The 225227-nt window shown below is 62.5% G+C and carries 225 protein-coding genes and 2 tRNA genes (2 of these 227 cut by a window edge); 124 read left to right on the top strand and 103 right to left on the bottom strand.

Translation table 11 applies throughout. From position 1 onward, the window contains the following. Positions 1–613, bottom strand: the start of a protein-coding gene (locus tag GM658_RS01690; protein ID WP_155452274.1) for a carbon starvation CstA family protein. Its footprint begins 1448 nt before the window's first position; only the first 613 of its 2061 coding nucleotides appear in the window; it begins with the start codon at positions 611–613; the stop codon falls past the left edge of the window. A 129-nt stretch (positions 614–742) separates the two neighbouring features. Here GM658_RS01690 and GM658_RS01685 point away from each other — a divergent pair, with 129 nt between their 5' ends. The 4 genes from GM658_RS01685 (at position 743) to GM658_RS01670 (ending at position 6143) form a co-directional block, all read left to right on the top strand. Beyond that, positions 743–2104: a cache domain-containing protein gene (locus GM658_RS01685; protein ID WP_155452273.1), complete on the top strand. Its 1362-nt coding sequence runs from the start codon at positions 743–745 to the stop codon at positions 2102–2104. Then, complete coding sequence (locus GM658_RS01680) at positions 2101–2718, top strand: response regulator transcription factor (protein WP_155452272.1); 618 nt, start codon at positions 2101–2103, stop codon at positions 2716–2718. Before GM658_RS01685 ends, GM658_RS01680 begins: the two co-directional genes overlap by 4 nt. Before the next feature lie 294 nt (positions 2719–3012). Then, positions 3013–4089, top strand: coding sequence for an HDOD domain-containing protein (locus GM658_RS01675; RefSeq protein ID WP_229416707.1), 1077 nt, complete (start codon positions 3013–3015; stop codon positions 4087–4089). Between the two features lie 2 nt (positions 4090–4091). Then, the gene (locus GM658_RS01670; RefSeq protein WP_155452270.1) at positions 4092–6143 is read left to right on the top strand and encodes a putative bifunctional diguanylate cyclase/phosphodiesterase; all 2052 of its coding nucleotides are present in this window, start codon (positions 4092–4094) and stop codon (positions 6141–6143) included. Between the two features lie 74 nt (positions 6144–6217). Here GM658_RS01670 and GM658_RS01665 read toward each other — a convergent pair whose 3' ends face one another. Beyond that, complete coding sequence (locus tag GM658_RS01665) at positions 6218–7243, bottom strand: alpha/beta hydrolase (protein ID WP_170298628.1); 1026 nt, start codon at positions 7241–7243, stop codon at positions 6218–6220. A 253-nt stretch (positions 7244–7496) separates the two neighbouring features. On the opposite strand from GM658_RS01665, the gene GM658_RS01660 reads away from it, so the two are divergent. Then, positions 7497–10496: a TonB-dependent receptor gene (locus tag GM658_RS01660; protein WP_155452441.1), complete on the top strand. Its 3000-nt coding sequence runs from the start codon at positions 7497–7499 to the stop codon at positions 10494–10496. Positions 10497–10677: 181 nt separating this feature from the next. On the opposite strand, the gene GM658_RS01655 is transcribed toward GM658_RS01660, so the two are convergent. From GM658_RS01655 to GM658_RS01645, 3 genes are all read right to left on the bottom strand, one after another. Next, positions 10678–11019: a YggL 50S ribosome-binding family protein gene (locus GM658_RS01655; protein ID WP_155452268.1), complete on the bottom strand. Its 342-nt coding sequence runs from the start codon at positions 11017–11019 to the stop codon at positions 10678–10680. Positions 11020–11036: 17 nt separating this feature from the next. Beyond that, the gene (locus tag GM658_RS01650; protein ID WP_155452267.1) at positions 11037–11381 is read right to left on the bottom strand and encodes a YggL 50S ribosome-binding family protein; all 345 of its coding nucleotides are present in this window, start codon (positions 11379–11381) and stop codon (positions 11037–11039) included. Positions 11382–11396: 15 nt separating this feature from the next. Beyond that, a tRNA-Ser gene (locus tag GM658_RS01645) sits at positions 11397–11486 on the bottom strand. Positions 11487–11614: 128 nt separating this feature from the next. On the opposite strand from GM658_RS01645, the gene GM658_RS01640 reads away from it, so the two are divergent. After that, complete coding sequence (locus GM658_RS01640; RefSeq protein WP_155452266.1) at positions 11615–12700, top strand: M23 family metallopeptidase; 1086 nt, start codon at positions 11615–11617, stop codon at positions 12698–12700. Between the two features lie 3 nt (positions 12701–12703). Here the strand turns inward: GM658_RS01640 and GM658_RS01635 are convergent, their stop codons facing one another. Then, positions 12704–13717, bottom strand: a complete 1014-nt coding sequence (locus GM658_RS01635) for a LacI family DNA-binding transcriptional regulator (protein WP_155452265.1) — start codon at positions 13715–13717, stop codon at positions 12704–12706. A 66-nt stretch (positions 13718–13783) separates the two neighbouring features. Further along, the gene (locus GM658_RS01630) at positions 13784–15334 is read right to left on the bottom strand and encodes a tryptophan halogenase family protein (RefSeq protein ID WP_155452264.1); all 1551 of its coding nucleotides are present in this window, start codon (positions 15332–15334) and stop codon (positions 13784–13786) included. A 109-nt stretch (positions 15335–15443) separates the two neighbouring features. Between GM658_RS01630 and GM658_RS01625 the strand changes: the two genes are divergently transcribed. The 3 genes from GM658_RS01625 (at position 15444) to GM658_RS01615 (ending at position 20473) form a co-directional block, all read left to right on the top strand. Next, positions 15444–17804, top strand: coding sequence for a TonB-dependent receptor (locus tag GM658_RS01625; protein WP_155452263.1), 2361 nt, complete (start codon positions 15444–15446; stop codon positions 17802–17804). A gap of 72 nt (positions 17805–17876) precedes the next feature. Continuing rightward, on the top strand, positions 17877–19178 hold the full coding sequence (locus GM658_RS01620; RefSeq protein ID WP_155452262.1) for a GH1 family beta-glucosidase: 1302 nt from the start codon (positions 17877–17879) through the stop codon (positions 19176–19178). Next, the gene (locus tag GM658_RS01615) at positions 19175–20473 is read left to right on the top strand and encodes an MFS transporter (RefSeq protein WP_155452261.1); all 1299 of its coding nucleotides are present in this window, start codon (positions 19175–19177) and stop codon (positions 20471–20473) included. Before GM658_RS01620 ends, GM658_RS01615 begins: the two co-directional genes overlap by 4 nt. On the opposite strand, the gene GM658_RS01610 is transcribed toward GM658_RS01615, so the two are convergent. Then, positions 20449–21279 carry an alpha/beta fold hydrolase gene (locus tag GM658_RS01610; protein WP_170298627.1) on the bottom strand — a complete coding sequence of 277 codons (831 nt, stop codon included), beginning with the start codon at positions 21277–21279 and terminating at the stop codon, positions 20449–20451. The two genes, GM658_RS01615 and GM658_RS01610, sit on opposite strands and share 25 nt — an antisense overlap. Before the next feature lie 163 nt (positions 21280–21442). On the opposite strand from GM658_RS01610, the gene GM658_RS01605 reads away from it, so the two are divergent. From GM658_RS01605 to GM658_RS01595, 3 genes are all read left to right on the top strand, one after another. Further along, on the top strand, positions 21443–22339 hold the full coding sequence (locus tag GM658_RS01605; protein WP_155452259.1) for a ribose-phosphate pyrophosphokinase: 897 nt from the start codon (positions 21443–21445) through the stop codon (positions 22337–22339). 15 nt (positions 22340–22354) lie between these two features. Beyond that, entirely contained in the window at positions 22355–23077 is a 723-nt protein-coding gene (locus GM658_RS01600; RefSeq protein WP_155452258.1) for a hypothetical protein, read from the top strand. A gap of 115 nt (positions 23078–23192) precedes the next feature. Continuing rightward, entirely contained in the window at positions 23193–23753 is a 561-nt protein-coding gene (locus GM658_RS01595; RefSeq protein ID WP_155452257.1) for a hypothetical protein, read from the top strand. Here the strand turns inward: GM658_RS01595 and GM658_RS01590 are convergent. Next, positions 23750–24766, bottom strand: a complete 1017-nt coding sequence (locus GM658_RS01590) for a zinc-binding alcohol dehydrogenase family protein (RefSeq protein WP_155452256.1) — start codon at positions 24764–24766, stop codon at positions 23750–23752. The two genes, GM658_RS01595 and GM658_RS01590, sit on opposite strands and share 4 nt — an antisense overlap. 103 nt (positions 24767–24869) lie before the next feature. Here GM658_RS01590 and GM658_RS01585 point away from each other — a divergent pair, with 103 nt between their 5' ends. Continuing rightward, a complete protein-coding gene (locus GM658_RS01585) occupies positions 24870–25772 on the top strand; it encodes a LysR family transcriptional regulator (RefSeq protein WP_155452255.1) in 903 nt (300 codons plus the stop codon). On the opposite strand, the gene GM658_RS01580 is transcribed toward GM658_RS01585, so the two are convergent. Further along, the gene (locus tag GM658_RS01580; protein ID WP_155452254.1) at positions 25769–25993 is read right to left on the bottom strand and encodes a hypothetical protein; all 225 of its coding nucleotides are present in this window, start codon (positions 25991–25993) and stop codon (positions 25769–25771) included. The two genes, GM658_RS01585 and GM658_RS01580, sit on opposite strands and share 4 nt — an antisense overlap. Positions 25994–26100: 107 nt before the next feature. Here GM658_RS01580 and GM658_RS01575 point away from each other — a divergent pair, with 107 nt between their 5' ends. The 3 genes from GM658_RS01575 to GM658_RS01565 are packed head-to-tail and all read left to right on the top strand — an operon-like array spanning position 26101 to position 28474. After that, positions 26101–26763: a phosphatase PAP2 family protein gene (locus tag GM658_RS01575; protein WP_155452253.1), complete on the top strand. Its 663-nt coding sequence runs from the start codon at positions 26101–26103 to the stop codon at positions 26761–26763. A 5-nt stretch (positions 26764–26768) separates the two neighbouring features. After that, positions 26769–27662 carry a diacylglycerol/lipid kinase family protein gene (locus tag GM658_RS01570; protein ID WP_155452440.1) on the top strand — a complete coding sequence of 298 codons (894 nt, stop codon included), beginning with the start codon at positions 26769–26771 and terminating at the stop codon, positions 27660–27662. Continuing rightward, positions 27662–28474: a metallophosphoesterase family protein gene (locus tag GM658_RS01565; protein ID WP_155452252.1), complete on the top strand. Its 813-nt coding sequence runs from the start codon at positions 27662–27664 to the stop codon at positions 28472–28474. The genes GM658_RS01570 and GM658_RS01565 overlap by 1 nt, the downstream gene beginning before the upstream one ends. Here GM658_RS01565 and GM658_RS01560 read toward each other — a convergent pair. From GM658_RS01560 to GM658_RS01550, 3 genes are all read right to left on the bottom strand, one after another. Beyond that, positions 28471–28758 carry a hypothetical protein gene (locus GM658_RS01560; RefSeq protein ID WP_155452251.1) on the bottom strand — a complete coding sequence of 96 codons (288 nt, stop codon included), beginning with the start codon at positions 28756–28758 and terminating at the stop codon, positions 28471–28473. The genes GM658_RS01565 and GM658_RS01560 overlap by 4 nt on opposite strands. Positions 28759–28854: 96 nt before the next feature. Beyond that, entirely contained in the window at positions 28855–30273 is a 1419-nt protein-coding gene (locus GM658_RS01555; protein WP_155452250.1) for a phospholipase D-like domain-containing protein, read from the bottom strand. 64 nt (positions 30274–30337) lie between these two features. Then, the gene (locus GM658_RS01550; protein ID WP_155452249.1) at positions 30338–31615 is read right to left on the bottom strand and encodes an acetyl-CoA hydrolase/transferase family protein; all 1278 of its coding nucleotides are present in this window, start codon (positions 31613–31615) and stop codon (positions 30338–30340) included. Positions 31616–31684: 69 nt separating this feature from the next. On the opposite strand from GM658_RS01550, the gene GM658_RS01545 reads away from it, so the two are divergent. Continuing rightward, positions 31685–32770 (top strand): porin, encoded by a 1086-nt coding sequence (locus GM658_RS01545; protein ID WP_155452248.1) that lies wholly within the window; start codon positions 31685–31687, stop codon positions 32768–32770. A gap of 46 nt (positions 32771–32816) precedes the next feature. Beyond that, complete coding sequence (locus GM658_RS01540; protein WP_155452247.1) at positions 32817–33656, top strand: branched-chain amino acid aminotransferase; 840 nt, start codon at positions 32817–32819, stop codon at positions 33654–33656. On the opposite strand, the gene GM658_RS01535 is transcribed toward GM658_RS01540, so the two are convergent. The 4 genes from GM658_RS01535 to GM658_RS29635 all read right to left on the bottom strand — a co-directional run bounded on the left by GM658_RS01535 (position 33637) and on the right by GM658_RS29635 (position 36005). Next, positions 33637–34230: a DUF3617 domain-containing protein gene (locus GM658_RS01535; RefSeq protein ID WP_155452246.1), complete on the bottom strand. Its 594-nt coding sequence runs from the start codon at positions 34228–34230 to the stop codon at positions 33637–33639. The genes GM658_RS01540 and GM658_RS01535 overlap by 20 nt on opposite strands. A gap of 63 nt (positions 34231–34293) precedes the next feature. Then, positions 34294–34959 carry a YiaD family glycine zipper/OmpA-like lipoprotein gene (locus GM658_RS01530; RefSeq protein WP_155452245.1) on the bottom strand — a complete coding sequence of 222 codons (666 nt, stop codon included), beginning with the start codon at positions 34957–34959 and terminating at the stop codon, positions 34294–34296. A gap of 94 nt (positions 34960–35053) precedes the next feature. Further along, entirely contained in the window at positions 35054–35200 is a 147-nt protein-coding gene (locus GM658_RS01525; protein WP_107870886.1) for a lmo0937 family membrane protein, read from the bottom strand. Positions 35201–35279: 79 nt separating this feature from the next. Continuing rightward, a complete protein-coding gene (locus GM658_RS29635; protein ID WP_155452244.1) occupies positions 35280–36005 on the bottom strand; it encodes a glycine zipper 2TM domain-containing protein in 726 nt (241 codons plus the stop codon). Positions 36006–36128: 123 nt separating this feature from the next. Here GM658_RS29635 and GM658_RS01515 point away from each other — a divergent pair, with 123 nt between their 5' ends. Then, positions 36129–36848, top strand: a complete 720-nt coding sequence (locus tag GM658_RS01515) for a Crp/Fnr family transcriptional regulator (protein ID WP_155452243.1) — start codon at positions 36129–36131, stop codon at positions 36846–36848. Here the strand turns inward: GM658_RS01515 and GM658_RS01510 are convergent. Both GM658_RS01510 and GM658_RS01505 read right to left on the bottom strand, forming a co-directional pair. Beyond that, the gene (locus tag GM658_RS01510) at positions 36845–37066 is read right to left on the bottom strand and encodes a YMGG-like glycine zipper-containing protein (RefSeq protein WP_155452242.1); all 222 of its coding nucleotides are present in this window, start codon (positions 37064–37066) and stop codon (positions 36845–36847) included. The two genes, GM658_RS01515 and GM658_RS01510, sit on opposite strands and share 4 nt — an antisense overlap. Positions 37067–37154: 88 nt before the next feature. Beyond that, a complete protein-coding gene (locus tag GM658_RS01505; RefSeq protein WP_155452241.1) occupies positions 37155–39176 on the bottom strand; it encodes an AsmA family protein in 2022 nt (673 codons plus the stop codon). Between the two features lie 110 nt (positions 39177–39286). Between GM658_RS01505 and GM658_RS01500 the strand changes: the two genes are divergently transcribed. Genes GM658_RS01500 through GM658_RS01475 form a run of 6 tightly spaced genes read left to right on the top strand, consistent with a single transcriptional unit; the run spans position 39287 to position 42198 of the window. Continuing rightward, positions 39287–39670, top strand: coding sequence for a DUF4398 domain-containing protein (locus GM658_RS01500; protein WP_155452240.1), 384 nt, complete (start codon positions 39287–39289; stop codon positions 39668–39670). A gap of 13 nt (positions 39671–39683) precedes the next feature. Next, positions 39684–40577: an OmpA family protein gene (locus GM658_RS01495; RefSeq protein ID WP_155452239.1), complete on the top strand. Its 894-nt coding sequence runs from the start codon at positions 39684–39686 to the stop codon at positions 40575–40577. A 22-nt stretch (positions 40578–40599) separates the two neighbouring features. Then, positions 40600–41106 (top strand): ferritin-like domain-containing protein, encoded by a 507-nt coding sequence (locus GM658_RS01490; RefSeq protein ID WP_155452238.1) that lies wholly within the window; start codon positions 40600–40602, stop codon positions 41104–41106. Positions 41107–41132: 26 nt separating this feature from the next. Continuing rightward, positions 41133–41435 carry an ElaB/YgaM/YqjD family protein gene (locus GM658_RS01485; RefSeq protein WP_028104002.1) on the top strand — a complete coding sequence of 101 codons (303 nt, stop codon included), beginning with the start codon at positions 41133–41135 and terminating at the stop codon, positions 41433–41435. Between the two features lie 3 nt (positions 41436–41438). Then, complete coding sequence (locus GM658_RS01480; RefSeq protein ID WP_155452237.1) at positions 41439–41828, top strand: phage holin family protein; 390 nt, start codon at positions 41439–41441, stop codon at positions 41826–41828. A 10-nt stretch (positions 41829–41838) separates the two neighbouring features. Next, positions 41839–42198 carry a hypothetical protein gene (locus GM658_RS01475; protein ID WP_155452236.1) on the top strand — a complete coding sequence of 120 codons (360 nt, stop codon included), beginning with the start codon at positions 41839–41841 and terminating at the stop codon, positions 42196–42198. A 6-nt stretch (positions 42199–42204) separates the two neighbouring features. Here GM658_RS01475 and GM658_RS01470 read toward each other — a convergent pair whose 3' ends face one another. The 4 genes from GM658_RS01470 to GM658_RS01455 all read right to left on the bottom strand — a co-directional run bounded on the left by GM658_RS01470 (position 42205) and on the right by GM658_RS01455 (position 43865). Beyond that, positions 42205–42759, bottom strand: coding sequence for a Crp/Fnr family transcriptional regulator (locus tag GM658_RS01470; RefSeq protein ID WP_211841793.1), 555 nt, complete (start codon positions 42757–42759; stop codon positions 42205–42207). A 123-nt stretch (positions 42760–42882) separates the two neighbouring features. Then, on the bottom strand, positions 42883–43233 hold the full coding sequence (locus GM658_RS01465; protein ID WP_155452234.1) for a hypothetical protein: 351 nt from the start codon (positions 43231–43233) through the stop codon (positions 42883–42885). 14 nt (positions 43234–43247) lie between these two features. Further along, positions 43248–43400 (bottom strand): DUF3309 domain-containing protein, encoded by a 153-nt coding sequence (locus GM658_RS01460; RefSeq protein WP_155452233.1) that lies wholly within the window; start codon positions 43398–43400, stop codon positions 43248–43250. Positions 43401–43412: 12 nt separating this feature from the next. Next, positions 43413–43865, bottom strand: coding sequence for a glycine zipper 2TM domain-containing protein (locus GM658_RS01455; protein ID WP_155452232.1), 453 nt, complete (start codon positions 43863–43865; stop codon positions 43413–43415). Positions 43866–44021: 156 nt separating this feature from the next. Here GM658_RS01455 and GM658_RS01450 point away from each other — a divergent pair, with 156 nt between their 5' ends. Together GM658_RS01450 and GM658_RS01445 are read left to right on the top strand one after the other, a co-directional pair. Next, a complete protein-coding gene (locus tag GM658_RS01450; protein WP_155452231.1) occupies positions 44022–44333 on the top strand; it encodes a BON domain-containing protein in 312 nt (103 codons plus the stop codon). Between the two features lie 18 nt (positions 44334–44351). Next, positions 44352–45413 (top strand): AI-2E family transporter, encoded by a 1062-nt coding sequence (locus GM658_RS01445; RefSeq protein ID WP_155452230.1) that lies wholly within the window; start codon positions 44352–44354, stop codon positions 45411–45413. Between the two features lie 49 nt (positions 45414–45462). Here GM658_RS01445 and GM658_RS01440 read toward each other — a convergent pair whose 3' ends face one another. The 4 genes from GM658_RS01440 to GM658_RS01425 form a co-directional block, all read right to left on the bottom strand. Continuing rightward, positions 45463–46062 (bottom strand): hypothetical protein, encoded by a 600-nt coding sequence (locus GM658_RS01440; RefSeq protein ID WP_155452229.1) that lies wholly within the window; start codon positions 46060–46062, stop codon positions 45463–45465. Between the two features lie 116 nt (positions 46063–46178). Further along, complete coding sequence (locus GM658_RS01435) at positions 46179–47063, bottom strand: YihY/virulence factor BrkB family protein (RefSeq protein WP_155452228.1); 885 nt, start codon at positions 47061–47063, stop codon at positions 46179–46181. Between the two features lie 97 nt (positions 47064–47160). Beyond that, positions 47161–48210, bottom strand: a complete 1050-nt coding sequence (locus tag GM658_RS01430; RefSeq protein WP_371865012.1) for an OmpA family protein — start codon at positions 48208–48210, stop codon at positions 47161–47163. 252 nt (positions 48211–48462) lie between these two features. Beyond that, complete coding sequence (locus GM658_RS01425) at positions 48463–48720, bottom strand: hypothetical protein (protein ID WP_155452227.1); 258 nt, start codon at positions 48718–48720, stop codon at positions 48463–48465. 218 nt (positions 48721–48938) lie between these two features. Here GM658_RS01425 and GM658_RS01420 point away from each other — a divergent pair, with 218 nt between their 5' ends. The 3 genes from GM658_RS01420 to GM658_RS01410 all read left to right on the top strand — a co-directional run bounded on the left by GM658_RS01420 (position 48939) and on the right by GM658_RS01410 (position 51763). Further along, positions 48939–49574, top strand: coding sequence for a winged helix-turn-helix domain-containing protein (locus GM658_RS01420; protein WP_229416705.1), 636 nt, complete (start codon positions 48939–48941; stop codon positions 49572–49574). Between the two features lie 95 nt (positions 49575–49669). Next, positions 49670–50566 (top strand): M90 family metallopeptidase, encoded by an 897-nt coding sequence (locus GM658_RS01415; protein ID WP_155452226.1) that lies wholly within the window; start codon positions 49670–49672, stop codon positions 50564–50566. A gap of 6 nt (positions 50567–50572) precedes the next feature. Further along, on the top strand, positions 50573–51763 hold the full coding sequence (locus tag GM658_RS01410) for a PAS domain-containing sensor histidine kinase (RefSeq protein ID WP_155452225.1): 1191 nt from the start codon (positions 50573–50575) through the stop codon (positions 51761–51763). On the opposite strand, the gene nosR is transcribed toward GM658_RS01410, so the two are convergent. After that, positions 51726–52985: a response regulator c-di-GMP phosphodiesterase, NosR family gene (gene nosR, locus GM658_RS01405; RefSeq protein ID WP_155452224.1), complete on the bottom strand. Its 1260-nt coding sequence runs from the start codon at positions 52983–52985 to the stop codon at positions 51726–51728. The genes GM658_RS01410 and nosR overlap by 38 nt on opposite strands. Continuing rightward, complete coding sequence (locus tag GM658_RS01400) at positions 52982–54412, bottom strand: ATP-binding protein (RefSeq protein WP_155452223.1); 1431 nt, start codon at positions 54410–54412, stop codon at positions 52982–52984. Before GM658_RS01400 ends, nosR begins: the two co-directional genes overlap by 4 nt. A gap of 132 nt (positions 54413–54544) precedes the next feature. Between GM658_RS01400 and GM658_RS01395 the strand changes: the two genes are divergently transcribed. Next, positions 54545–55075 carry a hypothetical protein gene (locus GM658_RS01395; RefSeq protein ID WP_155452222.1) on the top strand — a complete coding sequence of 177 codons (531 nt, stop codon included), beginning with the start codon at positions 54545–54547 and terminating at the stop codon, positions 55073–55075. Positions 55076–55240: 165 nt separating this feature from the next. Next, a complete protein-coding gene (locus GM658_RS01390) occupies positions 55241–55600 on the top strand; it encodes a hypothetical protein (protein ID WP_155452221.1) in 360 nt (119 codons plus the stop codon). Here the strand turns inward: GM658_RS01390 and GM658_RS01385 are convergent. From GM658_RS01385 to GM658_RS01355, 7 genes are all read right to left on the bottom strand, one after another. Further along, positions 55597–56496: a universal stress protein gene (locus GM658_RS01385; protein ID WP_155452220.1), complete on the bottom strand. Its 900-nt coding sequence runs from the start codon at positions 56494–56496 to the stop codon at positions 55597–55599. The genes GM658_RS01390 and GM658_RS01385 overlap by 4 nt on opposite strands. A 10-nt stretch (positions 56497–56506) precedes the next feature. Continuing rightward, entirely contained in the window at positions 56507–56896 is a 390-nt protein-coding gene (locus GM658_RS01380; protein WP_371865011.1) for a TraR/DksA family transcriptional regulator, read from the bottom strand. Positions 56897–56938: 42 nt separating this feature from the next. After that, positions 56939–57403, bottom strand: a complete 465-nt coding sequence (locus GM658_RS01375) for a hypothetical protein (protein WP_155452218.1) — start codon at positions 57401–57403, stop codon at positions 56939–56941. Further along, a complete protein-coding gene (locus tag GM658_RS01370) occupies positions 57400–58254 on the bottom strand; it encodes a hypothetical protein (RefSeq protein ID WP_211841792.1) in 855 nt (284 codons plus the stop codon). Before GM658_RS01370 ends, GM658_RS01375 begins: the two co-directional genes overlap by 4 nt. 72 nt (positions 58255–58326) lie before the next feature. Then, positions 58327–59097, bottom strand: coding sequence for a 2-oxo-tetronate isomerase (gene otnI, locus GM658_RS01365; protein ID WP_155452217.1), 771 nt, complete (start codon positions 59095–59097; stop codon positions 58327–58329). Positions 59098–59127: 30 nt separating this feature from the next. After that, the gene (locus tag GM658_RS01360) at positions 59128–60561 is read right to left on the bottom strand and encodes a DEAD/DEAH box helicase (protein ID WP_155452216.1); all 1434 of its coding nucleotides are present in this window, start codon (positions 60559–60561) and stop codon (positions 59128–59130) included. Between the two features lie 151 nt (positions 60562–60712). After that, positions 60713–61495: an inositol monophosphatase family protein gene (locus GM658_RS01355; protein ID WP_155452437.1), complete on the bottom strand. Its 783-nt coding sequence runs from the start codon at positions 61493–61495 to the stop codon at positions 60713–60715. Positions 61496–61646: 151 nt separating this feature from the next. On the opposite strand from GM658_RS01355, the gene GM658_RS01350 reads away from it, so the two are divergent. From GM658_RS01350 to GM658_RS01305, 10 genes are all read left to right on the top strand, one after another. Further along, positions 61647–62408 carry an RNA methyltransferase gene (locus GM658_RS01350; RefSeq protein ID WP_155452215.1) on the top strand — a complete coding sequence of 254 codons (762 nt, stop codon included), beginning with the start codon at positions 61647–61649 and terminating at the stop codon, positions 62406–62408. Between the two features lie 66 nt (positions 62409–62474). Further along, positions 62475–62972, top strand: coding sequence for a hypothetical protein (locus tag GM658_RS01345; RefSeq protein WP_155452214.1), 498 nt, complete (start codon positions 62475–62477; stop codon positions 62970–62972). After that, positions 62969–64576: a GMC family oxidoreductase gene (locus GM658_RS01340; protein ID WP_155452213.1), complete on the top strand. Its 1608-nt coding sequence runs from the start codon at positions 62969–62971 to the stop codon at positions 64574–64576. Before GM658_RS01345 ends, GM658_RS01340 begins: the two co-directional genes overlap by 4 nt. Before the next feature lie 15 nt (positions 64577–64591). Further along, positions 64592–65467: an esterase/lipase family protein gene (locus GM658_RS01335; RefSeq protein WP_229416704.1), complete on the top strand. Its 876-nt coding sequence runs from the start codon at positions 64592–64594 to the stop codon at positions 65465–65467. A 75-nt stretch (positions 65468–65542) separates the two neighbouring features. Next, positions 65543–66517, top strand: a complete 975-nt coding sequence (locus tag GM658_RS01330) for a sensor histidine kinase (protein WP_155452211.1) — start codon at positions 65543–65545, stop codon at positions 66515–66517. A 35-nt stretch (positions 66518–66552) separates the two neighbouring features. After that, on the top strand, positions 66553–70176 hold the full coding sequence (locus GM658_RS01325; protein ID WP_155452210.1) for an EAL domain-containing protein: 3624 nt from the start codon (positions 66553–66555) through the stop codon (positions 70174–70176). 61 nt (positions 70177–70237) lie between these two features. Continuing rightward, the gene (locus GM658_RS01320; RefSeq protein ID WP_170298625.1) at positions 70238–70585 is read left to right on the top strand and encodes a phasin family protein; all 348 of its coding nucleotides are present in this window, start codon (positions 70238–70240) and stop codon (positions 70583–70585) included. 57 nt (positions 70586–70642) lie between these two features. After that, positions 70643–71308 carry a TetR/AcrR family transcriptional regulator gene (locus tag GM658_RS01315; protein WP_155452208.1) on the top strand — a complete coding sequence of 222 codons (666 nt, stop codon included), beginning with the start codon at positions 70643–70645 and terminating at the stop codon, positions 71306–71308. Continuing rightward, the gene (locus tag GM658_RS01310; protein ID WP_155452207.1) at positions 71305–71841 is read left to right on the top strand and encodes an LOG family protein; all 537 of its coding nucleotides are present in this window, start codon (positions 71305–71307) and stop codon (positions 71839–71841) included. The genes GM658_RS01315 and GM658_RS01310 overlap by 4 nt, the downstream gene beginning before the upstream one ends. Next, positions 71835–72212, top strand: a complete 378-nt coding sequence (locus tag GM658_RS01305) for a hypothetical protein (protein WP_155452206.1) — start codon at positions 71835–71837, stop codon at positions 72210–72212. The genes GM658_RS01310 and GM658_RS01305 overlap by 7 nt, the downstream gene beginning before the upstream one ends. Here the strand turns inward: GM658_RS01305 and GM658_RS01300 are convergent. Continuing rightward, positions 72192–72689 carry a YgjP-like metallopeptidase domain-containing protein gene (locus GM658_RS01300; RefSeq protein ID WP_155452205.1) on the bottom strand — a complete coding sequence of 166 codons (498 nt, stop codon included), beginning with the start codon at positions 72687–72689 and terminating at the stop codon, positions 72192–72194. The two genes, GM658_RS01305 and GM658_RS01300, sit on opposite strands and share 21 nt — an antisense overlap. A 26-nt stretch (positions 72690–72715) precedes the next feature. Between GM658_RS01300 and GM658_RS01295 the strand changes: the two genes are divergently transcribed. Both GM658_RS01295 and GM658_RS01290 read left to right on the top strand, forming a co-directional pair. Continuing rightward, positions 72716–73561 carry an endonuclease gene (locus tag GM658_RS01295; RefSeq protein WP_155452204.1) on the top strand — a complete coding sequence of 282 codons (846 nt, stop codon included), beginning with the start codon at positions 72716–72718 and terminating at the stop codon, positions 73559–73561. Next, complete coding sequence (locus GM658_RS01290) at positions 73562–73777, top strand: DUF7661 family protein (RefSeq protein ID WP_155452203.1); 216 nt, start codon at positions 73562–73564, stop codon at positions 73775–73777. On the opposite strand, the gene GM658_RS01285 is transcribed toward GM658_RS01290, so the two are convergent. The 6 genes from GM658_RS01285 to GM658_RS01260 form a co-directional block, all read right to left on the bottom strand. Continuing rightward, positions 73764–74645, bottom strand: a complete 882-nt coding sequence (locus GM658_RS01285; protein WP_155452202.1) for a PhzF family phenazine biosynthesis protein — start codon at positions 74643–74645, stop codon at positions 73764–73766. The two genes, GM658_RS01290 and GM658_RS01285, sit on opposite strands and share 14 nt — an antisense overlap. A gap of 99 nt (positions 74646–74744) precedes the next feature. Further along, positions 74745–74900: a cytochrome bd-I oxidase subunit CydX gene (gene cydX, locus GM658_RS01280; protein ID WP_155452201.1), complete on the bottom strand. Its 156-nt coding sequence runs from the start codon at positions 74898–74900 to the stop codon at positions 74745–74747. A 12-nt stretch (positions 74901–74912) separates the two neighbouring features. Beyond that, a complete protein-coding gene (cydB, locus tag GM658_RS01275) occupies positions 74913–76055 on the bottom strand; it encodes a cytochrome d ubiquinol oxidase subunit II (protein ID WP_155452200.1) in 1143 nt (380 codons plus the stop codon). Then, a complete protein-coding gene (locus GM658_RS01270) occupies positions 76052–77608 on the bottom strand; it encodes a cytochrome ubiquinol oxidase subunit I (RefSeq protein ID WP_155452436.1) in 1557 nt (518 codons plus the stop codon). Before GM658_RS01270 ends, cydB begins: the two co-directional genes overlap by 4 nt. Further along, entirely contained in the window at positions 77592–77804 is a 213-nt protein-coding gene (gene cydP, locus GM658_RS01265) for a cytochrome oxidase putative small subunit CydP (RefSeq protein WP_155452199.1), read from the bottom strand. Before cydP ends, GM658_RS01270 begins: the two co-directional genes overlap by 17 nt. Then, positions 77801–78364: a GbsR/MarR family transcriptional regulator gene (locus GM658_RS01260; RefSeq protein ID WP_155452198.1), complete on the bottom strand. Its 564-nt coding sequence runs from the start codon at positions 78362–78364 to the stop codon at positions 77801–77803. The genes cydP and GM658_RS01260 overlap by 4 nt, the downstream gene beginning before the upstream one ends. 116 nt (positions 78365–78480) lie before the next feature. On the opposite strand from GM658_RS01260, the gene modA reads away from it, so the two are divergent. The 8 genes from modA (at position 78481) to GM658_RS01220 (ending at position 86025) form a co-directional block, all read left to right on the top strand. Then, positions 78481–79215: a molybdate ABC transporter substrate-binding protein gene (modA, locus tag GM658_RS01255; protein WP_155452197.1), complete on the top strand. Its 735-nt coding sequence runs from the start codon at positions 78481–78483 to the stop codon at positions 79213–79215. 16 nt (positions 79216–79231) lie between these two features. After that, a complete protein-coding gene (gene modB, locus GM658_RS01250; protein WP_155452196.1) occupies positions 79232–79906 on the top strand; it encodes a molybdate ABC transporter permease subunit in 675 nt (224 codons plus the stop codon). Next, positions 79903–80583, top strand: a complete 681-nt coding sequence (locus GM658_RS01245) for a sulfate/molybdate ABC transporter ATP-binding protein (protein WP_155452195.1) — start codon at positions 79903–79905, stop codon at positions 80581–80583. The genes modB and GM658_RS01245 overlap by 4 nt, the downstream gene beginning before the upstream one ends. Next, a complete protein-coding gene (locus GM658_RS01240; protein ID WP_155452194.1) occupies positions 80576–81376 on the top strand; it encodes a TOBE domain-containing protein in 801 nt (266 codons plus the stop codon). Before GM658_RS01245 ends, GM658_RS01240 begins: the two co-directional genes overlap by 8 nt. A gap of 77 nt (positions 81377–81453) precedes the next feature. Then, the gene (locus tag GM658_RS01235; RefSeq protein WP_155452193.1) at positions 81454–81816 is read left to right on the top strand and encodes a DUF805 domain-containing protein; all 363 of its coding nucleotides are present in this window, start codon (positions 81454–81456) and stop codon (positions 81814–81816) included. Positions 81817–81820: 4 nt separating this feature from the next. Beyond that, positions 81821–84019: an FAD-binding protein gene (locus GM658_RS01230; protein ID WP_155452192.1), complete on the top strand. Its 2199-nt coding sequence runs from the start codon at positions 81821–81823 to the stop codon at positions 84017–84019. Between the two features lies 1 nt (position 84020). Next, complete coding sequence (locus GM658_RS01225) at positions 84021–85040, top strand: hypothetical protein (RefSeq protein ID WP_155452191.1); 1020 nt, start codon at positions 84021–84023, stop codon at positions 85038–85040. After that, positions 85030–86025, top strand: a complete 996-nt coding sequence (locus tag GM658_RS01220) for an alpha/beta fold hydrolase (RefSeq protein WP_155452190.1) — start codon at positions 85030–85032, stop codon at positions 86023–86025. The genes GM658_RS01225 and GM658_RS01220 overlap by 11 nt, the downstream gene beginning before the upstream one ends. A 10-nt stretch (positions 86026–86035) precedes the next feature. Here the strand turns inward: GM658_RS01220 and GM658_RS01215 are convergent, their stop codons facing one another. The 3 genes from GM658_RS01215 to GM658_RS01205 all read right to left on the bottom strand — a co-directional run bounded on the left by GM658_RS01215 (position 86036) and on the right by GM658_RS01205 (position 88073). After that, the gene (locus GM658_RS01215) at positions 86036–86341 is read right to left on the bottom strand and encodes a KGG domain-containing protein (protein WP_229416703.1); all 306 of its coding nucleotides are present in this window, start codon (positions 86339–86341) and stop codon (positions 86036–86038) included. A 118-nt stretch (positions 86342–86459) separates the two neighbouring features. Further along, the gene (locus GM658_RS01210) at positions 86460–87008 is read right to left on the bottom strand and encodes a hemerythrin domain-containing protein (protein ID WP_229416702.1); all 549 of its coding nucleotides are present in this window, start codon (positions 87006–87008) and stop codon (positions 86460–86462) included. A gap of 54 nt (positions 87009–87062) precedes the next feature. Beyond that, positions 87063–88073 (bottom strand): NADP-dependent oxidoreductase, encoded by a 1011-nt coding sequence (locus GM658_RS01205; RefSeq protein ID WP_155452189.1) that lies wholly within the window; start codon positions 88071–88073, stop codon positions 87063–87065. Positions 88074–88175: 102 nt separating this feature from the next. Here GM658_RS01205 and purU point away from each other — a divergent pair, with 102 nt between their 5' ends. Then, on the top strand, positions 88176–89045 hold the full coding sequence (gene purU, locus GM658_RS01200) for a formyltetrahydrofolate deformylase (RefSeq protein ID WP_155452188.1): 870 nt from the start codon (positions 88176–88178) through the stop codon (positions 89043–89045). 6 nt (positions 89046–89051) lie between these two features. Beyond that, positions 89052–89588: a YaeQ family protein gene (locus GM658_RS01195; protein ID WP_155452187.1), complete on the top strand. Its 537-nt coding sequence runs from the start codon at positions 89052–89054 to the stop codon at positions 89586–89588. A 1072-nt stretch (positions 89589–90660) separates the two neighbouring features. Here the strand turns inward: GM658_RS01195 and GM658_RS01190 are convergent. The 4 genes from GM658_RS01190 to GM658_RS01175 all read right to left on the bottom strand — a co-directional run bounded on the left by GM658_RS01190 (position 90661) and on the right by GM658_RS01175 (position 92876). Beyond that, a complete protein-coding gene (locus tag GM658_RS01190; RefSeq protein ID WP_155452186.1) occupies positions 90661–90996 on the bottom strand; it encodes a DUF2489 domain-containing protein in 336 nt (111 codons plus the stop codon). A 91-nt stretch (positions 90997–91087) separates the two neighbouring features. Next, positions 91088–91480: a hypothetical protein gene (locus tag GM658_RS01185; RefSeq protein WP_170298624.1), complete on the bottom strand. Its 393-nt coding sequence runs from the start codon at positions 91478–91480 to the stop codon at positions 91088–91090. A gap of 56 nt (positions 91481–91536) precedes the next feature. Beyond that, positions 91537–91812 carry a ferredoxin gene (locus GM658_RS29735; RefSeq protein ID WP_155452184.1) on the bottom strand — a complete coding sequence of 92 codons (276 nt, stop codon included), beginning with the start codon at positions 91810–91812 and terminating at the stop codon, positions 91537–91539. 182 nt (positions 91813–91994) lie between these two features. Then, a complete protein-coding gene (locus tag GM658_RS01175) occupies positions 91995–92876 on the bottom strand; it encodes a lysozyme inhibitor LprI family protein (RefSeq protein WP_170298623.1) in 882 nt (293 codons plus the stop codon). Here GM658_RS01175 and GM658_RS01170 point away from each other — a divergent pair. The 10 genes from GM658_RS01170 to GM658_RS01130 all read left to right on the top strand — a co-directional run bounded on the left by GM658_RS01170 (position 92875) and on the right by GM658_RS01130 (position 100250). Beyond that, positions 92875–93594 (top strand): M48 family metalloprotease, encoded by a 720-nt coding sequence (locus tag GM658_RS01170; protein ID WP_229416724.1) that lies wholly within the window; start codon positions 92875–92877, stop codon positions 93592–93594. The genes GM658_RS01175 and GM658_RS01170 overlap by 2 nt on opposite strands. A 15-nt stretch (positions 93595–93609) precedes the next feature. Next, complete coding sequence (locus tag GM658_RS01165; protein ID WP_170298621.1) at positions 93610–94017, top strand: DUF2946 domain-containing protein; 408 nt, start codon at positions 93610–93612, stop codon at positions 94015–94017. A 34-nt stretch (positions 94018–94051) separates the two neighbouring features. Beyond that, positions 94052–94501, top strand: a complete 450-nt coding sequence (locus GM658_RS01160) for a copper chaperone PCu(A)C (protein ID WP_155452180.1) — start codon at positions 94052–94054, stop codon at positions 94499–94501. A gap of 12 nt (positions 94502–94513) precedes the next feature. Then, entirely contained in the window at positions 94514–94900 is a 387-nt protein-coding gene (locus GM658_RS01155; RefSeq protein ID WP_155452179.1) for a YcnI family copper-binding membrane protein, read from the top strand. Positions 94901–94909: 9 nt separating this feature from the next. Beyond that, positions 94910–97144, top strand: coding sequence for a TonB-dependent receptor (locus GM658_RS01150; protein WP_155452178.1), 2235 nt, complete (start codon positions 94910–94912; stop codon positions 97142–97144). Positions 97145–97364: 220 nt separating this feature from the next. Then, complete coding sequence (locus GM658_RS01145) at positions 97365–97976, top strand: hypothetical protein (RefSeq protein ID WP_155452177.1); 612 nt, start codon at positions 97365–97367, stop codon at positions 97974–97976. Positions 97977–97996: 20 nt separating this feature from the next. After that, positions 97997–98419 (top strand): hypothetical protein, encoded by a 423-nt coding sequence (locus GM658_RS01140; protein WP_155452176.1) that lies wholly within the window; start codon positions 97997–97999, stop codon positions 98417–98419. A gap of 178 nt (positions 98420–98597) precedes the next feature. Continuing rightward, on the top strand, positions 98598–99173 hold the full coding sequence (locus GM658_RS01135; RefSeq protein ID WP_155452175.1) for a prenyltransferase/squalene oxidase repeat-containing protein: 576 nt from the start codon (positions 98598–98600) through the stop codon (positions 99171–99173). Then, on the top strand, positions 99161–99286 hold the full coding sequence (locus GM658_RS29485; protein WP_267874945.1) for a hypothetical protein: 126 nt from the start codon (positions 99161–99163) through the stop codon (positions 99284–99286). Before GM658_RS01135 ends, GM658_RS29485 begins: the two co-directional genes overlap by 13 nt. Continuing rightward, positions 99279–100250, top strand: coding sequence for a hypothetical protein (locus GM658_RS01130; protein ID WP_155452174.1), 972 nt, complete (start codon positions 99279–99281; stop codon positions 100248–100250). The genes GM658_RS29485 and GM658_RS01130 overlap by 8 nt, the downstream gene beginning before the upstream one ends. A gap of 71 nt (positions 100251–100321) precedes the next feature. Here the strand turns inward: GM658_RS01130 and GM658_RS01125 are convergent, their stop codons facing one another. Then, the gene (locus GM658_RS01125) at positions 100322–101092 is read right to left on the bottom strand and encodes a head GIN domain-containing protein (protein WP_155452173.1); all 771 of its coding nucleotides are present in this window, start codon (positions 101090–101092) and stop codon (positions 100322–100324) included. A gap of 146 nt (positions 101093–101238) precedes the next feature. On the opposite strand from GM658_RS01125, the gene GM658_RS01120 reads away from it, so the two are divergent. Further along, complete coding sequence (locus GM658_RS01120) at positions 101239–101874, top strand: class I SAM-dependent rRNA methyltransferase (protein ID WP_155452172.1); 636 nt, start codon at positions 101239–101241, stop codon at positions 101872–101874. Between the two features lie 77 nt (positions 101875–101951). After that, positions 101952–103064, top strand: coding sequence for a type IV pilus twitching motility protein PilT (locus GM658_RS01115; protein WP_155452171.1), 1113 nt, complete (start codon positions 101952–101954; stop codon positions 103062–103064). Between the two features lie 144 nt (positions 103065–103208). Here GM658_RS01115 and GM658_RS01110 read toward each other — a convergent pair whose 3' ends face one another. Together GM658_RS01110 and GM658_RS01105 are read right to left on the bottom strand one after the other, a co-directional pair. Then, positions 103209–104492 (bottom strand): c-type cytochrome, encoded by a 1284-nt coding sequence (locus GM658_RS01110; RefSeq protein WP_155452170.1) that lies wholly within the window; start codon positions 104490–104492, stop codon positions 103209–103211. Beyond that, positions 104489–105196, bottom strand: a complete 708-nt coding sequence (locus GM658_RS01105) for a c-type cytochrome (RefSeq protein WP_155452169.1) — start codon at positions 105194–105196, stop codon at positions 104489–104491. Before GM658_RS01105 ends, GM658_RS01110 begins: the two co-directional genes overlap by 4 nt. 92 nt (positions 105197–105288) lie before the next feature. Here GM658_RS01105 and GM658_RS01100 point away from each other — a divergent pair, with 92 nt between their 5' ends. Then, entirely contained in the window at positions 105289–106710 is a 1422-nt protein-coding gene (locus GM658_RS01100; RefSeq protein ID WP_155452168.1) for an aminotransferase-like domain-containing protein, read from the top strand. 23 nt (positions 106711–106733) lie between these two features. Here the strand turns inward: GM658_RS01100 and GM658_RS01095 are convergent, their stop codons facing one another. Together GM658_RS01095 and GM658_RS01090 are read right to left on the bottom strand one after the other, a co-directional pair. Then, positions 106734–107378, bottom strand: a complete 645-nt coding sequence (locus GM658_RS01095) for a 3'-5' exonuclease (RefSeq protein ID WP_155452167.1) — start codon at positions 107376–107378, stop codon at positions 106734–106736. Then, positions 107378–107854, bottom strand: a complete 477-nt coding sequence (locus GM658_RS01090) for a ProQ/FINO family protein (RefSeq protein WP_155452166.1) — start codon at positions 107852–107854, stop codon at positions 107378–107380. The genes GM658_RS01095 and GM658_RS01090 overlap by 1 nt, the downstream gene beginning before the upstream one ends. 343 nt (positions 107855–108197) lie before the next feature. Between GM658_RS01090 and rpoD the strand changes: the two genes are divergently transcribed. From rpoD to GM658_RS01075, 3 genes are all read left to right on the top strand, one after another. Further along, entirely contained in the window at positions 108198–110663 is a 2466-nt protein-coding gene (gene rpoD / locus GM658_RS01085; protein WP_155452165.1) for an RNA polymerase sigma factor RpoD, read from the top strand. Between the two features lie 208 nt (positions 110664–110871). Continuing rightward, the gene (locus tag GM658_RS01080; RefSeq protein WP_155452164.1) at positions 110872–112128 is read left to right on the top strand and encodes an NHL repeat-containing protein; all 1257 of its coding nucleotides are present in this window, start codon (positions 110872–110874) and stop codon (positions 112126–112128) included. Positions 112129–112251: 123 nt separating this feature from the next. Further along, positions 112252–113655, top strand: a complete 1404-nt coding sequence (locus GM658_RS01075; protein WP_155452163.1) for an SH3 domain-containing protein — start codon at positions 112252–112254, stop codon at positions 113653–113655. 279 nt (positions 113656–113934) lie between these two features. On the opposite strand, the gene GM658_RS01070 is transcribed toward GM658_RS01075, so the two are convergent. The 4 genes from GM658_RS01070 to GM658_RS01055 all read right to left on the bottom strand — a co-directional run bounded on the left by GM658_RS01070 (position 113935) and on the right by GM658_RS01055 (position 117502). Further along, a complete protein-coding gene (locus tag GM658_RS01070) occupies positions 113935–114837 on the bottom strand; it encodes a tetratricopeptide repeat protein (RefSeq protein WP_155452162.1) in 903 nt (300 codons plus the stop codon). Beyond that, positions 114834–115976: an HAF repeat-containing protein gene (locus GM658_RS01065; protein ID WP_155452161.1), complete on the bottom strand. Its 1143-nt coding sequence runs from the start codon at positions 115974–115976 to the stop codon at positions 114834–114836. Before GM658_RS01065 ends, GM658_RS01070 begins: the two co-directional genes overlap by 4 nt. Continuing rightward, on the bottom strand, positions 115973–117082 hold the full coding sequence (locus tag GM658_RS01060; protein WP_155452160.1) for an HAF repeat-containing protein: 1110 nt from the start codon (positions 117080–117082) through the stop codon (positions 115973–115975). Before GM658_RS01060 ends, GM658_RS01065 begins: the two co-directional genes overlap by 4 nt. A gap of 78 nt (positions 117083–117160) precedes the next feature. Further along, entirely contained in the window at positions 117161–117502 is a 342-nt protein-coding gene (locus tag GM658_RS01055; RefSeq protein ID WP_155452159.1) for a zinc ribbon domain-containing protein YjdM, read from the bottom strand. A 10-nt stretch (positions 117503–117512) separates the two neighbouring features. On the opposite strand from GM658_RS01055, the gene GM658_RS01050 reads away from it, so the two are divergent. Next, positions 117513–118181, top strand: a complete 669-nt coding sequence (locus GM658_RS01050; protein WP_155452158.1) for a GNAT family N-acetyltransferase — start codon at positions 117513–117515, stop codon at positions 118179–118181. Here the strand turns inward: GM658_RS01050 and GM658_RS01045 are convergent, their stop codons facing one another. Together GM658_RS01045 and ppc are read right to left on the bottom strand one after the other, a co-directional pair. Continuing rightward, positions 118182–118802 carry a GIN domain-containing protein gene (locus GM658_RS01045; RefSeq protein WP_155452157.1) on the bottom strand — a complete coding sequence of 207 codons (621 nt, stop codon included), beginning with the start codon at positions 118800–118802 and terminating at the stop codon, positions 118182–118184. 96 nt (positions 118803–118898) lie between these two features. Further along, positions 118899–121715 carry a phosphoenolpyruvate carboxylase gene (gene ppc, locus GM658_RS01040; protein WP_155452156.1) on the bottom strand — a complete coding sequence of 939 codons (2817 nt, stop codon included), beginning with the start codon at positions 121713–121715 and terminating at the stop codon, positions 118899–118901. Positions 121716–121880: 165 nt separating this feature from the next. On the opposite strand from ppc, the gene hemC reads away from it, so the two are divergent. From hemC to GM658_RS01010, 6 genes are all read left to right on the top strand, one after another. Further along, on the top strand, positions 121881–122864 hold the full coding sequence (gene hemC, locus GM658_RS01035; protein ID WP_155452155.1) for a hydroxymethylbilane synthase: 984 nt from the start codon (positions 121881–121883) through the stop codon (positions 122862–122864). Positions 122865–122948: 84 nt separating this feature from the next. Continuing rightward, entirely contained in the window at positions 122949–123713 is a 765-nt protein-coding gene (locus tag GM658_RS01030; protein ID WP_155452154.1) for a uroporphyrinogen-III synthase, read from the top strand. Then, positions 123710–124879, top strand: coding sequence for a uroporphyrinogen-III C-methyltransferase (locus tag GM658_RS01025; RefSeq protein WP_155452153.1), 1170 nt, complete (start codon positions 123710–123712; stop codon positions 124877–124879). The genes GM658_RS01030 and GM658_RS01025 overlap by 4 nt, the downstream gene beginning before the upstream one ends. Continuing rightward, the gene (locus GM658_RS01020) at positions 124879–126075 is read left to right on the top strand and encodes a heme biosynthesis protein HemY (RefSeq protein ID WP_155452152.1); all 1197 of its coding nucleotides are present in this window, start codon (positions 124879–124881) and stop codon (positions 126073–126075) included. The genes GM658_RS01025 and GM658_RS01020 overlap by 1 nt, the downstream gene beginning before the upstream one ends. 84 nt (positions 126076–126159) lie before the next feature. Beyond that, positions 126160–126696: an inorganic diphosphatase gene (ppa, locus tag GM658_RS01015; RefSeq protein WP_155452151.1), complete on the top strand. Its 537-nt coding sequence runs from the start codon at positions 126160–126162 to the stop codon at positions 126694–126696. Between the two features lie 84 nt (positions 126697–126780). Continuing rightward, positions 126781–128358: an FAD-dependent oxidoreductase gene (locus tag GM658_RS01010; RefSeq protein WP_155452150.1), complete on the top strand. Its 1578-nt coding sequence runs from the start codon at positions 126781–126783 to the stop codon at positions 128356–128358. Here GM658_RS01010 and GM658_RS01005 read toward each other — a convergent pair whose 3' ends face one another. Next, complete coding sequence (locus GM658_RS01005; RefSeq protein WP_155452149.1) at positions 128359–129480, bottom strand: GNAT family N-acetyltransferase; 1122 nt, start codon at positions 129478–129480, stop codon at positions 128359–128361. It abuts the gene before it with no gap. Positions 129481–129679: 199 nt separating this feature from the next. Here GM658_RS01005 and GM658_RS01000 point away from each other — a divergent pair, with 199 nt between their 5' ends. Together GM658_RS01000 and GM658_RS00995 are read left to right on the top strand one after the other, a co-directional pair. Beyond that, positions 129680–131734 carry an NAD(+) synthase gene (locus tag GM658_RS01000; RefSeq protein ID WP_155452148.1) on the top strand — a complete coding sequence of 685 codons (2055 nt, stop codon included), beginning with the start codon at positions 129680–129682 and terminating at the stop codon, positions 131732–131734. Between the two features lie 19 nt (positions 131735–131753). Beyond that, the gene (locus GM658_RS00995; RefSeq protein ID WP_155452147.1) at positions 131754–132092 is read left to right on the top strand and encodes a P-II family nitrogen regulator; all 339 of its coding nucleotides are present in this window, start codon (positions 131754–131756) and stop codon (positions 132090–132092) included. Here the strand turns inward: GM658_RS00995 and GM658_RS00990 are convergent, their stop codons facing one another. The 5 genes from GM658_RS00990 to trxB form a co-directional block, all read right to left on the bottom strand. Further along, a complete protein-coding gene (locus GM658_RS00990) occupies positions 132093–133328 on the bottom strand; it encodes a GGDEF domain-containing protein (protein WP_155452146.1) in 1236 nt (411 codons plus the stop codon). It lies immediately after the preceding gene. Further along, the gene (locus GM658_RS29730; protein WP_155452145.1) at positions 133325–134551 is read right to left on the bottom strand and encodes a GGDEF domain-containing protein; all 1227 of its coding nucleotides are present in this window, start codon (positions 134549–134551) and stop codon (positions 133325–133327) included. Before GM658_RS29730 ends, GM658_RS00990 begins: the two co-directional genes overlap by 4 nt. A gap of 101 nt (positions 134552–134652) precedes the next feature. After that, positions 134653–135279, bottom strand: a complete 627-nt coding sequence (locus GM658_RS00980) for a trimeric intracellular cation channel family protein (protein WP_155452144.1) — start codon at positions 135277–135279, stop codon at positions 134653–134655. Between the two features lie 19 nt (positions 135280–135298). Beyond that, positions 135299–135988 (bottom strand): Smr/MutS family protein, encoded by a 690-nt coding sequence (locus GM658_RS00975; protein WP_170298620.1) that lies wholly within the window; start codon positions 135986–135988, stop codon positions 135299–135301. Next, positions 135985–136935: a thioredoxin-disulfide reductase gene (gene trxB / locus GM658_RS00970; RefSeq protein ID WP_155452142.1), complete on the bottom strand. Its 951-nt coding sequence runs from the start codon at positions 136933–136935 to the stop codon at positions 135985–135987. Before trxB ends, GM658_RS00975 begins: the two co-directional genes overlap by 4 nt. Positions 136936–137114: 179 nt before the next feature. Between trxB and GM658_RS00965 the strand changes: the two genes are divergently transcribed. The 8 genes from GM658_RS00965 (at position 137115) to GM658_RS00930 (ending at position 144561) form a co-directional block, all read left to right on the top strand. Continuing rightward, positions 137115–139511: a DNA translocase FtsK gene (locus tag GM658_RS00965; RefSeq protein WP_155452141.1), complete on the top strand. Its 2397-nt coding sequence runs from the start codon at positions 137115–137117 to the stop codon at positions 139509–139511. An 8-nt stretch (positions 139512–139519) separates the two neighbouring features. Then, positions 139520–140140, top strand: coding sequence for an outer membrane lipoprotein chaperone LolA (lolA, locus tag GM658_RS00960; RefSeq protein ID WP_155452140.1), 621 nt, complete (start codon positions 139520–139522; stop codon positions 140138–140140). A 3-nt stretch (positions 140141–140143) separates the two neighbouring features. Continuing rightward, positions 140144–141460: a replication-associated recombination protein A gene (locus GM658_RS00955; protein ID WP_371865008.1), complete on the top strand. Its 1317-nt coding sequence runs from the start codon at positions 140144–140146 to the stop codon at positions 141458–141460. Positions 141461–141524: 64 nt separating this feature from the next. After that, entirely contained in the window at positions 141525–142268 is a 744-nt protein-coding gene (locus tag GM658_RS00950; RefSeq protein ID WP_155452139.1) for an alpha/beta fold hydrolase, read from the top strand. A 121-nt stretch (positions 142269–142389) separates the two neighbouring features. After that, positions 142390–142671, top strand: a complete 282-nt coding sequence (locus GM658_RS00945; protein ID WP_155452138.1) for a hypothetical protein — start codon at positions 142390–142392, stop codon at positions 142669–142671. 132 nt (positions 142672–142803) lie between these two features. Then, positions 142804–143001, top strand: coding sequence for a hypothetical protein (locus tag GM658_RS00940; RefSeq protein WP_155452137.1), 198 nt, complete (start codon positions 142804–142806; stop codon positions 142999–143001). Between the two features lie 97 nt (positions 143002–143098). Beyond that, entirely contained in the window at positions 143099–144388 is a 1290-nt protein-coding gene (gene serS, locus GM658_RS00935; protein ID WP_155452136.1) for a serine--tRNA ligase, read from the top strand. 82 nt (positions 144389–144470) lie between these two features. Then, positions 144471–144561: transfer RNA gene (locus tag GM658_RS00930), tRNA-Ser, on the top strand. A gap of 114 nt (positions 144562–144675) precedes the next feature. On the opposite strand, the gene arsH is transcribed toward GM658_RS00930, so the two are convergent. From arsH to GM658_RS00910, 4 genes are read right to left on the bottom strand one after another with little or no spacing between them, the layout of a single operon-like run. Then, the gene (gene arsH / locus GM658_RS00925; protein ID WP_155452135.1) at positions 144676–145389 is read right to left on the bottom strand and encodes an arsenical resistance protein ArsH; all 714 of its coding nucleotides are present in this window, start codon (positions 145387–145389) and stop codon (positions 144676–144678) included. A 3-nt stretch (positions 145390–145392) separates the two neighbouring features. After that, on the bottom strand, positions 145393–146115 hold the full coding sequence (locus GM658_RS00920) for an aquaporin (protein ID WP_155452134.1): 723 nt from the start codon (positions 146113–146115) through the stop codon (positions 145393–145395). Then, positions 146115–146591 carry an arsenate reductase ArsC gene (locus tag GM658_RS00915; protein WP_155452133.1) on the bottom strand — a complete coding sequence of 159 codons (477 nt, stop codon included), beginning with the start codon at positions 146589–146591 and terminating at the stop codon, positions 146115–146117. Before GM658_RS00915 ends, GM658_RS00920 begins: the two co-directional genes overlap by 1 nt. Continuing rightward, positions 146588–146911 carry an ArsR/SmtB family transcription factor gene (locus GM658_RS00910; RefSeq protein WP_155452132.1) on the bottom strand — a complete coding sequence of 108 codons (324 nt, stop codon included), beginning with the start codon at positions 146909–146911 and terminating at the stop codon, positions 146588–146590. The genes GM658_RS00915 and GM658_RS00910 overlap by 4 nt, the downstream gene beginning before the upstream one ends. A gap of 143 nt (positions 146912–147054) precedes the next feature. Between GM658_RS00910 and GM658_RS00905 the strand changes: the two genes are divergently transcribed. Both GM658_RS00905 and GM658_RS00900 read left to right on the top strand, forming a co-directional pair. Further along, the gene (locus GM658_RS00905) at positions 147055–148017 is read left to right on the top strand and encodes a chromate resistance protein ChrB domain-containing protein (RefSeq protein WP_155452131.1); all 963 of its coding nucleotides are present in this window, start codon (positions 147055–147057) and stop codon (positions 148015–148017) included. A gap of 71 nt (positions 148018–148088) precedes the next feature. Beyond that, the gene (locus GM658_RS00900) at positions 148089–149210 is read left to right on the top strand and encodes a chromate transporter (protein ID WP_155452432.1); all 1122 of its coding nucleotides are present in this window, start codon (positions 148089–148091) and stop codon (positions 149208–149210) included. Between the two features lie 58 nt (positions 149211–149268). Here the strand turns inward: GM658_RS00900 and GM658_RS00895 are convergent, their stop codons facing one another. Next, positions 149269–151140, bottom strand: a complete 1872-nt coding sequence (locus tag GM658_RS00895) for an MBL fold metallo-hydrolase (RefSeq protein WP_155452130.1) — start codon at positions 151138–151140, stop codon at positions 149269–149271. Between the two features lie 56 nt (positions 151141–151196). Then, a complete protein-coding gene (locus GM658_RS00890) occupies positions 151197–151784 on the bottom strand; it encodes a TetR/AcrR family transcriptional regulator (RefSeq protein ID WP_155452129.1) in 588 nt (195 codons plus the stop codon). A 180-nt stretch (positions 151785–151964) separates the two neighbouring features. On the opposite strand from GM658_RS00890, the gene zwf reads away from it, so the two are divergent. From zwf to GM658_RS00875, 3 genes are read left to right on the top strand one after another with little or no spacing between them, the layout of a single operon-like run. After that, positions 151965–153428: a glucose-6-phosphate dehydrogenase gene (gene zwf, locus GM658_RS00885; RefSeq protein WP_155452128.1), complete on the top strand. Its 1464-nt coding sequence runs from the start codon at positions 151965–151967 to the stop codon at positions 153426–153428. Between the two features lie 32 nt (positions 153429–153460). Next, complete coding sequence (locus tag GM658_RS00880) at positions 153461–153925, top strand: thermonuclease family protein (protein ID WP_155452127.1); 465 nt, start codon at positions 153461–153463, stop codon at positions 153923–153925. Between the two features lie 23 nt (positions 153926–153948). Continuing rightward, positions 153949–154566: a glutathione S-transferase family protein gene (locus tag GM658_RS00875; RefSeq protein WP_229416701.1), complete on the top strand. Its 618-nt coding sequence runs from the start codon at positions 153949–153951 to the stop codon at positions 154564–154566. A gap of 3 nt (positions 154567–154569) precedes the next feature. On the opposite strand, the gene GM658_RS00870 is transcribed toward GM658_RS00875, so the two are convergent. Together GM658_RS00870 and GM658_RS00865 are read right to left on the bottom strand one after the other, a co-directional pair. Next, positions 154570–154800 carry a hypothetical protein gene (locus GM658_RS00870; protein WP_155452126.1) on the bottom strand — a complete coding sequence of 77 codons (231 nt, stop codon included), beginning with the start codon at positions 154798–154800 and terminating at the stop codon, positions 154570–154572. Between the two features lie 53 nt (positions 154801–154853). Further along, positions 154854–156710 (bottom strand): glycoside hydrolase family 28 protein, encoded by a 1857-nt coding sequence (locus GM658_RS00865; protein WP_229416700.1) that lies wholly within the window; start codon positions 156708–156710, stop codon positions 154854–154856. A gap of 200 nt (positions 156711–156910) precedes the next feature. On the opposite strand from GM658_RS00865, the gene GM658_RS00860 reads away from it, so the two are divergent. The 9 genes from GM658_RS00860 to GM658_RS00820 all read left to right on the top strand — a co-directional run bounded on the left by GM658_RS00860 (position 156911) and on the right by GM658_RS00820 (position 173808). Next, entirely contained in the window at positions 156911–159823 is a 2913-nt protein-coding gene (locus GM658_RS00860) for a TonB-dependent receptor domain-containing protein (protein ID WP_155452124.1), read from the top strand. Between the two features lies 1 nt (position 159824). Beyond that, positions 159825–163628 carry a pectinesterase family protein gene (locus GM658_RS00855; RefSeq protein ID WP_155452123.1) on the top strand — a complete coding sequence of 1268 codons (3804 nt, stop codon included), beginning with the start codon at positions 159825–159827 and terminating at the stop codon, positions 163626–163628. Further along, positions 163625–165439, top strand: a complete 1815-nt coding sequence (locus tag GM658_RS00850; RefSeq protein ID WP_155452122.1) for a glycoside hydrolase family 28 protein — start codon at positions 163625–163627, stop codon at positions 165437–165439. The genes GM658_RS00855 and GM658_RS00850 overlap by 4 nt, the downstream gene beginning before the upstream one ends. Next, on the top strand, positions 165436–166992 hold the full coding sequence (locus tag GM658_RS00845; protein ID WP_170298619.1) for a DUF5060 domain-containing protein: 1557 nt from the start codon (positions 165436–165438) through the stop codon (positions 166990–166992). The genes GM658_RS00850 and GM658_RS00845 overlap by 4 nt, the downstream gene beginning before the upstream one ends. Continuing rightward, positions 166989–168179: a pectate lyase gene (gene pelA, locus GM658_RS00840; RefSeq protein WP_155452121.1), complete on the top strand. Its 1191-nt coding sequence runs from the start codon at positions 166989–166991 to the stop codon at positions 168177–168179. The genes GM658_RS00845 and pelA overlap by 4 nt, the downstream gene beginning before the upstream one ends. Positions 168180–168224: 45 nt before the next feature. Beyond that, positions 168225–169316: an SMP-30/gluconolactonase/LRE family protein gene (locus GM658_RS00835; RefSeq protein WP_155452120.1), complete on the top strand. Its 1092-nt coding sequence runs from the start codon at positions 168225–168227 to the stop codon at positions 169314–169316. A gap of 91 nt (positions 169317–169407) precedes the next feature. Beyond that, positions 169408–171330, top strand: coding sequence for a TOL_0244 family TonB-dependent receptor (locus GM658_RS00830; protein ID WP_155452119.1), 1923 nt, complete (start codon positions 169408–169410; stop codon positions 171328–171330). Positions 171331–171334: 4 nt separating this feature from the next. Continuing rightward, on the top strand, positions 171335–171931 hold the full coding sequence (locus GM658_RS00825; protein ID WP_155452118.1) for a TOL_0243 family YfiR-like periplasmic protein: 597 nt from the start codon (positions 171335–171337) through the stop codon (positions 171929–171931). Further along, positions 171931–173808 (top strand): sensor histidine kinase, YfiR-like protein-associated, encoded by a 1878-nt coding sequence (locus GM658_RS00820; RefSeq protein WP_155452117.1) that lies wholly within the window; start codon positions 171931–171933, stop codon positions 173806–173808. Before GM658_RS00825 ends, GM658_RS00820 begins: the two co-directional genes overlap by 1 nt. 128 nt (positions 173809–173936) lie before the next feature. Here GM658_RS00820 and GM658_RS00815 read toward each other — a convergent pair whose 3' ends face one another. After that, the gene (locus GM658_RS00815) at positions 173937–174146 is read right to left on the bottom strand and encodes a hypothetical protein (RefSeq protein WP_155452116.1); all 210 of its coding nucleotides are present in this window, start codon (positions 174144–174146) and stop codon (positions 173937–173939) included. A 175-nt stretch (positions 174147–174321) separates the two neighbouring features. Between GM658_RS00815 and GM658_RS28790 the strand changes: the two genes are divergently transcribed. Continuing rightward, on the top strand, positions 174322–174459 hold the full coding sequence (locus tag GM658_RS28790; RefSeq protein ID WP_170298618.1) for a hypothetical protein: 138 nt from the start codon (positions 174322–174324) through the stop codon (positions 174457–174459). 66 nt (positions 174460–174525) lie between these two features. Beyond that, positions 174526–174885, top strand: coding sequence for a hypothetical protein (locus tag GM658_RS00810; protein ID WP_155452115.1), 360 nt, complete (start codon positions 174526–174528; stop codon positions 174883–174885). Between the two features lie 15 nt (positions 174886–174900). Here GM658_RS00810 and GM658_RS00805 read toward each other — a convergent pair whose 3' ends face one another. Both GM658_RS00805 and GM658_RS00800 read right to left on the bottom strand, forming a co-directional pair. Continuing rightward, positions 174901–176283 (bottom strand): M16 family metallopeptidase, encoded by a 1383-nt coding sequence (locus tag GM658_RS00805; protein ID WP_155452114.1) that lies wholly within the window; start codon positions 176281–176283, stop codon positions 174901–174903. A 3-nt stretch (positions 176284–176286) separates the two neighbouring features. Next, on the bottom strand, positions 176287–177603 hold the full coding sequence (locus tag GM658_RS00800) for a M16 family metallopeptidase (protein ID WP_155452113.1): 1317 nt from the start codon (positions 177601–177603) through the stop codon (positions 176287–176289). Positions 177604–177706: 103 nt separating this feature from the next. Here GM658_RS00800 and GM658_RS00795 point away from each other — a divergent pair, with 103 nt between their 5' ends. Then, entirely contained in the window at positions 177707–180559 is a 2853-nt protein-coding gene (locus GM658_RS00795) for a CheR family methyltransferase (RefSeq protein WP_155452112.1), read from the top strand. A gap of 26 nt (positions 180560–180585) precedes the next feature. After that, on the top strand, positions 180586–181068 hold the full coding sequence (locus GM658_RS00790) for an acyl-CoA thioesterase (RefSeq protein WP_229416699.1): 483 nt from the start codon (positions 180586–180588) through the stop codon (positions 181066–181068). A gap of 46 nt (positions 181069–181114) precedes the next feature. Here the strand turns inward: GM658_RS00790 and GM658_RS00785 are convergent, their stop codons facing one another. From GM658_RS00785 to GM658_RS00775, 3 genes are all read right to left on the bottom strand, one after another. Then, positions 181115–181306, bottom strand: coding sequence for a hypothetical protein (locus GM658_RS00785; protein WP_155452111.1), 192 nt, complete (start codon positions 181304–181306; stop codon positions 181115–181117). 17 nt (positions 181307–181323) lie between these two features. Next, positions 181324–184194, bottom strand: coding sequence for a bifunctional diguanylate cyclase/phosphodiesterase (locus GM658_RS00780; RefSeq protein ID WP_155452110.1), 2871 nt, complete (start codon positions 184192–184194; stop codon positions 181324–181326). A gap of 62 nt (positions 184195–184256) precedes the next feature. Beyond that, on the bottom strand, positions 184257–185027 hold the full coding sequence (locus tag GM658_RS00775; protein WP_155452109.1) for a spermine/spermidine synthase domain-containing protein: 771 nt from the start codon (positions 185025–185027) through the stop codon (positions 184257–184259). A 147-nt stretch (positions 185028–185174) separates the two neighbouring features. Here GM658_RS00775 and GM658_RS00770 point away from each other — a divergent pair, with 147 nt between their 5' ends. The 4 genes from GM658_RS00770 (at position 185175) to GM658_RS00755 (ending at position 188725) form a co-directional block, all read left to right on the top strand. Further along, the gene (locus tag GM658_RS00770) at positions 185175–185450 is read left to right on the top strand and encodes a hypothetical protein (protein ID WP_155452108.1); all 276 of its coding nucleotides are present in this window, start codon (positions 185175–185177) and stop codon (positions 185448–185450) included. A 21-nt stretch (positions 185451–185471) separates the two neighbouring features. After that, entirely contained in the window at positions 185472–186641 is a 1170-nt protein-coding gene (locus tag GM658_RS00765) for a GGDEF domain-containing protein (RefSeq protein WP_155452107.1), read from the top strand. A 65-nt stretch (positions 186642–186706) separates the two neighbouring features. After that, positions 186707–188161, top strand: a complete 1455-nt coding sequence (locus GM658_RS00760) for a Ppx/GppA phosphatase family protein (protein ID WP_155452428.1) — start codon at positions 186707–186709, stop codon at positions 188159–188161. Between the two features lie 39 nt (positions 188162–188200). Then, a complete protein-coding gene (locus tag GM658_RS00755) occupies positions 188201–188725 on the top strand; it encodes a hypothetical protein (RefSeq protein ID WP_155452106.1) in 525 nt (174 codons plus the stop codon). Here the strand turns inward: GM658_RS00755 and GM658_RS00750 are convergent. From GM658_RS00750 to GM658_RS00740, 3 genes are read right to left on the bottom strand one after another with little or no spacing between them, the layout of a single operon-like run. Continuing rightward, entirely contained in the window at positions 188722–189084 is a 363-nt protein-coding gene (locus tag GM658_RS00750) for a cupredoxin domain-containing protein (RefSeq protein WP_155452105.1), read from the bottom strand. The two genes, GM658_RS00755 and GM658_RS00750, sit on opposite strands and share 4 nt — an antisense overlap. A 1-nt stretch (position 189085) precedes the next feature. Then, on the bottom strand, positions 189086–189973 hold the full coding sequence (locus GM658_RS00745; protein ID WP_155452104.1) for a metallophosphoesterase family protein: 888 nt from the start codon (positions 189971–189973) through the stop codon (positions 189086–189088). 13 nt (positions 189974–189986) lie between these two features. After that, positions 189987–190343, bottom strand: coding sequence for a c-type cytochrome (locus GM658_RS00740; protein WP_229416698.1), 357 nt, complete (start codon positions 190341–190343; stop codon positions 189987–189989). 135 nt (positions 190344–190478) lie between these two features. On the opposite strand from GM658_RS00740, the gene GM658_RS00735 reads away from it, so the two are divergent. The 3 genes from GM658_RS00735 (at position 190479) to GM658_RS00725 (ending at position 192655) form a co-directional block, all read left to right on the top strand. Beyond that, positions 190479–191009: a sigma-70 family RNA polymerase sigma factor gene (locus GM658_RS00735; RefSeq protein WP_155452102.1), complete on the top strand. Its 531-nt coding sequence runs from the start codon at positions 190479–190481 to the stop codon at positions 191007–191009. A 1-nt stretch (position 191010) separates the two neighbouring features. Further along, positions 191011–191817: an anti-sigma factor family protein gene (locus GM658_RS00730; protein WP_211841789.1), complete on the top strand. Its 807-nt coding sequence runs from the start codon at positions 191011–191013 to the stop codon at positions 191815–191817. A 79-nt stretch (positions 191818–191896) separates the two neighbouring features. Continuing rightward, on the top strand, positions 191897–192655 hold the full coding sequence (locus tag GM658_RS00725) for a GNAT family N-acetyltransferase (protein WP_155452100.1): 759 nt from the start codon (positions 191897–191899) through the stop codon (positions 192653–192655). Here the strand turns inward: GM658_RS00725 and GM658_RS00720 are convergent. Further along, on the bottom strand, positions 192652–193533 hold the full coding sequence (locus tag GM658_RS00720; RefSeq protein ID WP_155452099.1) for a bestrophin family protein: 882 nt from the start codon (positions 193531–193533) through the stop codon (positions 192652–192654). The two genes, GM658_RS00725 and GM658_RS00720, sit on opposite strands and share 4 nt — an antisense overlap. Positions 193534–193623: 90 nt before the next feature. Here GM658_RS00720 and GM658_RS00715 point away from each other — a divergent pair, with 90 nt between their 5' ends. Further along, positions 193624–194094, top strand: coding sequence for a nuclear transport factor 2 family protein (locus GM658_RS00715; RefSeq protein WP_155452098.1), 471 nt, complete (start codon positions 193624–193626; stop codon positions 194092–194094). 3 nt (positions 194095–194097) lie between these two features. Next, entirely contained in the window at positions 194098–194655 is a 558-nt protein-coding gene (locus GM658_RS00710; protein ID WP_155452097.1) for a TetR/AcrR family transcriptional regulator, read from the top strand. Positions 194656–194719: 64 nt separating this feature from the next. On the opposite strand, the gene GM658_RS00705 is transcribed toward GM658_RS00710, so the two are convergent. The 6 genes from GM658_RS00705 to GM658_RS00680 form a co-directional block, all read right to left on the bottom strand. Next, complete coding sequence (locus GM658_RS00705; protein ID WP_055934583.1) at positions 194720–195007, bottom strand: hypothetical protein; 288 nt, start codon at positions 195005–195007, stop codon at positions 194720–194722. Positions 195008–195142: 135 nt separating this feature from the next. Beyond that, on the bottom strand, positions 195143–195823 hold the full coding sequence (locus GM658_RS00700) for an ABC transporter ATP-binding protein (RefSeq protein ID WP_155452096.1): 681 nt from the start codon (positions 195821–195823) through the stop codon (positions 195143–195145). A 3-nt stretch (positions 195824–195826) separates the two neighbouring features. Continuing rightward, positions 195827–196615, bottom strand: coding sequence for a phosphonate ABC transporter, permease protein PhnE (gene phnE / locus GM658_RS00695; protein ID WP_155452095.1), 789 nt, complete (start codon positions 196613–196615; stop codon positions 195827–195829). After that, on the bottom strand, positions 196612–197457 hold the full coding sequence (locus GM658_RS00690; protein WP_155452094.1) for a PhnE/PtxC family ABC transporter permease: 846 nt from the start codon (positions 197455–197457) through the stop codon (positions 196612–196614). Before GM658_RS00690 ends, phnE begins: the two co-directional genes overlap by 4 nt. Before the next feature lie 3 nt (positions 197458–197460). Then, the gene (locus tag GM658_RS00685) at positions 197461–198282 is read right to left on the bottom strand and encodes a phosphonate ABC transporter ATP-binding protein (RefSeq protein ID WP_155452093.1); all 822 of its coding nucleotides are present in this window, start codon (positions 198280–198282) and stop codon (positions 197461–197463) included. Positions 198283–198285: 3 nt separating this feature from the next. Next, complete coding sequence (locus GM658_RS00680; protein WP_155452092.1) at positions 198286–199152, bottom strand: putative selenate ABC transporter substrate-binding protein; 867 nt, start codon at positions 199150–199152, stop codon at positions 198286–198288. Between the two features lie 109 nt (positions 199153–199261). Between GM658_RS00680 and egtD the strand changes: the two genes are divergently transcribed. Both egtD and egtB read left to right on the top strand, forming a co-directional pair. Beyond that, positions 199262–200263 carry an L-histidine N(alpha)-methyltransferase gene (egtD, locus tag GM658_RS00675; protein ID WP_155452091.1) on the top strand — a complete coding sequence of 334 codons (1002 nt, stop codon included), beginning with the start codon at positions 199262–199264 and terminating at the stop codon, positions 200261–200263. Then, positions 200256–201437 carry an ergothioneine biosynthesis protein EgtB gene (egtB, locus tag GM658_RS00670; protein ID WP_155452090.1) on the top strand — a complete coding sequence of 394 codons (1182 nt, stop codon included), beginning with the start codon at positions 200256–200258 and terminating at the stop codon, positions 201435–201437. Before egtD ends, egtB begins: the two co-directional genes overlap by 8 nt. Before the next feature lie 73 nt (positions 201438–201510). Here egtB and GM658_RS00665 read toward each other — a convergent pair whose 3' ends face one another. The 4 genes from GM658_RS00665 to leuA form a co-directional block, all read right to left on the bottom strand. Next, positions 201511–203109, bottom strand: coding sequence for a methyl-accepting chemotaxis protein (locus GM658_RS00665; protein ID WP_155452089.1), 1599 nt, complete (start codon positions 203107–203109; stop codon positions 201511–201513). 170 nt (positions 203110–203279) lie between these two features. Next, positions 203280–203897, bottom strand: coding sequence for a DUF8082 domain-containing protein (locus GM658_RS00660; protein ID WP_155452088.1), 618 nt, complete (start codon positions 203895–203897; stop codon positions 203280–203282). A gap of 19 nt (positions 203898–203916) precedes the next feature. Next, entirely contained in the window at positions 203917–204984 is a 1068-nt protein-coding gene (locus GM658_RS00655) for a cache domain-containing protein (RefSeq protein WP_155452087.1), read from the bottom strand. Between the two features lie 142 nt (positions 204985–205126). Next, positions 205127–206824: a 2-isopropylmalate synthase gene (leuA, locus tag GM658_RS00650; protein WP_155452086.1), complete on the bottom strand. Its 1698-nt coding sequence runs from the start codon at positions 206822–206824 to the stop codon at positions 205127–205129. A gap of 278 nt (positions 206825–207102) precedes the next feature. On the opposite strand from leuA, the gene GM658_RS00645 reads away from it, so the two are divergent. Continuing rightward, positions 207103–207546: an Lrp/AsnC family transcriptional regulator gene (locus GM658_RS00645; protein ID WP_155452085.1), complete on the top strand. Its 444-nt coding sequence runs from the start codon at positions 207103–207105 to the stop codon at positions 207544–207546. Positions 207547–207575: 29 nt separating this feature from the next. Beyond that, positions 207576–208226, top strand: coding sequence for a hypothetical protein (locus GM658_RS00640; protein WP_155452084.1), 651 nt, complete (start codon positions 207576–207578; stop codon positions 208224–208226). Positions 208227–208231: 5 nt separating this feature from the next. Here GM658_RS00640 and GM658_RS00635 read toward each other — a convergent pair whose 3' ends face one another. The 3 genes from GM658_RS00635 to senB form a co-directional block, all read right to left on the bottom strand. Beyond that, positions 208232–209341, bottom strand: a complete 1110-nt coding sequence (locus tag GM658_RS00635) for a S41 family peptidase (protein WP_170298615.1) — start codon at positions 209339–209341, stop codon at positions 208232–208234. Positions 209342–209493: 152 nt separating this feature from the next. Continuing rightward, positions 209494–210543 carry a selenide, water dikinase SelD gene (selD, locus tag GM658_RS00630; RefSeq protein ID WP_155452082.1) on the bottom strand — a complete coding sequence of 350 codons (1050 nt, stop codon included), beginning with the start codon at positions 210541–210543 and terminating at the stop codon, positions 209494–209496. 11 nt (positions 210544–210554) lie between these two features. Further along, positions 210555–211526, bottom strand: a complete 972-nt coding sequence (gene senB / locus GM658_RS00625) for a selenoneine biosynthesis selenosugar synthase SenB (RefSeq protein ID WP_155452081.1) — start codon at positions 211524–211526, stop codon at positions 210555–210557. A 34-nt stretch (positions 211527–211560) separates the two neighbouring features. On the opposite strand from senB, the gene senA reads away from it, so the two are divergent. Next, the gene (gene senA, locus GM658_RS00620; protein WP_155452080.1) at positions 211561–212763 is read left to right on the top strand and encodes a selenoneine synthase SenA; all 1203 of its coding nucleotides are present in this window, start codon (positions 211561–211563) and stop codon (positions 212761–212763) included. Positions 212764–212873: 110 nt separating this feature from the next. Here the strand turns inward: senA and GM658_RS00615 are convergent, their stop codons facing one another. Next, entirely contained in the window at positions 212874–214937 is a 2064-nt protein-coding gene (locus tag GM658_RS00615; RefSeq protein ID WP_155452079.1) for a S9 family peptidase, read from the bottom strand. 76 nt (positions 214938–215013) lie between these two features. Here GM658_RS00615 and GM658_RS00610 point away from each other — a divergent pair, with 76 nt between their 5' ends. Genes GM658_RS00610 through GM658_RS00590 form a run of 5 tightly spaced genes read left to right on the top strand, consistent with a single transcriptional unit; the run spans position 215014 to position 220810 of the window. After that, entirely contained in the window at positions 215014–216846 is a 1833-nt protein-coding gene (locus GM658_RS00610) for a DUF885 domain-containing protein (protein WP_155452078.1), read from the top strand. 54 nt (positions 216847–216900) lie between these two features. Then, a complete protein-coding gene (locus tag GM658_RS00605) occupies positions 216901–217422 on the top strand; it encodes a DUF2812 domain-containing protein (RefSeq protein WP_155452077.1) in 522 nt (173 codons plus the stop codon). A gap of 26 nt (positions 217423–217448) precedes the next feature. Then, a complete protein-coding gene (locus GM658_RS00600) occupies positions 217449–218882 on the top strand; it encodes an alpha/beta fold hydrolase (RefSeq protein WP_155452076.1) in 1434 nt (477 codons plus the stop codon). 12 nt (positions 218883–218894) lie between these two features. After that, complete coding sequence (locus GM658_RS00595) at positions 218895–219629, top strand: ABC transporter ATP-binding protein (RefSeq protein ID WP_155452075.1); 735 nt, start codon at positions 218895–218897, stop codon at positions 219627–219629. Beyond that, a complete protein-coding gene (locus GM658_RS00590) occupies positions 219626–220810 on the top strand; it encodes an ABC transporter permease (RefSeq protein WP_155452074.1) in 1185 nt (394 codons plus the stop codon). The genes GM658_RS00595 and GM658_RS00590 overlap by 4 nt, the downstream gene beginning before the upstream one ends. Positions 220811–220906: 96 nt before the next feature. Here GM658_RS00590 and GM658_RS00585 read toward each other — a convergent pair whose 3' ends face one another. From GM658_RS00585 to GM658_RS00570, 4 genes are all read right to left on the bottom strand, one after another. After that, positions 220907–222142 (bottom strand): malic enzyme-like NAD(P)-binding protein, encoded by a 1236-nt coding sequence (locus tag GM658_RS00585; protein WP_155452073.1) that lies wholly within the window; start codon positions 222140–222142, stop codon positions 220907–220909. Between the two features lie 106 nt (positions 222143–222248). Further along, complete coding sequence (locus GM658_RS00580) at positions 222249–223532, bottom strand: Glu/Leu/Phe/Val family dehydrogenase (RefSeq protein WP_155452072.1); 1284 nt, start codon at positions 223530–223532, stop codon at positions 222249–222251. A 235-nt stretch (positions 223533–223767) separates the two neighbouring features. Continuing rightward, a complete protein-coding gene (locus GM658_RS00575; protein WP_155452071.1) occupies positions 223768–224730 on the bottom strand; it encodes a LysR family transcriptional regulator in 963 nt (320 codons plus the stop codon). Positions 224731–224740: 10 nt separating this feature from the next. Continuing rightward, on the bottom strand, positions 224741–225227 hold the 3' end of the coding sequence (locus GM658_RS00570; protein WP_155452070.1) for an MFS transporter. It continues 761 nt past the right edge of the window; 487 of the gene's 1248 nt are visible here — the last part of the coding sequence; the start codon falls outside the window, past its right edge; the stop codon is at positions 224741–224743.

The raw sequence follows: 225227 nt of genomic DNA, 5'->3' as shown, positions 1-225227 counted from the left end.
ACAGCGCGATCGGGATGGTCGCCATCACGGTGAAGGAGCCCCATGGCGAGTGCGTCAGCGCTTTCACCACGATCAGGGCCAGCACGGCCAGGATGATCACCATGATCATGAAGGTGCCCAGCAGCGCGATATTGCCAGGAACGGGGCCCAGTTCGGACTTGATCAAGTCACCCAGGGAGCGGCCGTCGCGGCGGGTCGAGATGAACAGCACCATGAAGTCCTGCACGGCGCCGGCGAACACCACGCCTGCCAGGATCCACAGCATGCCGGGCAGGTAGCCCATCTGCGCCGCCAGCACGGGGCCGACCAGCGGGCCGGCGCCGGCAATGGCGGCGAAGTGGTGGCCGAACAACACGTTCTTATTGGTCGGCACGTAATCCAGGCCGTCGTTGTACTTGTAGGCCGGGGTCAGGCGGTTGGCCTCCAGGCCCATGACCTTATTGGCGATAAACAGGCTGTAAAAGCGGTACGCAATCAGGTACACGCAAACGGCTGCAATCACCAGCCAGATGGCGCTCACGGGCTCGCCGCGCTTGAGGGCAATCACGCCCAGCGAGGCGGCGCCCAGCAGCGACATGCCGGCCCAGCCAAGTTTCTTCATAGTGGGATTCATCGGGGTCTCCTCCAAGGATGAATGCCCAGTATTCAGGATTTGAATATCTGTCACAAGCGCACCACTACGCAAAGCCGGTGCGTAGAACTACGTAGGACACGCAGGCGGCGCCGGGCTTACAATCGCCGCATGAAGCTGCGGCAAAAGTTCCTCTTCCTGGCCATCGCGCCCCTGATCCTGGCCCTGTGCGCGATCGCCATCGCGGTGCGCTACCAGGCGGTCACGCTCGCCCAGCAGCAGCGCGACACCATCCAGCAGGCTTACCTGGCCAGCAAGGAAGCGGAGCTCAAGCACTACGTCACGCTGGCCAACCACTCCATCGCCCACCTGGTGCAGTCCGGCCGCAAGGACCAGGCGACGCTCGATGAAGCGAAGCGCATCCTTTCCACCCTGAGTTTCGGCGATGACGGTTACTTCTTCGTCTACGACATGCAGGGTAACTCGCTGATGCACCCGCGCCAGCCGGAGTTGGTGGGCCAGAACCTGTTCATGCTGAAGGACGATGAGGGCAACCCCACCATCCAGCGCCTGCTGGCCCGTGCGCGGGAAGGGGGCGGGCTGGAGCGCTACAACTGGGTCAAGCCTTCCACCCACAAGTCGGCGCCCAAGCTTGGCTATGTGGTCGCGCTGCCGGAATGGGGCTGGATGCTGGGCACCGGCATTTACCTGGACGACGTGGATGCGGCGCTGGCCAAGGTGGATGAACAGCAGCGCGGCAACATCCGCAATACCTTGCTGTGGATGGCGGCCATTGCGGCGCTGGCGCTGGTGGCGGTCGGCGTTTCCGGGCTGGCGCTGAACATCCGCGAATACCGTGTGGCCGACGCCAAGCTGAAAGTTCTGGCGCAGCGCGTAGTCGAATCGCAGGAAGAGGAGAGGGCGCGCCTGTCGCGCGACCTGCACGACGGCATCAGCCAGTGGCTGGTGTCGATCAAGCTGCAGATCGAGGCCGGCATCATCCGTCTCGGCAATCCGGCGCAGCAGGACAAGGCCAAGGCAGCCTTCGAGCACACGGCCGAACAGTTGAACAATGTGCTGGGCGAAGTGCGCCGCATTTCGCACAACCTGCGCCCCGCCATCCTGGACGACCTGGGCCTGGCCGCCGCGCTGGACCACCTGTCCGCCGAATTCCGCGAACACATCGGCGTGGAAGTGGCCTTTGCCGCCGGCGGCTGCACCGACCGCCTGCCGGACGTGGCCAACACGGTACTGTTCCGCATCGCCCAGGAAGCACTGACCAATATCGAGCGCCACGCCGGCGCCACCCGCATCACCATCGACCTGGAAGGCGATGCCGAAGGCGTCACGCTGCGCATTGCCGACAATGGCGGCGGCTTCGATGCGCAGGGCATCGCCAGCCACCCGAAGCGCGGCATCGGATTACGGAATATGATGGAGCGGATGGAGGCGATCGGCGGCCAGTTCCGCATCGAATCCTCGCCGGCCGGCACCACCGTGCTGGCCCGTGTAGATAACAGAGGCAAGCAATGACCCGGATCCTGTTGGTCGACGACCACCCCCTTGTGCGCGACGGTTTGCGCGCGCGCCTGGAAGCCATGGCGCAATTTGAAGTAGTGGGCGAGGCGGGCAGCGCCGCGGAAGCGCTGGAAGCCGCGCGCCAGCACAATCCCGACCTGGTCCTGATGGACATCAATATGCGCGGCACCAACGGTATCGAGGCCACCGCGCTGTTCAAGCAGCAGTTCCCCCAGATTGCGGTGCTGATCCTGTCCATGCACGACAAGCTGGAATACGTGACCCAGGCCATCCAGGCCGGCGCCCGCGGCTACGTGCTGAAAGACGCGCCGGGCAAGGACATTGTGATCGCCATTGAAACCGTGATGGCGGGCGGCATCTACTACAGCGCCAACCTGGCGCAGCAACTGGCCAAGCCCATGTCGCAGGATAACCAGCTCACCACGCGCGAGGCGGAAGTGCTGCGCCACCTGGCCAACGGCGAATCGAACAAGCACATCGCACGTGAACTGGACCTGAGCGTGCGGACGGTGGAAACGCACCGCCTCAACATCAAACGCAAGCTCGGCATCGAAGGACAGGCAGAATTGATCAAGTTTGCGGTGCAACACGCACAATTCGACAAGTAAGCCTTGCAAAATTAGACATTAATGTATCGTTCCTGGTACAAATCAGGCAATTCGATTGCGTCCTCTACAACGCGAAACCTGACTTTTGGACAATTTCTGCTATATTCCTCGAGTCTTGTAACACAGGTGTGACCCGTGCGCACAATGGTTGCTTTACATCAATAAACCATTTACCATTGTTAGCATTACCACACCGAGATTCCGATGGTTGCGTCAGATCCGAATTCGTTTCCGCTGGTGGGAATCAAACCTGTCCTGAATACCCAGAACCATTGGGTAGGACTGGCGTTTCAAATGCCTGGCGCCGCCTCGTTGCCGGCGCTGCAAGCGCTTCTCCGCTGTCCTGAATCCGACGAACTGGGTTCGCTCGAATACTTCATTCCCCTCGCCGATCCGCTCGCAGTCGATGCGGCGCAACTGGAAGGCTTGCCGCTGGAGCGGATGGTATGCACCGTCCCGGCCGCGCTGTTGTCCGATGACGCGGTACAAAAGCACTGCAAGCGGCTGGCCGACCGTGGCCTGCGCCTGCTGGCCGATGGCGAGGCAGGCATCACCGCCGCGCAGGCCGGCATCCGCGGGCTCGATGTCGATTGCGCCGAAACGCTGCCAACTGCGCTCGCGATGCTGACACTGCCCGGCCCGCACCTGGCGCGCAATGCGACGGACGAAGTCCGCGCCGGCGAATGCCGCAAAGCCGGCTTCACCTTGTTCCGCGGCGAACTGCCGCGCGTGAAAGAGCACGATGCCGGGCAGGGCGACGGCACCAGCCGCAAACGCCTGCTTGCCCTGCTTGGCCTGCTGGCCCAGGATGCCGATTCGCGCGAACTGGAAACCCTGCTGAAACAAGACCCGGCGCTCTCATTCCAGCTTCTCAAGCTGGTGAATTCTGCCGCTTTCGCGCCAAACAGCAAGCCAATCCACAACTTCGGCCAGGCCATCAACCTGCTGGGCCGCCGCCAGCTGCAACGCTGGCTGCAGCTGCTGCTGTATGCGCGACAGCAGACGGATGGTCCGGCAAATCCCTTGTTGCCGCTGGCTGCCCTGCGCGCCGCGCAAATGGAATCGCTGTGCAAGCTGCGCGATGGCGACCGTGACGAGCAGGACCAGGCTTTCCTGGTTGGCGTCTTCTCGCTGCTCGACGTGCTGCTGGCCATGCCGATGGCCGAAATCGTGTCGGCCCTGAACCTGGACCTGGACGTGGTGGCGGCCTTGCTGGACCGCAGCGGCGAACTGGGCGAAATGCTGGCGCTGGCCGAAATGCACGAGCCGCAAGCGAGCGCGCTGCGCGACGTCGGCATCGACAACGAAACCTATTGGCGCAGCCTGCTGCAGGCCTACCAATGGGCGCTGCAAGTCAGCAGGAACGTGTAAGCATGCACGGGCCAGTCGACTTCCTCGCCAGCAGCGCCGCCGTCTGCGATGCGGTCTTGCGCATGCGCGGCCCCGCGCTGGTGGAAGAGCTGGGCCGCATTGCGCGCGAAGTGACCGGCAGCCCGCATGGCCGCTACGTGCCGCGCGATATGACGCCGGCCACCGGCCTGCCAGGCTGGGAAACCGGCCTGTCGCAGCTGATCCAGTTCGACAGCCAGTACTTTGGCCGCTTCGAAGTCTCCGGCCGCGATGCCTATTCCGACGCCAGCAGGCAGCACCTGGCCAGCCTGGCCAGCCTGGCCGCCAGCGTGCTGCAAGTGCACTCGGTTGCGCAGCGCACCACCCACGCCTACGTGCAGGTGGAGGCGCGCCTGCAGCACCAGTCGCAAATCCTCGACCAGATCCACGAGTCGGTGCTGACCATGGACCTGAACGGCTTCATCACCAGCTGGAACAAGGGCGCCGAGCGCCTGTTCGGCTATTCGGCGGTGGAAGCCATCGGCCGCAACATCATCTTCCTCTACGACGACGAAGACGAAACCTTTGACGACGCCTTTTTGGAGCAGGGCGGCCGCCTGATGGAAGTGCGCCGCAAGAAAAAGAATGGCGAAGTATTCTGGGCCAGCCTGTCGCTATCGCCGCTGTGCGATATGGAAGACCGCTCGATCGGCCTGATCGCCTACCTGACCGACATCACTGAACGCAAGCAGGCGGAGGAGCGCATCCACCACCTGGCCTACTACGACGCGCTGACGGGCATGCCCAACCGCTCGCTGCTGACCAAGCTGGTGGACCAGGCCCTGACGGTAGCCCTGCGCAGCCACGGCCATGGCTGCGTGATGTTTATCGACTTGAACCGCTTCAAACTGATCAACGACACCCTGGGCCGCACGGTGGGCGACGCGCTGCTGCGCGAAGTCTCGCAGCGCTTCCGCCTCGCCCTGCGCGACCAGGACGTGGTGGCGCGCCTGTCCGGCGACGAATTCGCAGTCGGCCTGTTCGACATCCACCAGCATTACGAAGCAAGCATGGTGGCCAACAAGCTGCTGGACGCGCTCAACGAGCCATTCCTGATCGATGGCCACGACCTGCGGGTCAGCGCCTCCATCGGCATCAGCGTCTACCCGCAGGATGGCAACGACGCGGAAACCCTGCTGCGCCTGGCCGATATCGCCATGTACCGCGCCAAGCAGAACGCCTCGACCGATGGCGAGCATATCGCCTTCTACAGCCAGGACATGAACAAGGGCATGCAGGAACGCATGCGCATCGAATCGGGCCTGCGCCAGGCGCTCGGCAATGGACAGCTGCTGCTGCATTACCAGCCAAAGTATGAGATCAGCAGCGGCAAGATCATCGGCGCCGAAGCGCTGGTGCGCTGGAAGCATCCCGAACGCGGCCTGGTGCCGCCGGCTGAATTCATCCCCTTGGCCGAAGCCACCGGGCTGGTGGTGCAGGTCGGCGAATGGGTGCTGGAAGCGGCTTGCGCGCAGGCGCAGGCGTGGAAAGAGAAAGGCTTGCCGCCGATCCGCCTGGCGGTCAACGTATCGGCGCGCGAGTTCACTTCCGCGCTGCCTGGCCGTGTGATGGAAACCTTGCAGCGTTACGGCCTGGAGCCAAGCTGGCTCGAACTGGAAATCACCGAATCGACGCTGATGCACAATATCGAGCGAGTGATCGGCATCATGGACCGCCTGACTGCAGAAGGCATTGCGCTATCGCTGGACGATTTCGGCACTGGCTATTCCAGCCTGTCCTACCTGAAGCGGTTCCCGATCGACACGCTGAAGATCGACCGCTCCTTCACAACCGGCATCCCGGTCGACACCAACGACTGCGCCATCGCCAGCACCATCATCAGCATTGCCCAGCAGCTGAAGCACAAAGTCATCGCCGAAGGCGTGGAGACGGCCGAACAACTGGCCTTCCTCAAGGATTCCGGCTGCGATGAAGTGCAAGGCTACCTGTTCTCGCGTCCCTTGCCATCCCTGGAATTCGAGCGCGCCCTGCTGCAGAACTGGGCGCCGCCGGAACCCATCGCCGCCAGCGCTTAGCGAGACGGATCGCTGGCTCTGTTTTTCAAGACTTCCCTTACCAACGCGATGCTTGTCATCGGCTTTGCCAACGCTTAGCGCGGCACGAAGCCGTCCACTTCATCGATAAGCTGCGCCCGGCCGCGCGCCGGCCATTCCAAATGCAGGAAATGGGTCGCGTTGGGAATGCGCACCATGCGTACTGCCGGAGAATGCACCAGGTCGGCCTGCAAGTTCTGCATGTCTTCCGGGCGCGACCAGAAATCCTTCTCGCCCGCGATAGCCAGCACCGGCGCCGTGATCAGCGAAGCGTCCCATAGCTGGCGCCCGGTCGCGAGGTAGAAACTGTCCTCCATCGCTCCGCATGGCGCACGGAAGCTGCGGGGCTCCCGCTGGCTGCTGGTGGCGTCGCTATCCAGCGCAGCATCGACGTAAGCTTTTGCCACCGCGGGATCGCGCGCACGGTTCTTTTCTTCGCCAAGCGTGCGATCCCAAGGCCCCAATATGGATGCCGCGTCAGTCAGCCGGTAATTGCCGCACGCGGCATTGCTGTATGCGCCGGGATGCTGCTTGTCCTCCATTGCCGTGCCGCGTCCGATCAAGGGATGCGGCGAAGTCCCGCGATACAGGCTGTTCAACATGATCACAGCGCTCAGTTTCGGCGAGTGCAGGGTCGCATAATGCCCGACCCATTGCCCCCCAGTGGCCCATCCAAGCAGCGCCACCTTGGCGCCACCGCTGCGCCGGCGCACATAATCCACCGCCGCATCGATATCCTCAACGGCGGCATTAGTCCGCACCAGTGCTGCCCCGGTAGTCGGCGCCAGCGACATCTCAGCCGGGCGCGTCGACGCGCCGTAGCCACGCACGTCCAGCGTATAGACATCAAAGCCCCGTTTCGCCAGATCGGCGGCAAGCGAGCCGCCGGGCACGGGCAAGTCAAAAGAAGGCTTGGAGCTGACGCGTGCGCCATGCACCAGCAGGAGAGGGCGCTTGCCGTGATGCTGCCCGACTTCCGTCACGGCCAGGGTAATGCCCGGGGCGGACGAAACATCGAATTGCTGCGAAGCCAGGCCCGCCAGCGGCAGGGCACTGGCGGTAACGATGAGCAATGCTTTCACGGTTGCCTTTCCGATTTGCAGGAATGGCAAGATTAGCATAAGGGGAAAGCATCGCGCCGGCGGTACTACGGTCCGGGCAACAGCCAGCCTGTTGTTTCCGGGCCACATTGATGGAGGCATTTCCCCCGTGGTTGCATGAAAACGTTTTCATTTTTGGTGAATTTCATAATTGCTTGGGCGTTTTTCGGAAAGCAAACTGTGACTACTTCGTGGAGAGCCACTGTGTAGCATAAAAACGAGGAGACCAAGAGTGATGCAGAATCAACCCAGGAAAACTGCCATTGCCGTCGCCGCAGCCCAGTTTGCACTGCTCGCCGCCAGCGCCGCCATGGCCCAGGAATCGGCGCCCCAGGCATCGGTAGTTGTGGTGACCGGTCAGCGCGCAGCACTGCAATCGGCCCAGAACATCAAGCGCAATTCCGACGAAATCGTCGATTCCATCGTCGCCGAAGATATTGGCAAACTGCCGGACCGCTCGATCACCGAAGTGCTGCAGCGCGTCGTCGGCGTGGCGATCGACCGCACGATGGCAAAAGGGGACCCTGAGCACTATTCGGTGGAAGGTTCCGGCGTCACCATCCGCGGCCTGACTTACGTGCGTTCCGAGTTGAATGGCCGCGATTCCTTCTCAGCCAACGGCGGCCGTTCGCTTAACTTTGAAGACGTGCCGCCCGAGCTGATGGCCGGTGTCGACGTGTACAAGAATCCCTCGGCGGAACAGATCGAAGGCTCGATCGGCGGCCTGGTCAACCTGCGCACCGCGTTGCCTTTCGACTACAAGGGCGCCAAGGTCTCACTGAGCGCCGACTACACCTACAATGAGCTGGGCGGCAAGAAGAAGCCGGGCGCCTCGATCCTGGCCTCGAACCGCTGGAAGACGCCGATCGGCGAATTCGGCGCCCTGGTCGACCTGGCATATTCCGAAAGCGCCACCCGCACCGATGCGTTCCAGGTGGAGCCTTACTATCCGCGCACTGACGTCGTCAACGGCCAGACCGTATGGGTTCCGAAAGGCGCGCAATGGCGTACCCTGCAATTCGACCGCAAGCGCGAAGGCTATTACGGAGCGCTGCAATGGCAGAAGGATTCCACCCTCAAGTCCCACCTGACGTACTTCAAGTCCAAGTACCAGATGCAGTGGGATGAGAACGCGATCTTCTCCCAGGCCAGTCCATACAACATCCACGTCAGCCCGGACGCCACCTATGGACCGAACGGCAATCTGCTGACCGGCACCATGACCGACCCAGCGGATGGCGGCATCAACTTCGGCGGCGACACCCGTACCGCGAACCGCAAATCGGATACCACGGATATCTCCTGGAACATCACCTGGCGCCCGGCCGGGCGCTGGACCCTGAAGTCCGACCTGCAGTACATCAAGGCCAAGACGCACAGTTTCGATTCGACTGTTGCAACCGGCATCCAGATGGCCAAGGAGAACGTCGACCTGACCGGCGACGTGCCGCGCCTGAACTTCGACCAGGCGGACCTGGCCTATCTTGCCGACCCGAAGAATTACTACTGGGCCTTCACCATGGAGCACATGGACCGGGCCAAGGCTACCGGCAAATCCTGGAAGGGAGATGCCATCTATGACTTCGAAGACCATCCATTCCTGAAGGATATCCGTTTCGGCGTGCGCCTGTCCGACAAGGATTCGGTGACGATGAATTCCAACCCAAGCTACAACTGGTCGGCAATCTCCCAGCCCTGGCAGCTGGGCTGGGACATCAACAAGCTGGCATCCCTGGGCGATCCGCGCTTCAGCGGCAACACCGAGCTGCACACCTTCGACAATTTCTTCAACAAGAATATGCAGGTGCCGTCGCTGGTATTCCCGTCGGTGTCGACTGCAACCGGCTATCCGGACAGCTACGCCGCGCTGCATAAGTACCACGACATCCTGTGCGCGGAAGCGCATAACGGCGACGCATCCGGCTGCGGCACCTGGAAACCGGCCACATTCGGCACCGATCCTGCCGGGACCAACAACCAGTCCGAAAAGACCAAGGCCTTCTACACCCAGGTGCGTTTTGGCTTCGATGAGCTGAAGTATCCGATCGACGGTAATATCGGCCTGCGCTACGTCAAGACCGACCTGACCGCCCACGGCTTTACCACGTTCAAGCCTGACTACAATATCCCGTCCGGAAATATTGTTGGCGGCCTGCCGTTCGCCGTGATCCCGGCCTTCCAGGCAGAACAGGACTTCGAGAACAGCTACCACAATGTGCTGCCTAGCCTGAACCTGCGCATGAAGGCCAGCGACAAGCTGCAGTTCCGCTTCGCCTATGCCGGCGCGATGTCCCGTCCGGACTTCGACCAGTTGCAGGCCTATACCTCGCTGTCGCAGAAAATCGACGTCACCAACAACGGCGGCCAAACTACCGTCAACAGCGTCAACCAGTCCGGCGATGCGAAAGGCAATCCGCAGCTGAAGCCGATTACCTCGAAACAGGTCGACTTGACTGCGGAATGGTATTTCTCGCCGGTTGGCTCGTTCACTGTGGGGGTGTTCAACAAGCAGCTGAAGGACGTGATCCTCAAGCAGACCTTCAACTACCAGATCCCCGATGTCTCGGGCAATATGCAGAACTTTGCCGTGACTGGCCCGGTGAACGGCGCCAAGGGGCGTGCGCGCGGCATCGAGCTGGCTTACCAGCAGTACTTCGACAAGCTGCCAGGCTGGATGTCCGGCATCGGCGTGCAGGCAAACTATACCTACATCGACAGCAAGCAAACACTGTACACCCCAGTGTTCTCGCCCTACTGCGGTGGCAGCGGCCAGACGGACAGCCTGAACACCAGCATGAACGGCTGCGATACCAACGGCCAGACTTTCAGCAACTTGCCATTGCCGCTGCTGTCGAAGAACGCCTACAACCTGGCCCTGCTGTACGACAAGGGGCCATGGTCCGCCCGCCTGGCATACAGCTGGCGCTCCAAAAACCTGCAGGCGGTCGACGTGAATGGTACCAATGGCGGCGACGCTACCGACAGCAATCCGGCCAGCCCGACTTTCGGCCAGCATGTGGTTCACTGGGCGTTGCCAACCTGGGCCGACTCCTTCGGGCAACTGGATGCATCGTTGTTCTACCAGATCAATGAAAGGACTTCCATTGGCTTTGAAGGCACCAACCTGACCGACGCAAAATACCGCCAGCTGATGCAGCAGCACACCGGTTTGATGGGTCGCGCGTGGTTCGTGTCCGGACCGCGTTATTCCGTGAAGATGCGCTATTCGTTCTAAAAGCGCCGCAAGCAGGATGCGGGATTTTCATCGCATCCTGCTTGCTGTCTGCAACGCCGGCTTGGCGGGCGCTACGCCTTCACGGCTGCCTGCCGTGTTTATTTGAATGGCAAGATTGACATAATAAAAAAGGCAGCACCCTGGCCGCCTTTTTTCCGAGCAGTGGATTGGTCCGCCGGGCTTAACCCCAACCGTACCACGCATCACGCAGTTCGCCTACGTTGACATCCTTGAGTTTGCTTTGTTTGTTCAGCCAGTCCCGCACCATGGCGCGGTGGCTTTCTTCGACTTTGCCATAGGCTTTGCCCGACACGACGATACCGCCGAAGTCATCGTTATAGCCGCCGCCAAAGGCTAGGCCGTTAGCTTCGATTGCTTCGATGAACTCGTGAACCAGCGCATTGTGCTCAGCAAGGTTTGGAGTGCTGACCCAATTCGCCTCGACCAGGAAACCGAGTTCCTGGAATTCACCGAGGTGTTTTTTCTTGAGTTGGCGTTTGTTGTAGCGGCGGGAAGCTGCCATGGGTTGTCCTTTTTTTATTAATCCCAGCCATGCCAGGCGTCTCGCAGCTCACCGACATTGACATCGGTGAGCTGGCTTTGTTTCTCCAGCCATTCCCGCACCAACGTGCGGTGGCTGTCCTCGACTTTGCCGTAGCGCTTGTATGCTCCGACGAAACCGCTGAATTCTTTGCCGTCTCCACCGCCGCCGAACGCAAGTCCGTTGGCTTCAATGACTTCGGCCAGGAAGCGATCAACAAAGGTTTCCCAGTCGGTACCAAGCGGATTGGTCAGTTTGGCGTCAAAGAGAAAGCAGAGTTCCTTGAATTCGCCGAGGTACTTCTTTTTGAGCTGGCGTTTGTTATAACGGCGGGTAGCGGTCATATGGGGGCTCGAAATTGGCGGAAGCGGTGAGATTCGAACTCACGAACGGGATTAACCGTCGGCAGTTTTCAAGACTGCTGCCTTCAACCACTCGGCCACGCTTCCGGAGCGCCGAATTATACATTCCCGGGGCGGATCACGCCACGTTTCGTGCAGTTCGTCGCAAAATCGGGCGGTTGCGGCCTGCCGCCCGCTATAGTCCGCCCACTATTAAAACTGTGGGGTGAGACTCAATGAAACTGCATACCTTGGCCTTTGTCGCGATGGCCATGATGATGGGGGAGGTAGTGGCAGGCCCGATCGATGTGAGCGTTGGGCCGGCAAAGCCGCTGATAGAGCAGGGCAAGGGCCAGCAATTGCTGAATATCGATTTCCTGATCAAGAACGATAGCCAGGACAAGGTGGAACTGAGCGAAATAGAAGTGTCCGTCCTGGGCGAGGCGGGTAAGCTGGTGGCCCAATACCGCGTCGGAGCCAATGGCCGCAGCGTATTCGTGGTCCCGAACCGCTTTATCGAGCCGGGCAAGTCGGAGCTGGTATTCAACCCGTTGTACGCCTTCCCGCAGGACCTGGATTTGTCACGCCTGCGCTATACCTTCAAGTTCGATGTGGGCGACGATACCAAATACACGATTGAAGTGCCGGTCGCGCCAATCCTGTACAAGACAAAAGCGCAGCTGCAACTGCCGGTCGCGGGCCCGGTGCTGGTCCACGATGGCCATGATTTCTACGGCCACCATCGGCGCCTGCCGCTGCTCGACCCGATGGCGCAAGCGCTGAAATGGAAGCGCAACTTCATGCGCTACAGCTATGATTTCGTCGTCACCGACGAGCAGGGCCGCATGTACAAAGGCGATGGCTTGCGCAACGAAGACTGGTACGGCTGGGGCAAGCCGATCCTGGCGCCGGCCGGCGGCAAGGTAATCCGGGCCGTGAGCGCCATTCCTGATAATGCCAAGGACAAGGGACCGTCGTTCGGCAAGGATCAGTTCATCGCCGACCCGAGCATCATGTGGGGCAATCACGTCGAAATCGAGCACGGAAACGGCGAAATCAGCCTGCTGGCCCATATGAAGCAAGGCAGCGTGACGGTCAAGGTGGGCGACACCGTCAAGGCTGGCCAGAAGGTCGGTGAAATGGGCTTTTCAGGCGACGCCTTCCTGGTCCATCTGCATTACGATTTGAAGGATGCGCCTGGCTTTGATGCCGATGCGCTGCCTTCGCCGTTCAATAACTTCGAGCGCCTGACCGGCAAGCGCTGGCTGAAGGTCAAGCAAGGGCAGGTCGACAGCGGCGATGTAGTGCGCCGCTTGCCTTAAGCGTCAGCGGTTGCGCCGCGTCGTTTCGCGCACCACCAGCTCCACCGGCGGGATGGTGCCTTCCACTTCCTCGCCGTTGATCAGGCCAAGCATCGACTGCACGGCCGTCTGGCCGATCACGTACAGCGGCTGGCGGATGGTGGTCAGCGGCGGCGTGGTGTAAGAGGAGCCGGGCAGATCGTCGAAGCCGACCAGCGACACGTCGTCCGGCACGCGGATGCCTTTGCGGTACAGGAAAAGCCGCGCGCCATACGCCGTTTGATCGTTGACCGCGAAGACCGCGGTGAAAGGATGCTGGCTGTCGTACAGGCGGTTCATGGCCATCAGGCCGCCGGCTTCCTGCAGGTTACCTTCCGCTACCAGTGCCGGATCGAAGGGGATGTCGGCTTCTTTCAAGGCGCGCTTGTAGCCGGCCAGGCGTTCCATTGAGTCGCGGTTGTCGGCCGGGCCGGCCAAGTGGGCGATGCGGCGGTGGCCCATTTCGATCAGGTGGCGCACGGCCAGCCAGGCGCCGAGTTCATTGTCCAGCGCGAAGCCGATGGCGCGCTTGGTGCGCAGCACGCGGCCCAGCCAGACCACCGGGCGCTGCGCGGCGAAGCCCAGGACGGTGGCGTCGGTCATGCGGCCTGTCAGCAGGATGATGCCGTCCACCTTGCGTGCCAGGAGCAGGCGGATGCGCTCCGCTTCTTCATCGGCATTCCAATGGCCGCTGACGATCACCGAGGCGTAGCCGGTTCCCTTCAGTCCATCGTCCACTCCGTGCAGGATCTCGTCGAAGAAGGGGGAGGCGATGTCCTGCACCACGATCCCGATGGTCATCGTGCGCCCATGCTTCAGGCTTTGCGCCATCTGGTTGGGGGCGAAATTCAGCTCGCTGATGGCGGCCATCACTGCTTGCCGTTTGTCGTCAGCCACCTTGGCGGTGCCGTTCAGGATGCGTGAAACGGTGGCTGGCGATACGCCGGCACGGCGGGCGACGTCGGTCAGCGTGGCGGGCGGAGTGGAGTGATCGTTCAAGGGGTTTCTCAATCTGAAATGCTTTTCATGCGGAGATTACCATAGAACTCGGCAGTATCACGGTGCTCAGCGGTCAATCGTTGCACGAACGGCATGAAAATCATTTCTGAAAGCGTTTTCATGCTGGCATAACTGGGCTATGAAAGCGCGATGATCGGGCAAGTCCGCCACCGCGCGTTCGGAAACGGCGGCGATGTTGGCGAATTCCTGGCGCGCCGCAGCGGCCAGCGCTTCCATGCCGGGCAGGGGTGGCATCGCTTTTGGAAAGCCCATGCCGTACAGGACGTATTGCCAGCTGGTCGGCGGGTACATGTCGAGATCAGTGAGGAAGTCCATGCGCTGCGGCGGCCGGCAGCGCCACATGGCGAGCTTGTCGCGCAAGCTGTCGCTCCAGCTGGCGGGGTCGCAATTGTCGGTCCAGAATTGCTCGCGGCGCTGGCTAAGGCAGTAATGCAGTTTGATGAAATCGACGATGCGGGCATAGCGTTCGCCCATGAACTGGTTGAAGTGGCGCGCCAGCGGTGCCATCTCGCCGTTGTGCGGGAATAGGGCACCCAGCATGTGGACCGCCGTTTCGACCAGGCCGATACCGGATGCTTCCAGCGGTTCGAGGAAACCGCCGGCCAGGCCGATGGCAACGCAATTCTTGATCCAGTGCTGTTCGCGGTAACCGACGCGCATCGGGATCTTGCGCACCTTCAGGCCATCGGCGGCGGGGCCGGCATAGGCGCGCAGCACTTGCTCGGCGCGCTCGTCGCTGGTGTGGCGGCTCGAATAAACATAGCCGATGCCGCGCCGTTCCTGCAGGCCGATGTCCCAGGTCCATCCGGCTTCGTGCGCGGTGGAGATGGTGGCGGAGGCGATCGGCGTGTCTGGCGCGGGATGGGGCACTTGCACGGCCAGCGCGGTATCGCAGAACAGGATGTCGCTCACGCTGTGGAATGGGGAGCCAAGCGCGCCGCCGATCAGCAGGGCGCGGAAGCCGGAGCAGTCGATATACAGGTCGGCGGTCAGGGCGCCGTGTTCGCGCGTTTCGACGCTGGCGATGGCGCCATCATGGCCGAGTTGCACGCCGTCGACGTGATCCTGCACATGCCGTACGCCCAGCTTGCGCGCATGCTTTGCCAGCAGGCCGGCAAAGCGGGCGGCGTCGAAATGGTAGGCGTAATTCATCGGGCCGTTGTAGTCGCCGTCGCCAATGCGTTTCGGTGCACGTTGCGCATCGACCACGCGCTTTTGCATGGTGACCGCCTCGGCAAACGGCGTGTCGCCGGCCAGGCCTTGCAGCCAGTAGGGCAGCAGTTCCGGCGCGCCGGGGCGCTGGCTCGGCATGGAGAAAGGGTGGAAGTAATGGTCGTCGCCGTGCACCCAGTTGTGGAAGCTGATGCCTTGCTTGAAGGTGGCGCTGGCTTCGCGAATGAATTCGGCTTCCGGAATGCCGAGCGCCGCAAGCGTGGCGCGCAGGGAAGGGAAGCTGCCTTCGCCGACGCCGATGGCGCCGATTTCAGGCGCTTCCACCAGCGTGATTTCCTTGGTGGCGCCGAACATTTTGGCGAGGTAGGCCGCGCACAGCCAGCCGGCGCTGCCGCCGCCAACGATCAAGATCCGTTGCGTCATTTTTGTCGTCTCCTAAAAAATTTTGTTGACTTTTTATTTTTCTAAAATGTACCATGAAAACGTTTTCAAGAAATAAGAAATCGTTTTCACAACAACTACCGGAGACAATATGAAGTTTTCTGCAATCCAGATCGGGGTGCTGGCCCTGGTCGCGTCCGCAAATAGCGCCACCGCGCAGCAAGCCCCTGTGGCGCCTGCCGCGAGCAACGAATCGACCGTCGTGCCAGAGGTGCTGATCACGGCGACCAAGCGCACCACTTCCCTGCAAAAGACCCCGGTGGCCGTTACCGCCCTGGATGCAGCGGCACTCGAAGATGCACACGTACAGACCATCCAGGACGTCACCAACCTGGTGCCAAGCTTCCAGGCAACCGGGCAGGGCGACCACGGCGTCATCACCATGACCATGCGCGGCATCGGTAACGACTCTGCCAAGACCGAGTACGCCGACCCGGAAGTGGCCTTCTTCGTTGACGGTATCTACTCGCCACGTCCGGAAGGCGCCACCGCGCTGCTGTTCGACGTGGACGCGATTGAAGTCCTGCGCGGCCCGCAAGGCACGCTGTGGGGCCGCAACTCCACCGTCGGTGCGGTCAATATGCAGACCGTCAAGCCTAAGCTGAAGGAATTCTCGGGTAGCGTTTCCGGCGGCATCGGCGATTACGCCCGCCTTGGCGCCCGCGCCGCCTTGAACGTGCCGACCGGCGACAATTCCGCCTTGCGTATCGCCGTCATCCACGAACAGCACGACGGCTATGTGAAATATCAGACCTTGCCGAACATTTCCCTGGCCGACCAGCGGGCGGCATTCCTGGCCGGCGGCGGCGACCCTGCGCAGTTCCAGCCGATCAACCCGAACAACTACGTCACCAACGGCCCGCGCTACAACGCGCAGGACCAGAGCGGCGTGCGCGTCAGCTGGCTGTACCAGCCGTCCGATCGCCTGAAGTGGAATATTTCGTACGAGCGCTTCCAGGACCGCGGCACGCCGAACATGAACCTGATGCAGACGCCGCGCGCCGGCCAGGATGAATGGTCGGCCCTGATCGACACCGCGCCTTTCCTGCATCGTGACGTGAACACCTTCCGCAGCCGCGTCGATTACGCAGTGACTCCGGATATCTCGCTGGCCTACATCGCCGGCTACTCCAAGTTCTCCGGTTCGTCGACCTTCGACCAGGACGGCGGCCGCGTGCTGCCAACCAGCTTCACCACCGGCGGCGACTTCCAGGCCAACAACACGGTCTGGTCCAAGTACAGCAGCAACAGCCACGAACTGCAACTGCAGTCGACAGGCCAGCGCGAAGTGGACTGGCAACTGGGCGCCTATTACGCGGCGGAAGACAACGGCATCCGCTTCGACATTCCGATCATGCACGGCACCCAGCAGGGCAGCGTGGCATGGCAAGGCTCCTTCATCCAGCCGAAAGAAACCGTGGATTCGCGCGCGGTATTCGGCCAGGCCACCTGGAATACCGGCAACGTGCACCTGACCGGCGGCCTGCGCTACACCTCGGACAAGCGTACCAACCAGGGCGGCAACGGCTATACCTGGAACTACGATGCGACCGTGCCGCAAGTTCCTCTGACCCCGAACATCGACCCGACCAAACCGGGTCAGGGCTACAACCCGAGCGTGCCGTCCAACGAAGGCCGCTACAAGGGCAGCAAGACCACCGGCCTGGCGCGCCTGAGCTACGACGTCGACAAGAACCACATGCTGTATGCCAGCGTCGCAACGGGCTACAAGGCCGGCGGCCTGCAGGACGGCGGCCGTACTTACGACCCGGAGACCCTGACCAACTATGAAGTGGGCAGCAAGAGCTCCTTTATGGGCGGCGCGCTGCGCATCAACAACGCGCTGTACTACGAGGACTTCAAGGACTTCCAGTTCAGCTCTCCGGTCACCAACCCGGATGGTTCGCACAGCTTCGTCACCAGCAATGTGGACGGCGCCAAGGTGTGGGGCTTTGAATCGGAAATCCAGGCCAAGCTGTCGCCGGACGACAAGCTGGCGCTGGCCCTGTCTTACACCCACACCAAGCTGGGTTTCCTGGTCGCCGGTTCCAACGACTACGCGCTGCCGTTCTGCCCGGACCTGAACTCGAACTGCCTGAACGTCACCGGCAACATCATGCCGCACGCGCCAAAGTTCTCGGCCCACCTGAACTACCAGCACACCTTCCGCATGGCAAATGGCGACACCCTGATCCCGCGCGTTTCGGTACATCACGAAACCAAGTCCGAACTGTCGATCTTCAACCTGGGACCGGAAGACCAGCAAGCCGCCTACACCAAGTTCGATATCGGCCTGCGCTACCAGGGGCCGAAGCAGTTCTGGGTGGACGCCTTCGTGCGTAACGTCGGCGACAAGCGCATCAAGACCAGCGCCATGAACGGCGCCAACGTGTGGGTGGCGCAGTACCTGCCGCCGCGCACCATCGGAGTTAACGCGGGCATCGATTTCTAAGCCCGTGGCAACGCGGCCTGCCTCGTCCCCCGGGGCAGGCCATCTCTCCCGCATTTAGCAAAGAAACCAAGCATGAAAGACAAACGCCTGCCGCCCGAATTTCTCTGGGGCGTAGCCACCAGTGCCTTCCAGATCGAGGGCGCCAACCAGGAGGACGGCAAAGGCCTCTCTATCTGGGACGTGTTCTGCAGCACGCCCGGCAAAATCAAGGATGGCAGCGACGGCAGCATCGCCTGCGATCACTACCATCGTTACCGCGAAGATGTGGACATCATCGATTCTCTGGGCGTGGATGCCTACCGTTTTTCCATCGCCTGGGCGCGGGTTCAGCCCGACGGCAAGGGCGCCTGGAACGAAGCCGGCTTCGCTTTCTATGAGCGCCTGCTCGACGCCCTGGAAGCCAAAGGCAAGCAAGCCTACGTCACGCTCTACCACTGGGATTTGCCGCAAGCATTGCAGGAAGAGGGCGGCTGGCTCAATCGCGCCACCTGCCGCTATTTCGCCGAATACGCCGCCGAAGTGGCGCGCCGCTTCGGCAACCGTGTGGCCAGCATCGCCACCCACAACGAACCCTGGTGCACCGCCAACCTTGGCTATGGCAACGGCCAGTTCGCACCCGGCGTGCGCGATGCCGCGGCCGCCGTGCAGGTATCTCACCACTTGCTGTTGTCCCACGGCCTGGCGATGAATGCCATGCGCGCCGTCGGCTCGAAGGCGAAACTGGGCATCGTCCTGAACCAGTGGACTGCCGATCCGGCCACCGACAGTGCGGCCGACCGCGCCCTGGCTGAACTCGAGTACGCGCGTTCGGTACAATGGTTCATGGACCCGATTTTCAAAGGACGTTATCCGGAGCTGGCGCTGCGCCACCACGGCGCCAATGCGCCGCAGGTGGAGGCGGGCGACATGGCGACCATCCACCAGTCCATCGACTTCCTGGGCGTGAACTACTACTTCCGCGCCTACTGCAGCGCCGAAACTCCGCCGCGCACGCCGCCGCTGGAAAACGGCCGCACCGACATGGGCTGGGAAATTTATCCGCAAGGCTTGACCGAACTGCTGCTCAAGCTGAAAGGCGAGTACGAACTGCCGCCGATTTACATTACGGAAAACGGCATGGCCAGCAGCACGCCGCAGCACGATGAAGAGCGTATCTCCTTCATCTCGCGCCACTTCGATGCCCTGGCAAGCGCGATGCAGCAGGGCGTGAACGTGCAGGGCTACTTCATGTGGAGCCTGCTCGATAACTTCGAGTGGGATTCGGGCTACGCCAAGCGCTTCGGCATCGTCCATGTCGACTACGCCACGCAGAAGCGCACGCTGAAAGACAGCGCGCACTGGTACCGCGACTTCATCAAGGCGCAACGCTCATGAACCGCTCGCCGCTGCAGTGGGTGCCCACCGGCTATTTCGCGATGGCGATGGGCTACATGATGTTGACCAGCGTCACCTCCATCATGTTCAAGAACCTTGGCATGGACAATGGCCGCGCCGCGCAGTATTCCAGCATGCTGATCCTGGCCTACACCATCAAGCCACTGTTTGCGCCGGTGGTGGAAATGTACCGCACCAAGAAATTCTTCGTGCTGCTCACCCAGCTGCTGCTTGGCCTGGGTTTCGGCGCCGTCGCCCTGGTCATGGGAATGCCCGGGTCGATGGCCTTGATGATGCCGCTGTTCTGGATCATGTCCTTCATCGGCGCCACCATGGACATTGCCAGCGACGGGGTGTACGTCACATCGCTCAGTTCGCGCAACCAGTCGCTGTACTGCGGCGTGCAAAGCCTGAGCTGGAATATCGGGCCCGTGGTGGCCTCCGGCGTGCTGGTCTACCTGAGCGGCCGGCTGCATACGGATTACGGCATGGATTGGCTGGGCGCATGGCGCATTGTCTTTGTCGCCGTGGCCATCATGCTGCTCGTGATTACTGCCTGGCACTGGCGCGTGATGCCCGATGGCGCGCGTGCTGCCGATACGCCGGAAAACCTGGGCCAGGCGGCCTCCATCCTGCGCGACGCCTTCAAGACTTTCTTCGAAAAGCGCGGCGTCTGGACCATGGTGGCCTTTGCGCTGCTGTACCGCGTGTCGATCGGCCTGCTGGAGAAAATCGGGCCCTTCTTCATGGTCGACCCGGTGGAAAAGGGCGGGCTGGGAATGTCCAACGAGCTGCTGGGCATCGTCTACGGTACGTATGGCCTGCTGGCCGTGCTGGCAGGCTCCCTGATTGGCGGCTGGTATGTGGCAAAGCGCGGTTTGAAGCCGGTGTTGTTCACGCTGTGCTGCGTACTGAACATTCCGATCGCCACCTTCCTGCTGATGGCGATCTACCAGCCTTCCAGCCTGTGGGTGATCGGCCTTGGTGTTGTGGTTGAAAAGTTCTCCTTCGGCTTTGGCGCAGTGGGCTTCATGATCTACCTGATGCAGCAGCTGGCTCCCGGAAAATACACCACCACCCATTACGCCTTCGGCACTGGCCTGATGGGCTTGTGCGGCATGTTGACCGGCATGGTCAGCGGCCACCTGCAGCAATCCATGGGCTATGTGAGCTACTTCTGGCTGGTGATGGTGGCTACCGTCCCATCTTTCATCGTCACCTGGTACGCGCCTTTCCACCACGAGGAAGCGCGTACCGCGGAGGAGCCCGGTCAGCTGCAGCGCAAGGCTGGTTGATGCTTGGCGTCGTGCGCGCCGATCACGTCGCGGATGGCGTCCGCCACCACTTCGGGACTGGCGAGCTGCATCTGGTGGTCTGAGTCGACGATCACCTTGCAGGCCTTGGGATACATGGCCATGACCAGGTTGCGGGTCTTCTCGTCATTGTTGGCGACACCCAGGTCGATCGCCACTGCGCCAGGCGACTTGGGGACGTTAATCAGGCGGACCATCGGAATATTGTCGTCCCAGGGCAGGTTCATCATGGCCTGCCCGGTGCTGTAGATCTGGTCGACCTCCGCTTCCATCGCAGCGTTCATGAACATATATTTTGCCCAGCGCGCCATCAGGGGGAATTCCTCCGGCTTCTTGATGACGCCGGGGTAGAGCGCATCGACCAGCACCACGCCCTTGACTTCGTGGGGATAGCTGCGCGCATACATCTGCATATACAGCCCGCCCAACGAATGCCCCACCAGGACGTATGGGGGCTGCAAGCCTTGCTGCTTCAACAGCAGGCGCAATTCCTCCACTATCGTCTTGCCGTCGCGCGGCGTCACCGGCTTGTCGCTCTTGCCGTAGCCGGGACGGTTGTAGGCAAACACCGTCGCGTCTTTAGCAAGCAGCGGGATCACCTTGGCCCATTTATCCAGTGTGTTGCGCGATCCGTTTTCAAAAATGACCGTGGCGGGAGCGGCAGGCTTGGCGATTTTCTGCACTTCAAATTTGTGGCCTGCGACGTCTTGCAGCGTCGCCTGGCTGTGCGCCTGTGCACAGGTGAGAAGGGCGGCTAGCGCAGCCAAGGTGTGGCGGGGTAATGGCATAAGGGTCTCCATTCTGGTGAATGGGGCGATTCTGCCCGCGACCCATGGCCTTGTCCCCGACGGTGCGACAGAATGCAAAAAAAGCTGCCTGAAATGCAATACCTACCGCCGGGCAGCAACATGGAGTTAGAATAAAAAGTCACTCAACGAGGAGAGAACGAAAATGACGCCTATCCTGTTCGCGCTACCCGGCAACGAAGCGATGACAGCGCAGCTGTCGGCATTATCAGGCTGGGAGCAGGGCAGTTTGCAGGTGCGGCGTTTCCCGGACGGCGAATCCTACGTGCGCTATCACTCGGAGGTGAAGGGCCGCCAGGTGGTGCTGGTCTGCACCCTGGATCGTCCGGACGACCGCTTCATGCCGATGTACTTCGCCGCCAGCATTGCGCGCGACCTGGGCGCGGCCAGCGTCGGCCTGGTGGCGCCATACCTGGCGTATATGCGCCACGATGCGATCTTCAATCCTGGCGAGGGCATCACCTCGGCCCATTTTGCGCGGCTGGTCTCGGGCGTGTTCCACTGGATGGTGACCATCGATCCCCACCTGCACCGCCACCACGACCTGGCCGAGATCTACACCATCCCGACCCGTGTGGTACGCGCCGCCCCGGCCATCTCGCAATGGATTGCCGCCAACGTGCCGCAGCCACTGGTGATCGGCCCCGATTCCGAGAGCGAACAATGGGCTGCCGAAGTGGCGCGCGGCGCCGGCTGCCCCTGCATCGTGCTGGAAAAAATCCGCCGTGGCGACCATGATGTGGAAGTATCGGTGCCGGACACCGAGCGCTGGCTGCACCACACTCCGGTCATCGTCGACGATATCGCCTCGACCGCCCGTACCATGATTGCCGCCGTCGGCCACGTGCGCAAGGCAGGTTTGCCGCCGCCGTTGTGCGTCGCCGTTCATCCATTATTTGCCGGCAGCGCCTTTGAAGACCTGCAAGCCTCCGGCGTGGCCAGCACGGCCAGCTGCGACACCGTCCCGCACAGCAGCAACGCCATCCCTGTCGCTTCCTTGCTTGCCCCGGCACTGGCGGACATGACAGGCGCCGCCGCCTAAGTTATATTCCTGCCTATGTGGAAATGGATTCGTGACTGGTATCGCAAGCTGCGCATGCCTGCAGCCTACCGCGCCTATGAGCGCAAGCTGCGTGCCGCCCATGAGGAAGAGGCGCGCAAGAAGTTTTCGACCGTGCGTTATGAAGCGCGCCTGCTCGCCGCCAACAAGGCGATGGAGGAGCGCGCCCAGCGCCGCTTCGACATGCCGGCCGCCAAGCTGCAGCTGGAAGTGGTGGCGCTGGAAAAGCAGATCGAGTCCTGCCGCGCCCAATTGGGCAATTTCGAACGCCCCTTCCGCGATGAATACCAGGAGCTGGAGGCGGAAATGGCCCTGCTGGGCGAGCGCCGCCGCAACGCTTATGCCGCCAAGGACACCGCCGCCATCGAAGATGTCAATGCCGACATCGCGGAACTGCAGAAGCGCATCAACGCCGTGCGCGGCGACCTGGCCGTGCAGAGCGATTTGCGCGAACAGGGCCTGACCCCGGAAAAGATGCGCCGCACCGTGCAGCGCTGCGAAGCACGCCTGCAAGCCATCAAGGACGAGCAGGACCGGATTCAGCGCGAACGCGCCAATTACATGAACCACTCGCCTGACCGCGCTGAAGTCGATGCCATTGAGCGCGACATGCTGGCACTGGAGCGCAAGCACATCCAGTTCCTGCGCGACTTCGATTCCCCAGCCGAACGCCGGCGCCGCGAGCGTGCCCACGAACAAGCCTGGCTCAACGGCGCCTAATCGCTCCACTTTTAATCTGCATCAATCCGGCGCATGCTCGCGCGGGGCAGGGCCTGCCTATACTGGGCTAATCGCGCCAATGCTTTCGCATGGCGGATTGTCGGGAGGACCGGCCATGCGCAAGCATTCCCTTGGCGGCAATATCGGCTCACTACTGCACCGATGCAAGAAGCTGGAAATCGCCCTGCGGCGCGCCGGTATTCCAGCCGTCCTGGCCTGCCTGCCGCTATCGCTGCTGGCGTGCGAATACGCCTTGATCCTGCGCCAGAAGAACGCCAATATCAGCCGCATCACGCGCCGCATCGGGCGCTGGCAGGCGACGGTGATGGAATTGTCCTGCCATGAGAAGACGCGCGCCGAATTCATCGACCTGGACCGCCAAATGCGCGGCGACATCGAAGGCGCCTGCGATTCCATGCGCACCTTGCGCGATCTGTGCCTGGAAATATGCAGCATGTTCAGCGAAGTGGGCTACGACTCCGGCATGCTCAAGCGCGGCTGCGAGCGCTTCAATGCAACGGTAAACGAGGCTTGCCGCTTGTCGCAATCGCTGATCGATAAAGTCGATGCGCACGACCGCCGCGCGCTGGCGCTCCGGCAGCAGGAACAAGCGATCGCGCAGGCGGGCGAAGCGAGCGCTGCGGCCCATGCCGCCCGCGCCGCAACCGAAGCTTAGAATCCCTCCAGCACGATCTTGCCGCGTGCGCGGTTGCTTTCCAGCAGGGCGTGCGCACGTTTCAGGTTGGCAGCGTTGATGGCGCCAAAGCGCTCGCCCAGCGTGGTTTTCAATACGCCGCTGTCGACCAGGCGCGACACGTCGTTCAGCAGGGCGTGCTGCTGCGCCATATCCTCCGTCTCGAACATGGAGCGGGTGAACATGAATTCCCAGTGCAGCGATACGCTCTTGCGCTTGAGCAGGCGCACGTCGATGTTGGACGGATCGTCAATCAGGGCCAGTTTGCCTTGCGGCGCCACCAGTTCGGCAAGTGCGGTGAAATGCTGCTCACTCTCGTTCAGGCTGGCGATGTAATTCACCGGCGGCAGGCCCAGGCGCTTGATTTCCTGGTCCAGCGGCTTGCTGTGGTCGATCACATGGTGGGCGCCCAGCGTCTTCACCCATTCCGCGGTTTCTGGGCGGGAAGCAGTGCCGATCACGGTCAGCCCCGTCAGCTGGCGCGCCAGCTGCACCAGGATCGAACCGACGCCGCCGGCAGCGCCCGTGACCAGCAAGGACTTGCCGGCCTCGCGCGTCGCGTCGCGGCTGGCGCCGAGCCGGTCGAACAGCAATTCCCAGGCCGTAATGGCGGTCAAGGGCAGGGCGGCCGCTTCTGCAAAGCTGAGCTTGCCTGGCTTGTGGCCGACGATGCGCTCGTCCACCAGGTGCAGTTCGGCATTGGTGCCGGAACGGCCAAGTGCGCCGGCATACCAGACTTCATCGCCTGGCTTGAACAAGGTAGCGTCAGGGCCGACGGCACGCACGATGCCGCTGGCGTCCCAGCCCAGTACTTTGGATTCGCCTTGCGCCGGACTGACGTTGCGGCGGATCTTGGTATCGACCGGGTTGACGGAAACCGCCTTGATTTCGACCAGCAGGTCGCGGCCGGTGGCGACCGGTGCCGGCAATGCGATGTCCAGCAAGGCGTCGGCGTGTTCGATCGGCAGGGAAGCGCGGTAGGCGACAGCTTTCATGGCTTTAATCTTTCCAAAGTGTTTGCGATGACTGCATCTTCGGTCATCGCGGCTTCAAGAAAAAGACTAAAATTAAAGAAGCACTTTCAAGGAAATGACGATAATGTTGCGCCTGGACGATATTGAAGTCTTCGTCAATACAGCCGACCGGGGCAGCTTGTCGGCGGCAGCGCGCTCGCTGGATATATCGCCAGCCCTGGCGAGCGCTGCCCTGAAGCGGCTGGAAGAGGAATTGAAGCTGCGCCTGTTCGCCCGCACTACGCGCTCGCTGCGCCTGACGGCGGAAGGCGAGCACTACTTGCGCCACGCGCGCGAAGCGCTGCGCCAGCTGAAAGAAGGCCATGAGGCGATACGCCAAGGCCAGCAGGAATTGGCGGGCTTGCTGAAAATCTCGATGCCGTCCGACGTGGGACGCAATGTGCTGCTGCCATGGCTGGACGCATTCCAGGCGGAATATCCGGCCATCAGCCTGCAATTATTTGTCAGCGACCGCGTCGCGGATATGTACCGCCAGCCAGTCGACCTGGCCCTGCGCTATGGCAGGCTGGATGATTCCAGCCTCGTGTCAATGCCGATTGCCCCGGATAACCGGCGCGTGCTGGTCGCCTCGCCGAACTACCTGCGCCGGCAGGGCGCTCCGGCCAACCTGGACGAATTGGTGCACCACAATTGCCTGCGCTTCGCGCTGGATGACGTGCTCTATGACCGCTGGGCCTTCCCCGCCCAAGGCAAGGTAGTGCAGGTCCGGGGCAATCGCAGCAGCGATGATGCCGACCTGGTGCGCCGCTGGGCGGTCGCGGGATTGGGTATTGCCTACAAATCACGGTTGGACGTGACCGCCGACATCAATGCCGGCCGCTTACGTTTGCTGCTACCAGATGTAATGGGTGAAGAGGTGCCATTACAGCTGGTTTGCATGCATCGCTCGCAGGTCACGCCCGTCGTGATTCGTTTGCGCGACTATTTGCGCGCCCGGTATGAACAGCTGTGCGAGACTTGGGCTTAGTGGGCCTTGGAGAAGATCAGCAGCCAGCGGCTGAAGAGCAGAACTTCCAGGTGGCCAGGCTGTACGCCGGTGTCGCATTCGATGATCGGGTTCACAGCATAGAAGCGCTTGCGGAAGTCGCGGCACACCAGCACTTCGCGTTTGCCGAAGCGAACCAGGAAAGACATAGGGGCATATTCCAGGCCAAAGCGGGAGCCGAAGGTGCTGTTCATAGTGGTCATGACGAATTCCTTTTGCTTGATGTGTTTAACGAGTCATCAGAATAACACAAATACTGTATGAATCAACAGTACTGGATGAAAAATCAGGTTTTTTTGCTAATCGTTGTATGAGAGATACGATCCGCCTTCCTTTGCATCTGGTGGCAGGCCTGGCCCTGCTGATTGCCGCTGCAGCCGCTTTCCAGGCCGTTGCCAGTGCTGCACTGGGGCCCGGCGCACGCCTGGCGGCGCTCGATATCAGCGTGTCGCAATGGCTGCACGCCCATGCCAGCGAACCGCTGACCACCTTCCTGCTGGCCGTCAGCTGGCTGCATAGTGTGGCGGGGATTGCTTTCCTGACGGCGCTGTTCGCCTGGCACCTGTGGCGGAAGCAGGCCCGTTACTGGATGCTGGCGCTCTTGCTGGCTGTGCCGCCCGGCATGCTGCTGAACGTGCTGCTCAAGCATAGCTACCAGCGCGCGCGGCCCAGCTTCGACGTGCCGCTGCTGACCCTGCCGACCTTCAGCTTCCCCAGCGGCCATACCCTGGCCGCGACAGTGTTCTACGGCGTGCTCGCCTGCTACCTGTGGCCGCACGCACGAAACCCCTTCCAGCGTGCAGCGGTCGTGCTGGGCGCAGTGTTGGTGGTGGCGCTGGTTGCGTTCAGCCGTATGTATCTTGGCGTGCATTTCCTGACCGATGTGCTGGCGGCGGTCGCGGAAGGGCTGGGCTGGCTGGCGGTGTGCGTGACAGCAGTGTCCAGCCTGCGCAGGCACCGGGAGCGCCTGTGAGCCGCATGGCCGTGGTCGTCAATGCAGGCGCCGGCGCGGGCTATGGCGAGGCATGGCATGCATCGCTGGCCGCCCTCTTTGCTGCCCACGGCCTGGATGTCGATATTACGCTGGCCACCGATACCAACCGGTTGATGGAAGCGGCGCGCGCCGCGCTGGCGGCCGGCGCTCCGGCCGTGGTGGCCGGCGGCGGCGATGGCACAGTCAATGCCGTGGCCTCGGTGGTGCTGGACAGTGGCGCCGTATTCGGCGTGCTGCCGATGGGGACCCTGAACCATTTCGCACGCGACCTGGGTATTCCGCCCCAGCTGGATGGCGCCATCGCCGCCCTGGCGGCTGGACAAGTGGTGCGGGTCGACGTGGGAGAAGTCAACGACCGCATCTTCCTCAACAATTCCAGCCTTGGCCTGTATCCGGACGTCGTGCGCGACCGCCAGCGGCAGCAGCGCCGGCTCGGCCGCGGCAAGTGGACGGCCTTCGGCTGGGCATCCCTGGCGGCGCTGCGGCGTTTCCCCTTCCTCAGCCTGCGGATCACGCTGGGTGAAACCGGCCTTGCGCGGCGCACCCCTTTCGTCTTCATCGGTAATAATGAGTACACGATGCAGGGTTTCAATATCGGCGAACGGTCCCGCATCGATGGCGGCGCGTTGAGCGTGTACGTGGCGCAGCGGCCGACGCGCTTCGGTTTGCTGAAGCTTGCAGTGCGCGCGCTGTTCGGCCAGCTGCGGCAGTCGCGCGAGTTCCATAGTTTCAAGGCTGCCGAAATGGTGATTGAGACCCGCCACCACCGCCTGCGCGTGGCGACCGATGGCGAAGTGACCGTGATGGCGCCGCCTTTGCGTTACCGTATCCGGCCTGCGGCCTTGCCTGTGATCGTGCCGCGCCGGCAGGAGGATTGATGCGAACAATAGTCCATATCTCCGACCTGCATTTTGGCCGTGTCGACAATGCGCTGCTGGCGCCCTTGCGCGAGCTGATCGGCGACTTCCTGCGGCCCGACGTGGTGGTGGTGTCGGGCGACCTGACCCAGCGCGCCCGCAGCGCCCAATTCCGCCAGGCGCGGCATTACCTCGATACTTTGCCCAAGCCGCAGATCATCGTGCCGGGCAACCACGACATTCCCCTGTACAACGTCGCAGCGCGCTTCTTCCAGCCGCTGGTCAAATACCGGCGCCACATCACGCGCGAACTGGCGCCGGAGTTTGTGGACGATGAAATCGCCGTGCTGGGCCTGAACACGGCGCGCTCCCTCACCTTCAAGGATGGCCGTGTGAATCGCCGCCAGGTCGACTACCTGCGTCACCGCTTCGGCCAACTGCCGGGCAGCCTGACACGCGTGGTGGTGACCCATCATCCCTTCGACCTGCCGCAGCATATGGATGACGATGACCTGGTGGACCGGGCGCCCATGGCGATGGAAGTGTTTGCGCGCTGCGGTGTGGATCTGCTGCTGGCCGGCCACCTGCATACCAGCCACACACAAAGTACTGCCGAACGCTACGAAATTGACGGCTACGCCGCGTTGGTGGTCCAGGCTGGTACCGCCACCTCCACCCGCAGCCGCGGCGAAACCAACTCTTTCAATGTGCTGCGCGTACGGCATGACGAGATCCAGGTCGAGCGCTACAGCTGGATGGAAGGCGCTGGCTTCGGCCTCGCCGCCACCGATATCTTCCGCCGCCAGGGCGATATCTGGCATCCGGCCGCTTAGAAGACGCCGATTACTTTGGCGAGCAAAGCAAGTAAGCCGCCAATGATCGCTGTCAGGAACATAAAGATCATGTAATAAATCTTGTTGAAGTATCGGACAAGTTCCTGATGGCTTGCATCGATCTTGTCGTTGAGCTTTTCGAGCCCCGCGTCGATCTTGTCGTTAAGCTTTTCGAGCCCCGTATCGATCTTACCATTGAGCTTTTCGAGTCCAACATCAATTTTGTGATCCAGTCGGTCAACTTTCGCGTCGAGCTTTTCCAGACCCAGAGTGACTTCATCCACCACCACCTCCAGCCTCGTAACACGCATGGGGATATTTGCATGGTCATCGCCAGGCGGGGACTTGTCAAGCGAGGTGGGCGGCTTTGTGGTCGTTCATCAAAGCCAATAGTCCCACACGCGGGCCATCCATTCCTTCATCCGGGTGATGAGCGGCCGCTTATTCCAGGCGGCGATGGTGACCTCGGTTGAGTTGCGCAGGTCTTCCTTGAACGCGTTCTCCATTTCCAGCCCGAACACATCGCCCATCACGATCACGTTCACTTCGCTGTTGTGGAGGAAGCTGCGTCGGTCCAGGTTGGTGGAGCCAACGGTGGACCAGACGCCATCGATCACCGCCGTCTTCGCGTGCAGCACCGACAGCTTGAGTTCATAAATCTTCACGCCGCCTTCCAGGAGAGGCTGGTAGAAGGCCCGCCCCGCATGGAACACCAGCCCGCTGTCCGACACGCTGGGCAGCACCAGTTGCACGTCCACCCCTCGATGCGCGGCATCGATCAAGGCCTGCAGCAACTGGTCATCCGGCACGAAATAGGCGCAGGTGATGTGGATCGATTTCTTCGCTTCCTGCATGGCAAGCAGAATGGCCTTGTAGATTTCAAAGCGGCCCTCGGGCTTGGAGCCCAGCACCCGCACCACCTTGTCGCCGGCCGGTGCAACGGGGATGAAGTATTTGGCATCGCGCAAATCGTCCGCATCCTGCTCGATCCATGCCTGCACGAACAGCCACTGCATGGCCTGCACGGCCGGCCCCTCGATGCGCACATGGGTGTCGCGCCAGCCTACGTCGTCCGGGCTCTTGGCCCGCGCCGGGCTGGAACCGCCGCCGGAGGGCTTGCCGCCGCCGGATCCGCCGCGGAAGGGCGAACTGCGCGAATAGGTATCGCTGATATTGATCCCGCCCGTGAAGCCCACCTTGCCATCCACAATCAGCATCTTGCGATGGTCGCGGTTGTTCAGGATCCAGCCGTTGCCGCGCGCCCTGGCCGGATTGACCGGATTGAAGGCCAGCAGCTTGATGCCGCCTTCCCGCATGTGGTCGAAGAATTCCTGCGGCACGCCTATCGTGCCTACGCTGTCGTAAATCACGTTCACCACGACGCCTTCGCGCTGCTTCTTGATCAGCAGATCGGCGAACTTCATGCCCAGTTCATCCTGGTCGAAGATGTAGGTCTCGAAGTTGATATGGTCCTTGGCCGCGGCGATGGCCTTCATCATCTCCGCCATGGTTTGCGGGCCATCGAACAGCAATTGCACTTTATTGCCGGCGATGAGGGGCACGCCGGTGGCGGCTTCTTCGAGCGTCGCCTGGGCCTTCAGGTCCAGGGTGGATTTGGCCCAGCGTTTCCTGAGCAATTCTTCGGTGGTCTGGCGCGGCAGCTTGCCGCTGGACGTGACGACAGCTGGCACAGCACTGGCGCGCGCCTTGGCCCGCTCCGGATCGACCTCGGGCAGGGACGCGCAGGCCAGCAGCGTCCAGCCCGCGAGGATAATAGCCAGCCAGCGACTTGCCTTCATGAGTGACCTCCGAAGGCCAGTCTAAGACAGCAGCGAACGGTTGAATGTTCGCTGCCGAACATAGCTAACAGTAGTTGAGCCGGGCCGCTTCGCGCCGCAGTTCGCCGCGGAAGTCGGGATGCGCAATGGCAACCAGCGCCTCGGCACGCTGCTTGGCGGACTTGCCGCGCAGCTGTGCTACCCCATATTCGGTGACCACGTAGTTGATGTCGTTCTTGCTGGTAGTCACATGCGTGCCTGCGCACAGCGTTGGCACGATGCGGGAAATGCTGCCTTCCTTGGCAGTCGATGGCAGCACGATGAAGGATTTGCCGCCGCGCGAACGGTTGGCCGCGCGTACGAAGTCGACCTGGCCGCCTGTACCGGAATAGGGCAGGTGGGCCAGGCTCTCCGAGCCGCACTGGCCCAGCAGGTCGATCTGCAGGCTGGCGTTGATCGATACCAGCTTGTCGTTCTGCCCGGCGATGCAGGGATCGTTGGTGAAGCTGACCGGATGCATTTCCAGCATCGGGTTATGGTGCATGAAGTCGTACAGCTTGCGCGAACCCAGCGCAAAAGTCGCCACCATGCGCCCCGGCATGAAAGTCTTGCGGCGGTTGGTCACCGCCCCGGCTTCCACCAGCTTGAGGATGCCGTCGCCGATCATTTCCGTGTGGATGCCGAGGTCTTGCTTGCTGGTCAGCTGCATCACCACCGCATCGGGAATGCCGCCATAGCCGATCTGCAGCGTCGAACCGTCTTCGATCATCGGCGCCACGTGGGCGGCAATGGCTTCCTGCACCGGGCCGATCTGCGGCAGGCCCACTTCAATCACCGGCTCGCTGCTTGCCACCACGGCAGTCACCTGGGAAATGTGGATATGGCACTGGCCATGCGCGAACGGCACGTTCGGGTTGGATTCCAGCACGATCACGCGCGCCCTCTGCAAGGCGGCCATGGTGTAGTCGGCGCCCAGGCTGAGCGCGAAGTTGCCGTGCTCATCCATTTCCGAAGCCAGCGCAAACACCACGTCGGCCGGCATCTGCCCGCGCTCGATCAGCGATGGGATCTCGGAGAAATAGGCGGGAATGAAATCGGCCCAGCCAGCCTGCCCCGCTGCGCGCGAGGCGCCGCCAAAGAACAGGGCGCAATGCCGCACGTGGTGCGCGGTTTCCGGATCGAAATAATCGTATTTGCGCATGGCCAGGATTTGCGCCACCTGCACGCCGTTGAAGCTGCGGCGCTGCGCCGACAGTTCCTTCAGCAGCGTGGGCGGCTCGCCGGCGCCGGTCGGAACAATGATCATATCGCCGTCACGCACGAGGCGGATAGCATCGGCGGCGCTGCAACGCTTGCTGGACATACGGTCTCCAAATAGTTTTGTTTGTCTCCGCACAGATTGCATGCCTGTGCTTACCCTAAGCTGACAAGCATGAAAGTTCTTGCCTTCCTGCTCATTAGCCCAGCACTGGCCCTGGCGCAGACCAGGCAGCCGGCAGCGGGCGAGGGCGTCCAGGTCTACGGCGTGCTCGATGCGGGCGTGCTGGTCGAACGTGGCTGCAGGGACAATTGTGCCGGCAGCAAGCTTTCGCCCGGCATCTCCGAAGGCTCGCGCATCGGCATCAGCGGCCGCGAGCCCTTGGGCAGCCATGGCAACTCGGCCATCTTCACAGTCGAGGGCGGCGTGGAAAACGATACCGGCCGCTCGGAAGAGGGCAGGCTGTTCGGCCGCCAGGCCTGGGTCGGGCTGGACGGCCGCTGGGGCGCCCTGACGCTCGGGCGCCAGTACAACCTGCAATACGAGACGCTGGCCGAAGTGGCGGACCCTTTCCACGGCGGCTTGGCCGGCACCGCGACCAACCTGATGGGCTTTACCACCAAGCGCTACGACAATACGATCAAGTACCGTACGCCGGCAGGGCGCCGCTGGAGCGCCGGCGCCATCTACAGCTTCGGTGAATCGGACTTCAGCACGTCCGGCAACAAGGCTTATGGCGCGACAGTCGGTTTCGCCGACGGCATCTTCACCCTTCGCCTGGCCCACCAGCGCAAGCGCAACCCGATCGATGCCGTCGGTACCACGCAGCCGGTGGACCTGTCGGCACGCAACACGCTGGCGGCGGCCAACGTCAAGCTCGGCAATGCCACGGTATTTGCGGCCTATGGTGTCAACCGCGGCTGGGGCAGCTCGCCCTGGGACCCGTCCAGCCCTTATGGCGCGCTGACGCTGGCCACGCCTTCCCTGTACAGCCGGGACGTGCTGGCGGGCCTGTCCTACGTCAGCGGCCCCTTCACCTATATGGCCTCCTTCATCCACAAGGATGACCGCAGTCCGGCCAACCAGGATGCGGACCAGGCCGGGGTCGGCGTGGTGTATTCGCTTTCGCGGCGGACGGCGCTGCACGCTTCCTTCGCCCATATCCGCAACCGCAACGGCGCGGCTTACACAGCCGGCACGGCGACCGAAACCGGCAAGGGCAACCGCGCCCTGACTTTCGGCCTGCGCCACGCGTTTTGATGCCATGTGTTAAATTCCTCAGCTGGAACTTTCAGCGGGGAACACTATGTATCTGACTTACTTCAATGGCAACTGGGCCGAAGGCAATGCGCCGCTGTTCGGCGCGATGGACCACAGCGTCTGGCTTGGCTCGTCCGTTTTCGACGGCGCGCGCGCCATGCACGGCAAGCTGCCCGACCTGCGTCCGCACCTGGAACGCGTGATTCGCTCGGCGCGCAGCCTGGGCCTGGAATGCCCGCTCAGCGTGGATGAAATGGAAAAGCTGGTGAAGGAGGGCGTCGCGCGTTTCCCGGCCAATGCCGAGCTGTACATCCGCCCCCTGGTGTTCGCGACCGATGGCTTGCTGATTCCGGTCGCTGAAAAATCGGCCTTCGCCCTGACCCTGTTCGACGCCCCGCTGCCGCCCTTTACCGGTTTCTCGGCCTGCCTGTCGGCCATGCGCCGGCCCGACCCGGATATGGCGCCCACCGACGCCAAGGCCTCAGCCCTGTATGCCAACTCGACCCGCGTACTGCGCGAAGCCAAGGAACGCGGCTGCGACAACGCGGTGGTATGCGACAGCCAGGGCAACGTGGCGGAATTCGCCACCGCGAACCTGTTCTTCGTGACCGCCGAAGGCAAGGTCGTCACCCCGGCACTGAACGGCACCTTCCTGGCCGGCATCACCCGCGCCCGCGTGATCAAGCTGCTGGCCGAAGCCGGCATCGAAGTCGAACAGCGCAGCGTCAAGCCGGAAGAGCTGGACAAGGCCAGCGAGATCTTCAACACCGGCAACTTCGGCAAGGTCATGCCCTGCGTGCGCTACAACGGCCGCGAACTGCCGGCCGGCCCCGTCGCCAGCAAAGCCCGCGAGCTGTACTGGGCCTTTATTGATCGCGGCGAATAGGCGCCGGCACGTCCGGACCAGGCTTGCTGGGCGGCGCCAGCGGCGCCGCCGGCTTCACGCTGCCGCAGTCCGCGCTGAGCCAGCGGCCGGAGCCTTCCACCACCATGTTCTGGGGCTTGCCTTGCATTGTGCTGTTGACGTTCATGCGCATGCTGTAAGCCGTATTGCCGTTGAAGATCACCTGGCCGTTGCCGCTTGATGGCGGACGGCTGCAGTTGAAGCTGACGTTCAAGCCGCCAGGGACGGGCGTGCGCGTCGTCGTGCACTGGCCAGGCTGGCCGGCGGGCAGGTCGTGCTTGTCCGCCATTTCCTTGCTCAGGCAATACGTCAGTTTCACGCCGCCGGCGTCGCCCAGGCTCATATTGACCCCGTGGCTGGCCATCATCTGCTCCATCGCCTTGCGCTGCTCGGGCGGCATATTCGCCATCTGCTGCTGGGCAGCCGACATGACCGCCATGGTTTCCGGACTGGCGGACGCAACGCGGTTGCTCAGCTCCCACAGCCCAGGTTTCAAAGTCTGCGCCATCGCCGGCACCGCGGCCAGGCAAAGCGAGATGAAGAGAGGAAGTCGCATGGCTGCTCCAGATAGAGTGGAGGCCCGGCGCCTGGGCGCCGGGCCAGTTCAATGGCTTACTGCTTAGCCCTGTGGCGGACGCGGTTCGGCTACGAAGATTTCCACGCGGCGGTTGCGCGCGCGGCCGGCGGCATCCTCGTTGGAGGCGATCGGTTCCTGCTCGCCGCGGCCTTCGATCACGATACGGGTGGGCGATACCCCGCGCGAAGCCAGGTAGTCGCGGGTATGGGCGGCGCGGTCGACCGAGAGCGGCTGGTTGACGGCAGCGCTGCCGGTGCTGTCGGTATGGCCGACAATGCTCACCGTAGTGGCCGGATTCTCATTCAAGGTGGTGGCGAAACGGTCCAGGATCGGGCGGAAGTCCGGCTTGATGTCGGAACGGTTGGTGTCGAACGAGATATCGCTCGGGATTTCCAGTTTCAGGCGGTTGTCGCCGGTCTGGCTGACTTGCACGCCGGTGCCCTTGGTGGCTTGTTCCATTTGCTGCTTCTGCGCTTCCATGCGCTTGGACCAGACGTTGCCGACCACGGCGCCGACTGCCGCGCCGAGTACCGCGCCGCCGGCCGCCCGGCCGCCGCCGCCATGGCCGGTCGCCGCGCCCAGCACGGCGCCGATGCCGGCGCCGACACCGGCGCCGGTCGCCGTGCCGCGCTGGGTCGCATCCATATCCGCGCAGCCAGTTGCCGCAATCGCTGCGATCAGCAGGGCAGCCAGGGTTTTATTGGGCATGAGCTTCTCCTTCCTTAGTTTTGGACAAAAAAAGCGGGACGGGTCCTGCGCTGCAGGCCCGCCCCGATAGTGTACGCCGGCTTGGCCGGCTCGACTAAATGCCGCGCCCGCTGATCAGGCGCAGCAAGATCATGATGATTGCCACGACCAGCAAGATATGGATGAAACCGCCCACAGTGTAGGAGGTCACCAGGCCGAGCAGCCACAAGATGATGAGTACGACAGCGATGGTATAGAGCATGATGTTTTCCTCTCATATTCCGTAATCCTGAGTGCATTATTGCCGTGTCCAGTGCCGTCATCTGTTCGATGCCGAACGATCAGCGGCGTTGCAGGTGTCCGTTCACGATTTTTACGTGCTCGCCGGCTTGCCAATCGCCGGAACTGCTGCTGACGGTGCGCTCCTTGCCGTCATTCATGCGGACCCGTACCGCGTAGTGGGTCGTGGATTTCATATTGCCTTCCACCTGGTTGCCGACTACCGCGCCGCCCACGGCGCCCGCCACGGTGGCCAGTTTGCGGCCCGTGCCGCCGCCGACCTGGTTGCCCAGCAGGCCGCCGACAATCGCGCCGCCCGCTGCGCCAAGGCCGCTACCCTGGCCGCGCTGGGTGACGGCATGGACCGATTGCACCACGCCGCAGCTGTGGCAGACCGCCGGCGCACGTTCTGCAGCCTGTGCCACCGGCTGCGCCGCCGGCGCTTCGGCATAGCGTGCTGCGCCTGCGCTGCGTTCGGCCGACGCCGCGCCACTGCCATAGCTGCCGCCAGCGCCACCCGAATAGCCGGACGTATCGGCGGCGCGGCCTGGCGTGCGTTCAACCGCTGCCAGGCCGGCGGGCGCCGGTGGCGGACCCATTTCGCTGCCGCCTACCTGGACGGGCGCGTCGGCCGCGACCGGCGGCCCCATGCTGGCGCCCGATTTCGGCAGCCAGCCCATGACGGCGGCAATGCCGACGCCGCAGAACAGGATGACGGCGATGGCGGCGATCAGCAGCATCGGGTGGGTGGTGTAGCGCATTATCTTGTTGTTTGGTTCCATTTTCATAAATCCTTTCCTATTGGATAGCCGCATTGTGGCGGGGGGCCTGGCTTGCTTCCGTGCGTCAGCGTACATACAGCATTTTTAATAGCCGATACGCTCCGCCTAAACTCCACCAGGCTGACGGCAATGACCCTGAATCTTCATACCGTTCCAAGCAGTGAATCGCCACCTCCCCGCATTGGCAACCGCTTGCTGGCAAACCTGCCGGAAGACGACCTCGAGCACCTCGAGGCATTGTGCGAACTGGTGGAACTGGAGGCTGGCGATATCTTGTTCGAAGCCGGCCAGCCCATCGATTTCATCTATTTCCCGCTCGATACGCTGGTCTCGCTGCTGGCGGTGGCCGAGGGCCGCATGACGCTCGAAGTCGGTTCGGCCGGGCGCGAAGGCATGATCGGCGCGTCGGTCGCGCTGGGCCAGCATCTGGCCCAGGTGCGCGCCGTGGTGCAGCGCCGCGGCCACGCACTGCGCATGGCCGCGGCCGACTTCCGTGCCGAATTTGCGGAGCTGGAGTCGCTGCAGCGCCTGCTGCACCGCTATACCGACGGACTGCTGGCGCAAGCCATCCAGATCGCGGTATGCAGCCGTTTCCACGTGCTCGAGGCGCGCCTGGCGCGCTCACTGCTGGTCACCCGCGACCGCCTGCAAAGCGACCGCTTCCATATGACCCATGAATTCCTGGCCCATGCCCTCGGTGTGCGCCGGGTGGGCGTCACCAAGGCGGCCAGCGCCCTGCAGGGGCAGGGCCTGATCAGCTACAGCCGGGGCAATATCGAGATATTGGACCCGGCCGGGCTGGAAGCGGTGTCCTGCCATTGCTACCAGCAGGTCCGCCTGCCGTCTTAACGGCGTGGTTTGTCGACCTGGTTACCGATCACGCCGCCCACTACAGCGCCGCCTACGGTACCCGTGGTCGAGCCGCCGGTCAGCACAGAGCCGGCCACGGCGCCGACACCGGCGCCAATGGCCGTGTTCTTATCCTGGTTGGACATCGAGGAGCATGCACCCAGGCCAAGCATGGCAGTAGCGATAGCAAGGCGGGCTGCGATCTGTTTGGTTTTCATGATGTTTCCTCCTTACGTGGATGACGGTTTCCATGTTAGGAGGAAAGGGTTGGGTGATCTGTTCGCGATTTCACGAAGTAACGGTTTGTTACCTTTGCATCTTGCCTGGCGGCGGCGCTTTCGGTTTTTCCCGCGCCGCGGCGAGCAGGGCGGCGCACTGGTTGTCGTCGCCCGCGCCGCCGGCACTGATGAGCGGCGCCAGGGCCGCTACCGGGGCCGCGATGGCGCCCAGCGCCAGGGCGCCGCCGGCGCGCATGGCGATCACACCCTTGTCGATGTCGACGTTGGGCTGCTTGAGCGTGCCATGTACATAGATCGGGGCGCGCAGCGAGATGATGCGCAGGCCCTTGGTTTCGGGCTTGAGCGTCAAGTCGATCTTTTCGCTGGCCAGGTTGACGTCGCCGTTCACGCGCACGACGGCGTCGTCCGTGTCGGCCAGCAGGTAGCGCGTTTGCGCCAGGCCGTCGCGCACGCCAAAGTCGCCGGCCAGGCAATTCAGGTGCACCGGCTTGTCGCCGAATAGTTTGGTGAGCACGATATTGCCGATGTTCAGGCCCATCTGCTCCAGCAGCAGCTTGCTGACCGTGCCGTCGTTGACCAGGGTTTTCAGCTCGCCATTCGCATGCGCCAGCATGGTGGCCACCGAGTTGCCCTTGGCCGTGAGCTTGGCGTCGGCATTGATTTCACCGATGGTCGCCTGTTTCAGGTCGGGCAGCGTGGGCAGCAGCTGCTTGAGCTTGACGTGCCGCGCCGTCGCATCGAGCGTGGCGGCCACCGCTTCGCCGCTGCTGCCGTCCAGCGTGGCCTTGGAGGCGACCTGGCCGCCGGCAAAGTTGAAGTTCAGCGGCGTCAGGCGCAGCACGCCGTCCTTCAGGTGGAATTCCGTCGTCAGTTTCGACAGCGGCAATTCCTTGGTGCGCACGATGCGCTCGGCGTGGAAGCTGACGTCGGCGTCGAGCGCGGTCCAGCGCTCAGTCTTGAAGGTTTCCACCGGCAGCAGCTTGCCTGCCGGCTGCACGGCGGCCACGCCGCGCTCTTCCTTCTTGGCATTGGAGTCGGCGCCGATCAGCGGGCCGAGGTCGGCAAATTGCAGCAGGTGCGATTGCAGCGAACCCGTCAACAGCCCGCGCGGCTTGCGCTGCTGGTAGGACAGGGTGCCGCTGATGTCGCTGTCGCCGACGCGGCCGGTGAATTTTTCATAGGTCCACTGGCTGGCGCCCTCGGCCAGGTGGCCGCTCAGGCGCCCGGACGTGGTGAAGGGCGGCGTTTCCGGCAGCAGCAGGCCGGTCAGTGCGTACAGGCGCGCTGCCGAGGCGCCGGCCACCTTCATCTGCAGATCGATGGCGGCCAGCTGGGCCGGATTGGTCAGCGTGCCTTCCGCCGCCACGCTGACCAGGCCGACCTTGGCATCGGCCTGGATCGGGAAGGGCTGGCCGGTATCGCGCAAGGCCAGCACGGCGCCGGTCTTGCCCTTGCCGGTGATGTCCTGCTTGTTCCACTTGCCTTGCAGCGTCCACTTCACGCGGTAGCGTGGATCATTGTCGAGCGTGTCGACGTGGGCGGTGGCGGCGATATGCTGCTGAGCATCATCAAGCTTGATGGTGCCGCGCGTGAACACCACCCGGTCCAGTTCCATGCGCCATGCCGATGGCGGGCGCTTGGGCAGGGTCCAGTTGTTGCGGCCGTCGGCCTGGCGCAGCAGGTCCAGCTGCGGCTGGTCGAAACGCAATTCGGGAATCGAGATCTTGCGCGCCAGCAGGGCAAACGGGCTGAGCGAAAACGCCAGGGTTTGCGCGGCCGCCGTGTCGCCCTGCGGCAGGCCGGCTGGATTGCCGACGTGCACATCCTGCGCCACCAGGTGCGGCCAGGGAATATGGTCGCGCCAGCTGCGCTCCTGCGCCGGCAGCGGCTGCTTTTGCCAGGTCAGCGACAGGTTGCCGCGTAACTCCACCGGCCTTTGCAATGCCTCGCTGGCGCGCGCACCCAGCCAGGGCCGGGCGCGGTTCCAGTCATAGTTGAGCAGGATGACGAGGGCCACCGCCGGAATGGCCAGCAAAAAGCCCAGCACTGCCAGGCTGATCTTTGCGCGGCGAGAAATTGTATGTGCCATGGCGACAGCCTACACCCGGCAGCCCGACTGCAATGTGCGGCACCGTACTGAACCCAGCGGGGACAGCTTATATAAAGCGAATACCCCATTTGCTTTTGAGGAGAACAACAATGGATACGCCGATTCGCTTGCCACTGTTGACCATCGCGGCAGCGCTTGCCTTGGCTGGGTGCAGCAGCATGAAGACCCCGGCAACGGCCGAAGTCGCTTCATCGCGTACGGCGGTGGAGGCCGCAGCCTCGACCGGTGCGCCGGAACTGGCCCCGGCGGAAATGTCGGCAGCGCGGGACAAGATGCTGCGTGCCAACCAGGCGCTGGCAGCCAAGGATTACCGCACTGCCCAGGACCTGGCGCAGCAGGCGCAGGCCGATGCCAAACTGGCGCAAAGCAAGGCCAGCAGCGCCAAGGCCACGGAAGCCGCCGACAAGCTGCAAGAAGACATCCGCGTGCTGCGAGAAGAGCTCGAGCGCGCCAACAGCAGTATGACTCGCTGAGAAAGGAGCCATCATGTTCAAGCCTGACTTCAAACCAGTTGCACTGGCAGCGGCCCTGGCCCTGGCAGCCTGCAGCACCACCCCGACCACCACCAACGAACTGGAAATTGCGCGCGCCGATTATTCGCAAGCCCAGTCCAACCCGCTGGTGGCCAAGTATGCGCCGGCCGAAATGGCGGCAGCAACCCGCGCCCTGGACCAGGCCAACGTCGCCTCGGCCCACGGCGAAAGCCTGCAGACGATTGACAAGCTGGCCTATGTCGCCAAGCAGAAGATCGCCAGCGCCCAGGAAATCGCGCGCGCCAAATCCGCCGAAGACCAGCTGAAAGACGCTGCCGCCCAGCGCGACCAGGTGCGCCTGGAAGCGCGCACGGCCGAAGCGGAAGCGGCCAAGCGCCGTGCCGACCAGGCCCGCATGGATGCCGAGGCCGCGCAGGCCCAGGCCGCCAACGCCGAAGCGGCGAAAGGCGATGCGCAAGCGCGCGCCGCGGCCCTGGCAGCCCAGCTGGCCGACCTGCAGGCCAAGCAGACCGAACGCGGCATCGTCGTCACCTTCGGCGACGTTCTGTTCAGCACCGACAGCGCCAACCTGACGCCGCAAGGCATGGCGGTGGCGCAGCGCCTGGCCGACGTGCTGCGCGAAAACCCGGACCGCACCGTGCTGGCCGAAGGTTTCACCGACAGCACCGGCAGCGACGCCTACAACCTGCAGCTGTCGCAGCGCCGCGCCGAAGCCGTGCGCATGGCCCTGAGCCAGATGGGCGTGGACCGCTCGCGCATCGAAACACGCGGCTATGGCGAAGCCTATCCGGTAGCCAGCAATGCGACGGCAGCCGACCGGCAGATGAATCGCCGGGTGGAAATCGTGCTGTCCGAAGCGGGCCGCCCGGTAACTTATCGCCGCTGAGGCGGCCAACAGGGGAGATTCCATGATCGACAAGAACGCAATCCGCGCGGCGGCCCGCAATATGGCCGACGGTCCGGTGACCGAGGGCTACAAGGGCAACCGCGCCCAGGTGCTGCAATTGCTGAACGAAGCGCTGGCCACCGAGCTGGTCTGCATCAACCGCTACAAGCGCCACTACTACACGGTGACCGGCCTGGCCCATGCCACTATCAAGGCCGAGTTCCTGCAGCATGCGACGGAAGAGCAGCAGCACGCCGACTGGCTGGCCGAACGCATCGTCCAGCTCAATGGCCAGCCTGATTTCAATCCAGCAACGTTGCTCGACAGGAGTCATGCCGAGTATGATGACTCAAGGGAGGTGCAAGCGATGGTGCGTGCCAACCTGCTGGCAGAGCGGGTGGCTATCGAGAGCTATCGCCAGATGATCGAACTGATCGGCGACAGCGACCCGACGACCAGGCAACTCTTGACGCAAATCATGGCGGTGGAGGAAGAACACGCCGACGATATGCGAGACTTATTGGCGTAAACCACTTACCTGAGAGGAGTCCTATCATGCTGGAACAGAACATCAGTACCGTCAACAACGATGTGAAAACCCTGGTCAAGGATGCGCAAGCCCTGTTTACTGCCGCTACCGCGTTGACCGGTGAAAAAGCGGACGAGCTGCGCGGCCGCGGCATGAAGGCGCTCGACACCGCCTTGGCCAAAGCCCATGAAGCCCAGGCCAGCGCCATTGCCGGCGCCAAGCAGGCAGCGGCCTCGACCGATGCCTATGTGAAGGAAAACCCCTGGCGCTCGATCGCCGTGGCAGCCGGCGTCGGCCTGCTGGTAGGCGTTATCCTCGGCCGCAAATAAGCGATGGCCAGCGAGAACCAGGTGACACCGCCACCGCCCGGCCTGATCGCCTCATTGGCCGGGCTCGCCAAAAACTGCCTGCACCTTTTACTGTCGCGCCTGGAATTGGCGGCCCTTGAGCTGACCGAGGTGCGCGACACGCTGCTGCAATTGTCCATCGTGTTCGCGGTGGCCATGCTGGCTGCCTGGTTCGCTATCGCGTTCGGCACGGCGACCCTGATCTACCTGTGCTGGGAAGCGATGGGCTGGAAAATCCTGCTGGTGCTGGCCATTGCCTTTGCGGTATTGGCGATCGGGCTGGTGCTGTGGGGCCGCAGCCTGGTGCGGCAGGGCAAGCTGGGCTTGACGGCCACGATGGCCGAACTCAAGTCCGACCGCGACATGCTGCTTTGAAAGGGAGACCATGGCGTCCAAACAGGAATTGCAGGACCTGGCCGTAGCCAAGGAAAGGCTGTTGCGGGAAGGGGAGCTGTACCGCCTGAGCACCTTGCGCTCCAAGCATGAAGTCATGCATGCCATGCAGCCGCAAGCCTTGCTGCATAGCGCAGTCGACCAGGCCATCGGCACGCTGCAGTCGCGCCTTGGCAACCTGATCGGCGAAGGCGGCGGCCTGTCGGGCCTGAACTTCAAGAGCGTGCTGCCGTACGTGCTGCCGCTCGCATCGTGGATTGCGCGCAAGCGCCTGTGGAAGCCGGCCGCTGCAGCCGGCGTGCTGGCGGCGCTGGCCGCGTTCTGGCTGGTGCGGCGCAAGCCCGACGCGTAAGCGGCGCTACGCCGTCTTGCGCAGGCGCGACATGTACTGCGTCGTGATGCCGAGGTAGGAAGCCAGCGCGCGCTGGGTGATGCGCTGCTCCAGGCCGGGGAACTGGCTGCGGAAGGCTGCCAGCCGCGCTTCCGCCGAACTGTGGCTGCGGATCTGCAGGTTGGCCGCATAACGGCGGATGCTGCATTCGATAATCTTCAGGTAGTACTCGTGCACGAAGCCATGCTCGGCCTTGTGGCGCTGCATGGCCGACCAATCGATGCGCCAGGCTTCCACCGGGGTTTCGGCGACGAAGAATTCGCGCGCCGGTTCACCCTGCAGGCCGCCCATCATATCGCTGTGCGAGCCGGTGTTTTCGCCTTCGGTGATGAAGCCCAGGGTCAGGTCTTCGCCGGCCACGGAAATGTGGCCGCGCCGCGCCACGCCGCTGGAAATCCAGTAATAGTGGGTGGCGCGGGTGCCCGCTTCCTGCAGCACCGTGCCTTTGCGCACCCGCACGCAGGTGACGTGCGGGGCGCTCAGCGCGGTGTAGCGGTCGTAGAGCTCCCGGGCAATGCCCAAACGCTGGACAGTCGCTTCCCGGTGTTGCTCTCTATGTAATTGGTATGCATGTGGCATGCGCGCATGATACCCGACCTGGCCATGGGCCAGTATGCCTTGTTACCGCATTGATACAAAAAAAGACTATTTACCACTGGTTTCATACGTTTTAGATAAGTCACGCGAGGCAATGTTGATTTCCCGTATATTGGACATGTCCTCCCGGGCTGTCGCGCGCGCTTCTTTCACACAGGCGCTATTGGCGCCCGCTCCCTGTTGCTTGCAGGCTTCCAGGGCTTCGCGCAGGGCGGCACTGATTTCCTTGCGCAGCGTGGCAAGCTGGGCCGCCTGCGTGCGGTCCGGCTTGCTCCAGCGCGGCGGGTCACCGCGCTTGAGTTCTTGCTGTTGATGCCGGGCGACGTCCGGCGGCGTGACTTGCGCGCCGGCCAGCCCGCATAGACCCAGGGCCAGGGCGGCGCCGATCAGCAGTTTCATGATGGGCTCCTCGGCTACAGCCTGCCGGTCAGCAGCAGGATGAGCAGAACGACGACGATCAGCCCTGCAATGCCACTCGGCGCATAACCCCAGTTGCGGCTATGCGGCCAGGTGGGCAGGGCGCCGATGACCAGAAGGACCAGTACGACCAGCAGGATGGTTGCCATGTCGGCCTCCCCTTAGTAACGATAGACGCGGCCATCGACCACGCGCACGCGCGTGCCGGCCCGCAGGTCGTAGGCGCTGTCCTGGTTGATGGTGCGGTAATCGCCGTTATCCATGCGCACGCTGATCTGGTACACCTCGCGTGGCTGGCTGCGGTTTTCTTCGACGCGGTTGCCGATCACGGCGCCGCCAATGGCGCCAGCGGCGGTGGCGGCGGTCTTACCGCTACCGGAGCCGATCTGGCTGCCGGCCAGTGCGCCCAGCAAGCCGCCGGCGACGGCGCCGGCGCCGCTGGTGCCGGAATCGACCCGCACCACGCGGATCGAGTCCACCGTGCCATAGGTCGAATAGTCGCCCTGGGTCGAATAATCGGTCGCTTGTGCGTAATTGGGACTACTTGATGAGCAGCCTGTGCTCAGGGCGGCTACCGCCACCATGATTGCTGCCAAGGATACAGTCGGTTTCATAACGTCTCCTCCTGTGGGTGGGATTAGGCGCAGCTTATGGCTGGCTGCCTGCGCTCGTCTGTGCGATCCCGCACAATGTTCGGTAGCGAACAGAATTTGCTTCTTGTTAGCTGGACACTAGTGCCCGGAACACCCACCTCAAATAGGAGAAGCGCCATGAAATTCGCACATCAATTTGCTACTGCCGTGTTCATTGCATCCACCCTCAGCCTGGCTGGCTGCGCCTCGACCCCGACCAAGGAAAGCGCCGGCGAATACATCGACGACGCGGCCCTGACCACCAAGGTCAAAGCCAGCATCTTCAACGAGCCATCGCTGAAGTCGACTGAAATCAATGTCGAAACCTTCAAAGGCACTGTGCAGCTGAGCGGCTTCGTGGCCCAGCCTGCCGACATTACGCGCGCTGGCGAAATCGCCCGCGGCGTGAAAGGTGTCAAAGAAGTCAAGAACGACATCCGCGTCAAATAAACGCGGCTGGCACGGCGCATGCGCCTGGCGCAGACCATCCTCGCCACCGTTGCCTTCCTGTACGCCTTGCAGTGGGGCCAGGGCTTTCTTGTGCCCCTGCTGCTCGGCATCCTGCTGGCCTATACGCTCAACCCCGTTGTCGTCACGCTGGAGCGCGTCCACATCCGGCGCGCCCTTGGCACCTCCCTGGTGACCTGCGCCATCCTGCTCGGCCTGACGGTGACGGCGGAAATGGTGCATGACGAATTTTCCAACATCATCGAAGAACTGCCGGAAGCCGGCCGCAAGCTGTCGCGCCTCGTGGCCTCGACCACCAGCGGCAAAGACAGCACGCTGAAGCGCATCCAGGATGTCGCCACCCAGATCGAACAGGCCACCGCCGGCAAACAGCCCCCGCGCAAGCCGACGCCAGTGGTCGCCGATGGCGCGCACATCAAGGTGATCGACTGGGTGTGGGCCGGTTCGCGCGGCCTGCTGTCTTTCCTGAGCCAGGCCACCATGGTGGTGTTCCTGGTCTTCTTCCTGCTGCTGTCGGGCGATACCTTCAAGCGCAAGCTGGTCAAGCTGGCCGGCCCTTCGCTGACGCGCAAGAAAGTGACGCTGCAGATCCTGGATGAAATCAACACCTCGATCCAGGGCTATATGTTCATGCTGCTGGTGACCAACGTGCTGCTGGCGCTGCTGATGTGGATGGCCTTGCAGTTCATCGGCCTGGAAAACGCGGGCGCCTGGGCCATCGTGGCCGGCCTGCTGCACCTGATGCCGTATTTCGGACCGTTGCTGATCGTCTGTGCGCTCAGCGTGGCCGCTTACCTGCAAACGGAATCGCTGCAGATGGTATTCATGGTGGCGCTGGCTTCGATCGCCATTGCGACCCTGGTCGGCACCTTTATCGCGACCTGGATGACAGGACGCATCGCACGCATGAATGCCGCAGCCGTCTTCGTCAGCCTGCTGTTCTGGGGCTGGCTGTGGGGCGTGTGGGGCTTGCTGCTTGGCGTGCCGGTGGTGGTGATCGTGAAGGTGGTCGCGGAGAAGGTGGAGGGAATGCAGGTGGTGGCTGAATTGCTCGGCGAATGATGCGCAAAGAGTGGGCAGCGGCGCGGGGCCGTACCGCTGCCCAGGAAACTTAGCCGCGCACGGCGTCGTTGCTCTTGGCGTGATGGATGCGCTTGCTTTCGCGGTTTTCAGCGCGCTGGATGCGGCGCTGTTCGCGCGCGCCGACGTGGCCATCGGCGCCGGCGCGTGCTTCGCGGCGGTCGATGCGGCCTTCGTGGCGTTCGGCGCGGGCTACTTCGCGATTGGTCATTTCACCCGACTTCACACCTTGCTCGATGCGTTTTTCCTGGTTGACGTTGCGCTGGACGTCGGCCTGCATGCGTTTGGACGATGCCGAATCCGGGTTGCCAACGTTGGCGTCATGCTTTTCGCGGTAGATGTCCTGGCTGACGCGGTTTTGCGCGGCATTGATGCGCTGCTGTTCCGTGGCCGACATATGGCCGTCCTTCAGCGCCCGGGCTTCCATCTTGTCCACGCCTGCTTCTTCGTGTTCCAGCTTCGACGCTTCGCGCGTGGTCAACTCTCCCGACTTCAAGCCATTCTCTATGCGCTGCTGCTGGTTGACGTCGCGCTGCACGTCGCCGGCGGTGTTCTGCGCGTGGGCGCCGGCGCCGATGGCGAACAGGCTGGCGGCAATCAGGGAACGGATCAGGGCGTTGTTGGTTTTCATGGTCAATCTCCTTATTGGGTTCGAGTGATGCCATCATGCTTGAGCTCGAACGGAAGGTGGTTGAACCAGTTGTAAGCCTCGTAACCAGATGTAGCCGGCGTTCGCTGCGCCACGCCTCAAGCGAATTCGTGGCGGTGCCGTAAGCTGCCAAGCTGCAGGGCGTATTGGCGCGCGAATTCAGCGCCAAGGAAGAACACCTGGGCCGAGTAATACACCCACAGCAGTACCGCAATCAGGGAGCCGGCGGCGCCGAAGCTGTCGGTGACGCCGCTGTTGCCGATATAGGCCCCGATGGCGTATTTGCCCAGTGTGAACAGGGCCGCGGTGCCGAAGGCGCCGATCACCACGTCGCGCCAGGACAGCTTCACGCGCGGCAGCATCTTGTAAATCACGCCGAACAGGGCGGAAATGACGAAGAAGCTGATGACGTGGTTAAGCAGGGTGAGCAGTTGCGCGGCATCGTGCCAGTAAGCGCCCATCTTTTTTTCCAGGAAGGAGAGGGCGGCGCTGACTGCCAGCGACACCAGCAGCAGGAATCCCAGCACCAGGACCATGCCGAAGGAGAGCAGCCGGGTGCGTATGGTGTCCCACAGTCCTCCGGTGGACAGGGGCGGCAGTTGCCAGATCTCGTCCAGGCTGCCTTTGAGTTCGGTAAATACGCTGGTGGCGCCAAACAGCAGCAGGGCGCCGGCCACCAGCGTGGCGATCATGCCCTGCTTTTCGTTGGCGGCGCCGGACAGCACCAGCTGGATCGCTTCCGCGCCCTGGCTGCCCACCAGGCCGCGCAGCTGGAAGAACAGCTCGCCCTGCGCCGCCTCCCGTCCATAGAACAGGCCGGCGATGGCAATCACCAGCACCAGGATGGGGGCCAGCGAAAACAGGGTATAGAAGGCCAGCGCCGCGCCCTTGCTGCTGGCGCGATGTTCCAGCCACTCGGTGATTGCGCACCAGCCGACGGCAGGCAGTTTCCTGGCAATGTGGGGGAATCGTCGCCAACTCATGGCAAAACCTTACGCCGCTGCGGCTGCGCTGACGGTGCGCCGGAGCACAAAAGAAAAGGGGCCCGAAGGCCCCTTTGTCAGACTGCGTCGGCTGCGATTACTTCACGCGGACTTCGGCGGTCACCTGGTCGATTTCGACGCGGCGGTTTGGTTCCAGGCACTGGATCAGGGCAGCGCGCTTCATCTTCTTGTCGTTGCACTGCACGACTGGCTGGGACTTGCCCTTGCCAACGGCGGTCAGACGGGAAGCGGAAATGCCTTTGCCTACCAGGTAAGCCTTGACGGCTTCAGCGCGGCGCTCGGACAGCTTCTGGTTGTACTTGTCGGAACCCAGGCGGTCGGTATGACCAGTGATGATCACGTTGTTGACCGAAGTGTCGGCGTTCAGCACGTTAGCCATCTCGTCCAGCTTAGGCTGGCTCGGTGCCAGGGTGGCGCTGTCGAATGCGAACAGTTCGTTAGCGGACATGGTCACCTTCTGGAACTTCGGTGCTGGTGGTGGCGGAGCGACTGGCTCTGGTGCTGGAGCCGGTGCTGGCTCCGGTGCTGCCACGACCGGGGCTGGTGCCGGAGCCGGTGCCGGCTGTGGCGCTGCGCCCAGCAGGTAGTTCAGCGAGAACATCAGGTACTGGTTGTTCGACTTGGAATTGGTGAACTGGTCGCCACGGATGAAGCCGTGCACGTTGCGCAGGTCAGCCTGGAAGAACAGGCGCTGGGTGATATCGGCTTGTACGCCCAGGCCGACGTTCACGAATGGCGACCAGCGGGTCTGCTGGGTGTTGCAGCAAGAGAAGTTGTTCTTATCCTTTTCCGCGCCGGCGCCAACCAGCAGGAATGGACGAACCGACTTGCGGCTGAACATGTACAGGCCATCGGCACCCAGCAGCTTCTGGGTGTAGCGGTTCCAATTCTCTTTGCTGGTGCCGTAGGTACCGTTGAATTGCAGGTCCCACTTTTCGTCCAGGGCTTTGCCCAGTTTCAGACCGTAAGCAGCGCGGTCGTTGTTGGCCGCCCAGTCGCTGTCTGGACGCATGACGCCGGCTTGGCCGCCAATGTACCAGTTCTGGTTGAGCATGTCCTGCGCCGAAGCAGCGAACGATGCGGACATCAGTGCGGCGGCGATAGCGATATTCTTAATTTTATTCACAAGAAAACTCCCGTTGTTTGAGTAGCAAGTCGCAGAAAAAAAGTTACGCGACTCTCTGTCCCAGCTTGTTTGCTGTGGTTTTAGTGTAGGCCGTGATTCCTACGAGAATCAGTGCGTTACCGCACAATTGCTGTTAAGTATAGCAAATATGTGGCTTTTCTACAACGTAGACCAATCGATATCGGTTGACTGAAACTCAAAATTTATTTTCAGCAACGCCACCCAACGGGAAAGGGTGGCGTTGCCGGGCCATTATTTGGCCGGTTCCGGTGGTGGCGTTTGCGGCTGCACGATCACGGTGTCGCCGCCAGGTTTGCCCGGTTCACCCTGCGGCCCAGGTTCGCCCGGCTTGCCAGGTTCGCCCTGTGGGCCGGATGGCCCAGGAGGCCCAGGCACGACGGCCGGCGGCGGGGCAGGCTCGACATGGGGGGGCGGATTATTGGTGACGGTCTTTTCGCAGGCGGTCAGGCCCACCAGGGCCAGGGCTGCGAGCAGGACTGGAGCTTTCATGGTCATTCCTCTCTGGTTGGTTGATGCCGGCTCCAGCATAGGTCGCTGCCGGGTTAACACTCTGTTCGGGAACACACACAGATCCCTGGTGTCTAAATCAAGTTGGCAAATAGCCAATGTTTGTGCGTTTGTATGTTCGTTGCCGCACAGACCGATGAGTCGCGGGCGGGCACTCTGGAGCCTGCGAATCCACCCTGGCATTTAGAAGGAGTGTTCAAATGCACGCTATCAGAGAATCGTCCCACGGCCTCGAAATCGAAGCTACCCTGGAGCTGCCGGCCCCGTTGCCGGCTGTGCCGTCCCGTCCACGCCTGGCGCTGGTTGAGCGTCCCGGTCCCGTGACGGAGCGCAAAGCTCTGTCGCTAGCGCCGATCGAGCGCGTCCGCTCCACCTCGGCAACGTTGCGCCGGATCGAAAATATGCAGAAACTGGTGGCGGAACTGCAAAACCACGAGATGCTGGCGGACGAAATCGCCTGGTTCCTGAAGTTTTCGCCTTCCGGGGCTCGCAAATATATCCGCGACCTGCGCGAAGCCGGCGTGATCGAACTGGCTCGCTATATTGAAGGCACGGCCACCTACCTTGGCAAGGCTGTCTACCAGCTGACCCCGGACGCCGAACGCGTGCAGGCCTTCCTGGCGGCAATCGCCCAGCCAAAGCGTGAAGGCGCACCGCCGCGCAAGGAGCGTCCAAGCCTGCGCGAGCAGAGCATGGCCGGCAATGGCCGTCACTTCCATATCCTGGCCGATGACACCCATTATGCGATCCGCGTCAATCGCGGTCCGGTGCAGCGCGACCCGCTGGTCGCCGCCCTGTTTGGCGCCCCGTCGTCCATGCAAAAGGCCATGCCCTGAGCCGGGAACAGTGCTAAGCTTCCTGTCAATGGCATGTTGAAATGCCGATAAGGAGCCCCATCTGTGGCGGAACGAGTTCTGTTATGGACGGCATCATGGAAGCTTGGCTTTGGCTTATCTTGACGGCGCTGGCAATCGCGGCGCCTTTCGCATATCCACGCTGGACCTTGCGGCGCGCCCTGGCGCGGCCGCTGCCTGCGGCCGACCAGGCCGTGCTGGAAAAGAGCCTTCCCTTTTACCGCAAGCTGGCGCCTGATCTGCAGCGCCAGTTGCAGCGCATGGTGGTGCAATTCCTGCACCAGAAAAAATTCGTCGGTTGCGCCGGTCTGGAAGTGACGCAGGCAATGCGCATTACCATCGCGGCCCAGGCTTGCCTGCTCTTGCTGAACAAACCGAGCAAGGTGTACCGCGCGCTGCATACCATCCTGCTCTATCCAAGCGCCTTCATTGCCGAACGCCAGGAAGTGGGGGCGGGCGGTGTCATCACGCCGGCGCGCCAGCAAATGCTGGGCGAGTCGTGGAGCGACGGCCGCATTGTGCTGTCCTGGGATGACGTGGAACGCGGCACCCTGGACTGGCAGGCCGCCAACAACGTGGTGCTGCACGAGTTCGCCCACCAGCTCGATAGCGAATCCGGCAGCACCAACGGCGCGCCTTACCTGGGCAGCCGCGAAAGCTACAGCAGCTGGTCGCAAGTGCTCTCGCGCGACTACGCCAACCTGCGCCATGCAGCGTGGCTGGGCCGCCAGGACGGCGTGCTGGACCACTATGGCGCCACCAGTCCCGCCGAATTCTTTGCCGTGGTGACGGAAACCTTCTTCACCAGGCCGTGGCAGCTGGCGGAACGCCATGCCGCCCTGTTCAGCGAACTGCAAAAGTATTACCGGGTCGACCCGCGCGAATGGCTGGCGGCGCCGCCGCCGCCCGTCCCGGAGCCGGGTTTCCTGTCCATGCCGATGCCGGTGCGATCGTTCGCATGGGCGGATTGGTAAGCGAGAATGGAATTCGAGGACTTCGACTTCATCACCAGCGAAGCGCCGGCCCGCGCCAGCGAACCGGCCGATCCGCTGCAGCGCCTCAAGTACCTCGTCGACAATACGCCCGCCATCATCTACAGCACGGTGCCCAGCGGCGACTTCAAGATGACCTTCGTCAGCGCCAATGCACTGAACGTGCTGGGCTACCGGCCGGAGGAGATGGTGGCCGATCCCAATTTCTGGTTCGACCATATCCACCCGGATGACGCGCCGAACATCTTTTCCAGCCTGGCGCAGATTTTCTCCGAAGGCGAGCGCGCATACGAATACCGCTTCCGCCGGGCCGATGGCCGCTACCTGTGGATGCACGACCAGCTGCGCCTGATCCGCGATGCGCAAGGGGCGCCGCTGGAGGTGATCGGCTCGCTGACCGACATCACCGACCGCAAGCAGATGGAAGAGACCCTGCTGCAGGCGCAGAATATGGCATCGATCGGCCAGCTGGCGGCCGGCGTGGCGCATGAAATCAATAATCCGGTGGGTTTTGTCACCTCCAATATCGGCACCCTGAAAAGCTATGCCGACACCCTGTTCGAGCTGGTCGAACACAGCACCTCGGCCGAACAGCGGCGCCAGGCCGACTTTGAATTCATGAAAGAGGACACGGCGGCCCTGCTGCGCGAATCGATGGACGGACTGCGCCGCGTGCGCGACATCGTGCAGGCGCTGAAGGACTTCTCCGCGGCCGGCGAGAGCCAGTGGCAAATGGCCGACCTGCATGAAATCCTGGACAGCACGCTGAATGCGCTGGCCAGCGAGCTGCGGTTCAAGATCAGGGTGGAAAAACATTACGGCAAACTGCCGCCGCTGCGCTGCCTGGCGGGCCAGTTGCACCAGGTGTTCCGTAATATCCTGCTGAATGCGATCCAGGCCATCCCGGAACAGGGCGTAATCCGCATCGTCACCGGCGGCGAGCGCGATGGGGTGTCCGTGCGCATCCAGGACAATGGCACGGGCATCCTGCCCGACCACCTGGGACGCGTCTTCGATCCCTTCTTCACCACCAAGCCGGTCGGCAGCGGTACCGGCCTCGGGCTATACCTGGCCTATGGCATCGTGCAAAAGCATGGCGGCCGCATCAGCGTGATTTCGGAGCCGGGCAAGGGCACGGCCTTCACCGTGCACCTGCCACTCCGCGCTGAACCCATATAGGCAGCCGGTGGCCGCTCTTTTTCTCGAAGTCCTGCAGCTGCTGGATCATGCGTTCATTGAGCACGTGGTCGGATGCGAGCAGCATCAGGCCGTCGCGGCTGACCACATCGCGTGACAGCACCATGCCCGGCACCAGTTCGCCCGACAGCAGCTCGACGTCCGTGCTTTCCGCTACGCCGCGCACGCCGCCGTCGACCACCTGGCGGAAGGCTTGCACCACGGCTGGGTCGTAGCGCTTGCCGCTGCCGTCCATCACCAGCGATTTCGCTTCCTCCGGCTTCAGGTGGCGCTGCACCAGGGCGCCCTGCTGCAGGTTGTAGTAGTCGATCGCCAGCGTCAGGATGCGCGAGCCGATCGGGATCGCGAAGCCGGCCAGGCGGTCCGGGAAGCCCTGGCCGTCGAAACGCTCCATCTGGTGCTTGACGATGGCGGCCACGCCGCCCATGTCGGTCAGCGGCATCAGCAGCTGCGCGCCGTAGACCGGATGCTTGCGGAACTGTGCCAGGTCGGCGCCCTGCAGCATGGTCATCGGCGTGCGCAGCATCTCGTCGGAAAAACCGATGCGGCCCAGGTCGTGCAGCAGGGCGGCGATGAAGATATCCTGCACCTCGTTCCCGTCGAGCTTGAGCTGGGCCGCCATTTTGCGCGCCAGGTCGGCCACCTGGCGCGTCTGGCCGGTCTGGCCGGTGCCGCGCGACTCGGCGATGCTGGACAGGATCTTGATCGTGGTCAGGAAGTTGGCCTTGAGCTGGCGCGTGCGCTCCTCGACCTTCTGTTCCAGTCCGGCGTTGAGGTTTTTCAGTTCTTCGTTCTGCTTCAGGGTCAGCGCTTCCAGCCGCTGCTTTTCCATTTCCAGCTGGTGGCGTTCGAGCGCGTGGCGCACGATCAGCAGGATGTCGTTGTCGTCCCAGGGCTTGGTGATGTAGCGGTAGATCTCGCCGCAGTTGATGGCGTCCTGGATTGACTGCACGTCGGAGTAGCCGGTCAGCAGCAGCCGTACCGTGTTGGGCCAGCGCTGGCGCACCTGGGCCAGGAAGCGGGCGCCGTCCATTTCGGGCATGCGCATGTCGGAAATCACCAGGTCGACCGGCTGCTGCGCCAGCAGCTCCAGCCCCTGCGCACCACTGATGGCCGTCAACACCTCGTAACCCTTGCCGCGGAACAGGCGGCGCAGCGAAGACAGGATGTTGGGCTCGTCGTCGACGCACAGGATGGTCATCATAAAGGGGTTTCCTTCTGCTCGTTGGGAGGGCGTACCCTGGGTAGCGTGACGCGGAACGTCGTGCCTTTGCCGAGGGCCGATTCGACCTCGATGCGGCCATGGTGCTTCTGCACGATGCCGTAGGACAGCGACAGGCCGAGGCCTGTGCCTTTGCCGACTTCCTTGGTGGTGAAGAAGGGGTCGAAGATGCGGCCCAGGTTTTCCGGCGCAATGCCGCTGCCGTCGTCGCTGATGCTGAACCAGACGTCGTCGCCGTCGCAGCCGGTGCGCACTTCGATCCGCCCGCGCGAGTTGCCGATGGCATGGGCGGCGTTGACCAGCAGGTTCATCGCCACCTGGTTGATTTGCAGCGGCAGGCATTCGATGTCGGGAATGTCGGCGTATTCGCGCACCACGTCGGCCTTGTACTTGATTTCGTTGGCGACGATGTTGAGGGTGGAGTCGATGCCCTGGCGCAGGTCGGCCCAGACCCATTCCTGCTGGCTGTCCACGCGCGAGAAATCCTTCAGGTCCTGCACGATGTGGCGCACGCGCACGATGCCTTCCTTCGACTCCTGCATCAGGGTCGGGATGTCGGTGCGCAGGAATTCCAGCTCCACCTGTTCGCGCAGGGCGCGCAGGCGCGCCGCCACCGCCGGGTCGACGATGGCCACCTCGGCTTGCTGGTAGGCGTCCAGCATGGAGAACAGGCTGTCAAGATAGCTTTGCAGGGTGCCGAAGTTGGAGAAGATGTAGCCGATCGGATTGTTGATCTCGTGCGCCACGCCGGCGGCCAGCTGGCCGATGGAGGCCAGCTTGTCCGACTGCACCAGCTGCTGCTGCGTGCGGCTGAGCTGCTCGTTCAGTTCCGTCAGCTCGATATTGCGGCGGCGCAGTTCTTCCTCGGCGCTCTGGCGCTGGCGGATGTCTTCCGCCAATTGGGCCGTGCGCTGGCGCACCGTGTGCTCCAGGTTGTCGTGCGCGCGGCGCAGGGCGTTTTCCGCCACGCGCCGCTCCGTCACGTCGCGCAGGCTCTGGATCGCCCCCACCAGCTGGCCGTCGCGTCCCCGCAGCGGGGCCGCGGTAAATTGCAGCCAGTGGCCGGCGGCGCCGATATTCGGAAAAAAATCTTCTTCCTCATAGGCGCCGTCGATCAGGGACGAGGCCTTGTACTTGTCGCGGAAATTGCGGTCGGTGGCGGGATCGATGTTGTCGACGATCAGGTCGGCCAGCAGGGCGCGCGGCTTGGTGTAAAAGGCTTGCCAGTGCTGGCGGGTGCCGACCATTTCATGCGTGGCCCAGCCCAGCAGGTGCTCGCAGGCCTTGTTCCAGTGCGTGATGACATGGTCGCTGTCGATGACAAAGGTCGCGACGGGGTGACCGTCCAGCAATTCGGACAGTGCTATGGCCGTGCGCTCGAACGTCCTTTCGTCGTGGAAGCTACTCATGTCAAAGTGGCATCTGTGTGGACAAAACGATTATACGGCGGGAAATCGAAAGGGTGTGCGTGGATTCGTGTGCGATAGCTAACTGTCGCCCCGGCCAGGCTTGGGCAGGCTGGTGCTTTTGGGGAGAATGCCATGAGCACCATCATTGCGGGACATTTCCAACTGCAGGAAACGGCGCTGGACGCCTGCCAGGCCTTCAAGGCAGCGGGGTTCGACGAGGGCCGCGTGACCACCTTTTTCAATAACCCGCCGGGCCAGCACAATGTGATCCCGACCGGCGGCGACCAGGCCCAGTCGCAGGGAGCGAAGGAAACACCGGAAGCGGTGGCCAAAGGCGAGGTGACGGGCGCCGCGATCGGCGCCGCCGCCGGCGCTGCCACCATTCCGCTCACAGGTCCGCTCGGGCCGGTGCTGGGCGGCCTGGTCGGCGCCCATGTCGGCTCGCTCTACAGTTTCTCCGAACTGCAGGAAAAAGATGAGTCGGGTCCGCCGCCGCGCCAGTCCTGCATGATGGTGGCGGTGGCTGTCGAGGCCGCCGACGAGGCGCGCGCCGTCGCGCTGATGCGCCGCCAGGGCGCCGACCAGGTCGAGCGCGCCGAAGGCATTGTCGAGAACGGCGACTGGAAGGATTTCGATCCCTTGTCACACCCGCAATTTATCTGAAGCCCTGTTGCGGAATGCAAACGCCCCCTGTGCGAAAAGTAATTTTCGGTATGATAGTTGCTACAATAAAAGCAGCGAACTAGACGTGGATCATGACCACGCCCTGCCGTCCAGTACATCATCTGCCACATGCGCTGCGCGCGTGAATTCAGGGGGAGAACGTCAATGACACAGGCATGGGTAATACTTTCGCGGCCGGACCGCCGCGATGTTTCGGCGCCGACCGAAGCCCAACTGGTGGCCGCATTGTCGGATGTCTACGGCGGCAAGATCCACGGCCCCGACGGCATACCCGGCAGCGCCACCTTGAAGTTTGGTTACGACGACGGTTTGATGTACCAGGTCGAAGTCGGCCAGGACGGCGCCGTGCGCTACGAGGAGTGGTCGGACCGCGACTGCGAAATCGCGCTGGCCACGCCGCGCCATATGAGCTGCAAGCAGGAAGACGCGCTGCAGATCTGGAAATGGCTGGCGCTGCGGCAGGTGTCGAAAATCCGCAGCCAGGCTTGGCATTCCGAAGGCTAATGCGACATCAGCAGCGGTAGCGTCATCGCGTCCAGCACACTGCGCGTGACGCCGCCCAGCAGGGATTCGCGCAAGCGCGAATGGCCGTAAGCGCCCATCACCAGCAAATCGCAATCGCGTTCGGCGGCCAGGGCCAGCAATTGCTCACCCACGCTGCCGGCACGTTTCAGCAAGCCCGGGCGCTCGCCTTGGCCCAGCACCACGCTGGCCATCACCCCATGCCGTTCCAGCCAGGCCAGCACGTCGGTGCCGGCCGGATCGCCGAATACCCCGCGGCGCGCTTCCGCATCGATGATGGCCACGGTCACGCTGTCGGCGCGGCGCAGCAGGGGCAGGGCGTCCTGCAGGGCGCGGCCGGCTTCACGGCTGGCATTCCAGGCCGCCAGGATGTGGCGCGCGGGCGCCGGTCCGCCCGGGCTGGCGACGCCGTCGCGCGTGACCGAGATGGCGGCCGACGTGCGCGCCGCAAAAGGCAGCACGAGTACCGGCTTGCCGCCGCCCAGCAGCACGTCGGCCGGTACGTCGGGGCCGCGGCCATTGGGGGCGAGCTGGCCGACGATCACCAGGTCGGCATGGCGCGCCAGCAGGCTCAGGCCGGCGGACGGTTCGTCATCGAGGATGCGCTGCTCGAACGATTGCACGCCCAGCGATTGCAGGCGCGGCGCGAATTCGGCCAGGGCGTGGCTGGCGCGCTCGCGCAGGATATCGAGATGGCGCGCCAGGTTGGGATCCTTGTCGTCCACCGTTTCGTTCTGGTACAGGAAACGCGAGATGCCGGTGGTGGCGACGCCGACCACATGGGCGCCTTCCTGCAGCGCCAGTTCTCCTGCCAGCAGGATGCGCGCCGCACTGTGCGGGGCTTCATCGACATGCACCAGGATGGTTTTATATGCCATGGCTGACCTTTCAGCGCAGCGCGGCCGTCGCTTTCTCCAGCCGCGTCTGGCATGCGATGCACAGCGGGGCTTCCGGCCGCGCATTCAGGCGCGAGAAGGGGATCTCATTGCCGCAGTTGTCGCACAGGCCGTAGCTGCCGTCATCGATTTTAGCCAGGGCGTGGCGGATACTGCTGAGCTGGGCCTGCTTGTGTTCGTCGGCTTCCATCTCCAGCTGGTTCAGCGTGCGGTTGCTGGCGCTGTCGGCCGGCGAGGTCTCGATTTCCTCGACCGCCGGCACGCGCGCCAGCTCGCCGTCCATGCGGCCGGCAAGCTGCTGCAGGAGTGCATGCTTGCGTTGCTCCAGCGCGGCTTGCAACGATGCAAGCTGATCCGGCGACAGGCCCATGACGGTCTCCACGAATTCATTGTTCGGAAGACCATTGTAAGCCTGCTGCGCTATTTACGCACTCTCCTGTGTTTGTCGTGCGGCCAGCTGCTTTTTCAGGCTTTCCAGCGGTGCGGAAAGGTGCTCGGGCCGGCCAGAGGCGATGGCGGCGGCCACCGCCAGCAAGTCGGCGCTGATGCCGGCCAGCTCCTTGACGCGCTCGATATGGCGGATCGTGATCCGTGCCTGGTCGGCCAGGCGCAGCAGTTCAGGCAGTGTGACGCCCATGCCTTCCAGCGAATGGCCGGCGGCGTCGGCATACAGGCTGTTGGCTTGCTGGCGCAGCGCGACCTCGTTGTCGAACAGGGCGTGGGCCGCGCCTTGCGCCAGCGGGCCGGGGCTGTCCTTGCCGTAGCCGCCTTCCAGCCGCTGCTGCCGGCGGATGCCACGCATGATGCGCTGGTGCAGTTCGTCGGCGCTGGCCGACAGGCTGTCGGCCAGGGTTTCCAGGTCTTGCGGCAGGCTGGCGGTCAGGCTCATGGCAGGGCTCCTTGGGCGGTGGCGGGTGGGATGGCAGGCGGCGCGGCGGATGCGTTGCCGGCATCGGCGGCCCTGGCTGGATTGGCGGCGTCAGCGGCTTGGGGATCGAGGCTGCGGACCAGCGCGGCGTGGCGCTCACGGAGGGCATCGATGTTCTGCGCGGCGAGCGTGTGGCGCAAGCCAAGCAGGCGGTATTCCTTCAGTTTCTCCTGCTGGTGCGAGCGTGCCAGGGCGGCCAGCAGCCGGTCGCGCGGCGCGTCGGCGTAGGGGATTTCCACTTCCAGCATGCCGAGCACGATGCGCTGCTCGTTGTCGTGGTTCTTGTTGAAGAAGCGCAGCAAGGTGTGCATGGCGTCGAGCGTGCCTTGCAGCGGGGCGCCGCCATCGCGCAGCATGGCTTGCACGGCCTTGTCCTGTTCACGCTCCGTGGCGGCGCGCAGCAGCACACGCACCAGGCGCGAGTAAGCGTCGACGTGGCGGTCGGTCAGGCCGGTGTCGGGCCAGGCCTTGATGCCGTCGGCCATTTGCTTGACCTGGTCGCCGAAATTGTAGGTATCGCCGCCGGCCAGGGCGCCCAGTGCGCGCAGGTAGGTGGTGGCGGCTGTGTACAGGGCGACGAAGTCGGGATAGGCTTCGCGCCGCTTGCGGTCGATGGCTTCTTCCCGCTCGGCGGCGGCGGGACTGAGGTAGGGCTGTTCGCGCTGGTAGGTGTCGCGGTAGCGCTGGCTGAGATCGTTAAAGCCGGCCAGCTTGGAAGCATCTTCGGCGAGGGCGCGCGCTTCTGGCAGGCGCGGATTGCCGGCGCAGGCGGCCAGCAGCAGGCACAACAGTATGCACGGATGGCGTTTCATGACGGGTCTCCTCGGGCGGCAGAGACCATCTTGCGCCTGGATGCGGGCGGCGCGTTTGCGCCAGCGCAAAGGTCAGGCGCGCAGCCAGGAGAAGCTGTTTGCGGTGGTGGTGCTTGGCACGTATTCGCAGCCGATCCAGCCCTGGTAGCCGAGCTCGTCGAGCAGGCGGAACAGGAAGGGGTAGTTGATCTCCCCTGTGCCCGGTTCGTGGCGGCCCGGCGTGTCGGCCAGCTGCATATGGCGGATCTGCGGCAGGCAGGCGCGGATGGTATTGGCCAGCTCGCCTTCCATGCGCTGCATATGGTAGATGTCGTATTGCAGGAACAGGTTGGGGCGGGCGGCATCGGCCAGCACGTCCAGCGCCTGGCGGCTATGGTTCAGGAAGTAGCCGGGGATGTCGTAATGGTTGATCGGCTCGATCAGGACTTCGATGCCATGCGGCGCAAACTGGTCGGCGGCGTATTGCAGGGAGCGGATATAAGCCTCGCGCGCGCGGTCGGGCGCGCCGCCGCCGGGCAGGATGCCGGCCATGCAGTGCACGCGCGGCGTGCCCAGCTCCCTGGCGTATTCGAGGGCGAGGCCGACGCTGTCCTGGAATTCCTCGAAGCGGCGCGGATCGCAAGCCATGCCGCGTTCGCCCGCCTGCCAGTCGCCCGGCGGCAGGTTGTGCAGTACCAGTTGCAGCTGGTGGCGCTGCAAGCGGTCCTTGATGTCGTCGGAATCGAAGGCGTAGGGGAAGAGGAATTCCACGCCTTTAAACCCAGCCCCATGCGCCAGCGCGAAGCGCTCGATAAACGGCGCTTCGGTGAACAGCATGGAGAGGTTGGCAGCGAATTGTGGCATGCCCGCGATTATAACGGGCCTGGCCTTCGCTTAGCGGCTGCGTTGGCGCGGCGCGTTGGATGGGCGTGGTCCGCCGCCGCCACCGCCACCGCCTGGCCGGGCGTCGCGGCGGATACCGCTTGGGGCCGCGCCACGCGGTGCGCCGCTGCCGCTGCCGTTGGACGCCACGCGTGGCTTGCCCTGGCCGTTCTGGCTGCGGTTGCCGCCGCCATTAGCGCCGTTGCCGCCGCCATTGCCGCCCTGGCGAGGCGGACGGTTCTGGTGACGTCCGACGCCGCTGCGCAGCTGGATCGGCTGCGCCTTGGCGTTCGGGTCCGGTTCGAAACCGGCGATGACTTCGCGCGGCAGCGTCTGCTTGATCAGGCGCTCGATGTCGCGCAGCATCGTATGTTCATCCACGCACACCAGGGACACCGCTTCGCCCTTGGCGCCGGCACGGCCGGTGCGGCCGATACGGTGCACATAGTCTTCCGGCACATTCGGCAGGTCGTAGTTGACCACGTGCGGCAGCTGGTCGATGTCGATGCCGCGCGCGGCGATATCGGTGGCAACCAGGCATTGCAGCGAGCCATCCTTGAACTCGGCCAGCGCGCGGGTACGCGCGGTCTGGCTCTTGTTGCCGTGGATGGCCATGGCTTTCACACCGTCGCGGCCGAGCTGTTCGACCAGCTTGTTGGCGCCGTGCTTGGTGCGGGTGAAGACCAGCACCTGGGTCCAGGCGTGGGTGCGGATCAGGTGCGACAGCATCGGGTGCTTCTTGTCGCGGTCGACCGGGTGGATTTTCTGCGAAATGATTTCCACCGTCGAATTGCGGCGCGCCACTTCGATGGTTTTCGGGTTGTCCAGCAGGCCGTCGGCCAGTGCCTTGATCTCGTCGGAGAAAGTGGCCGAGAACAGCAGGTTCTGGCGCTTCGGCGGCAATGCTGCCAGCACTTTGCGGATGTCGCGGATGAAGCCCATGTCCAGCATGCGGTCGGCTTCGTCCAGGATCAGGATTTCAATCTTGTCGAGGTTGACGGTGCCCTGGCCCATGTGGTCCAGCAGGCGGCCCGGCGTGGCGACCAGGATGTCGACGCCGTGCTTGAGCAATTTGATCTGCGGGTTGATGCTGACGCCGCCAAAGATCACGGCCGAATTCAGCTTGGTGTATTTACCGTAAGTCTTGACGCTTTCTTCCACCTGGGCCGCCAGTTCGCGGGTCGGGGTCAGGATCAGGGCGCGGATGGCGCGCGGCGAGGTGTTGTTGGCCAGCTTCGAGCCCACCGCATCGGTCGACAGGCGGTGCAGGATCGGCAGGGTGAAACCGGCGGTCTTGCCGGTGCCGGTCTGGGCGCCGGCCAGCAGGTCGCCGCCATTCAGTACGGCTGGAATGGCCTGGCTTTGGATCGGAGTAGGGGCTGTATAGCCGGTTTCGGCTACCGCGCGCACGATGGCATCTGACAGGCCGAGATCGGAGAAAGACATAGTGTGGTTATTCTAGAAATTATATGGATTTTATTGCCACAAGGAAACTTCTGGCATGAACGGAGTATAACAGTAAAGCCCTGTTCATTGACGCACGGCAATATAAAAGAGGCCCCGCGGGGCCTCTTTTGTGGCGGATTTGGGCTTATCTTTACGCAAACTCTGCCAGCAGGCCAACCATCTGGCCGAAGATCTTCGGCGAGCCGGCGATGATGTGGCCGGTATTCATATAGTTGGATTCGCCGTTGAACTCGCCGGCGATGCCGCCGGCTTCGGTCACCAGCAGGGCGCCGGCAGCGATATCCCAAGGTTTCAGGTTCTTTTCGTAGTAGCCGTCCAGGTGGCCGCAGGCGACGTAGGCCAGGTCCAGGGCGGCGGAACCGGCGCGGCGGATGCCATGCGAGCGCTCGGCCATCAGGGTGAACATCTTGGCGAATTCGGCGATGGCGGCCGGCGAGCCTGGCTTGTAGCCGGAGGCCAGCAGGGCGCCGCTGATGCGGTCCAGCTTGTTGACGCGGATACGCTTCTCGTTCAGGTAGGCGCCGGCGCCCTTGGTGGCGGTGAACAGGTCGTTGTGCACCGGGTCGTAAACGACGGCCTGGGTCACCACGCCTTTCTGCTGAAGGGCGATGGAAATGGCGTACTGCGGGAAGCCGTGCATGAAGTTGGTGGTGCCGTCCAGTGGATCGATGATCCACACATATTCGCTCTCGTCATTTACGGTGCCGGTCACGCCGGATTCTTCGGCGAAGATGGCGTGGTCGGGGTAGGCTTTCAGCAGCACCTCAATGATTGCAGCCTCGGCGGCCTGGTCAACATCAGTGACGAAGTCATTGTGTTGTTTTTCAGTTACGCTTACGCGATCCAGGTCAAAGGATGCGCGGTTAATCACAGCGGCGCCACGGCGCGCGGCCTTGATGGCCGTATTCAGCATTGGGTGCATACTAGCTTCCGTAAAATAGACATTGCCGCCCACGGAAACGCTTCGCGCATCCGGCAGCGGAAATGATGACAAGATTGAAAAAGAGCGGCGCGTCGGGCTGGCAGAGTAAAATGCGGGCCAACGCAGAATCCCGCTATTGTAAATGAAGCAGACCGAAACCGCATCCTCCGCCTTCCATCGCCTTCGTGTCGTCCTGGTGGAAACCAGCCGCCCGGGCAATATCGGATCGGTGGCGCGCGCCATGAAGACCATGGGTTTTTCCGACCTGGTGCTGGTGAATCCGCGCTTTGAAGGGGCGTGCGAGCATGAGGAAGCGCTAGCTTTTGCCTCGGGCGCGCAGGATATCCTGGCGTCGGCGCGGGTGGTGGGCAGCATGGCGGAGGCGCTGGAAGGCATCAACTTCACGGCGGCCGTATCGGCGCGCCTGCGCGAGTTTTCGCCGCCGGTGGTGACGCCGCGCGAATTCGCCGGCCAGCTGGCCGGGGGCGAGGAACTGCGCGCCGCCCTGATCTTCGGCAATGAGCGCTTCGGCCTGCCGAACGAAATCGTCGAGCCGTGCAATGTGCTGGTGAATATTCCCGCCAATCCCGACTATTCTTCGCTGAACCTGGCCCAGGCGGCGCAGGTGCTGGTGTACGAGTGCCGCATGGCGGCGCTGGACGGGCAGCGTGCCGCCAGCCCGGTAGGTTTCCATGGCGAGACGGCCAGCGCGGCGCAGATCGAGGGGATGTACGAGCACCTGGAACAGGCCCTGGTCGACCTCGGCTTCCTCGACGCCAACAATCCGCGCAAGCTGATGCCGCGACTGAAACGCATGTTTGCGCGTGCGGGGCTGGAGACGGAAGAAGTCAACATCCTGCGCGGCATTGCGCGCCAGATGCAGGTTCGCAGCCGCAAGGATTAGAGGGCTTTCTCTAGCCGGGACCCGGCGGCGTCCTTAGAATCCTCCTAATAAAAAAGAGGAGACTCGATGCAACGCAGATCATTTTTGAAGGCCGGGCTCTTGGGCGGCCTGGCGCTTATCGCGGGCGGGGCCGTGTACCGGCAACTGCGCCCGTCCACGCCCGAGCGTTTCGCGCTCGACCAGCAGGGCCGCATCATGCTGGCGAAGCTGGTGCCGGCGATTACCGGGCTTTCCCCGGCGCTTCCTGAACTCGACGCTGCGATTGACCGCGTGGCGGGCGCCATCAACGGCCTGCCGCTGCGCACCCAGAAGGAAATCAGCGACCTGTTTGGCTTGCTCAATATGGCGCCCACGCGCCGCCTGCTGGCCGGCGTGCCGGCCTGGCAGGAAGCGACGCCGGAGCAGATTGCCGCATTCCTGCAAAGCTGGCGCACCCACCGTACTGAAATGCTGCAGACGGCTTATCACGGCCTGCATGACCTGGTGATTGGCGGCTGGTATGCCGAACCTTCGACCTGGGCGGCCATCGGCTACCCGGGGCCGATGAAGGAGCTGAGCGCATGACCAGTCCAATTCAAGATCCTATCCAGGCCGGCATCGCCGCCGGGTGGCAAGTCATCGACGCCGCCACGCTCACGCAAGACCGCAGCTTCGACGCCGACGTGGTGGTGGTGGGCACCGGCGCGGGCGGCGGCGTGACCGCTGAAATCCTGGCCAGGGCCGGCCTGAAAGTGCTGATGGTGGAGGAGGGCGCGCTGAAATCGTCGAAAGATTTCAAGATGCGCGAGGCCGATGCCTACCCTGCGCTGTACCAGGAATCGGCAGCCCGCAAGACCGTCGACAAGTCGATCAACATCCTGCAAGGCCGTACTGTGGGCGGCACCACGGTGGTCAACTGGACGTCCAGCTTCCGCACCCCGGCCGACACGCTGGGCTGGTGGCAGTCGAAGTACGCGCTCAACGACTATAGCGTGGAAGCGATGGCGCCCTGGTTCCAGAAGATGGAAGAGCGCCTGCATATCAGCAATTGGGAAGCGCCGCCCAACCAGAACAATGACCTGCTGCGCCAGGGGGCCGACAAGCTGGGCATCAAGACTGGCCTGATCCGGCGCAACGTCAACGGCTGCTGGAACCTGGGCTATTGCGGCATGGGCTGCCCGACCAATGCCAAGCAGTCGATGCTGGTCACCACCATTCCCGGCGCGCTGCAACAGGGCGCCGTGCTGCTGACGCGCGCGCGCGCCGAGCGCTTTGCGCTGGCCGGCGGCCAGGCCAGCGCGCTGGAGTGCGTTGCGCTCAGCGCGGACGGCCAGCAGCCGACCGGCCATCGCCTGACGATCAAGGCGCGTCATTTCGTGGTGTCCGGCGGCGCAATCAATTCGCCGGCCTTGCTGCTGCGCTCCGGCGCGCCCGATCCGCACCAGCTGCTCGGCCAGCGTACCTTCCTGCACCCGGTGGTGATTTCGATGGGCACCTATCCGCAGCCGGTGGAAGCCTTCAACGGCGCGCCGCAGACGGTGTATTCCGACCATTTCCTGCACACGCAGCCGGTGGACGGGCCAATGGGCTACAAGCTGGAAGTCGCCCCGCTGCACCCGGTGCTGGGGGCGACCACCTTGTCCGCTTTCGGCGCCTCGCACGCCAACCTGATGAAACGCTTCGCCCAGGTGCAAGGCATGCTGGCGCTGCTGCGCGACGGTTTCCATCCGGAGGCCGCGGGCGGCCGCGTCACCCTGCGCAGCGACGGCTCGCCCCAGCTGGACTATCCGCTGACGCCCTATTTCTGGGAGGGCGCGCGCCGCGCCCTGCTGACCATGGCCGAGATCCAGTTCGCCGCCGGCGCCGATGCAGTGAGCCCGGTGCATGAGCTGGTCAAGCAGCCGTACAAGAACTGGGACGAGGCGCGCCAGGCCATCGCCGCGCTGCCAATGCAAAAGCTGCTGACGCGCGTGGTCTCCGCCCACGTGATGGGCGGCTGCGCCATGAGCGGCGACGCCGCCAGCGGCGTCGTGGCGCCGGACGGCGTGTATCGCGGCATCGGCAATGTGTCGGTGCACGACGGCTCGCTGTTCCCGACTTCCATCGGCGCCAATCCCCAGCTGTCGATCTACGGCGTCACGGCCCGCCTGGCGAGCGGCCTGGCCGAACGCCTGGGAGCGAAGGCCTGACCAATGGTAAAGCGCATGCTGATGCTGATCATGGCTCTGCAAGTGGCCAGCGCGATCGTCATCGCATGGGCTTTCGCGCGCCTGCTGCCGGCCGATGTAGCGCTGCTGCTGGCGGCAATCGTTGTAATGTTGGTACGGATGGCCATCACGGCGAATAACTTCCGCATGACGTTGCGGCCGGTGCCGGAACACGCGCAACTGGGCCGGCTGCAGCACTTGCAGCTGTTCTTTCACGAGTTTGCGTCGACCATGGCGGCGACGTCCTGGCATATGCTGCGGCACCGCCCGCGCATGCACCTGGCCGGCGCGCCGCGCGGTTATCCGGTGCTGATGGTGCACGGCTATGGCGCCAACGGCGGCTTCTGGGTGCACCTGTCAGCGCAACTGGAAGCGCAAGGCTACAGCCATGCAACGGTCGACCTGGAACCTGTGTTCGGCGATATCGAGGATTTTGCCGTGCAGCTTGAGCAGGCGGTGCAGGCCTTGCTGGCCGCCAGCCGCAGCGAGAAAGTCATCATCGTGGCGCACAGCATGGGCGGCCTGGTGGCGCGCGCCTGGCTGCGCCGTTTTGGTACGGACCATGTGGCGCGCATCATCACTCTCGGCACGCCGCACTACGGCACCGACCTGGCGCACATGGGACCGGGCCATAACGCGCGCCAGATGCGGCGCAACGGGGACTGGCTGGCGCAGCTCGATGCCGACGACCGCGCGCAGCGCCGCCTGATTACTTCTATCTACTCCTGGCACGACAACATCATCGCACCGCAGGATTCCTGCCATTTGCCCGGCGCCCGCAATATCGCACTGCCCGGCGTCGGCCACGTCGCCATGGGCCGCCACCCCGATATCGCCAAGCACATTCTTGCGGAGATTATGGCGATCACTTAGACTTGCCTTGAGGCCAAGCAAGAAACGCTGCAATTCTCTACGTGAATCTGTGAGTATCATTTAGAAAGCAGGGCGATGGCGACAGACTTCGGCAAGATCGATCATGCGGACACAGCGGATGCCGAACAGCGCTTCGGCAGCCTGCTTGAGTCCATGCCGGACGCCATCGTGATGGCCAATGCATTTGGCCGGATCGTGCTGGCCAACCGCCTGGCGGAAGATTTGTTCGGCTACCTGCCGGGGGAATTGCAGGGCATGGCGCTGGAAGCGGTGCTGCCCAACATGCCGGAGCCGCATGGCAAGCGCAAGGATGGCGAAAGCTTTCCGGCTGACGTGAAGGCCAGCACCATCCGCGGCGCCCATGGCGCGCTGGCGCTGCATGCGGTGCGCGACATCAGCGAACTGGCCAAGGCCGGCCAGGCCAAAGAGCGCTTCCTGGCGAGCATGTCGCATGAATTACGTACGCCCCTGAATGCCATAATCGGCTTCACGGGAACACTGTTGATGCAACTGCCGGGGCCTTTGAACGCCGACCAGGACAAGCAGCTGCGCACCGTGCAAGCGAGCGCGCGCCACTTGCTGTCACTGATCAACGACTTGCTGGACTTTGCGAAAGTCACTTCGGGCAAGGTGGCGCTGCACCCGGAACCGGTCAACTTCCGCGCCATCGTCGAAGAGCTGGCGCTGGTGTTCCGGCCGCAGGCCAGGGATAAGGGCCTGGTGCTGCATTTTCGCGCGCCGCCGCAGGCGGTGGTGTCGCGCACCGACCGCCGCGCCTTGCAGCAGATCCTCTCGAACCTGATGAATAATGCGATCAAATGTACCGAGCAGGGCGAAATCAGTATCGCCTTGGAACGCGGCATGGCGGAGGGCAGGCCGGCGGTGCAAGTCAGTATCGGCGCTACCGGGAACGGCGTCACCGACGATATCATGCAGCAGCTGGGTATTCGCTTGAGCCAGAAACTGGCCACTTTGTTGAACGGATCGATCCGGTATGTCGATAAACCGGGTAATGGCAGCATTTTTGTGCTCACACTGCCGCTGGAATAGCGGATACTAGAGGCGACACAGTGACAGGAGTACCAATGTCAGCACGCATCCTCATCATCGAAGACAATCCCACCAATATGGAGCTGATGGTGTACCTGCTCCGCGCATTCGGCTACCAGCCCCTGCTCGCCCATAACGGCGAGGAAGGTGTGGACGTCGCGCGCCGCGAGGTACCCGACCTGATTATCTGCGACGTGCACCTGCCCAAGCTCGATGGCTACGGCGTGGTGGCGCAACTGAAGCAGGATCCCAACCTGAAAGACATCCCGGCGCTGGCCGTGACGGCGCTGGCCATGGTGGGCGACCGTGAAAAGCTGCTGGCCGCAGGCTTCGACGGCTACATCGGCAAACCGATCGAACCGGACACCTTTGTCTCGCAAATCGAGTCTTTTTTGCCAGGGGAGATGTCGCCCCGGGATGAGAACGACATCGCGACGATCCTGATCGTCGATGACCACGTGCTGAACCGGGAGTTCCTGATGACGCTTCTAGGCTACAGCGGCCACCGCCTGCTGGAAGCGTCGAGCGGCATGGAAGGCCTGAAAGTCATGGAAACGGAGAAGCCGGACCTGGTCATCTCCGACATCCTGATGCCCAATATGGATGGCTATGAGTTCGTCAACCGCATCCGCAGCAAGCCGGAACTGGCGGACGTGCCGATCATTTTCTACACAGCGACCTACCGTGAGCGTGAAGCGATGGCGGTGGCCGAGGCTTGCGGCGTGCGCTGGGTGCTGCCCAAGCCTTCCGATCCGGACGTGATCCTGAAAACGGTGCACGAGGCGCTGGGCATGGCGGAGCAGGCCGAAACACTGCCGGCGTTTGCGCCGGAGCCGCCCAGCCAGGGACGACTGTTCGACATCGAGCACAAGGTCGCCGAGTATATCGATGAACTGGAATCGAGCAGCCAGCTGATTACCCGCATCGCCAACAACGGCGAAGCGCACGAAGGCGAGCCGGAACACCTGAACCAGATGACGGAGCGCCTCTCGCGCTCCCTCTCCAGCCTGCAGGCGGTCAGCCTGCGCTTGACGGCGCTGATCGAACTGGGTATCGAGCTTGGCGCCGAACGCGATGCGCAGGGCCTGATCGAGATCGGCGTGCGGGTGGCGCAGAATATCTGCGTGTCGCGTTTCGCCTGCATCGGTGTGCTGGAGCAGGACGCGAACGAAACCAGCTATTTTGCTTCCTGCGGGGTGGGCGAACAGGCGCGCGTGGTGGCCAGCCAGGGGCGCGCCGGTATCCTGGACAGCCTGCTGAAACAGCGGCAGCCGGTGCGCATGAGCCGCCTGGGCGGCGACCCGCGCGAAATCGGCCTGCCGGCAGCACATCCGCAGGTGCATTCCTTCCTCGGCGTGCCGATCGCCTCGCGCGAGCGCGTGCACGGCTGGCTGTACCTGGTGGACAAGCTGGGCGCCGACGAATTCAACGAAGTCGACGAAAGGGTGGCGGTGACGGTGGCGGCGCAGATTTCGGTCGCTTATGAAAACCTGCTGCTGTATGAGGAAATCAGCCGCCACCATGCGCAGCTGCAGCTGGACATGAATGCGCGCATCCGCCTGGACGAGGACTTGCGCCGCTTCCGGCTGGCGATGGATGCGACGGCCGATGCGATCTTCCTGGTCGATCGCGCCAATTCCTGTTTCATCGACGTGAACGTGACAGCCTGCCGCATGCTGGGCTTTGCACGCGAAGAATTCCTGAAAGTGGGACCGGACCGCGATTCCGACGCGGGCCTGCAGCCGCTGCAGGATTTGTATGACAAGCTGCTGGCGGGCGACCAGAGCGGGGCGATGGCGGAGCTTCTGCTCGAGTGCAAGGACGGCACGCCGTTGTCGGTGGAAGTTCAGCGGCGCACCCTGCGCTCGGGCCAGAACTGGATCCTGGTGGCGGTGGCGCGCGATATCACCGAGCGCAAGGAGGCCGAGCGCCGGCTGCTCAAGCTGGCCCACTTCGATACGCTGACCGGGCTGCCGAACCGCAGCCAGTTCTATGACTCGCTGATGCTGTCGCTGAAACAGGCGGCCGAGCATAACTGGGCGCTGGCGGTGCTGTTCCTGGACATGGACCGCTTCAAGAACATCAACGATACGCTGGGCCATACCATCGGCGACGAGCTGCTGCGGCAGTTCTCCAGCCGCCTGGTGGAATGCCTGCGCGTGCGCGACACCATCGGGCGCTTCGGCGGCGACGAGTTCGCGGCGATCCTGATGCTGCCGGAAGGGGCGCAGAACGCCATCGCGGTGGTGGACAAGATCCGCGACGCGATGCGCCAGCCCTTCGACCTGAAGGGGCATGAGGTGACGGTGACGGCCAGCATCGGCATTTCCGTCTTCCCGGACGATGGCAGCGATCCCGATACCCTGATCCAGTATGCCGATACGGCGATGTACCGGGCCAAGGAGGCTGGCCGCGACGCCTTCCGCTTCTTCACGGCGGAGATGAATGCGCAATCGCTGGCGCGGCTGGACATGGAAAACGCGCTGCGCCGCGCCATCGACAATAATGAATTCCGGCTGTACTACCAGCCCAAGGTGCATATTTCGTCGGGCCGCATCAGCGGCGCCGAGGTGCTGCTGCGCTGGGAGCGGCCGGGGCATGGCCTGGTATCGCCGGCGGTATTCATCCCGCTGCTGGAGGAGACGGGCCTGATCGTGCGCGTGGGCAGCTGGGTGATCCACGAATCCTGCCGCAAGATTGCGGAGTGGGGCAAGAACCATGTTGGCGCGGTCCACCTGTCGGTGAACGTGTCCGGCATCCAGTTCTTCGTCGGCGGCCTGGAAGAGGAGGTGATGCAGGCCATCAAGGAGAACGATATTGCGCCTGAATTGCTGGAGCTCGAACTGACGGAAAGCTCGCTGATGTCGAACGCGGAAGAAACCATCACCGTGCTGCAGAACCTGAAGGCGCTGGGCGTGAAGATCTCGATCGACGATTTCGGCACGGGCTACTCCTCGCTGGCCTACCTGAAGCGCTTCCCGATCGACAAGCTGAAGATCGACATCGCCTTCGTGCGCGAAGTGACCAGCAACCCGGACGATGCGGCGATTGTGCTGGCCATTATCAATATGGCGCACAGCCTGAAGCTGAAGGTGATTGCGGAGGGCGTGGAAAAAGATGCCCAGCTGTCCTACCTGCGGCGCCACGATTGCGACGAAATGCAGGGCTATTATTTCAGCCGCCCGCTGGCGGAGGGCGATTTCGTGCAGATGCTGCGCGAAGGCCGCCACCTGCAGGCGCCGACGGACGAGAACATCGTCGACCAGCAAACCTTGCTGATTGTCGATGACGACGCCTTCATGCTGGACGTGCTGAGCGACTTCCTGGCGCAGGACGGCTACCGCATCCTGACGGCGCAGACGGCGGCCGAGGGCTTCGACGTGCTGGCGCGCCACCGCGTGCAGGTCATCCTGTGCGACCAGTGCATGCCGATGATGACGGGGACGGAATTCATGGAGCGGGTCAAGAACCTGGCGCCAGACACCTTCCGCATCATGCTGTCGGCCTACGCCGACCTGACGCCGATCATGGCCGCCATCAACCACGGCGCCATCGACCGCTTCTACACCAAGCCGTGGAAGGGCGCGGTATTGCGCGAAAATATCCGCGAAGGCTTCCGCCTGCATTCGCAACTGAGGGCGCCGCAGTACCTCAATTAGAAGCCTGTGTCTAGCGTGTGCGGCATACAATGGCCCCACAATAATGACAGGAGCCGCCGCCATGGGTAAGAAAGCGAAGTCTTTTGAGGAGAGCGAAGAACGGCTGACCAAGGCCGTCCGCGAGTCGGCGCAGGAAATCTGGAAGGCGGGCCTGGGCGCCTTCAGCGACCTGCAAAAACGTGCCCGCGCGGTGGAGGGCGACCGCATCGGCCATGTGCGCGAAACCGTCAATTCGCTGGAGAAGGTATTCGAAGAACGCGTCACGCGGGCGCTCGAATCGATCGGCGTGCCGATGCGGCAGGACATCAACGCCCTGATCGACCGGGTCGACGAATTGAGCCGCCAGGTCGAGGAATTGAAGGCTTTGGTGAAAAAGCCCGTCAAAAAGGCCACAACCAAAAAAGCGTAACTTCTGGAAAAGTTCTAATAGTGATATCCTTGCAGGGGAATCAATAGAGCCCCTGTTATGCTACAAAAAGCGCCAAGACGAACCCGCGAACGCATCCTGGAACTCTCGCTGCGCTTGTTCAACGAGTTCGGCGAGCCCAATATCACGACCACCGTTATCGCCGAGGAGATGAATATCTCCCCGGGGAACCTCTATTACCATTTCCGGAACAAGGACGATATCGTCAATTCCATCTTCGTCCAGTTCAAGGCCGAAGCGGAGCGCATGCTGCAGGTGCCGAGCGGGCGCCGTTCGAATATCGAGGACGTGTGGCTGTACCTGCATCTGATGTTTGAGCTGATCTGGCGCTACCGCTTCTTCTACCGCGACCTGAACGACCTGCTGTCGCGCAACCGCAAGCTGGAACTGGAATTCAAGGAGCTGCTGGCCCACAAGATCAAGGTGGCGCGCAATCTTTGCCTGGACTTGCGCAGCGAAGCTTCGCTGGAGGCGAGCGACATGGCGATCGATGCGATGTCGGTGAATATGGTGGTGGTGGCGACATACTGGCTGTCTTACGAATACGTGCGCAACCCGCGCAAATACTCCGAACAGCAATCGATGGCTGACGCGCTGGCGCGCGGCTGCTACCAGGTGCTGTCCCAGATCGGGCCCTACCTGCGCGGCGAAACCAGCCTGCTGTTCCAGAAACTGTCCGAAGAATACCTGAAGAAGCTCAAATGAAATCGATTTGCGTGTATTGCGGCGCCAATGCCGGCGCCTCCCCGCGCTACGCGGAACAGGCGCGCGCCTTGGCCGCGGCGCTGGTGGAGCAGAACCTGGCCCTCGTGTACGGCGGCGGCAATGTGGGCCTGATGGGCGTGATTGCTGACGAAGTGCTGCGTCTCGGCGGCGAAGTGACCGGCGTAATCCCGAACGCGCTGGTGGAGCGCGAAGTGGGCCATACGGGCCTGACGCGCCAGTTCATCGTCAAGGACATGCATGAACGCAAAGCCATGATGGCGCAGCTGTCGGACGGCTTTATCGCCATGCCGGGCGGCATGGGCACGCTGGAAGAATTGTTCGAGATGCTGACCTGGTCGCAGCTAGGCATCCATAGCAAGCCGGTCGGGTTGCTGAACGTCGATGGTTTCTACGACAAGCTGATTGGCTTCATCGAGCACGCCCGCGACCAGGGCTTTATCAAGCCACAGCACGCGGCGCTGGTGCGTGTGAACGCATCGCCAATGGCCCTGGTGCAAAGCCTCAAATGCTGAATCACCGTGAGGCGGATGCCAGGGCGGAGGCCATTTTGCGCGAAGCGCGCGCGGAATGGCCTCGCAAGAAGCCGTTGATCAACCTGCTGCCCTTTTACCGGCGATTTTGCCCAGAATTGAAACGGTTTGACGAAGCCGAGGCATTTGCGATCGTGCAGGCGGCCAATCGGGCTATCGTCGCCCACCCGGGATTTAATATGCTGTTCCGGATGGTGATGGGAGCGCTGATCGGCTATTGCTTTTACCGGTACCCGGCCCTTATTTGGCTAGCAGTGCCGATTGCGTTCGGGGGAATGTGCTTCGATTTCTGGCGTGTGCGCCGGCAAATCGCCGTTCTCTGCGCCAGGTTGCTACCAAAGGCGGCTACCTGAGGCGTCGAGGTGGGTCAGGTATAGGCGGGTGTCGAACTCGTACTGGTGGTAGTTCGGCTCCATATAGGTGCACAGCTTGTAGAACGCCTTGTCGTGCTGTTTTTCCTTGACGTGGGCCAGTTCGTGCACCGCGATCATGCGCAGGAATTCCAGCGGTACTTCCCTGAACATCGTGGCGACCCGGATTTCATGCTTGGCCTTCAGCTTGCCGCCCTGGACGCGTGACACAGAAGTGTGCAGGCCAAGCGCATGGTTGATGACGTGGATCTTGCTGTCGAAGGCCACTTTGTCGATCGGCGCCGCATTGCGCAGGAACTCATTGCGCAAATCCTGGACGTAGTCGTACAGCGCACGGTCGTTGCGGATTTCGTGGGCTTTCGGATAACGTTGCAATAGCACTTCGCCAAGGCGGCCCTGGTCCATTACCTGGCGGACCTGTGAAAGTGTCTGTTCTGAGTAAGCGCTGAGGTATTTCATGACGGCCCGAATGGTATCATGGCCGCATGCGCACCCACGTCAATTCGGTGGGACTGCTGGTGGTCAGCGACCCCGTATTGAACTTCAGCTATCCCGCCCACATCCCCCGAGAATGCATCGATGCCTTGCCTTCGCTGCCGGGCATTTATATCTTCCGCGATGCCAGCGGCAAGCCGATCTACATCGGCAAGAGCGTGAATATCCGCACGCGGGTGCTGTCGCATATGCGTACGGCGGAAGAAATGCAGATGCTGGCGAAGTCGGCCACGATCGACTTTGAGCGCACCGGAGGGGAAATCGGCGCCTTGCTGCGCGAATCGGAGCTGGTCAAAAAACACCAGCCGGTCTTCAACTCCAAGCTGCGCCGGCTGCGGGAAATGTGCTCCATCAGCATGGCGGGCGAAGTGCCGGAGATCGTCTTTGCGCGCGACGTCGATTTTGCGCTGGCCGAGCAGCTGTACGGCCTGTTCGGCAGCAAGAAGGCCGCCATCGAGACCTTGCGCGACGTGGTGCATGTACGAGGCCTGTGCACGGTGGCGACGGGCTTGGAGAAGGGCACGCCGGGTCGGCCATGCTTTGCGCGCCAGGTGGCGCGCTGCAAAGGCGCCTGCACCGGTGAGGAATCGGCGGCCGACCACGCTGCGCGCGTACGGCTGGCGCTGGAACCTTTGCGCGTGACGCGCTGGCCATTCGCGGGCGCGGTGGCGATCGTCGAGCAATCGGCCGGATTGCTGCAACGGGCCATCGTCGACCGCTGGTGCTATCTCGGTGTCGACAAGCCGCGTGCGGCGAGTGCCAGTTTTGATATCGATGTGTACAATATTCTTGTGCGCCCGCTGCAGTCGGGCGCCTTACGCATCGAGGAGCTTTGAATGGCATTGAAGTTCAATGTGTTCGGCACACGTGTCCATATCGAACGCCAAGGCAAGCAGTGGACCGCCTTCTATCCCGGCGCCGATGGCAAGCGCCGTCCGGCCGATTTTGTTATCCCGCACGATGTCGATGAGGGCGATCTCGCCCTGTATCTGGGGGATCTGTTTCACGAAGACGCCCGGCCGGCCTACCCGGAGGTTGTCAGGGTAGCGTGATCATTCCCTGGACGCAGGTGAGGGCGTTGCCGCCGACGCGGATCGCTTCATCGCTGATCGACAAGCGGAGCGTGCCCGCCCGGCCCAAGCAAGCGCCCTGCGTTGCAAGGAATTCCCGGCCGAAGGCGTCCGCCTGGCCGGTGTGGCGAAGGTAGGCCGCAAGGGCGCCGTTGCCGCTGCCGCAAACCGGGTCTTCGCTGACGCCGACTGCCGGCGCGAAGGCGCGCACTTCGATTTGCGCCCGCGTCCCCGGTGCATGCGGGCCGAAAATCACCACGCCAGTTCGGCGGCCTTCAAGGTCATGTATTTTCATCCTCGCCAGGTCCGGGACGCATGCCAGGACCGCTTCAGCGCTGGGGAGTTGCGCGATAATCCAGCGCGCCCCAACGTCGACCAGGTAAGGCTCGGCGCCCGGCGCCAGTGCCGAGCCGAGGGTGGTTTGCAATGCGTTGGCCTGTGCCGTATCGAGTGCAGTGCAAGCCGGGGAAGGCAGTTCGAATGCTATCCAGCGCGCGCCGTCCGGCGCATGCTCCACCGTCAGGCGAACCAGGCCGGCCTGGCATTGCTGGAGCAAGGCGCCGCCGTGCGCCTCGACCATGCCCGCCTCCAGCAAGGCGTGCGCGGTGCCGACGGTCGGATGCCCGGCAAAGGGCAGTTCGCCGCATGGCGTGAAAATGCGCACGTGGTAGTCGGCGTCGGGCGCGGTGACGGGCAGGACGAAGGTGGTTTCGGAGAGGTTGGTCCAGTTGGCGATCTGCTGCATCTGCGCGGCGGTCAGGCCAGCCGCGTCCAGCACAACGGCAAGCGGATTGCCTTTGAACGGTGTAGTGGTGAATACGTCGACAGTCTTGAAGGGAACGGTTTTCATATTTTCCAGTGTAAGAGCCGCATGTCGCCCGCAACAGCGACAAATTGGCTTTCTCCAGCCATTACTGTACTGGTCAAATGACCGTTACGTCTTGCGCCGTCACGACTGCTCCTTGTCGCGGGCGGACTCGAAGCTGGCGCGCGTCGTGTCCTCGTTTCGTTCGCCGAAAGAGTAGTTCGATTCCAGCCACATCACGTTGATGATGGCGGCCGCCAATGCGAAGCCGATACCGAGAATCCAGGTGAAGTACCACATGGCCGATTCCTTTCAATAGACAGAATGTTCGTTTTCGCGGATGTGGGCAGCGGTCACCTTGCCGCGCACCACGCTGTATACCCAGCTGGTGTAGAGCGAAATGATCGGCAGCATGATCACCACCACCCAGAACATCACCGCCAGCGTTTTATGGCTGGAAGTGGCATCCCATGCCGTCAGGCTGTGCGAAGGCATCAGCGAGGATGGCAGCACGAAGGGGAACATGGCGGCGCCGGCTGTCAGCAGGATGCCGGCGACGCTCACGCCGCTGGCGAAAAGCGATGCCAGCGCCCGGCGTGCAGCGCTTAGCGCGAACGCCAGCAGTGCGCCGAGGAAGGCTGCGGCAGGAAAGGCCCACATGAGCGGCCAGCGCCCGTAATTGTCCATCCATGCGCCGGCGGCGACGACGACAGTTTTTGCCGGTGGCATGAAGGCTGTGCCGGCATCCGGCATGGCGGTGATGCGGTAGCCGGGAAGGGCGGTGGCGACCCACATGCCGGCGATGGCAAACAGGACGACGGTCAGCGCTGCGGCGGCCATCGCCATGCGGCGGGCGCGTTCGGCAATCACGCCTTCGGTCTTCATGTGCAGGAAGGTGGCGCCGTGCATCGCCAGCATCGCCACGCCCAGCACGCCGGACAGGAGGCCGAAAGGATTCAGCAGCTTGAAGAAGTTGCCCGTGTATTCGAGTCGCAGCAATTCATCGTATCGGAAAGGAATGCCTTGCAGCACATTGCCCATGCCGACGCCGAAGATCAGCGGCGGCACGAAGCCTCCGATGAACAGGCCCCAGTCCCATGTACTGCGCCAGCGCGGGTCGGCTACCTTGCTGCGGAAGTCAAAACCTACGGGCCGGAAGAACAGGGCGAATAGCGCCACGATCAACGCGATATACAGGCTGGAAAACGCGGCGGCATAGACCAGCGGCCAGGCGGCGAACAGCGTGCCGCCGGCGGTGATGAACCAGGTCTGGTTGCCTTCCCAGGTGGGGCCAATGGTGTTGATGATGATGCGGCGCTCGGTGTCGTCCTTGCCCAGGAAGGGCAGGGCCATGCCGACGCCAAAGTCCCAGCCATCGGTCAGCGCAAAGCCAAGCAGCAGCACGGCGACGAAGCACCACCAGATCACTTTATAGGTTTCGTAATCGAAGATCATGATTGCTGCTCCCAATGGTATTTGCCGGTGTGCAGGGCGCTCGGTCCGAGGCGGGCGTACTTGAACATCAGCTTGAGCTCAATGATCAGCAGCACCGTGTAGAACAGGGCGAAACCGGCCAGGCTGAAATACAGGCTCGAAGGCTGGATGCTGGAGGCCGATAAATGCGTCGGCAGGATGCCGGCGATGGTCCACGGCTGGCGGCCGTATTCGGCCACGATCCAGCCCAGTTCCGCTGCAACCCAGGGCAGGGGGATCGCAATCACGGCCAGTTTGAGCAGCCAGCGCTGTGGCGCCAGCCGCTTGCGGATCAGGAAGTAGAACGAAGCGCCGAAAATGAACAGGAACAGCAGGCCCAAGGCGACCATGCCGCGGAAGGCCCAGAACAGCGGCGCTACCTTGGGGATGGTGTCATTCACCGCCATCCTGATCTGGGCTTCGGTGGCGTCGACCACATTCGGCGTGTATTTCTTCAGCAGCAGGCCGTAGCCCAGGTCTTTTTCCAGTTCCTTGAAGGCGGCAAACGCTTCCGGCGATTTGTCGCCGGCCTTGATGCGTATCAGCGCGGCGTAGGCTTTCATGCCGCTGCGAATGCGGACTTCGTGTCCCTGCTTTAATTCCTTGATGCCGATGACCGGTTTGTCGATCGAGCGGGTGGCGATCAAGCCCATCACGTAGGGGATCTTGACGGCGTAATCGGTGTGCTCCTTTTCATCATTTGGGAGGCCGAAGACAGTGATCCCGGCTGGCGGCGGTTCGGTATGCCATTCGGCCTCGATGGCAGCCAGCTTGACCTTGTTCACTTCACCCACGGTGTAACCCGATTCGTCGCCCAGCACGATCACGGACAGCGCCGATGCCAGGCCGAAGCCGGAGGCAACGGCGAACGAGCGCAGGGCAAAGGGCACGTCGCGTGCCTTGAGCAGGTAGAAGGCGGAGATGCCAAGTACGAACATCGAGGCGGTGACATAGCCGGCAGCGACGGTGTGCACGAACTTGACCTGGCCAACCGGGTTGAAGATGACGTCGGAAATGCTGGTCAACTCCATGCGCATGGTGTCGAGGTTGAATTCGGCGCCGATGGGATGGTTCATCCAGCCATTGGCGATCAGGATCCACAGCGCGGACAGGCTCGAGCCCAGCGCCACCAGGAAGGTCACGCTCAAATGCTGCACCTTGGAGAGCCGCTGCCAGCCAAAGAAGAACAAGCCGACAAAGGTGGATTCGAGGAAGAAGGCCATCATGCCTTCGATTGCGAGCGGAGTGCCGAAGATGTCGCCCACGTAATGCGAGTAGTAGGCCCAGTTGGTGCCGAACTGGAATTCCAGCGTAATGCCGGTGGTAACGCCCATCGCAAAGTTGATGCCGAACAGCTTGCCCCAGAACTTGGTCATGTCGCGGTAGATTTCGCGGCCGGTCATCACGTAGACCGACTCCATGATGACCAGGATCCAGGACAGTCCCAGCGTCAGCGGGACAAACAGGAAGTGGTACAGCGCGGTGAGCCCGAACTGCAGCCGGGACAGGGCGACAACTTCATCGACGGGAGCCATCATTCACCTTTGGGGCCAGGTTGGTGGGCGCGGGAGCTGTGAGCAGGTGGTTCTCCACCTGCGCGGTCGGCAGCCGCATCTTTTTTGTTTGGGGATGCGAGAAAAACAGGGTCCACAGCGCGTACAGCAGCGCGACCTTGATCACCAGCGCGATCGAGATCAAGGTTGCCAGGCTGCTGCGGGCGGGGCGTTTCATTTGTTGTTCGAGCCGAATTTGCCGCGCACGACATCGCCCACGTCGAGCAGCTTCTTGACGGTGGAACCCATCTTCATCAGCGAAGCCAGGGTGTCGGGCGACAGGCGCTGCACGTCGTCGAACCAGGAGCTGGAAAGTTCGATCAGCTCATACATTTCACGCATGCGCTCTTGCGCGTAGCGGTCTTCCTCGGTGGCGGCCGATTCCAGCATGGCGTCGCGCAGCATGGACAAGGTCGGCTCGACTTCGCGGCGGCGGCGTTCTTCCAGCAGGGCTTTGAAGATATCCCACACGTCTTTCGGCGGCTCGAAGTATTCTCGGCGGTCGTTCGGCTGGTGCAGCAGTTTGACCAGGCGCCACGATTGCAGTTCCTTCAGGCCCATGGAGACATTGGAGCGTGAGAATTCCAGGTGTTCGGCGATTTCGTCCGCATTCAGCGGACGGTTGCTGACGTAGAGCAGGGCATAGATTTGCCCGACAGTGCGGTTGATCCCCCAGCGGCTGCCCATTTCGCCGAAGTGGAGGATGAATTTCTGCGCGAGGGGACTCAGGTTGACCATTTCTTGATTTTCTTTCTTGAGTTTTTGAATTTTCAGGATTTCCTGAAATTATAGGACTATTCAAAAAACCTTGCGCTGTATAATTGTGTATATTGCGCTTTTAGAAAGGAGTGCTGATGAAACGTATCACTGCTGTATTGCTGTTATGCGCTGCGGGCGCTTCCTCTGCCGCAGATATCACTGTATCCGCCGCGGCAAGTCTCAACAACGCTTTCCGTGAGGCAGCATCTGCCTACGAGGCCGCCCACCCAGGCGATAAAGTATTGCTGAATTTTGGCTCCTCGGACGCGCTGGTGGCGCAGATTGCCAAGGGCGCTCCTGTCGACCTGTTCGCGTCCGCCGACCAGGAAGCGATGGATAAAGCCCAGCCGCATATTGCGGCGGGCAGCCGGCGCGATTTCGCCAGCAACCGGCTGGTGGTCGCTGTGCCGGTCCACAGCACGCTGCGTTTGAGCACCCTGGCCGACCTGGGCCAGCCTGGCGTCAAGCGCCTGACTACCGGCAACCCGGCCAGCGTGCCAGTGGGCCGCTACACCAAAGCAGCCCTGGAAAAATCTGGCCAGTGGCCGGTGCTGGAGCAGAAATTTGTTTTTGCCACCAATGTGCGCCAGGCCCTCGATTATGTCGCGCGTGGCGAGGTGGAGGCGGGCTTTGTCTACCAGACAGACGTGGCATCGCAGGCCGATAAAGTGCGCTCCGCGCTGGCCGTGCTGGGCGCGGGACCCATCATCTATCCGCTGGCTGTGATGAAGGGCGCCCCGAATGCAGCGGGCGCGCGCGCCTTTGCGGACTTCATCATGTCGGCCGGCGGCCAGGCTATCCTGGCGCGCCACGGATTCGGCAAGCCTTAAAAGGAGCAGGCTGCGAATGGATGCCGCGCTGGTTGCCCTCGGGCTTTCCCTGAAAGTCGCCCTGTGCGCCACGGCGCTTGACCTGGCGCTGGGCCTCGGCTTCGGCTACTTGCTGGCGCGCGGCCGATTCCCGGGGCGCGATTTGCTGGATGCTTTGCTCACGCTGCCGATGGTGATGCCGCCGACGGTGCTGGGCTATTACCTGCTGGTGCTGATCGGACGCAATGGCCCGATCGGGCATTGGCTACAGCAGCACTTCGGCATCAACCTGATTTTTACCTGGCAGGGCGCAGTGATTGCGGCGGCGGTCGTCGCTTTCCCGTTGGTGCTGAAAGGTGCGCGCTCGGCGTTTGAAGCAGTGGACGTACAGCTGGAGCAGGCTGCGCGCGTGCTGGGCGTGCCTCCGCTCGGCGTTTTCCTGCGTGTCAGCCTGCCGCTGGCGTGGCGTGGAGTGCTGGCCGGTACCTTGCTCGCATTTGCGCGGTCGATGGGCGAATTCGGCGCCACGCTGATGGTGGCGGGCAGCATTCCAGGCAAGACGCAGACGCTGTCGATTGCGGTGTATGAAGCGGTGCAGGCGGGGCAGGACGATACGGCCAACCTGCTGGTGATCATTACGTCGCTCACCTGCATCGTGGTGCTGGTGGCGGCCAACCGCCTGGTGCCGAACCGCGCGCAGGGGGCGGTATGACGATCGGGGTGAATATCCACAAAACCTTGAAGGCTGGGCCGCGCACCTTCCAGCTTGATGCGCAGTTTGCATCGGACGGCAAGCGCGTAGTGATTTATGGCGCGTCGGGGGCAGGCAAGAGCCAGATGCTGAAGGCGATTGCCGGCTTGTCGCGGCCGGATTCCGGTCTGATTGAACTGGATGGCCGAACGCTGTTCGACAGCAGCGCCGCCGTTGACGTGCCGGCTCGCGAGCGCCGGGTGGGCTACCTGTTCCAGGACTATGCGCTTTTCCCGCATTTGAACGTGCGGCAGAACATTGGCTTCGGCTTGCAGCGCGGCTGGTTCAATCCTTCATCGCGCGGAGAACCGGAGGCGGTGCGCTATTGGCTGGAAGCTTTCGGCCTGGCGGAAGTGGCACACCAGAAACCGGCTGAATTGTCGGGCGGGCAGCGGCAGCGGGTGGCGCTGGCGCGCGCCCTGGTGGCGGAACCCAGTGCGCTGCTGCTGGACGAGCCTTTTGCGGCACTCGATCCCGCGCTGCGCGTGCGCATGCGCGCCGAACTCGATGCGCTGCAACGGCGGCTCGATATACCGATGCTGCTGATTACGCACGACCCCGACGATGCCGCTACTTTCGGCGGCCATGTGTTGACGATGTCGGAAGGCCGCGTGGCCGGGGAGGACAGGAATGGGTAAACAGGTAGCGTTGCAAGGCGAAGTGTGGATCACGCTCGACGGTGAAAGTTTCGGCGGCCGCCAGCGCGTGCAGCTGCTGGCGAGCATTGCCGAACATGGCTCGATCACGCAGGGCGCCAAGGCGATCGGCATGAGCTACAAGGCGGCATGGGACGCCATCGATGCCATGAACAACTTGGCCGGCGAGCCGCTGCTGGAACGTTCGGCGGGCGGCAAGGGCGGCGGCGGTACGCGCCTCACACAGCGCGGCGCGCAGCTGGTGGATAATTTCCGCCGCATCGAATATGAGCACAATGTCTTCATGAAGCATTTGAGCCGCCAGTCGCAAGGGTTGGCAGATGATTACCTCCTGTTGCAAACAATGAAAATGAAGACGAGCGCACGCAATCAATTTTCCGGCACGGTGGCTGCCATCAAGCGCGGCGCGGTGAATGATGAAGTGTTGTTGCGCATCGTCGGCGGGCAGGAAATTGTTGCAATCATCACACACGAGAGCACGGACAGCCTGGGCTTGCGTGAAGGGGCCGAAGCCTTCGCCCTGGTCAAGGCTTCCTCGATCATCCTGGCGGTCGGCGAGGGCGCGAAACTGTCGGCCCGCAACCAGCTGCAGGGCACGATTTGCCGCGTGCAGCCTGGTGCCGTCAATTCCGAAGTGAGCATCGCGCTGCCTGGCGGCGGCACCATTTCCGCCACCGTAACGCGCGACAGCGAACAGGCCATGGAGCTCGAAGTCGGCATGGAGGCCACAGCTTTGTTCAAGGCGTCAAGCGTAATTATTGGTGTTCCGATATAAATTCCTGTAGGAAACAAAATCGAGTTTTGCTAAGCTAGCCGGTTCCGGGCCCACGCCTGTCCTTTGTGGAAGCTGAAATGGAATTGCTTGCAAAATTTTTCCTGACCCAGGGGCGCATCAACCGCCGCACCTGGTTCACACGTATCGTCGTCCTTGGCTTGCCCTGCATCGCCTTCGGCATGCTGGCCAATGAGCTGGCGGGCGATCCTGGCGCTGCGCTGTTCGCGCTGGCCTTCACCTGGGGCGCGCTGGCCGTGTCCACCCAGCGCATGCACGATATCGGCCGCTCCGGCCTTAGCCTGCTGCTGCTGCTGATCCCCGTCCTGGGCCCGCTCTGGGTGCTGCTCCTTGTCTTCCGCCGCGGAGGAGAGGGCAAGAACCGTTATGGCGAAGACCCGCTGTCGCGCCACGATTACCTGCAAGTGAACATCGCAAAGTAAGACTATGCCAACCGTAAACGACGTCACCCAGCTCAACCCGATCAATGTCTACGCAGTAGCAACGCCGTCCACCACCTCGGACCTGCAGGATGCATTGCGCAAGACCACGCTGCCGATCTCCATTGGCGGCGGCCATTTCAGCATGGGCGGCCACACGGCCAGCCTGGGCAGCCTGCACCTGGATTTGCGCGGCATGAACCGCGTGCTCGAATTCTCGCCGGCCGAACGCCTGATCCGCGTGCAGGCCGGCATCCGCTGGTGCGATATCCAGCGTTTTGTCGATCCGCACGGCCTGGCGGTGAAGATCATGCAGACCTACGCCAACTTCACGGTGGGCGGGGCGCTGTCGGTCAACGCGCACGGCCGCTACATGGGCCTGGGCCCGGTGGTGCTGTCGGTACGCTCGATCACCCTGGTGCTGGCCAGCGGCGAAGTGCGCGAAGCGAGCCCGCAGCAGAACAGCGAACTGTTTTACGCGGCCATCGGCGGCTACGGCGCGATCGGCATCATCGCCGAGGCGGAGCTGGAGCTGGTGCCGAACACCCGCGTGCAGCGCAGCAGCGTGAAGATGGACACCAAGGACTACACGGCCTGGTTCGACGTGCACGTGCGCGGCCGCAAGGAGATCACTTTCCATAATGCCGACCTGTACCCGCCACAGTACACGCGGGCGCGCGCCGTCACCTGGACGGAAACCGACTTGCCGGCCGATACGCCGCGCCTGCAGCCGCTGAACCGCCGCTACCTCGCCGAGCTGTATTTCCTCTGGTCGGTGTCCGAGTCGCCGTTCGGCAAATGGCGCCGCGAATACCTGCTCGACCCGCTGCTGTACTGGAAGAAGAAGGTTCACTGGCGCAATTACGAGGCGGGCTACGACACGGCGGAACTCGAGCCGCTGGGCCGCAAGGAACGCACCTATGTGCTGCAGGAGTACTTTGTACCGTGCGAGCGCTTGCCGGAATTCGTGCCGAAGATGTCGGCCATCCTGGCCAAGCACAAGGTCAACATGATCAATATCTCGATCCGCCATGCCCTGTCCGATCCCGGCACCCTGCTGGCGTGGGCGCGCGGCGAGACCTTTGCCTTCGTCCTGTACCACAAGCAGCGCACGCGCGACAACGCACGTGAACGCGTGGGCGTGTGGACGCGCGAACTGATCGATGCCGTGCTGGAATGCGGCGGCACCTATTACCTGCCATACCAGCTGCATGGCACGCACGAGCAATTCCACCGCGCCTATCCGCGCGCGAAAGAACTGTTTGCGCTGAAACGCGAGCTCGATCCGGACTACCGCCTGCGCGGCGCACTGTGGGACAAATACTACGCGCCGACGCTGAACCTGAATGCGGAAGGCGAGGCGGCGCGCCGCTCGCTGTTCCATTCCGTGTACGGAAGCGAACGCGAGGCCGACAGGTTCTACGCCTTCCTGCAGAACATCTTCAACCTGTTCCCGGAAGACCGCTTCCACACCCTGATCCGCAAAGCCACCAGCGAGAACCACGACGAGGAAGCCATCTACCGCGCCGTGCAGGCCGGCCTGCCGGGCATTTCGCCGCCGCTGTCGCTGCTGCGCTATGCGCTGCCGTCGCTGGTGGTGCAGAAGGAAGAAATGGGCAGCCAGGCCAAGCGCCTGCTGGGCGACCAGGCGCTGAAGGACTATGTGGAAATCGGCACCACCGGCCGCTACGTCAAGGCGCTGCGCAAGCACCTCAAGCTGGGCGGCAAGGTGACGCTGGTGCACGACAAGGCGCCAGGCTATTCGCCGGTCGACATCGTGGAGCGCGGCGGCCTGCTGCAGGTCGGTAACTTCGTGCAGATGAAGGATTACGCGCCGATCGATTTGCCGGCGCAGAGCGCGGACCTGGTGAGCTGCTTTGTCGGCCTGCACCATATGGAGCCGCAGAAGCTGGAGCCTTTCCTGGCATCGGTGGCGAACATCGTGCGTCCAGGCGGCTATTTCGTGGTGCGCGACCACGATGTGAAGGACCGCACCATGGACGATTTCGTCAGCCTGGCGCATTGCGTGTTCAATGCCGGCCTGGGCGAGCCGTGGGCGAACAATGCGTCGGAGCTGCGCTTCTTTGCCTCGGTGGACGAGTGGATCAAGCGCGTGGAGGCGGCCGGTTTCCAGCACACGGGCGAACGCATCGTGCAGGATGGCGATCCGTCCGCGAACGTCCTGATGGCCTTCAAGCGGGTGTGACATGCGCAAACTCTTGCTGGCATTGAGCCTGCTGCTGGCCTGCCTGGCCAGCGCGGCGGAGAGCCCGATCGCGCCCGAGCAGCGGCGCAGCGTGGAGCAGACGTTCCTGACGTTCCCCGAATGGTTCCTGGTGCATAGCCCGGCCGAATATGCGCGCTATGTGAAGCAGCATCCGGCGCATGGCTTTCCTTTCCTGGGGCACGTGGGCCAAATCTGGACCAGCTATGCGGCTGTGACGGAGGAACAGGTGCGCGCCAAGTACCCGAATAATGCGGGCTACCATGTGATGATCGGCGTGATCGGCAGCAGCACCACGGTGGAATATGCCCTGCGCTCGCTGTACGAAAACACGCTGGGACGCATCAGCTGGGCCACCGCTTCCGCCCTGACGCCGGAAGATGAATACGGTGCCCGCGTGGCGCAGGATTACGTGGATTTCATCCGCAAGGAACCATGGTACCTGTATGACTTCAGCGCCAAGCTGAAAGGCCTGTGGGCAGAAACGCCGCTGGTTGGCGAGAACATGCTGCGCAAGCTGGAACGGCGCTATGCGCTGACCACCGAGTACCTGATCAAGGCGACCTACGGCAAATTGATCAAGCTCGCCACCAGCGCCGCCTACGAGCCGGCATTGATGACGACGCAGGTGGTGGCCGACCATGAACCGTACGACCTGTCCGACCAGCCTAACGTCAAGCTGCTGCGCATCCTGGACGACGGCCGCGCCGTGCTGGAGCTGCCGCGCTATTACGACTTCCGCCTGGCGGCAACCAAGCTTGGGCTGCAAGACGTGCAGTTGCAGGACATTGCCGGCAATAGCAGCGTGATCCTGGTGACGGTGCTGACCCGCAGCCATGGCACGGCGGCGCCGCCCGACAGCCGCGTGCTGTTCGAACAGCCTATCCTGACCGAGCCGGGTCGCAAGCGGGTGGCGCTGGTGCTGCCGGTCGCGGCGCTGTCACGCTACCTGGTCGACGCGCCGCGCCAGGGTGTCGAAGTAGAACACGTGTATGACTATTAAGCGCCTGCTGCCCTTGGCGCTGCTGGTTTTGGCCGGCAGCGCGGCGGCATGGGGATTTTCCGTTGTCCGCAAGGCTGAAGCGCGCCAGACCGGCAAGCGTGAGGAGCTGGCGCCGAAAGGCGGCGAATACGTCGATGCCGGCGATGCGCGCATTTTCATGCAGCGTAGCGGCAGCCTCGATGCCCCGGCCGTAGTCTTCCTGCACGGCACGGGCTCGTGGAGTGAAACATGGCGTGCTTCGATGGAAACGGCCAACAAGGCAGGCTATCAAGCCATTGCGCTCGATATGCCGCCTTTCGGCTATTCGATCCCGCCGGCCTCCGGTGAATACGATAAGCAGAAACAGGCTGCGCGCTTGCGCACCGCCCTGGATAACGCCGGCATCCGCCGCGCCGTGTTCGTGGCGCATTCCTTCGGCGCCGCGCCGTTGATGGAGGCCTTGCTGTCGAATCCGGACGAGGGCAGGGTACAGGCCCTGGTGCTGGTTGATGCGGCCCTGGGGCTGGAAGGTCCGCAGGCCGATGGCAGCGATAGCATGCTCCAGTCCGTCCTGCGCTGGCGCTGGGTCGGCCAGCCGCTGGCAGCAGGTTTCCTGACCAAGCCTGAGTACACGGAGACTTTGCTGAAAAGCTTTGTCAGCGAAAAAGACAAAGCGACGCCGGCCTGGCAGCAAATCTATCGCCAGCCGCTGGTGCTGGAGGACAGCTACAAGCACGTTGCGGCCTGGCTGCCGGAACTGCTGGCCCGGCGTGGGCATGCCGCAAGCGACTTCGCGGACGCTTACGGCCGCATCAGCTGGCCGGTGACGTTGCTCTGGGGCGAGACCGATACGATCACGCCCCTGTCCCAAGCCGAACACCTGCAGCGCCTGGTTCCCGGCGCGAAACTGGTGCGCATCCCGCGCGCCGGACATATTCCCCAGATCGAAGAACCGGCGTTGTTCCAGGATGCTTTGGCAAGCGTCCTGCGGGACGCGCGGCCCTGAGCGGGCGGCGTCAGCCCGGCTCGCCCGGTTCGTTCGCTTCTGGCTTGGCTCCCTGCCGGCTGCCGCCGCGGGCCGTTTGCCGGCTCTCGCCACCCTTGCGGCCGATCTCCGCCATGTGCTCGCGGTCGCGGCTCACCACTTCGCCACCTTTTTGCCCGGCGCGGCGCGCTTCCTCCGGGGTGAATTCATGCGCCGTTCCCTTCTGGTGCGCGGCCTGGCCGCCTTTGCTGGCTATCAAGCGCTGGGTTTCCTTGTCCATCGCCGCGAAGCCGCGCTTGCCGTTGCCGGCCGTGACCTGCTCGTCCTGTGTCGCCATGATCCACCTCCCTCAATATGCCCAATGATCCGGGCGCGGGCCCGGGCCGGAAGCAGCCTCGTGGCTGCTTCCTGGGCTTTGAGGGAAGGTGGTCAATAAAGTTCAAACTTTTTTTGCGTCAGGATCCCGCCTGACCGGTGGCGGAGCGTTCGCCTTCGGCTTCGGCCGTGTTGTTGCCGCGCACGGGCTGGGCGCCGAAATCGTGCTCGAGTTCTTCCTTGCGGTCCTGCAGCTGTTCGCACAGCTCGACCAGGTCGGCATCGCTTTGCCGGACTTTGGGGAACATTTCCTGTTCTTCCTCGGTCACATGGTGCTCGACACATTCGCGCAATTTCTGGACCGTGCTATTCAGTTCGTTATCACCAACTGCCATCCCGCGGATGTGTTCGACCAGCTCCTTGATGGAGGCGTGCTCCTCGAGCGCTTCGTCAACCTGCTGCTCGTCGCCTGTTTCTGCGCGGACTGCGGGATAGAAAATTTCTTCTTCGATCGTTGCGTGAATGGTGAGTTCCATGCAGATCTGCTGGGCCAGGTCATGCTTCAGCCCCTCATGCGACGCATCGCATTGCTTGAACTCGTGGAATAGTGTCTTGACCTTGGCGTGGTCGGCGGTGAGAAGTGCCACGGCATCCTTTGCCGTGGCGTTCTGGTTTTGCGGGCTCATCATGGCTCCTTCGCTGCGTCGGTTGGGCCGCGCAGAAGGAGCCGCAGGGAAGGGCGCTCAGGCGACTTGCAGTACCAGCTTGCCGAAGTTCTTGCCTTCGAACAGCATGGTCAACGCCTGTGGGAATTTTTCGATGCCTTGCACCACGTCTTCCCGGCTTTTGATTTTGCCTTCCTGCAGCCATTTGCCGAGCGCGGCAACGGCTACGTGGTAGCGGTCGGCGTAGTCGAATACGACCATGCCTTCCATGCGCGCGCGGTTGACCAGCAGGGACAGGTAATTGGCTGGTCCTTTGACCGGCGTCGTGTTGTTGTACTGCGAAATTGCGCCGCAGATCACGATGCGGGCCTTCATATTGATGCGCGTGAGAACGATGTCGAGGATATCGCCACCAACGTTATCAAAGTATACGTCAACGCCATTTGGACAGTGTTCCTTCAGGCCGCTGCGCACGTCGCCACCCTTGTAGTCGATGCAGGCGTCGAAGCCGAGTTCATTGACGACCCAGTCGCATTTGGCTTTGCCGCCGGCAATGCCAACCACGCGGCAGCCAAGCTGCTTGGCAACCTGGCCGACAGTCTGGCCGACGGCGCCGGCCGCGCCGGACACGACCACGGTTTCGCCGGCTTTCGGCATACCCACTTCGATCAAGCCGAAGTAGGCGGTCATGCCCGGCATGCCTAGCGTGTTGAGCCAGGTGGTCGCCGGGGCCAGGCGGGTATCGATCTTGTGCAGGGCGGCGTGGCGGTCGTCGGCGGCGCCGATCCAGTACTGCTGCACGCCAAAGCCGCCGCCGACCTGGTCGCCCACGGCAAAGCGCGGCGATTTGGAGGCGATGACTTCACCCAGGCCGCCGGCGCGCATGACTTCGCCGATCCCGACCGGACGGATGTAGGATTTGGCGTCGTTCATCCAGCCGCGCATGGCGGGATCGAGCGACAGGTAGTGGGTCTTGACCAGCACTTCGCCATCGGCCAGCTCGCGCACCGGCTCCTTGGTGATTTGCCAGTCGCTGTCCTTAGGCAGGCCGACCGGACGGGCGGCGAGGCGGAACTGGGTGTTCTCCATTTTCACTCCTTTTTGGAAATAGTACGGTCATTCTATTCCGGATTTTGGCGAGCGTGGCAATGTTCGTGCGACAATACCGTCCCGCCCATGACCTGAAATGCCATGACTCACCCAGAATACATCCTCACGCTCTCCTGCCACGACCAGCGCGGCATTGTTCATCGCGTATCCGGATTCCTGGCCGAGCATGGTTGCAACATCATCGATTCCGCCCAGTTTGGTGACGCGGAAACGCAACGCTTTTTCATGCGCGTGCACTTTGCGCGCGAGGATGCGGCGGTCAGCGATGCCGTGCTGCGCGAGGATTTTGCGCGCGTGGCGGCGAGCATGGGCATGGAATGGGCGCTGCACGATGCGCACGCCAAGCCGCGCGTGCTGCTGATGGTGTCCAAGATTGGCCACTGCCTGAACGACCTGCTGTTCCGCTACAAGAGCGGGCTGCTGCCGGTCGAAATTCCGGCCATCGTGTCCAACCACATGGACTTTTACCAGCTGGCGGCCAGCTACAATATTCCCTTCCACCACCTGCCGCTGGCGACCGGCGCTCCCGAATCGGCCAAGCTGGCGCAGGAAGCACGCGTCGCGGAGCTGATGGAGATGCACCAGGTGGATCTGGTGGTGCTGGCGCGCTATATGCAAATCCTGTCGCCCTCGATGTGCGAGCGCCTGAAAGGGAAGGCGATCAATATCCACCACTCCTTCCTGCCCAGCTTTAAAGGCGCCAAGCCCTATGCGCAAGCCCATATGCGCGGCGTGAAGCTGATCGGCGCCACCGCCCACTTCGTGACCGGCGACCTGGATGAAGGCCCGATCATCGAGCAGGATGTGGAGCGTGTCGATCACTCCATGGGTTCCGATGCGCTGACCGCGATTGGCCGCGACGTGGAATGCGTGGTGCTGGCGCGCGCTGTGAAATGGTTCGTTGAGCACCGCATCCTGCTCAATGGCCACCGGACTGTAATCTTCAAATAATAAGTAATGGCACTGAAATCTACGATTTATAAGGCGGAACTGTCGATCGCCGACATGGACCGCAACTACTACGCAACGCATATGCTGACCCTGGCGCGCCATCCGTCCGAGACGGATGAACGCCTGATGGTGCGCATTGTGGCTTTCGCCATCCACGCCGACGAGGCGCTGGTGAACGCCAAGGGCATTTCCGATACCGAGGAGCCGGACCTGTGGCAGATGGACCTGACCGGCGCGATCCAGCTGTGGATCGAGGTGGGCCAGCCGGACGAGCGCCGCATCCTGAAAGCGGCCGGCCGTTCAGACAAGGTGATGGTGTACTCCTACAGCTCCGCCTCGCACGTGTGGTGGAAGCAGCTGGCCAGCAAGATCGACCGCGCGAAGAATGTCAGCGTGGTCAACATCGACGCCGAAGCCAGCGCCGCGCTGGAAAAGATGGCGCAGCGCTCCATGCAGCTGCAATGCACGATCCAGGACGGCCAGATCTGGCTGACCGACGGTACTACCACTGTGGAAATTCCACGCGAGGTGTGGAAGGCTTAAGTGCACTAGCTCAGACTTGAACGGACATCGCGTGTCGCTGGGAGGCCGTTTTCGCCCCATTGCAGACCTTTGTGACGCTACAAAGCGGACGGTCAGCGTTCGTTATCAATGCGTCGACCGACGACGCGCCCGCCTTTCCGTGTAGGAGATGTTCACTTCAAGTGCCTGTTGCTCAAGCCTCTGGCCCCTGCTGAGACTCTCTGATAGGGAATACCAGATGAGCAAGAGCACCGAATAGAAAACTAACCCCAAGTATGATGGGTACTGCAACATACACGAGAAGATAGAGGAGCCCGCCAGCACCCTGCGAGCGCGGTGGAGTACAGGGTTCGGTTGCTACCGCGTAGTAAATTGGCGCCCAGAGCAAGCAGATAAATAGGGTTATCAATGGCCGCCGCGAAAAGACCATAAGCACAGAAAACCCAACAATTACATAGGTGGTTAACGGCTCAGGATACCGTGCGTTGCAATGCCCAAGCCATTGTGGGAGCGTAAAAATTGAGAGGAGAAATCCTCCAATGGATGAGAGCGCGATGAGTTTGCCGGTGTTTCTTTCCATTTTGTGGACGCTTAACACGATTGCTCCGCGGCGTGCGGAAGCAGGCGAAGCCCGCGGTAGCACGTCGGCTGGAGCCGAAAGCTAGAAAAAGGCGTCACAGAGATGGACTTGGTATGCATGGAGTAGTACCAAAATAAGAAGTCAGGTTGGTTCACGCTAAAACCGCCTCGTTGGCGCTGGCGCCGCAGAATGGCAGTTCGCGATTTTGGCATGTTTGCAACCAAATTGCGAGGGGGCACGATATGCGCAATGTCAGTTTCTGCCAAGCGGATCCGACGTCCGCTAGTGGCCGATCTATGCCGATCGCGAAAGATCGCCTAGCTCAGGAAATTCTGAGGCCAACGGTTCTAAGATACCAATTTGAATCTGGCCTATGGAGCGACCTACGCCCTCCCTAATTTCAACGCAGCAGCGTAGACCTCAGTGGCGCACTCCTTTTTAATCATTTACCTCTCCCGCATGACACTAGAATGGTCCGCTCCTGGCCGTTCACGTCCACGCCGCGAAATGGCTCTAGCTAAAACGCTGAATGAGCTTCTTACAAGTCGCCGTTGATTGTTCCTTTGCCCAGCGCTCGGCGGCATCAATTTCGGGTTGAAGCCTTTCCAACGCCGCTTTATCCCAAAGTTCGCAAACTGGTCCGACCGGGTAATCGTCGGTGTCCGACGCGATAGCTACGAACACCATGAAATCAGCATCATCGCTGGCGGATACCTCATGCCTTAGCGCGTCCAATCTTCGAGCGCCCAAGAGGAAGCTCATCTGACCGCTAATCATCGCTTGGGCCGTTTCCGCGACCTTTAACCGAGCGGATTCCTCGTACTGCTCACGACTCATTTTCTCGTGCATAGCGTGCAAATTCCAAGTTGTTCCGACGTCGGCTCTTGGCCGGGTTCGCCCGGCGTCCTACAGTTATGTCAGCCGACGCGGAGTCTGGCAGTCATTTCAATTGTTGACCGGCAGCTTGTGGCTTTGCGCAATCATAAAACCAAACGATTTCGCTCCCCACACAAGTAATCTCGCCGTTGGATCGCAAGCGCCTGACCCCTTTGACTTCTATTGCACGGTAAAGGCTCAGATCGCCGCCGCCTTCGAACGTCAATGGCACTTGGCCGCGTTTAATAAAGATCTGAACTTCGTCCCCGTTCTTGAGGCGGAAATCGAAACCGCGAGCTACGGCAGGTGGCTCCACAATCATGGAGTCGCTGCTCAATTCTGTGCCTAGCATTTGAGCTGCTTCCGCCACGGTTTTTCCCAGAATTGGTTCCGACGCTGAACATTGCCCTGCAAAATTCAGAAGGACGAGAAATATGGTTTTCGATAATGATCGCATTTCAAAGTTGGATTGGTCACCAATAATGTCGCTTCTGGCCGTAAGGGGACAGTTTCTTAGACTCTTTTCGCCAAGGCTTTTAAAGTCTCACTAGCGCTATCTACTGTTTCACCAGTAACGAGCTCTACCTTGATTGCAGCAGTAGGGCAATGAGCAGCGGCCCACATGATCTCGCTAACTTCATCCGGATTCAACTCGGCACACTCCCTGCCCCGAATGCTTACGGACCATCCATTGCCACTCATTTCAAAGCGAATTGGCACAAGCTCAATGCAAAGGTAGTGCGCAGTACATTGGTCAGTGTCGACCCAGAATTCTTTTATCGTTTGCATAGCTTGATGCTCCCAAAATCAATGGCTGCTTGTGGCCGTTGACTGTCGCCTAATCGCCATCGAGGTCCAATATTCTATCGACCTCTTCTTTGATCTTAGCGCCCCGGAGTAATCTGACCAAGACGGCGACAGAAACGACTCATCTGACAGTTGGGGGCAGAGCAGGTTTGGGCCAGTACACCTTAACGTTTTTCCTTCTTGGTCCAGCTCTTGACCAGTTTGCCGTCGCGATAGGTCTCGTAAGTGGTGAGGTTGAACTTCCTGTCCGACTCACCATCGAAAATTTCGCGGCTTGCAATTTGAGGTTTGCCGTCCACCAGCTTGTACCTTGTATTGGTTGAGCGTGTCGTGCCGGCATCGGATGAAACGGTTTCGAGTTCGTCGCCCATGATCTCAAGGCCGCTTAACGTGTCTACAGCCAGGTTGGTGATTGCTTCGCTGTAGATAAATTGGCCGCCGTTGCTTGAGACGTAAAAATCGTAGCTGGCCGTACTGTGACGGCCTCCGCGGCCATTGTAGACCTCCAAGATTTGTGCGCTGTCGCTGATCTTCGTGATACGTGGCGCGATATCCAAATCATTCGGCATTACCAATACTGGCAACGTCTGCCAGGGTTTTGAATCGCCTTTGCGGAAAATGTAGATTACCGCCGACTCACCTTCCAGGCGTTTGGCAAAAAGGCGGTACATTCCTGATTCGTCTGGCTTTCCGGCTGCAGGCGAGGGCGACTGTTGCAGCGCCTCCGTCAATTTCTGCAGAAGCGAGATCCGATCCCAATAGGAGTTGGCCAGGCAGCTTTTCATTTCGCCGTCGCTGCATATGTCACGGCTCGCGGCCCATTCGCGTTGCCTGATGCGCATCAGGCTTGGATCCCTGGCCGCATTAAGCGTGCCGCGCCAGGCATTTGCCAGTTGTACGTCGAGCTCCGACAGTTCCTTGTCCGCGCAGACGGCCTTTTCGACTTCTGTTTTGGCCTTGGCGCAATCGAAGCTGGCGGCGCAGGCGGGGAGGGCTGCGGCGAGCAGCAGCGTGGTGGCGAATCGGTGGCAAAATGATGTGATCATGGTGCGCTATCTTATTGCCTTTTTATTCATCGTCCAAGGGGCGGCGGCTCAAACGGTGACGCAGGATGAAGTCATGGGCGGTTCGGCAAAGCTGTATCGCGAGCAGATCGCTGACCTGCGCAGCGGTTTTCGCCTGGATGATGATGAGCGCTTTGGTGCGCGGGTCGCGGCGCTGGCACGTCCGCTGATCGAGCAGGCAAAGCGCGAGTACCCGGAGTCCGCCGCGTGGGATTGGGAACTGCACACCACCACCGATGGCGATGCCAACGCCTACGCCATGGCAGGCGGCAAAATGCTGGTCAGCCGCGCTTATGTCGATCAACTGGCATTAACCGATGCGGAGTTGGCCATGCTGCTGGCCCATGAAATCATGCACGCCGTGCTGCGCCACAACCTGAAGGAATTCGGGGAAGCGCTGCGGCTCGAACCGGAACGCGCGAAGCAGCCGTTTCAGGAATTCGAGCATGATATCGACAACGATAATGCCTTGATGCGCAAGCTGGCAAGCTTCAACCAGCGACAGGAGATGGAGGCCGACCGCGAAGGCCTGATGTTTGCAGTGCGTGGGGGATGGCGGCCGCAGGCGCTGGCGGGCTATTTCCGCAAGTTGGCAAAGCACAGCCACTACCCCAATTTCGAGCGCTTCGACCATCCTTCCCCCGCCAGCCGCTGGCAGGCGGCGCGCGAGCTGGCAGCCCAACTGGAAGCGGGCCGCTAAGTTATAATGCCGGCCATGCATATGAAATCGTCAACCCGCCTGCGCTGGATCTGGATCGCTTGTTTCGCCATCCTGGTGAACGCGCTCGCACCGGCGATTTCGCATGCGGTAAACGGCAAGCCCCGCACCTGGGAGATTTGCCTGAACGATGGCACCCGTGTCACCGGCGTTGGTGAACTCGATGCTGCGACCTTCGCTGCGGTGACGGACCGCAGCAAGGAGCAACCCATGGCCAAGATGGACATGAAGGATTGCGCCTATTGCGTAACCCATGCGGGTACGTTCGGTTTGCCGCCTTCCGGCCTGGCGCTGCCATTGCCGCTTGATGGCGCAAGCCTGCGCCCAGCGCTGTTCTACCAGTCGCCACAACCCTTGCCGGTGTGGTCGGCATCCCATCCGCGAGGACCGCCTGCATTCGCCTGATCTCGTCCCCATTTAACGAATCAAGGAGTGAATAATGAAAAAGCAGTTCTTCGCGTTTGCAGTATCGATCGTCATGGCCGCCTCCGCAGCGGCCCAGGTTACCGTTCGTGAACCGTGGATTCGCGCCACGGTGCCAGCCGCACAGGCTACCGGCGCCTTCATGGAGCTCGTGTCCGACCAGGACGCGCGCCTGGTCGACGTCAGCACCCCGGCCGCGGGCATCGTTGAAATCCACCAGATGTCGATGAAGGGCGACCGCATGTTGATGTCGGCGGTCGACAGCATCGAGCTCCCTGCGGGCAAGACGGTGGCGCTGGCCTCCGGCGGCTACCACATCATGATGATGGACTTGAAGCGCCAGATGAAGGCCGGCGAGACCGTGCCGATGACGCTTGTCTTCGAAAAGAAGGACAAGAAGCGCGAGACGGTGCAAGTACAAGTGCCAGTCAAGCCTTTGACCTATAGCCCTCCGAAGCACCGCTAAGGAGCCGCCACCATGAAAAAATACCTGATGGCCGCAGCGCTGCTGGCGGCTGCGTCTGCGCACGCGCACGTCTCGCTTGAACAAAGCAGCTTTGCTGCCGGCAGTTACCAGAAGCTGGTGTTCCGTGTCGGCCATGGCTGCAACGGCAGCCCGACTACGGCGGTCAGCATCCGCCTGCCGGAAGGCTTTGCGGCGATGCGGCCGATGCCGAAGAACGGCTGGAATGTCGAGCGTTCGCCCGATGGCCTGACCTGGCGCGGCGGTCCGCTGCCGGACGACTTCTACGAGGAATTCGTCATGTTCGGCAAAATGCCGGCGGTAGGCAGCCATGTCCTGAAGATCGTCCAGTCCTGCCAGGTGGGCAGCGCGAACTGGGAAGCAACCCTCGAAACGCGTTAAGGGGGCGACATGAATCTGCAATATAAGCCGCTGGCAGCGATGCTGGCGGCGATTGGCTTCGCCTGCCCGGCGCATGCGGATCATGTGGTGACCATCAACGGTGGCCGGCCAACTTCGCTGCCCACGCAGATCCCGACCACAATCGAGGGGATCACCGGTGCGCAAGTCGAGGACCGGATCAACGCCTTCGACAGTGAAGACGCGCTGAAATACCTGCCAAGCCTGAACGTACGCAAGCGCTTCATCGGCGATTATGACCATGCGGTGCTGGCCAGCCGCGCTTCCGGCACGGGAAATAGCGCCCGCTCGCTGGTGTATGCGGATGGCATCCTGCTGTCCAACCTGCTGGGCAATGGCGCTACGTTCACGCCGCGCTGGGGCATGGTGACGCCGGAGGAAATTGAACGCGTCGATGTGCTGTATGGCCCGTTCTCGGCGGCGTACGCGGGCAACTCGGTAGGTGCGGTAGTGGACTACCAGACGCGCATGCCGAACAAACTGGAAGCGCACGCCAAACTGTCCTGGGTGGGGCAGGGCTTCGACCAGTATGCGAGCCATTCGCACCATGCCGGCCGCCAGTTCAGCACCTCACTGGGAGACCGCGCGGGCGCGCTGTCGTGGTGGATCGATTTGTCTCGCCTGGATAGTAATGGCCAGCCGATTGCTTTCGCCAACAAGCTGGTGTCCTCTGGCGTGACGCCCAAGCCAGGCGAGGCGGCCGGCGTGCCGGTTACCGGTGCGGTCGCCGACCATAATCCAGCCGGCAAGGACTGGTATATCCTGGGCAGCACGAACCAGGTGAATACGGTGCAGGACCATGCCAAGGCGAAGCTGGCTTACGACATCTCGCCGACGCTGCGCGCCAGCTATACCCTCGGCTGGTGGCAGAACGATGCGGTGCGCAATGTCGATTCCTATCTGCGCGATGCTTCAGGCAATGGCGTGACCAGCGGCGCAATCAATATCGGCGGCAAGCGTTTTACCTTGCTGCCGTCTGATTTCGCGGGCGCACGTTCGGACCTTGAACATGTGATGCATGGCCTGTCGCTGAAAACGCATGGGCGCGGCAGCTTCAATTGGGAGATTGCCGGCAGCGTCTACGATTACTCGCGCGACCTGGCGCGGGTGCCGACCGGAGCTGGCCAGGGCAATCTGACCGACATGGGCGGCAGCGGCTGGAGCACCTTGTCATTACGCGGCAACTGGCGTGCCGGCGCGGCGCATCAGGTGGAGTTTGGCGCGCAGCGAGAAAATGCGATGCTGCGTACGCATGTGACGAGCGTGGCAGACTGGATTGCGGGCGAAGGCGGCAAGCATGTGTCGACCTTTAACGGCAATACGCGCCTGGAGAGCTTGTACGCGCAGGATACCTGGCGCCTGGCTGCCGAATGGAAGGCCACGCTGGGCCTGCGGCACGAAACCTGGCGTGCCTACGGTGGTGAAATTTCCGCCGCCGCTGACAAGCTGCTGCCATTCACAGACCGTCGCGAGCAGGCGTGGTCGCCAAAAGCTGCTCTGGCGTGGCGTGCAGACGAGGCCTGGACGCTGAGAGCTTCCGCTGGCCGCGCAGTGCGCAATCCCACGGCGGCGGAACTGTTCCAGGGTTCGATCGTCGACGACAAGATCGTCAATACTGACCCGAACCTGCGGGCGGAGAAATCGTGGACGGGAGAGCTGACAGCGGAGCATGTGACTGCGCAAGGCAGCGTGCGCGCCACCCTGTTTGGCGAGCGCACGCGCGACGCCTTGTATTCGCAGCCGCTGACCGCTACTGTCAACACCATTCAAAACGTCGGCAAGATCCGTACGCGTGGGCTTGAGTTGTCGCAGCAGGCGGATGAGGTGCTGATTCACGGACTGTCCTTGCAAAGCAGCTTGACCTACGCGGACTCGAAGATTGTGGCAAATGACGCTATGCCGTCCAGTGTCGGCAAGCGGCAGCCGCGCGTGCCGAAGTGGCGCGCGAATGCGCTGGCGTCTTACCACGTTGGCGAGCATTGGACGGGGACGTTCGGTGTGCGTTACAGCGGCAAGCAATACGGCACGCTGGATAACAGCGATCCGAATGGTGCGACGTATATGGGCGTATCGGATTATCTGGTGGCCGACGTGCGCCTGCGCTACCGGTTCAATCGCCAGTGGACCGCTTCGATCGGCATTGACAACTTAAATAACGAAAAGTACTGGGCATTCCACCCGTACGCCCAGCGCACTGTCAGTGCCGACCTCAAGTTCGACTTATAGCGCAATGACCGCCCAACGCCCCGCAAGCCGGGGCGTTCCCATTTGAACTTGTGCGGTGCAGCAACGCAACACTTTCAAATCGAAAGTTGCATCTGTAGCCGGCTTTCGATTTCTCGCTGTTTCCAATCTGGGGCGAAGCTGTTCTACCTAATTTTTTTCGAATGGAAAGTTAGAAATATTTTCAAAAACGTCGCTCAGTGAGCTTTCGGTGGCGATGGAAATGCAAAGTACTCTGAGGCAGATCGCTGCGCTTATTGGCTGGCTGATGAATGCCTATGACAGGGTTAGCGCGGTAATGGGCCTGGCTGAATTGATGGGAACCGTACAGTCAGTATTTGGCGGCGCAAGCGGCATTCCGACCGACTATACTGGCAGATCGCTCGGGCTGGCCGGTATCAACTTCGGCGACGCGATGGAAAGTGCAGCGTTTAATCTGCCCCGTGCAATTGGCACAGGGATTGGCGATTGGGCCAGCGGTTATGCTGTCTCGCGAGAAAAAGGTAAGAAGCTGACCGGCGCCCTGGTCTATATGCCACTGGTAACTGGCGGCATGCTGGGCAACGGCAAACCACTTGCTGTAATTCCCACCCCGGCAAAGGTGCGATTCGGCCCGGAACGGGGGCCTGTCAAATTAGTCTTCGGCGGCCCTGTCGGCGCGGACGGACAATTGAGCGGCATTGGTCTGGAGATGGGGATTACGCGCCAGTTGGTGCGGATGGACTATCACCCCTTCAATGCAGGTCATGGTGGTGCGGCCGGAGTTCAGACAGGCGAAATTGCGGTGTGGCGCGATGGCAGTTTCCATTACCACGTTCGGCGGTGGAACCAGTGAGCAGCTCCCACAGAAGCGTATTGAAAGAATTGAGCGAGGCAAGAATGAAGTCTTATTGGTCGGTCGTTTCGCAAGGCGTTGCCTTGGCTATCGTGTTGAAAAAGCTTGAGCGATTGCTCGCAGTCCATTTTGAGTCTGTAGAGCTCGAGCAAGTGACGCTGGACGGCAAGAAACTTGAGAAGGCGGATTTCTTTGTCGAGCTGCCACATGCCACGCAATGGAGCGAGATGGTGCTTGAAATGCTGGGTGTTTCGGCCCGCCTGTGTCCGAGCTGGTCGGTAGCTATCGGTACCAGCAGCTTCTCGGCAAATTATTCGCCGGCGAGAGATGGTGACGTTGCGCGGATCGCAGGTCTGCAAAGCGTGAATTGGGAAATTCTCCAAAGCCAGACGTTTACGCGACGCAAATGGCAACCAGCCGCAAAACTTGCTGACCGCAATTGAGCGAAACGGCAACGACTGATTAGAACAAGAAATGAGATTACCTCGTTTGCCTGGCCGTATTGGCCTGAACCATATTCTTACAATGTGTGTCTTGGCCTGCGCAGCAATGCTGGCAGGGGCCGTCTATGCCCAGTCAAGCCAGCCGCTGGCGCGCAGCCTGGCCTGACTGCAGGCCCAGGTGGCGCCTGACGGCAGCCTGCAAAGCGAGGCCGCGTCGGGCGCCTTGCCGCTGCAGGTGCGTAGCGAAACGGCGCGCACGCTGAAGCAGCTTGCCAGCACGCCGGCGGCGCTGGCCGACGCGATCGCGGCCGACACGGAAGACAATACGGAATACATGGCGTGCCAGGCGGTGAGCCAGGTGCAGGCCGGACGCAGTGCCGCGAGCCTGCTGGCTGCGCTGGGCGCGCGCCAGAACAGCGACGGCGGCTTCGGCGGCGCCCCGGGCTTCGCCAGCAATGCGCTGGACACCGCCTGGACCATGTTGGCCTTCAGCGCCGGCGCCTACGCCGATGGCGCGGCACGCGGGCGCGCAGCGGCGTACCTGGTGTCGCAGCAGGATGCGAACGGCAGCTTTGGCGTGTCGCCCAGCCAGCCTTCAGCGAATGTCAGCGCCCTGGCGGTGATGGCTTTGCAGACCGCGGGCGGCGATCCGATGGTGCAAAATGCGCTGAACCAGGGCGCTGCCTGGCTGCGCGGGCAGCGTGACGCAAACGGCGCTCGCATCGCTGGCCCTGCAGGCCAATGGCAGCGATAGCGGCTTGCCAGTCCGCGGCGCTGGCCTTCCTGCTGGCGCAGCAGGGCGCCGACGGCGCCTGGGGCGGCGATCCGCACGTGACGGCGCTGGCGCGACGGTGCGCTCGTGGATAGCGAGCACGACCAGCGCAATGGCGTGCTGGACGAGATGGCCGGCATACGCTGGAAAGGCAAGTTCGGGCCGACCGATTTGGCGGTCGACCTGACTGGGCCGCTGTACACGCCGCAGCGCCTGTATAGCAGTGGCCGTTCAGACCGTCTGGAGCTGGCCGGCGGCAGTGCGCAAGCAAGGCTGGACGTCGGAGGTCCGCGCGGCGATGCGCCTGCCATCATCGGCAATACCTATGGCGCGGGACGCGTGCTGCAATTTGCCTTCGACCTGCCATCGAGCTTTACCAAAGAAGGTGCATGGCAGCCGGTAATCGACAGCAGCCTGCAGCAGGTCATGCGGCCGCTGGGCGACACCCAGGCGCCGGGCGCCAGCTTGCTGGCCAGGCTGGGTGTGCGCAACCTGGGTCCCGCGACGGCAGTGCTGGTGTCGAGTGCGTTGCCAGCCGATGCCGAATATGTCTCGTCTTCGCCGGACGGCACCTATGACGGCGACAAGCACGCCATCAATTGGTCGTTCACGCTGGAGAGCCAACAGTCCTGGGATGCATTGCTGGCGCTGCGCGCGCCGCTGCAAGGCGCGAGTTACAGCCTCGACACGACGGTCAGCACGATCGATCCGTCGACTGGCTTGCCGACCCCATACGGACAGCCGCTGGCACTTGCCGTCAAGGTGTACGACGCCGAACAGCTGGCGCAGCAGGCGATCGCCACTCTGGACGGCCTCGCACTGTCGCGCAAGCAGGAGGCACGCCTGCGCGACCGCATGGTGGACGATGTGCGCTCCGCCATGGCGGCAATCCAGCAAGGCAGCGCCACCAGCCTGGATAGTGCGATTGTGCAGCTGGTGAATGTAGTGGCACAGCTGCCGCAGCTTGGCAGCGCACCGACACGTCCGGTGCATGACGCGCTTGACCGAGTGATCCGCGAAGCCCAGCGGCGCTGGAGCGTCAAGACAAGCCAGGGCTAGGTCTGACGCTGGAATGAAAAACCCGCACATTGTGCGGGTTTTTTCTTAGGCACCCGGCATCGGTACTAGGATCAGTTCGGACCGCCGGCCAGGCGCTTGACGGTGCCGGAACCCATGACATTCTTGGTCACCTGCGGGTCGCCGTAATAACTCACGTCGCCCGAACCCGCCACGCTGACCGAGAGCGCCTGTTTCGCCCACACGGTCGCCTGGCCGGAGCCGCCGATGCTGACCGCAGCTTCGCGCGTCGCCAACTGGCCGGTGCTGACTTTGCCGGAGCCGCCGATCGACACCTTCAGCTTATCGGCCGAGCCGGACGCCTTCAGGTTGCCGCTGCCGCCCAGCGACACCGAAACCGACTCACCTTCGATATTGCGCAGGTTGATGGAGCCGGAGCCGCCGACGTCGAAGGACAGTTTGCCACCGCGCAGGCCCTCCGCATCGACGGAACCGGAGCCGCCGACGGCAATGCGCTCCAGTTTCTTGGCCGTGATGACAACTTTCAAATTGCGGGTATCCAGTTGCAGGTTGCGGCGAACGGGGCGGATTTTCAGGGTGCCTTCTTCCACCACAGTTTCGATCAGCGGCAGGATATTGTCGTCCGACTCGATGGTTACGCTGTCGGTATTGCCAATGCGCACTTCCACATTGCCCGGCACGCCCAGGCCAAGTGCGTTGAAGTTGGAAACCTCGCGAGCCTGCTTGGAGATATTGCCATTGCCCTGGACGCGTTCCCCCGCAAACCAGCCCAGCGGGGAAGCGGAGACGACTGCAACCGGGGCGGCGGCAGCAAAGACGGAAGCGGCGATCAGGGCATTGCGCACTGCAGCAGACATGTTCATCGTGTTCTCCTCTGTAAATCGATGTTCGATGATGAAATCTTATCCGCCCCGCCGCAAGGGCGCGCGGGCTAAGCGACAGGACGCGCCCACAGCGGAACAGAATGCAATTCCGGGGGGATGGGCGTCGCTCCTGTATCATTTCGCCCATGCTTACAATCATCATCAAACAGGGCAAGGAAAAGTCCATCCTTGCCGGCGACCCGTATATCTACCCGTCCGCCATCGAGCGCGTGGACGGCAGGCCCGCAGAGAAAAACAAGCTAGGCGCGACCGCCACGGTCCTCACTTCGTCCCGTAAATTCCTGGCCCGCGCTGCCTATAACGCCAAGTCTCAGATTGCGGCCCGCGTCTGGACCCTGCGCGAAGACGAGCCAGTCGACCACGCTTTGGTGAAACGGCGGGTGCGGGCGGCGATCGCCCGCCGCATGCATTCCCTGCAGGCGGCCCGTCCGGACGAACTGGTGCCGATCGTGCTGGGCGACGAGGATGGCCTGTCCGGCCTGCTGGTGGAAAGTTATGGCGGCAAGGATGGCTACCTGGTGTGCCAATTCCAGTCCGCCGCGGTGGAAGCGTGGAAAATCGCCATCGTCCAGGCGCTGATCGCCGAAACCGGTTGCCAGAATGTCTATGAGCGGGCCGACAAGCTGATCCGCGAAGGCGAGGGCTTGCACGTCAAATCGCGCGCGCTGGCGGGGGAAGAGCCGCCGCAGCGCCTGACGGTAACCGAGCGCGGCCGCAGTTTCCCCTACGATATCCGCACCGGCTTTGAGTATCCGAAATAAATGTTGTTCACTAGCCACTTACCTTCCATATAGCAATGAAATAGAATCATGCGAACCCAATGGAGAGCACAGGCAATATGGAAACCTCGCAAATTCGCACCCTTACGTATATCGAGAACGAAGACCACCCGGTCTTTGGCACCCTCGTCGAGCAAATCCTGCACCTGCTGAACTCCAAACTGGTCTTTTCCGACATCCTGATCCACCAGAACAGTCCCTTGCTGCTGCGCCAGCCAAAGGGCCTGGTGGCCGTGACCGATTCGCCGATCACGCGTGAAGAGCTGGAAGAATTCTTTGAAGTGGTGGAACCGAACTGGCGCGAACGCATCCAGGACCGTGCCTTCGACCGCGCCATCGACCTGCACACCGCCCGCATCCGCGCCAACTGCTTCAGCTTCCAGGGCAAGAAACGCCTGGGCTGCGTGATCCGCCGCTTCCCGAAAGAACCGCTGGCGCTGTCGAGCCTGGGCCTGCGCCCGGCGGAAGAAAAGTTTGCACAACTGTCCAGCGGCCTGGTGCTGATCATTGGCGATACCTGCCAGGGCAAGTCGACCACCATCGCCTCCATGCTGGACGAGATCAACAAGAACCGTTCCGGCCACATCATCACCATTGAAGACCCGGTGGAAACCCTGATCCCGCAGCGCAAATGCGTGATCACGCAGCGGGAAGTCGGCTTTGACGGCGACGTGGAAACCTTCGACCTGGGCGCCAAGGATGCGCTGCGCGAGCGTCCGGACGTGATCGTGATCGGCGAAATCCGCGACGCCGAAACTGCCCATGAAGCGCTGGCGCTGGCTGAATCCGGCCCGCTGGTGCTGGCTTCGCTGCACGCCCGCTCTACCGAGCTCGGCCTGCAAAAAATGATCCGCCTGCTGGGCAATACCGAGCCGCAGCGGCAAGCCCTGGCGCACGCCCTGCGCGGCGTGCTGTGCCAGGCGCTGATGCCGGCGCTGGACGGCGACCGCTACTACCTCGCCACCGAAAGCCTGACCGTCAACCCGGAAGTGGCCTCCGTGATCGAAAGCGGCAGCGTAGCCGACCTGCGCAATGTGATGGAACGCAAAGACGCTCCGGGCTGTCACACCATGAACGAATGCCTGCGCAAGCTGCTGGCCGAGAAGAAAGTCAGCATCGAAGACGCCCGCCACGCCACCACCGACCGCCTCGGCTTCGCCGACATGCTGTAATCAAACAGCCGAGCCCGTGTCCCGCCATGGGGTCACACCCGAATCGGGACACGAGCTCATGTATCCCGCGGTTGAGGCCGTGTCTCATTTCGGGACTCGGCGTCCCCGTGATGACCCCAAGGTGAGACACGGGCTGATCCGTAGTTATTCCAAGGGGACGTTGCGAAGGCGGTTGACCATCACGCTTTCGACCGGGGGGGCATTGTTGTCCCAGGCGCCGCGCAGGTAGGACACTACTTGCGCTACTTCTACATCGTTCAGTGCGTGGCCGAATGGGGGCATGCCGTAGGGGCGCGGGTTGCCTGCGGTGCCGGGGGCGAAGCCGCCATTCAGCACAATGCGGATCGGGTTCACCGCTTCGTCCATCGTCAGGGCGCGGTTGCCGTTCAGCGGCGGGTAGTGGGGCGCGATGCCTTCGCCTTTTTCGCCGTGGCAGTCCATGCATTGATTGCGGTAGATCTTTTCGCCGGCGGCCAGGAAAGCGGCTGCTTCCGGCTCTTTTGAGCGTTCATACGGTTCGCGCTTGCCGCTTTCGTTCGGCAGCGATTTCAGATAGACGGCCATGGCGCGGGCGTCTTCGTCGCTCAGGTGCTGCAGGCTTTCCCGCACCACTTCCGCCATGGGGCCGAATACGGTGGCGCGCTGCGAGACGCCGGTCTTCAGCAGGTCGGTGATGTCTTTGACTTCCCAGTCTCCCAGGCCGGCTTCGCGGTCCGATGTCAATGACGGGGCGTACCAGCCCAGCACGGGAATCAGGCCGCCCGACAGGCTGTTGTCGCTCGCACCCAGTGCGTTGCGTTCGCTGTGACAGGCGATGCAGTGGCCGGGACCTTGCACCAGGTAGGCGCCGCGGTTCCATTCTGCGGACTTGCTGCTGTCCGGCGCATATACGGCGGGCTTGAAATAAAGCGCGCGCCACACGGCCAGCATGGCTTGCTGGTTGTAAGGGAAGCGCAGGGTGTGCGGCTGGCTGGCCTGCTTCACCGGCTTGATGGTCTGGAAGTAGGCATACATCGCGTCCGAGTCGTCGCGCGTCATCGCCGTGTAGTTCGTGTAGGGGAAGGCAGGGTAGAGCAGGCGGCCGTCCTTGGCTTTGCCATTGTGCAGGGCGTTCCAGAAGTCGTCAGGGGTCCAGTTGCCGATGCCGGTTTCTTTGTCGGAGGTGATGTTGGGCGAGATCACATTGCCGAACGGGGTTTGCAGGGCGCGGCCGCCGGCAAATGCTGCGCCGTCGCGAGTTGTGTGGCAGGCCATGCAGTCTGCTGCCTTGGCGAGATAGGCGCCGCGTGCGACCTTTTGCGCGATCGGCATGTTCAGCGAGGCTGCGCTTGGCGCCGGGCCTCTGTCGTGTTTGGGCCAGATGAAGCCGACCGCTGCGACGACCAGCAGCAGCGGTACGGCGATGGCGATTTTCGTGTTGCGGTTCATTTTTCGTTCTTCTGTGTGGGGATGCCGCCGCATGCCATTGGCAGCTCTTTTGGCAGGGAGGCGGCTGGGCGCATATTCGGATCGGCAGGCTGCGCGGCCAGCCAGCCGGAAACAGCTGCCACGTCGGATTCGCTCAGGCGGTTGGCCACTTCGCCCATGCAGTCGGGCGCATGCGCCTTGCGTTTCTTGTTGCGCCAGGCGCCGAACTGGGCGTTGATGTAGTCGCGCGGCAGGCCAATCAGGCCAGGGATGGATGGCGTTACGCCGGTCATGGCGTCGCCGTGGCAGGAGATGCAGGCCGGTACTTTACGTGAGGGGTCGCCTTCATGTACGAGCACCCGGCCTCGCTCGATCATCTGCGTCGTGGCGCTGGTGGCGGCCGGCGGCGGGTAGGGGGCATGTTGTTCGGAGAAGTATTGGGCGATTTCGCGCAGGTAGGCCTCCGGCAGCTGTTCGACCATATAGGTCATCATCGGGTACTGGCGGCGGCCTTCCTTGAAGTTCAGCAGCTGGTTGTACAGGTAGCCCGCTGGTTTGCCGGCGATACGCGGGAAGAATGCGTCGCCTGTTTCGTTGGCTTTGTGGCAGGCGACGCAGGCGGCGACGCGCTGTTCGATGGTGTCTTTCAGTTCGCCCGGGGCAGCCAGTGCGTGGCTGGCCAGCAGCAGGGCGCCAAGTGGCAAAATGCGTGAGAAAATTCGCATGATGAATCCGTTTTTCTTGTGGGTGCGTTAAGGATACGCCTGCAAGGCAAAGAATAACAGGCTCAGAATAGCCATGGAGCGAGGGTATCAGATTGAAGCTGTATGAAGCGCTGGCCGACGAGCTGGCAGGCTTGATGGCGGCCGGGGTGCTGCGGCCGGGCGAGAAGCTGCCTTCTGTGCGCCAGCAGCAGGAGCGGCGCGGCGTCAGTCCGTCAACGGTGTTCCAGGCTTACTACCAGCTGGAGGCGCGCGGCTTGATCGAGTCGCGTCCGCGGTCGGGTTATTACGTGGCCGCGCGGCGGGCGTTGGCGACACCGGAGCCAGAGGTCTCGCGTCCCGATGCTGCTTCCACCTTGGTCGATGTCAGCGAGCTGGTTTTCCAGGTGCTGGAGGCGAGCCGGGCGCCGGATATCGTGCCTTTGGGCTCGGCCTTCCCGAGTCCCTTGCTGTTCCCACTCAATAAGCTGGGGCGTGCGGTAGCTTCGAGCATGCGTCATATCGATCCATGGAGCACGGTGGCGGACCTGTCGCCGGGGAATGCGGAATTGCGGCGCCAGATCGCTTTGCGCTACCAGCTGGATGGCGTGCAGGTGGCGCCGGACGATATCGTCATCACCAACGGCGCTTTGGAGGCGCTGAACCTGTGCCTGCAGGCGGTGGCGCGGCCGGGCGATACGGTGCTGGTGGAGTCGCCCAGCTTCTACGCGGCCTTGCAGGCGCTGGAGCGCATTGGGCTCAAGGCGGTGGAGGTGGCGACGCATCCGCGCGAGGGTATCGAGCTTGGCGCCTTGGCAGCGGCGCTGGAACAGCACAAGCCAAGCGCCTGCTGGCTGATGACGAGCTTTCAGAATCCTTTGGGCAGCTTGATGCCGCCGGAGAAAAAGCAGGCGCTGGTCGACCTGCTGGCGGCGCACGATGTGCCGCTGGTTGAAGATGATGTGTATGGCGAGCTGTATTTTGGGGCGCAGCGGCCGGCGCTGGCGAAACGGTTCGATAGCAAGGGCCTGGTCATGCATTGCAGTTCGTTTTCGAAATGCCTGGCGCCGGGGTTCCGTGTTGGCTGGGCGGCGGCAGGGCGTTTCTCGCGGCAGGTGGAGCGCTTGAAGCTGACCACCTCCTTGGCGGCGGCGATGCCTTCGCAGCTGGCGCTGGCTGAGTACCTGGGGCAGGGTGGGTATGAGCGGCATTTGCGCCAGCTGCGGGTTGCGCTGGCGGGGCAGTTGCAGAAGATGCTGGCGGCGATCGAGGCGCATTTTCCGGCTGGGACGCGGGTGACGCAGCCGCAGGGCGGCTATTTTCTGTGGGTGGTGCTGCCGGAATCGGTGGATGCTTTGGAACTGCATCGCCTGGCGTTGGGGCAGGGGATCAGTATTGCGCCGGGGCCGATGTTTAGTGCGAAGCGGAGATTCGCTAACTGTATCCGGCTGAATTACGGGCAGGCTTGGGATGAAGGGGCGGTGGCTGTTCTCGGCATGCTCGCCAAAACCAGCAGCGGCCGCGGGCCGAGTGTCTGACCCTGCGGGTATGGCGGGACGGCCTATCCGGCTGGTTTACTGGTTTTGGGGCGCTTGGGCGGTTTGATCGGCGGCAGCACATTGCCGATGCCGATCCAGTGGCGGTACACGCGCAGCGCAACCTGTGCATCATCCGCGGCGTAGAGAATCTGCTTCTCGTTCAGGCGCGGCGCCGCCCAGTTGGTGGTCGAAATCTTCTTGGACTTGGCCAGCGTCTGGCCGAAGTATTTGGCGACAGCGCTTTTGGCGCCCAGGTCATTCTTCTGCCCTGGGACACGCAGCACCACGCCCAGGTCGACCACTTTCAACGGTTCGATTCCCAGCTTGGCCCGCACGCGCTTGATGTCGTCGGACAGTCCGAAGCCGATCTTCAGCGTCATATCCGATTCAAGGATTGCCTTGACCGCAGCCAGGTGGGGAAAGTTGTCGCCAACCTGGAATAGCCACGCCTGCCGGTCATCGGCAAATTGGATCAGGTGCGGGCCATCCGAGCTCTCGCCCTTGACGAAGGTGGGTTTGGATTCGGTGTCGAAACCGATGGCATCGGCCGCCAGCAGGGCCGCTTGCGCAGCCTCTGCATCGGCAGCGGATTTGACGAGCCGGATATCTGCCAGCCGGATGCCATCATACGGCGGCAGCTCGGAGACGGCTTCCGGCGCGTCGCTCATTACTTCTTGGAGAACTTGGCGGTCAGCGCCTGCAGCTTCTCCGCGCGGCGGCGGTCGGCTTCCACGGCGGCTGCGGCCTCGCGCTCGGCGGCGCGTTCGGCCTTGCGGCGTTCCATTTCTTTCTTGTGGCGCTCCGCCAGGGTTTCCTTGGCGTGCTTGCGGTGTTCGTCGGTGACTTCAGCGCCGGTGCTGCCATCCAGGTTGTAGCGCACGGTGGCTTTTTCCATCGCCCGCAGGTAGCGCTGCGAGGAAGTGTGGATGCCCAGGGCGGCGCGCATCAGCTTGCGGTTAAGTTCCGGCTGCGCGGCGATCAGTTGCTTGTCGATGCCGATCGACAGCGGCAGGCTGTCGCGGAAGGGAGCAAACTGTTGCTGCAATTGCTTGAGCAGGGCGCGTGCGGAATTTGGAGCGGCAGGTGCGGCGGATTGTTCTTCGGCCGGCGGCTGAGGGGTAGTGCTAGTGTTCATCGACTTCATAGGTTAATCAAGAGCCGCCAGCATACCACGACGCGCCCCCGAACAGCATTGTGTTTTGACTCATGATGTTGTTTTGCTATCGATTTAATGAGTGCAGTGCAGTACAAATCCTTGTATAATGACAGACGCACCAAATGCAGGACGGTGCGAATTCAGTTTGGTAAAGAGTTTTCGGCCGGGGCCACGCCGCCCTTCGTAGACCAGTTCCAGGGCATGTGCCCTCTCTAATCACTGAATCATCGGAATCGAGCCCGGTCAAGCGGGCTTTTTCTTTTCCCGATTATCCCTGAACAACCGAGCCTTCGACCAAGCGCACCTTCGGGCGCGCGCAGAGAGATATTGAATGACGAAACCTAAGACCCTGACGTTGTCCGCCAAGAAATCCACTGGATCTGCCACCACCAGCGCTCCGCTGGCCGTGCCGAAAACCAGCCTTTCCTATGTGATCGACAACGCTCAAGAGGAAGCAGGCAAAGTCACTGTTGTCAAAAAATCCCGCCGCCTGGCCGCCGTGCCGGCCGCTGAAGCGCCAGTGGAAGTGGCCGACGAACCGGTCGTGAAGACCCGCGCCCGCAAGACCGCCGCTGCCAAGCCGGTGTCGCTGGCAGTGATCGCCGAAGAAGCGCCGGCTCCAGCGCCTGCAAAACGCGGCCGCAAGCCAAAGGCCGCCGAACCAGCGCCGGTGACCGTGACCACTGGCCCCGCCGCCGTGACCGAAGTGCGCGACGCCGCCGTGCTGGCATCGATCGACACGTCCGGCTACCTGCTGCCGCAAGTGAAGGTGCCGGGCCGCCGCGGCCGCAAGCCGAGCGAATTCACCCCTGAGAACGATGAAGTGGCGGCGCTGAACGCGGTGGAGCGCGCCGAACTGAAGGCAGCGTCCAAGGCGCGCGAGCGCAAGGCCAAGGGTATGGATGCTTTCGGCATGACCGAAGGCGCCAACGCCGAGGAGCTGGAAAAGCGCCGCACCCAGTTCAAGAACCTGATCAACCTGGGCAAGGACCGCGGCTACCTGACTTATGCCGAGATCAACGACCACCTGCCGGAAAACATTGTCGATCCGGAAGCGATTGAAGGCATCATCGCGACCTTCAACGACATGGGCATCGCCGTGTACGAGCGCGCGCCGGATGCGGAAGCGCTGCTGCTGTCCGATAACGTGCCAACCGCCGCCAGCGACGATGAAGTGGAAGCCGCTGCCGCCACCGCGCTGTCGACCGTCGATTCCGATTTCGGCCGCACCACTGACCCGGTGCGCATGTATATGCGTGAAATGGGCGCCGTGGCGCTGCTGACCCGCGAGGGCGAGATCGAAATCGCCAAGCGGATCGAAGGCGGCTTGCGCGACATGATCCAGGCCATTTCCGCCTGCCCGACCACCATTTCCGAAATCCTGGCCCTGGCCGAGAAGATCGAAAAAGACGAAATGAAGGTGGATGACGTGGTGGACGGCTTTGTCGACCTGAATGAAGACGCGCCAACGCCGGCGCCTGCCAAGGTGGTCGCTGCCGCTTCCGATGAAGACGAGGAAGAGGAAGAGCTGGACGAAGAGGAAGAGGACGGCGACGTCAACGGCGGCGCAGCCGGCTACTCCACCGAGCAACTGGCGCAGCTGAAAGAAGACGCGCTGGCCAAGTTCGCGCTGATCTCGTCCCAGTACGACAAGATGCGCAAGGCCGCCTACGGCAATGCCGCTTACCTGAAGGCGCAGGACATCATCTCCAACGAGCTGCTGGGCATCCGCTTCACCGCGAAAGTGGTGGAAAAGCTGTGCGACACCCTGCGCGGCCAGATGGAGCAGGTGCGTTCGATCGAGCGCGCCGTGCTGGAACTGTGCGTGAACCGCTGCGGCATGCCGCGCGCCCACTTCATCAAGGTCTTCCCGGGCAACGAAACCAACCTGGATTGGGTGGACGGCGAAGTCAGCGCGGGCTATCCATACAGCGCGGTGCTGGGCCGTAACGTCCCTGCCATCAAGGAACTGCAGAACAAGATGATCGACCTGCAGGAGCGCGTGGCGCTGCCGCTGGCCGACCTGCGCAAGATCAACAAGCAGATGGCTGCCGGCGAAAAGCGTGCGCGTACCGCCAAGCGCGAAATGACCGTGGCCAACCTGCGCCTGGTGATCTCGATCGCGAAGAAGTACATCAACCGCGGCCTGCAGTTCCTCGACCTGATCCAGGAAGGCAATATCGGCCTGCTGAAGGCGGTGGACAAGTTCGAATACCGCCGCGGCTACAAGTTCTCGACGTATGCGACCTGGTGGATCCGCCAGGCGATCACCCGCTCCATCGCGGACATGGCCCGTACCATCCGCGTGCCGGTGCACATGATCGAAACGATCAACAAGATGAACCGCATCTCGCGCCAGATCATGCAGGAAACCGGTTCCGAGCCGGATATGGCGACCCTGGCGCAGAAGATGGAAATGCCGGAGTCCAAGGTGCGCGAGATCATGAAGATCGCCAAGGAGCCGATTTCCATGGAAACCCCGATGGGCGAGGACGGCGATTCCCAGCTGGGCGACTTCATCGAAGACAACACCACGCTGGCGCCGCTGGACGCCGCGCTGCACGCATCGATGCGCAATGTGATCAAGGAAGTGCTGGACTCCCTGACCCCGCGCGAAGCCAAGGTCCTGCGCATGCGCTATGGCGTGGAAATGTCGAACGACCACACGCTGGAAGAAGTGGGCAAGCAGTTCGACGTAACCCGCGAACGTATCCGCCAGATCGAAGCCAAGGCCATGAGCAAGCTGCGCCAGCCTTCGCGTTCGGACAAGCTGAAGACGTTCCTGACCGAGAAATAATCGCCGGTCGGCGAGCTAAAGAAAGGAAGCTTCGGCTTCCTTTTTTTGTCCCGGCATCCCGGTCGGGCTGGGGTGTTGTCAAAAAGTCCCACAAAAAGTGCAATATGCATTCCATAACGGTATTTGCATTTCTGTAATGATTTCTTTCTGATAACATAAATGGTTTTTCAGAATTAACTTTTCATTCAAACACTTTTTCTCGAGATCTATGCGTAAAAATTGTCTTTCGAAGCACGTCGCTGTCAGCCTGGCGGCATTGACCCTGGTGGCATGCGGCGGTGGCGGTGGTGGCAGCAGCACCCAAGCTCCAGCCCAGCCAGTAGTCACCTATTCTTTGGCTGGCTCCAGCATGGCGCCGGTGCCAGAAGGAATTGTGCTGGAAGATGGAAAGGGCAGCACCGTAACGCTGGCAGCTGGAGACACCAGTTTCAAATTCAGCGAAGGCAGGACCTATCTGGCGGCGGGATCCAGCTACGACGTCAAGGTGAAAGCACAACCGAAGGGTTATGACTGCACCGTTGACAGGGGAACAGCGGTAATCAATAGCAACGTCAGCGATGTTGCATTGAAATGCAATGGCCCGCTGACGAAAGCGACCTTCTCGACCTATATCGGAAACAGGGACTCGAGCTGGGGTTACGATTCGTTCTCGATTGAGAGTGACGGATCGGAAATGGTGGTCATCTCTGAGGAGTTGATGCGCATTGATCCGGCAGGCATTATGCATCGTGCGGTTTTCCTGGATCATGCGACCGGGGCGAGCATTGATGGCTTAAGGGTCCGGAAAGTTACAGTCGCTCCGTCTGGCTTTATTTACGTTTCGGTCTTGAAAACTGCAGACCAGTCGCAGGTCCTTCGCCTGACGCGAACGGCCACCGACAATGTGTATGTCACTGACACCTTGGCCGAAACTGGCGATGTAGGCGGAATTGTCGTGGACGCATCCGAGAACGTGTACGTCGCTGATCGTACGAATATGGCGATCCGGAAGATTTCGAATATTGGCGTGGTGACGACGCTTGCCGGCTCGGGCGTTAAGGGAAAGAGCGATGGTACTGGCGTGGCTGCGTCCTTCGATTTCAGCAGCTTTATTCAGTCGATGGCACTCGATTCCAACGGAAATCTGTATGTGAGCGGCGATTTGATCAGCGTCAGTGGACTCCGGAAGATCACCCCAGCCGGCGTAGTCACCACGATTACTGTCCCTGACACGATGATGAATATGACTGCGGACGCGCAGGGCAATTTGTACTTTGTGTCGAAGACCTCTAGCGGCGTGCCTGGCATTGTCCGCATCAGTCCTGCCAATGTCACCGATATCATGGTGTCAAGGGGCGCTGTGAATCTCGACGGTACGTACAAATTCAATGCGATCGGTTATATCGGAGAGATTCATGCGAACGGCGGCTACATTTATGCGTCCGGCACGAATCCGATCGCAGTGTATAAGATCAAGGTGCAATAAGCATCGCTGTCTGCGAGATTGGTAAAGACGGGGCCTCGGCCTACTTTTTTTATGCCGTCAGCACGTTTGCGCAGGCTGATATACATTAATGTCGCCGAGCACATTAAAGGGAGGACATTGCGCATGAAATTGAGATTGCTGTCGTTGATGGTCGCCGCAGCCGTGGCGGCCGGCCCGGCAATTGCCGTCGTGCTGCCCACCGTCTCGCCCTCAGGGGTGCCGGCATTTAATGAGGAAATGCTGTCGCCTGAATTCTGGATACGCCGTGCCCCGGCCGCCAACACAGTTCTGCTTGACGCAAGGCAGACTGCGGAGCAGCGCCGGCGTGTTTATGGCCCGCAAGGCGGATTGTTCGACCTGACCGCCATCCCACCTGCTTTGAGCCAGGCGCAAATTGCCACTTGGGTGAAGGAGGCGGAGCAGTCGCCGGTCAAGCTGGCAGTCGACGAGGCCGGCCAGCCAGTGTCAGAAGCGCTGCTGCAATCGCTGCGGCAGAATACCGCAGTGGAGCGTGTGCCCCCTACCGTGCCCGCGCGCCACGGCCTGAGCGTGCGCCGCACAGCACTGCGCACGCTGCCGTCGGAACGCGCGTTCTACGCCTCCGGCGACAACCGCGATTATGAGAGCCTGACGGGCGGCATCCTGTTCCCGGGCGAAGCGGTGATTGTCGCCCATGAGAGCGCGGACCAGCAGTGGCTGCTGGTGTTCAGCACCCAGGGCCCAGGCTGGGTGAAGCGCAGCGACATCGGCATTGGGGCGGCGGAAACCGTTTTCGGCTATACCAAGGCGCAGCCGGGCAGGGTGGTCACCGGCGACCAGGTGCGTACGGTGTTCACACCGGAAGCGCCGCAGGTGTCGCAGCTTGATCTTGATATGGGCGTGAGCTTGCCCGATGCGGAAGTGCTGCCAGGGGAAACTGTCAACGGCGCCGGTACTTACGCTTCGTGGGCCGTCCGGCTGCCGGTACGCCAGCCGGACGGCTCGCTGGCCTTCAACAACGCGCTACTGCGGCGCACTGCCGATACCGCGCCTGGCTACCTGCCGCTGACGCGCGCCAATATCATCCGCCAATCGTTCAAATTCCTCGGCGAGCGTTATGGCTGGGGACACCAGTTCAACGCGCGTGATTGCAGTGGATTGACAGGTGAGGTGTATCGCAGCATGGGCGTGATCCTGCCACCGAACGCCGGCCTGCAAGGCAGCAGCGCATCGTTGAACCATCGCCTGTTCAGCGCCGACGACAGCCACGCGGCGCGCGTGAAAGCGCTATCCCAAGCGGAGGTGGGCGATCTTGTCGTGGTGCCGGGTCACGTGCTGATGATCATCGGCCATGTCAACGGCCAGCCGTACGTAATCCAGGACGTACCTTACGCAGTGTTCAAGGATCCGGCCAGCGGGCAACTGCGCAAGACCAAGCTGAATCAGGTTTCGGTCACGCCGCTGCTTCCGCTTTACGCAGACGACAACACGCTGTACGTGGATGCGATGACAAGCCTGGTGCATGTCGCGCGCCAGCCGCGTCCTTAATACGGAGCTTTCCCACCACGGACCAAGTCCTCGAGTTTTGCTAAGGGAAGAAAGAACCTGAAAACATACGGATTGATCAGGTTCTTCAATTGCCCGCGTTGGTTCGTCCGCACGTCAATCCCTGGCCCGGTAGCACGGACCGATATCCGATCTTCCTTGAAATGGCTGTCATACATGACGATAAAGCCTCGCCATCGAGAAGCGACGTAAGCACCTGAGTATAGGATGACGAGGACAAGCACGATGGTTGCCATCTTGGATCGTGACATGATGTCCTCCCTAGCGCTCAGTTCTCAATAGAGGAGGGTTGCAAAGTTCGCACTCCCCATCCTTGGGCGAGGCATTCGTTCCTGCTTGCGCAAGAATTCGTTTCACCTCGTTCTTACGAGCCGCGATCAATGTTCGTTCTGAACTGCCATATCGCAGGGCTGCGTCATACAGCACATCGGCCGTTTCCACGGCACCCGCAAGCAATTCAAGGTTGGCCCAATCGAGCAGCATCCCAGCCACCATTGGATCTGGCGCAGCGACGAATTCTATCCGCTCCAGCAATTGGAAGCGCAGCGCATATCCGACCGCAAATAAGGAAAGCTGTTTGCCATCATTCCCGAATGGTAGAGCCGCTGGCCGTATCGGCATTGCGTCATTGCCGAAATCGAGATTGAGAATAGAGTGGCCTGGTGCTGGCGTTGGGTGTTGCCCCAATTTCGCCTTCAGGATCTGGATATGCAGCCATTCAGTTCCGAAGTGATCTTCGGGATTTCGTTTCACTCCCTCGACGATCCATTTGAGTGCATCTTCATTTCGCCCCAATAGTTCGTATGCAGTCCCGATGTTGGAAGCGGTTTGGTAATTGCCCGGATACTTCTGCTCCACGAATTGAAGAAGCTTCACCGCCTCAGGAAGTTTTCCGAATCGGATCAGGACAGCGGATAGATTGATCAGATTATCGAACGAAGGCGATTTGCGCGTCGCCGCCACGGTCCTGTGCGACCAGGCGATCAAATTGTCTTTGTTTGTTCGAGTGGCCAGGTAAGGCTTTAGATTCTGCCCTGTGTAACTTATTGGCGAGATGCGTTCGCCCCGGTGGTTCGTGCCAATTTCGTTGATGCAGGCGCTGGCGCGAGGTGACACGGTGAGGGCGGCCGTGAGAATGAACAGCAGGAGTGCGTAAATCTTCATGCGATGGAGAGCATCAAGCGCTTGCTGAAGTCGATGCCTTCACGCAGGTGTTCGCGGATTTTGTAGAGGAAGAATGTTGCCAGCACAGCCAGGAAGGCGCAGGTCAGCATGTCCACCGGCGCTGGCCAGCCGAGCGGTTCCACTTTGTTGTGCGCGACGCGCGCTGCGCGCATTTGCCTTGCCATGGCGCCGGCGCCGATGATCTGGCCGTCGTCGGTGATACGGCGGGCGAGATCGAAGCGGCCGAAGTTGTCGCGCACCTGCATCTGGCCTTTGCTGTACACGAAAACCAGCGGGGCGTCGCGGCCCCAGACGCGCACGTTGCCGACGATGTCGCCATTGTTGTTGATTGCGGTGGCGAAGCTGTTCCCCCGGTTCATCATCACACCCAGGTCCACTGTGCGCAGGCCGTCGTAGCTGAATGCGTGCCAGCTGCGATCTGGCATCTGCATGGTGCCGACTACGACGCCGTGATCGTTGACGGCCATTGCGACGCTGTGTCGGTCTCCGACGTCCGGGATCTCGATCATGCCGATGCCGGGCTTGTACATGAAGGCGCGGCGAAAGCCATTGGCGCGGTCGGCGGCTCCCACTACAACGTCATGGTCATTAATGCCCAGTGCGTAGCTGTTCTTGCCGCCGAAAGTGCCCAGGTCCAGCATGGTGATGCCGGTGTCGATGAAAGCGTGGTAGCTGCCGTCGTAAGTGTCCGCATGGCCGGCGATGTGGCCTTGTTCATTGATTGCGGTGCCCGCGCTGCTGGCGCCGCCCAGCGTATCGAGTTCGCGCAGGCCGTTGCGCTTGTCGAAGCGGTAGGCGTGCCAGGTGAAGTCGGCCGCCTGGGCGGAGCCCGTGACGACGCCCGCGCCGTTGATCGCGGCTGCCGTGCTTTCTTCGCCGCCAAACGTGCCGATGTCGTAGCGCTGGCCGCCGGAACGCAGGAAGGCTTGCCGGGCGCCGTAGCCGGTGATCGACTCGAGGATCGTGTCGCCGGCCGGGTTCGTGTCCTTGGCGACGATGGATTCGGACATCGATCCGCCGAACGGGCCGGCCTGGGCTGCGCCCGCCAACAGCGCAGCAGCCAGCGCCAATACGGGGGCCAGGCGCGCGGACAATTTCAGGGAAGCGCTGCGCATCATGCCAGCGACAGCATCTTGATGCCGAAGTCGAATCCTTTGCGAATACGGTCGCGCACTTTGAACGCTGCCACGGCCGCGATAATGGCCAGGAAACCGAGGGTGAGCCAGTCAACCGGCTTGAGCCCATGGTCCGGACGTGCCGAATCGAGTGAATTGGATTTCAGCACGTGGCCTGTGTAGGACGAACCGATCACCGTGCCGTCTTCGGTAATGTCGCGGGTCAGGTACAGGCTTTCATATCCCGAGCGTACCTGCATCTGGCCGTTCTTGTAAATGAAGGTGTGCGGCGCATCGTGGTCTTTGATGCGTACGGTGCCGACGATATCGCCGTGGTTGTTGATGCCGTTGGCGAAGCTGGAGCCCTGGGCGATCATGGCGCCAAGGTCGATCATGCGGCCATGCTCGTACATGAAGGCATGCCAGCTGCGGTCGGGCATTTCAGATGCACCGACGACGACACCGTGGTCGTTCACGCCGGTCGCTACGCTGACGCGGCCGCCCAGCGTGGGGAGTTCGATCATGCCGCTGCCTGGCTTGTACAGGAAGGCGCGGCGGTAGCCGTTCGGCAGCTGGGCGGCGCCGACCACGTAGCCGTCGCCGTTGATGGCGGTGGCGTAGCTGTTCTTGCCGCCGAAGGTGCCCAGGTCCAGCATCGTGATGCCGGTGTCGACGAAGGCGTGGTAGTTGCCGTCCGCGGTGTCGGCATAGCCGACGATATGGCCGGACTGATTGAGAGCGGTGCCGACGCTGCTGGTGCCGCCCAGCGTGCCGAGGTCGCGCATGCCAAGGGCTTCGTCGTAGCGGAAGGCGTGCCAGGCGTTGCCGGCGGTGAGTGCGCCGCCGGTGACGACGCCCTGGTTGTTGACGGCATTGGCGGTGCTGTCGCTGCCACCGAGGGTGCCGAGTTCGATATGCCGGCCATGGGACATCAGGATGGCGCGGCGGCGGCCATCTTCATCCTTGATCTCGCCGACCCATTCACCTGCTGCGTTAATGCCGGTCATGGTACTGGACTCTGACCTTCCTTCACCCATCGGACCGGCGGCGTAGGTGGCGGCGAAGGGCAGGGCCAGGGCAATGGCCAGCGCAAGCGAAGCAGACTTCATGGGCAGTCTCCGGAAATGAGAATTGTTTCCGGAGACTATACGGGAATATTGTTAGAAAATATTCTCAAATTGTAATGGTCAGACCTTGCGGACAAATTCCGATTTCAGACTCATGGCGCCGAAGCCGTCGATCTTGCAGTCGATGTCGTGGTCGCTGTCGACCAGGCGGATGTTCTTGACCTTGGTGCCTTGCTTGATCACGCCGCCGGAGCCTTTTGGTTTCAGGTCCTTGATCACGGTGACGGTGTCGCCATCTTGCAGGATGGCGCCGACGGCGTCCTTGTAGACGCGTGCGGTTTCGGGAGCTGCTTCGGCGGCCTGTTTTGGCCACTCGTGGGCGCATTCAGGGCAAACAAAGTTATCGCCGTCCTCATAGGTATACTCGGACTGGCATTTTGGGCAGGCTGGGAAATTAGACATTGGAACTCACATGCAGGAATTGGAAAACCCGATCTGGGCCGCGCTGAATAGCGCACAGCAACATTTTAACATTCCGACAGGTGCGGCCTGCCGCTATCCGGCCGAGGTGGCGCCGTTTTGCGCGGTGGCGGAGCAGGGTGTGACGCTGTCCGCAGAGGACCTGGCCGGCGTGGGCGACGGCTATTATTTTCTTGGTGCGATGCCATCGCTGCCGGAGGGCTGGTCGCTGCAGCCGCTGTCCGGTGTGCTGCAAATGGTGTACGAAGGCGGTCCCGTCGAGGCGCCCGACGCCTCCGCAATCCGCGTGCTGGCTGCCGATGATCCGGCGATGGTGGAGCTGACCAATATCGCCTTTCCCGGTTACTTCCGCTCGCGCACAGGTGAGATGGGCAAGTACGCCGGCATGCACGATGAAGGCGGCAGGCTGATTGCGCTGAGCGGGGAACGCATGGACCTGGGCCAGCTGCGCGAGGTGAGTGCGGTGTGCACCCATCCTGACTTCACGGGGCGAGGCTATGCACGGCGGCTGGTGGAATACATCATGTATGGCATGCAGCAGCAGGGCGTGCGCCCCATGCTGCATGTCGGCGCGGCCAACGCCCGGGCGCAGGGGCTTTACCGTTCGATGGGCTATGTCGCCACGCGCGAGCTGCCCCACGCGCGGCTGGTGCGCGTCTGATCAGTCGCCGGCGGTGATGCTGCCCAGGCCATTGGCCGATTTGTTGAAATGCTTGGGGTGGCCGAAGTACTTGATGCTGCCCATGCCGTTGGCGACCAGGTTCAGGGTATCGCTGGCGTAGACGGTCAGGTCGCCCATGCCGTTGACGTCCATGTCGGCGCGTTCGGCGTGCAGGTCCTTCAGGGTGACCTGGCCCACGCCCTGCGATTTCATGCGCAGCAGTTTGACCTTGCCGCTGGCGTACATGGCGCCGGCGCCTTCAAAACTGATGTCGATCCGTTCGCCGCTGATATTGGTCACGCGCGATTCGCCGGCACCGAGGATGCGGTAGCTGGTCAGCGCCGGCACGGTCACGGTGATGCGGTTGTTTTCCTTGTTGGAGGTGCGCTTGGTTTCGTCGTACACGACGCGCAGTACGCCGCCATTGACGTCGGCGTTGATGCGGCGGATGAAATCCGGCTCGCCGCTGATGGTCACCGATTGCGGCTTGCCGACTTCAACGTAGACGCTCACCGGGCCTTTGACATTGATGCCGTAGAAGGTATCGAACTTGCGGACCTGGTCTTCAGCCAGGGCGAGGGAGGGCAACAGCAGTGCAGCTAACAGCGTCAGGCGGAACATACGATCTCCTCATATGGAAGCGCATGATTATGACTTATCTGTAGATTTTTTGCTAAGCGGGCCCGGAAATTTTCCGGGCCCGTTTGCCAAAGGCGTTTAGCCGGTGTTGCGCAGGCCGGCAGCAACGCCATTGATGGACAGGTGGATGCCGCGGTTGACGCGCGGATCGAGCCTGTCCTCCTCATTACCCAGCGCGCGGCGGCGCTTGATCAGTTCCACCTGCAGGTGGTTCAGCGGATCGAGGTAAGGGAAGCGGTTGGTGATGGAGCGCGCCAGCAGCGGGTTGCCTGCCAGGCGGTCCGTGGTGCCGGTGATCGCCTCCAGGCAGCCGAGGGTCTGGTGGTATTCCTCGGTAATGCGCTTGAAGATGCGTTCACGCAGTTCCTTGTCCGTCACCAGCTCGGCGTAGCGCGAGGCGATCGCCAGGTCGGTCTTGGCCAGCACCATGTCCATATTGGAGAGCAGGGTGGCGAAGAACGGCCAGTGCTGGAACATGTCGCGCAGCTGCGCGGTGCGTTCTTCCTTGTTGCCGGCCGCGATCCAGGCGGCGATGGCGGAACCGAAACCGTACCAGCCCGGCAGCAGCAGGCGGCACTGGCCCCAGCTGAAGCCCCAGGGGATGGCGCGCAAGTCTTCGATGCGGCGCGTCGATTTACGGGAAGCCGGGCGCGAACCGAGGTTCAGTTCCGCGATTTCCGCAATCGGGGTGGCCGCGAAGAAGTAGTCGGTGAAGCCCGGGGTTTCGTACACCAGGTTGCGGTACGCCTTGTAAGCCAGTTCGGAGATTTCCGCCATCGCTTTTTCGAAGCCGGCCAGGCGTGGACCGTGGCAGGCATCGGCCGGCTGGGGCATCAGGCTCGCTTCCAGCGTGGAGCAGACCAGCAGCTCCAGGTTGCGGCGGCCGATTTCGGCGTTGGAGAACTTGGAAGCGATGATTTCGCCCTGTTCGGTCAAGCGCAGCTGGCCGTTGACGGTGCCTTTCGGCTGCGCCAGGATCGCCTCGTAGCTTGGGCCGCCGCCGCGGCCGACGGTGCCGCCGCGGCCGTGGAACAGGCGCAGCTTGACGCCAGCCTTGGCGAAGATCTCCACCAGGGCCAGTTCGGCCTTGTACAGCTCCCAGTTGGAGGTCATGAAGCCGCCGTCCTTGTTGGAGTCGGAGTATCCCAGCATGACTTCCTGGATCATGCCCTGCTTGGCGATCAGCTTCTGCACCATCGGCACCGCCATCAGGGTTTCCATGATGCCGGCAGCGCGCTGCAGGTCGGGGATGGTCTCAAACAGCGGGATCACCATCAGGTCCGAGATGTATTCGCCATCGGCGCCCTTGCGCAGCAGGCCGGTCTCCTGCTGCAGGACGAATACTTCCAGCAGGTCGGACACGGTCTCGGTGTGCGAGATGATGTAGTTGCGGATGGCGCGCTTGCCGTAACGCTGGCGGATGTCATGCGCCGTGCGCAGGATGGTCAGTTCCGAGGTGGTCTCGTCCGAGTAGTCGATGTACGGCGAATACAGCAGGCGTGGTTGCGCTAACTCCGACAGCAGCAGCTTGACCTTGGCATCTTCGTCGAGCGCCGAGTAGTCGGCCTGTACGCCGGACTTGGCGAACAGCTCGGCCAGCACGCGCTCGTGGATGTCGGACGACTGGCGCATGTCCAGCGATGCCAGGTGGAAGCCGAAGATGTCGGCCGCGCGCTTGAGCGTGGTCAGGCGAGGGCGGGCCAGCACGGAGCCGTGGTTGGCGTCCAGCGAATCGATCAGCACCTGCAGGTCGGCCGAGAAATCGGCAGGGCAAGGGTATGGCTCGGCATGGCCGACTTCCTTGCGCAGGATATTGGTGGCGCCGAGGGCGCGCGCAGTGGCGGCTAGGCGGGCATACATGCCGATCAGGGCGCGGCGGTAAGGCTCGTCCTTGCGGTGGTCGGAAGTGTCGGTCGAGGCGTCGGACAGGGCTTGCAGTTGGTCCGAGCAGCCGATCATCAGGGTCGACACCGACAGCTCGGCGCCCAGGGCGTGGGTTTCGTCGAGGTAGAAGTCGAGGATGGTGGTGGCCTGGCGTTCCAGCGCGTGCTGCATGGTGCCGGCGTTGACGTTCGGGTTGCCGTCGCGGTCACCGCCGATCCAGCTGCCCATCTGCACGTACGAAGCGTCGATGGCAGGCGCAGGGCCGTAATGCTCGGCGATCTCGGTCTCGATATCGTCGTACAGGGCTGGCAGCTCGCGCAGGAAGGTGATCCGGTAGTAGGACAGGGCGTTGTCGATTTCGTCGGCCACGGTCAGCTTGGAGTAGCGCAGCATGCGGGTCTGCCACAGCGTCGCGATGCGGGCGCGCAGCATGTGCAGGTTGGCGCTGCTCTCTTTTGGCGTCAGCGGCAGGTCGCGCTGGGCCAGCAGGCGGGCGATATCGTGTTCCGCGTCCAGGATGGACTTGCGCTGCACCTCGGTCGGGTGGGCGGTCAGGACGGGGGAAATCAAGGCTTCCTTGAAGAAGCTGGTCACGGTGTCCAGTTCGACGCCGGATTCTTTCAGCTTGTCGAGCGCAAAGCTGATGCTGCCCCGTTGCGGCGCCGAGCCGGCCAGCAGGTGGGCGCGGCGGCGGCGGATGTGATGCTGGTCTTCCGCAATATTGGCCAGGTGGGAGAAGTAGGAAAAGGCGCGCACCACCGTAATGGTCTGCTCGCGCGTCAGGATCTTCAGCATGCCGTCCAGTTCCTTGGCGGCGCCGGCATCGGCTTCGCGGCGGAAGCGGACGGCGGTCTGGCGAATGGTCTCGACGACGGCGAATACTTCTTCGCCTTCCTGTTCCCGCAGGACGTCGCCCAGCAGGCGGCCCAGCAGGCGGATATCTTCTTTCAATGGGGCGTCTTTATCAACGCTCTGGTTTTGTTCGTCTGTTGCACTTACTTGATTTGCCATAGTTAATCAATCAAAAGATAAGAATGGTCGTGCAAAAGGCTTGTGGCCGCAGTCTGCATAGGGGCGCGCATGCTAGAATTTGTGGTCCCAATCATGCGCAATAAACTGGTGAACGCCGGTTTGGCGCTAGCAACAGCGAAAGAACTGGTTTTGAATACTCCCGAAATGGCCCAACAGCACCCTTCCAAATTGGTGATCGCATCGCGCGAAAGCCGCCTCGCCATGTGGCAGGCCGAGCATGTTCGCGCGCGCTTGTCTCAATTATATCCGCAGTGCAGCATCGAGATCCTGGGCATGACAACCCGGGGTGACCAGATCCTCGATCGCGCCCTGTCGAAGGTAGGCGGCAAGGGCCTTTTTGTGAAGGAATTGGAGGTGGCGATGGCAGAGGGCCGTGCCGACCTGGCCGTCCACTCGCTGAAGGATGTACCGATGGAACTGCCGGAAGGATTCGCCCTGGCGGCAGTGCTGGAACGGGAAGACCCGCGCGACGCCTTCGTTTCGAACGATTACTCCTCGCTGGCCGACCTGCCGGCCGGCGCCATCGTTGGCACCAGCAGCCTGCGTCGCCAGGCCCTGATTTCGGCGCGCTACCCGCAGCTGGTCATCAAGCCTTTGCGCGGCAACCTGGATACCCGCCTGGGCAAATTGGACCGCGGCGATTACGCCGCCATCATCCTGGCCGCCGCCGGCCTGAAACGCCTTGGCCTGCCGCAGCGCATCAAATCGCTGCTGGCGCCGGAAGATTCGCTGCCGGCCGCAGGGCAGGGCGCGATGGCGATCGAAATCGCAGAACGCAAGGACGGCCTGGACATGAAAGCCATCCTGGCGCCGTTGAACGACTTGCCGACCGCGCAAGCCGTGACGGCAGAACGCAAGGTCTCCAAGGTGTTTGGCGGCTCCTGCCAGGTCCCGCTGGCAGCCTTCGCCAAGGTAGACGGCAGCCAGATGCACCTGCGCGCCATGGTCGCTACCCCTGACGGCACCCGCGTCGCCCGCGCCGAAGTCACCGGCGCCGCCACCGACGCCGAAGCCTTGGGCGCCCAAGCCGCCGAGCAACTGCGCGCCCAGGACGCCGAAGCCATCCTCGCCGTTTGCGCCGCCGAGCAAGCCGACGCCATGAACCCCAACGCCGCCCCCTCGGCCTGATCCGCCCAGGATGCCAGCAAAATCCAGCAACGCCAGCACACGCGGGTCAGACCCTTGGGCCTGACCCAGATTTACCGGGTTTAAATGCCAAGCCGAGTCATCCTCACCCGCCCGCAAGCCCAGGCCGAACCCCTGGCCAGCCGCATTCGCGCCCTCGGCCGCGAGGTGGAGGTGCTGCCCCTGCTTGAAATCACCCCGCTGCCCGATCAGGCCCCGTTAAGCGCAGCGCTGGCCAAGCTTGCCAGCTACCAGTTGGCCGCATTCGTCTCCCCGAACGCCATCGACGCCGCCTTCGCCCACATCCCGGCATGGCCCAAAGGCCTGCAAGCCGCCGTCGTAGGCGAGGGCAGCCGGCAAGCCCTGATCGCCAAAGGCGTCCCCGCCAGCCGGATCGCCAGCCCGGCCGACCCCGCCCACAGCGACACCGAACACCTGCTGCAAGCGCTCGACCTGCCAGCCCTGCGCGGCGCCAAGGTCCTGATCGTGCGCGGCGAGTCGGGCCGCGAACTGATGGCCGACGCCTTCCGCGCCTCCGGCGCCGAAGTCACCATCCTGCCGGCTTACCGGCGCGCGATTCCGCCGCTGACGCCAGCGCTGGCGGTGCGCCTGGCTGCCTTGGCAGACGAGGGCGCAGACTGGATCATCACCAGTTCCGAAGCCCTGCGCGGTCTTGCCGGCCTGTTAAATCAATTAAACAAGTTGACAATCGTTGCAACTATGCAACATCATCACCTCATCGTCCCCCATTCCCGGATCGCCGAGACGGCGCGGGAGTTGGGCTTCCAGAATGTGACCCTGACAGGATCAGGCGACGAACGGGTGCTCGCCGCGTTACAATCACGTCCATGAACGATTTGCCTAACCAAACTGACAACGTCCCGCCGGCTCCACAATCTGCGCCGGCCGCCGAAACCCCGATCTCCGCCCCAGCTGCGCCAGCGAACCCGCCGGCCCAGGAGCGCGACGCCCTGCGCCAGCCGCTGACCATCGCCGTGGTGGTGATCGGCATCCTGCTGGCCGCGCAAGCCTTCTATTCCAAGAACCAGGTGTTCCGCCTGCGCGAGGAAATGGCGCGCCGCCTGCAGCAGGGCGATAGCCTGAACGGCCAGACCAGCCAGCTCGCCAAGAACGTGCAGGAAACTGCCAAGGAGATCCAGCTGAAAGTAGGCGTGCTGGAAAACCGCCAGCAGGAAGCGCAAGCGCAGCAACTGGCGCTGGAGCAGCTGTACCAGGACATGTCGAAGAACCGCGACGAGTGGGCACTGGCCGAAATCGAGCAAGTGCTGTCCACCGCCAGCCAGCAGCTGCAACTGGCCGGCAACGTGCCGGGCGCCCTGATCGCCCTGCAGAACGCCGACCGCAGCCTGTCCCGTTCCGACAAGCCGCAATTCATCACCATCCGCCGCGCCATCGCCAAGGACATCGACAAGTTGAAGGCGCTGCCGAACGTCGATTCCGTCGGCCTGGCCGTGCGCCTGGATAACGTGATCGCCCAGGTCGACGGCCTGCCGATGATGTCCGACGCCAAGCCAACCCCGCCGGCGCCGCCGGAGCGCAAGCCCGCCGCGCCAGCCAAGGCGAAAGGCAAGGGCAAGGATGCCGCACCTGCGCCAGCCGCCGAAGACCAGGACAGCTGGGGCAATCGCCTGAAGACCGTCTGGCAGGAGTGGAGCAGCGATATGTGGTCGGAAGTGTCGACCCTGATCCGCGTGCGCCGCGTCGATACGCCGGACGCCATCATGCTGGCGCCGGAAGAATCCTTCTTCGTGCGCGAAAACCTGAAACTGCGCCTGCTGAACGCCCGCATGGCCCTGTTGTCCCGCAATGAAGCCGCCTTCCGCGCCGACCTGCTGGCCGCGCAGGAGACACTGACCAAGTACTTCGACACCAAGACCGCGCAGACCAAGAGCGCACAGCAGCTGCTGCGCCAACTGCAAGGCAGCAACCTGTCGATCGAAATGCCGACGCTGGCAGACAGCCTGAACGCAGTACGTAACTACAAGGCGAAGCCATAATGCGTCTCTTTATCTGGCTCGTTGTCATGATGGCCGCGGCCATCGGTATCGCCGTGACGGCTCGCTTCAACCCTGGCAACGTGGTGCTGTTCTATCCGCCGTACCGGGTCGACCTGTCGCTGAACTTCTTCCTGGTGCTGCTGGCGGCATCTTTCATGCTGGTGTACTTCCTGGTGCGCGCCTTCAACGCCACCGTGAACATGCCGCGCAAAGTAGCCGCCTATCGGCAGAACAAGCGTGAACGCGATGGCAACAAGGGCCTGCGCGACGCGCTGAAAGCCCTGTTCGAAGGCCGCTTTGGCCATGCCGAAAAAGCAGCGTTGCGCGCTGCCGAACTGCCGGAAAACGCCGGCGTCGCCGCCCTGATCGGCGCCCGCGCTGCGCACCGCATGCGCCAGCAGGCCCGCCGCGACCAGTGGCTGGCCCGCATCGCCAGCGACAACAGCATGAAAACCGCGCGCCTGATGACCGTGACCGAACTGCTGGTCGACGACCACCAGCCGGAAGCTGCGCTGGAAGCCGTGCGTGAACTGAATGCCAGCGGCACCCGCCACATCCACGCCCTGCAATGGTCCCTGAAGGCCGAGCAGCAAGCCAAGAACTGGCCGGAAGTGCTGCGCTTGGTGCGCCTGCTGGACAAGCACAAGGCCCTGCATCCGGCGCTGTCCGCGCGCCTGCGCGAACTGGCTTACGACGACCTGTTGTCCGATAACGCGCATGATGCGGAATCGCTGCAGCGCGTCTGGGCCACGATCCCGACGGCCGACCGCCTCAAGCCATACGTAGCCTGCCGCGCCGCCACCGCCCTCAACGCCCGTGGCCTGCACGACGAAGCCCGCGTGGTCTGCGAAGAATCGCTGGCAGCCAACTGGGACGAGCGCGTGCTGCGCGCCTACCGCGACGCCGCCGCTCCGGTCGGTTCCGCCGCGCTGCTGGTGCAGATCGAGCATTGCGAAGGCTGGGTGCGCGAGCGCCCGAACGACGCGGAACTGGCGTTGACCCTGGGTTCGCTGTGCCTGAAGCAAAAGCTGTGGGGCAAGGCCCAGCGCTACCTGGAGCAAGCCCTGTCCGACGCCTCCGAAGCGCGCATGGTGCGCGAATCCCACCTCAAGCTGGCGCAGATGCATGAAGCGCTGTCCCAGCCCGAAGAAGCGGCGAACCACTATCGCCAGTGCGCCTTGGCAACTATTTTGTGAATGTGCTGCGCTGCACAAACGGCGCGCACTTCGCTATAATTGCAAGGTTAGACTGTCCAAAAAAGCATTAACCCGAGGAAAATCATGAGCCTGAATAAAGTACCGGCCGGCAAAGACCTGCCGAACGATTTCAACGTCATTATCGAGATCCCGATGAACGCGGATCCGATCAAGTACGAAGTAGACAAAGAATCCGGCGCCATCTTCGTCGACCGTTTCATGGGCACCGCCATGCACTACCCATGCAACTACGGCTACATCCCTAACACCCTGTCCAACGACGGCGACCCGGTCGACGTGCTGGTGATCACTCCATTCCCGCTGATCCCGGGTGTGGTAGTGCGTTGCCGCGCGATCGGCGTGCTGAAGATGACCGACGAATCCGGCGAAGACGCGAAAATCCTGGCCGTTCCAGTCGATAAGATCCTGCCGATCTACAAGCACTGGCAAAAGCCGGAAGACCTGCAAGACCTGCGCCTGCAGCAGATCCAGCACTTCTTCGAACACTACAAAGACCTGGAGCCAGGCAAGTGGGTGAAGGTTGAAGGCTGGTACGGTCCTGAAGAAGCCAAGAAAGAAATCATGCACGGCGTCGCCCAAGCCGCCAAGCAAGAAGGCTGATTCCTGGCCTGATCGAAGAAAGCGCCCCGCGGGGCGCTTTTTTTGTATAGTCGTTGGCGGACACCCTTGCTGGGAGGACGCGAAATGGAAGGTTCATTGTCGATCTGGGCGAAGACCGCCCCCACCGTCGCGCTGCCTGAGCTGAGCGGCGAAGTGCAGGCCGACACCTGCGTCATCGGCGGCGGCATTGCCGGCCTGACGACGGCCTACCTGCTGTCGCTGGAGGGGCAGCGCGTCGTGGTGCTGGAGGCGCGTGAACTGGGCAGCGGCGAAACCGGCCGCACCACCGCCCACCTGATGCCGCCGGACGAGTGGTACCACGGTATCGAACGCGATTTCGGCTCCGTGAACGCCCGGCTGGTGGCGGCGGGCCAGATGGCTGCGATCGACCAGGTGGCGACCATCGTCGGCAGCGAGGGCATCGACTGCGATTTCGAGCGGCTGGATGGCTATTTGTACTCGGCAACCGGCGCCGCCGAAGCGATCCGGCTCGAATGCGAGGCCGCTACCCGCGCCGGGCTGGAAACCGAGTTGATGCCGCAGGTACCTGGCCTGCCGTTTGAAAGCGGAAGCTGCGTGCGGTTTGCACAACTGGCGCAATTCCATCCGCTGAAATATCTCGCCGGATTGTCCGGCTGCATCCGCCGGCGCGACGGGCGTATTTTTTGCGGCAGCCGCGCCACCAGCATCGACCGCGTGGGCGAACGCCTGCATGTGGACGCGGCCGGGGGCAGGGTGGTGGCCCGTTCCGTCGTGGTGGCGACCAATTCCCCGTTCAACAACCGCGTCGTCCTGCACACCAAGCAAAGCGGTTACCGTACCTATGTGATCGGCGTTGAAGTACCGCGCGGTTCGGTGCCGCGCATGCTGCTGTGGGATACCGGCGATCCCTATTACTACGTGCGGCTCGAGTCGAGTGCGGCCAGCCCGGGACATGATGTGCTGGTGGTCGGCGGCTGCGACCACAAGGTCGGGCAAGACCACGATCCGCGCCACCGGCACGACCAACTGGAGGCGTGGGTGCGCCAGCACTTCCCCATGGCGGGCGCGGTAACGCTGCGCTGGTCCGGCGAAGTGATGGAACCCGCAGACGGGCTGCCTTTCCTTGGGCGCAATCCAATGGACGACAACCATGTGTACGTGATCAGCGGCGATTCCGGCACCGGCATGATGAACTGCACGCTGGGCGCAATGATCGTGCGCGACCTGGTCATGGGCCGCGAAAATCCTTGGGCCGACTTGTACGCCCCGTCGCGCAAGCCTTTCCAGGGCGTGACGGAATTCATGCAGGAGCAGGTCAATACGCTGGCGCAGTACGGCGACTGGCTGCGCGGCGGCGAGGTCGAGTCGGCGGTGGAAATCGCACCGGGGCACGGCGCCATCCTGAACCGCGGCGCGAAGAAGCTGGCAGTGTATCGCGACGACGGCGGCGGCTTGCATGCGATGTCGGCGGCATGCACCCATCTCGGCTGCGCGGTGAGTTGGAACCCAGCCGAGCATTCCTGGGATTGCCCTTGCCACGGCTCGCGCTTTTCAGCCGACGGCTCTGTGCTGCATGGACCGGCCAATACGGCGCTGGCGGCGGAGGAGCTGGACGATGACGAAGCCGGCATCCAGCCGGTGCCGGGCCAGCGGGGTAGTATCGAGCGGCCGCCGCGCTAGCTAGCGGCGGAAAGGCGTGCGTTCGTTCAGCTCACTGAGATAGTCGTCGATGCCCCCTGTCTCGCGTTCCAGGAAGCGCTCCACCGCATCGCTGAAGGCAGGGTGCGCGAGCCAGTGGGCCGAGTAGGTCTTCTGCGGCAGGAAGCCGCGCGCCATCTTGTGCTCACCCTGGGCGCCGCCTTCAAAGGTCTGGATGCCGTTGGCGATGCAGAATTCAAGCGGCTGGTAATAAGCGGTTTCGAAATGCAGGCAGGGGATGTGTTCCATCGCGCCCCAGTAGCGGCCGTACAGTGTGTCTGCAGTGTGCACCACCAGCGATGAGGCCACCGGCCGCCCATCGCGCTCGGCGACCACCAGCAGCAGGTTCTGCGGCATGGTGCGAGCCAGCCGCAGCCAGAAATCCAGGTTCAGGTAGGGCGAGGAGCGGTGCTCGGCGTAGGTATTGCTGTAGCAGCGGTGGAAGAAGCGCCAGTCCTGCTCCGTGGTCTCCTGGCCTCGAACCTGACGCATGGTGATGCCGGCTTCGCGCACCTTGCGGCGTTCGGCGCGGATATTCTTGCGCTTCTTATGCTCCAGCGTCTCCAGGAACTGCCCGAAATTTTCGTAGCCCGGGTTCAGCCAGTGGAATTGCACACCGCTGCGCAGCATGAAGCCGGCTTTCGCCAGTTGCTCTGCCTCGTCCTGCGGCGGATAGAGTATATGGGTGGAAGACATGCCGGCAGCTTGCTGCTGCTCGCGCAGGAATTGCACCAGCGCCGTTCGTGCCGATGCATCGCGCGCCAGCAGGCGCGGGCCAGTGACCGGCGTAAAAGGAACCGCCGACAGCAGCTTGGGGTAGTACTCGATGCCATTGCGATGATAGGCATCGGCCCAGGCCCAGTCGAACACGTATTCGCCGTAAGAATGCGCCTTGACGTAAAGCGGCATCGCAGCCACCAGTTCTTCGCCGACATGCACGGCCAGGAATTGCGGCTGCCAGCCAGTTTCCGCCGTCGCGCTGCCGGATTCATGCAATGCATGCAAGAACGCATGTGAGACAAAGGGATTGCCCGCCGTCAGCCGGTCCCATTGAACTGGTTCGACGTCGGCAAGGGAAGAAAGGACGCTGGTTCGATATTCCATCCAGCCATTCTAGCCAAATACAGCCCAGCCCGTGTCCCACCATGGGGTCACACCCGAAATGGGACACGAGCTCGAGAGGAATGTGGCTCAGCTCGTGTCTCAAAACGGGTGTGACCCCAAGGTGGGACACGGGCTCGGCCGTACGTTGGGCGCGGGGCAATGTTAAAATCTTCGCCATCAACATTGGCCTTGCTGAGTTATGTCGCATTCTTTCCATAATCTGTATCACCATGATTTTGCCCGCGTGGCTGTCGGCGTGCCGCGCTGCCGGGTGGCTGATCCGCTGTTCAATGCGGCGCAGACGATTGAGTTGGCAGAGCAGGCGGCAGGTAAGGGCGCTGTGCTGGTGGCGTTCCCGGAACTGGGGCTGTCGGCGTATTCCTGCGACGATTTGTTCCACCAGCGCGCGCTGCTGGATGGGGTGCTGCAGGGTCTGCAGGCCGTGGTCGAGGCGTCGAGCCGCATTCCGTCGGCGCTGGTGGTGGGGGCGCCGCTGCGTGTCGACCACCAGCTGTTCAATTGCGCAATTGTGGTGTCGGGCGGGGTGATTCGCGGCGTGGTGCCGAAGTCCTACCTGCCCAACTACGGCGAGTTCTATGAGGCGCGCCAGTTCAGCGCCGCCGATGAGGCGATTTCCAGCGAGATCACGCTGCTCGGCCAGCGCGTGCCGTTTGGCGCCAACCAGTTGTTCGAACTGGAGAACCTGCCGCTGCTCAAATTCCATATCGAGATTTGCGAGGACGTGTGGGTGCCGATCCCGCCGTCGTCCTTCGCCGCTTTGGCTGGGGCGACTGTGCTGGTCAACCTGTCGGCGTCGAATATCCTGGTCGGCAAGGCCGATTACCGCCGCCAGCTGGTCGGCCAGCAATCGGCGCGCTGCATCGCGGCCTATTTGTATTCTTCGGCTGGGCGGGGTGAGTCGACCACCGACCTGGCCTGGGATGGTCAGGCGCTGATCTACGAGAACGGTGAGATGCTGGCGGAATCTGCGCGTTTTGCCGAGGAATCGCATCTGATCTTCGCCGACGTGGACCTGGAGCGCATGTCGCGCGAACGCATGCGTACTACGACTTTCGGCCAATCCACGCGCCGCCACAAGGCGGAAGTGGCGCAGTTCCGCACCGTGCGCTTCCCGGTCGAGTTGCCGCTGCACCGCGTGCTGCCGCTGGAACGCAACGTCGCGCGCTTCCCTTATGTGCCGTCCAATCCTCAGTTGCGCGACAAGCGCTGCAACGAGGTCTATAACATCCAGGTCAGCGCGCTGGTGCAGCGCCTGTCCTCGTCCGGCATCAAGAAGGTGGTGATCGGCGTCTCGGGCGGACTCGATTCGACCCACGCGCTGCTGGTCTGCGCCAAAGCCATGGACCTGCTTGGCCTGCCGCGTACCAATATCATCGCTGCCACCATGCCGGGCTTTGCCACCAGCACGCGTACGCTGGACCAGGCGCGCGCGCTGATGCAATTCGTCGGCTGCACTGCGCTGGAAGTGGATATCCGTCCGAGCTGCATCCAGATGCTGAAGGATATCGGCCACCCGTACAGCGAAGGCAAGGAAGAATACGACGTCACGTTCGAAAACGTGCAGGCGGGCGAGCGTACCAGCCACCTGTTCCGCATGGCGAACCATCACAACGGCATCGTGATCGGCACCGGCGACTTGAGCGAGCTGGCGCTGGGCTGGTGCACCTACGGCGTGGGCGATCATATGTCGCACTACAACGTGAACGCCAGCGTGCCCAAGACCCTGATCGCCCACCTGGTGCGCTGGGTGGCAGAGAGCAAGCAGTTCGGTGACGTCAATTCCAGTGTGCTGCTGGCGGTGGTGAACACTGAAATCAGTCCTGAACTGGTGCCCGGCAAGGCGGGCGACGCCGCTCCGGCGCAAGTCACGCAGGACTTTATCGGGCCTTACGAACTGCAGGACTTCAACCTTTACTACATCCTGCGCTTCGGCTTTGCGCCGTCCAAGGTAGCCTTCCTGGCTTACCATGCCTGGCGCGACCGCGAGGCTGGCCTGTGGCCGGAAGACGAGCATGTGGTGCGCAACCAGTACGAGCTGAAAGACATCAAACGCAACCTGGGCATTTTCCTCAAGCGTTTCTTCCAGACTTCGCAGTTCAAGCGCAGCTGCGTGCCGAATGCGCCGAAGGTCGGTTCCGGCGGTTCGCTGTCGCCGCGCGGCGACTGGCGCGCACCGAGCGATTCGGAAGCGGCAGCCTGGCTGGAAAACCTGAAAACCGTGCCCGACGCCTAATCACAATAAGGAGAACGCAATGAAGCAAATTACCGCCATCATCAAGCCATTCAAACTGGACGAAGTGCGCGAATCGCTGGCCGAAGTCAATGTGACCGGCCTGACCGTGACGGAAGTGAAGGGCTTCGGCCGCCAGAAAGGCCACACCGAGCTGTATCGCGGCGCTGAATACGTGGTCGACTTCCTGCCGAAGGTGAAGGTGGAAGTGGTGGTGGATGACAGCGTGGTCGAAACCGCCGTCGACGCCATCATCAAGGCCGCACGCACCGGCAAGATCGGCGATGGCAAGATCTTTGTGCAGAATATCGAGCAGGTCATCCGCATCCGTACCGGCGAAACCGGACCCGACGCGGTTTAATCAGGCATAGCGCACGCAATCGCGGCCGCCATTCTTGGCCGCGTACAAAGCCCGGTCGGCGCGTGCCAGCAGCGTGTCCGGACCGGCGTCCCCCGCGTCCAGGCACGCGATGCCGATGCTCAGCCGCAGCGGCACGTTCCGCCCCTCATGCATCACCTGCAGCGTTTGCGCGCCTGCCCGCAGGCGCTCCGCAACGGCCTGCGCTTCTTCCATTCCGGTTTCCGGCAGCAGCAGGGCGAATTCTTCCCCGCCCAGGCGGCCCGCCAGGTCGCTGCCCCGGCATGCCGTTCCGCAATGGCGGCCGATGGCAATAATCGCCAGGTCACCGGTCGGGTGGCCAAATTGATCGTTGATCGACTTGAAGTGATCGATATCGATCATCAACAGCGACATCTTGTGTCCATAGCGGTGCGCGCGCTCGATCTCCTGCGCTGCGCTGGCGAGGAATTGGCGGCGGTTGGCAAGGCCCGTCATGCAGTCGGTGGTCGCCATCGCATGCAGTTCCTGATTGCGCTGCTCGATGGTTTTTTCGAGCTGCAGGCTTTCGACTTCCAGCGCTTCGGCCCAGGCCCGCAGCGAATCGCGCGCGTTGTCGCTCTCAATGCGGAATTGGGTGGCGATGACCAGGATGATGCTGGCGCCGCCCAGCATAAGCGTGGTCACCTGGATGGCATCCGTTTGCAGCAAGTCCCGGAGCGGCGCATGGTCCGATACGCCGGCCAGGGCTTGCAGCACGTGCCAGACGATGCCGATGCCGAACAGGGTGCACAGTACTGCGCGGCCATTGCGCGGGGCCTGGCGCGAAAGGAAAACGAACGCCGCCACCAGCAGCGGAATGCGGATCAGGGAGGCCAGGAGAAGGCGTGCCGGCAAATTGTCGTCGGCATAGCTGAACCAGGCGAAGGGCAGGGCGGTGAGCAGCAGGAAGACCGCCCATGGCCAGGGCTTGAGCATGAATGGCGGCGGCGCGGGGTCGTAACGCACGGCCCCACGCAGCAGCAGCACGGCATTGGCAACCATCAGCACCTTGGGCAGCACAATGGAAAAGGCGATTGGCAACTCGCCCGCCATGCTGTCCAGGATCCAGGCGAGGCCCTGGCAAATGGCTGCAAGGCTCCAGTTGGAGCCGGCGGAGCGGCCGTCGCGCACAGCGTGCAGGCCGAAGAAGGCGGCGCCGATTGCCAGGCAGGCGATGCCTAGCGTGAGGGCGCAAGTGCCGACGTGCAGGACATTCATGCCGCCTCCACCCGGTTACGGCCGCCATGCTTGGCGCGGTACAGCGCAGCATCGGCGCGCGCCAGCAGCGCATCGAGCGAAGTGTCGCCTGGATTGAGCGTGGCGACGCCGAAGCTGGCGGTAATCGGCTGCAAGACCCCCGATTGCGCGGGAGCGATGGCGGCGATGGCACGGCGCAGGCGCTCGGCCGCCAGGTTGGCGGCGATGGCGCCGGTTTCCGGCATCAGCAGGGCGAATTCTTCCCCGCCCAGGCGGCCGGCCAGGTCAACGTGGCGCGCACTGGACTGGCAGGCCTGCGCCACCACCTGCAGCAGCCTGTCGCCGGCAGGGTGGCCAAAGTTGTCGTTCACCTGCTTGAAATGGTCGATGTCCAGCAGCAGCAGGGCCATTGGCAGGCGGTAGCGCGCAGCGCGTTCCAGTTCCTGCCTGCCGCGCTCCAGGAAATGACGGCGGTTGGCAACGCCGGTCAGGCTGTCGGTGGTGGCCAGCCGTGTCAGCTCCGAAGTGCGGTCGGCAACCACGGCCTGCAGCATGTCGCGCTTTTCCTGCAGGTGTCCGGCATGAGCCGCCAGCTCATCGCGCACTTGTTCGCTCTCAAGCCGGAACTGGAAGGCGTTGACCAGCACGTGCAGGATGCCGCTTACCGCGAACATGACGGCATAGGTGGTGCCGCCTTCGAGGAAGTTGGTGACATGGTCGCCCGACATCATGACGCTGGCCAGGCGCACCAGGCTCCAGGCGGCGCCCAGCGCAAGAATATCGCAAAGGTAGCGGGCGCCCGCTGGCAGGCCGGGGCGCTTGATCAGCATCACGAGGGTGGCGCCGTAGAACAGGGCACGGAAACCGGAGACCAGACCAATGCGGGATCCAAGGCTGGTGTAGCCATAAGTGAACCAGGCGAAGCCGGCGAGCGCCAATAGCACGCAGGCCAGGTAGCTGCGGTCATCGTAGCGCGCGCCAACCAGCATCGCCGTGCCGCGGTGGATGAAGGCCAGGCTGACTACGGTCAATGTATTGTCGATCACAGTGCCGACGAAGTGCGGCAGGCTGGCTGCGTAGGCCGTGATCAGTGCGGCAGCGCCGCCGGTGAAGGCAGACAGCGCCCATTGGCCGCCGGGTGAGGTCGCGAGCGCGCGGTCGTGCAGGCCGCGGAAGGCGCAGGCAATCAGGATCGACAGGAAGCCGATCAAGCTGGTTGCAGTGGCGACATCAAAAGTAAACACGGTCAGGCAGGGCGCATCTTAAAGTTGCACCATTATATCTTTCGTTTCTTAACCGTAAGTTTTAACTTTTCAATTGAAAGTTTAAGGGTGATACCGTTAACCTATGGGCGGCTGATTTTCAGGTCGAAACGCCAGGCCAGCAGCCGCATGACGGTGATCAAGCCTGCACTTGACCATAGGGCGACGTCGTCGGAAACCGTGGTGTATTGCAGGGCGATATAGAACCAGCAGCCAAAGAAGGCGCAGATCGCATAGGGTTTGCCGTCGCGGAAAACCATCGGTACCTCGTTGCAAATAATGTCGCGCAGGACGCCGCCAAAGATACCGGTAATCACGCCCATCATCACGGCCACGAAGATCGGCATGTCCGCCGCCAGGGCCTGTGCCACGCTGGCCACGGCGAACAGGCCCAGGCCAACAGCGTCGGCCCACACGATCAGGCGTTCGGAAACGATGTGGCGGATGGTTTTGAAGAAGGGGGCGGCCACCAGTGCCACGACGAACAGCAGGATCGTATATTCCTGGTGCGCCACCCAGAACAGCGGGCGCTTGTCGAGCAGGATGTCGCGTACGGTACCGCCACCGAACGCAGTGATGAAGGCGACGATGAAGACGCCCACGATATCCATGCGCTTGCGGCGCGCTTCGATGAATCCCGAGAATGCCCCAACCAGGATTGCGACGACTTCGATGACGGTGATGAGGGAGACGGCGGGGACTATTTTCATAGTCCGAACGATAACATTGCTAGCGGACTGGCTGCAAGGCGCTGCGCAGCAGCACCATGATGGCGCCTTCGCCGCCTTCTTCGGCGCGCGCCTGGCAGAAGGCGATTACGCCGTCGGTCTGTACCAGCCAGGAATGGACCATGGATTTCAGTACCGGTTCGCCGCCGCGCGAACCGAAGCCGCGGCCGTAGATCACGCACACGCAGCGGTAGTTGCGGCGCTTGGCCTTGAGCAGGAAGTCGTCGACGGCCTGGCGCGCCTCGTCGCGGCGCTTGCCGTGCAGGTCCAGTTCGTCCTGCACCGGCCAGTGGCCCTTGCGCATTTTCTTCATCACGTCCGGGCCGATGCCGGGGGCGCTGAAGTTCAGGGACGGCTCTTCTTCCAGGTAATGGTCAACCTCGAACATGTCCGACAGCATCGACTCCTGCAGCACGGCTGCGTCGTCGGCCGCCTGTTCTTCGGCCGTCAGCGGGCCGCGCTTGCCGGCCGCGGCAGGGCGGCCTGCCACGGCCGGCCCCTTGGCGGGCGGCGGCACGTAGCGGTCGGACGGCTTCATTTTCTGCACGCCGGCCATCGAGGACTGGAACACATTGGCCGCGGCGGCAGCGGCCTTTTGCTGCTTGGCGGCCTCCTTCTCGGCGGCCGCGCGCTGCTCTTCCTGCTCCTTGAGCTGTTTGCCCAGTCCCTTCAGGTCGGCGAAGCTTTTCACTCTTGCGCTTCCAGGTAGCGTTGCGCGTCCAGTGCGGCCATGCAGCCGGTGCCGGCGGAAGTGATGGCCTGGCGGTACACGTGGTCCTGCACGTCGCCGGCGGCGAACACGCCCGGTACCGAGGTCGCGGTGGCCATGCCTTCGGTGCCGTTGCGGGTCTTGATATAGCCGTCCTTCATTTCCAGCTGGCCTTCGAAGATGCCGGTGTTCGGCTTGTGGCCGATGGCGATGAACAGGCCGTGCACGGCCACGTCGGACAGGCCGCCGTCATTGTGCTTGACGGTGATGGCGTTCACGCCGGACTGGTCGCCCTTCACTTCGTGCAGGGTGGAGTTCAGTTTCAGCTCGATCTTGCCTTCGGCGACCTTGGCCATCAGGCGGTCCACCAGGATTGGTTCGGCGCGGAACTTCTCGCGGCGATGCACCAGGGTGACCTTGGTGGCGATGTTCGACAGGTACAGGGCTTCTTCAACGGCGGTGTTGCCGCCGCCGACCACGGCCACTTCCTGGCCACGATAGAAGAAGCCGTCGCAGGTGGCGCAGGCGGACACGCCGCGGCCCATGAATTCCTGCTCGGTCGGCAGGCCCAGGTACTGTGCCGAGGCGCCGGTAGCAATGATCAGGGTGTCGCAGGTGTAGGTATTGCTGTCGCCCACCAGGCGGATCGGTTTTTCGTTCAGGTGGGTGGTGTGGATATGGTCAAACACGATTTCGGTCTTGAAGCGCTCGGCGTGCTGCAGGAAACGCTGCATCAGGTCCGGACCCTGGACGCCCATCGGGTCGGCCGGCCAGTTTTCCACGTCGGTGGTGGTCATCAGCTGGCCGCCTTGCTCGACGCCGGTGACCAGCATCGGGTTCAGGTTGGCGCGCGCGGCGTAAATCGCGGCGCTGTAGCCTGCAGGACCGGAGCCGAGAATCAGGACTTTGGCGTGTTTGGTAGTAGTCATATGCGGATTCTTTACCTAGTTGGAGTGTCTCGTATATGGGTGCGGACGGGAAAGCGACAAGTCCGGGCCCAAGCAAACCGAAATTATATGCGAAGCATGCATTTCACATGTACCGGAAGGCCTTTTCACCTTGATATGCCTTAGAATAAGCGCAATTATGGAATTTTTGCCTCCAAGCAATGAGTAAGAAGAGTCAAAAGAGTCAAGAGACAACTTCTGGTTACACTCGGCCTATCACCGAACGCCAGCCGCTTCCCAACCGGCTGGTGCGTCTGCTGTCGGAGGCGCGCTTCTTCGCGCTGTTCGTCGTCTGCGTTTATTTCATCCTGATTTTGGCCAGCTATAACCGGCTGGACCCGGGCTGGTCGCACAATAATGTCGTGCCCAAGGTGTTCAACCTGGGCGGCCGCGGCGGCGCCTGGCTGTCGGACCTGATGCTGTTCATCTTCGGCTTTTCCGCCTGGTGGTGGTGCGTCTACATGCTGCGCGTGGTGTGGCAGGGCTATCGCCGCCTGACCAGCAAGTTTGTGCTGGAGAAGGAAGAGGACCCGGAACACAAACAGGTAGGCATGATCCGCTTCACCGGCTTCGTGCTGATGCTGACCGGCTCCATGGGGCTAGAGTACCTGCGCATGTACACCATGAAGGTGCAGCTGCCGCGCGCGCCGGGCGGCGTGCTGGGTGAACTGATTGGACATGGCGCCCATGTGGGCCTGGGCTTTACCGGCGCCACGCTGCTGTTGCTGCTCTTGTTCGGCACCGGTTTCAGCCTGTTCTTCCATGTCTCGTGGATGTCGGTGGCTGAAAAGATCGGTGAAGTGCTCGAAATGGGCATCGAATGGTTCCGCGCCCGCATGGAAGACCGCGAAGACCGCCGCCAGGGCGACGTGGCCGTGGTCAAGCGCGAAGAAAAGGTCGTGAAAGAGCGCGTCAAGCACGAAGAGAAGCATCCGAAACCGGTCGACGTGCCGGCGGATGCGCCGCCGGCGCCGATCGTCAAGATCGAGCCGCAGATTACCCAGATTGTGCAGTCCGAACGCGTGATCAAGGAGAAGCAGGGCACCCTGTTCCAGGAAATCGAGAATACCGACCTGCCGCCGCTGTCGCTGCTGGACGAGGCGCCGCCGCAGCAGGAAACCGTGGCCGTGGAAACGCTGGAATTCACCAGCCGCCTGATCGAGAAGAAGCTGTCCGACTTTGGCGTGGAAGCCAAGGTGGTGGCCGCCTATCCGGGCCCGGTCGTGACCCGCTACGAAATCGAGCCTGCCACCGGCGTGAAGGGCAGCCAGATCGTCAACCTGGCGCGCGACCTGGCGCGCTCGCTGTCGCTGACGTCCATCCGCGTGGTGGAAACCATCCCCGGCAAGAATTACATGGCGCTGGAGCTGCCGAATCCGAAGCGCCAGATCGTGCGCCTGACCGAGATCCTCGGCTCCAAGGTCTATAACGACAACCATTCGCCGCTGACCGTGGCACTGGGCAAGGACATCGCCGGCAAGCCGGTGGTGGCCGACCTGGCAAAGATGCCGCACTTGCTGGTGGCGGGTACCACCGGTTCCGGTAAATCCGTTGGTATTAACGCCACCATCCTGTCGCTGCTGTACAAGGCCGACCCGCACGATGTGCGCATGATCCTGATCGACCCGAAGATGCTGGAAATGTCGGTGTACGAAGGCATTCCGCACCTGCTGGCGCCAGTGGTCACCGATATGCGCCAGGCCGGTCACGCCCTGAACTGGGCGGTGAACGAGATGGAGCGCCGCTACAAGCTGATGTCCAAGCTGGGCGTGCGTAACCTGGCGGGCTACAACGCCAAGATCGCCGACGCCGCCAAGCGCGAAGAGAAGATCCCGAATCCGTTCTCGCTGACGCCGGACGCGCCGGAACCGCTGGAAAAACTGCCAACCATCGTCATCATCATCGACGAGCTGGCCGACCTGATGATGGTGGTCGGTAAAAAGGTGGAAGAGCTGATCGCGCGTATCGCCCAGAAAGCCCGTGCAGCCGGCCTGCACTTGATTCTGGCGACCCAGCGCCCATCTGTAGACGTGATCACGGGCCTGATCAAGGCGAATATCCCGACGCGTATTGCATTCCAGGTATCGTCGAAGATCGACTCGCGCACCATTCTTGACCAGATGGGGGCGGAAACCCTGCTGGGCATGGGTGACATGCTGTATATGCCGCCGGGGACCGGCTTGCCGATCCGCGTGCACGGCGCCTTTGTGTCCGACGATGAAGTGCACCGTGTGGTAAACCACCTGAAGGCGCAGGGTGAGCCGAATTACATCGAGGGCATCCTGGAAGGCGGCACGCTGGAAGAGGGAGGCGGCGACGGCGCCATGGCCGGTGCTGGCGGCGGTGGGGACGGCGAGGCCGACCCGATGTACGACCAGGCCGTGCAAGTGGTGCTGAAGCACCGCAAGGCATCGATCTCGCTGGTGCAGCGCCACCTGCGCATTGGCTACAACCGGGCCGCGCGCCTGCTGGAACAAATGGAAAACAGCGGCGTCGTATCGGCCATGCAGTCGAACGGCAACCGCGAAATCATCGCCCCTACCGCGTCGGCGGAATAAGGATTCAAATGAAGCACACCAACAAATTTGCGGCCGTGCTGGCCGCCGGCCTGCTGTTTGCAGGCGTGGCCCATGCGGCCGCACTGGACCAGTTCAAGGCTTTCGTGGCCAGCACCAAGGCCGCCAAGGGCGAGTTCACGCAGAAAGTCGTGGCGCAGGGCAGCAAGGACAAGCTGTCTTCCGGCAGTTTCGTATTTGCGCGTCCCGGCAAATTCATCTGGTCGTACACCAAGCCTTACGACCAGGTGCTGCAAGCCGACGGCGAACAGCTGTTTATCTACGACAAGGACCTGAACCAGGTCACTACCCGCAAGCTGGGCGACGCACTGGGCTCTTCGCCGGCCGCCATCCTGTTCGGCTCCAACGACCTGGAAAAGAACTTCGCCCTGTCGGAAGCCGGTTCCCGCGACGGTCTGGAATGGCTGAAAGCGACCCCGAAAGCGAAGGATTCCAGCTTCGAACAAATCCTGATCGGCCTGAAAAACGGCACCCCGGAAGCGATGGAACTGAAAGACAGCTTCGGCCAGACTTCCATCCTGGCCTTCAAGAAGTTTGAAAAAAATCCAGCGCTGAATGCAACGTCCTTTAAATTTGTCATGCCAAAGGGCGCGGACGTCATCAACAATTGAGGCATGATGACGCAAGACCTGTTCGCACCTGAGCCCACCCCGCCGCTGGCCGAAGCGCTGCGTCCGCACACCGTGGCGGACGTGATCGGCCAGAGCCACCTGCTGGGCGAAGGCAAGCCGCTGAACCTGCTGTTCAAGTCCGGCAAGCCGCATTCGATGATCCTGTGGGGCCCGCCGGGCGTAGGCAAGACCACGCTCGCCCGCCTGTCTGCACGCGCCTTCGACTGCGAGTTCATCGCCATTTCGGCCGTGCTGGGCGGGGTGAAGGATATCCGCGCCGCCATTGAGCAGGCGGAGCAGTTTGTCGCCAGCGGCAAACAGACTATCCTGTTCATCGACGAGATCCACCGCTTCAACAAGGCGCAGCAGGATGCGCTGCTGCCTTACGTGGAATCGGGCCTGGTGACGCTGATTGGCGCGACCACCGAGAACCCCTCGTTCGAAGTCAATTCCGCGCTGCTGTCGCGCGCCCAGGTGTACGTGCTGAAAGCGCTGACGGAAGAGGAAATGCGCCAGCTGCTGGCGCGCGCCCGCGAACGCTCTATGCCGGACCTGGAATTCGACGAGCTGGCCATCGACACCCTGATCGGCTATGCGGACGGCGACGCGCGCCGCTTCCTCAACCTGCTGGAGCAGACCAAGACCGCCGCCGCCACTGCCCGCACCAACAAAGTGACCGGCGAATTCGTACAGAACGCGCTGACGCTGAACGCGCGCCGCTTCGACAAGGGCGGCGACAACTTCTACGACCAGATCTCGGCCCTGCACAAATCCGTGCGCGGCTCCAACCCGGACGGCGCGCTGTACTGGTTCTGCCGCATGATCGACGGCGGCGCCGACCCGCGCTACCTGGCCCGCCGCATCGTGCGCATGGCCTGGGAAGACATCGGCCTGGCCGACCCGCGCGCGCTGACCATGGCCAACGACGCCGCCGCAACCTATGAGCGCCTTGGTTCGCCGGAAGGGGAGCTGGCGCTGGCCCAGGCCGTGATCTATCTGGCGGTGGCTGCCAAGAGCAATGCCGGCTATAACGCCTACAACGCCGCCATGGCCTTCGTGCGCCGCGACAAATCGCGCGAAGTGCCGGTGCACTTGCGCAACGCCCCGACCAAATTGATGAAGGAACTGGGCTACGGCCACGAATACCGCTACGCGCACGACGAACCTGACGCTTATGCAGCCGGTGAAACCTACCTGCCGGATGGCATGGCCGAGCCCGGCTGGTACCAGCCTGTCCCGCGCGGCCTGGAAACCAAGATCGCCGACAAGCTGGCCTACCTGCGCAAGCTGGACGAAGAGGCCGGTAAGCGAAACACGTAAGCGCACGGTTTACTTTCCTGTTCGCTAACGTTAGGATGTTGTAATTATTCTAACGGAGGGCGGGATGGTGCAGCGTCTGACAGTTGATGGGGTGACCGTGCATATCGACGGCGCCGGCGATGAAGTAATGATGATGATCCACGGCTGGCCGCACGACCGCAGCCTGTGGGACGCCCAGGTTGCCGCCTTCGCCCCGAACTACCGTTGCGTACGCTTCAGCTTTCCCACCCAGCGCAAAGGCAGCCATTCCATTGATGAAGTGTCGACGCTGTATGCTGACACGGTCAACGCTGTCAACGGCGGCCGCCCCGTGATCCTGATGCTGAGCGACTGGGGCTGCGTCTATGGCTATCAATTTGCTCTTCGCTACCCGGAACTGGTGAGCAAGGTGATCAGCGTAGGCATTGGCGGCTCCAGCCAGATGACTTACCGCGCCTCGCTCGACTGGAAAACCCGCCTGCGCCTGGCCTTTGCCCACCGCCGCCTGAAAGCCTCCAGCGGTAGCAGCCATTCGGCGCGCGAAGCGAGTTCGCGTCTGCAGCTGCCGCACGCCATCAGCTGGCTGCGCGCCAGCACACCGCCTGAGGGCGCGCTGCCATTCAAGCTGCGCTGGCCCATGCTGTACATCTATGGCAAGCGCAAGCCATTCTCTTTCCACACCCGCAGCTTTGAGGCCGCCGTGCAGTCCAGGCCCCATAGCAGGGTGATCGCCTTCCGCAGCGGCCATTGGGTCATGCGTGAGGAGCCGGAAGCATTCAACAAAGCCGTGATGGGCTGGCTGGCGCAGCACAAGCCCGCAATGTTGTAAAAAATGACAGGCGGCTTTATAGTGCCGCAATGAAACTTTCCAATATCATCCTCATGCTGTCCTCGCTGGCAGTTCCCCTGGGCGCGAACGCCGCTGAGATGAAAATGTCGGCAGCGACAAGGTGCTGAAGCTGACCATCATTTCCGTCGACGGCATTGGCGGCGGCGTATGGACAGGCGCCAAGTCGATGACTATCCTGGCTGAGCTGAAACAGGGCGAAAACGTGCTGCGCTCGCGCTCGTTCCAGCGTGAGACGGGCCACGCCGGCTTTTTCGGCGGCACCTGCGACATGCTGCATAAAGTGACCCGTGCACTGGGCGCCGATGTAGGCGTCTGGCTGAAGCGCGGCGCCGCCGCCGGGCCTGCCGAAGCCACCGAAAAAACCACCGACGATCCAACGTAAGACCGGAAATCCTGCGTTTCATCCCGCGTTTTTTGCACTTCGTCGCAAGTGCAAGGCGGGGCAGGGAGCCTTTAGGTACAGTGTAACCATGGAAGCACGGAAGACCTTAACACTGACCTAAAGGAGAGCATCATGAAAACCCTGAAACACATGGAAGCGGCCTTCATCGTCGCAGCAGCCCTGGCTATCGTCACCAGCTTCGCAACCGCTACCACCCCAGTGGTGCACGTGTCCGCCGACCCTGTCGTCGCTAAAGTGGACAGCAGCATCCCAACCGTGGTGGTGGCCGCCAAGCGCCTGACCGCCGCCGAAAAAGCAGCACTGATCTGACAGCGCAGCGCCGGAGGGCGTAAATCTCGGTAGTTGCGCTGTCATCTTGGTACAATTGCTCCTTTCGACTCAACCTCGCAGCGGCAGCAATAACAACATGATTGACATCCAACTTCTCCGTAAAGACATTGATACTGTCGCCGCCAAACTGGCGACCCGCAAGTTCCAGCTCGACGTAGCTGGCTTCAATGCCCTGGAAGGCGAACGCAAGGCCATCCAGATGCGTACCGAAGAACTGCAAAGCAAGCGCAACTCGCTGTCCAAGCAGATCGGCATGATGAAGGGCAAAGGAGAAGACACCACCGCCGTGATGGCCGAAGTAGGCGGCCTGGGCGATGAACTGAAGGCCAACGAGATCAAGCTGGCCGACGTGCAGTTGAAGATGAATACCTTCCTGCAGGCCGTGCCGAACCTGCCGCACGAATCCGTGCCAGCAGGCGCCGACGAAACGGGCAATGTGGAAGTCCGCAAATTCGGCACTCCGCGCAGCTTCGACTTCGAAGTCAAAGACCACGCCGACGTTGGCGCACCACTGGGCCTGGACTTCGAAACCGCCACCAAACTGACCGGCTCCCGCTTCAGCGTCATGAAGGGCGGCATCGCACGCCTGCACCGCGCACTGGCGCAGTTCATGCTGGACACCCACACCGACAAGCACGGCTACACCGAGTGCTACACCCCATATATGGTCAACGCCGAGTCCCTGCTGGGCACCGGCCAGCTGCCGAAGTTCGAAGCCGACCTGTTCTCGGTGAAGAAGGGCGGCGCGGAAGGCGAAGGCCAGAATTTCTACCTGATCCCGACCTCGGAAGTATCGCTGACCAATATGGTGCGCGACGAGATCGTCGCCGTTGAGACGCTGCCGATCAAGGTCACCGCACATACTCCATGCTTCCGTTCCGAAGCCGGTTCCGCCGGCCGCGATACCAAGGGTATGATTCGCCAGCACCAGTTCGACAAGGTTGAACTGGTCCAGGTGGTGCATCCAGAGAAGTCGTACGAGGCGCTGGAAGAAATGGTCGGCCACGCCGAATACATCCTGCAGACCCTGGGCCTGCCGTACCGCGTCATGCAGCTGTGCACCGGCGACATGGGCTTTGGCGCCGCCAAGACCTACGACCTGGAAGTGTGGCTGCCGGCGCAGAACACCTACCGCGAAATTTCTTCGCTGTCCAACTGCGAAGCATTCCAGGCCCGCCGCATGCAGGCGCGCTTCCGCAATGCGCAAGGCAAGCCGGAACTGCTGCACACCCTGAACGGCTCCGGCCTGGCAGTGGGCCGCACCCTGGTCGCCGTGCTGGAAAACTACCAGCAGGCTGACGGTTCGGTGGACATTCCAGCCGCGCTGCAGCCTTATATGGGCGGCCTGACCAAGCTCGTTGCATAAAGATGAAAATAGCCCTTCCATTTTCCGGAAGGGCTGCTATAATCTTGGCTCTCAACGGCGACCACCGTTAAATGCAGTACCTGGAGAGGTGGCAGAGTGGTCGAATGTACCTGACTCGAAATCAGGCGTAGGGTGTCCCCCTACCGTGGGTTCGAATCCCACCCTCTCCGCCAGAACACTGAAAAGGCCCTTCGGCACTTGGCGCGATCTAGAGCGCGTTAAGGCTGAAGGGCCTTTTTTCTTTCGGAAGTGGGACGCCCCTTACCTTAGGCCGAAGTAAGCGCAGATCACAAGCGAGCGATTTGCTGATTGATCCTTGCCTTGGCCCGTTCATTCCGTTCGCTATAGCGGTCGGTCAGATAGCCGGTACGCCCGCGCATCAGCAGCGTCATCTTGAACAGCTCTTCCATGACGTCCACCACGCGGTCGTAATAGGCAGAAGGGCGCATTCGTCCGGCATCGTCGAATTCCTTATACGCCATTGGAATCGAGGATTGATTTGGGATTGTGAACATGCGCATCCAGCGGCCCAGCAATCGCAGCGTATTGACGACGTTGAACGATTGTGAGCCCCCGCAAACCTGCATCACAGCCAGTGTGCGGCCCTGGCTTGGACGTACCGCACCTTGCTCCAGCGGTATCCAGTCAATCTGGTTTTTCATCACCGCGGTGATCGCTCCATGCCGCTCGGGACTGCACCATACCTGGCCTTCGGACCACAGGCACAGCTCGCGCAGCTCGCGAACTTTCGGATGATCTTCAGGGACGCTGCCCGCCATCGGCAGCTCCATCGGATCGAAGATCCTTACTTCGGCGCCGAAGTGCTCGAGGATGCGCGCAGCCTCATAAGTCAGGAAGCGGCTGAAAGATCGTTCGCGCAGGGAGCCGTACAGCATCAGGATGCGGGGCGGGTGCGAAAGATCCCCCTCAGGGGCAAGCTTTTCGATGCTGGGAACATCCAGCAAGTCGGACTGGATGTTGGGTAGGTCATTGATGGTCATGCGTTAATCCGATGCTGATTGATTGGTGAATGCGCTCGGCGCGACAGTGCCGCCAACGGTGGCGTTGGCCGGCGGGGCCGGATAGAGCCAGGTGAAGAGCAGGGTTGCTGCTGTGCCGCCAAACAGTTGGGCGAGGATGAATGCGGGCGCGTCGGCAGGACGGATGCCGGCGAAGGTATCCGTCGCTGCGCGGGCCAAAGTTACTGCGGGATTGGCGAATGAGGTCGAGGCGGTGAACCAGTAGGCTGATGTGATGTACGCAGCTACGGCGAAAGGGGTGATTGATGGGCGGCTGCGCGAGCAGCCGATAATCACGCCAACCAGTCCGAATGTGGCGATGAATTCGCTCCACCATTGGGCTGCACCGCCGCGGGCATGCATGGAGGCGAAGAAGGCAGGTTCACCAAACATGGCATGGGCCGCCGCAACGCCGGCAAATGCACCTGCGACCTGCGCAACAATATAAGGTACTGCTTCACGGGCAGCCACGTTGCGCTGCCATGCCTCGGATAGCGTGACCACAGGATTGAAGTGCGCTCCGGAGATGGTGCCGAACGTCAGGATCAGCGCTACCAGGCCGGCTCCGGTTGCGATCGTGTTGGCCAGCAGGGCGATGGCCACGTTGCCGCCAGCAAGCCGTTCGGCCATGATGCCGGAACCGACCACCACCGCCAGCAGCATTGCAGTGCCCAGCGCTTCGGAGACGATGCGTCGCGAGAACGTCATCACACTACCTCGCCGATGCGGTCCAGCTCCGCCTTCATGCGGGCGCGGTCATGCTTGATTTCTTCCAGAGGCAGGGCGAAGAAGGTTTCGATACGCTTGCGCAGGATGCGATATGCGGTCATGAAGGCGGCGTCAATTTCTTCGTCCGTACCACTTGCATGGGCGGGATCTTCCACTCCCCAATGGGCGCGCAAGACTGGGCCAAGGTAGGCCGGGCAGGTTTCGCCCGCAGCGCTGCCGCACACGGTGATGACGATACCCGGCGTTACCGGCAGCTTGTCCCAGGACTTGCTGTGATAGCCCTCGGTGGAAATGCCTTCTCGTTCCAGCAAGGCGAGAGAGCGTGGATGGACATAGCCGGCAGGCTTGCTGCCCGCGCTGATGGCATGCCAGCCCGTTGGCGCCAGGTGGTTGAAGGTGGCCTCGCCGAGAATCGAGCGGCAGGAGTTGCCGGTGCAGAGAATAAGAACGTTCATGGTTTGCACGATTTGCTCGAAGATGGGGAGCAGTTTTCGCCGCCGCAGCAGTTTTCAGTGAGGAAGGAGAGCACGCTGTTCATGGTGTCGAAGTTGGCGCTGTAAATGATGAAGCGGCCATCCTGGCGTGCCTCAATCAACCCTGCGTTTGTCAGTTCCTTCAAATGGAAGGAGAGCGAGGAGGGGGCTATCTCCAGTTGCTCGCCTATCTTGCTGGCGGCAAGGCCTTGCGGGCCAGTTTGGACCAGCAAACGAAACGCGTTGAGTCTCGATTCCTGTGCCAGCGCGGCGAGGGCTGTGATGACGGATTTGGTGTTCATGGATGGGGGGCTTTATATATTTCTTCAATTGGCGGCGAAGGCATGTTACTACGATATTTCAAATAATCTCGAATTAAATTTTCTTGTATGTAGATGTCGAGACGGGATTTGTATTGATCGCTACGTGATGCTAATCTGTGATCATGGAAACCTCAGATGCCTGGCTGCTGCTGATTGTCAGTTTGCCGTCCAACAGTGCTACTGCGCGCATGCGCATCTGGCGCACCCTGAAAACCATCGGCTGCGGAGCGCTGCGCGATGGCGCTTATCTCTTGCCGCTGCGCCCAGCCCAGGAACGCCAGCTGAAGGAATTGGCGGCGGAGACGGAGCGCGAAGGCGGCACGGCTTGGCTCCTCAATGTCGCCAGCCGATCGGAGCAGGAGTATCGTGCGCTGCGTGAACTGTTCTCACGCGGCGAAGCCTGGAGCGCATTGGCCAGCGATTTGGCCTTGGCCAGCAAAGCCTTGCCGACACTTGCGCCGGCCGACATCAACCGCACTTTGCGCAAGCTGCGCCGTGAATACGACGCGATCGCCACGATCGACTATTTCCCCGGCGCCGAAAGCGCGGCTGCGCAAGCGGCCTGGATGGATTACGTGCATTCCGCTGAACGTCTGCTCGCACCAGGGGAGCCGAGCGCGAGTTCCGCGCCGATCCAGCTGCTTGACCGCGCCAGCTACCAGGGCAGGCGCTGGGCGACCCGGAAGCGCATGTGGATCGACCGTGTCGCCAGCGCATGGCTGATCCGGCGCTTCATCGATCCCCAGGCCGAATTTTTGTGGCTTGAAACGCCCGCAGATTGTCCAGCAGATGCATTGGGTTTCGATTTCGATGGCGCTGTGTTCACGCATGCGGGTGAGCGCGTCTCGTTTGAAGTCCTGCTGGCCAGCTTTGGACTGGAAGGCGACCCGGCGCTGCAGCGCCTGGGCGCCATGGTCCATGTGCTCGACGTTGGCGGCGGCTTTGTGCCGGAAGCCGCCGGATTTGAAGCGGCCATGACCGGTGCACGCCATACGACCGAAGACGATGACCAGCTGCTTGCCATGATGGGCGGCGTGCTCGATGCCTTCTACATCCACTTCAGCAACGCAGCCACCGCGCAGTAGGAGCCAACGTGCAATCGTCCGAACAACCGTCCTCCGTTCCAGGCTATACCTTGGGGCAGCTGGTGCTGTATATGCTGCGACTGGGCGCCCTGGGATTTGGCGGTCCAGTGGCCCTGGTCGGTTATATGCATCGTGACCTGGTCGAACGCCGCAACTGGATCAGTGAAGCCGATTATAAGGAGGGACTCGCATTGGCCCAGCTGGCGCCTGGCCCATTGGCTGCGCAGTTGGCGATCTACCTGGGTTACGTCCACTACCGCATCGTCGGCGCGACCCTGGCGGGATTGGCGTTTGTGATGCCATCGTTCCTGATGGTCGTGGCGCTTGGTTGGGCCTACCAGCGGTTTGGCGGCCTGCCATGGATGCAGGCGGTGTTTTATGGCGTCGGTGCGGCAGTGATCGGCATCATTGCGATGAGCGCGCGCAAACTGACCATCAAGAGCGTGGGCAAGGATAAATTGCTTTGGGCGATTTACCTGCTGTTGGCGCTAGTTACTGTGGTAACTGAATCCGAGATCGCCTGGCTATTCGTTGCCAGTGGTGTGCTGGTCTGGTTGCGGCGCGCACCGCCGAAATGGGCGGGTTCGGGCAAGATGAATGGCGTGGCATTGCTGCAGTTACCGGCATTGTCGGCGCCATTAGCCAGCATGGATGCAGGCATCCTGATCCAGATTGCTGCCTTCTTTGCGGAGGCCGGAGCCTTTGTCTTCGGTTCGGGTTTGGCGATCGTCCCGTTCCTGCATGCTGGCGTGGTCAACGAACATCACTGGTTGAACGACAAGCAGTTCGTTGATGCGGTTGCGGTGGCAATGATTACTCCGGGTCCGGTAGTGATCACGGTCGGCTTCATCGGCTACCTTGTGGCCGGCTTCCCTGGAGCGTGCGTGGCGGCGTTGGCCACCTTCCTTCCATGCTACCTGTTCACCATACTTCCGGCGCCATATTTCAAAAAGTTCGGCAAGCTGCCAGGCGTGATTGCGTTTGTTGACGGCATTACGGCGGCCGCCATCGGTGCTATCACCGGCTCGGTCATCGTCATTGCCAAACGTTCGATCTTCGACGTCCCGACCGCGCTAGTGGCCCTGGCCACTGCCGCGCTGTTATGGAAATACACCAAATTGCCCGAGCCGGTCATCGTCGCCGGCGCCGCACTCTTTGGATTGGCGGCTTTTCCCTTGATCCATCCGATGTAAGAAGTTTCTTCGCAGGAGGTCATCGTGCAGTGGTTACTCGTCAAGGCTTTATGTCCCGTTATCGGAGTTGGACTGGGGGGACCTGCATGCCCGCCTTGTTGGCGTAGAGGATGAACTTGAACGGGTCGTCGTTCTGGTTTTTCTCCATCAGCCTGAGATAGACGGCACGTTCGGTTGCTGCGAATTCCTTGCTCTTCCCGAGCCGTTCGCGGCAGGCGTCGAGCAGGCGGGCGGCCAGTTCGTACTTTCCATCCGCGATCATCTGCTTGCTTGCGTCGAGAATCTGGTTTTCGGACCGGCCCAGGTAGTGCAGGAACAGGTCCGCCTGGTCGGCGCGGCTGATGTGGTCGATGCCTTGCAGGTCGGCCTGCCAATAGCCGCCGCGCTGGCTGAAGATGCGGTCGATCACGTGCTCCCGCAGCACCAGGTAAGGCACGGAGGTGTCGTGCGCCCCTGATAGGAGCGCCGGCGGAACCAGGTTGGCCTGGTGGACGTCGGCGCGCGCCACTCCGCGCCGCATGGCGTTTTCGACGTGGCTCTCAAGCCACTCCAGGTCATCGCGGACCTGTTCCAGCATGAGAGTCGAATTGAACATGCGCGTCAGCGGCTCGTGTCCGTGCAGGATGTTGGCTGGCTGCAGTCTGGACAGCGTACCGATTGCTTCATAAAGTCCGGGCAGGTCGCCTTCGTGGACGAAGGGCGCACCGAGATAAGGCATGATGAAGTCGCCGACGAAGGTCGTCTTCAGGCCGGGCAGGTTGATGAACATGGCGTCTTGTGTTTCGCCGCCGTGTATCGGAACAAGCTCGATGCGCGTGCCGCCAATGACCACGCTGGTGCTGCTGTCGACCGGAACGTCCGGCTTGAAGCTGCGCACGTCCTGTTCCTGGAACTTCGCGCCAAAGAAGGGCTGGTTAAAATTGGCTGGTGCGGCAAGGTCGCGCGCCAGCTCGTCACGGTAATTGCTGCGTGCATAAATCTGCAATTGAGGGTTCAGGCTGCGGAAGTACTTGTGGCCGCCGATATGGTCCCAATGCGAATGTGTGATGAAGATGGTGGTGAGCGGCGGCAGATGGTGGGCGAAGGCGCGTAAGGCCTCGTAAGCGGCGCGCGCCGAATCGGGGCGCGTTCCGGCATCGATGCCGATCAGTTCCCGCCCGTCGTCGGAAACGACGAAATAGAATTCCGTGAATTCGAAGCCGGACAGGACGTAGACGCGCTGCGGGACAACTTCGCGAATCTGGCTGGGCGAGAAACGGTGGCCGGCGTCAGTCTCCTCGGCAAATGGCGTCAGCAATGTGATCGGCAGGTTGATGTCGGGGTAGCCGCTGCGTTTCAGGTAGGCCTGTGCTGCCGCTGCCTTGCCGTCCGCTTGCGCGAGCCGGGCCTGCTGCCGGTAGATTTCCCGCAGCCACCCGGCATGCGGGGCCTCGCTGGCGTGGCTGATGCACCAATCCAGTTCTTCATGCGCCTTTTGGCGGCGGTTGAGCAGTGAGGGCAGTTGCGCGTCAACGATAGCGGAAGCCCAGTTGACGACGAATACGCGGCCGCCGGTGAGCTTGCGTGCGCGTTCCAGCATGTCCACGGTCTCGTTAACATAGCCAATCCGATGGAAGAAAGATACCTGGCCGGCATGCTGGGCGCGCAGAAGCGCGATCACGGTCAGGTACAGCGCGCGTTGTGTGTCATTGAGTTCATGGTCGAATTGCTGCAGGCGGGCAGTGAAGAAGGCGGCGCCACGCTCATGCTGCTGCGCGCTGGCGAAACGTCCCATCAGCAGGAAAAGCAGTTGCGGGTCGTGTGGCGGGTGCTGGCTGTTGATTATCTCCAGGTAGGCCAGATCGGGGCCGCCGTCACCGGGGCGGTCTGGCGTGGCGCTGGCCGGCAGGATTGCCAGCAGGAATGCACATAGCAAAGGCAAGAGTTGCATGATAGACCTCCATTAATAGGACGGTTGTCATATTCTTGATCAAACAAAGGGACGGCTTATTCGCCGCAAAAACTGCGGATGTAGAACTCGCGGGCGGCGGCGAGCAGGGCCTCGCTCTGGCGGGCGTCAGGCAGGGCGCGCGCTACGTTCAAGACGCCGGACATGGATGACAGTAAAAGGCCAGCGTTGAGCGTGCGTTGTCCGGGGCTCTCGCCCGGCAGTAGTGGAGCGATGCGCTGAAGCGTGACTCCAATGGCGGAGGAAAAGGCGGTGCGCTGCTTCTTGCCGGCGCGGCCGGTTTCGCTTGCCAGTGACGCGACCAGGCAGCCGGTAGCTGGATGGTCGCGGTGGGCAGGGCTCAGGTAGTACTCGATCAGCGCTTGCAGCTGCCGGCCTGCTGGCGCCTCGTCTGCAAGGCTGACATAAGCGTCCGCCGTTTCGCCCGCCGCCTGGGTGATGGCTTCGGTGACAAGGGCATCCTTGTTGGGGAAATGGAAGTAAAAGCCACCGCGCGTCAGGCCAGCCTGCTCCATCAGCTCGCGCAGGCCGGTCTGTTCAATGCCGTGTGTGCGCAGGCGGGCGGAAGCTGCATTCAGGATGCGCTGGCGGGTTGCTTCGCTTTTGCTGTCTGGTGTGCGGCTCATGGTCCTTTCAGACTAGACCCGGATACGTAATATGTCAATCGTCATATTAAGTCATTTGCCGACGGGCCCAATCGGAAAAGCTGAGCGCAGCACTGGCCGTCCCGCTGCGGGAAAGGCCTTGTCCTGCGGCCTCGTTAGACTTTGGGTATTATTAGCGTTCCCACTTGCCCGAGCTTTCACATGACCGCTACGCCACAAACCGAAAACAGCCTTCCCCTCGACATGATCATCTTTGGCGGGATGGGTGATCTCGCCATGCGCAAGCTGCTGCCAGCGCTGTATATGGCCCACCTGCATGGCAACCTGCCTCCAAGCACGCGCATTATCTCTACCGGCCGCCAGGAATTCGATCGCAACGCCTACCTGGCCTTCGTCGAGGAGCATTCGCGGTCGTTCATCGCCGGCGCCAATTTTGCCGAAGATGCCTGGCGCAGCTTCCTGCAGCTGCTGGAATACGTGCGTGTCGACGTGCAGCAGGACAGCCTTGCCGCCCTGGCCAGGGTTTCGCGCCCTGGCGCTGAACGCGTGTTCTACCTGTCTACCGCGCCGTCGCTGTTCACCACCATTTGCGACAAGCTGGCCGGCGCCGGCCTGGTCGATGGCAACGCCCGCGTGGTGCTGGAAAAGCCGCTGGGCCGCGACCTGGCGTCGGCAGTAGAGATCAACGAAGCGGTCGGCAAGCATTTTGCCGAATCGCAGATTTACCGTATCGACCATTACCTTGGCAAGGAGACGGTGCAAAACCTGATGGTGCTGCGCTTTGGTAATTCGATCCTGGAACCGCTGTGGCGTGCGCCGAACATCACCAGCGTGCAGATCACGGTGGCCGAAGAACTGGGTGTCGGCAGCCGCGCCGGCTTTTACGACAGCGCCGGCGCCATGCGCGACATGGTGCAGAACCACCTGTTGCAGTTGCTGTGCATCGTCGCCATGGAGCCGCCGGCTTCGCTGGCTCCAGACGCGGTGCGCGACGAAAAGCTGAAAGTCCTGCGCTCGCTGCGCCGCTTCAGTCTCGCCAATATCGCGCGCGACACGGTGCGCGGCCAGTACATTCGCGGCGTGAGCGGCAACCAGGAAGTGCCTGGTTACCTGGAAGAGCGCAATGTGCCGGCCGATAGCAGCACCGAGACCTTCGTGGCTCTGCGCACTTACGTCGATACCTGGCGCTGGTCCAAGGTTCCGTTCTATCTGCGCACCGGCAAGCGCATGCAGCGCCGTTCTTCCAAGATCGTGATTGAATTCGCCAACCCGCCATTCCCGCTGTTCCCGGAAAATCCGGCCGGCGTCGCCAACCGACTCGTGATCGAACTGCAGCCGGAGGAGGCGATCAAGCTGCAGATCATGGCCAAACAGCCTGGCAGCGGCATGCAGATGCAGCAAGTTGCGCTGAACCTGGACCTGCAGTCCGCCTTCTCGCAGCGCCGGGCCGAGGCTTACGAGCGCCTGCTGATCGACGTGGTGCGCGGCCGCCTGACCCACTTCATGCGCCGCGACGAACTGGAAGCGGCATGGGAATGGGCCGAGCCGATTATCAACGGCTGGGGCACGCTGGCGGAAAAGCCATATCCTTACGCGGCCGGTACGTGGGGGCCGTCCGAGTCGTTCGCACTGTTGGCACGGGACGGATTCAGCTGGGTAGAGTAATATGCCGCTCCTGATTTTTGGAGCGGAACCCTATGAAAAGACTCGCGCTGATGTTCGCGCTGGTTTGCACGCAATCGAATGCGGCAACCGTTATTGGCATCTCGGATGGCGACACGTTGACGGTGTTGAGCAGTGGCCATCCTGTGAAGGTCCGGCTGGCCAATATTGATGCGCCGGAGAAGAAGCAGCCTTTCGGTGCGCGTTCCAAGCAGTCGCTGTCCGACCTGTGCTTCGGCCGGGAGGCGACGCTTGATTCGGGAAAGAAGGACCGCTATGGGCGCACCGTGGCGGTTGTCCACTGCGGCGGCGTCAACGCCAATGTGGCGCAAGTGCGCAGGGGAATGGCTTGGGTCTACCCCCAATACAACCACGATCCGTCGTTACCGGCACTCGAGACGGCGGCACGATCTTCCAGGGTTGGCCTGTGGTCCGACCCGGAACCAATGGAGCCCTGGCTGTTCCGGAAGGAGCGGCGGGGCCAAACGAAAGGAACATGATGGCGGAATTCAGATTGCACTGCATGGCGGCTTCGGGCAACGCATACAAGGTTGCGCTGTTCCTGGCACTGGCGAACGCGGATTGGGAGCCGGTGGTGGTGGATTATTTCGGCGGCGAAACCCGTGGCGATGCCTGGCGCGACAACCTCAATGAAATGGGGGAGATTCCGGTGCTGGAGCATGCAGGCCTGAAAATCAGCCAGTCCGGCGTGATCCTTGATTACCTGGCCGAGCAGACCGGCAAGTTCGGCGCACGCGATGCGCAGGAAAAGCGCGATATCTGGCGCTGGATCCTGTTCGACAACCACAAATTCACCAGCTATTACGCGACCCTGCGCTTCATGGTCGGCCTGCAGAAGTCGGGCGAAACGCCGGTGACCCAATTCCTGCGCGAGCGTGTGCTGGGCGCCTACCGCATCGTCGATAAACACCTGGCAGGCGCCGCGTTCCTGGTCGGCGAGCGCCTGACCATTGCCGACCTGTCGCTGGCGGGCTACGTCTACCTGCCGGAGGAAACCGGCATCGACATGGCCGAATTCCCGCACATCGCGGTCTGGAAAGAGCGCATCAGCGACATGCCGGGCTGGCGTCATCCGCACGACCTGATGCCGGGCCGCAAGGCGCTTGACCGCGCGCCCTGAGTCTCACGCGGCACTGCGCCAGGCGAGGATGCGCTCTTCAGCCAGCGAATGGCCTTCGATCATGGCGGCACGCGCGTTGGAAAACCGTGGAGTCGTCTGTTCGCTGAGCTGGTGCTGCCAGGTCAGGTGCGCCCGGTAGCCGCCGCCATCGCTCACTACTCGTACTGTGTATGTGAAGCCATCAACGGAAACGGTGCTTTCTGCCTCCGTGTCGGCAGGGACGAGTTCATTCATCGGTCCCTCCATTTTAACAAGCTGATCTACTTTGCGCCCGCTTGGCCCTCCGGTCAAGCGTGCAGTACCGTATCGAGTCGCTTGCCGCCGATACGTACGTTGTCGAGCGTGAGGTCGGCCACGTTGTACAGCCAGATTGGCTGGGCAGCGTTGACTGGAATGCCGAAATCGCAGTTGCGGATCGTGACGCGCCGTACCGGCAGCACCGGCGGCGCGGGCGGCGGGCCGTTGTAGTCGCTGACCACGGGACCGAGGATGGCGATGGCCTGGTAGCACGATCCGCTAACGCCGCCCTTGGCCACATTGCCGACGCTGACGTTTTCGATGTGGACGTCGGAGACTTCCGGCGGCCGCAGGCGGACGCTGTCGGCACCGGGCTGGTAATCGCAATCGAAAGAAATCACGGCGCCGGCCGCCGTCGACAGGCCTTTGGTGTCGATCGGCGAACCTGGCAACAGCGCATAGTGTGAGGCGCTAAGCTGGACGCCGTTGGGAACCTTGATGTTCTTCACGTAGAAATGGCGCAGGTAGCCGCCGCGGTTCATATTCGTCTTGAGGCGGATCGCAATATTCAGTGGGTCGGTCTGCCAGTGCGCATTCTCAAACACGAGGTCGCGCGCGTAGACATGCTCGATGCCGCCGGACATTTCGGAGCCCAGCGTCACGGCCCCGTGGCCGCTTTGCATGGTGCAGCGCTGGATCACGATATTGCGCGCCGGCCCGTACTGGGTGTCACGGTTCTTGCCGGCCTTGATGGCGATGCAGTCGTCGCCGGAATCGAATACGCAGTCCTCGACGAGCACGCGGTCGCAGGCCTCGGGGTCGAAGCCGTCACTGTTAGGTCCGCGGCTTTCGGCGTGGACCTGGCGGATCACGAGGTTGCGGCAGTTGACCGGATGGTGCTGCCAGAACGGCGTGTTCCGCACATGGTAGCCCTGAAGCAGCACGTTGCTGCAGTTGATGAAGTGGATCATCGGCGGGCGCAGGTAATGGCCCCGGCCAAAGACGCGCTGCTCGGCCGGTACGCCGGCTTCGGACAGGGCAGGGAGGTAGCGTTCGTCGCCGCGCCATTTGTCGTCCTCGCCTTCGATCAGCTTGCGCTGCGCCGCATCCAATGCAGGCGCCATTTCCGCCAGCGGTTTGTTGAGCGGGTTGGGCGAGACCTGTGTCGGCTGGCCTTCCTTGTAGCCGGGCGCGGTATTCTGCGAGACGGCGTTCTTGGTGCGATTGCGGCCTTTCCATGACCACCAGCATTCGCCGGCTTCGTTGAAGGCGACGCCGCCCTGGCCATCCAGTGTCGAGCTCCAGTCTTCGCCGGTCAGCGCGAAATTGCTGGCGTCCCGTGCGTACACCATCGGCGAGTAGTTCAGGCAATCGTTGCTTTGCCAGCGCGAGAGCGTGAGCTTGCCGTTCGCAGCGCAATCGAATTCGCCGTGCTGCGCGTAATGCTCCGGGTATTGCGAGAACAGGATGTGGGCGCCGGCCTGCAAATGCACGTGGACATTGGAGCGCAGCACCAGCGGCCCGGCGCAGTACCAGTAACCCTTGGGGATGACGACGCGGCCGCCGCCTGCGGCTGCGCAGGCCTCGATGGCGGCCTTGAAGTTCGCGTAGCAATCGTGGGCATCGTCGGCCTGGGTGGGCACCAGCTCCTGGTCGTCGTGGGTGACCCAGGCTTTGACCTGTTTTGTGCGGCAAGGCTGCGCGCCGAAGTGCGTTACGACGAAGTCTTCCTTGCGGAAGCGGACGGGCGCTTTCAGCGCCGCCACGATAGCGTCGGCGCGGCGCCATGCATCGCTGTTGTTCGTCCCGGCGCGGCCGGCGGCCAGCACCGGCAGCCATGGCCGGGTGAGGAGGGCGGCTGCGCCGGCTTGCAGCAGGCGGCGGCGTTGTAGTCGTGGTGCTTTCAAAACAGGTCTCCGGTCGGGTTTCATATGCGCTCAATATTAAAGTGGTCAGGCCAAAACAACAATCTGGACTGGCCAAAAGTGGCTTTTTTGCACATTTCTTCAATTTTTGCTTGTGAAATTGGCCTAACCACTTTAGTCTCTGGTTATACCAAAATCGAAAATAGATCAAACCAATTTGATCGCAAACATGGAGGAGACTCATGAATCAAGTTCCAGGCCCTCAAACCAAACGCGCCGTGCTGGCAACTGCTGTCGCCACGGCCGTTCTGCAGATGGCTAACCAGGCGGCGGCACAAACTGCGGCGCCGCCGGCGGAAGAGCAAATGGCATCGGTCGTGGTGACCGGTTCCCTGATCCGGCGCGTTGCCAATGAGGGCGCCACCCCGCTGGTCACCATCAAGTCCAGCGAATTGCAGGCACGCGGTAATACTGAATTGAAGGACCTGGTGCTGGAGATGCCGCAATCGCTGTCGCTCGGCACCAATAGCGGCGCGGCCGGCCCGATGATCAACCTGCGCGGCCTGGGTCCGATGCGCACCCTGACCCTGCTGAATGGCCGCCGCCTGGCGAACGAGCCGCTGCAGGACCAGTATGTCTCGGTCAACGTGATTCCTCGCATGGCGCTGGACCGGGTGGAAACCCTGAATGGCGGCGCTGCCTCGATCTACGGCGCGGACGCCATCGGCGGCGTGCAGAACTTCTGGACCAAGCGCGGTTTCGAAGGTGCGGACGTGAAGTTCGAATATGCGCCGACACAAAAAGGCGGTGCGGACACCAAGAGCTGGGGCATGATCCTGGGCGCCGGCAACCTGTCGCGCGATGGCTGGAACGCCTACATGGCCTTCGACTACCAGACCAAGGATGCGCTGTTCCAGTCCGACCGTCCGGACCAGCACGATCCCGCCATCCTGCGCACCCTGGGCCTGGGCATCACGCCGGACGCACGCAATCCATCGCCAAGCGCGAACTTCGGCTTTGCCCGCAACGCCAACTCCAATTACAACCCGACCTTCGCCACCGGTTGCCTGTCGCCGTATTCCACGCCGACCCTGGGCAACAACAGCACCGCCGCGACGCCGGTCTACGCACCGGGCTGCGCGCGCAATCCGCTGTACTGGAACGCCGTCACCGACGGCAGCGAAATCACCAACATCAGCGGCCGCGCGAGCCTGAACCTGCCGGGCGGCCATAAGCTGGACCTGGATATCCTGCATTCCGAATTCACCGTGAAGAAGTACCGCGGCATGCAGGTGCCGGGCAGTAGCAACCCGTTCACCACCTATTCGCTGCCGTCCACCAGCAAATATTACCCGGGCAACGGCATTACCCCGCTGGTGCAGGTGGTTGGCAGCAATACCGGCAGCAATTCGCCGGCCATGTTCATCGACCCGGCCAAGACGCCGGGCACGGTCAGCGACCTGAAAATGAACAACCGGACCATCTACTTCCAGTGGGGCCCCGCTGAACTAGGCCCGGCATACCGTAACGACGAACAGACCAACGACCGCATTGTGCTCACGGCCGAAGGCGAAGTGCTGGGCTGGGACTACCGCGCGGGCGTGAACATTGGCGAATCCAGGCGCGATACCCGCGCCGGCGGCGGCTACATCCTGTACACCAAGGCGCAGGAAGGGTTCAACAACGGGACCCTCAACCCGTTTGGCCTGCAGGACGCAGCCGGCCTGGCGTATTTGAACAGCATCCAGGCGAATGACTACACCTATCGCCTGAACAAAGCCTTCAACCGCAGCGTGGACGTGACGCTTACCAAGGGCGTGTGGGACTTGAAGGGGGGGCCACTGACACTGGCGCTGGCTGGCGAAGTGCGCCGCGACGGTGCACAAACCTTCAACGCACCGCTGGACTACGTGCTGAAGAAGGCCGACGGCAGCTATAACATCGACGCAGCCGGCAACGTGGTGCAGACTGACCTGGTCGGCGAAACCCCGCAAGGGGTGGCCAAGAACCTGCACCGCACGATCGCGTCGCTGCTGATGGAGGCGGATGCGCCGATCACGGAATCCTTCCTGCTGAATGGCGCGGTGCGTGCAGACCGCTACAATGACCTGCGACAGACCACGGTCAATCCGAAACTGGCCGCCCGCTGGCAGCCGTTCAAGCAGCTGGTTTTGCGCGGCAATGTCAACACTGGCTTCCGCGCACCGTCGATCATCGACATCCAGAACCCGACGCCGGAAGTGCGCAACCAGGTGATGGACGATCCGGTCCTGTGCCCCAGCTCGCAGCCTCTGGTGCCCGGCACCGGCACGCCGAAGCAGGGCTATACATATGACCAGGTATGTAATGTCGCCACCAACTACTGGACCAAGTCCCCTAACAACGATTTCCTGAAACCGGAAAAATCGCGTGGCTTCTCCTTCGGCTTCGCGCTGGAGCCGATGAAAGACCTGTCGATCACGGTCGACTACTGGGGCTTGAAACTGAAGGACGTGCTGGGCGCCGTGACCATCGCCGAGATCCAGCAGAACCCTGCCAAGTACAGCGTGAACTTCGTGCGCAATGCGGACGGCACCATCGACCATATCGTGGCGAGCCAGGCAAACCGCGGCCAGACCCGCGTGCGCGGCCTGGACCTCTCGGCCAGCTACCGCTTCCCGAAAACCAGCTTCGGTACTTTTGACGCGAAACTGGATGGCACGTATATGGACAAGTACGAGTTCCAGTCCGAAAAGGACGGCCCTTGGCTGAGCAACGTGGGCATCATCACCAACGATGGCCGCTATGGCGGCGCGGGTCCGAACTCCGGCCTGGCAGGCATGCCGCAGATTAACCCGCGCTGGAAGCATACGGCATCGGTCACATGGACTTACGACAAGTGGGCGACGACCCTGTCGCAGCGTTATAACTCGGGCGTGACCGACATCACTCCGCGTGCGGGTTCGACACTGACCGAGGTAGAGGCCTATAAGCAGTACAACGTGAACGTGAACTACACCGGCATCAAGAACATGACCATCAGTTTCGGCGTCAACAACCTGACGCAGGAATGGCCGCCGCTGACTTCCAACAGCACCTACAGCGGCGGGTACGTGACCTCGCTGGCAGATATGCTGGGCCGCGTGTATCGCTTCTCGGTGGAGTACAAGTTCTAAGATGCTGCTACGCTGCCTGCTGCTGGCCTGCACCTTGCTGCTGACGGCAGCAGGTGCGCAGGCCGATCCTGTTGAACAATGGGGAACGGCCGAGATTGAACTGGCCGGTCCCCAAGACGGCAACCCTTTCGTGGACGTGGAGCTGTCGGCGACGTTCAGGCAGGGAACGCACAGCCTGCAGGTGGCAGGCTTCTACGATGGCGACGGCAAGTACAAGATCCGCTTCATGCCGGACGCCATTGGTACCTGGGAGTACGAAACGCACAGTAACCGCAGCGCCTTGTCCGGCAAAACCGGCAAGGTGCAGGCGGTGGCGCCGAAGGCGGGCAATCGCGGGCCGGTGAGCGTGCGCAACACCTTCCATTTTGGCTACGCCGACGGCACGCCGTTCTGGCAGGTCGGCACCACCGCTTATTCCTGGACCAATCAGCCGGAGGACCTGCAGGAGCAGACACTGCGCACTTTGGCGTCCGCGCCATTCAACAAACTGCGCATGGGTGTATTCCCCAAGCGCTATGAGTTCAATACCAACGAACCGCCGCTGTATCCCTTCGAAGGCAAGGCGCCATCGCACTGGGATTTCAGCCGCTTCAACCCAGCCTTCTTCCGCAATCTGGAGCGGCGGGTAGGGCAGTTGCGTGCACTTGGCATTGAGGCGGACATCATCCTGTTTCACCCTTATGACAAGGGGCACTGGGGCTTTGATGCCATGCCGAAGGAAGCCAATGAGCGCTACCTGCGCTACGTGGTGGCGCGCCTTGCCGCCTACCGCAATGTATGGTGGTCGATGGCGAATGAGTTCGATTTCATCAAGTCGAAATCGATGGAGGACTGGGACCGCTATTTCCAGATCGTCCAGGCCAGCGATCCATACCAGCACCTGCGTTCGATCCACAATGCCTTTGTGTTCTACAACCATAGCAAGCCGTGGGTGACGCATGTCAGCGTGCAAAGCGGCTCGCTGGCCACGGATTATGAACGCGCGGTGCTGATGCGGGATGTCTACAACAAGCCGGTGGTCTATGACGAAGTCAAATACGAAGGCAACTTCCCCCAGCGCTGGGGCAACCTGACGCCGCAGGAAATGGTGCTGCGCTTCTGGGAGGGCGCCATTGCCGGCACTTATGTCGGTCACAGTGAAACCTATACCTCGCCGGACGATGTTGTGTGGTGGTCCAAGGGCGGTGTACTGCGCGGACAGAGCCCCGCGCGGCTGGAGTTCTTCCGCAAGATCCTGTCGGAGAGCCCGGCGCAGGGACTGGAGCCGATCGATAAATGGCAAGGCTATCCGTTCGCGGGGCGGCATGGACAATACTACCTGGGCTATTTCGGCGCCGGGAAGCCCTCAAGCTGGCCGGTCGTGCTGCATAACAAAGGCCTGGCCGACGGCATGACATTCCGGGCCGAGGTAATCGATACCTGGAATATGACGGTCACGCCGGTGCCGGGCGTATTCGAGATGCGCAAGCGTGACGCCTACAATTTCGCGGACAAGGACGGGCGCAGCATCGCTTTGCCAGGGCGTCCTTACATGGCGCTGCGGCTGGTTCGGGTTGGCGATGGCGCCGCGTGCGCTGGCGGAGCATCGTGGTGCGGCAGCGTGCCGCCGGCGGACGCGCAAGGGCTGGGCCTGGTGCCTGCAGCGCGGACTTCTGCGGCCACCTCCGGCGCGTATTTCGTCGAGGCCAGGATGCGCCCCGTCCCGGGAACAAGCCGCGCAGCATATGTGATCGCCCGTTATGCGGACGAGCGCAATTGGCTGGGCTTTGGCCTGGAGACTGCACCCGATGGCCGCAAGCTGGTGGTCAACATTACACGCATGATCGACGGCCAGCCAAAATTCATCAAGCAGGTACGCATCGAGCCGGACGCTGGCCAGGCCTCGTACACGCTTCGCCTGGACGTGGATGGCGCCGCGCTGACCGCCTACCTGAATGGCAACCGCCTGATCGGCGTTGACGAGCCGAATCCGCTGCCGCCGCGCATTGGCGTGCTGTCGCCCGGCGGCCGGTTTGATATCAGCGGCCTGCGCGCCGGTGGCATCGCGCAGCCGCCGCTAAGCATTGGCCTGGCGCACCAGCACAAGCAGATCGCGATGCAGGCTGGCGACCCTATGCGGCGGTTTGCCGTCCGTGCGGCCAGCCGTGGCGGCTTGCGTGCGCTGCGTTTCACCGCCGTTTCAGGCGACCCTGCGGTCGTCGAAGCCAGTGCTGACGGCGACGCGCTGGTGCTGGCGGCGCGCGGCACCGGCGCGACGACGGTCACCCTCACCAGCGCAGAAGATTCGAACGTGGCCGCGACGTTGGCGGTTCGCGTGGGCCCGGCATTTTCGACATCCGCGCGCAAATACAGCCTGGCTGGCCGCACGCAACCTGCTGCGGGTGAGCACGACGTCCCTGTCGACACGCGGCTGCAATTGCAATTCGACCAGGCGCCAGCGAAGAGCTCGTGTCCCGAAACGGGTGTGACCCCAGGGGGGGACACGGACACGGCCGTAGGGCTGTGCGGGTCCGGTTCGATCCGCATCGTGCGGGCGGCGGACAATGTGACCGTGGACGTCATTCGTCCGGGGTTGGAGCTTGACGAGATTGGCGCTACGCAAGACGGGGTGAAGCGCGTTGTCCGCTACACGGCGATTGCCACCGAGGGTGCGAATGTGCTGATTCGGCCGCATGACGGCAGGCTGGCCTACGGCACCGACTATTATGTGCTGGTGGACGGCCATCTGTTTGGTGGTGCGAAACTGGCTGGTGCGGCATTTGACGGCATCGGCAAGGCTGCGGGTTGGCATTTCCGTACGCGTGAACGCGCACCGCATGGCGCGTCGCTGCGTGTGGCCTCCGCTGGCAAAGCTGATTTCCGCACCGTGCAGGGCGCCTTGAATCACGCCATGCAGAATATTCCGCGTGCGCAGCCGGTAACGATCAGCCTCGCCAACGGCCGTTACGAGGGCTTGCTCTACCTGCGTGGAAAAGACGGCGTAACGCTGAAGGGCGATAGCCGCGGCGGCGCCATCGTCGCCGCTGAAAACAGCGATGGCGTCAATCCTGGCAGCGGTGCTGGCCAGCTGCCGCTGGCGCCGGGCGCCGCCGGCGGCCGCTCGGTCCTGCTGGTCGAGGATGCCGACCTGTTGCGTCTCGATACGCTTACCCTTGCCAACACCACCTGGCGCAGCAAAACCATCGGCGCGCAGGCGGAAGCCTTGAACTTCAACAGCGAAGGGCGTTTCATTGCCAACGAGGTCGACTTCTTCAGCGAGCAGGATACGGTGCAGGTGAAAGGCTATGCCTGGTTCTACCGCAGCCTGGTGGCGGGTAACGTCGACTTTATCTGGGGTTACAACCGCGCCGCGCTGTTTGAGGAGTCGGAAATCCGTTCCGTGGGCGACAGCGCCAATCCGGCCAGCGGGGGATACCTGGTGCAGGCCCGTACCGTCGCCGAGGACGACCCTGGTTTTGTGTTCCTGAACAGCCGCCTGACGCACGGCCCTGGGCCGGGGGGCAACGATGTGCCGCTCGGATCGAGCTACCTGGCGCGGCCGGGCGTGGCGACTGCCTGGGACAATGTCCGCTATATCAATTGCAGCGTCGGTCCGCATATCAGCCCCAAAGGCTGGCATGAAAGTCCGCGCGGCGGCAAAGGCTGGGAAGAGGGCGGAAGCACCGGGCTGGGCGGCAATCCGCTCGATCTGTCCCAGCGCGCGCATGGGCGCATTCTCACGCCCGCCGAAGCGGCTCGCTACGACAGCCGCGCCAAAGTTTTCGCGCAATACGACAATGGAAAAGGATGGAACCCGCAGCCATGAGCAAAGCAGTCCCGCAATCCCTGCAGCGCCGCACGCTGCTGAAAGGCGCCGCTACGGCCGGCGCCCTCGCTGCCGTCGGTGCGGCCTTTGGCGCGGCGGCGCGCGACCCATGGGCGCGCGCGCAGGAGATCCAGCGCCGCTTTGCTGCGCCGCTGGCATTTCCGCAGCGTGATTTTCCGATCACGGCTTTTGGCGCAAGACCATGTGAGCTGGTGAAAGTGCTTGGCTATCCTACGATCCGCAAGAAAGGCGAGCTGGAAACGCAGGCCGCCGGCGCGCATGACAGCCATCCGGCGCTGCGGGCGGCCATCGCCGCCGCGCACAAGGCCGGCGGCGGCAGGGTGCTGGTCCCCGCCGGGAACTGGTACTTGAAGGGGCCGATCACGCTGCTCTCCAACGTCCATGTCCACTTGCAGGCGGGCGCCCAGGTGCTGTTCAGCGCCAACCCGGCCGATTACGCGCGCGACGGCGACTATGATTGCGGCAAGAACGGCAAACTCGTTCTCACGCGCTGGCAGGGCAATGACTGCCTGAACTTCAGTCCCATGGTTTATGCCTGTGGCCAGAAGAACATCGCCATCACTGGCGAGGACTGGACCAGCATCCTGAACGGGCAGGCAGGCGTGCCTTTCGAAGACGGCAGCGGCAATTGCTGGTGGGGCATGAACCCGAAAGGCGCCTTGCCCGGCGCCGTGCACCAGGGCGTGCCCAACCCGGCCAATCCCGACTCGCTGGCGCAAGTGGCGCCGCAACTGGACCAGCAGGCGCGTGACCGCATCCATGGCCCGGGCGCGGCTTGGCGCGCGGACGCAAACTATCTGCCGGTGCTGTCCGAAGCGGGCGTTGCCCCCGAAAAGCGGGTGTTCGGGTTGGGCCACACGTTGCGGCCTTCGATGATCCAGTTCGTCGATTGTACCGATGTGCTGATGCAAGGCTACCTGGTCGTCAACACGCCGATGTGGATTCATCACCCGCTCAATTCGCGCAACGTGCATATCAAGCGGGTGCGAATGGACAGCATCGGTCCCAATTCCGACGGCATTGATCCCGAATCCTGCGACACCGTGCTGGTGGAAGGCTGCGAATTCAATACCGGCGACGATTGCATGGCCATCAAGTCCGGCAAGAACCGTGATACGCAGTTCGGCCCGACCCGCAATATGCTGGTCCAGAACTGCGTGATGAACAGCGGCCACGGCGGGATCACGCTGGGCAGCGAAATGGCGGGCGGCATCGAGCATATCTACGCGCAGAACATCGAATTCCGCAACGCGCACTGGGCCACCGATCCTTTGTGGACCGCGATCCGCTTGAAGACGAATATGAATCGCGGCGGCTACTTGCGCCACCTTTACGTGCGGGATATCACGCTGCCGAACGGCGTGCAGACGACGCCGCGCCCTTACAAGCCGCTGCCGGGCACAAGGCTGGGGGACAAGCTGCCATCGACCGGAGGCGGCGCCGTGCTGACCATCGACTGTGACTACGCCCCGTCGGACGACATCGTGCGCACGCGGCCGCCGGCGGTGTCGGATGTCCATATCAGCCGTGTCCGCGCCAGCAATGTCAATGGCGCGGACGGCGCTTACTCCTGTCACCAGATCATGGTCGTGCTCGGCCCGGTGGCGGGCAGTTTCAACGGGCCTGCCGGCACGCCGCTTCTGCCGCTGGCCGATATCTCGATCACCGACGCCGATTTCGGTACGCCGCGCAACGCTGCGGACCCCTGGTTCGTCTACAACGTCAAGCGCCTCAAGCTGGTCAACGTGCGCATTGCGGGAAAGATCATCAACACGGAGATCAACGCGTGAAGAGGCTTCTTGCATTGCTCGCGGCAGCGCTTCTTTCAACGGCGGCGCATGCGCAGGATGCCGGCCCGGTTGAACGCTGGGGCAGCAAGGAGGTCACGCTCGCAGGCCCGCGCGACGGCAATCCGTTCATGGACGTCGAGCTCTCCGCCACCTTCCGCCAGGGCGAGCGCAGCGTCGTCGTCGAAGGCTTCTACGACGGACAGGGACAGTACAAGCTGCGCTTCATGCCCGATGCCGAGGGAATATGGGAATATGAAACGCACAGCAACCGCGCTGCGCTGGATGGCAAACGGGGCAGGTTCACGGTGGCCGCGGCGACGGCCGGCAACCACGGCCCTGTGCGGGTACAGGGCCTGCACCATTTTTCCTATGAGGACGGCACGCCGTTCTGGCAAGTCGGCACCACCAGCTACGGCTGGACCCACCAGCCGGAAGCGGTCGAACGCCAGACCTTGACCACGCTCGCGGCGGGGCCGTTCAACAAGGTCCGCATGCTGGTTTTCCCGAACCAGGATGTCAAACACCAGCCACCCCGCTTCCCGTTTGAGGGGGCGCCGCCGAAAGCCTGGGACTTCAGCCGCTTCAATCCCGAATTCTTCCGCCATCTGGAGCAGCGCGTGGGCGACTTGCGCGCACTGGGCATCGAGGCCGACGTCATCCTGTTCCACCCTTACGATAAAGGCTACTGGGGCTTCGACCAGATGCCGGCGGACGTCAACCAACGCTACGTGCGTTACGTGGTCGCACGCCTGGCCTCTTATCGCAACGTCTGGTGGTCGATGGCGAACGAATTCGATTACCTGACAAAGAAACAGATGCCGGAATGGGACCGTTATTTCCAGATCGTGCAGGCGCGCGACCCTTACCAGCACCTGCGCTCAATCCATAACGCCATGGTGCTGTATGACCACCACAAGCCCTGGGTGACCCACGTCAGCGTGCAAAGCGGCGCCATTGCTGAAGACTTCGAACGCGCGGTCCTGTTCCGCGACGTGTATTCCAGGCCCGTGGTCTACGACGAAGTGAAATACGAAGGCAATATCGACCGCCGCTGGGGTCAACTGAGCGCGCAGGAAATGGTGCTGCGCTTCTGGATGGGCGCCATCGCCGGCACCTACGTCGGCCATAGCGAAATTTTCAAGGACCCGGACGATATGAGCTGGCTTGGCAAGGGCGGCACGTTGCGAGGCGAAAGCCCGCCACGGCTGGCATTCTTCCGCAGGATACTCTCCGAAAGCCCGCCCGAAGGCCTGGAGCCGATCGATAAATGGCAGGAGTACCCCTTCGCCGGCAAGCCTGCCCAATATTATCTCGGCTACTTCGGACAGCAGCGCCCCGAGAGCTGGCCCTTCGCCCTCGCTAAGCCGGGGCTGGAGGATGGCATGAAATTCAGGGCCGAAATCATCGATACCTGGAACATGAGCATCACCCCGGTTGAAGGCGTGTTCGAAATCCGCAAGCGCGACAACTACAGCTTCGCCGACAAGAACGGCCGTCGCATCGCGCTGCCGGGCCGCCCTTATATGGCGCTGCGCATTGTGAGGCTGCCATGAAGCGCTGCCTCTTCCTGGCCGCCGCGCTCCTCTCCGCCGCCGCCGCTTTGCCCATGCCGGCGCGCGCCGGCGTGATAGGCCGCATGACGCCCGCCGAGCCGCTGACTGAATCGCGCATCGCTTCCATCGCAGACGCGCATCAGCGCCAGGCCTGGCACGCCTATCTGGTCCGTTCACAAGCGGCGATGGCCGCCGACAAAGCCGCGCTGGCCGCGGAACGCCAGCCAGGCGTGGCGCCGCCGCCAGCATCAGCTCCGGGAAGCCCGAAAAGCATGCCTCTCCAGAACGGCGCGAACTGGTACGCCACGGCTGAAGCCCGCCGCGTCGCCGACAATATCGTCAGCTTCCAGACCCCGAGCGGCGGCTGGGGCAAGAACGCCGACCGCAGCGGCCCGCCGCGCCGGCGTGGCCAGGCTTACGTCGAAGCGGAGGGCAAGGAAGCATGGAATTTTGTCGGCACCATCGACAACGACGCCACCTCCACCGAGGTGCAATTCCTGGCGCGGGTGCAGGCGGCTTTGCCGGGCGGGGAGGGCGCAGCCTATCGTGCCGCTGCGCTGAAGGGCATCCAATACCTGCTCGACGCGCAGTACCCCAACGGCGGCTGGCCGCAAGTTTATCCGCTGCAGGGCGGCTACCACGACGCCGTTACCTTCAATGATGACGCCATGGTGTCAGCGATCGAGGTACTGCAGCGCGCCGCCGCCCGCCAGGGAGACTTCGCTTTCGTGCCGGAAGCGCTGGCTTCACCGGCGCGCGCCGCAGTGCAGCGCGGCATTAATGCGATCCTCGCGAGCCAGATCCTCATCAATGGCAAGCGCACCGCATGGTGCCAGCAGCACGACGCGATTACGCTGGTCCCGGTGGGCGCGCGCAATTTTGAGCCTGCCGCGCTGACCAGCGCTGAAAGCGTCCATATTCTGCAGCTGCTGAAACACGCGCCCGGGCAGACGCCGGAAATGAAGGCCGCCGTCGAAGCCGGTGTCGCCTGGCTGCGCAGCACCGCATTGCCGGCGCCGGGCGGCGGCAAACGCTGGGCGCGTTTGACGGACATGGCCAGCATGCAGCCCATCTTCGGCGACCGTGACCGCAGCATTCACGACAACGTGGACGACCTCTCGCCTGAACGGCGCAATGGTTATGCCTGGTATGTCGCGAGCCCCGCGAAATTTCTCGACGAAAATTAATAATTAGATAAAAATACCGGCTGATTTCGCTGCGAGGAGATTGGCTTGGAAAGTTCGAAGGGACATAAAGTGGCGGCAGGCGCCGGCCTGACGCTGGCTGCTTTGCTGGCTTACCTGCTTCTGTGGCCGGTGCCGGCCGAACCGGTAATATGGTCGCCGCAACAGGGGCCGGGCTACGTGGGCGCACACGCGCCAAACACCAAACTGGCCGGGTTGCAGAAAATCGATATTGGCGCCGAGCGGGGCCCAGAGCACATCGCCATGGGTCCGGACGGCAAGCTTTACGCCGCTGTCGCCAGTGGCAATATCCTGCGCATGGCTGCCGACGGCAGCCAGCGCGAGGTATTCGCCAACACCGGCGGCCGCGTGCTGGGCTTCGATTTCGACGCCAGCGGGCGCCTGGTCGCTGCCGATGCCATGAAAGGGCTGCTGGCCATCACGCCGGACGGCAAGATCGCTGTGCTCACTGACAAAGTCGCGGACGGCGATCCAATCCGCTATGCCGATGGCGTGGTCGTCGCGCCCAACGGCACGGTCTATTTCACCGATGCTTCCACCCGCTTCGCTCCGGCGGAGTGGGGCGGTACTTTCGAAGCGAGCGTGCTCGATATCCTCGAGCAGTCATCCACCGGCCGCGTGCTCGCCTTCAACCCGGCCAGCGGCAAGACCAGCATCCTGGCCAGCGGCCTGTCGTTCGCCAACGGTATCGCCTTGTCCGGCGATGGCAAGACCTTGTTCGTCAACGAGACTGGCCGCTACCGCATCTGGAAAATCGACGCCGCCAGCGGCAAGCGCGCCATCCTGTTCGACAACCTGCCCGGCTACCCCGATAACCTGATGCGCGGGCGCGACGGCAAGATCTGGGTCGGCCTGGTCAAGCCGCGCAATCCGACCATTGACAAGCTGGCCGGCAAGCCCTTCATGCGCAAGCTCACGCTGCGCCTGCCGCGCGGCCTGTGGCCGGTGCCGAAAGCTTATGGCCACGTATTCGCCTTCAGCGAAGACGGCAAGGTGCTGGCCGACCTGCAGGATCCGTCCGGCGCCTATCCGGAAACCACGGCGGTTATGGAAACTCCGGACCGGCTTTACGTCCAGAGCCTGCATGCCGGCTATATCGGCTGGATGCCGCATCCCTGACTTGGCGGCCCCGGTGCCAAAAAAACACAACTGTGAATCGTGCGTATAACAATTGTGTTTATAATTCCTGACGACAACTTGCCTTCTTGCCATGTATCGGAAACCTTGCCCTGTATTCTTGCTGGCCGCGTTTTTCCTTGCGCCTGCCGCGCATGCCGCTGGAGGGCCCGATGGCGACATCGCCGACCTCACGCTGGAGCAACTGAATGAGGTGATCGTCACCTCGGTCTCGCGGCAAGAAGAAAGGCTGGGCAATGCAGCGGCCTCGCTGTTCGTGATCAGCGCCACCGACATCCGCCGCAGCGGCGCGCGCAGCCTGCCCGAAGCGCTGCGCCTCGCGCCGAACCTGGAAGTGGCGCGCGTCGATGCCCGCAATTACGCAATCAGTGCGCGCGGCTTCAACAACCCTTTCGCCAACAAGCTGCTGGTGCTGATCGATGGCCGCAGCGTCTACTCGCCTTTCTTCTCCGCCGTGTTCTGGGATGCGCAATCGGTGGTGATGGAGGATATCGAGCGTATTGAGGTCATCAGCGGTCCCGGTTCGACCATCTGGGGTGTGAACGCGGTGAATGGCGTCATCAACGTCATCACCCGCAACGCCAAGGATAGCCAGGGCGCCTTGCTGTCGCTTGCCGCATCGAGCGGCGAGGGCGATGCCAGCGTGCGTTTCGGCGGCCAGCTGCCAAACAATGGCTACTACCGCGCCTACGCCCAGGCCATGGCGGCAGAGGACACCGATACCGAAGCCGGCGCCAACTCCTTCACCGGCATGCAGCGGCGCCAGGCCGGCTTCCGCGCCGACTGGGACCTGATGCACGGCAGCTTTGCCATGTCGGGCGATGCCTACCAGGCCAACCTGGGCCAGTTCAAGACCAGGGATATCCAGCTGTCCGGCGCCAACCTGGTGGCGCGCTATATGCGCCAGCTGGCAGACGACAACGCGCTGCGCCTGCAGCTGGTACTGGACCACACGGAACGCAACCAGCCCAACGCTTACATAGACCGCCTCAACACGGTGGAACTGGAGGGCCAGCACGATATACGCCTGGGCAGTCATAAATTGTCCTGGGGCGGCGGCTACCGCCACTCGCGCGACGACAATACGCCGGGGCCGGGTTTCGGTTTCTGGCCCTACCGGCGCAATATGCATTGGGGCAACCTGTTCGCGCAGGACGAAGTGGCGCTCACTTCCAGCCTGCGCGCCACCGGCGGCGTGAAGGTCGAACACAATACCTACACCGGCGCCGAAGTGCTGCCCACGCTGCGCCTGGCCTGGAGCCCGGACAGCAGGCAGACCGTGTGGGGCGCGCTCTCGCGCACCGTTCGAGCACCGGCCCGCACCGACCGCGATTTCGTCGCTCCGCCGGCGCCGCTCACCAACGGCGGCGTGCCGCACTTCGCCATCGGCACCAGCCCGGATTTCGAGTCCGAGGTGGCCAGGGTGCTGGAACTGGGCTACCGCGCGCAGCCGGTGCAGAACATTTCCTACTCGGTCACGGCCTGGTTTGGCGACTACGACAAGCTGCGCACGCTGGAACCGAACACCACGCCCGGCCCATACCGCGGCGCCTTCGATTTCCGCAACCTGGCGGAAGGGCATACGCGCGGCATTGAATTCTGGGCGCGCTGGCAGCCGATGCTGCGCTGGCGTCTGAACGCCGGCCTGGTGGTTCAGGATATCGATACCAAGCTCAAGCCCGGCAGCAAGGACGCCACCACGGCTGGACTGGTGATCAACGACCCCAGCAGCTACTGGTCGTTGCGTTCTTCCCACGAATTAAGCGAGCACGTGCAGCTCGACTGGACGTTACGGTACAACGGCAGCATGCCTAAGCCTTACGTTCCGTCGTATCATGAGCTGGATGCGAACCTGGTGTGGAAGATACAGCCGAATATCGATGTCGCGCTCGCGGGTGAAAACCTCCTGCACGCACACCATGCCGAATGGGGCGCGTATCCGGGCCGCAGCGTGTTCCAGCGGCGTGCAGTCCTGAAACTGACAATGCGATACTGAACGTATGGTAAGCGCGAGCCTGACGACTCTTGCCGCGCCGCCGATGGCTGGCGGCGGCTGGCGTATTCGCCTCTTTCTGCTGGCGATGCTTCTGCTCGCCTTCAGCTGCCTGTCGGTTGGCGCGCAGCAAGGCGGTGCCGAGCCCATGATGGAACGCAGCGTGAAGGCCGCCTTCCTGTATAAATTCCTCGGCTATCTGGAATTCCCGTCCGACCCAGGTCCAACGCTGGTGGTCGGCGTGCTCGGCGCGGACGATGTGGCGGCGGAACTGGCGCAAATCGCCAATGGCCGCAATGTCGGCAGCCGCAGCATCAGCGTGCGCAAATTAAGCGAAGGCGATTCCCTGGCCGGCTTGTCCCTGCTGTTCGTCGGCGCCGACGCTACCCTGCCTGCCGCAGCGCTGCGCGCGGCGGAAAAGAATGGCGTCGTCACGGTGACCGAGCAGGAGAACGGTTTGCAAATTGGCAGCGTCATCAATTTCCGCCTGGTCGACGAGCGCGTGCGTTTCGAAGTATCGTTGCCGGCGGCCGAACGGTGCAATGTGCGCCTGAGTTCACGCCTGCTGTCGGTGGCCTACCACGTGCAGAAAGGCGGACAGTAATGATCGCAAAGGCGGCGGGATCGGTTGGCATCAAACTGATCCTGACGGCACTGACAACGACCTTTGTGGCCCTGGTGGTGGCCACGGTGGCGATGCTGGTGTACGACCTGAAAAGCTTCCAGCGCGGCTGGGTCGATGACCTGACCACGCAGGCGGTGCTGGTGGCCACGGCGTCCGCCCCGGCCATCTCCTTCAATGACCCGCGCGTGGCGCGCCAGAACCTCGGCCTGCTGCGCGTGCGGCCGGAAATCCAGGCCGGCGCCATCTACACCGCCAACGGTGCATTGTTTGCTTCCTACGTGCAAACGGCGGCGGAACTGGCGGCGCTGCCGCAGCACCCCGGCCAGCTGGGCTATGCGATCGAAGGCGGGCGCATGGTGGTGACGCACCCGATCATGGACCAGGGCGAGCGCATCGGCACGGTCTACCTCAGCGCCACCTACCGCCTGCTGGACCGGCTGCAAAGCTATGCCCTGATCCTGCTGGGCGTGATGCTGGGCAGCCTGCTGCTGGCGGCCATTGTGGCGCACCGGCTGCAGCAGACCATCACGCGGCCGCTGCTCGCCGTGACCGATGTGGCGCGCAACGTGATGCAGCGGCGCGACTACTCGCTGCGCGTGAACGAGCGCGCCACCGGCGAGATCGGCACCCTGGTCGATGCCTTCAACGACATGCTGGCGGAGATTGCGCGCCGCTCAAACGCACTGCAAGACGCCAACCTGACGCTGGAGCATGAAATGACGGTACGCCAGGGCGCCGAACGCGCGCTGCTGCTGGCGGACCGGCGCAAGGATGAATTCCTGGCCACGCTGGCGCACGAGCTGCGCAATCCGCTGGCGCCGATCCGCACCGGCCTCGACATCATGCGCATCAACGCCAGCGACCCGGTGTCCGTTGAGCGCGCGCGCACCATCATGGAACGCCAGCTGAAACAGATGGTGCGCCTGGTCGACGACCTGCTCGATGTCTCGCGCATCAACACCGGCAAGCTGACCATCCGCCGCGAGCAGCTCATGCTGCAGGACGTGGTGAACGATGCGCTGGAACTGGCGCGGCCCTTCATCGCGGCCCAGGGCCATACCCTGCACGTGCAGGTGCCGGAGCAGGCGGTCTACCTGGTGGGCGATGCCACGCGGCTGGCGCAGGTGCTGTCCAACCTGCTGCACAACGCCGCCAAATACACCGCACGCGGCGGCAGCATCACGCTGGAAGCGGAGGCCCGGGACGGCCAGGTGCAGTTGCACGTCAAGGACAACGGCATCGGCATCTCGCCGGCCCTGCTGGACGATATCTTTGAAATGTTCATCCAGGCCGATTCCTCGCTGGAACGCAGCACGGCGGGCCTGGGCGTCGGCCTGTCGCTGGCGCGCAAGCTGGTGGAGCTGCATGGCGGCAGCATCAGCGCCGAAAGCGCGGGCGAAGGGCAGGGCAGCACCTTTACTGTCACGCTGCCCGTGCTGGCGGAAACCAGTGTCGCCAAGCCGCAAGCCGAGACACTGCAGGCGGATGCACGCCTGCACCGCATCCTTCTCGCGGACGATAACGTGGACTTCGTCAACGGCATCGGCGGTTTGCTGCGCTCGCTTGGCCACCAGGTGCACATTGCCCACGACGGCAACGAGGCGCTGGCGGCAGCGGAAACATTTGCCCCCCAATTTGCTTTCCTTGACATCGGCCTGCCGGGCCTGAATGGCTACGACCTGGCGCGCGCACTGAAACGCTTGCCTGCGCTCAAGCATACCGTCATGGTTGCAGTGACCGGCTGGGGCCAGCAGAAGGACCGCCAGCACGCGTTCGAGGCCGGCTTCCACCATCACCTGGTAAAGCCGGTCAGTATTGACCAGTTCCAGGAAATTCTCGCCCAATCCGGCCCTTGATATATGGCGTTTGCGCCCGATCTGCTAGATAAGGCAATGTTAATCGAGGAGTAATGCCATGCGAGCGCATATTACACCCGACCCCGAGTCGCCTCCGCCGCAGCCGGAAAAAGAACCGCCGCCGGACATCACGCCAGTGCCGAGCGATCCGCCTGTCGTGGAACCGGAGCCGAAGCCGCCGCCGATGAAGGCTTGACGCCCGGCTCAGGCAGGGGAGGAATCTGGCGGATCTGCTCGTCGGTATCCTGCTCGCCAGGGGTTTTTTCGCCGCTGCCGATATCCGATTCCTCGATGAAATGACGCCCCTTTTCCGGGGTCGATTGCGATGGCTGTTCCATAGTGGGCACCTCCTTGCTGGCGATGTTAGCAGCGCCATGGGCGCGACGTCGCTTGCTTGCTAAAAAGGCAATGAGTGTTGCGCGGAATGAATATTTTTGAGGCCTGTCATGAGGCCGTCACTATCACCTATCTATAATAGGTCATCGACAAACGCTTTTCACGTCGGAGGCCGCCATGGGCAATTCCCTGCACAACAAGATTTACCTCAAACCTCGTCTCGACCTGCATAGCCGCCGCATCCAGGCGCTCATGTGTGCGAGTGCCGTGACAGGGGCGGCGCTTATCTGGTTGGCCTTGCGCGCACTCAAGTAAGCTTGCCGCGCCCGGCCTGGGCGCGTACCATGATGGGTTGGTTTTGCCCATTATGGAATACAAGCAATGAAGAATGAAAAACTGAGTACGGACGAATTCAATGCGCTGCTGGAAATTGCCAAAGGCATCCAGGGCCGGCCGAGTGCTTGCGTCGGCCGCAATAGCAAGCGGCTGTCGGGTATCAAGCTGATCAAGTTTGAGCGCACGGGGCGCATTATTCTGACGGATTTGGGTAAGGAACGCTTGTTCCTGCGGCGCTGCGTGCTGGCGCTGAAGGCGCTGGTGGAGCAGCCCGGCGCAGCCATTGATGCGGATGTGGCGATGTTCCTTGGGAAAAAATCGCATATTGCGGAGGTGGATGGAGGGTTCGCCATTACCGAGAAGGGGCGGGAGTCGCTGGCGGATATTGAGGCGCAGGGGCTCTAGAACCGGTTTACCGGTTTAGGGCGTGAACCCATCCGCCGTAATCTCCAGATTGCTCACCTCCCCATACTTGGCAGCAATCTTGCCAATCTCAGACGCTTTCCCCACCAGCACCATCTGCAGATTCTTGCGCGGGAAGTGCTTCTCCACCAGCTGTTTGGCGCGTTCCGGCGTCACGCTATCGACATCCTTCATGAAGTTGTCGATCTGCGCGCGCCCCACATCATTGGCGTACATATCCCCCAGCAAGGAAGCCAGCTGCTCGCTGGTCTCAAAGCGCGGCGGGAACTGCCCCTTCACATAAGCCTTGGCCGAATCCAGCGTCGCCTTGTCGATGCCCTTGCTCCACAGGCGGTCGTAAGTCTTCAGCGCCAGGTCCAGCGCCGCTTCCGTCTTTGGCAGTGCAGTGAAACTGGAAATCGAGAACGTGCCCGACTGCGACAGCGTGGAGAAGCTCGAATTCGCGCCATACGTCAGCCCCGAATTCACGCGCAGCTCGTCGTTCAGCCAGGACGTGAAGCGCCCGCCCAGCACCGTATTCAGCACCTGCAGCGGCACATAGTCCGGATCGTTGCGTGCAATGCCGGCGCCGCCGATCATGAAGGTGGTCTCGATCGCATCGGACTTGTTCACCACCCACACCCGCGCCTTGTCGGCCTGCACCTTGCCATAGTCGGCGCGCTGCGGGGCGGGGCCCTCGGCCTTCCACTGGCCGAACAGCGTTTCCACTTTCTTGCGCATGTCGGCCGGGTCGAAATCTCCCACCACCACCAGGGCCGCATTATCCGGGCGGAAGTAGGCGTGGTGGAAGGCTTTCACGTCATCCTGCTTCAACGCCGCCAGGCTGTTGATGGTGCCGGTGGCCGGGTTGGCGTAGGCGCTATTCCCGAACAGCATGGCACGGTAATATGTGCCGACCACCTGGCGCGGGCTTTCCTTGGCCTGCTTCAGGCCATTGACCTTGCGCGCGCGCAGCTTGTCCAGTTCCGCCGCTTCAAAGCTCGGCTGCTGCACCAGTTCCGCGAACAGCGGCAGCAGGGTGTCGGTGTCCTTGCGGGCGAAGTTGGCCGCCACCGTCGATTGTTCAACGCCGCCGCCGGCAGCCAGCACGGCACCGCGGAAGTCGAAGGCTTCGTCGATCTGGGCCTTGCTGTGCCTGGCCGAACCGAGCAGCACGCCGTCGCCGGTCAGGTTGGCCAGGCCGGCTTGCCTGCCGTCGTTGACGGCGCCGGCCTTCACCACGGCGCGCACGGCGACCAGCGGCACGTCATGGCGCTCCATCATGTAGACGGTCAGGCCGTTCGCCAGTTTGGCGGTTTCAAAAGCGGGCAGCTTGAATTCGGCGGCCTGCGCGGAAGCTGCGACTGCGCCGGTCAGCGCGATACAAAACAGTTTTTTCATCAATCAGTCCTCCTTCGCGGCCAGCACGCCAACGGTGCGCTGCGATTTCTTCAGGTACTTGGCGGCGACGGCCTGGATCTCGGCCGTGGTCAGCTTCTCGTAGGCGGCAGGGGCATCGAAGGCCTTCTGGTAGCCACCATAGAAGACTTCGTAGTTGCCCAGCATTTGCGCCTTGCCATTGATGGTTTCCTGCATGCGGTAGATGCCCAGCAGCTTGGCGTTCTTCACCTTCTGCAGTTCTTCTTCGCTCACGCCATCCTTGGCGACCTTGTCGATTGCTTCCAGCATGGCCTTTTCCAGCCTGGCCGGTTCCACGCCGGCGGCGGCCACCGAGAACATGTAGAGCAGGCCGGGATCGAAGCCGTCGATGCTGTGCGAGCCGACGCTGGTTGCCAGCTGCGTTTCCACCAGAGCCTTGTACAGGCGCGAAGTCTTGCCTTCGGTGAGCAGGGCTTGCAGCACGTCCAGCGCATAGCTGTCGGCGGCTCCGGCTTCCGGTACCTTGTACGCCACCATCAGGTTGGCGGAGGTGGCGGAAGGTTTGGCGACGAACAGGCGGCGTTCGCCTTTCTGTTCAGGCTCAACCGTACGCACGGCCGGCGGGGCGGGGCGTTTCGGAATGCTGCCGAAGTATTTGGTGGCCAGGGACTTGACATTGTCGAACTTCACGTCGCCGACGATCACCGATACTGCATTGTTCGGCGCGTAGTAAGTGTGGAAGTAGTTCTCCAGGTCTTTCTGGGTCCAGGCCTTGATGTCCGATTCCCAGCCGATGGTCGGAATGGCGTAAGGGTGGGCCACGAAGGCGACGCTGTTCAGGTCCTGCATCAGCATGCGCACGTTGGAATTTTCCAGGCCGGTGCTGCGTTCCGACAGCACCACGCCGCGCTCGCTGTCGACCATCTTCGGATCGATCGACAGGTGGGCGATGCGGTCGCCTTCCAGCTTGAAGATGGTCTCCAGCGACGATGCCGGGAACCAGTCCTGGTACACGGTCACATCGCTGTTGGTGTAGGCGTTATTGGCGCCGCCGCTCGCTTCCATGGTGCGGTCGAACATTTTCGGGCCGTAGTTCCTGGAGCCGTTGAACATCATGTGTTCGAAGAAGTGCGACAGGCCGGTGATGCCCGGCGCCTCATTGCGCGAACCGACCTTGAAGAAGGTGTACATGTTCGCGTTCGGGATGGCCGAGCTTTCCAGCACGATGAACTTCATGCCGTTGTTCAGCGTGAAGGTCTTGACCTGGTCGGCGGTCAGCGCCGCCTGGGCATACGAGGCGGCCGTATAGGCCAGCATCGCTGCCAGAAATTTCAACTTCATTGGTATTCCTTTCGATGAAAGAAGTTGCCAGAAGAATACTTGATCCCTAGGGAAAACGCTAATTTACCGCGTGTGGCTACAATGGGGCAGGAGGCATCAAACGATGAACTCGCCAATCGCGCACGCAAAGGCTGAACTGGGCATGGCCAGCGTCAAGTTTCCGCTGGTTGGCGTTGGCGCGTCCGCCGGTGGATTGGCCGCGCTGGAGCGGGTCCTCACCGGCTTGCCTGGCAAACCCGGCTTCTCCATCGTCGTTATCCTGCACATGCTGCCTTACCATCCGAGCAGGTGCGCCGAGGCCTTGCAGCGCTGCAGCAAAATGCCGGTGTTCCAGGTCACGGAACATCCGACTGAGGTGCAGATCAATCATGTCTACGTCATTGCTCCCGGCACGCTGCTGAAAGTCGAAGACTGCTATCTATTTATCGATGAGGCGAATGCAGGGCATAGCACGCTGGGCGCCATCGACTACTTCTTCCAGTCCCTGGCGCTGTCGCATCGGCAGCTTTCTACCGGCGTGCTGTTGTCCGGCATGGGGCAGGATGGCTGCGGAGGCTTGGCGGCCATTCGCGAACAGGGCGGCACGACGATCGTCCAGCTGCCGCAGGATGCCCAGTTCGGCGCCTTGCCCGATGCTGCCATCAAGGCAAACCAGGCCGATATCATCTTGCCGGCAGATGATATTGCGGCCCGCCTGCTCATGCTCTACAAAGTCGCGGAAGCCCCTTTCATGGTCGAGGGGCCGGAGGCGGAGGAGGCGGCGCTGCAGGACGTCCTCGAAATCCTGCATGGGAGTACTGGACACGATTTCCGCCACTACAAGCGCCCGACCATCCTGCGCCGGCTCGAGCGCCGCCTGCAGCTGCGCGGAGTCCCCAACATTGTGTCGTACCGCAAGCTGCTGATAAACGATGGGAGCGAGGCGCGCAAGCTGATGAAGGATCTGCTGATCGGCGTGACCGGCTTCTTCCGCGACCGCATGTCCTTCGATCAATTGCGTGGTACGGTGCTGCCAGCCTTGCTGGCAGGGCGGGGCAAGGGTGAATTGCGGGTGTGGGCCGCCGCCTGCTCGACCGGGCAGGAGGCCTATTCGCTGGCGATGCTGCTGGCCGACGCCGTGCACGATATGGGAGAGGCGCCGCGCATCCATATCTTTGCCTCCGATATCGACGAGCAGGCGCTGGGGGTGGCGCGGGCGGGCATGTATCCCGAATCGATCCAGGACGAAGTGCCGCCGCATATCGTCGAGCGCTATTTCGTGCGCGCCGGCAAGCAATTCCGCGTGCGCCAGTCGCTGCGCGAAATGATTACCTTCGCCAGCCATAACTTGCTGCGCGACCCGCCATTCTCCAATCTCGACCTGGTCACCTGCCGCAATTTCATGATCTATCTGGACCGCTCGATGCAAAGGCATGTGTTGCAGCGTTTCCATTTCAGCCTCAGCCGCGGCGGCTACCTCTTCCTTGGCAACGCGGAAACGGCTGCGGCCGTGCCTGAACTGTTCTCGACCGTCGACCAGGAACACAAGATTTACCAGGCACGCGTCGTCGAGGGCTACAACAAGGAGGTGGCAGTGCCGGGGCCGCCGCGCCGCGCCAATCTTTCGCATGCCCCGGCGGGCGCCGGCCTGGCCAAGCCGCAGCAATTGTCCGCGGATGAATTGTGCACCAGGCTGGTGCAGGCCGAGAGCGGGTGCGAGGCGCTGCAATCGCATAACGAAGAACTCTCCACCGTCAATGCCGAACTATCGGCGCGCCTTGACGATACCGGACGGGCCAACGACGACCTGGTCAACCTGATTGCGTCGGCCGACCTGGCGACGATCTTTGTCGGGCCCAACTTGTCCGTCAAACGCTTTACACCGCGTGCGGCCGGTATCTTCAATCTCATACCGCGTGATGTCGGCCGTAACTTGCTCGATATCACGCACCGGCTGGAGTACACGGATCTGCAGGCCGACGTGGACGCTGTGCTTGGCAGCCAGCAGCCGCACGAGCGCGAAGTAAGGTCGCGCGATGGCAGGCATTACATTGTCCGCGTGCGTCCTTACCGCACCAACGAGGACCAGGTGGCGGGTGCGGTCCTGACCTTCGTCGACATCAGCCGCCGCCGCAATGCTGAAGAAGAGGTGCGCGCCAGGGCGGCGGACCAGGAATTCCTGCTGCGCCTGGGCGATAGCTTGCGGCCTCTGGCGGATGCAGAAGAATTGCAGGCGCTGGGCTGCAGCATGCTGGGCCGGCGCCTCGAAGTGCCGCAGCTCGCCTATGCCCTGATTCGCGATAGCCAATACGAGGTCTTGCCAGGATATGCCGAGGGCATGCCGGCGTTGCAGGGAAGCGGCCAGGTGGAGTCCATCGGCGCTTCGGTCCTGGCGCGCTGGCGCGCCGGCGAGCCCGCAGTGCAGGGCGATATCGTACGCGCCGGCGCCCACGACGACCTGTGCCGGCTGGCCGGAGGCATGGGCGCGCTGATGGGGGCGGTCTGCCACAAGGGCGATACCTGGCTTGGCTTCTTCCTCGCCTGCCAGCCCAGGGTGCGCGAATGGGCGCCGTCGGAAGTGGCCTTGTTTGCCGAAGCGGCGGCACGCATCGGCGTGGAATATGAGCGCGCGCGTTCCCAAAGGGCCTTGCGCGCAAGCGAAGCGCGCCTGCACCAGCTGCTGCGTGGCGTAGCGCGGGTTTCCTGGGTGACCGGTGCCGATGGCAAGGTCAGCGACGAATGGCTCGCAGCGATCCACCCCGACGACCGGGCGCGCGTACGCGGCATGTGGCGCGATGCCGTGCGCACTGCCACCGGGCGCGAAACGGAAGTGCGCTTGCAGGATCCGGAGGGCGACTGGCTGAGGGCAAGCGTTGTCGCGACGCCGCTGCTCGACGAGCAGGGCGAAGTGCGTGAATGGAGCGGCTGCATTATCGATGTCGATGAGCGTATTGCGGCGCCATCGGGTAGCATATAGCCATCTATAACTACCCTGGCATGGCAATGGAAAATACGATGCACTGGTCGGCGCACGAGCTGTCGATGACGGTTTTGATGACGCCCGACATGGCCAACTTCTCCGGCAACGTCCACGGCGGCGCCATCCTCAAGCTATTGGACGGCGTGGCGTATGCCTGCGCCAGCCGCTATTCGGGCAGCTATGTGGTGACGCTGTCGGTGGACCAGGTGATGTTTTTACAGCCTATCCACGTGGGCGAACTGGTGACCTTCCTGGCGTCGGTCAATTACACCGGCACCAGTTCGATGGAAGTGGGGATCCGCGTGGTGGCGGAAGATATCCAGAAGCGCCTGGTGCGCCACGCAAACAGCTGCTATTTCACGATGGTGGCGGTGAGCCGGGACCGCAAGCCGCAGGCGGTGCCGCCATTGGTGCCGCAGACGCCCGAGCAAATCGCGCGGTGGGAAAAGGCCAAGCTGCGCAAAGCAGCCCGCCAACAGGTCGCCGCCGCAGCCAGGCAAGCCTGATCAAGACCGGTAAACCGGTGTCAGACCCACTGGGCCGGATACCCGCCTACATTGGCCGGCGCTGGCCGGGGTAGACCAAAGTCCGCATTGCAATCGGATGCGGCACCCCCATCGCAAACAGGAATTCCGCCGCGCGCCGCAAGCCCACTTCCGGCAGGGCGGCGACCGCCTGGTTGACGATATCCCGCGTGCGGTGGTCGGTGCGCACTTGCTGGCGATGCAGGTCGACGCTGTTCATGTTCACTCTCCTCTCCTTCAGGCGCGAAGGCGGCGTGGTCCGCCGCACACTAGTTGCTTGCCGTCCTGCAACATCTGCTGGAATGCCCCAGCTTCCACCGGACGGCTGAAATAATAGCCCTGGATCTCGTTGCAGCCATGGCGGCGCAGGAATTCCAGTTGCTCTTCTGATTCTACCCCTTCCGCAATCACGCGCAAGCCGAGGTTGTGTGCGAGCGCGATCACCGACACCACAATGGCCGCATCGTCGGCATCCGTGGCGATATCGTTCACGAAGGAGCGGTCGATCTTCAGCACGTCGATCGGGAAGTTACGCAAATAGGACAGGCTCGAATAACCGGTGCCGAAATCGTCGATCGACAGCGCCACGCCGAGCGACTTCAGTTCATGCAGCAGGTGCACGCCTTGCGCTACGTCGTGCATGAACAGGCTTTCCGTCAGTTCCAGTTCCAGCGCGGCAGGCGGCAGGCCGGTTTCCTCCAGCACGGCGGCGATGGTGGAGACCAGTTCCGGCTGCGCGAACTGGCGCGCCGACAGGTTGACCGCCATGCGCAGTCCGCTGAAGCCGGCGTCCTGCAAGGCGCGCGCCTGCAGGCAGGCGGTGCGCAGCACCCAGGCCCCGATCGGCACGATCAAGCCGGTTTCTTCGGCCAGGCCGATAAAGCGCGCCGGCGGCACCATGCCCAGCTCCGGATGCTGCCAGCGCAGCAGGGCTTCCATGCCGACGATGGCGCCCGACTCCAGGTCCACCTGCGGCTGATAGTGCAGCACGAATTCATTACGCTCCAGCGCGTTGCGCAAGGCGCTTTCGATGCGCAGGCGCTCCTGCGCCTCGTCGTTCATCTCCGGCTGGTAGAACTGGAAGGTATTGCGGCCCAGCTTCTTGGCCGAGTACATGGCGATGTCGGCATGTTCGATCAGGTTTTGCGCCGGTGTGCCGTCCGCATCGTAGACCGCCACGCCGATGGAGCAGGTGACGAAGAACTCTTTCCCTTCCAGCATGACCGGCGCCGCCAGCGCCTTCATCACGCGCTCGATGATGGCGGGCGACAGCTGTTCGTCCGGGTACTGGCTCAGGATGGCCACGAATTCGTCGCCCGACAGGCGTGCCACGGTATCGCTTTCGCGCACGCTCGATTGCAGGCGGGCGGCCACGGTCTGCAGCAGCTGGTCGCCGGCCTTGTGCCCCAGGCTGTCGTTGACGAACTTGAAGCGGTCCAGGTCGATCAGCACCACCCACATCGGCAGGCCGCTGCGGTTGGCGTAGGCAATGGCTTGCTGCAGGCGGTCCTGCAGCAGCACGCGGTTGGGCAGCCCGGTCAGCACGTCGTGGTGGGCGATGTGGTGGATGCGCTGCTCGGCCTCCTTGCGTTCCGTGATTTCGGTGCCGGTGCCGCGGTAGCCTTTGAATTCGCCCTGCGAGTCGTACACCGGTTCGCCGCTGGTGTTGAACCAGCGCGTGACGCCGTCGTTGCCGACAATGGTGTATTCGAAGTTGGAGAAGGGCAGGCGCGCCTGCACTTTGTTGATATGGTCGCGGCCAGCGCTGCTGGCGTACAGCTCCGGCGTGCATTCCCAGCGCGTGCGGCCGATGAAGTTTTCCTTGTCCACATGGCCTTTTTCAAAGAAGGCGCCAGTGATGTTGGTGAAACGGAATTGCGTGTCCTGCTCCCAGTACCAGTCGGAAGACAGTGCGAGCAGGCGGCGGAAGCGGTGCTCGGATTCCTGCAGCGCGCGTTCGGTACGTTTGCGCGCGGCCACGTCTTCGGCCAGGCGCTGGTTGGAGCGCTGCAGGTCGGCGGTGCGTGCATCGACCAGCAGCTGCACGCGGCGCGAGCGCTGGAGCAGGGTATGCACCAGGGCCGTGGCCAGCGCGCTGAACAGCAGGCCGCCGAGCAGGGTGCCGAGTGAGCCGAGGTGGTCCGCCAGGAAAGGGCGCGGCAGGTCGTCGCTGCGGATAATCCAGGAACGTCCCAGCACCTCGAAGCTGCGCATTTCGGTGCTGCGGTAATCGAAGTCGAACCAGCGGTGCAGCCAATGTTCCTTGCGTTTGCTTGGCGGCGGCCCTAGACGATAGGCCAGGCTGCCGTTGTCGGACGGGTCGCCGGCATACACGCTCAGGCCCAGGTCAGGGTCGTCCAGCAGGCCGTCGCGCTGCAGGATGGTGTGCACCAGGTAGGGCGTGCGGATGACGGCCGCCGTGTCGCCCATCCAGGCGGCGTGGCGCTCATTGCGGGTGCCGGTCGGCATGCCGGGGCGGTACACCGGCATGATCATGATGAAGCTGTTGCGCTGGGCCGGGTCCTGCGCCAACTGAAGCTGTTCGGTGGCGGCAGGGCGGCCGGTGTTCAGGATGCGGTCGATGGCGCCCCGCACTTGTACGTTATTACCGGTGTTCAGGCCCAGCGCCGGCTCGTTGCCCTGCATCGGCTCCAGGTATTCGACCACGTTGTAGTAGGGCCGTTCCGGCGCCGGCAGCGCGCTGCCATTCGGCTCGAGCTCCGAAATCCGGAAGCCGGGGAAGCGTGCCTGCATGGCCGCTTCGAATGCCGGGCGCTCGGCCTGCGTCAGCACGCGGTGGTAGTTGAACGCCTGGATGAAAGGGTAGCGCTGCAGCAGCGGTTCGGAGAAGCTGTGGAACTGTTCGCGGCTCACCGGCTGCACCGTGCGGAACAGCTCATTGATCACGTTCAGCACTTCCACCGCGTCGGACAGCCCGCGTTCGATGGCGGTCACGCGCACATTGGCGCGCTGCTGGAAGGCCAGTTCCATCTTGCCGAATTCGAGCGCGCTGACGGACACAAAGAGAATGGCGGTCGCCGCCAGGCCTGCGCCCAGCGTCAGTGCGGCTGCACCGTAGTGCGATAGTCTCCTGCGCCGACCGGCCATGGTGTCCTTTGCTTTAAAAAATGTAGTTTGTCACAATTCCTCTAGCTTTAGAGCAAGGCTGCTTAAATTCCTTGCAAATTTGCCTTGCGCAGGCGGGCAACGGTGTAAATTGCCAACAGTCGGTTGGCGAGGCCAAAACCCAGCCCGGGCGTCGGGCTGCCCCAGGCAGCCACGCGGCGCTGCATCGCGCTGGCAGGCGTGCCCGGCGACCGTCCTGGACGAATCGCAAACAGGATGTGGTTGTTGCCGGCGATGCCGGTGAACTGGCAGATGCGGTCGTGGAAGGCGTTGGCCAGTCGCACCAGCACGCTGCGGTATTTCGGGTCATAGCTGAAGACATTCGCGGCCAGCACCCCGTCCGGCTTCAGCGCGCGCCGGCAGTCGGCATAGAAATGGTCGCTGGTCAGTGCGCTGGGCAAGCCGTCGGCATCGAAGCCATCCACCAGCAGCACGTCAGCGCTGTCTTTCAGTTCTTTCATGTAAAGGGCGGCGTCGCATTGGATGACGTGGAAACGCTCATCGTCCGCCGGGATGGCGAAACGCTCGCGCAGGGCGATCACGTCGGCGCGCAGTTCGAGCACCGTGATGCAAGTCTTCGGCAAGTAGCGGTAGCAGAATTTGGCCAGCGAGCCGCCGCCCAGGCCCACCATCACGATATGCTCCGGTTGCGGTTTGAACAGGACAAAACACATCATGGCGCGTGCGTACGCCAGCACCAGCGCATCCGGGTCGGCCGGGTCCATCTGGCTCTGGACTTCACCGGGGGTGAATTCCAGCGTCAGCCGGCCGCGCCTGTGGCGGACCATTGGACGGCGGTCAGGGATGGAAGTCATTTGTCAACTTGTTATGAGCTGTATTGATCTGATAAGCTGCCGGGCTCCGGGTTCCAGTGTACCGGATGAGCAGCGCTAAGGGCGTTCGCATTTACATCGGCAACTTTTATAGGTACATTGCCAACATAGGCAGCTTGGAGACGATAAATGTTCTTAGACCATCCAACCATTACCGCGACCAACAGCTTCACGGAACCGGACCGCATCGAGCGCCTGACCCGCGTGTACGGCTATGTTGCCGCGCTTGCCGACCACGCCGGCAAGCAGCAATTCATCGAAAAGGTCAGCCAGCTGCATGACCACAAAGGCACGCTGATCGTGTTCTGGCACGACGCGCCGACCGAAGACGAAAAAGAATTCTTCTCCAAAGCCTGGGCCAGCAAGATCGGCGACGGCAGCACCAACGTCGAACACGAAGTCTGAGCGCGGCCCGGCCGCTGAACGATGGATATCCATACCCTGGTTCTCGCCCTCGCACTGGGTAATCTCAGTTTATGCGCTGCGCTGTTCTTTTTCGAGTATGAGAGCAAGAAGTCGCTGACTCTTTCGACCTGGGCGATTGCCAAGCAATGCCAGGCGGCAGGGTGGTTCCTGTTGTATTTCCGCGGCGTGGTGCCTGAGCTGCTGGCCGGTCCGCTGGCCAACATCGTGCTGCTGGCCGGCTTTGCGCTCGATGCCGGCGCCCTGTGGCAGGGCTTTGGCCGCTCGCGCTGGCGCAATTACCTCTATCCCGCCTTGTCCGTCGCGGCGGGCGCGCTGCTGGCCTTCCACATCCTGGATGTCGCGCCGGCGATCCGCATCGCCGCAGGCTCCGTGTTTGTCGGCTTCTTCTTCCTGGCTGGCGTGCTGGCGCTGGCGCGCGCCTGGCGCGGCGCCAGCATGTTGCGCCGCTACCTGGTCGTGGCCATGTTCGTACTGTCGCTGCTGGTAGTGGGGCGCGGACTGCTGACGGCGGCTTACCCGGATGGCCTGTCGTGGGTCGGCCCGAACCTGATGCAATTGCTCGGTTTCGGCGGCTTCTACCTGATGATGCTGGTGAATGCCTTTGGCTACCTGCTGCTGTCGCGCGAACACCTGCAGTCGGAGATGGCGCGCCTGGAAACCACCGACGCCCTGACCGACGTGCCGAACCGGCGCGGCTTCTACCAGGCCCTGGCGCCGTGGATGGCGCTGGCGCGCCGTCCGGGCCAGCCGACCGCCATGATCATCCTGGCGCTGGACCAGTTCAAGCGCGTCAACGACGGCTATGGCCACGCGGCGGGCGACGCGGCACTGAAGACCATGGTGGAGACCTGCAAGAAGCAGTTGCGGGATTCGGACCTGATGGGCCGCCTGGGCGGCGCAGAATTCGCTATCCAGCTGCCGCGCACCGGACTGGAAGATGCGCTGATGGTGGCGGAGCGGATCCGCAAGGCCATCGAAGTCATGCCGGTCAAGACCGAGCGTGCGATCATCAAGCTGACGGCCAGCATGGGCGTCACGACCATCCGTGCCGACGACAGCACGGTCAGCCTGTTCAAGCGTGCCGACGAGGCGCTGCAGGCGGCCAAGGTGCGTGGCGAAAACCAGGTGGCGCAGCCGCCGGAACCCCTGTCCACCGAGGTCTTGTCATGACGGCGTAACACTGATGGCGTACTGTGCTACCATTTTCGTTATAAACGATATAAATGGAATCCTCGATGTACGCCGCAGTGGACCTGGGCTCCAACAGTTTCAGACTTTCCATCGGCCAGTACGATGGGGAGAAAATCCGTGTGCTCAACAGCATGCGCGAACCAATCCGCCTCGCCGCCGGCCTGGATGCCAGCGGCAACCTCACCGATGAAGCCTTGCAGCGCGCGCTGCTATGCCTGAAGAATTTCCGTATTGCGCTGGCGGCCTACAAGTTCGAGGCCGTGCGCGTGGTCGCTACCGCCATCCTGCGCCAGGCGCGCAATGCGGGGGATTTCCTGCCGCAGCTCGAGCAAGCGATCGGCTATCCGATCGAGATCATCTCCGGCGAGGAGGAGGGACGCCTGATTTACATGGGGGTGGCCAATGCGCTGGGCCAGCCGAACGAAAGCCGGCTGGTGGTCGATATCGGCGGCGGCTCGACGGAGCTGATTCTGGGGCGCGGGCTGGATATCGAGCGCGTGGAGTCGTTCAGCGTGGGCAGCGTCAAGCAAAGCCTGTCCTTCTTCGTGGGCGGCCGGGTCGATGCGCGTTCGTTCGAAGCGGCCGTGCTGTCGGCGCGCTCGCATTTCGAGGATGGTGCGCCGCCTTACCATCCGGAATACTGGAAACGGGCTTACGGCTCTTCCGGCACCATCCGCGCCATCGGCGAAATCATTGAAAAGAACAAGCTGGGCGACGGCATTACGCTGGCGGCCCTGAATGCCGTGCGCAAGCGCTTTATCGAGTTCGGGCAGGTGTCCAAGATCGATATGCCGGGCTTGCGGCCGGACCGCGCCAGCACCGTGATCGGCGGCCTGGCAATCCTGATCGGCGTGGTGCAGGAACTGGGCATCGAACGCCTGGAACCGATCGACGCCGGCCTGCGCATGGGCGTGATGTGGGACCTGTTGCTGCGTTCCACTCGCCGCGACCGGCGCGAACAGTCGGTGAGCGATTTCCTGGCGCGCTTCCATATCGATGCCGCGCGCGGCGAGAAAGTGGCCGAATCGGCTTCCGCGCTGTTTGCGCAAATGAAGCCGTCCGGCGATTTGTTGCAGCGGCATTTGCTGTGGAGTGCCCAGTTGCATGAAGTAGGGCTGGTGGTGTCGCAGACCGGCTATCACAAGCACGCAGCCTATATGGTTGAAAACGCCGACCTGCCGGGCTTTACCACCCGGGAGCAGAAGCTGATGGGACGCTTGGTGCTGGCGCAGAAGGGCAACCTGCGCAAGGTCAGCGAATACCTGACTGACAGCGATTTCGCCAAAGCGGTGGTGGCGTTGCGGCTGGCGATCCTGTTCATGCATTGCCGGATCGAAGTTGACGACCGCGCCGTGCGCCTGCGCATGAAGAACCGCATCGACCTGGAGCTGAAGCGCGATTGCGTTACCAGCCACCCGACCCTGTCCTACTGGATGGAGAAGGAGCAGGAGTTCTGGGACGAGATAGGCGTGGATTTCAGCGTCCGTACGGTTGCATAATCGTATATACTGTTTATATTATTCAGCTATGGAGTATCCATGAACGCAACCAAGGCAAAAACTACCGCCGCCAAACCAGCTGCCCCTAAACCAGCCGCCGCGAAGCCTGCCGCCAAAGCAGCAGCCAAGCCTGCAGTGAAGCGCGCGCCGGCCGCCACGCCTGCCGCTGCTGCCAAGCCTGCCGCCGCCAAGTCCGCAGCCGCCAAGCCTGCTGCACCAAAAGCCGCTGCCAAGCCGGCAGCCAAACGCGCCGCCGTCAAACCGGCCGCGAAGCCAGTCGCCGCTCCCGCGCCGGTCGCCAAGCCGGCCAAGGCGGTCAAAGCTGAAAAGCCAGCCAAGCCGCATAAGGAAAAACTGGTGCGCGACAGCTTCACCATGCCGGAATCCGAATACGCGGTCCTGGGTCAGGTGAAAAAAGCCTGCCTGAAGAACGGCGTCGAAGTGAAGAAATCCGAGTTGCTGCGCATCGGCGTCGCCCTGATTAGCCGCCTGGACATGGCCACGCTGAAGCAAGTCCTGGCCTCCCTGCCGCAACTGAAGACGGGCCGTCCAAAGAAAGCCTAAGCGGTCACGAGGATCCTGCCGTTCATTTCCTCATGCCCGTCTCCGCAAAAGTTATCGCATAAGAAGTCGACAGGACCCGCGTGGTTGATCCGCAGCGGGATCCGCGTCACACGGCCCGGCATCAGGTCGGTGCGGAACTTCAGTTCGGGCACGGAGAACCCGTGCATGAAGTCGACAGCGGTGATTTCCAGGATCACGTCGACCCCGCGCGGGATCACGATGGGGTTTGGCGTGAACTGGAATTTGCGCGCCGTGACCTGAATCCTCGGCGCGTCGGCTGCCGCTGCGCGCGCCCCCGCCATCAGTGCCGCCATGCCTGCGGCGCCCCAGCACAGCAGTTTGCGTCGTTTCGTATCCATCTCACGTCCTCACAACTGGAAATTCGGTGACCTCGTAGCTGGCCTTTTTCGGCTCGGCTTCGATTTCGCGGAAACCCAAACCCTTGTAGGGGGCGGCAGGATCCCAGGGCAGCGGCGTGCGCTTTTCCTGCGAACCGGGCGCCGGCAGCGGGAAGATCAGCGATTTCGCCGCATGGTGGGCGATGTGGCCGGTCTGGTGATGATGTTCCTGGTGGATATGGCCGTAAAACACCGTCACATTGGTGAATGGCATGAGCAGGGCCAGCGCCTGCTCGCCGTCGCGCGTGGCCCAGTCCCATTTCGGCGCCAGGTCGAATAGCGGCCGGTGCGTGAGCACGACGATGGGCGCTGCCTTGTCGCGGCCCGCGAGGTCCTTCTCCAGCCACGCGAGCTGCTCGGCGCCGATGCGCGCGCCAGGGTCGGAGACGTTATCCAGCGTGATGAAGTGAACGCCCTTGTGGTCGAAGGTATAGTGTGTTGGGCCGAAAAATTCCTGGAATGCGGCGCCGTTGTCGAGCGAGGCATCATGCTCGCCCGGCATGAAGTGGACCGTCTTCACTTTCAGTCCGGCGGCGATGTCGCGGAAGGCGGCCATGCGGCGGCGGCGTTCGGCCGGATCGTCGGTGGTGTGGGTCAGGTCGCCGGTGAAGACGATGAAGTCAGGCTGGGTGGTGAGCGCATTGACCGCCTTCACCGCTTCGTGCAGGGTGTGGCTGGCTTCGGGATTGGGCGCACCGCTGAATCCCCAGTGCGTATCCGACAGCTGCACGAAATAAAAGTCGCCATCGCCCGCGTGGGCGTGCGCGGGCAAATTCAGGCCGGACAGGAAGGCTGCTCCGCCGCCCGCTGCGGCCAATCTCAGGAAGTCTCGTCGATCGATCATGGTCATCTCCTCGTTGATTTCATGGGTTAAGGGTTTTCAGGTAAGCGATCAGGTCGGCACGTTCCTGCGCCGACTGCACCATGACGCCCATTTTCTGGCCGGGGACCAGCTGTTCCGGGTCCCGCAGCCACTGCTCCAGCGTGGTTTCGCTCCACACCAGTCCCGCCGCTTTCAAGGCGGGCGAATAGTTATAATTGGCCAGGCTGCCGGCACGGCGTCCGAATACGCCCTTGTGCGCTGGGCCGACGCCGTTGTAGTCGACCGAATGACAGGCCATGCACTGGGAACGGTACAGAACCTGCCCATGTGCCGGATCGCCGCCAGCGCGCGCCGCCATGGGCAGCATCAATATCAGTAAAGCTTGAAGTAAGCGCATCTTTTTTGCCTCGCGGTTGGTGCCTGGCATGCATAACCGGCGGCGTGGACCGAATATTCCTGCGCTGCGTGAAAAGATTGTGGGAATAAAACCCGCCGGAACCGAGTCTGCATCAGCATGGAGAACGAGCCCCCAATGCACCCGCAAGACACAACACGCGATTTCGAAACAATAGCTTTGCCTCATCTGGACGCCGCCTACAACCTGGCGCGCTGGCTGACCCGCAATGACCAGGATGCGGAAGACCTGGTACAAGCCGCCTTTGTGCGCGCCTTTCGCTTTTTCGCCACGTTCCGGGGAGAGGATGCACGCAGCTGGGTGCTGACTATCGTGCGCAACACGCATTTCACGCAGCTGCGGGACAACTGGGAGTCGCGCAATTCCTTGCCGTTTGACGAAGAGCTGCACGCCGATGGCGCCGGCCTGGAACAGCAATCGCCGGAAGGTGCGCTGCTGCAGCGCGACACCCAGGCTGCCGTGAATCACGCGCTGGAACGGCTGCCGACAGCATTCCGCGAAGTCGTGGTGCTGAAAGATATGAATGATTTCTCATACAAGGAAATCGCAGAAATCGTCGGGGTGCCGATTGGTACCGTGATGTCGCGCCTGGCGCGCGGCCGCAAACTGTTGCTCGCATACCTGGACGGGTATGCGCCGGGAGGTTGATATGGAATGCAAGGAAGTACAGCGCTTGCAGGGCGCTGATCTCGATGAGGAGCTGGACGCGCCGAATGCGGCCAGACTGGCCGCGCACCGCAGCGATTGCGCCGATTGCAGCCGCGAATATGCGCAGTTGGCGGCCTTGCGCAAGCAGGTGCGCGAATCAGGCACGCGTTTTGGTGCGCCCGCCGGGCTGGCGCAGCGCGTGCGAGAGACGCTGGCCGCATCGCTGCCTATTGCCGCTCCCGTGCAGTCGCCGGCGCGGACCAGCGCCTTGAGCCCGCGTGCGCACTGGCCGTGGGCATGGATCAATTTTGGTGCGGCCGCGACGGCGATGGCCGCCTTGATTGTCACGCTGGGCCTCTTGCTTGCACAACCCGGCGCCAGTTCCGGGCTCGATGACGAACTGGTGGCAAGCCACTACCGCGCGCTGCAGGTTGACCACCTGACGGACGTGGCATCGTCAGACCAGCACACGGTGAAGCCCTGGTTCACCGGCAAGCTCGATTTCTCGCCGCCGGCGTATGACTTTGCTGCAAAGGGATACACCCTGGTGGGCGGACGGCTCGATTACGTCGGTGGGCGCAGCGTGGCCGCATTGGCCTACCAGCGCCACAGGCACGTGATCAATGTCTTTATCTGGCCGCAAGCGGGAAGCGCCGGCGCAGGCGAGGGCGCACGCTCAGAGCATGGCTTCCACTTGCTAGGCTGGACGGATGAAGGCCTCGCGTTCCGCGCAGTATCCGACGCCGCCCCGCGCGACCTGGCCGAATTGCGTGACCTGATCGTCGAAGAGAGCCATCGCCGCTTGTAACGCACCTGACACATAATTGTCATGTTCGTGCAGCAATAGGACAGCAAACTGGCTTCGTCACTACAAGAAAGGACGAAGCATGCAAACCACGATTGCTACCGCCGAACAACGGGCTCCAGCACCGCGACTGGTACTGAGCATGGCCACCACCCCGGAAGAAGTGCGCGAAGTCCAACGCCTGCGCTATAAAGTCTTTATCGAAAACCAGGGCCTGACCGCCCTGGCGACACCCGATGGCCTGGATTGCGACGAATTCGACGCCGCCTGCGATCACCTGATCGTGCGCGATTCCGCCACCCTGAAAGTCGTCGGCACCTACCGCCTGCTGAATCCAGCCGGCGCCCGCAAACTGGGCCGCCACTACTCGGAAAACGAATTTGACCTCGGGCGCCTGAAGCACCTGCGCAGCCGCATCGTGGAAGCGGGCCGCGCCTGCATCCATCCTGACTATCGCGGCGGCAGCGTGATCATGCTGCTGTGGTCCGGCCTGGCCGAATACATGCGCCGCCACCAGTGCGAATACCTGATCGGCTGCGCCAGCATCAGCCTGGCGGACGGCGGCCACAATGCCGTCGCCGTCTACGAACAGCTGCGCCACAAGCACCTGGCGCCGATCGAATACCGTGTCACGCCGCACCTGCCGTTCCCGGTGGAGAAGGTGGAAGCGGCGCGCGCTCCTCAGGTTCCGGCCCTGCTGAAAGGATACCTGCGTTCCGGCGCCTGGATTTGCGGCGCACCGGCCTGGGATCCTGATTTCGAAAGCGCCGACCTGTTCGTGATGATGCCGCTGGCGAACCTGGATGGCCGCTACGCCCGTCACTACAACGTAGCCGCTTAGTTCATGCGGCAGTCTTTGCCGGCCGCCAGTTCGGGCGGCAAGGGCTCGCCACAGAGCTCCAGCAGCGAGCGCTCGATGGTGCGGCACATTGCCTCCAGCGCCAGGCTGTTTGGCGCTGTGCCGAATGGGTCGCCGATCTCCTGAGCAATCGCTTCCAGCGCAAACAGGGTATAGGCGACGAAGACCGCCATGACCGGCGTGGCCGCGCCGATCGAATGCACCAGGCCAAAAGGCAGCAAGAAGCAATACAGGTAGATCGTCCGGTGCAGCAGCACCGCATATGGGTAAGGGATAGGGGTGCTGGCGATGCGTTCGCAGCCGCCGACCGCGTTGCCCAGTGCATTCAGCTGTGCGTCCAGCATCCACAGTGACTGGCTGTCCGCTGCGTCCTTCATTGAACACCGTAATTCATGCAGCATTGCCACCGGCCGGAAGGCCTGCCGCTGCAGCCCTTCCGCCGCCTGCATGCCGAGCAGGCGCTCGACATCTTCACGCGGATCGCTGGCGCGCAGCTGATGGCGCAGCAGATGCGCAAACACGATCACGCGCCGTGCGGTGAGCCGCTGCCCATCGCCCGAAGCGGGAAGGTAGGCCAGCACCTGCGAGACCAGAGTACGGCCCGAGATCAGGATATTTCCCCACAACTGGCGTGCTTCGAGATAGCGCTGGTAGCTCGCGTTGTTGCGGAACGCGAGGAAGATTGCCAGGCTTACGCCGAGCAGCGAGAACGGCGCCATTTCCAGGGGGACGCGCTGGACGAACATGGCGAATATGCTCAGGGCCAGCATCAGTGCCAGCTGCGGCAAGATGCTTGGCAGGACAGAACCATGCCACGTGAGCAGCATGCGGTACCAGTTTTCACTTCGACGAATGATCATGGTCCCGATTGTAGCCCAGAAAAAATGTGCTATATTTGTCTGTACCGATCGGTAAATTGTGATCCGATTGGTACACTTAAAGGAGAAATCATGTCGACCCGACCACCCGTACCACCCTTCACCCGCGACAGCGCCATCGAAAAAGTCCGCCTGGCCGAAAACGGCTGGAACACCCGCGATCCTGAAAAAGTCTCGCTGGCCTATACCGAGGACAGCTGGTGGCGCAACCGCGGCGAGTTCGTCCAGGGCCGCGCCGCCATCGTCGCCTTCCTGCAGCGCAAATGGACGCGCGAGCTCGATTACCGCCTGATCAAGGAGCTGTGGGCGCATGACAGCAACCGCATCGCCGTACGCTTCGCCTATGAATACCACGACGATTCGGGCCAGTGGTATCGCGCTTACGGCAACGAGAACTGGGAATTCGACGAACATGGCCTGATGCACCACCGGCACGCCAGTATCAACGAACACCCCATCAAGCCGGAGGAGCGTAAATTCTTCTGGGATCGCAGCGCGCCCCGTCCGGCCGATCATCCCGGCTTGACCGAGCTGGGGTTCTGAGCCATGGCACGCGTTGTCGCAGAACGGGAAGACGTACTCCCGCTGGTGGCGGAAGTGTTCCGTACTTATGGCTTCGAGGGCGCCAGCCTGTCCCGCATTACAGAAGGGACGAAGCTGGGCAAGGGCAGCATCTATCACTTCTTCCCGGGCGGGAAAGAGGAAATGGCCGCTGCCGTGCTGGCGGAAATCGATCAATGGTTCCGCCGGCACGTATTCGAGCCGCTGCGCGAAAGCGCGGACGCGGGGCAGGGCATTGCCGCCATGTTTGCGGAAGTAGAGCGTTATTTCCTGTCCGGACAACGCGTGTGCCTGGTGGGCGTGTTCGCGCTTGGCAATGAGCGCGACCGCTTTGCCGAAGCAGTGCGCGCCTATTTTGAAGAGTGGATCGAGGCGCTGGCCTCCGCCCTGGTGCGCCGCGGGCACAAAGGAAAACAGGCGGCCTTGCTGGCGGAGGAAGTCGTCGGCGGCATCCAGGGCGCACTGGTGCTGGCACGCGCCTTCGACAGGCCGGCCATGTTCAAGTCTTCGCTGAAAAGATTGCGGGAACGGCTGGAGGAATAGGGCGGGAATTGGCGCCGGTGAATGCGATGCCGGCGCCAGGCATCATTCTCAGTGCGAACCGAGCTCAGTGTACTGAGGCATTCGATAGTTCCTTGAGCTCACGGATAGAGAGCTCAGACTTCTCATGCATGCGCAGCAGGATGGTGGCCCCGACTGCCAGCTTACGGTGACGGATCTTGCTGATGATAGGTGGCTGCACTTCCAGCACCCGGCAAAGTTCCGCGTCATTCTTGAGGTGCATCTTCTCAATTAGCGTGTCGAGCAGCTTATTTGGTACGAAACTGGATGGTTCCAGCGCACGTGCCCGGTTCATTGCCTCGATTAGTTCGAGTTTCTTCTGCCTGACGCTCATTTGCTCCTCCTTTACGTTGTTCACTACGTGGATAGAAAAAGCAGGCTTGCACGTTGTCTTAATAACCAAGCAAGTTAATTAAATAATACTCCGCTTCCAAAAAAATGAAAGAATTTGAGAGAAAAATAATGGGTTTTATTGCGTAGCAGGGTTGACGACTGTTGTAACTTGGAGTCCATCTTTAGTGAGGCGCAGCACTTTGTCAGCGCGCGCCGCAGCGGCGGGGGAATGGGTCACCATGATCGTGGTGGCGCCACTGGATTTGAGTTCCTGGTGCAACAGTTGCAGTATGGAATTTGCTGTGTCGGGATCCAGGTTGCCGGTCGGTTCGTCCGCCAGCACAAGGGCCGGGCGATGCACCAAGGCACGGGCTATTGCAACCCGTTGCATTTCACCGCCGGAAAGTTGATGGGGATAGTCGTGGCCGCGTCCGCCAAGGCCGACGGCGTCCAGCATATCGAGCTCGCGCCCTTGGGGCAGGCCGTTCATCAGCAGCGGGAGGGCTACATTTTGCTGCAAAGTAAGATGCGGCAGCACGTGGAAAGCCTGGAAAATGAAGCCCATGCGCGCGCGGCGCAAGCGGGTAGCAGCATCGTCGTCGAGTGATGCGAGCGGAGTGCCGTCAACGATAATTGCCGGCTCATCGGTCGGGTCGGGCTGGTCCAGCCCGGCGATCAGGTTGAGCAGGGTGGACTTGCCAACGCCCGAATCGCCCATGACTGCGACGAACTCGCCCGGTTCGAAAATCCAGCTCAGCCGGTCCAGTACGCGCCGCTCGTTCGAGTAACTCTTGGTGAGGTTTCGTAACTCCAGCATGGCTCAGCGGGTCAAGGCGCGGCGCAGCGCAAAGCTCAGGGCATCGACCACGGCCACCAGCAGCAGCATGGCCAGGATCACGGTCGCGGCGCGCTCCATCTGGAACAGGGACAGGTGGAATTTCAGCATCTGACCCAGGCCGCCGGCGCCCACCACGCCCAGCACGGCGGCGGCGCGGATATTGTTCTCCCAGCGGTAGAGCGTGTAAGACAGCATTTGCGGCAGGGTTTGCGGCAGCGTGGCGTAGAAGAAGGCCGCCATCGGTGTGGCGCCGTTCAGGCGCAGGGTTTGCTCCGGCAGCGGCGGTGCGTTTTCCAGCGCATCGGCGAACAGGCGGCCCAGCACACCGGCGGTGTGCGCGGCCAGCGCCATCGTGCCCGCAAAGGGACCCAGGCCGGCCGCCACCAGCAGGATCGAGGCCCAGACAAGTTCTGGAATCGAACGCAGCACGTTCAGCAGGCCGCGAATCAAGGCGCGCGGCGCGCGGCCGAAACGGCCCGCGCCGGGAATGGCCAGCAGCAGTCCGCCCGCCACGGCGAGCAGGGTGCCAAGCGCAGACATGGCCAGCGTTTCCATGGTGGCGATGCCGGTCTTGCGCAGGAAGCCGCTGGCCGTTTCCGGCGGCGCGAAGCCGGCCAGCAGGTTGCCAGCGCTGTGCATCGCTTCGATCGTGAACAGCTCGCCCAGTTTGAGCTGCAGCGTGGCGAAACTGGCGATGACCAGTGCAGCCAGTGCGGCGGCGAACAGCCAGCCAGACCAGTTGCGCGCGGGCGGTGCAGGCATGTGGCTCATCCCAGCCTCCTGCGCAAATATTTGGACACCAGGTCGGCAGCGGCAACCAGCAGCACGAAGACAACCAGCATGGTGGCGACTTCGCCGCCTACCATATTCCTGGTCGATTCTTCCATGCGCTGACCCAGGCCGCCAGCGCCGACAAAGCCCATCACCACCGAACCGCGGATTGCGCACTCCCAGCGATAGACGGTGTACGACACCAGCTCAGAGGCCGCTTCCGGCAAGGCGCCATAGAGCAAGGCGGCCAGGCGCCCGCTGCCGTTTTGCAGCAGAACTTCGCTCGCGTGGTGGTCGGTGGATTCCAGGATTTCGGCATACACCTTGCCCAGCATGCCGGCATAGGTGAGGGCAACGGCCAGCACGCCAGCCGTTGCCCCGAGGCTGAAAATGCGCACGAACAGCAGCGCCCACACCAGCTCCGGCATACTGCGCAGCAAGACCAGGAGCCAACGCACCAACTGGCGCACGATGCGCGGAAAAGCCGCAATGCGGCCGGTGCCGATGCGCGAGATCGACAGGCGCTCGGTGACGATCAGCGTGGCGGGAATGGCGCCCAGCAGCGCAAGCGTCAGGCCGCAAGTCGCGATGGCGACCGTCTTCCAGGCTTCGCGCGCAACCAGCGCGAGGAATTCCGCATCGTGCGCGGGATGCAGGAAGGCCGACAGGTATCGCCCGGTGGACTGCAGGCTTTGCAGGTCGAACAGTGTCCACGGATAGAACTCGGTCGTCGTCACCAGCGGCCAAAGAAGCGCGATGCCGATGGCGATCATCCACAGGCGCCGGTTCCATGCGGGATCCGGGTGGTGGGGCGAGAGGGGAACGGCGGGAACGTTATGCATCGCTTACAGGCAGGCTCCGACAGCCAGCTTGGCGGCCATTTCATCCGGCTGCGGCGAGTTGGCCGGGGGCAGTTCGCCGAGATAGAGTTCATCGACCATCGCCTGCGTTACCTGCTCGCGCGGCAGGTCGAAGGCGACGCGGCCATTTTTCAGCGCTACGATGCGCGGGAAGTGGGCCAGCGCCAGGTCCACCTGGTGCAGGCTGCACACCAGCAGTGCGTTGCGCTCGCGCGCTTCCTGCTGCAAGGTGTTCAGCGTCAGTTGCGACAGGGCCGGGTCGAGCGCCGACAGCGGCTCGTCGACCAGGAAGGCCTGCGCCGACGACAGCAGCAGGCGCGCCAGGCCGCAGCGCTGGCGTTCGCCGCCGGACAGGCGGTCCACGCGGCTATACAGCTTGTCGCCCAGGTTGAAACGCGACAGCGCGCGGTAGGCTGCTTCCGGATCGGCGGGTTTGAACAGCGAAAGCAGGGCCTGGCCCAGGCTCCATTTCGGCAGCCGCGCCGCCAGCACGGCCGTTACCACGCGCTGGCGCGGCGGCAGGGGCGGTGTTTGCGGCGCCAGGAACAGGCGCGCGCGCATGGCGTGGCGGCCGGCGTCCGTCAGCTGCCAGGGATCGGTGCCGAAGGCTTTGAATACGCCGCTATCCGGCTTATGCGCGCAGGCGAGGGTAGAAAGCAGGGTGGTCTTGCCGGCGCCAGAAGGACCGATCAGGGCCACCTGCTCGCCAGGCTCGAATGCGAGCGAAATGTCTTGCAGCGCAAGGCCGCGCGAACCGCCGATGTGGCGGACAGAAAGGCCTTGCAGCTCGTACCAGGCAGAGGACATTGATTATTTCAGCAGGCCAGCGTTTTTGGCAGCCGCTTCGATATTGCTGTAGTTGGCAGCCTTGGTCGGGATGAATTTCGACGCACGCTGCAGGTCCAGGATCGCCTTGTCTTCAGGCTTGGCGCTGTCCAGTGCCAGGAAGGCATCGGTGATTTTCTTCTTCAGCGCATCAGGCATGTCGCTGCGGACGGTCCAGTTGTAGTCGAAATAGGCCGGGGTGGTGTAGAACACGCGCACCACGTTCGGATCGACCTTCTTCTGTTCATTCAGCTTTTCCCACACCGAGATATTCAGCGCGCCGGCATCGACTTTGCCGCCGGCTACGGCTGCCACGGTCGCATCATGCGCGCCCGAGAAGGAGATGCGTTTCAGGTCGGTGTCCGGATCGATCTTGGCTGCCAGCAGGTAAGAGCGCGGCATCAGGTGGCCGGAAGTCGAGGATTCGGAGCCGAAGCTCAGGGTCTTGCCTTTCAGGTCGGCCAGCGAGTTGATCGACTTGTTGGTGGTGACGAAGACGGAGCGGAATTTTTCATCTTCCACACGCTGCACCAGCGGCACGACCTTGCCCTTGCTCAGGTGGTTGGCCTGGACGAAGGTAAAGCCGCCAAACCACACCATATCCAGCTTGCCGTTGATCAGGCCATCCACCGAAGCGGCGTAATCGGTCACTGGCGTGAACTCCACTTTCATGGCCAGTTTTTTCTCAAGGTATTCGCCGAGGGGCTTGAACTTGCGCTGCAGCTCAGTTGGCGCTTCGTCAGGGATGGCGGAAACGCGCAGTACTTGCTGGGCTTGGGCGCCGGCAGCGGCGAAGAGCACACCGGCTGCAAACAGGGCCGATTGAATGGTGCGGAGGGAGAACAGGGACATGAAAGATCCTTTTTTATGTTAATGACGAGCCGCACTCCTCACACGGGGGCACGGTACCTGGTCTTGGATATTCAGCTATGATAGCAAAAATGTCCCAGGAGCCTGAGCCATGACCTTGTCACGCACGGCAGCGATCCACGTGGTCGCACCGCAAACGAGCAGCAAACCGGTGGGCATCGCCCATGGCGACGCCGCCACCATTGCCGAGATCAGCGCCGGCCTGCTTGCGCAGCAGGCTTCCACCTCGCCCAAATATTTCTACGACAGCCTGGGTTCGCACCTGTTCGAAGCGATCTGCGAATTGCCCGAGTACTACCCGACGCGCACCGAAGCAGCGATCTTCGCCCGCCATGGAGCCGACATGGCCGCCCGCATCGGCCCCGGCGCCATCCTGCTCGACCTGGGCGCCGGCAATTGCGCCAAGGCCGCCAGCCTGTTTCCGCTGCTGCAGCCGCGCCAATACGTGCCGATCGATATCGCCAGCGACTTCCTGCAGGAAGCGGCCGCCCAGCTGCGCCAGCGTTTTCCCGCCATCGACATGACGCCGCTGGTGATGGACCTGTCGCAGCCATTGGCGCTGCCGGCCACGGTGCCGGTGCAAGGCCGCCAGTTTTTCTATCCCGGATCGTCGATCGGCAATTTCACGCCGCGCGATGCGGTGGCTTTCCTGCGCCAGGTGCGCGAGAACGTCGGCAAGGACGGCGGGCTGTTGATCGGCGTGGACCTGGTCAAGGACAGCGCCGTGCTGGATGCAGCCTATGACGACGCGATCGGCGTCACGGCCGCCTTCAACCTGAACATGCTGCGCCACCTGAACCATCTGGCCGGCGCCAATTTCGATCCAGCGCAATGGCGCCACGTCGCCTTCTTCAATGAAGCGGAAAGCCGCATTGAAATGCACCTCGAAGCACTGTGCGCGCTGACCGTGCACTGGAGCGGCGGCGAGCGCAGGTTCGCACAGGGCGAGCGTATCCACACCGAAAACAGCTATAAATACACGCTGGAGGGATTCGGGAAACTGCTGTCGGAAGCCGGCTTCCGCGTCGACGGCACCTGGACGGACGATGCACACTGGTTCGCAGTGCTGCACGCCGCGGCAGACTATGCGTGACGCCGGCCTTTGGAGCGAACGTTACGCGCAGGTGCGTGCGGCCACGATGGCGCTGGCCGAGCCGCTGTCCGACGAAGATTGCGGCGCCCAGTCGATGCCGGATGCAAGCCCCGTCAAATGGCATCTGGCGCACACCACCTGGTTTTTTGAGACCTTCATCCTAGAACGTTACGAGACCGGTTTCCAGCCCTTCCACCCGGCATTCCGCGTACTGTTCAACTCCTATTACAACGGCGTAGGCGACAAGCACCCAAGGCCGCAGCGCGGCTTGCTGACGCGGCCCTCGATGGCGGAAGTGCGCGCCTATCGCGCCAATGTGGATGCGCGCGTCACCGCGCTCGCCGCGCGCCATGCCGCCACTGACGCCCGCCTGGCCGCGCTGCTCACGCTCGGCCTGCAGCACGAACAGCAGCACCAGGAGCTGATCCTCACCGACGTCAAGCACCTGCTTGCGCAAAACCCGATGGCGCCCGCATATCTGCCGCCCGGCGCTGCTGCCGCCGCCGCACCGGCAAAGGCCATGCCCGGCTGGCAGCGCTTCGAAGGCGGCGTCCACAACATCGGGCATGCCGGCGACAGCTTCTGTTTCGACAATGAACTGCCGCGCCACAAGGTCTACCTCGCGCCCTACGACATGTCGACGCGGCTGGTCACGAACGCCGAATACCTGGCCTTCATCGAAGCCGGCGGCTACCGCGACCCGAGCCTGTGGCTGGCGGAAGGATGGGACTGGATTCGCACGCAAGGAATCGAAGCGCCAATGTACTGGCGCCACGATGGGGTGTGGACTTGCTTCACGTTGCACGGCCAGCAAGCGCTCGAAATGGATGCACCGGTAACCCACATCTCGCTGTTCGAAGCCGACGCCTACGCCCACTGGTCCGGCGCCCGGTTGCCGACGGAAGCGGAATGGGAGCACGCCGCACGCGACGCCGCGCTGACAGACATGTTCGGCCACTGCTGGCAATGGACCAGCAGCAGTTACGCCCCATATCCCGGCTTCCGCCCGGCCGAAGGCGCGATAGGCGAATACAACGGCAAATTCATGGTCAACCAATATGTGCTGCGCGGCTCCAGTATCGCCACGCCGACCGGCCACGCCCGCGCCAGCTACCGCAACTTCTTCCCCGCCGGTGCCCGCTGGCAATTCACCGGCATCCGCCTAGCCAGATAAAAGTCGGGGTCAGCTCTGGCAATCGGACATTTTGCTGCGCAAAATGTCCGATTGCCAGAGCTGACCCCGACTTTCAAGCTGGAAGGCGAGGGCGTTGGGTGTGTTGGAGCTGGTGGCGGCTGTGATCGCCCGGCAGGCGAAAACGGGCGACTAGCCGTTCGAGTTCGCTGGCCTGGTCGCTCATGGCGGAGGCGGCTGCGGCGGCCTGTTCCACCAGCGCGGCGTTTTGCTGCGTGGTCTGGTCCATCTGCATGATGGCGGTGTTCATTTGTTCGATGCCATCGGTCTGCTCACGCGTGGCGAGCGAAATGTCGGCGACGATGTCGGTGACGCGCTGTACCGACGCCACCACTTCTTCCATCGTGGCGCCGGCTTGCGCAACCAGCCTGGCGCCGGCGTCGACTTGTTCGACCGAGCTGGAAATGAGTTCCTTGATCTCCTTGGCGGCGCTCGATGAGCGCGCGGCGAGGTTGCGTACTTCACTGGCGACGACGGCAAAGCCGCGGCCCTGATCGCCGGCGCGGGCCGCTTCCACCGCTGCATTCAGGGCCAGGATATTGGTCTGGAATGCGATGCCGTCGATCACGGCAATGATGTCGACCACCTTGCGCGAGGAATCATTGATAGCTCCCATGGTCGTCACTACCTGGGATACGACTTCGCCGCCGCGCGAGGCAACGCTGGAGGCGGAACTGGCCAGCTGGTCGGCTTCGCGCGCATTGTCGGCATTGGCCTTGACGGTCGATGTCAGTTCTTCCATCGAAGAGGCGGTTTCTTCCAGCGCCGAGGCCTGGCTTTCGGTCCGCGCCGACAAGTCCATATTGCCGGTGGCGATCTGGCCGGAGGCGGAGGCAATCGCCACTGTGCCATGGCGCACCTGCCCCACAATCTGCGACAGCGATTCGTTCATGTCGTGCAGGGCGTGCAGCAGCTGGCCGGTTTCGTCCTGGGTGCTGGCCTGGATCTGGCTGGTCAGGTCACCCGATGCGACCGTGCGCGCCACCTGCAAGGCGTAATTGATCGGGCGGGTGATGGAGCGCGTGACCCATAGCGCACACGCCGCGCCGAGCACCAGCGCGACGACACCCAGGGCGAGCATGACGGCAAGGGCTGAGCTGATGTGCTTTTTGATTTCCGCCCCATTGGCAGCGACGATGCTGTCCTGCAGGTCGGCCAGCTTGCCGACGCTGGCCTGCAGGCTGGCAAGGCGCGGCATGGTCTCCGTCATGGCCTTCTGCGTGGCCTGTTCGCGCTGGCCGTCGGCGAGCAGTTTTTGCACACCGGTGAACGATTGCACGTAGGCTGCGCGCTCGCTGCTCACTTGCGCGAGCAATTCGCGGCCTTCTGGACGGTAGACCAGTTTGTCGAGCGTGGACAGCGCCTCGGTGATGATGCCCTTGTTCTTGTCGACCTCCTTGCGCAGGGCTGCTTCTTTCGCGGGTTCAGTCGCCAGCAGCATTTGCAGCACCAGCGCTGCATTGGCGCGGGTGGTGGCCGAAACGGTGGCCGCTGCATCGGCCTTGACCCAATCCTTGTCGATGATGGTGCTACTCAGTTCGCCGATATGCGACAGCCGCTGGCTGCCCACCGCGATCAGTGTCGCCATGAGGGCGAAGACAATCGCGAAACATAAACCCAGGCGGGTTCCGATCTTCAGGTTGGCAATGCGCATGGCTGCTCCTTCCAACTGCGTGGAAAACGATTTACCAGTATAGGCAATTGCTGTAAGGAGATAAAAACGGGGCAGCGAATGCAGCTGCCCCGAATGGAAAGGAGCCTAAGCTCCAGCTTGTGTGTTGCTAGCCAAATGTCCGATTGCCGGAGCTGACCCCGACTTTCAAATCAGATGCCGAGGGCCTTGCTGATGTCGGCCTTGAATTTGGCTGCCTGGTCGGCGTTGGGAATTTCGCCGGCCAGTTTTTGCGTCAGTACGCGCAGGTCGCTGGCATCGTCGAAATAGTCGCCGCATACGATGGCTGCCATCGGGCCGATATAGGTGGCCAGCGTGTTTTCGAAGATCGTGCGCTGGGCGTCCGTCAACCCGGGCTTGCTGCTGGCGGCTGCCGGCTGCTGGGCGGGCGCCACCGCTGCCGATGCCGGCTGGCGCGCCACGCCAGGCAGCAGGGTGGAAGCAGGCGAACCCGATGCAGGCAAGTCGGTAATGGCGCCATACAGGTAATCGAGAATCGCCTCGGTCGACCAGGGCAGCGGTTCATTGTTGCCTGTGCTTGGGCGGTCCACGCTCAAGCGGGCGCGCTGCATGGTGCGCAGGATGTCGAGCCCGTCGCGGCCACGGCGGCCGCGGCACAGGACGAACACGATGCGCCCGCCATCGAGGTGGATCTGCGCCATGCGGTTGTCATCGCTGACCAGCATGATGGTCGCGGTGTGGCCCTGGGCGCAGAAGCCGGCGATCTGGTCGAGCAGCTGGGCGAAGGGTGTGAACTCTGGCAGTGCCATAACGGTTCGCCTTTACTGCTTATTTCTTACGCAGGCGATCCATCGCCATCTGGATGCTGACGCCGAGGCGTTCCACCGCGCGCGCCAGCGAGCCGATTTCATCGCCGCGGCTGGTCTGCGGGATGGTGACGTCCAGCTGGCCTTTGCTCAGCTTTTCGGCGATGGCGGTCAACTGGTTGATCGGGCGGGTCAGCTGCTTGCCCATCACGAATGCCAGCGCTGCCACCAGCACGATCACGACGCCGATCAGGATGCGTGCTTCGTCGCGCATCTTGTTCATGGCGGCGTAGGCCTCATCGTATTGCTGTTCAACCAGCACGGTCCAGCCTTGCGGCAGTTCGCGCACGAAGCCCACCATTTTCACGTTGCCGTCCATATAGGTCTTCGGCTCGTCGGTGATGCCAGGCACTTGCAGGGCAGGGTGCTTGCTGAAGTCCTGCAGCTGGGTCTTGATCTTGGTCGGGTCGCCGTGGGCGATGACTTTCTTTTCCGCGTCCAGCAGGATGGCGCGGCCGGTTTCGCCGATCTTGATGTCGGTCACGGTACGCGATACCACGCCCAAGTCCATGGCGATAGCCAGCACGCCAACCACGGTGCGGTTGTCATTACGGATTGGTACGCCGATGTTCAGCGACGGCTTGCCGCTGGTCTTGCCGATCGCCACCAGGCGGCCTTCTTCCTTGCCCGCCATGACTTTCTTGAAGTAGGCGCGGTCGCTGTAGTCGGTCAGGGCGCCGCCGTCGCTGCGCGACACGTCCTTGCCGTCGGTGCCTTCGATGTGCAGCAGGTAGGACCATTCGTAGGTGGACGAAATCGCGGTCAGGATCGGCACCTGGCGGGCCGGGTTCATGGAGATGATGTCGTCCAGGCGGGTGGCCATGCGCAGGGCGCGCATATTGGTGTCGTCCCAGCTGTTGATGCCGGTGGCGACCGTGTCGGTGTTGGCCACCAGGTTTTCATTGATCTTGGTGGTCAATTCCTTCTCGGCGGAGGAATTGCCCAGGTACCACAGCGCCAGGAGCGGCACCAGGGTCACAACCAGGAGGGTGATCAGGACTTTATGGAAGATATTCAGGGATAGTTTCATTTTTGTAAATCAATCGTTGCTGAGACTGTAAGTCGTGATTTTACATTCGATTACCCCTGTTTGCCTTTCCATATGGAAATTTTTGTTTTGGCTCAAAAGGCCAGCCGCTTTCTGTTGCTCGATCGCGACTGGCCTTGGATGATCAGGCTTCGGCCTGGGCGATGCCGGCCGAGGCATCATTCTTGAGGGCGATCTGGCGGTTGATGGCGCTCAGCACGGCCTTGAAGGAGGCGGTGACGATATTGCTGTCCACGCCGGCGCCGAACAGGGTCGGGCCGCCATCCAGGCGCAATTCGACGTAGCAGGCCGCTTTGGCGTTGGCGCCGTGGCCGATGGCGTGCTCGTGGTAGTCCATCAGCGTCACGTCCAGGCCGAGCGCATCGACGAAGGCGTCGATCGGGCCATTGCCGCCGCCTTGCAGCGACATCGAGGCCTTGTTGTGCAGCAGGCCGATATCGATCTGCACCGGCTCGTCACTGGAGCTGTCTTCCACCATCTTGTGCGAGACGTAGGCGTAGGGAGCGGTCTGCGACAGGTATTCCTGTTCGAAGATCTGGTAGATGCCTTCGGAAGTGATTTCCAGGCCGGTCTGGTCGGCGACCTTCTGCACGGCGCGGCTGAACTCAATCTGCAGGCGGCGCGGCAGTTCAAGGCCGTAGTCCTGCTCCAGCAAGTAGGCCATGCCGCCTTTGCCCGACTGGCTGTTGACGCGGATGACGGCGTCGTAGCTGCGGCCCACGTCCTGCGGGTCGATCGGCAAATACGGGATTTCCCATGGCGCGCCGTCCTGCTGCTTGGCGAAGCCTTTCTTGATCGCGTCCTGGTGCGAGCCGGAGAAGGCGGTGAAGACCAGGTCGCCTACGTATGGGTGGCGTGGGTGCACAGGCAACTGGTTGCATTCTTCGACCACCTTGCGCACGGCGTCAATGTCGGAGAAGTCCAGGCCTGGGTGCACGCCCTGGGTGTAGAGGTTCAGCGCCAGTGTCACCAGGTCGACGTTGCCGGTGCGTTCGCCGTTGCCGAACAGGCAGCCTTCCACGCGCTCGGCGCCGGCCATCACAGCCAGTTCGGCGGCGGCGATGCCGGTGCCGCGGTCGTTATGCGGGTGCACGGAGATGATGATGGCGTCGCGGCGTTCCAGTTTGCGCGACATCCATTCGATCTGGTCGGCGTATACGTTCGGGGTCGAGCATTCGACAGTGGCGGGCAGGTTGACGATCATCTTCTTGGCAGGAGTCGGCTGCCAGATGGCGGAAACGGCATCGACGATGTGCTTGGCGAAGTCCAGTTCCGTGGTGGAGAAGGATTCCGGCGTGTATTCATAAGTCCATTCAGTTTCCGGGTGCTGGGCCAGCAACTCCTTCACCAGCTTGGTGCCGCTGGTGGCGATGGCGGTGATCTCCTCGCGGCTGGCGCCGAACACCACTTTGCGGAACACCGGCGCGGTGGAGTTGTACATGTGGACGATGGCGCGCTTGGCGCCGATGCACGATTCCACGGTGCGGCGGATCAGTTCTTCACGCGCCTGGGTCAGCACGATGATGGTGACGTCGTCCGGGATGCGGTCTTCTTCAATCAGCTTGCGCACGAAATCGAAGTCGGTCTGGGAGGCGGAAGGGAAGCCGACTTCGATTTCCTTCAGGCCCACCTTGATCAGCAATTCGAAGAACTTGATTTTCTTTTCCACGCTCATCGGCTCGATCAGCGCCTGGTTGCCGTCGCGCAGGTCGGTGCTCATCCAGATTGGCGGCTTGGAGATGACAGCATTCGGCCAGGTGCGGTCGGTCAAACCGACGGTAGGATACGGGCGATATTTCGCGGCAGGGTTCTTCAACATCATGGTGATACTCCTGTGTTTTTCAAATTTTGGGAAACCGGGACGTGGCGCGAGGGCGGCCGACGCGGGGTACAACTAGGGGAAATTCAGGCGCGTGCCAGTAGTAGCGCGCCTAGTAGTAGGGCGCCTGGCAGGGGAGCAAAGATGTGCATTTGCGAGGTCATGTCGACCAATGTAAGGCACTGGATTTGGCCTTGTCAAGAAAAAATCTCAGCAATGAAATTCGATGATTTCGCGCTTTATGCTGTTAGAATGCGGTTATTGGCGAGGAAAAATCGACTATGGATAAGATTGATAGAGAAATAATCGGACTTTTGCGCGATGACGCGAGGATAAGTTTTAAGGATTTGGGTGAGCGGGTAAGCCTCAGCGCCAACACGGTGGCCGACCGCGTGCGCCGTCTGGTTGCGGAGGGCGCCATCCTCGGCTTCGAAGCGCGCATCGACCACGCGGCGCTTGGCCTGCACCTGCAAGCGTATATCGACGTCAAGCTGAAGTCGGGCACCAACACCCACGAATTCGAGGAAGTGGTGAAGACCATTCCCGGTGTGCTGGAAGTAGCGCTCCTGACCGGCAACTACGACGGCTTGCTGCGCGTGGCCTGCAAAGACCAGGCCCAGTTGCTGCGCCTGATCGATACTTTGCGCGACCGCGCGGGCGTGCAGGATACTTACAGCCGCGTGATCCTCCATCAAACCCCTGTCCGCGCGCCGCTGGCCGAATGAGCTCCGAGTACCTACGCTAGAATATCGCGATGCAAAAACTGAATGTGGAATTGAAGCGGCTGTATCTTGCTGCTGCGGATGGCGGCACGCGCAGCATCGCGCTGGTGTTCAAGAAAATGCCAGGCGATGGGGATGCGGGGCATTGGGACCGCCTTTGTTCGCTGGCGAATACGCTGCAATCGGAGCTGGGCCTGCCTGCGCCTGCGGTCAGCATTTCCGGCGCTGATTCGTATGCGCTTTGGCTTTCGCTCGCCCAGCCGGTAAGTCAGGCGCAAGCGCAAGCGTTCGTTGAGCTTCTTTCTCACGCCTATTGCCCCGAACTGTCTGCGGCCCCCTCCGCCATCGGGCTTCCGCCATACCTGAACCAGGGCAGCGGCAAGTGGGCGGCCTTCATCCACCCAGGCATGGGCGCCTCATTTGCCGGCGACGAAGGGCTGGAAATCCAGCCGCCTGAAGCCGGCCAGGTCGCCTTGCTGGAAGGGCTCGAAAGCATCCCACCTGCGCAGTTTATGCAGGCGTTGGATCAGTTGCGCCTGGTTGCCGGCGCAACTGCCCCGCAAGCCGCGGCGCCGGTCCCGGCTGCGGCGGAAGGCTTGCTCCTGAAGGACGCGACGCTGGAAGACATCGTGAAGCACCTTCACGCCATGAACATCGAGCCGACCTTCCGCTTCCTCAAATAGGCGGCTTATTTCAGGGCTGCCTGCAGTTCTTCCAGTTTCTGCTGCAGGATCGGGCGGTCTTCAGGATCGTTCACCTGCGGCAGTAGTGCCTGCAGGGCCAGCGCATGGGCCTTGGTGAGGGCTTTGTCGGCCGCGATGGCGACGTCCGGCTTGACGCCTGTACCCTCCCAGTTACCTTTGGTGATAGGGTTGACCGTGCGGCCGGCCGGGATGATGGCGACCATGTACGGATCAATGCGGAAGGGCGCAGCTGGATGGGCGCCGCCTTTGCTGGTATCGCCCACCACGATGACGCGTTTAAGGGCTTGCAGGTTATAGGTGAAGTCTTCGGCGGCCGAGAAGGTTTTGTCGCTGGTCAGCACGTAGACTGGCTTGGACGGGCCGAAATGGGCGCCAGGCACGGAAGGGTCGCTCCAGAACGCGTCCGTCTCTTTGTCAGCGCGGAAAACGATGTCCGACAGATGGACCTTCTTGTCGCCGAGCAGGTAGCTGGCCATGTATGCCACGGTGCGCGGGTCGCCGCTGCCGTTTTCGCGCAGGTCGATGATCATGGCGTCGCCGCTGGCTGCAAAGTTCATGGCGGCGGTGACGACGGGCTTGGCCAGATCGGCGCCGAAGAACGAGTCCACCTTCACATACATGACATTGCCCGGCAGGCGCTCCACCTTTTCAAACGCAAAATTCCAGTATTTGCCGACTTCTTTCATGCGCTTCAGCATTTCTGGCGGTGGCGCTTCGGTGAGTTTTGGGCGTGGGCGGTCCGGCATTGCACCTTGCGGCATAAAGCGGACCAGCAGGTGCCGGTCTGGCACGGCGGCATGCAGGTGAGCCGTCAGCAGTTCGGCAAATTCGGCGCGCGTGCCAACCTTGTCATAGTCGCCCTTGCGCAGGTGCCCACGGACCTCCGCTGCCATCTTGTCGCCGCCGTCCGCGAAGACGTATTTGGCGGACAGGCGCTGGGCCAGCAGTTCAACAGCAGAGGCTTTGTTGGCGGCAGTAAATGGCGCGGCTTGCGGCGCGGCGGCGCCCGGGGCAGATGGCGCCGGCTGTTGTGCATTGACCGTGGACACGACTGCGCCCAGGACCAGGACGGCAAAAGGGAAGAATTTGCGCATTGCTATGGTTGTCTCCATGAGTTGTCAATAAATGCATAAGTGGTTATGCAATTAGATACTAAAATAGCATTTGCAAATCTGTCAACCGTTTTTGGGGGAGGGACCGGCAAGCGCAATCGATGAGATTGCGATGCCGGTCTTATGGCCGCGGCTTAAGCTGCGACCTGAACGCGCGGTTCGCCGGCGGCCATTTCGCCGATGACGGCGGCGTGTTCGAAGCCGTGGCTGCGGAAAAGGGCCAGCACTTCGTCGACGCTCGAAGGGGCGCAGGAGACCAACAGGCCGCCGGAGGTTTGCGGGTCGGTCAGCAAGGTGTGCTGCGGCTGGGTGATGTTCGGCGACAGCAGCACGTCCTTGCCGTAAGCGTCCCAGTTGCGGCCCGAGGCGCCGGTGAAGAAGCCGTCGTGGGCCAGTTTTTCGACGCCTGGCAGCAGCGGGATCTGCGACATATTCAGCTTGGCCGTCAGCTTGGCGCCGCGCGCCAGTTCCAGCAAGTGGCCCAGCAGGCCGAAGCCGGTGACGTCGGTCAGCGCATGCACGCCCGGCAGTTCGGACAGTGCCTTGCCAGGTTTGTTCAATTTGGTGGTGTTGTCGATCATGGCTTTGTAGCCTTCATCGCCCAGCACGCCTTTTTTCAGCGCGGCGGACAGCACCCCCACGCCCAGTGGCTTGCCCAGCACCAGCACGTCGCCGGCCTTGGCGTCGGCATTGCGCTTCACTTTCGATGGATGTACCAGGCCCAATACCACCAGGCCGTAGATCGGTTCCACGGAGTCGATGGTGTGGCCGCCGGCGATTGGGATGCCGGCCTCGTTGCAGATCGATTCGCCGCCCTTGATGATCTTGCCGATCACCTCGATCGGCAGCTTGTTGACCGGCATGCCGACCAGGGCTAGCGCCATGATCGGCGTGCCGCCCATTGCGTAGACGTCGGAGATGGCGTTGGTGGCGGCAATGCGGCCAAAGTCGAACGGATCGTCGACGATGGGCATGAAGAAGTCGGTGGTGGCGATCAGGGCCTGCTCGTCGTTCAGTTTGTAGACGGCGGCGTCGTCGGCGGTCTCGATGCCGACCATCAGTTCTTTTGGCACCGGGAAGCCGTTGGTGTTCTTCAGGATCTCGGACAGCACGCCGGGGGCGATCTTGCAGCCGCAGCCGCCGCCGTGGGAGAAGGAGGTCAGTTTGATTGGTTCAGTGCTCATGATGGGCTCTTTCAGTTCGTATGGAGCAGATTATCCACCAAGTCGAGCAGGGCCGCCTGCTCAGCTTCGGGGGCAAAGAGTTTGGCGCGTTGCGCGCATTGTTCCTGCAGCGCCGCGTACCAGGCCGGGTCGTTGATGCTTCTGTCAATCAGCGCAGCCAGGCCTTGCGCATCGCCCTGCGGGAAGTAGCCGAGGTAGTCCTCGCCCAGCATGCCGCGGTTGCCGTTGATGTCGCTCGCCAGCACCGGGACGCCGCTGGTGACCGCTTCGATGATGACGTTGGCGCCGCCTTCCATGCGCGAACAGATCGCCATGGCGTGGGCGTGCTTCAGGCGCTGGCGGGTGTCGGCATGGGGCAGGGCGCCAAGCCATTCGTAGCGCCCAGCCGTGGCGCAGGCTGCCGCTGCCGCAGCGTCGCCCAGCGCGGGATCGAGTACGCCGCCAATGTGGACCAGGCGGGCGCTGGGCGCAGTGACCAAGGCTGCAGCCTGCATGAAGGTGCGCGGGTCTTTTTCTTCGCGCAGATGGCCGACCATCAGGATGTCGTGGTGGCGCGGCGCGGCGGCGTGGAGCGCCGGCTGCAGGGATGGCGCGGACTGGTAGATGACGTGAGCCTTGGCGCGCAGATGTAGCGGCAGCTCGGACAGGCCAGCCGGCTGCAGCAGCACCAGCGCGCGTGCACGTTCCAGCGAAGCTTGGGCGTCAGCATCCGCATGGATATCGCGATACAGGTCAGTGCCGGTCAGCACCAGGATGGTCGGGCGGCGAGGGTAGTCTGCGCAAAATCGCGCCAGCGGAGCGGCCGAGCGCCGCGCATGCAGGGCGATCAGCAAGTCGGGCGGTGCGGCGTCGCGCCAGTCGGAGGCGATCTCCACCTCGAAGCGGGCGCCGAGGAATTGCGCCCAGCGGCGCGCAGTTTGCCAGTTGCCGTTGTTGGCTTGGGCCAGCGCAGGGCTGGCGATGCAGATTGTCTGCTTGCTCATTGGTGTGTTGCTCAAATGTCGCTACAATCGACCCATGAACGCCATCCATGCCTCGTTCCGGACCGCCCGAACCCAGCAACTTGCCGACGCCTTGCAGGCTGCGCGCAATTATACGCTGAGCCTATTCGACTGTTTTGCCGCCGCAGGAATGGACGTCTCGTCGCGCGTGCCGCAAATGCGCATCGTCAATCCGCCACTGTGGGAACTGGGACATACCGCCTGGTTCGCCGAATGGTTCATCCTGCGCGAAGCGATTTCCAGCCACCCGGCCGACGCGCTCTACACATCGCTGCTGCGCAAGGGTGACGATTGGTTTGATTCGAACATGGTGCCGCACCGCAGCCGCTGGACTCTGGACTTGCCCAGCACGGGCGGCCTGAAGACCTACTGCCACGAAGTGCTGGACCGCGTCCTGGACAAATTGTCGCGCGAACCGAATACCGACGAAGCGCTGTATCCCTACCGGCTGGCGCTGGCCCACGAAGACATGCATGGCGAGGCCTTCCTGTACACGCTGCAGACGCTAGGCCTGCAAGCGCCCGCCCATTTGACGCACGACGAACGCGCATCCGGCGCGCCTGGCGACATCGCCTTCCCAGGCGGCACGCTGCAGTTGGGCAGCGCTGCCGATGCAGGCGGCTTTATTTTCGATAACGAGAAGTTCGCGCATCCTTGCCACGTGGCGCCGTTCCGCATGGACGCCACCCTGGTCACCAACGCGCAGTACGCGGACTTCGTGGAAGACGGCGGCTACGAAAAGCGCGAATTCTGGAGCAATACCGGCGCCGAATGGCTGCTGCGGCAGGAGCGCTCGGCGCCGCGCTACTGGCGGCGCGACAACGGCCAATGGCGCACCATGCGCTTCGGCAGGCTCACTACTTTGTCGGCGCACGAGCCGGTGCGCCACGTTTCGCTGTACGAGGCGCAAGCCTACTGCGCCTGGGCCAACCGCCGCCTGCCGACCGAGATGGAATGGGAATACGCGGCGCTGCACGGCCACCCGGCCTTCCGCTGGGGGCAGTTGTGGGAGTGGACAGCGTCGCCGTTCGACCCTTATCCGGGCTTTGTGGCGGACCGTTACCGCGAATATTCCGCGCCGTGGTTCAGCACCCACCAGGTGCTGCGCGGGGCATCGTTCGCCACGCCATCGCGGCTTGGCTCGGCCAAGTTCCGCAATTTCTACCTGCCCGAGCGCGACGACATCTTCAACGGCTTCCGCACCTGCGCATTCGAATAGAAAAAGGGCAGCGGAAAAAGGGGATGCCGAAAAAGGGGACGTACCCCTTTTTCAAGAAAAAGGGGTACGTCCCCTTTTTCGGCGTCCCCTTTTTCACGGCCTTTTTTTGATTACTTCTTCAGGTGGGAATCCAGCCAGCCGATCACGGTGTGGTGCCACAGGATCGAGTTGGCGGGCTTCAGGACCCAGTGGTTTTCATCCGGGAACACCAGCAGCTTGGATTCGATGCCCTGGCGCTGCAGCGCGGCGAAAGTGCCCAGGCCTTGTGCGGTCGGGATGCGGAAATCCAGGTCGCCCTGTACTACCAGCATCGGGGTCTTCCACTTGGTGACGAAGTTCACGGGATTGAACTTTTCGTAGCCGTTCGGGTTGGCGTAGTAGGTACCGCCGTTTTCCCATTCGGTGAACCACAGTTCTTCAGTGGCATAGGCCATGCCGCGCTGGTCGAACACGCCGTCGTGGTTGACGATGCACTTGAAGCCGTCGCTCCAGTTGCCTTCAATCCAGTTCATCATGTAGCCGCCGTACGATGCGCCCAGGGCGCAGGCGTTCTGGCCGTCCAGGAAATCGTACTTGGCCACGGCTGCCGCCAGGCCTTTCTGCAGGTCTTCCAGCGGCTTGCCGCCCCAGTCGCCGCTGATGGCGTCGGTGAAAGCCTGGCCGTAGCCGGTCGAGCCGTGGAAGTCGATGAACACGGAAGCATAGCCGGCGCCCGCGTAAATCTGCGGATTCCAGCGGTAGCTCCAGCTGTTGCCGAAGCTGCCCTGTGGGCCGCCGTGCACCAGGAAGGCGACCGGATACTTCTTGCCTGGCTCGTAGTTCCATGGCTTCATCACATAGCCATGTACGGTGTCGCCGTTTGCGCCCTTGAAGGAGAACTGTTCGTAGTCCGCCAGTTTCACGTCTTTCAGGCGGTCCGCGTTGGCCCAGGTCAGCTGCGTACCTTTCTGCTCGGCGCCTTCGGTCTTGAACTTGACCAGCTGTGCGCCGCCGCCGAGCGATGCCTGGGCCGAAATCACGGTGTCTTTCTGTACGTCGAATTCGCCGGCGTAGCCTTTGCCGGTCAGCGCGGTCACCTTGCCGGATGCGACATCCAGCGAGAAGATGCGGTGGTTGCCCACGTCGTCGGCATTGGCCAGCAGGGCCTTGCCGTCGGTGCGCCATTTGTAGTCGGCGATGGAGCGGTCCCAGTCCTGGGCCAGCACGCGTTTCTTGCCGGTGGCGACATCCATCAACACCATGTGGAAGCGGTCGGCTTCAAAGCCTGGGCGCTTCATCATCAGGTAGGCCAGGGTCTTGCCGTCCGGGGAGAAGGAAGGCTTGGCGTCCCATGCCGGGTTTTCCGCGGTCAGGTTGCGCGGGGCGCCGCCGCCGGTTGCCGGCACTTCGTACAGGTCGAAGTTGGTGGACCAGGATTCGGCCTTGCCTGCCACGCGGGCGGAGAAGACGACCTTCTGGCCATCCGGCGAGAACTGGTAGTCGGCGTTGTCGCCAAATGGCTTGGAGTGCACGTCGCCGTCCAGCGAGCCGCTCAGGCTCACCGCAGCACCGGCCTTGCCGGATGCGTCGATCGGCGCCGAGTACAGCACGTTGCGGCGGCCGTCGGCCCAGGTATCCCAGTGGCGCACGAACATCTCGTCGTAGATCATGCCGGTGGCCTTGTTCTTGGCCTTGTCGTCCAGGCGCTTCTTGCTGCAGGCCAGGTCGGCGCAGTCGCGGTAGACTTCAAAGGACATCGCCAGGCGGTCACCTTTCGGCGACAGGCGGTAGCTTTCCACGCCCAGCGGGTAGTCGGTGACGCGCACGGCTTCGCCGCCGGCGTTCATCGGCAGGCGCCATACCTGGGCGGAGCCGGAACGGCCGCTCACGAAGTACAGGGCGTCGCCCGATGGCGACCATTGCGGCTGGCTGCTGCTGGCGTCGTTCTGAGTCAACTGGACCGGCGCAGGCTTGGCGGCCTTCAGGTCGATCATCCACAGCTGCGTAACGCCGCGGTTCTTTTCCATATTGGTGGCGCGGACGGTGTACACCACGCGGCTTGCATCCGGCGACAGCACTGGGCTGCCAACACGGTCCATGCTTGCCAGGTCTTCGATGGTCAGGCCGCGCGGGGCGGCAACGGCACTGGTTGCCGCAGCGATGGCGGCGCCCATTACCAGCAGGCGTAAGGTCATTCGGGATCTCCGGTCTGTTATCAAATCTGCCAGCTGGTGGCTGGCCAAGCGGGCATGATACTGTAATATTCCGCGCATGGAGATCAATGCGAAGAAAATTGCGGTCTGGGGACTGACCGGCATCACGGCAAGCCTGTGCGCTGGCGCAGTGCTGCTGACGCAAACGTGGTATTCCAAACCACTGAAGCTGGAATGGTTTTATATGCGTGCCTTCGCCTCCGCTGCGCTGAAAAGCCCGGAGATGATGTCACGGCTGCACGTGCTGCCGGCCTGGCTCGATTTCCAGAATTCCCGCTTGGACGACGAGTCGCCAGAACACAAGCGCGAGATCTACCAGGACATGCGCGACAACCTGGTCATGCTTGATCGCTACGACCGCAATGAGCTGGGACGGGAAGCGCAGCTATCGTACGACACGCTGCACTATTACCTCAGCAACCAGATCGAAGGCGAGCGCTTCCAGCTGAACGAATTCCCGATCAACCAGTTGTACGGCATGCAAAGCGCGCTGCCGGACTTCATGGCCGAGGTGCACCGCGTCTCTACGCGCGCCGAGGCGGAGGACTATATCTCCCGCCTGCAGAAGTTCCCGCTTAAATTCGAGCAGGTGCTGGAACGTCTGCGCGCCCAGGAGAAGGCCGGCATCTTGCCGCCGCAATTCCTGGTCGAAAAGGTCCTGCAGCAGATGCAGAATTTTGCCGGCCGGCCGGCACGCGAGAACATGCTGTACGCCAGCTTCAAGGCCAAGCTTGATGCGATCCCCTTGGCCGATATGAATGAAAAGGTGCGCGCTGAGTTGCTGCAAGGAGTTGCCGATGCGATCCAGGGCAGCGTCTACCCTGCATATGCTGAAGTAATGCGTCATTTCGCCGCCTTGCAGGGGCGCGTCCATTCGAACGACGGCGCCTGGTCGCTGCCCAATGGCGACGAGTACTACGCATGGTGCGTGCGTTATCACACGACGACCAACTTGACGCCGCAGCGCGTGCATGAACTGGGGCTGGCGGAAGTCGAGCGCATCACCCGCAGCATGGACAAGCTGCTGCGCCAACTGGGGCTGGAGCAGGGCAGCGTCGGCGAGCGCATGGCGCAATTGCTGCGCGACCCGAAGAATCATTTCCCCGACACGGCGGAGGGCCGCAAGCAATTGCTGGCGCAATACCAGGCGATCATGAAAGAGGCCGAGAGCAAGCTTGATACGGCCTTCAGCGACCACCCCAAGGCTGCGATTGAAGTGCGCGCGGCGCCGGCCGAATCGGCTGGCAGCGCGCCGAGCGCTTACTACTTGCCCGGCGCCCTGGACGGCACCCGGCCCGCGGTGTTCTTTGCCAACCTGCGTTCGGTCAACGAGATCCCCAGGTTCGGCATGCGCAGCACCGTCTACCACGAGGTCGTGCCAGGCCATCACCTGCAGGTATCAATCGCGCAGGACCTGAAGGGTGTGCCATTCTTCCGCCGCGTGATTTCCTTCACTGCCTATCAGGAAGGCTGGGCCGTGTATGCGGAACGCCTTGCTTCGGAAATGGGCCTGGAACCCGATCCGCTGGACCAGCTGGGCCGCCTGCGCGACGAGATGATGCGCGCCGTGCGGCTGGTGGTCGATACCGGCATCCATTACAAGCGCTGGTCGCGCGAGGAAGCCATCGACTATATGGTGGAAAACACCGGCATGGGCGAGCACGAGGTCGAGGCAGAAGTCGAACGCTACATCGTCGAGCCGGGGCAGGCGCTGGCCTACCAGGTCGGCATGCTGTCCATCCTGGGCATGCGTGAAAAAGCGCGCAGCGAACTGGGCGACCGCTTCGACCTCAAACAATTCCACAACGAGGTCTTGAGCCACGGCGCCTTGCCGATGACCGTCCTCGACCAGGTGGTGGATGATTGGATCGCGAAGCAAAAACGGCATTGACACCGTTTACTTAAATGATAATATATCGGCTATCGATATAGCGGTGGCCGATATATGACCCAAGTAGTCAGGAAAATCAGGTGGTTCTGGGACGACGCAGACCATGCGATCGAGCGCTGGCTCGAATCCATGGCGCGCGAAGGATTGCATTTGAAGCGCATTCGCTGCCTGCGCACCTTGTTCATTTTCGAGCGCGGCGAGCCGGCCGACGTGACTTACCGCGTCGATTTCCAGTTGTGTCGCATCGGCCAGGATTACTTGCAGCTGTTCCAGGATGCGGGCTGGGAACGCGTCGACGAACTCCTGGGCTGGCAATACTGGCGCGCGCCGGCCGGTACCGGGCGCGCGGCGGAAATCTTCACGGACGTTGAATCAAAGAGCCGCAAGTACAAGTCGCTGATCTGGCTGTTTGCGCTGCCGATCGTCCTGCAGCTGCCTCATACCGCAATGCGCATCCACGACAGCTGGAGTACGGCGCCTGCGATGGTCGCCATGCTTCTGGCAGCGTACGGAGTTTCCATCTACTGCATTGTGCGGCTTGTCAAACGCCTGCGAAGTTTGCGGCAGCAGTCTTAGACCTTTTCAAACCAGGGAGTTTTCTAATGAAATTGCGTATTTCATGGGCGGCGCTCGTCCTGACGCTGGCAACGCTGTTGGCGCTCGACGCCAAGGCGGCAGTGCAGCAGGGGCACGCCTGTCATTTGAAGGGCAGCGAGGAAGCCTTGCGCTGCCACCAGGTCAGCGTGCCGCTCGACCCGCTGCACAAGGAGGCAGGCCAGCTTACCCTGCACGTCGCTGTGGCCCCGGCCTTCCGCCCGATTCCCAATAACGACCCGGTATTCGTGCTGGCCGGCGGGCCAGGCGAAGCGGGTTCCGACGTGGTGGTGCTGCTCGACTCGGCCTTCAGGCGCATGCGCGCCACGCGCGACATCGTCTTCATCGACCAGCGCGGTACCGGCCTGTCGGGCAAGCTGCGCTGCGACGGCGATCAGATTGACGAGGCCAATACCGAGAGCGCCTTGAATGAAGCGGTGGACAAGTGCATGCGCGCCATCAAGCAGCCGCTGGGCGCCTTCACCACTGTGAACGCTGCAGCCGATATCGAACAAGTGCGGCTGGCCCTGGGCTACGGCAAGGTGAACATCTTTGGCGGCTCTTATGGCACGCGCCTTGGACAGCAATATGCCCGCAGCTATCCCGGCAGCGTACGTACCCTGATCCTGGACGGCGTCGCCGCACCGGACCAGGTGATCCCGGCCGGCGCGCAAGACGCGCAGCTGGCGCTGGAAGGCGTCTTCAAGCGCTGTGCCAGCGACAAGGCCTGCGCACAGGCGTATCCGCAACTGCCGAAAGAGTTCGACACCTTGCTCGCGCGCGTCGATGCCGGCTCCGTGAAGCTGGACTTCACCCATCCACGCACCATGAAGCGCATGCAGCTGCCGCTGACCAACCTGCGTTTCGTTTCGGTGATTCATTCCGGCCTGTATGCGCCGCAGGAAAGCAACCGCCTGCCATACATCATCCATAACGCCTACGAAGGCAACTGGGGCCCATTTTTGGCGCGCGCCTATATCGCCAGCGATTTCACGCCAGAGAGCTCGCTCTCTATGCCGCTCTACCTGGCGGTGGTCTGTGCCGAAGACATGCCGCGCCTGAGCGACGTAGCACGCGCCGCCGACGAAAAAGGCTCCTTTCTGCGCGGCCACGCCAGCCGCCTCGGCGCCATCTGTCCGCTGTTGAAAGTGCCGGCCGCGCCGGCGCCGGCCGCGACACCGATTGCCATCCCAACGCTGCTGCTATCCGGCGAGCAGGACCCGGTCACGCCGCCGCGCCGCGCGCAAAGCGCCGCCAGGTCCATGAGCAAGGCGCAGCTGGTGATGGTCGCCAATGCGGGCCATGGTGTGTCGCGCCTGGGTTGCATGCCGCGCCTGATGCGCGAATTCCTGGATAAGCCGGAACAGCCGCTCGACCAGTCCTGCCTGCGCGACATCGCACCCATCCCGTTCCAGCTTGGCCACGCCGGCGCCAATCCCTGAAAGGACCGAACCATGATCCAAGTAGAAGACGTATACAAAAGCTTCGGCGATTTTCCCGCACTGGCAGGCGTCAGCTTTACCGTCGCCGATGGCCGCGCTACTGCGCTGCTGGGCCCCAACGGCGCCGGCAAGACCACGCTGATGCGCACCCTGGTCGGCCTGCTCAAGCGCGATCGCGGCGCCGTCAGCATCGACGGCGTTGATCCGGACAAGGACCCGATGGGCGCGCGCCGCAACGTCGGCCTGCTGACCGACCAGTTCGGGCTGTACGAACGCCTGACCACGCGCGAATACCTTGAGTACTTCGGCCAGATCAACCGCATGGACAAAGCCGGCATCAAGCGCCGCATCGAGGAAGTGACCGAACTGCTCGGCCTGGGCGAATTCCTCGACCGCCATTGCAAGGGCTTTTCGCAAGGCCAGCGCATCAAGGTCGCGCTGGCGCGCACGCTGCTGCACCGCCCGCGCAACCTGCTATTGGACGAACCGACGCGCGGCCTCGACGTCATGAGCACGCGCGCGCTGCGCCGCGCCCTGACCAAATTGCGTGAAGACGGCTGCAGCATCATCCTGGCCACGCACGTGATGCAGGAAGTAACGAATCTTTGCGACGACGTCATTGTCATCGCCAACGGGCGCACGGTCGCGCAGGACACACCGCTGCAATTGTGCGAGCAAACTGGAATCGCCAACCTGGAAGACGCCTTCGTCCACCTGGTCGGCACGGAAGAGGGGATCGCAGCATGATGCCGCAATTTTTAGTCGTGATGATCAAGGAGCTGAAGGAAGCGCTGCGCGACAAGCGCACCCTGAACATCATGCTCATGATGGTGTTCATGTACCCAGGGCTGGTCGGCTTCATGCTGCACAACCAGATCGAGAAAGCGACCAAGACCGAACGCACCGGCATCGACATCGTCATGATCGGCGCCGCGCAGGCGCCCAACCTGGTCGGCTACCTGCGCCAGAAAAGCGTCAACATCACCGAGAGGGACGCCATGAGCGAAGCCGACATCGGCAAGCTGCTGGGCGAGAAGAAGATGGCCGCCGTGCTGAAGCTGGGGGACAAGTTTGGCGAATACTACGGCGAGCTGCGCCCGGCGCCGATGGAGCTGTGGTTCGACTCCGCGGTGGAGAAGCAATCGCAGCGCCGCGAACTGGAAGCCATGCTGCGCGACTACGGCAACGGCATCGCCAGCGCGCGTTTGCTGGCACATGGTGTGTCGCCGGCCACGCTATCGCCGTTTGCGCTGCAACGCTACGACACCGCAGATAGCCTGACCCGCTCCAACACCCGGATCGGCTTCTTCCTCGGCATGTTCTTCGTCCCGGTCTGCATTTTCGGCCTGGCCGCAGCGATTGACAGCACCGCCGGCGAACGCGAACGCCGCTCACTGGAAGTACTGATTTCGCAGCCGATGCGCGCCATCGACCTGGTTGCCGGCAAATGGCTAGCCGCAGCCGCGCTGGCGGCGATTGGGCTGATTTGCGAATTGAGCGTAGCGCACGCCGTGCTGAAATACCTTCCGCTGGAAGAAATCGGCATTTCGTGGAGGGTTGACTTGCCGACGCTGGCGCTGGTGATCGTCGCGGCAATGCCGCTATGCCTGATGGTCGGCGCGCTGCAGGTGGCGATGGCGATGAATTCCCGCACTTTCAAGGAAGCGCAGGCGACGGCGGGGATTGTGACGTTTATCCCCATGCTGCCGGTGCTGATCGTTCCCGCGCTCGAACTGAACACGCAGAACTGGATGTACGCGGTGCCGCTGCTATCGAACCAGACCATGTTCCAGGCATTGGCAACCGGCCAGTCACTGGGCGTCCTGCCCTATGTACTGGCGTGCGCCTTGCCATTATTGCTGGCCGCAGCAGCCGTAGCCTTCGCCGCTCGCCGCATGGGCAGCGAAAAATACGTACTGGGTGTTTGATTAAAAGTCGGGGTCAGCGAAAAAAGGGGACGTACCCCTTTTTTTCGCTGCGCGAAAAAGGGGTACGTCCCCTTTTTTCGCCGACCCCGACTTTAATTACAGGAGGTGCTTGCCGAGGGCTTCCAGGCGCTCGAAGTAATCGGTCATGCCCAGTTCCTTACGGGCGACGCCGCTCTGGATTGCGGCTTGCGCGATCTTCGGTGTGACGGTTGGCAGCAGGCGGTCGTCCAGCAGGCCCGGTACCACATAGTCTTTGCCGAAACGGACGTCGCTGCGCGCCAGGCCGGCCAGGGCGGTCACGCAGGCGCGCTTCATTTCCTGGTTGATGGTGGTGGCGCCGGTGTCCAGCGCGGCGCGGAACAGGTAGGGGAAGCACAGGGCGTTGTTGATCTGGTTCGGGTAGTCCGAACGGCCGGTGGCGATGATCGCGTCCGGCGCTACTTCGCGCACCAGTTCCGGGCGCAGTTCCGGCTCCGGGTTGGCCAGGGTGAAGACGATAGGCTGCTTCTTCATGCTCTGCACGTCGGCTTGCGACAGCACGCCAGGGCCGGATACGCCCAGGAATACGTCGGCGCCTGCGATCACGTCGGACAGGGTGGTGGCCGTGGTGTCTTGCGCCCAGTCGGCTTTTTCGCCGGTCAGGTTGCGCGCCTTGGTCAGCACGCCTTTGGAGTCGCAAACGAATATGTTCTCGCGGCGGGCGCCGATGTCGACCAGCAGTTCCAGGCAGGCGATTGCCGCTGCGCCGGCTCCGGAGCAGACAATCTTCACGTCGGCGAGATTGCGGCCGGTCAGTTCAACCGCATTCAGCATGCCCGAGCCGACCACGATGGCGGTGCCGTGCTGGTCGTCGTGGAACACCGGAATGCTGAGGCGTTCACGCAGCTTGCGCTCGATGTAGAAGCACTCTGGCGCCTTGATGTCTTCCAGGTTGATGCCGCCGAAAGTAGGGTGCATGGCGGCGATGATCTCCACCAGCTTGTCCGGATCGGTTTCATCCAGTTCGATGTCGAAGGAATCGATGCCTGCGAATTTCTTGAACAGGATGGACTTGCCTTCCATGACCGGCTTGCCGGCCAGTGCGCCGATATTGCCCAGGCCTAGCACCGCGGTGCCGTTGGTGATCACGGCCACCAGGTTGCCCTTGGCCGTGTATTCGTAGGCCAGCGCAGGGTCGCGTGCGATTTCCATGCAAGGCGCCGCTACGCCTGGCGAGTAAGCGAGGGCCAGGTCGTCCTGGCTGCCAACGCTCTTGGTCACTGCAATTGCCACTTTGCCTGGTGTGCCGGCCTTGTGGTATTCCAGTGCTTTTTGTTCCAGAGTACTGCTCATTCTGTACTTCTCCTTTAGTTCTGCGAAAAACGCCCGCTTCAAGCCTTGTGGCCTGAGCGGGCGTGCTTTGCAGGGGCGCTACGCGGGCGCCCTTGCTTGGGTGTGATTATGGGTACAGGCCACGTACTTCGCGGGCAGCCAGCACGCGCGAGCATGCCAGGATGAAGGTTGCGGTGCGCAGCGAAACCTTCTTCTCTGCTGCCACTTCCCATACGGAGTTGAACGCGTCCTGCATGATGCGGGTCAGGCGTGCATTGATTTCTTCTTCGCTCCAGAAGAAGGAGGAGAAGTCCTGCACCCACTCGAAGTAGGACACGGTCACGCCGCCGGCGTTACACAGTACGTCCGGAACGATCAGGATGTCTTTGTCGTTCAGGATGTCGTCCGCTTCAGGAGTGGTTGGGCCGTTGGCGCCTTCCAGGATGATCTTGGTACGGATCTGGCCTGCGTTCTTTGCGGTGATCTGCTGTTCCAGTGCCGCTGGCACCAGGATGTCGGACTCGATGCCCCAGAAGGAATCGCGGTCCTGGGTCGCTTCTGCGCCCGGGAAGCCGGCAACGCCGCCGGTTTCGGCTACGTGCTTGTGCAGTTCAGCGACGTTCAGGCCGCCCTGGTGCACTACGGTGCCGGTATGATCCTGCACGGCGATGATCTTTGAGCCTGCTTCTGCGAACATGTTGGCAGCGATGCCGCCCACGTTGCCGAAGCCCTGGATTGCAATGCGTGCGCCCTGGATTGCTACGCCGCGCTTTGCTGCCGCTTCGCGGCCGGTCACGAACACGCCGCGGCCGGTTGCTTCACGACGGCCCAGCGAGCCGCCCATCGAAATTGGCTTGCCGGTGACGACGCCGGTCGACAGGTTGCCTTCGATCATGGCGTAGGAGTCCATCATCCAAGCCATCACCTGTTCGTTGGTGTTGACGTCCGGCGCAGGGATATCCTTGGTCGGGCCGATGATCAGGCTGATCTCGCTGGTGTAGCGGCGGGTCAGGCGCTGCAGTTCACCTTTGGACAGGGTCTTTGGATCGACACGGATACCACCTTTTGCGCCACCGTATGGCACGTTGACGGCGGCGTTTTTCACCGTCATCCACGCCGAAAGGGCCATCACTTCCGACAGGGTGACATCCTGGTGGAAGCGTACGCCACCCTTGCCAGGGCCGCGAGACATATTGTGTTGAACGCGATAGCCTTCGTAGTGGGCGATCGAGCCGTCGTCACGTTCGATCGGAACGTCGACAACGAGGATGCGCTTAGGGCGCTTCAGGGTTTCTACCCAGCGGGACAGGCTGCCCAGGTGAGGGGTGACGCGATCAATCTGTTTCAGGTACTGGCCCCAAGGACCGAGGTCTTCGGAGTTGAGGTAAGAAGGCAAGGCGTGGTTGGTCATTGTGTGACTCGCTCAGTTGTTCGGTAACGCGGCGAATCTTATTCCTGCCCCATGGCGGAGGCCAATGCCGAGTGCGCATTGTGTTATGCAAAATTTGCATAACCTGTCGGAATGGCATGTTTTTGAATCAAAACTACAAACCCGGTAAGCCAGGGTCTGACCCAAGGGTCAGACCCGACCGGCGGCTGCCGCGGACCAGGGTCCGACTCTTGGGTCGTACCCAGATTTACCGGGTTTAGCGGTCAGACGCTGGCACGCGGCGCTTGGAGGAAGCCGGCTTCTGCTTCTCCGCCAAATGCTCCCACAACCGTGCAACGATTGCTTTGCCAGGCCTTGCCGCGCTTGGCCGCTCGCGGTACAGGCGAATCTCCATCTCAATCTCAAATTCCGAGCGACCATCGCCGGCCGGCGCCAGCAGTTTCTGTTTGACCTCCCGCGTCACCGCCGATTCGGGCAGGAACGCAATCCCGCGCCCCTCCAGCGCCATCATCTTCAAGCCTTCCGCCATATCGGTTTCGTAGTGCGTCTCAAGATGCAAAGCCTGCTTTGCATCGGACACGATCAGGTCAACCATGCGGCCCAGATAGGCATTGGTGGTGTAGGAAAGGAAGGGCAGCGGAGAAGTTTTCCGGCCCGGCAGCACCAGCTCCGGCTGCTTCGCCTTATCGCAGCGCGCATAGGCGCGCAAAGCTTCGCGCCCCAGCACCAGCATGTCGTAGCGCCCCGGATCAAGCTGCACCGGCTGCCGCGGATGGTGATAGCAAAGCAGCAGGTCGCAGCCTCCTTCCACCAGCTGCAGCACGGCGTCGTGCACGTTCAGCGCCATCAGGCGCGAATTGATCGGCGCGAATTCTTCCTCCAGCTGCGTGATCCACTTCGGAATAAAGGTCAGCGACAGCGTGTGCGGTACGGCCAGGTCGATACTGTTCTGCGCCGCTGCCCGCTTGCCGCGCAACAGCTCGCGCACGCCGTTGATCTGGCTGAGCATTTCCAGCGCCTGTTCGTAGAACACCAGTCCCGCCGGCGTGACGCGCGTCGGGTAGGAAGTGCGGTCGATCAGGTCCATGCCCAGCCAGTTCTCGAGCGACTGGATGCGCCGTGAGAACGCGGGCTGCGTCACGTGGCGCAGCTGCGCGGAGCGGCTGAAGCTATTGGTTTCGACCAGGGAGATAAAGTCTTCCAGCCATTTTGTTTCCATGTTCGCGATCCTAGGCGGAGGTAATTCGGCGCATCGGGGTAAATAACAATGCGAGCGTAGCGCAAACCACCAGCACCACGCCACCACCTGCGAACATCTGCTGCAAGCTCACGTGCAGCATGATCCAGCCTGTAGTGGCCGACGATAGCGGCGCCAGTCCGAACAGGATGAACATGAAGATGCTCATGATGCGTCCCATCATTTGCGGCTGCACGCGTTTCTGGATCCAGGTGAACACGGCCACCTGCACCAGGCCCACCAGCGCGCCGAGCGACAGCAGCAGCAGGCCGCCTTGCCAAGCAGCGCTGATCAGGCCGAGCGGCATCAGCAGCAGCCCCGCCATTGCATCGACCGACAAGGCGAGCAAGCCAATGCGCAGCGGCCTGCCGGCATTGTGCTTGGCCGTCATGCCGGAAAAAGCCATCCCCGCCAGCATGCCCGCGCCGTGCGCAGCCATCAGCATGCCGAAGGCGGAGCCGTCGTGCAGGCGTTCCTTC

Origin of the sequence: Massilia eburnea (assembly GCF_009720745.1) — a bacterium.
Taxonomy (GTDB): domain Bacteria; phylum Pseudomonadota; class Gammaproteobacteria; order Burkholderiales; family Burkholderiaceae_D; genus Rugamonas; species Rugamonas eburnea.
This window is presented reverse-complemented; position numbering and strand designations above follow the sequence as displayed.

Coding starts and splice junctions, on each gene's coding strand:
- GM658_RS01685 (WP_155452273.1), top strand. CDS start 743: ATGAAGCTGCGGCAAAAGTTCCTCTTCCTGGCCATCGCGCCCCTGATC.
- GM658_RS01680 (WP_155452272.1), top strand. CDS start 2,101: ATGACCCGGATCCTGTTGGTCGACGACCACCCCCTTGTGCGCGACGGT.
- GM658_RS01675 (WP_229416707.1), top strand. CDS start 3,013: ATGCCTGGCGCCGCCTCGTTGCCGGCGCTGCAAGCGCTTCTCCGCTGT.
- GM658_RS01670 (WP_155452270.1), top strand. CDS start 4,092: ATGCACGGGCCAGTCGACTTCCTCGCCAGCAGCGCCGCCGTCTGCGAT.
- GM658_RS01660 (WP_155452441.1), top strand. CDS start 7,497: ATGCAGAATCAACCCAGGAAAACTGCCATTGCCGTCGCCGCAGCCCAG.
- GM658_RS01655 (WP_155452268.1), bottom strand. CDS start 11,019: ATGGCAGCTTCCCGCCGCTACAACAAACGCCAACTCAAGAAAAAACAC.
- GM658_RS01650 (WP_155452267.1), bottom strand. CDS start 11,381: ATGACCGCTACCCGCCGTTATAACAAACGCCAGCTCAAAAAGAAGTAC.
- GM658_RS01640 (WP_155452266.1), top strand. CDS start 11,615: ATGAAACTGCATACCTTGGCCTTTGTCGCGATGGCCATGATGATGGGG.
- GM658_RS01630 (WP_155452264.1), bottom strand. CDS start 15,334: ATGACGCAACGGATCTTGATCGTTGGCGGCGGCAGCGCCGGCTGGCTG.
- GM658_RS01625 (WP_155452263.1), top strand. CDS start 15,444: ATGAAGTTTTCTGCAATCCAGATCGGGGTGCTGGCCCTGGTCGCGTCC.
- GM658_RS01620 (WP_155452262.1), top strand. CDS start 17,877: ATGAAAGACAAACGCCTGCCGCCCGAATTTCTCTGGGGCGTAGCCACC.
- GM658_RS01615 (WP_155452261.1), top strand. CDS start 19,175: ATGAACCGCTCGCCGCTGCAGTGGGTGCCCACCGGCTATTTCGCGATG.
- GM658_RS01610 (WP_170298627.1), bottom strand. CDS start 21,279: ATGCCATTACCCCGCCACACCTTGGCTGCGCTAGCCGCCCTTCTCACC.
- GM658_RS01605 (WP_155452259.1), top strand. CDS start 21,443: ATGACGCCTATCCTGTTCGCGCTACCCGGCAACGAAGCGATGACAGCG.
- GM658_RS01600 (WP_155452258.1), top strand. CDS start 22,355: ATGTGGAAATGGATTCGTGACTGGTATCGCAAGCTGCGCATGCCTGCA.
- GM658_RS01595 (WP_155452257.1), top strand. CDS start 23,193: ATGCGCAAGCATTCCCTTGGCGGCAATATCGGCTCACTACTGCACCGA.
- GM658_RS01590 (WP_155452256.1), bottom strand. CDS start 24,766: ATGAAAGCTGTCGCCTACCGCGCTTCCCTGCCGATCGAACACGCCGAC.
- GM658_RS01585 (WP_155452255.1), top strand. CDS start 24,870: ATGTTGCGCCTGGACGATATTGAAGTCTTCGTCAATACAGCCGACCGG.
- GM658_RS01580 (WP_155452254.1), bottom strand. CDS start 25,993: ATGACCACTATGAACAGCACCTTCGGCTCCCGCTTTGGCCTGGAATAT.
- GM658_RS01575 (WP_155452253.1), top strand. CDS start 26,101: ATGAGAGATACGATCCGCCTTCCTTTGCATCTGGTGGCAGGCCTGGCC.
- GM658_RS01570 (WP_155452440.1), top strand. CDS start 26,769: ATGGCCGTGGTCGTCAATGCAGGCGCCGGCGCGGGCTATGGCGAGGCA.
- GM658_RS01565 (WP_155452252.1), top strand. CDS start 27,662: ATGCGAACAATAGTCCATATCTCCGACCTGCATTTTGGCCGTGTCGAC.
- GM658_RS01555 (WP_155452250.1), bottom strand. CDS start 30,273: ATGAAGGCAAGTCGCTGGCTGGCTATTATCCTCGCGGGCTGGACGCTG.
- GM658_RS01550 (WP_155452249.1), bottom strand. CDS start 31,615: ATGTCCAGCAAGCGTTGCAGCGCCGCCGATGCTATCCGCCTCGTGCGT.
- GM658_RS01545 (WP_155452248.1), top strand. CDS start 31,685: ATGAAAGTTCTTGCCTTCCTGCTCATTAGCCCAGCACTGGCCCTGGCG.
- GM658_RS01540 (WP_155452247.1), top strand. CDS start 32,817: ATGTATCTGACTTACTTCAATGGCAACTGGGCCGAAGGCAATGCGCCG.
- GM658_RS01535 (WP_155452246.1), bottom strand. CDS start 34,230: ATGCGACTTCCTCTCTTCATCTCGCTTTGCCTGGCCGCGGTGCCGGCG.
- GM658_RS01530 (WP_155452245.1), bottom strand. CDS start 34,959: ATGCCCAATAAAACCCTGGCTGCCCTGCTGATCGCAGCGATTGCGGCA.
- GM658_RS01525 (WP_107870886.1), bottom strand. CDS start 35,200: ATGCTCTATACCATCGCTGTCGTACTCATCATCTTGTGGCTGCTCGGC.
- GM658_RS29635 (WP_155452244.1), bottom strand. CDS start 36,005: ATGAAAATGGAACCAAACAACAAGATAATGCGCTACACCACCCACCCG.
- GM658_RS01515 (WP_155452243.1), top strand. CDS start 36,129: ATGACCCTGAATCTTCATACCGTTCCAAGCAGTGAATCGCCACCTCCC.
- GM658_RS01510 (WP_155452242.1), bottom strand. CDS start 37,066: ATGAAAACCAAACAGATCGCAGCCCGCCTTGCTATCGCTACTGCCATG.
- GM658_RS01505 (WP_155452241.1), bottom strand. CDS start 39,176: ATGGCACATACAATTTCTCGCCGCGCAAAGATCAGCCTGGCAGTGCTG.
- GM658_RS01500 (WP_155452240.1), top strand. CDS start 39,287: ATGGATACGCCGATTCGCTTGCCACTGTTGACCATCGCGGCAGCGCTT.
- GM658_RS01495 (WP_155452239.1), top strand. CDS start 39,684: ATGTTCAAGCCTGACTTCAAACCAGTTGCACTGGCAGCGGCCCTGGCC.
- GM658_RS01490 (WP_155452238.1), top strand. CDS start 40,600: ATGATCGACAAGAACGCAATCCGCGCGGCGGCCCGCAATATGGCCGAC.
- GM658_RS01485 (WP_028104002.1), top strand. CDS start 41,133: ATGCTGGAACAGAACATCAGTACCGTCAACAACGATGTGAAAACCCTG.
- GM658_RS01480 (WP_155452237.1), top strand. CDS start 41,439: ATGGCCAGCGAGAACCAGGTGACACCGCCACCGCCCGGCCTGATCGCC.
- GM658_RS01475 (WP_155452236.1), top strand. CDS start 41,839: ATGGCGTCCAAACAGGAATTGCAGGACCTGGCCGTAGCCAAGGAAAGG.
- GM658_RS01465 (WP_155452234.1), bottom strand. CDS start 43,233: ATGAAACTGCTGATCGGCGCCGCCCTGGCCCTGGGTCTATGCGGGCTG.
- GM658_RS01460 (WP_155452233.1), bottom strand. CDS start 43,400: ATGGCAACCATCCTGCTGGTCGTACTGGTCCTTCTGGTCATCGGCGCC.
- GM658_RS01455 (WP_155452232.1), bottom strand. CDS start 43,865: ATGAAACCGACTGTATCCTTGGCAGCAATCATGGTGGCGGTAGCCGCC.
- GM658_RS01450 (WP_155452231.1), top strand. CDS start 44,022: ATGAAATTCGCACATCAATTTGCTACTGCCGTGTTCATTGCATCCACC.
- GM658_RS01445 (WP_155452230.1), top strand. CDS start 44,352: ATGCGCCTGGCGCAGACCATCCTCGCCACCGTTGCCTTCCTGTACGCC.
- GM658_RS01440 (WP_155452229.1), bottom strand. CDS start 46,062: ATGAAAACCAACAACGCCCTGATCCGTTCCCTGATTGCCGCCAGCCTG.
- GM658_RS01435 (WP_155452228.1), bottom strand. CDS start 47,063: ATGAGTTGGCGACGATTCCCCCACATTGCCAGGAAACTGCCTGCCGTC.
- GM658_RS01425 (WP_155452227.1), bottom strand. CDS start 48,720: ATGAAAGCTCCAGTCCTGCTCGCAGCCCTGGCCCTGGTGGGCCTGACC.
- GM658_RS01420 (WP_229416705.1), top strand. CDS start 48,939: ATGCACGCTATCAGAGAATCGTCCCACGGCCTCGAAATCGAAGCTACC.
- GM658_RS01415 (WP_155452226.1), top strand. CDS start 49,670: ATGGAAGCTTGGCTTTGGCTTATCTTGACGGCGCTGGCAATCGCGGCG.
- GM658_RS01410 (WP_155452225.1), top strand. CDS start 50,573: ATGGAATTCGAGGACTTCGACTTCATCACCAGCGAAGCGCCGGCCCGC.
- nosR (WP_155452224.1), bottom strand. CDS start 52,985: ATGATGACCATCCTGTGCGTCGACGACGAGCCCAACATCCTGTCTTCG.
- GM658_RS01400 (WP_155452223.1), bottom strand. CDS start 54,412: ATGAGTAGCTTCCACGACGAAAGGACGTTCGAGCGCACGGCCATAGCA.
- GM658_RS01395 (WP_155452222.1), top strand. CDS start 54,545: ATGAGCACCATCATTGCGGGACATTTCCAACTGCAGGAAACGGCGCTG.
- GM658_RS01390 (WP_155452221.1), top strand. CDS start 55,241: ATGACACAGGCATGGGTAATACTTTCGCGGCCGGACCGCCGCGATGTT.
- GM658_RS01385 (WP_155452220.1), bottom strand. CDS start 56,496: ATGGCATATAAAACCATCCTGGTGCATGTCGATGAAGCCCCGCACAGT.
- GM658_RS01375 (WP_155452218.1), bottom strand. CDS start 57,403: ATGAGCCTGACCGCCAGCCTGCCGCAAGACCTGGAAACCCTGGCCGAC.
- GM658_RS01370 (WP_211841792.1), bottom strand. CDS start 58,254: ATGAAACGCCATCCGTGCATACTGTTGTGCCTGCTGCTGGCCGCCTGC.
- otnI (WP_155452217.1), bottom strand. CDS start 59,097: ATGCCACAATTCGCTGCCAACCTCTCCATGCTGTTCACCGAAGCGCCG.
- GM658_RS01360 (WP_155452216.1), bottom strand. CDS start 60,561: ATGTCTTTCTCCGATCTCGGCCTGTCAGATGCCATCGTGCGCGCGGTA.
- GM658_RS01355 (WP_155452437.1), bottom strand. CDS start 61,495: ATGCTGAATACGGCCATCAAGGCCGCGCGCCGTGGCGCCGCTGTGATT.
- GM658_RS01350 (WP_155452215.1), top strand. CDS start 61,647: ATGAAGCAGACCGAAACCGCATCCTCCGCCTTCCATCGCCTTCGTGTC.
- GM658_RS01345 (WP_155452214.1), top strand. CDS start 62,475: ATGCAACGCAGATCATTTTTGAAGGCCGGGCTCTTGGGCGGCCTGGCG.
- GM658_RS01340 (WP_155452213.1), top strand. CDS start 62,969: ATGACCAGTCCAATTCAAGATCCTATCCAGGCCGGCATCGCCGCCGGG.
- GM658_RS01335 (WP_229416704.1), top strand. CDS start 64,592: ATGCTGATGCTGATCATGGCTCTGCAAGTGGCCAGCGCGATCGTCATC.
- GM658_RS01330 (WP_155452211.1), top strand. CDS start 65,543: ATGGCGACAGACTTCGGCAAGATCGATCATGCGGACACAGCGGATGCC.
- GM658_RS01325 (WP_155452210.1), top strand. CDS start 66,553: ATGTCAGCACGCATCCTCATCATCGAAGACAATCCCACCAATATGGAG.
- GM658_RS01320 (WP_170298625.1), top strand. CDS start 70,238: ATGGGTAAGAAAGCGAAGTCTTTTGAGGAGAGCGAAGAACGGCTGACC.
- GM658_RS01315 (WP_155452208.1), top strand. CDS start 70,643: ATGCTACAAAAAGCGCCAAGACGAACCCGCGAACGCATCCTGGAACTC.
- GM658_RS01310 (WP_155452207.1), top strand. CDS start 71,305: ATGAAATCGATTTGCGTGTATTGCGGCGCCAATGCCGGCGCCTCCCCG.
- GM658_RS01305 (WP_155452206.1), top strand. CDS start 71,835: ATGCTGAATCACCGTGAGGCGGATGCCAGGGCGGAGGCCATTTTGCGC.
- GM658_RS01300 (WP_155452205.1), bottom strand. CDS start 72,689: ATGAAATACCTCAGCGCTTACTCAGAACAGACACTTTCACAGGTCCGC.
- GM658_RS01295 (WP_155452204.1), top strand. CDS start 72,716: ATGCGCACCCACGTCAATTCGGTGGGACTGCTGGTGGTCAGCGACCCC.
- GM658_RS01290 (WP_155452203.1), top strand. CDS start 73,562: ATGGCATTGAAGTTCAATGTGTTCGGCACACGTGTCCATATCGAACGC.
- GM658_RS01285 (WP_155452202.1), bottom strand. CDS start 74,645: ATGAAAACCGTTCCCTTCAAGACTGTCGACGTATTCACCACTACACCG.
- cydX (WP_155452201.1), bottom strand. CDS start 74,900: ATGTGGTACTTCACCTGGATTCTCGGTATCGGCTTCGCATTGGCGGCC.
- cydB (WP_155452200.1), bottom strand. CDS start 76,055: ATGATCTTCGATTACGAAACCTATAAAGTGATCTGGTGGTGCTTCGTC.
- GM658_RS01270 (WP_155452436.1), bottom strand. CDS start 77,608: ATGGCTCCCGTCGATGAAGTTGTCGCCCTGTCCCGGCTGCAGTTCGGG.
- cydP (WP_155452199.1), bottom strand. CDS start 77,804: ATGAAACGCCCCGCCCGCAGCAGCCTGGCAACCTTGATCTCGATCGCG.
- GM658_RS01260 (WP_155452198.1), bottom strand. CDS start 78,364: ATGGTCAACCTGAGTCCCCTCGCGCAGAAATTCATCCTCCACTTCGGC.
- modA (WP_155452197.1), top strand. CDS start 78,481: ATGAAACGTATCACTGCTGTATTGCTGTTATGCGCTGCGGGCGCTTCC.
- modB (WP_155452196.1), top strand. CDS start 79,232: ATGGATGCCGCGCTGGTTGCCCTCGGGCTTTCCCTGAAAGTCGCCCTG.
- GM658_RS01245 (WP_155452195.1), top strand. CDS start 79,903: ATGACGATCGGGGTGAATATCCACAAAACCTTGAAGGCTGGGCCGCGC.
- GM658_RS01240 (WP_155452194.1), top strand. CDS start 80,576: ATGGGTAAACAGGTAGCGTTGCAAGGCGAAGTGTGGATCACGCTCGAC.
- GM658_RS01235 (WP_155452193.1), top strand. CDS start 81,454: ATGGAATTGCTTGCAAAATTTTTCCTGACCCAGGGGCGCATCAACCGC.
- GM658_RS01230 (WP_155452192.1), top strand. CDS start 81,821: ATGCCAACCGTAAACGACGTCACCCAGCTCAACCCGATCAATGTCTAC.
- GM658_RS01225 (WP_155452191.1), top strand. CDS start 84,021: ATGCGCAAACTCTTGCTGGCATTGAGCCTGCTGCTGGCCTGCCTGGCC.
- GM658_RS01220 (WP_155452190.1), top strand. CDS start 85,030: ATGACTATTAAGCGCCTGCTGCCCTTGGCGCTGCTGGTTTTGGCCGGC.
- GM658_RS01215 (WP_229416703.1), bottom strand. CDS start 86,341: ATGGCGACACAGGACGAGCAGGTCACGGCCGGCAACGGCAAGCGCGGC.
- GM658_RS01210 (WP_229416702.1), bottom strand. CDS start 87,008: ATGATGAGCCCGCAAAACCAGAACGCCACGGCAAAGGATGCCGTGGCA.
- GM658_RS01205 (WP_155452189.1), bottom strand. CDS start 88,073: ATGGAGAACACCCAGTTCCGCCTCGCCGCCCGTCCGGTCGGCCTGCCT.
- purU (WP_155452188.1), top strand. CDS start 88,176: ATGACTCACCCAGAATACATCCTCACGCTCTCCTGCCACGACCAGCGC.
- GM658_RS01195 (WP_155452187.1), top strand. CDS start 89,052: ATGGCACTGAAATCTACGATTTATAAGGCGGAACTGTCGATCGCCGAC.
- GM658_RS01190 (WP_155452186.1), bottom strand. CDS start 90,996: ATGCACGAGAAAATGAGTCGTGAGCAGTACGAGGAATCCGCTCGGTTA.
- GM658_RS01185 (WP_170298624.1), bottom strand. CDS start 91,480: ATGCGATCATTATCGAAAACCATATTTCTCGTCCTTCTGAATTTTGCA.
- GM658_RS29735 (WP_155452184.1), bottom strand. CDS start 91,812: ATGCAAACGATAAAAGAATTCTGGGTCGACACTGACCAATGTACTGCG.
- GM658_RS01170 (WP_229416724.1), top strand. CDS start 92,875: ATGGTGCGCTATCTTATTGCCTTTTTATTCATCGTCCAAGGGGCGGCG.
- GM658_RS01175 (WP_170298623.1), bottom strand. CDS start 92,876: ATGATCACATCATTTTGCCACCGATTCGCCACCACGCTGCTGCTCGCC.
- GM658_RS01165 (WP_170298621.1), top strand. CDS start 93,610: ATGCATATGAAATCGTCAACCCGCCTGCGCTGGATCTGGATCGCTTGT.
- GM658_RS01160 (WP_155452180.1), top strand. CDS start 94,052: ATGAAAAAGCAGTTCTTCGCGTTTGCAGTATCGATCGTCATGGCCGCC.
- GM658_RS01155 (WP_155452179.1), top strand. CDS start 94,514: ATGAAAAAATACCTGATGGCCGCAGCGCTGCTGGCGGCTGCGTCTGCG.
- GM658_RS01150 (WP_155452178.1), top strand. CDS start 94,910: ATGAATCTGCAATATAAGCCGCTGGCAGCGATGCTGGCGGCGATTGGC.
- GM658_RS01145 (WP_155452177.1), top strand. CDS start 97,365: ATGCAAAGTACTCTGAGGCAGATCGCTGCGCTTATTGGCTGGCTGATG.
- GM658_RS29485 (WP_267874945.1), top strand. CDS start 99,161: ATGGCAGCGATAGCGGCTTGCCAGTCCGCGGCGCTGGCCTTCCTGCTG.
- GM658_RS01125 (WP_155452173.1), bottom strand. CDS start 101,092: ATGAACATGTCTGCTGCAGTGCGCAATGCCCTGATCGCCGCTTCCGTC.
- GM658_RS01120 (WP_155452172.1), top strand. CDS start 101,239: ATGCTTACAATCATCATCAAACAGGGCAAGGAAAAGTCCATCCTTGCC.
- GM658_RS01115 (WP_155452171.1), top strand. CDS start 101,952: ATGGAAACCTCGCAAATTCGCACCCTTACGTATATCGAGAACGAAGAC.
- GM658_RS01110 (WP_155452170.1), bottom strand. CDS start 104,492: ATGAACCGCAACACGAAAATCGCCATCGCCGTACCGCTGCTGCTGGTC.
- GM658_RS01105 (WP_155452169.1), bottom strand. CDS start 105,196: ATGCGAATTTTCTCACGCATTTTGCCACTTGGCGCCCTGCTGCTGGCC.
- GM658_RS01095 (WP_155452167.1), bottom strand. CDS start 107,378: ATGAGCGACGCGCCGGAAGCCGTCTCCGAGCTGCCGCCGTATGATGGC.
- GM658_RS01090 (WP_155452166.1), bottom strand. CDS start 107,854: ATGAAGTCGATGAACACTAGCACTACCCCTCAGCCGCCGGCCGAAGAA.
- rpoD (WP_155452165.1), top strand. CDS start 108,198: ATGACGAAACCTAAGACCCTGACGTTGTCCGCCAAGAAATCCACTGGA.
- GM658_RS01080 (WP_155452164.1), top strand. CDS start 110,872: ATGCGTAAAAATTGTCTTTCGAAGCACGTCGCTGTCAGCCTGGCGGCA.
- GM658_RS01075 (WP_155452163.1), top strand. CDS start 112,252: ATGAAATTGAGATTGCTGTCGTTGATGGTCGCCGCAGCCGTGGCGGCC.
- GM658_RS01070 (WP_155452162.1), bottom strand. CDS start 114,837: ATGAAGATTTACGCACTCCTGCTGTTCATTCTCACGGCCGCCCTCACC.
- GM658_RS01065 (WP_155452161.1), bottom strand. CDS start 115,976: ATGATGCGCAGCGCTTCCCTGAAATTGTCCGCGCGCCTGGCCCCCGTA.
- GM658_RS01060 (WP_155452160.1), bottom strand. CDS start 117,082: ATGAAGTCTGCTTCGCTTGCGCTGGCCATTGCCCTGGCCCTGCCCTTC.
- GM658_RS01055 (WP_155452159.1), bottom strand. CDS start 117,502: ATGTCTAATTTCCCAGCCTGCCCAAAATGCCAGTCCGAGTATACCTAT.
- GM658_RS01050 (WP_155452158.1), top strand. CDS start 117,513: ATGCAGGAATTGGAAAACCCGATCTGGGCCGCGCTGAATAGCGCACAG.
- GM658_RS01045 (WP_155452157.1), bottom strand. CDS start 118,802: ATGTTCCGCCTGACGCTGTTAGCTGCACTGCTGTTGCCCTCCCTCGCC.
- ppc (WP_155452156.1), bottom strand. CDS start 121,715: ATGGCAAATCAAGTAAGTGCAACAGACGAACAAAACCAGAGCGTTGAT.
- hemC (WP_155452155.1), top strand. CDS start 121,881: ATGGCCCAACAGCACCCTTCCAAATTGGTGATCGCATCGCGCGAAAGC.
- GM658_RS01030 (WP_155452154.1), top strand. CDS start 122,949: ATGCCAAGCCGAGTCATCCTCACCCGCCCGCAAGCCCAGGCCGAACCC.
- GM658_RS01025 (WP_155452153.1), top strand. CDS start 123,710: ATGAACGATTTGCCTAACCAAACTGACAACGTCCCGCCGGCTCCACAA.
- GM658_RS01020 (WP_155452152.1), top strand. CDS start 124,879: ATGCGTCTCTTTATCTGGCTCGTTGTCATGATGGCCGCGGCCATCGGT.
- ppa (WP_155452151.1), top strand. CDS start 126,160: ATGAGCCTGAATAAAGTACCGGCCGGCAAAGACCTGCCGAACGATTTC.
- GM658_RS01010 (WP_155452150.1), top strand. CDS start 126,781: ATGGAAGGTTCATTGTCGATCTGGGCGAAGACCGCCCCCACCGTCGCG.
- GM658_RS01005 (WP_155452149.1), bottom strand. CDS start 129,480: ATGGAATATCGAACCAGCGTCCTTTCTTCCCTTGCCGACGTCGAACCA.
- GM658_RS01000 (WP_155452148.1), top strand. CDS start 129,680: ATGTCGCATTCTTTCCATAATCTGTATCACCATGATTTTGCCCGCGTG.
- GM658_RS00995 (WP_155452147.1), top strand. CDS start 131,754: ATGAAGCAAATTACCGCCATCATCAAGCCATTCAAACTGGACGAAGTG.
- GM658_RS00990 (WP_155452146.1), bottom strand. CDS start 133,328: ATGAATGTCCTGCACGTCGGCACTTGCGCCCTCACGCTAGGCATCGCC.
- GM658_RS00980 (WP_155452144.1), bottom strand. CDS start 135,279: ATGAAAATAGTCCCCGCCGTCTCCCTCATCACCGTCATCGAAGTCGTC.
- trxB (WP_155452142.1), bottom strand. CDS start 136,935: ATGACTACTACCAAACACGCCAAAGTCCTGATTCTCGGCTCCGGTCCT.
- GM658_RS00965 (WP_155452141.1), top strand. CDS start 137,115: ATGAGTAAGAAGAGTCAAAAGAGTCAAGAGACAACTTCTGGTTACACT.
- lolA (WP_155452140.1), top strand. CDS start 139,520: ATGAAGCACACCAACAAATTTGCGGCCGTGCTGGCCGCCGGCCTGCTG.
- GM658_RS00955 (WP_371865008.1), top strand. CDS start 140,144: ATGATGACGCAAGACCTGTTCGCACCTGAGCCCACCCCGCCGCTGGCC.
- GM658_RS00950 (WP_155452139.1), top strand. CDS start 141,525: ATGGTGCAGCGTCTGACAGTTGATGGGGTGACCGTGCATATCGACGGC.
- GM658_RS00940 (WP_155452137.1), top strand. CDS start 142,804: ATGAAAACCCTGAAACACATGGAAGCGGCCTTCATCGTCGCAGCAGCC.
- serS (WP_155452136.1), top strand. CDS start 143,099: ATGATTGACATCCAACTTCTCCGTAAAGACATTGATACTGTCGCCGCC.
- arsH (WP_155452135.1), bottom strand. CDS start 145,389: ATGACCATCAATGACCTACCCAACATCCAGTCCGACTTGCTGGATGTT.
- GM658_RS00920 (WP_155452134.1), bottom strand. CDS start 146,115: ATGACGTTCTCGCGACGCATCGTCTCCGAAGCGCTGGGCACTGCAATG.
- GM658_RS00915 (WP_155452133.1), bottom strand. CDS start 146,591: ATGAACGTTCTTATTCTCTGCACCGGCAACTCCTGCCGCTCGATTCTC.
- GM658_RS00910 (WP_155452132.1), bottom strand. CDS start 146,911: ATGAACACCAAATCCGTCATCACAGCCCTCGCCGCGCTGGCACAGGAA.
- GM658_RS00905 (WP_155452131.1), top strand. CDS start 147,055: ATGGAAACCTCAGATGCCTGGCTGCTGCTGATTGTCAGTTTGCCGTCC.
- GM658_RS00900 (WP_155452432.1), top strand. CDS start 148,089: ATGCTGCGACTGGGCGCCCTGGGATTTGGCGGTCCAGTGGCCCTGGTC.
- GM658_RS00895 (WP_155452130.1), bottom strand. CDS start 151,140: ATGCAACTCTTGCCTTTGCTATGTGCATTCCTGCTGGCAATCCTGCCG.
- GM658_RS00890 (WP_155452129.1), bottom strand. CDS start 151,784: ATGAGCCGCACACCAGACAGCAAAAGCGAAGCAACCCGCCAGCGCATC.
- zwf (WP_155452128.1), top strand. CDS start 151,965: ATGACCGCTACGCCACAAACCGAAAACAGCCTTCCCCTCGACATGATC.
- GM658_RS00880 (WP_155452127.1), top strand. CDS start 153,461: ATGAAAAGACTCGCGCTGATGTTCGCGCTGGTTTGCACGCAATCGAAT.
- GM658_RS00875 (WP_229416701.1), top strand. CDS start 153,949: ATGGCGGCTTCGGGCAACGCATACAAGGTTGCGCTGTTCCTGGCACTG.
- GM658_RS00870 (WP_155452126.1), bottom strand. CDS start 154,800: ATGAATGAACTCGTCCCTGCCGACACGGAGGCAGAAAGCACCGTTTCC.
- GM658_RS00860 (WP_155452124.1), top strand. CDS start 156,911: ATGAATCAAGTTCCAGGCCCTCAAACCAAACGCGCCGTGCTGGCAACT.
- GM658_RS00855 (WP_155452123.1), top strand. CDS start 159,825: ATGCTGCTACGCTGCCTGCTGCTGGCCTGCACCTTGCTGCTGACGGCA.
- GM658_RS00850 (WP_155452122.1), top strand. CDS start 163,625: ATGAGCAAAGCAGTCCCGCAATCCCTGCAGCGCCGCACGCTGCTGAAA.
- pelA (WP_155452121.1), top strand. CDS start 166,989: ATGAAGCGCTGCCTCTTCCTGGCCGCCGCGCTCCTCTCCGCCGCCGCC.
- GM658_RS00830 (WP_155452119.1), top strand. CDS start 169,408: ATGTATCGGAAACCTTGCCCTGTATTCTTGCTGGCCGCGTTTTTCCTT.
- GM658_RS00825 (WP_155452118.1), top strand. CDS start 171,335: ATGGTAAGCGCGAGCCTGACGACTCTTGCCGCGCCGCCGATGGCTGGC.
- GM658_RS00820 (WP_155452117.1), top strand. CDS start 171,931: ATGATCGCAAAGGCGGCGGGATCGGTTGGCATCAAACTGATCCTGACG.
- GM658_RS00815 (WP_155452116.1), bottom strand. CDS start 174,146: ATGGAACAGCCATCGCAATCGACCCCGGAAAAGGGGCGTCATTTCATC.
- GM658_RS28790 (WP_170298618.1), top strand. CDS start 174,322: ATGGGCAATTCCCTGCACAACAAGATTTACCTCAAACCTCGTCTCGAC.
- GM658_RS00810 (WP_155452115.1), top strand. CDS start 174,526: ATGAAGAATGAAAAACTGAGTACGGACGAATTCAATGCGCTGCTGGAA.
- GM658_RS00805 (WP_155452114.1), bottom strand. CDS start 176,283: ATGAAAAAACTGTTTTGTATCGCGCTGACCGGCGCAGTCGCAGCTTCC.
- GM658_RS00800 (WP_155452113.1), bottom strand. CDS start 177,603: ATGAAGTTGAAATTTCTGGCAGCGATGCTGGCCTATACGGCCGCCTCG.
- GM658_RS00795 (WP_155452112.1), top strand. CDS start 177,707: ATGAACTCGCCAATCGCGCACGCAAAGGCTGAACTGGGCATGGCCAGC.
- GM658_RS00790 (WP_229416699.1), top strand. CDS start 180,586: ATGGAAAATACGATGCACTGGTCGGCGCACGAGCTGTCGATGACGGTT.
- GM658_RS00785 (WP_155452111.1), bottom strand. CDS start 181,306: ATGAACAGCGTCGACCTGCATCGCCAGCAAGTGCGCACCGACCACCGC.
- GM658_RS00780 (WP_155452110.1), bottom strand. CDS start 184,194: ATGGCCGGTCGGCGCAGGAGACTATCGCACTACGGTGCAGCCGCACTG.
- GM658_RS00775 (WP_155452109.1), bottom strand. CDS start 185,027: ATGACTTCCATCCCTGACCGCCGTCCAATGGTCCGCCACAGGCGCGGC.
- GM658_RS00770 (WP_155452108.1), top strand. CDS start 185,175: ATGTTCTTAGACCATCCAACCATTACCGCGACCAACAGCTTCACGGAA.
- GM658_RS00765 (WP_155452107.1), top strand. CDS start 185,472: ATGGATATCCATACCCTGGTTCTCGCCCTCGCACTGGGTAATCTCAGT.
- GM658_RS00760 (WP_155452428.1), top strand. CDS start 186,707: ATGTACGCCGCAGTGGACCTGGGCTCCAACAGTTTCAGACTTTCCATC.
- GM658_RS00755 (WP_155452106.1), top strand. CDS start 188,201: ATGAACGCAACCAAGGCAAAAACTACCGCCGCCAAACCAGCTGCCCCT.
- GM658_RS00750 (WP_155452105.1), bottom strand. CDS start 189,084: ATGGATACGAAACGACGCAAACTGCTGTGCTGGGGCGCCGCAGGCATG.
- GM658_RS00745 (WP_155452104.1), bottom strand. CDS start 189,973: ATGACCATGATCGATCGACGAGACTTCCTGAGATTGGCCGCAGCGGGC.
- GM658_RS00740 (WP_229416698.1), bottom strand. CDS start 190,343: ATGCGCTTACTTCAAGCTTTACTGATATTGATGCTGCCCATGGCGGCG.
- GM658_RS00735 (WP_155452102.1), top strand. CDS start 190,479: ATGCACCCGCAAGACACAACACGCGATTTCGAAACAATAGCTTTGCCT.
- GM658_RS00730 (WP_211841789.1), top strand. CDS start 191,011: ATGGAATGCAAGGAAGTACAGCGCTTGCAGGGCGCTGATCTCGATGAG.
- GM658_RS00725 (WP_155452100.1), top strand. CDS start 191,897: ATGCAAACCACGATTGCTACCGCCGAACAACGGGCTCCAGCACCGCGA.
- GM658_RS00720 (WP_155452099.1), bottom strand. CDS start 193,533: ATGATCATTCGTCGAAGTGAAAACTGGTACCGCATGCTGCTCACGTGG.
- GM658_RS00715 (WP_155452098.1), top strand. CDS start 193,624: ATGTCGACCCGACCACCCGTACCACCCTTCACCCGCGACAGCGCCATC.
- GM658_RS00710 (WP_155452097.1), top strand. CDS start 194,098: ATGGCACGCGTTGTCGCAGAACGGGAAGACGTACTCCCGCTGGTGGCG.
- GM658_RS00705 (WP_055934583.1), bottom strand. CDS start 195,007: ATGAGCGTCAGGCAGAAGAAACTCGAACTAATCGAGGCAATGAACCGG.
- GM658_RS00700 (WP_155452096.1), bottom strand. CDS start 195,823: ATGCTGGAGTTACGAAACCTCACCAAGAGTTACTCGAACGAGCGGCGC.
- phnE (WP_155452095.1), bottom strand. CDS start 196,615: ATGAGCCACATGCCTGCACCGCCCGCGCGCAACTGGTCTGGCTGGCTG.
- GM658_RS00690 (WP_155452094.1), bottom strand. CDS start 197,457: ATGCATAACGTTCCCGCCGTTCCCCTCTCGCCCCACCACCCGGATCCC.
- GM658_RS00685 (WP_155452093.1), bottom strand. CDS start 198,282: ATGTCCTCTGCCTGGTACGAGCTGCAAGGCCTTTCTGTCCGCCACATC.
- GM658_RS00680 (WP_155452092.1), bottom strand. CDS start 199,152: ATGTCCCTGTTCTCCCTCCGCACCATTCAATCGGCCCTGTTTGCAGCC.
- egtD (WP_155452091.1), top strand. CDS start 199,262: ATGACCTTGTCACGCACGGCAGCGATCCACGTGGTCGCACCGCAAACG.
- egtB (WP_155452090.1), top strand. CDS start 200,256: ATGCGTGACGCCGGCCTTTGGAGCGAACGTTACGCGCAGGTGCGTGCG.
- GM658_RS00665 (WP_155452089.1), bottom strand. CDS start 203,109: ATGCGCATTGCCAACCTGAAGATCGGAACCCGCCTGGGTTTATGTTTC.
- GM658_RS00660 (WP_155452088.1), bottom strand. CDS start 203,897: ATGGCACTGCCAGAGTTCACACCCTTCGCCCAGCTGCTCGACCAGATC.
- GM658_RS00655 (WP_155452087.1), bottom strand. CDS start 204,984: ATGAAACTATCCCTGAATATCTTCCATAAAGTCCTGATCACCCTCCTG.
- leuA (WP_155452086.1), bottom strand. CDS start 206,824: ATGATGTTGAAGAACCCTGCCGCGAAATATCGCCCGTATCCTACCGTC.
- GM658_RS00645 (WP_155452085.1), top strand. CDS start 207,103: ATGGATAAGATTGATAGAGAAATAATCGGACTTTTGCGCGATGACGCG.
- GM658_RS00640 (WP_155452084.1), top strand. CDS start 207,576: ATGCAAAAACTGAATGTGGAATTGAAGCGGCTGTATCTTGCTGCTGCG.
- GM658_RS00635 (WP_170298615.1), bottom strand. CDS start 209,341: ATGCGCAAATTCTTCCCTTTTGCCGTCCTGGTCCTGGGCGCAGTCGTG.
- selD (WP_155452082.1), bottom strand. CDS start 210,543: ATGAGCACTGAACCAATCAAACTGACCTCCTTCTCCCACGGCGGCGGC.
- senB (WP_155452081.1), bottom strand. CDS start 211,526: ATGAGCAAGCAGACAATCTGCATCGCCAGCCCTGCGCTGGCCCAAGCC.
- senA (WP_155452080.1), top strand. CDS start 211,561: ATGAACGCCATCCATGCCTCGTTCCGGACCGCCCGAACCCAGCAACTT.
- GM658_RS00615 (WP_155452079.1), bottom strand. CDS start 214,937: ATGACCTTACGCCTGCTGGTAATGGGCGCCGCCATCGCTGCGGCAACC.
- GM658_RS00610 (WP_155452078.1), top strand. CDS start 215,014: ATGGAGATCAATGCGAAGAAAATTGCGGTCTGGGGACTGACCGGCATC.
- GM658_RS00605 (WP_155452077.1), top strand. CDS start 216,901: ATGACCCAAGTAGTCAGGAAAATCAGGTGGTTCTGGGACGACGCAGAC.
- GM658_RS00600 (WP_155452076.1), top strand. CDS start 217,449: ATGAAATTGCGTATTTCATGGGCGGCGCTCGTCCTGACGCTGGCAACG.
- GM658_RS00595 (WP_155452075.1), top strand. CDS start 218,895: ATGATCCAAGTAGAAGACGTATACAAAAGCTTCGGCGATTTTCCCGCA.
- GM658_RS00590 (WP_155452074.1), top strand. CDS start 219,626: ATGATGCCGCAATTTTTAGTCGTGATGATCAAGGAGCTGAAGGAAGCG.
- GM658_RS00585 (WP_155452073.1), bottom strand. CDS start 222,142: ATGAGCAGTACTCTGGAACAAAAAGCACTGGAATACCACAAGGCCGGC.
- GM658_RS00580 (WP_155452072.1), bottom strand. CDS start 223,532: ATGACCAACCACGCCTTGCCTTCTTACCTCAACTCCGAAGACCTCGGT.
- GM658_RS00575 (WP_155452071.1), bottom strand. CDS start 224,730: ATGGAAACAAAATGGCTGGAAGACTTTATCTCCCTGGTCGAAACCAAT.